Source organism: Wolbachia endosymbiont (group A) of Limnophora tigrina (genome assembly GCF_964263225.1).
In the GTDB taxonomy this organism is placed as follows: Bacteria; Pseudomonadota; Alphaproteobacteria; order Rickettsiales; family Anaplasmataceae; genus Wolbachia.
Genome location: NZ_OZ181654.1, coordinates 1,038,086 through 1,268,771 on the forward strand (window position 1 = coordinate 1,038,086; position 230,686 = coordinate 1,268,771).

206 protein-coding genes, 10 tRNA genes, 1 other RNA gene and 14 pseudogenes (2 of these 231 cut by a window edge) are annotated in these 230,686 nt (G+C 34.2%); 105 read left to right on the forward strand and 126 right to left on the reverse strand.

Annotation, left to right across the window (positions count from 1 at the left end):
* The 7 genes from ACE38P_RS04790 to ACE38P_RS04820 form a co-directional block, all read right to left on the reverse strand.
* Positions 1 to 897 carry the 5' portion of a citrate synthase gene (locus ACE38P_RS04790; RefSeq protein WP_374699608.1) on the reverse strand. The gene continues 345 nt to the left of window position 1, outside the view, so the window shows 897 of its 1,242 coding nt (coding positions 1–897); it begins with the start codon at positions 895 to 897; its stop codon lies off the left edge, out of view.
* A gap of 79 nt (positions 898 to 976) precedes the next feature.
* The gene (gene rpsT / locus ACE38P_RS04795; protein ID WP_007302369.1) at positions 977 to 1,246 is read right to left on the reverse strand and encodes a 30S ribosomal protein S20; all 270 of its coding nucleotides are present in this window, start codon (positions 1,244 to 1,246) and stop codon (positions 977 to 979) included.
* A 43-nt stretch (positions 1,247 to 1,289) separates the two neighbouring features.
* Positions 1,290 to 2,015 carry a lysophospholipid acyltransferase family protein gene (locus ACE38P_RS04800; RefSeq protein WP_374699609.1) on the reverse strand — a complete coding sequence of 242 codons (726 nt, stop codon included), beginning with the start codon at positions 2,013 to 2,015 and terminating at the stop codon, positions 1,290 to 1,292.
* Positions 2,016 to 2,071: 56 nt separating this feature from the next.
* A complete protein-coding gene (locus tag ACE38P_RS04805; RefSeq protein WP_374699610.1) occupies positions 2,072 to 3,058 on the reverse strand; it encodes a site-specific tyrosine recombinase in 987 nt (328 codons plus the stop codon).
* 371 nt (positions 3,059 to 3,429) lie between these two features.
* A complete protein-coding gene (locus ACE38P_RS04810; protein ID WP_064085999.1) occupies positions 3,430 to 4,065 on the reverse strand; it encodes a DnaA ATPase domain-containing protein in 636 nt (211 codons plus the stop codon).
* A 105-nt stretch (positions 4,066 to 4,170) separates the two neighbouring features.
* The gene (locus ACE38P_RS04815; RefSeq protein ID WP_319803561.1) at positions 4,171 to 5,244 is read right to left on the reverse strand and encodes an AI-2E family transporter; all 1,074 of its coding nucleotides are present in this window, start codon (positions 5,242 to 5,244) and stop codon (positions 4,171 to 4,173) included.
* A 49-nt stretch (positions 5,245 to 5,293) separates the two neighbouring features.
* Entirely contained in the window at positions 5,294 to 5,860 is a 567-nt protein-coding gene (locus tag ACE38P_RS04820; RefSeq protein WP_010404012.1) for an alpha/beta hydrolase, read from the reverse strand.
* Between ACE38P_RS04820 and ACE38P_RS04825 the strand changes: the two genes are divergently transcribed.
* Together ACE38P_RS04825 and ispD are read left to right on the forward strand one after the other, a co-directional pair.
* A complete protein-coding gene (locus ACE38P_RS04825; protein ID WP_010404009.1) occupies positions 5,859 to 6,005 on the forward strand; it encodes a hypothetical protein in 147 nt (48 codons plus the stop codon). The two genes, ACE38P_RS04820 and ACE38P_RS04825, sit on opposite strands and share 2 nt — an antisense overlap.
* A 277-nt stretch (positions 6,006 to 6,282) precedes the next feature.
* Positions 6,283 to 7,488: a 2-C-methyl-D-erythritol 4-phosphate cytidylyltransferase gene (gene ispD, locus ACE38P_RS04830; protein ID WP_374699611.1), complete on the forward strand. Its 1,206-nt coding sequence runs from the start codon at positions 6,283 to 6,285 to the stop codon at positions 7,486 to 7,488.
* Positions 7,489 to 7,572: 84 nt separating this feature from the next.
* Here the strand turns inward: ispD and ACE38P_RS04835 are convergent, their stop codons facing one another.
* From ACE38P_RS04835 to ACE38P_RS04845, 3 genes are all read right to left on the reverse strand, one after another.
* Complete coding sequence (locus ACE38P_RS04835) at positions 7,573 to 8,439, reverse strand: ParB/RepB/Spo0J family partition protein (protein ID WP_374699612.1); 867 nt, start codon at positions 8,437 to 8,439, stop codon at positions 7,573 to 7,575.
* Positions 8,436 to 9,278, reverse strand: coding sequence for a ParA family protein (locus ACE38P_RS04840; RefSeq protein WP_374699613.1), 843 nt, complete (start codon positions 9,276 to 9,278; stop codon positions 8,436 to 8,438). Before ACE38P_RS04840 ends, ACE38P_RS04835 begins: the two co-directional genes overlap by 4 nt.
* An 86-nt stretch (positions 9,279 to 9,364) precedes the next feature.
* Positions 9,365 to 11,845, reverse strand: coding sequence for a response regulator (locus tag ACE38P_RS04845; RefSeq protein ID WP_064085912.1), 2,481 nt, complete (start codon positions 11,843 to 11,845; stop codon positions 9,365 to 9,367).
* Positions 11,846 to 12,006: 161 nt separating this feature from the next.
* Here ACE38P_RS04845 and hemF point away from each other — a divergent pair, with 161 nt between their 5' ends.
* The 10 genes and pseudogenes from hemF (at position 12,007) to sucD (ending at position 19,128) form a co-directional block, all read left to right on the forward strand.
* Positions 12,007 to 12,831 (forward strand): oxygen-dependent coproporphyrinogen oxidase, encoded by an 825-nt coding sequence (gene hemF / locus ACE38P_RS04850; protein ID WP_010403993.1) that lies wholly within the window; start codon positions 12,007 to 12,009, stop codon positions 12,829 to 12,831.
* An 82-nt stretch (positions 12,832 to 12,913) separates the two neighbouring features.
* Positions 12,914 to 13,690: a hypothetical protein gene (locus ACE38P_RS04855; protein ID WP_374699614.1), complete on the forward strand. Its 777-nt coding sequence runs from the start codon at positions 12,914 to 12,916 to the stop codon at positions 13,688 to 13,690.
* A 33-nt stretch (positions 13,691 to 13,723) separates the two neighbouring features.
* Positions 13,724 to 15,181 carry an IS4 family transposase gene (locus tag ACE38P_RS04860; RefSeq protein WP_374699293.1) on the forward strand — a complete coding sequence of 486 codons (1,458 nt, stop codon included), beginning with the start codon at positions 13,724 to 13,726 and terminating at the stop codon, positions 15,179 to 15,181.
* Positions 15,182 to 15,199: 18 nt separating this feature from the next.
* Positions 15,200 to 15,589, forward strand: a pseudogene (locus tag ACE38P_RS04865) (hypothetical protein); the annotation flags it as partial.
* A gap of 68 nt (positions 15,590 to 15,657) precedes the next feature.
* Positions 15,658 to 15,729 (forward strand) — tRNA-Glu (locus ACE38P_RS04870).
* A gap of 32 nt (positions 15,730 to 15,761) precedes the next feature.
* Positions 15,762 to 16,457, forward strand: a complete 696-nt coding sequence (locus ACE38P_RS04875; protein WP_015588133.1) for a 16S rRNA (uracil(1498)-N(3))-methyltransferase — start codon at positions 15,762 to 15,764, stop codon at positions 16,455 to 16,457.
* A 122-nt stretch (positions 16,458 to 16,579) separates the two neighbouring features.
* Positions 16,580 to 16,653, forward strand: a tRNA-Pro gene (locus tag ACE38P_RS04880).
* 198 nt (positions 16,654 to 16,851) lie between these two features.
* The gene (gene rpsU, locus ACE38P_RS04885; protein ID WP_007302350.1) at positions 16,852 to 17,052 is read left to right on the forward strand and encodes a 30S ribosomal protein S21; all 201 of its coding nucleotides are present in this window, start codon (positions 16,852 to 16,854) and stop codon (positions 17,050 to 17,052) included.
* A 30-nt stretch (positions 17,053 to 17,082) separates the two neighbouring features.
* Positions 17,083 to 18,243: an ADP-forming succinate--CoA ligase subunit beta gene (gene sucC, locus ACE38P_RS04890; RefSeq protein WP_374699615.1), complete on the forward strand. Its 1,161-nt coding sequence runs from the start codon at positions 17,083 to 17,085 to the stop codon at positions 18,241 to 18,243.
* 3 nt (positions 18,244 to 18,246) lie between these two features.
* Positions 18,247 to 19,128, forward strand: a complete 882-nt coding sequence (gene sucD, locus ACE38P_RS04895; protein ID WP_064085491.1) for a succinate--CoA ligase subunit alpha — start codon at positions 18,247 to 18,249, stop codon at positions 19,126 to 19,128.
* A 6-nt stretch (positions 19,129 to 19,134) separates the two neighbouring features.
* Here sucD and dapF read toward each other — a convergent pair whose 3' ends face one another.
* Positions 19,135 to 19,929, reverse strand: a complete 795-nt coding sequence (gene dapF, locus ACE38P_RS04900) for a diaminopimelate epimerase (protein WP_010403976.1) — start codon at positions 19,927 to 19,929, stop codon at positions 19,135 to 19,137.
* 72 nt (positions 19,930 to 20,001) lie between these two features.
* On the opposite strand from dapF, the gene ACE38P_RS04905 reads away from it, so the two are divergent.
* Both ACE38P_RS04905 and ACE38P_RS04910 read left to right on the forward strand, forming a co-directional pair.
* Positions 20,002 to 20,709, forward strand: coding sequence for a glycoside hydrolase family 5 protein (locus ACE38P_RS04905; RefSeq protein ID WP_264376157.1), 708 nt, complete (start codon positions 20,002 to 20,004; stop codon positions 20,707 to 20,709).
* 170 nt (positions 20,710 to 20,879) lie between these two features.
* Positions 20,880 to 21,760, forward strand: a pseudogene (locus ACE38P_RS04910) (IS110 family transposase); the annotation flags it as partial.
* 28 nt (positions 21,761 to 21,788) lie between these two features.
* Here ACE38P_RS04910 and ACE38P_RS04915 read toward each other — a convergent pair.
* Positions 21,789 to 21,896, reverse strand: a pseudogene (locus ACE38P_RS04915) (IS630 family transposase); the annotation flags it as partial.
* A 61-nt stretch (positions 21,897 to 21,957) separates the two neighbouring features.
* On the opposite strand from ACE38P_RS04915, the gene ACE38P_RS04920 reads away from it, so the two are divergent.
* The 4 genes and pseudogenes from ACE38P_RS04920 to ACE38P_RS04935 all read left to right on the forward strand — a co-directional run bounded on the left by ACE38P_RS04920 (position 21,958) and on the right by ACE38P_RS04935 (position 31,462).
* Positions 21,958 to 23,415 carry an IS4 family transposase gene (locus ACE38P_RS04920; RefSeq protein ID WP_374699293.1) on the forward strand — a complete coding sequence of 486 codons (1,458 nt, stop codon included), beginning with the start codon at positions 21,958 to 21,960 and terminating at the stop codon, positions 23,413 to 23,415.
* A gap of 6 nt (positions 23,416 to 23,421) precedes the next feature.
* Positions 23,422 to 23,589: pseudogene (locus ACE38P_RS04925) on the forward strand (IS630 family transposase); the annotation flags it as partial.
* A gap of 9 nt (positions 23,590 to 23,598) precedes the next feature.
* Complete coding sequence (locus tag ACE38P_RS04930; RefSeq protein ID WP_374699616.1) at positions 23,599 to 30,108, forward strand: tetratricopeptide repeat protein; 6,510 nt, start codon at positions 23,599 to 23,601, stop codon at positions 30,106 to 30,108.
* A 140-nt stretch (positions 30,109 to 30,248) separates the two neighbouring features.
* A pseudogene (locus ACE38P_RS04935) lies at positions 30,249 to 31,462 on the forward strand (IS256 family transposase).
* 35 nt (positions 31,463 to 31,497) lie between these two features.
* On the opposite strand, the pseudogene ACE38P_RS04940 reads toward ACE38P_RS04935, so the two are convergent.
* From ACE38P_RS04940 to ACE38P_RS04985, 10 genes and pseudogenes are all read right to left on the reverse strand, one after another.
* A pseudogene (locus ACE38P_RS04940) lies at positions 31,498 to 32,097 on the reverse strand (IS630 transposase-related protein); the annotation flags it as partial.
* 85 nt (positions 32,098 to 32,182) lie between these two features.
* Positions 32,183 to 32,734 carry a 5-formyltetrahydrofolate cyclo-ligase gene (locus ACE38P_RS04945; RefSeq protein ID WP_010403418.1) on the reverse strand — a complete coding sequence of 184 codons (552 nt, stop codon included), beginning with the start codon at positions 32,732 to 32,734 and terminating at the stop codon, positions 32,183 to 32,185.
* The gene (locus ACE38P_RS04950) at positions 32,718 to 33,347 is read right to left on the reverse strand and encodes a hypothetical protein (RefSeq protein WP_064085839.1); all 630 of its coding nucleotides are present in this window, start codon (positions 33,345 to 33,347) and stop codon (positions 32,718 to 32,720) included. The genes ACE38P_RS04945 and ACE38P_RS04950 overlap by 17 nt, the downstream gene beginning before the upstream one ends.
* Positions 33,348 to 33,380: 33 nt before the next feature.
* Complete coding sequence (locus tag ACE38P_RS04955; protein ID WP_374699617.1) at positions 33,381 to 34,508, reverse strand: SurA N-terminal domain-containing protein; 1,128 nt, start codon at positions 34,506 to 34,508, stop codon at positions 33,381 to 33,383.
* A gap of 118 nt (positions 34,509 to 34,626) precedes the next feature.
* Positions 34,627 to 34,717: transfer RNA gene (locus tag ACE38P_RS04960), tRNA-Ser, on the reverse strand.
* A 98-nt stretch (positions 34,718 to 34,815) separates the two neighbouring features.
* Positions 34,816 to 35,322: an inorganic diphosphatase gene (gene ppa, locus ACE38P_RS04965; protein ID WP_064085837.1), complete on the reverse strand. Its 507-nt coding sequence runs from the start codon at positions 35,320 to 35,322 to the stop codon at positions 34,816 to 34,818.
* Positions 35,323 to 35,402: 80 nt separating this feature from the next.
* Positions 35,403 to 36,683: a hypothetical protein gene (locus tag ACE38P_RS04970; RefSeq protein WP_353281460.1), complete on the reverse strand. Its 1,281-nt coding sequence runs from the start codon at positions 36,681 to 36,683 to the stop codon at positions 35,403 to 35,405.
* Between the two features lie 112 nt (positions 36,684 to 36,795).
* Positions 36,796 to 37,902, reverse strand: a complete 1,107-nt coding sequence (mnmA, locus tag ACE38P_RS04975; RefSeq protein WP_064085835.1) for a tRNA 2-thiouridine(34) synthase MnmA — start codon at positions 37,900 to 37,902, stop codon at positions 36,796 to 36,798.
* Positions 37,903 to 38,129: 227 nt separating this feature from the next.
* Positions 38,130 to 39,197, reverse strand: a complete 1,068-nt coding sequence (locus ACE38P_RS04980; protein WP_064085834.1) for a rod shape-determining protein — start codon at positions 39,195 to 39,197, stop codon at positions 38,130 to 38,132.
* Positions 39,198 to 39,217: 20 nt separating this feature from the next.
* On the reverse strand, positions 39,218 to 40,636 hold the full coding sequence (locus ACE38P_RS04985; RefSeq protein ID WP_010403317.1) for a carboxypeptidase: 1,419 nt from the start codon (positions 40,634 to 40,636) through the stop codon (positions 39,218 to 39,220).
* Positions 40,637 to 40,910: 274 nt separating this feature from the next.
* Between ACE38P_RS04985 and ACE38P_RS04990 the strand changes: the two genes are divergently transcribed.
* From ACE38P_RS04990 to ftsH, 5 genes and pseudogenes are all read left to right on the forward strand, one after another.
* On the forward strand, positions 40,911 to 41,390 hold the full coding sequence (locus tag ACE38P_RS04990; RefSeq protein WP_007302208.1) for an OmpA family protein: 480 nt from the start codon (positions 40,911 to 40,913) through the stop codon (positions 41,388 to 41,390).
* A 142-nt stretch (positions 41,391 to 41,532) separates the two neighbouring features.
* Positions 41,533 to 42,825: a tRNA lysidine(34) synthetase TilS gene (tilS, locus tag ACE38P_RS04995; RefSeq protein WP_265041825.1), complete on the forward strand. Its 1,293-nt coding sequence runs from the start codon at positions 41,533 to 41,535 to the stop codon at positions 42,823 to 42,825.
* A 209-nt stretch (positions 42,826 to 43,034) separates the two neighbouring features.
* Positions 43,035 to 43,967 (forward strand): ATP-binding protein, encoded by a 933-nt coding sequence (locus tag ACE38P_RS05000; RefSeq protein WP_374699618.1) that lies wholly within the window; start codon positions 43,035 to 43,037, stop codon positions 43,965 to 43,967.
* Between the two features lie 57 nt (positions 43,968 to 44,024).
* Positions 44,025 to 44,174 (forward strand): annotated as a pseudogene (locus ACE38P_RS05005) (tRNA(Ile)-lysidine synthetase); the annotation flags it as partial.
* Between the two features lie 12 nt (positions 44,175 to 44,186).
* The gene (gene ftsH, locus ACE38P_RS05010) at positions 44,187 to 46,016 is read left to right on the forward strand and encodes an ATP-dependent zinc metalloprotease FtsH (protein ID WP_010406977.1); all 1,830 of its coding nucleotides are present in this window, start codon (positions 44,187 to 44,189) and stop codon (positions 46,014 to 46,016) included.
* 236 nt (positions 46,017 to 46,252) lie between these two features.
* Here the strand turns inward: ftsH and ACE38P_RS05015 are convergent, their stop codons facing one another.
* A complete protein-coding gene (locus ACE38P_RS05015) occupies positions 46,253 to 46,858 on the reverse strand; it encodes a hypothetical protein (protein ID WP_374699619.1) in 606 nt (201 codons plus the stop codon).
* A 227-nt stretch (positions 46,859 to 47,085) separates the two neighbouring features.
* Between ACE38P_RS05015 and ACE38P_RS05020 the strand changes: the two genes are divergently transcribed.
* From ACE38P_RS05020 to ACE38P_RS05030, 3 genes are all read left to right on the forward strand, one after another.
* On the forward strand, positions 47,086 to 47,580 hold the full coding sequence (locus tag ACE38P_RS05020; RefSeq protein ID WP_374699620.1) for a hypothetical protein: 495 nt from the start codon (positions 47,086 to 47,088) through the stop codon (positions 47,578 to 47,580).
* Between the two features lie 284 nt (positions 47,581 to 47,864).
* Positions 47,865 to 49,127: a pyruvate dehydrogenase complex dihydrolipoamide acetyltransferase gene (locus ACE38P_RS05025; RefSeq protein WP_374699621.1), complete on the forward strand. Its 1,263-nt coding sequence runs from the start codon at positions 47,865 to 47,867 to the stop codon at positions 49,125 to 49,127.
* A gap of 57 nt (positions 49,128 to 49,184) precedes the next feature.
* A complete protein-coding gene (locus ACE38P_RS05030) occupies positions 49,185 to 49,946 on the forward strand; it encodes a hypothetical protein (RefSeq protein WP_010403294.1) in 762 nt (253 codons plus the stop codon).
* Positions 49,947 to 49,993: 47 nt separating this feature from the next.
* On the opposite strand, the gene tnpC (ACE38P_RS05035) is transcribed toward ACE38P_RS05030, so the two are convergent.
* The 9 genes from tnpC (ACE38P_RS05035) to ACE38P_RS05075 form a co-directional block, all read right to left on the reverse strand.
* Positions 49,994 to 51,376, reverse strand: a complete 1,383-nt coding sequence (gene tnpC / locus ACE38P_RS05035; protein WP_374699286.1) for an IS66 family transposase — start codon at positions 51,374 to 51,376, stop codon at positions 49,994 to 49,996.
* Positions 51,377 to 51,536: 160 nt separating this feature from the next.
* A complete protein-coding gene (locus tag ACE38P_RS05040) occupies positions 51,537 to 53,282 on the reverse strand; it encodes a type I secretion system permease/ATPase (RefSeq protein WP_374699622.1) in 1,746 nt (581 codons plus the stop codon).
* A 294-nt stretch (positions 53,283 to 53,576) separates the two neighbouring features.
* Positions 53,577 to 54,263 (reverse strand): hypothetical protein, encoded by a 687-nt coding sequence (locus tag ACE38P_RS05045; protein ID WP_374699623.1) that lies wholly within the window; start codon positions 54,261 to 54,263, stop codon positions 53,577 to 53,579.
* Between the two features lie 35 nt (positions 54,264 to 54,298).
* On the reverse strand, positions 54,299 to 55,027 hold the full coding sequence (locus tag ACE38P_RS05050; protein WP_374699624.1) for a hypothetical protein: 729 nt from the start codon (positions 55,025 to 55,027) through the stop codon (positions 54,299 to 54,301).
* An 81-nt stretch (positions 55,028 to 55,108) separates the two neighbouring features.
* Positions 55,109 to 56,491, reverse strand: coding sequence for an IS66 family transposase (tnpC, locus tag ACE38P_RS05055; RefSeq protein WP_374699286.1), 1,383 nt, complete (start codon positions 56,489 to 56,491; stop codon positions 55,109 to 55,111).
* Positions 56,492 to 56,542: 51 nt separating this feature from the next.
* A complete protein-coding gene (locus ACE38P_RS05060; protein ID WP_374699625.1) occupies positions 56,543 to 58,342 on the reverse strand; it encodes an ankyrin repeat domain-containing protein in 1,800 nt (599 codons plus the stop codon).
* A gap of 118 nt (positions 58,343 to 58,460) precedes the next feature.
* The gene (gene tsaD / locus ACE38P_RS05065) at positions 58,461 to 59,471 is read right to left on the reverse strand and encodes a tRNA (adenosine(37)-N6)-threonylcarbamoyltransferase complex transferase subunit TsaD (RefSeq protein ID WP_374699626.1); all 1,011 of its coding nucleotides are present in this window, start codon (positions 59,469 to 59,471) and stop codon (positions 58,461 to 58,463) included.
* A 71-nt stretch (positions 59,472 to 59,542) separates the two neighbouring features.
* Entirely contained in the window at positions 59,543 to 60,280 is a 738-nt protein-coding gene (locus ACE38P_RS05070; protein ID WP_010403278.1) for a hypothetical protein, read from the reverse strand.
* A gap of 176 nt (positions 60,281 to 60,456) precedes the next feature.
* Positions 60,457 to 61,884 carry a sensor histidine kinase gene (locus tag ACE38P_RS05075; protein WP_010403276.1) on the reverse strand — a complete coding sequence of 476 codons (1,428 nt, stop codon included), beginning with the start codon at positions 61,882 to 61,884 and terminating at the stop codon, positions 60,457 to 60,459.
* A gap of 64 nt (positions 61,885 to 61,948) precedes the next feature.
* Here ACE38P_RS05075 and ACE38P_RS05080 point away from each other — a divergent pair, with 64 nt between their 5' ends.
* On the forward strand, positions 61,949 to 63,118 hold the full coding sequence (locus tag ACE38P_RS05080; protein WP_374699627.1) for an aspartate aminotransferase family protein: 1,170 nt from the start codon (positions 61,949 to 61,951) through the stop codon (positions 63,116 to 63,118).
* Here ACE38P_RS05080 and ACE38P_RS05085 read toward each other — a convergent pair.
* Positions 63,115 to 65,346 carry a hypothetical protein gene (locus tag ACE38P_RS05085; protein ID WP_374699628.1) on the reverse strand — a complete coding sequence of 744 codons (2,232 nt, stop codon included), beginning with the start codon at positions 65,344 to 65,346 and terminating at the stop codon, positions 63,115 to 63,117. The two genes, ACE38P_RS05080 and ACE38P_RS05085, sit on opposite strands and share 4 nt — an antisense overlap.
* A 68-nt stretch (positions 65,347 to 65,414) precedes the next feature.
* Here ACE38P_RS05085 and ACE38P_RS05090 point away from each other — a divergent pair, with 68 nt between their 5' ends.
* On the forward strand, positions 65,415 to 66,872 hold the full coding sequence (locus ACE38P_RS05090; protein WP_374699293.1) for an IS4 family transposase: 1,458 nt from the start codon (positions 65,415 to 65,417) through the stop codon (positions 66,870 to 66,872).
* On the opposite strand, the gene ACE38P_RS05095 is transcribed toward ACE38P_RS05090, so the two are convergent.
* Positions 66,847 to 68,307: a DEAD/DEAH box helicase family protein gene (locus tag ACE38P_RS05095; protein ID WP_374699629.1), complete on the reverse strand. Its 1,461-nt coding sequence runs from the start codon at positions 68,305 to 68,307 to the stop codon at positions 66,847 to 66,849. The two genes, ACE38P_RS05090 and ACE38P_RS05095, sit on opposite strands and share 26 nt — an antisense overlap.
* A gap of 119 nt (positions 68,308 to 68,426) precedes the next feature.
* Between ACE38P_RS05095 and rimM the strand changes: the two genes are divergently transcribed.
* The 3 genes from rimM to ACE38P_RS05110 are packed head-to-tail and all read left to right on the forward strand — an operon-like array spanning position 68,427 to position 70,252.
* A complete protein-coding gene (gene rimM, locus ACE38P_RS05100) occupies positions 68,427 to 68,927 on the forward strand; it encodes a ribosome maturation factor RimM (RefSeq protein WP_374699630.1) in 501 nt (166 codons plus the stop codon).
* A 59-nt stretch (positions 68,928 to 68,986) separates the two neighbouring features.
* Complete coding sequence (gene efp / locus ACE38P_RS05105; protein ID WP_015588025.1) at positions 68,987 to 69,553, forward strand: elongation factor P; 567 nt, start codon at positions 68,987 to 68,989, stop codon at positions 69,551 to 69,553.
* Positions 69,554 to 70,252 (forward strand): inositol monophosphatase family protein, encoded by a 699-nt coding sequence (locus ACE38P_RS05110; RefSeq protein ID WP_374699631.1) that lies wholly within the window; start codon positions 69,554 to 69,556, stop codon positions 70,250 to 70,252. It begins immediately after the preceding gene.
* Here the strand turns inward: ACE38P_RS05110 and hemA are convergent.
* The 8 genes and pseudogenes from hemA to ACE38P_RS05150 all read right to left on the reverse strand — a co-directional run bounded on the left by hemA (position 70,244) and on the right by ACE38P_RS05150 (position 83,828).
* Positions 70,244 to 71,446 (reverse strand): 5-aminolevulinate synthase, encoded by a 1,203-nt coding sequence (hemA, locus tag ACE38P_RS05115; RefSeq protein WP_374699827.1) that lies wholly within the window; start codon positions 71,444 to 71,446, stop codon positions 70,244 to 70,246. The two genes, ACE38P_RS05110 and hemA, sit on opposite strands and share 9 nt — an antisense overlap.
* A 64-nt stretch (positions 71,447 to 71,510) precedes the next feature.
* Positions 71,511 to 73,344, reverse strand: a pseudogene (locus tag ACE38P_RS05120) (ankyrin repeat domain-containing protein).
* 150 nt (positions 73,345 to 73,494) lie between these two features.
* On the reverse strand, positions 73,495 to 76,770 hold the full coding sequence (locus ACE38P_RS05125) for an ankyrin repeat domain-containing protein (RefSeq protein ID WP_374699632.1): 3,276 nt from the start codon (positions 76,768 to 76,770) through the stop codon (positions 73,495 to 73,497).
* Between the two features lie 38 nt (positions 76,771 to 76,808).
* The gene (gene htpG, locus ACE38P_RS05130; RefSeq protein ID WP_010403187.1) at positions 76,809 to 78,713 is read right to left on the reverse strand and encodes a molecular chaperone HtpG; all 1,905 of its coding nucleotides are present in this window, start codon (positions 78,711 to 78,713) and stop codon (positions 76,809 to 76,811) included.
* A gap of 110 nt (positions 78,714 to 78,823) precedes the next feature.
* Entirely contained in the window at positions 78,824 to 80,170 is a 1,347-nt protein-coding gene (locus ACE38P_RS05135; RefSeq protein WP_353280896.1) for an IS110 family transposase, read from the reverse strand.
* A 309-nt stretch (positions 80,171 to 80,479) separates the two neighbouring features.
* Positions 80,480 to 81,700, reverse strand: coding sequence for a P-loop NTPase fold protein (locus tag ACE38P_RS05140; RefSeq protein WP_010403185.1), 1,221 nt, complete (start codon positions 81,698 to 81,700; stop codon positions 80,480 to 80,482).
* Positions 81,701 to 81,703: 3 nt separating this feature from the next.
* Positions 81,704 to 82,309 carry a recombination mediator RecR gene (recR, locus tag ACE38P_RS05145; protein WP_064085684.1) on the reverse strand — a complete coding sequence of 202 codons (606 nt, stop codon included), beginning with the start codon at positions 82,307 to 82,309 and terminating at the stop codon, positions 81,704 to 81,706.
* A gap of 127 nt (positions 82,310 to 82,436) precedes the next feature.
* Positions 82,437 to 83,828 (reverse strand): ankyrin repeat domain-containing protein, encoded by a 1,392-nt coding sequence (locus ACE38P_RS05150; protein ID WP_264686806.1) that lies wholly within the window; start codon positions 83,826 to 83,828, stop codon positions 82,437 to 82,439.
* A 601-nt stretch (positions 83,829 to 84,429) separates the two neighbouring features.
* Here ACE38P_RS05150 and ACE38P_RS05155 point away from each other — a divergent pair.
* The 9 genes from ACE38P_RS05155 (at position 84,430) to dnaN (ending at position 91,524) form a co-directional block, all read left to right on the forward strand.
* Entirely contained in the window at positions 84,430 to 84,726 is a 297-nt protein-coding gene (locus tag ACE38P_RS05155; protein ID WP_264376060.1) for a transposase, read from the forward strand.
* Between the two features lie 193 nt (positions 84,727 to 84,919).
* Complete coding sequence (locus tag ACE38P_RS05160) at positions 84,920 to 85,180, forward strand: transposase (RefSeq protein WP_374699589.1); 261 nt, start codon at positions 84,920 to 84,922, stop codon at positions 85,178 to 85,180.
* Between the two features lie 358 nt (positions 85,181 to 85,538).
* Positions 85,539 to 85,637, forward strand: an RNA gene (gene ffs / locus ACE38P_RS05165) — signal recognition particle sRNA small type.
* 16 nt (positions 85,638 to 85,653) lie between these two features.
* On the forward strand, positions 85,654 to 87,237 hold the full coding sequence (dnaX, locus tag ACE38P_RS05170) for a DNA polymerase III subunit gamma/tau (protein ID WP_264686807.1): 1,584 nt from the start codon (positions 85,654 to 85,656) through the stop codon (positions 87,235 to 87,237).
* Positions 87,238 to 87,258: 21 nt separating this feature from the next.
* Complete coding sequence (locus tag ACE38P_RS05175; protein WP_006013488.1) at positions 87,259 to 87,573, forward strand: YbaB/EbfC family nucleoid-associated protein; 315 nt, start codon at positions 87,259 to 87,261, stop codon at positions 87,571 to 87,573.
* A 336-nt stretch (positions 87,574 to 87,909) separates the two neighbouring features.
* Positions 87,910 to 88,593, forward strand: coding sequence for a P44/Msp2 family outer membrane protein (locus tag ACE38P_RS05180; RefSeq protein ID WP_374699633.1), 684 nt, complete (start codon positions 87,910 to 87,912; stop codon positions 88,591 to 88,593).
* 284 nt (positions 88,594 to 88,877) lie between these two features.
* The gene (locus ACE38P_RS05185) at positions 88,878 to 89,771 is read left to right on the forward strand and encodes an RNA polymerase factor sigma-32 (protein ID WP_374699634.1); all 894 of its coding nucleotides are present in this window, start codon (positions 88,878 to 88,880) and stop codon (positions 89,769 to 89,771) included.
* On the forward strand, positions 89,764 to 90,276 hold the full coding sequence (locus ACE38P_RS05190; protein ID WP_064085618.1) for an invasion associated locus B family protein: 513 nt from the start codon (positions 89,764 to 89,766) through the stop codon (positions 90,274 to 90,276). The genes ACE38P_RS05185 and ACE38P_RS05190 overlap by 8 nt, the downstream gene beginning before the upstream one ends.
* A 96-nt stretch (positions 90,277 to 90,372) precedes the next feature.
* Positions 90,373 to 91,524: a DNA polymerase III subunit beta gene (gene dnaN / locus ACE38P_RS05195; protein ID WP_374699635.1), complete on the forward strand. Its 1,152-nt coding sequence runs from the start codon at positions 90,373 to 90,375 to the stop codon at positions 91,522 to 91,524.
* Between the two features lies 1 nt (position 91,525).
* Here dnaN and truA read toward each other — a convergent pair whose 3' ends face one another.
* Positions 91,526 to 92,263: a tRNA pseudouridine(38-40) synthase TruA gene (gene truA / locus ACE38P_RS05200; RefSeq protein WP_374699636.1), complete on the reverse strand. Its 738-nt coding sequence runs from the start codon at positions 92,261 to 92,263 to the stop codon at positions 91,526 to 91,528.
* Positions 92,264 to 92,377: 114 nt separating this feature from the next.
* Here truA and recA point away from each other — a divergent pair, with 114 nt between their 5' ends.
* A complete protein-coding gene (gene recA / locus ACE38P_RS05205; protein ID WP_010407051.1) occupies positions 92,378 to 93,445 on the forward strand; it encodes a recombinase RecA in 1,068 nt (355 codons plus the stop codon).
* 204 nt (positions 93,446 to 93,649) lie between these two features.
* On the opposite strand, the gene tnpC (ACE38P_RS05210) is transcribed toward recA, so the two are convergent.
* The 4 genes from tnpC (ACE38P_RS05210) to ACE38P_RS05225 form a co-directional block, all read right to left on the reverse strand.
* Positions 93,650 to 95,032: an IS66 family transposase gene (gene tnpC / locus ACE38P_RS05210; protein ID WP_374699286.1), complete on the reverse strand. Its 1,383-nt coding sequence runs from the start codon at positions 95,030 to 95,032 to the stop codon at positions 93,650 to 93,652.
* A gap of 195 nt (positions 95,033 to 95,227) precedes the next feature.
* Positions 95,228 to 96,610, reverse strand: coding sequence for an IS66 family transposase (gene tnpC / locus ACE38P_RS05215; protein ID WP_374699286.1), 1,383 nt, complete (start codon positions 96,608 to 96,610; stop codon positions 95,228 to 95,230).
* A gap of 194 nt (positions 96,611 to 96,804) precedes the next feature.
* Positions 96,805 to 97,359 carry an aminoacyl-tRNA hydrolase gene (gene pth / locus ACE38P_RS05220; RefSeq protein WP_374699637.1) on the reverse strand — a complete coding sequence of 185 codons (555 nt, stop codon included), beginning with the start codon at positions 97,357 to 97,359 and terminating at the stop codon, positions 96,805 to 96,807.
* Positions 97,359 to 97,970, reverse strand: coding sequence for a 50S ribosomal protein L25/general stress protein Ctc (locus ACE38P_RS05225; RefSeq protein ID WP_374699638.1), 612 nt, complete (start codon positions 97,968 to 97,970; stop codon positions 97,359 to 97,361). Before ACE38P_RS05225 ends, pth begins: the two co-directional genes overlap by 1 nt.
* Positions 97,971 to 98,112: 142 nt before the next feature.
* Between ACE38P_RS05225 and ACE38P_RS05230 the strand changes: the two genes are divergently transcribed.
* Complete coding sequence (locus ACE38P_RS05230) at positions 98,113 to 98,412, forward strand: ETC complex I subunit (RefSeq protein WP_374699639.1); 300 nt, start codon at positions 98,113 to 98,115, stop codon at positions 98,410 to 98,412.
* 322 nt (positions 98,413 to 98,734) lie between these two features.
* Here ACE38P_RS05230 and rsmH read toward each other — a convergent pair whose 3' ends face one another.
* A complete protein-coding gene (gene rsmH / locus ACE38P_RS05235; protein ID WP_374699640.1) occupies positions 98,735 to 99,619 on the reverse strand; it encodes a 16S rRNA (cytosine(1402)-N(4))-methyltransferase RsmH in 885 nt (294 codons plus the stop codon).
* 205 nt (positions 99,620 to 99,824) lie between these two features.
* On the opposite strand from rsmH, the gene ACE38P_RS05240 reads away from it, so the two are divergent.
* Positions 99,825 to 100,937: an MFS transporter gene (locus ACE38P_RS05240; protein ID WP_374699641.1), complete on the forward strand. Its 1,113-nt coding sequence runs from the start codon at positions 99,825 to 99,827 to the stop codon at positions 100,935 to 100,937.
* On the opposite strand, the gene tnpC (ACE38P_RS05245) is transcribed toward ACE38P_RS05240, so the two are convergent.
* Entirely contained in the window at positions 100,920 to 102,302 is a 1,383-nt protein-coding gene (tnpC, locus tag ACE38P_RS05245) for an IS66 family transposase (protein WP_374699286.1), read from the reverse strand. The genes ACE38P_RS05240 and tnpC (ACE38P_RS05245) overlap by 18 nt on opposite strands.
* Positions 102,303 to 102,380: 78 nt before the next feature.
* Between tnpC (ACE38P_RS05245) and ACE38P_RS05250 the strand changes: the two are divergent.
* Positions 102,381 to 102,527, forward strand: a pseudogene (locus tag ACE38P_RS05250) (MFS transporter); the annotation flags it as partial.
* Positions 102,528 to 102,557: 30 nt separating this feature from the next.
* Here the strand turns inward: ACE38P_RS05250 and map are convergent.
* Positions 102,558 to 103,340 (reverse strand): type I methionyl aminopeptidase, encoded by a 783-nt coding sequence (gene map, locus ACE38P_RS05255; protein ID WP_010403864.1) that lies wholly within the window; start codon positions 103,338 to 103,340, stop codon positions 102,558 to 102,560.
* A 346-nt stretch (positions 103,341 to 103,686) separates the two neighbouring features.
* Between map and terL the strand changes: the two are divergent.
* The 3 genes and pseudogenes from terL to ACE38P_RS05270 all read left to right on the forward strand — a co-directional run bounded on the left by terL (position 103,687) and on the right by ACE38P_RS05270 (position 107,545).
* Positions 103,687 to 105,121 (forward strand): annotated as a pseudogene (terL, locus tag ACE38P_RS05260) (phage terminase large subunit).
* 121 nt (positions 105,122 to 105,242) lie between these two features.
* Positions 105,243 to 106,133, forward strand: a complete 891-nt coding sequence (locus tag ACE38P_RS05265; RefSeq protein ID WP_374699642.1) for an ankyrin repeat domain-containing protein — start codon at positions 105,243 to 105,245, stop codon at positions 106,131 to 106,133.
* Between the two features lie 170 nt (positions 106,134 to 106,303).
* Complete coding sequence (locus tag ACE38P_RS05270) at positions 106,304 to 107,545, forward strand: IscS subfamily cysteine desulfurase (RefSeq protein ID WP_374699643.1); 1,242 nt, start codon at positions 106,304 to 106,306, stop codon at positions 107,543 to 107,545.
* Between the two features lie 48 nt (positions 107,546 to 107,593).
* On the opposite strand, the gene rodA is transcribed toward ACE38P_RS05270, so the two are convergent.
* Positions 107,594 to 108,697, reverse strand: coding sequence for a rod shape-determining protein RodA (gene rodA, locus ACE38P_RS05275; RefSeq protein WP_029237648.1), 1,104 nt, complete (start codon positions 108,695 to 108,697; stop codon positions 107,594 to 107,596).
* 45 nt (positions 108,698 to 108,742) lie between these two features.
* Positions 108,743 to 110,191 carry a proton-conducting transporter membrane subunit gene (locus ACE38P_RS05280; protein WP_029237649.1) on the reverse strand — a complete coding sequence of 483 codons (1,449 nt, stop codon included), beginning with the start codon at positions 110,189 to 110,191 and terminating at the stop codon, positions 108,743 to 108,745.
* A gap of 64 nt (positions 110,192 to 110,255) precedes the next feature.
* On the opposite strand from ACE38P_RS05280, the gene ACE38P_RS05285 reads away from it, so the two are divergent.
* The 3 genes and pseudogenes from ACE38P_RS05285 (at position 110,256) to ACE38P_RS05295 (ending at position 112,456) form a co-directional block, all read left to right on the forward strand.
* Positions 110,256 to 110,561 (forward strand): NADH-ubiquinone oxidoreductase subunit NDUFA12 family protein, encoded by a 306-nt coding sequence (locus ACE38P_RS05285; protein ID WP_264686816.1) that lies wholly within the window; start codon positions 110,256 to 110,258, stop codon positions 110,559 to 110,561.
* A 2-nt stretch (positions 110,562 to 110,563) separates the two neighbouring features.
* A complete protein-coding gene (gene mlaD, locus ACE38P_RS05290; protein ID WP_010404199.1) occupies positions 110,564 to 111,019 on the forward strand; it encodes an outer membrane lipid asymmetry maintenance protein MlaD in 456 nt (151 codons plus the stop codon).
* A 245-nt stretch (positions 111,020 to 111,264) separates the two neighbouring features.
* Positions 111,265 to 112,456, forward strand: a pseudogene (locus tag ACE38P_RS05295) (IS256 family transposase).
* Between the two features lie 239 nt (positions 112,457 to 112,695).
* On the opposite strand, the gene ACE38P_RS05300 reads toward ACE38P_RS05295, so the two are convergent.
* Entirely contained in the window at positions 112,696 to 113,412 is a 717-nt protein-coding gene (locus ACE38P_RS05300; protein ID WP_374699644.1) for a transporter associated domain-containing protein, read from the reverse strand.
* A gap of 70 nt (positions 113,413 to 113,482) precedes the next feature.
* Between ACE38P_RS05300 and ACE38P_RS05305 the strand changes: the two genes are divergently transcribed.
* From ACE38P_RS05305 to ACE38P_RS05320, 4 genes are all read left to right on the forward strand, one after another.
* Entirely contained in the window at positions 113,483 to 114,940 is a 1,458-nt protein-coding gene (locus tag ACE38P_RS05305; RefSeq protein ID WP_374699293.1) for an IS4 family transposase, read from the forward strand.
* 514 nt (positions 114,941 to 115,454) lie between these two features.
* The gene (gene hemE / locus ACE38P_RS05310; protein WP_264375167.1) at positions 115,455 to 116,471 is read left to right on the forward strand and encodes a uroporphyrinogen decarboxylase; all 1,017 of its coding nucleotides are present in this window, start codon (positions 115,455 to 115,457) and stop codon (positions 116,469 to 116,471) included.
* 254 nt (positions 116,472 to 116,725) lie between these two features.
* On the forward strand, positions 116,726 to 117,919 hold the full coding sequence (locus tag ACE38P_RS05315; RefSeq protein WP_064085485.1) for a pyridoxal phosphate-dependent aminotransferase: 1,194 nt from the start codon (positions 116,726 to 116,728) through the stop codon (positions 117,917 to 117,919).
* 48 nt (positions 117,920 to 117,967) lie between these two features.
* Positions 117,968 to 118,285 (forward strand): DMT family transporter, encoded by a 318-nt coding sequence (locus ACE38P_RS05320; protein WP_010403511.1) that lies wholly within the window; start codon positions 117,968 to 117,970, stop codon positions 118,283 to 118,285.
* 16 nt (positions 118,286 to 118,301) lie between these two features.
* Here ACE38P_RS05320 and ACE38P_RS05325 read toward each other — a convergent pair whose 3' ends face one another.
* Complete coding sequence (locus tag ACE38P_RS05325) at positions 118,302 to 118,814, reverse strand: hypothetical protein (RefSeq protein WP_007302245.1); 513 nt, start codon at positions 118,812 to 118,814, stop codon at positions 118,302 to 118,304.
* A gap of 388 nt (positions 118,815 to 119,202) precedes the next feature.
* Here ACE38P_RS05325 and ACE38P_RS05330 point away from each other — a divergent pair, with 388 nt between their 5' ends.
* From ACE38P_RS05330 to tnpC (ACE38P_RS05360), 7 genes are all read left to right on the forward strand, one after another.
* Entirely contained in the window at positions 119,203 to 120,438 is a 1,236-nt protein-coding gene (locus ACE38P_RS05330; protein WP_010403498.1) for an MFS transporter, read from the forward strand.
* Positions 120,410 to 121,687 (forward strand): serine hydroxymethyltransferase, encoded by a 1,278-nt coding sequence (gene glyA, locus ACE38P_RS05335; protein ID WP_374699645.1) that lies wholly within the window; start codon positions 120,410 to 120,412, stop codon positions 121,685 to 121,687. The genes ACE38P_RS05330 and glyA overlap by 29 nt, the downstream gene beginning before the upstream one ends.
* 79 nt (positions 121,688 to 121,766) lie before the next feature.
* Entirely contained in the window at positions 121,767 to 122,954 is a 1,188-nt protein-coding gene (locus ACE38P_RS05340) for a phosphoglycerate kinase (protein WP_374699828.1), read from the forward strand.
* A gap of 49 nt (positions 122,955 to 123,003) precedes the next feature.
* Entirely contained in the window at positions 123,004 to 123,831 is an 828-nt protein-coding gene (locus tag ACE38P_RS05345) for an EndoU domain-containing protein (RefSeq protein ID WP_264377212.1), read from the forward strand.
* Positions 123,832 to 123,905: 74 nt separating this feature from the next.
* Entirely contained in the window at positions 123,906 to 125,372 is a 1,467-nt protein-coding gene (locus ACE38P_RS05350; protein ID WP_264704538.1) for an N-acetylmuramoyl-L-alanine amidase, read from the forward strand.
* Positions 125,373 to 125,619: 247 nt separating this feature from the next.
* Positions 125,620 to 126,300, forward strand: a complete 681-nt coding sequence (rpe, locus tag ACE38P_RS05355; RefSeq protein WP_374699646.1) for a ribulose-phosphate 3-epimerase — start codon at positions 125,620 to 125,622, stop codon at positions 126,298 to 126,300.
* Between the two features lie 99 nt (positions 126,301 to 126,399).
* Positions 126,400 to 127,782: an IS66 family transposase gene (gene tnpC, locus ACE38P_RS05360; protein WP_374699327.1), complete on the forward strand. Its 1,383-nt coding sequence runs from the start codon at positions 126,400 to 126,402 to the stop codon at positions 127,780 to 127,782.
* 109 nt (positions 127,783 to 127,891) lie between these two features.
* Here the strand turns inward: tnpC (ACE38P_RS05360) and pnp are convergent, their stop codons facing one another.
* From pnp to truB, 3 genes are read right to left on the reverse strand one after another with little or no spacing between them, the layout of a single operon-like run.
* Positions 127,892 to 130,168 carry a polyribonucleotide nucleotidyltransferase gene (gene pnp, locus ACE38P_RS05365; RefSeq protein ID WP_374699647.1) on the reverse strand — a complete coding sequence of 759 codons (2,277 nt, stop codon included), beginning with the start codon at positions 130,166 to 130,168 and terminating at the stop codon, positions 127,892 to 127,894.
* Between the two features lie 14 nt (positions 130,169 to 130,182).
* The gene (gene rpsO / locus ACE38P_RS05370; protein ID WP_007302237.1) at positions 130,183 to 130,455 is read right to left on the reverse strand and encodes a 30S ribosomal protein S15; all 273 of its coding nucleotides are present in this window, start codon (positions 130,453 to 130,455) and stop codon (positions 130,183 to 130,185) included.
* A 7-nt stretch (positions 130,456 to 130,462) separates the two neighbouring features.
* Positions 130,463 to 131,506 (reverse strand): tRNA pseudouridine(55) synthase TruB, encoded by a 1,044-nt coding sequence (truB, locus tag ACE38P_RS05375; protein ID WP_374699648.1) that lies wholly within the window; start codon positions 131,504 to 131,506, stop codon positions 130,463 to 130,465.
* Between the two features lie 134 nt (positions 131,507 to 131,640).
* On the opposite strand from truB, the gene ACE38P_RS05380 reads away from it, so the two are divergent.
* Positions 131,641 to 132,201: a hypothetical protein gene (locus tag ACE38P_RS05380; protein ID WP_374699649.1), complete on the forward strand. Its 561-nt coding sequence runs from the start codon at positions 131,641 to 131,643 to the stop codon at positions 132,199 to 132,201.
* Here ACE38P_RS05380 and tnpC (ACE38P_RS05385) read toward each other — a convergent pair.
* The 3 genes from tnpC (ACE38P_RS05385) to ACE38P_RS05395 all read right to left on the reverse strand — a co-directional run bounded on the left by tnpC (ACE38P_RS05385) (position 132,188) and on the right by ACE38P_RS05395 (position 136,196).
* A complete protein-coding gene (gene tnpC / locus ACE38P_RS05385; protein WP_374699286.1) occupies positions 132,188 to 133,570 on the reverse strand; it encodes an IS66 family transposase in 1,383 nt (460 codons plus the stop codon). The two genes, ACE38P_RS05380 and tnpC (ACE38P_RS05385), sit on opposite strands and share 14 nt — an antisense overlap.
* Positions 133,571 to 133,776: 206 nt before the next feature.
* Entirely contained in the window at positions 133,777 to 135,015 is a 1,239-nt protein-coding gene (ribD, locus tag ACE38P_RS05390) for a bifunctional diaminohydroxyphosphoribosylaminopyrimidine deaminase/5-amino-6-(5-phosphoribosylamino)uracil reductase RibD (RefSeq protein ID WP_374699650.1), read from the reverse strand.
* Positions 135,015 to 136,196, reverse strand: coding sequence for a deoxyguanosinetriphosphate triphosphohydrolase (locus tag ACE38P_RS05395; protein WP_064085387.1), 1,182 nt, complete (start codon positions 136,194 to 136,196; stop codon positions 135,015 to 135,017). Before ACE38P_RS05395 ends, ribD begins: the two co-directional genes overlap by 1 nt.
* A gap of 47 nt (positions 136,197 to 136,243) precedes the next feature.
* On the opposite strand from ACE38P_RS05395, the gene ACE38P_RS05400 reads away from it, so the two are divergent.
* Positions 136,244 to 136,690 carry a HesB/IscA family protein gene (locus ACE38P_RS05400; RefSeq protein ID WP_007302232.1) on the forward strand — a complete coding sequence of 149 codons (447 nt, stop codon included), beginning with the start codon at positions 136,244 to 136,246 and terminating at the stop codon, positions 136,688 to 136,690.
* Between the two features lie 26 nt (positions 136,691 to 136,716).
* On the forward strand, positions 136,717 to 137,391 hold the full coding sequence (locus ACE38P_RS05405) for an ABC transporter ATP-binding protein (protein WP_374699651.1): 675 nt from the start codon (positions 136,717 to 136,719) through the stop codon (positions 137,389 to 137,391).
* A gap of 246 nt (positions 137,392 to 137,637) precedes the next feature.
* Here the strand turns inward: ACE38P_RS05405 and ACE38P_RS05410 are convergent, their stop codons facing one another.
* Positions 137,638 to 138,336 (reverse strand): alpha/beta hydrolase, encoded by a 699-nt coding sequence (locus tag ACE38P_RS05410; protein ID WP_010407025.1) that lies wholly within the window; start codon positions 138,334 to 138,336, stop codon positions 137,638 to 137,640.
* Between the two features lie 134 nt (positions 138,337 to 138,470).
* Between ACE38P_RS05410 and ACE38P_RS05415 the strand changes: the two genes are divergently transcribed.
* The 3 genes from ACE38P_RS05415 to ACE38P_RS05425 all read left to right on the forward strand — a co-directional run bounded on the left by ACE38P_RS05415 (position 138,471) and on the right by ACE38P_RS05425 (position 141,119).
* A complete protein-coding gene (locus tag ACE38P_RS05415) occupies positions 138,471 to 139,658 on the forward strand; it encodes a cysteine desulfurase family protein (protein ID WP_374699652.1) in 1,188 nt (395 codons plus the stop codon).
* Between the two features lie 201 nt (positions 139,659 to 139,859).
* Positions 139,860 to 140,582, forward strand: a complete 723-nt coding sequence (locus ACE38P_RS05420) for a Bax inhibitor-1/YccA family protein (protein WP_007302228.1) — start codon at positions 139,860 to 139,862, stop codon at positions 140,580 to 140,582.
* Positions 140,583 to 141,119, forward strand: coding sequence for a cytochrome c oxidase assembly protein (locus ACE38P_RS05425; RefSeq protein WP_374699653.1), 537 nt, complete (start codon positions 140,583 to 140,585; stop codon positions 141,117 to 141,119). It abuts the gene before it with no gap.
* A 217-nt stretch (positions 141,120 to 141,336) separates the two neighbouring features.
* Here the strand turns inward: ACE38P_RS05425 and ACE38P_RS05430 are convergent, their stop codons facing one another.
* Entirely contained in the window at positions 141,337 to 141,693 is a 357-nt protein-coding gene (locus ACE38P_RS05430; protein WP_374699654.1) for a hypothetical protein, read from the reverse strand.
* A gap of 281 nt (positions 141,694 to 141,974) precedes the next feature.
* On the opposite strand from ACE38P_RS05430, the gene ACE38P_RS05435 reads away from it, so the two are divergent.
* A complete protein-coding gene (locus tag ACE38P_RS05435) occupies positions 141,975 to 142,952 on the forward strand; it encodes a quinone oxidoreductase family protein (protein WP_374699655.1) in 978 nt (325 codons plus the stop codon).
* Between the two features lie 128 nt (positions 142,953 to 143,080).
* Here ACE38P_RS05435 and dapA read toward each other — a convergent pair whose 3' ends face one another.
* From dapA to elbB, 9 genes are all read right to left on the reverse strand, one after another.
* A complete protein-coding gene (gene dapA, locus ACE38P_RS05440) occupies positions 143,081 to 143,962 on the reverse strand; it encodes a 4-hydroxy-tetrahydrodipicolinate synthase (protein WP_374699656.1) in 882 nt (293 codons plus the stop codon).
* Between the two features lie 9 nt (positions 143,963 to 143,971).
* Complete coding sequence (gene ssb, locus ACE38P_RS05445) at positions 143,972 to 144,454, reverse strand: single-stranded DNA-binding protein (protein ID WP_006014313.1); 483 nt, start codon at positions 144,452 to 144,454, stop codon at positions 143,972 to 143,974.
* A gap of 68 nt (positions 144,455 to 144,522) precedes the next feature.
* Positions 144,523 to 144,596: transfer RNA gene (locus ACE38P_RS05450), tRNA-Arg, on the reverse strand.
* Positions 144,597 to 144,608: 12 nt separating this feature from the next.
* Positions 144,609 to 145,397 (reverse strand): hypothetical protein, encoded by a 789-nt coding sequence (locus ACE38P_RS05455; protein ID WP_010407002.1) that lies wholly within the window; start codon positions 145,395 to 145,397, stop codon positions 144,609 to 144,611.
* The gene (locus ACE38P_RS05460; RefSeq protein WP_010406999.1) at positions 145,394 to 146,002 is read right to left on the reverse strand and encodes a hypothetical protein; all 609 of its coding nucleotides are present in this window, start codon (positions 146,000 to 146,002) and stop codon (positions 145,394 to 145,396) included. The genes ACE38P_RS05455 and ACE38P_RS05460 overlap by 4 nt, the downstream gene beginning before the upstream one ends.
* A 4-nt stretch (positions 146,003 to 146,006) precedes the next feature.
* Positions 146,007 to 147,446 carry a hypothetical protein gene (locus ACE38P_RS05465; RefSeq protein WP_010406997.1) on the reverse strand — a complete coding sequence of 480 codons (1,440 nt, stop codon included), beginning with the start codon at positions 147,444 to 147,446 and terminating at the stop codon, positions 146,007 to 146,009.
* A 270-nt stretch (positions 147,447 to 147,716) separates the two neighbouring features.
* On the reverse strand, positions 147,717 to 148,643 hold the full coding sequence (ispH, locus tag ACE38P_RS05470; RefSeq protein WP_213863831.1) for a 4-hydroxy-3-methylbut-2-enyl diphosphate reductase: 927 nt from the start codon (positions 148,641 to 148,643) through the stop codon (positions 147,717 to 147,719).
* A gap of 58 nt (positions 148,644 to 148,701) precedes the next feature.
* Entirely contained in the window at positions 148,702 to 149,010 is a 309-nt protein-coding gene (locus ACE38P_RS05475; RefSeq protein ID WP_010406993.1) for a hypothetical protein, read from the reverse strand.
* A 137-nt stretch (positions 149,011 to 149,147) separates the two neighbouring features.
* A complete protein-coding gene (gene elbB / locus ACE38P_RS05480) occupies positions 149,148 to 149,846 on the reverse strand; it encodes an isoprenoid biosynthesis glyoxalase ElbB (RefSeq protein WP_264376090.1) in 699 nt (232 codons plus the stop codon).
* A gap of 141 nt (positions 149,847 to 149,987) precedes the next feature.
* On the opposite strand from elbB, the gene ACE38P_RS05485 reads away from it, so the two are divergent.
* From ACE38P_RS05485 to ACE38P_RS05495, 3 genes are all read left to right on the forward strand, one after another.
* Entirely contained in the window at positions 149,988 to 150,977 is a 990-nt protein-coding gene (locus ACE38P_RS05485) for a glycine zipper family protein (RefSeq protein ID WP_374699657.1), read from the forward strand.
* A gap of 504 nt (positions 150,978 to 151,481) precedes the next feature.
* A complete protein-coding gene (locus ACE38P_RS05490; protein WP_264376060.1) occupies positions 151,482 to 151,778 on the forward strand; it encodes a transposase in 297 nt (98 codons plus the stop codon).
* Positions 151,779 to 151,971: 193 nt separating this feature from the next.
* Complete coding sequence (locus ACE38P_RS05495) at positions 151,972 to 152,232, forward strand: transposase (RefSeq protein ID WP_374699589.1); 261 nt, start codon at positions 151,972 to 151,974, stop codon at positions 152,230 to 152,232.
* Between the two features lie 433 nt (positions 152,233 to 152,665).
* Here ACE38P_RS05495 and thyX read toward each other — a convergent pair whose 3' ends face one another.
* From thyX to acpP, 5 genes are all read right to left on the reverse strand, one after another.
* Positions 152,666 to 153,508 carry an FAD-dependent thymidylate synthase gene (gene thyX, locus ACE38P_RS05500; protein ID WP_374699658.1) on the reverse strand — a complete coding sequence of 281 codons (843 nt, stop codon included), beginning with the start codon at positions 153,506 to 153,508 and terminating at the stop codon, positions 152,666 to 152,668.
* Between the two features lie 9 nt (positions 153,509 to 153,517).
* The gene (murA, locus tag ACE38P_RS05505; protein ID WP_374699659.1) at positions 153,518 to 154,795 is read right to left on the reverse strand and encodes a UDP-N-acetylglucosamine 1-carboxyvinyltransferase; all 1,278 of its coding nucleotides are present in this window, start codon (positions 154,793 to 154,795) and stop codon (positions 153,518 to 153,520) included.
* Positions 154,796 to 154,799: 4 nt separating this feature from the next.
* The gene (locus tag ACE38P_RS05510; RefSeq protein WP_374699660.1) at positions 154,800 to 154,937 is read right to left on the reverse strand and encodes a hypothetical protein; all 138 of its coding nucleotides are present in this window, start codon (positions 154,935 to 154,937) and stop codon (positions 154,800 to 154,802) included.
* Positions 154,938 to 155,348: 411 nt separating this feature from the next.
* Entirely contained in the window at positions 155,349 to 156,620 is a 1,272-nt protein-coding gene (gene fabF, locus ACE38P_RS05515; protein ID WP_264376056.1) for a beta-ketoacyl-ACP synthase II, read from the reverse strand.
* Positions 156,621 to 156,626: 6 nt separating this feature from the next.
* A complete protein-coding gene (gene acpP, locus ACE38P_RS05520; RefSeq protein ID WP_064085853.1) occupies positions 156,627 to 156,887 on the reverse strand; it encodes an acyl carrier protein in 261 nt (86 codons plus the stop codon).
* Between the two features lie 127 nt (positions 156,888 to 157,014).
* Between acpP and ACE38P_RS05525 the strand changes: the two genes are divergently transcribed.
* The gene (locus ACE38P_RS05525; RefSeq protein ID WP_064085854.1) at positions 157,015 to 157,797 is read left to right on the forward strand and encodes a polyprenyl synthetase family protein; all 783 of its coding nucleotides are present in this window, start codon (positions 157,015 to 157,017) and stop codon (positions 157,795 to 157,797) included.
* On the forward strand, positions 157,790 to 158,662 hold the full coding sequence (locus ACE38P_RS05530) for an FKBP-type peptidyl-prolyl cis-trans isomerase (RefSeq protein ID WP_264376055.1): 873 nt from the start codon (positions 157,790 to 157,792) through the stop codon (positions 158,660 to 158,662). The genes ACE38P_RS05525 and ACE38P_RS05530 overlap by 8 nt, the downstream gene beginning before the upstream one ends.
* 70 nt (positions 158,663 to 158,732) lie before the next feature.
* Here ACE38P_RS05530 and hslU read toward each other — a convergent pair whose 3' ends face one another.
* Both hslU and hslV read right to left on the reverse strand, forming a co-directional pair.
* Positions 158,733 to 160,184 (reverse strand): ATP-dependent protease ATPase subunit HslU, encoded by a 1,452-nt coding sequence (gene hslU, locus ACE38P_RS05535; RefSeq protein WP_010406444.1) that lies wholly within the window; start codon positions 160,182 to 160,184, stop codon positions 158,733 to 158,735.
* Position 160,185: 1 nt separating this feature from the next.
* Complete coding sequence (hslV, locus tag ACE38P_RS05540) at positions 160,186 to 160,740, reverse strand: ATP-dependent protease subunit HslV (RefSeq protein WP_010406442.1); 555 nt, start codon at positions 160,738 to 160,740, stop codon at positions 160,186 to 160,188.
* Between the two features lie 82 nt (positions 160,741 to 160,822).
* On the opposite strand from hslV, the gene gshA reads away from it, so the two are divergent.
* The gene (gene gshA, locus ACE38P_RS05545) at positions 160,823 to 161,977 is read left to right on the forward strand and encodes a glutamate--cysteine ligase (RefSeq protein ID WP_010406439.1); all 1,155 of its coding nucleotides are present in this window, start codon (positions 160,823 to 160,825) and stop codon (positions 161,975 to 161,977) included.
* Here the strand turns inward: gshA and ACE38P_RS05550 are convergent.
* From ACE38P_RS05550 to ACE38P_RS05560, 3 genes are all read right to left on the reverse strand, one after another.
* Positions 161,974 to 162,774 carry a hypothetical protein gene (locus ACE38P_RS05550; RefSeq protein WP_006014617.1) on the reverse strand — a complete coding sequence of 267 codons (801 nt, stop codon included), beginning with the start codon at positions 162,772 to 162,774 and terminating at the stop codon, positions 161,974 to 161,976. The genes gshA and ACE38P_RS05550 overlap by 4 nt on opposite strands.
* A 61-nt stretch (positions 162,775 to 162,835) precedes the next feature.
* The gene (hemH, locus tag ACE38P_RS05555) at positions 162,836 to 163,789 is read right to left on the reverse strand and encodes a ferrochelatase (RefSeq protein ID WP_374699661.1); all 954 of its coding nucleotides are present in this window, start codon (positions 163,787 to 163,789) and stop codon (positions 162,836 to 162,838) included.
* Positions 163,786 to 164,583: a hypothetical protein gene (locus tag ACE38P_RS05560; protein ID WP_374699662.1), complete on the reverse strand. Its 798-nt coding sequence runs from the start codon at positions 164,581 to 164,583 to the stop codon at positions 163,786 to 163,788. The genes hemH and ACE38P_RS05560 overlap by 4 nt, the downstream gene beginning before the upstream one ends.
* Before the next feature lie 114 nt (positions 164,584 to 164,697).
* Between ACE38P_RS05560 and ndk the strand changes: the two genes are divergently transcribed.
* From ndk to folD, 6 genes are all read left to right on the forward strand, one after another.
* Complete coding sequence (gene ndk / locus ACE38P_RS05565; protein WP_374699663.1) at positions 164,698 to 165,117, forward strand: nucleoside-diphosphate kinase; 420 nt, start codon at positions 164,698 to 164,700, stop codon at positions 165,115 to 165,117.
* Positions 165,118 to 165,239: 122 nt separating this feature from the next.
* Positions 165,240 to 166,418: an aspartate aminotransferase family protein gene (locus ACE38P_RS05570; RefSeq protein ID WP_015587994.1), complete on the forward strand. Its 1,179-nt coding sequence runs from the start codon at positions 165,240 to 165,242 to the stop codon at positions 166,416 to 166,418.
* 68 nt (positions 166,419 to 166,486) lie between these two features.
* Positions 166,487 to 167,764 (forward strand): HlyC/CorC family transporter, encoded by a 1,278-nt coding sequence (locus ACE38P_RS05575; RefSeq protein WP_029237684.1) that lies wholly within the window; start codon positions 166,487 to 166,489, stop codon positions 167,762 to 167,764.
* A 9-nt stretch (positions 167,765 to 167,773) separates the two neighbouring features.
* Positions 167,774 to 168,031 (forward strand): DUF2312 domain-containing protein, encoded by a 258-nt coding sequence (locus ACE38P_RS05580; RefSeq protein ID WP_064085427.1) that lies wholly within the window; start codon positions 167,774 to 167,776, stop codon positions 168,029 to 168,031.
* Positions 168,024 to 168,599 (forward strand): UbiX family flavin prenyltransferase, encoded by a 576-nt coding sequence (locus ACE38P_RS05585; RefSeq protein WP_010406412.1) that lies wholly within the window; start codon positions 168,024 to 168,026, stop codon positions 168,597 to 168,599. Before ACE38P_RS05580 ends, ACE38P_RS05585 begins: the two co-directional genes overlap by 8 nt.
* Entirely contained in the window at positions 168,583 to 169,470 is an 888-nt protein-coding gene (folD, locus tag ACE38P_RS05590; protein WP_264682858.1) for a bifunctional methylenetetrahydrofolate dehydrogenase/methenyltetrahydrofolate cyclohydrolase FolD, read from the forward strand. Before ACE38P_RS05585 ends, folD begins: the two co-directional genes overlap by 17 nt.
* A gap of 115 nt (positions 169,471 to 169,585) precedes the next feature.
* On the opposite strand, the gene ACE38P_RS05595 is transcribed toward folD, so the two are convergent.
* The 7 genes from ACE38P_RS05595 to ACE38P_RS05625 form a co-directional block, all read right to left on the reverse strand.
* Positions 169,586 to 170,314 carry a hypothetical protein gene (locus ACE38P_RS05595; RefSeq protein ID WP_374699829.1) on the reverse strand — a complete coding sequence of 243 codons (729 nt, stop codon included), beginning with the start codon at positions 170,312 to 170,314 and terminating at the stop codon, positions 169,586 to 169,588.
* 117 nt (positions 170,315 to 170,431) lie between these two features.
* Positions 170,432 to 170,989 (reverse strand): hypothetical protein, encoded by a 558-nt coding sequence (locus ACE38P_RS05600; protein WP_374699664.1) that lies wholly within the window; start codon positions 170,987 to 170,989, stop codon positions 170,432 to 170,434.
* Positions 170,990 to 171,109: 120 nt separating this feature from the next.
* Complete coding sequence (leuS, locus tag ACE38P_RS05605) at positions 171,110 to 173,569, reverse strand: leucine--tRNA ligase (RefSeq protein ID WP_374699665.1); 2,460 nt, start codon at positions 173,567 to 173,569, stop codon at positions 171,110 to 171,112.
* Between the two features lie 4 nt (positions 173,570 to 173,573).
* Positions 173,574 to 174,164 (reverse strand): murein hydrolase activator EnvC family protein, encoded by a 591-nt coding sequence (locus ACE38P_RS05610; RefSeq protein ID WP_007302156.1) that lies wholly within the window; start codon positions 174,162 to 174,164, stop codon positions 173,574 to 173,576.
* Between the two features lie 52 nt (positions 174,165 to 174,216).
* A complete protein-coding gene (locus tag ACE38P_RS05615) occupies positions 174,217 to 174,543 on the reverse strand; it encodes a MerR family transcriptional regulator (RefSeq protein WP_010402982.1) in 327 nt (108 codons plus the stop codon).
* Positions 174,540 to 174,839: an integration host factor subunit alpha gene (locus ACE38P_RS05620; RefSeq protein WP_264730349.1), complete on the reverse strand. Its 300-nt coding sequence runs from the start codon at positions 174,837 to 174,839 to the stop codon at positions 174,540 to 174,542. Before ACE38P_RS05620 ends, ACE38P_RS05615 begins: the two co-directional genes overlap by 4 nt.
* Before the next feature lie 38 nt (positions 174,840 to 174,877).
* Positions 174,878 to 176,050, reverse strand: a complete 1,173-nt coding sequence (locus tag ACE38P_RS05625) for an MFS transporter (protein ID WP_374699666.1) — start codon at positions 176,048 to 176,050, stop codon at positions 174,878 to 174,880.
* Between the two features lie 255 nt (positions 176,051 to 176,305).
* On the opposite strand from ACE38P_RS05625, the gene ACE38P_RS05630 reads away from it, so the two are divergent.
* A complete protein-coding gene (locus ACE38P_RS05630) occupies positions 176,306 to 177,652 on the forward strand; it encodes an IS110 family transposase (RefSeq protein WP_353280896.1) in 1,347 nt (448 codons plus the stop codon).
* Between the two features lie 336 nt (positions 177,653 to 177,988).
* Here the strand turns inward: ACE38P_RS05630 and uvrB are convergent, their stop codons facing one another.
* The 8 genes and pseudogenes from uvrB to ACE38P_RS05670 all read right to left on the reverse strand — a co-directional run bounded on the left by uvrB (position 177,989) and on the right by ACE38P_RS05670 (position 186,254).
* Positions 177,989 to 179,923, reverse strand: a complete 1,935-nt coding sequence (gene uvrB, locus ACE38P_RS05635) for an excinuclease ABC subunit UvrB (protein ID WP_010402971.1) — start codon at positions 179,921 to 179,923, stop codon at positions 177,989 to 177,991.
* A gap of 85 nt (positions 179,924 to 180,008) precedes the next feature.
* The gene (locus ACE38P_RS05640) at positions 180,009 to 180,770 is read right to left on the reverse strand and encodes a cytochrome c1 (protein WP_374699667.1); all 762 of its coding nucleotides are present in this window, start codon (positions 180,768 to 180,770) and stop codon (positions 180,009 to 180,011) included.
* Positions 180,770 to 181,996, reverse strand: coding sequence for a cytochrome b (locus ACE38P_RS05645; RefSeq protein WP_374699668.1), 1,227 nt, complete (start codon positions 181,994 to 181,996; stop codon positions 180,770 to 180,772). Before ACE38P_RS05645 ends, ACE38P_RS05640 begins: the two co-directional genes overlap by 1 nt.
* 122 nt (positions 181,997 to 182,118) lie before the next feature.
* Positions 182,119 to 183,165 (reverse strand): ankyrin repeat domain-containing protein, encoded by a 1,047-nt coding sequence (locus ACE38P_RS05650; RefSeq protein WP_374699669.1) that lies wholly within the window; start codon positions 183,163 to 183,165, stop codon positions 182,119 to 182,121.
* 259 nt (positions 183,166 to 183,424) lie between these two features.
* A pseudogene (locus ACE38P_RS05655) lies at positions 183,425 to 183,733 on the reverse strand (hypothetical protein); the annotation flags it as partial.
* Complete coding sequence (gene tnpC, locus ACE38P_RS05660; RefSeq protein ID WP_374699286.1) at positions 183,734 to 185,116, reverse strand: IS66 family transposase; 1,383 nt, start codon at positions 185,114 to 185,116, stop codon at positions 183,734 to 183,736. It abuts the pseudogene before it with no gap.
* Between the two features lie 51 nt (positions 185,117 to 185,167).
* A complete protein-coding gene (locus ACE38P_RS05665; protein WP_374699670.1) occupies positions 185,168 to 185,992 on the reverse strand; it encodes an ankyrin repeat domain-containing protein in 825 nt (274 codons plus the stop codon).
* Positions 185,993 to 186,083: 91 nt separating this feature from the next.
* Positions 186,084 to 186,254 (reverse strand): DnaJ domain-containing protein, encoded by a 171-nt coding sequence (locus tag ACE38P_RS05670; protein WP_374699671.1) that lies wholly within the window; start codon positions 186,252 to 186,254, stop codon positions 186,084 to 186,086.
* Positions 186,255 to 186,504: 250 nt separating this feature from the next.
* Between ACE38P_RS05670 and ACE38P_RS05675 the strand changes: the two genes are divergently transcribed.
* Together ACE38P_RS05675 and hisS are read left to right on the forward strand one after the other, a co-directional pair.
* On the forward strand, positions 186,505 to 187,077 hold the full coding sequence (locus ACE38P_RS05675) for a NifU family protein (RefSeq protein ID WP_006015115.1): 573 nt from the start codon (positions 186,505 to 186,507) through the stop codon (positions 187,075 to 187,077).
* Positions 187,074 to 188,297, forward strand: coding sequence for a histidine--tRNA ligase (gene hisS / locus ACE38P_RS05680; RefSeq protein ID WP_064085321.1), 1,224 nt, complete (start codon positions 187,074 to 187,076; stop codon positions 188,295 to 188,297). The genes ACE38P_RS05675 and hisS overlap by 4 nt, the downstream gene beginning before the upstream one ends.
* Here the strand turns inward: hisS and surE are convergent.
* Entirely contained in the window at positions 188,294 to 189,064 is a 771-nt protein-coding gene (gene surE, locus ACE38P_RS05685) for a 5'/3'-nucleotidase SurE (RefSeq protein WP_264376043.1), read from the reverse strand. The genes hisS and surE overlap by 4 nt on opposite strands.
* Positions 189,065 to 189,266: 202 nt before the next feature.
* Positions 189,267 to 190,709 (reverse strand): hypothetical protein, encoded by a 1,443-nt coding sequence (locus ACE38P_RS05690; protein ID WP_374699672.1) that lies wholly within the window; start codon positions 190,707 to 190,709, stop codon positions 189,267 to 189,269.
* A 138-nt stretch (positions 190,710 to 190,847) separates the two neighbouring features.
* Here ACE38P_RS05690 and ACE38P_RS05695 point away from each other — a divergent pair, with 138 nt between their 5' ends.
* Positions 190,848 to 192,122 carry an APC family permease gene (locus ACE38P_RS05695; protein ID WP_374699673.1) on the forward strand — a complete coding sequence of 425 codons (1,275 nt, stop codon included), beginning with the start codon at positions 190,848 to 190,850 and terminating at the stop codon, positions 192,120 to 192,122.
* Between the two features lie 70 nt (positions 192,123 to 192,192).
* A complete protein-coding gene (locus ACE38P_RS05700) occupies positions 192,193 to 193,479 on the forward strand; it encodes an APC family permease (RefSeq protein WP_374699674.1) in 1,287 nt (428 codons plus the stop codon).
* A gap of 28 nt (positions 193,480 to 193,507) precedes the next feature.
* Here ACE38P_RS05700 and ACE38P_RS05705 read toward each other — a convergent pair whose 3' ends face one another.
* Positions 193,508 to 193,933: a hypothetical protein gene (locus ACE38P_RS05705; protein ID WP_264375113.1), complete on the reverse strand. Its 426-nt coding sequence runs from the start codon at positions 193,931 to 193,933 to the stop codon at positions 193,508 to 193,510.
* Positions 193,934 to 194,071: 138 nt separating this feature from the next.
* On the opposite strand from ACE38P_RS05705, the gene ACE38P_RS05710 reads away from it, so the two are divergent.
* Complete coding sequence (locus ACE38P_RS05710) at positions 194,072 to 195,094, forward strand: aspartate-semialdehyde dehydrogenase (protein WP_374699675.1); 1,023 nt, start codon at positions 194,072 to 194,074, stop codon at positions 195,092 to 195,094.
* 1 nt (position 195,095) lies between these two features.
* Here the strand turns inward: ACE38P_RS05710 and ACE38P_RS05715 are convergent, their stop codons facing one another.
* Positions 195,096 to 196,172 carry a 5-(carboxyamino)imidazole ribonucleotide synthase gene (locus ACE38P_RS05715; protein WP_374699830.1) on the reverse strand — a complete coding sequence of 359 codons (1,077 nt, stop codon included), beginning with the start codon at positions 196,170 to 196,172 and terminating at the stop codon, positions 195,096 to 195,098.
* A gap of 106 nt (positions 196,173 to 196,278) precedes the next feature.
* Here ACE38P_RS05715 and apaG point away from each other — a divergent pair, with 106 nt between their 5' ends.
* Positions 196,279 to 196,683, forward strand: a complete 405-nt coding sequence (gene apaG, locus ACE38P_RS05720; RefSeq protein WP_015587971.1) for a Co2+/Mg2+ efflux protein ApaG — start codon at positions 196,279 to 196,281, stop codon at positions 196,681 to 196,683.
* 202 nt (positions 196,684 to 196,885) lie between these two features.
* On the opposite strand, the gene ACE38P_RS05725 is transcribed toward apaG, so the two are convergent.
* The gene (locus ACE38P_RS05725; RefSeq protein ID WP_010402890.1) at positions 196,886 to 198,484 is read right to left on the reverse strand and encodes an ABC transporter permease; all 1,599 of its coding nucleotides are present in this window, start codon (positions 198,482 to 198,484) and stop codon (positions 196,886 to 196,888) included.
* Positions 198,485 to 198,614: 130 nt separating this feature from the next.
* Between ACE38P_RS05725 and ACE38P_RS05730 the strand changes: the two genes are divergently transcribed.
* Positions 198,615 to 199,460 carry a rhodanese-related sulfurtransferase gene (locus tag ACE38P_RS05730; protein ID WP_264686862.1) on the forward strand — a complete coding sequence of 282 codons (846 nt, stop codon included), beginning with the start codon at positions 198,615 to 198,617 and terminating at the stop codon, positions 199,458 to 199,460.
* On the opposite strand, the gene ACE38P_RS05735 is transcribed toward ACE38P_RS05730, so the two are convergent.
* Positions 199,457 to 199,873, reverse strand: a complete 417-nt coding sequence (locus ACE38P_RS05735) for a hypothetical protein (protein ID WP_374699676.1) — start codon at positions 199,871 to 199,873, stop codon at positions 199,457 to 199,459. The genes ACE38P_RS05730 and ACE38P_RS05735 overlap by 4 nt on opposite strands.
* 137 nt (positions 199,874 to 200,010) lie before the next feature.
* Between ACE38P_RS05735 and ACE38P_RS05740 the strand changes: the two genes are divergently transcribed.
* Complete coding sequence (locus ACE38P_RS05740) at positions 200,011 to 200,169, forward strand: type II toxin-antitoxin system RelE family toxin (protein ID WP_019236727.1); 159 nt, start codon at positions 200,011 to 200,013, stop codon at positions 200,167 to 200,169.
* A 431-nt stretch (positions 200,170 to 200,600) separates the two neighbouring features.
* On the opposite strand, the gene ACE38P_RS05745 is transcribed toward ACE38P_RS05740, so the two are convergent.
* Together ACE38P_RS05745 and ACE38P_RS05750 are read right to left on the reverse strand one after the other, a co-directional pair.
* Positions 200,601 to 200,762, reverse strand: a complete 162-nt coding sequence (locus ACE38P_RS05745; protein ID WP_265015004.1) for a hypothetical protein — start codon at positions 200,760 to 200,762, stop codon at positions 200,601 to 200,603.
* A complete protein-coding gene (locus ACE38P_RS05750) occupies positions 200,746 to 200,979 on the reverse strand; it encodes a hypothetical protein (protein WP_374699677.1) in 234 nt (77 codons plus the stop codon). Before ACE38P_RS05750 ends, ACE38P_RS05745 begins: the two co-directional genes overlap by 17 nt.
* A 137-nt stretch (positions 200,980 to 201,116) precedes the next feature.
* On the opposite strand from ACE38P_RS05750, the gene ACE38P_RS05755 reads away from it, so the two are divergent.
* Positions 201,117 to 201,380 carry a hypothetical protein gene (locus ACE38P_RS05755; RefSeq protein ID WP_374699678.1) on the forward strand — a complete coding sequence of 88 codons (264 nt, stop codon included), beginning with the start codon at positions 201,117 to 201,119 and terminating at the stop codon, positions 201,378 to 201,380.
* Positions 201,381 to 201,537: 157 nt separating this feature from the next.
* Positions 201,538 to 201,702 (forward strand): hypothetical protein, encoded by a 165-nt coding sequence (locus ACE38P_RS05760; protein WP_264376034.1) that lies wholly within the window; start codon positions 201,538 to 201,540, stop codon positions 201,700 to 201,702.
* A gap of 446 nt (positions 201,703 to 202,148) precedes the next feature.
* On the opposite strand, the gene ACE38P_RS05765 is transcribed toward ACE38P_RS05760, so the two are convergent.
* From ACE38P_RS05765 to ACE38P_RS05785, 5 genes are all read right to left on the reverse strand, one after another.
* Positions 202,149 to 202,235: transfer RNA gene (locus tag ACE38P_RS05765), tRNA-Ser, on the reverse strand.
* A 31-nt stretch (positions 202,236 to 202,266) separates the two neighbouring features.
* On the reverse strand, positions 202,267 to 203,055 hold the full coding sequence (locus ACE38P_RS05770) for a DUF2163 domain-containing protein (RefSeq protein ID WP_353280315.1): 789 nt from the start codon (positions 203,053 to 203,055) through the stop codon (positions 202,267 to 202,269).
* A gap of 37 nt (positions 203,056 to 203,092) precedes the next feature.
* A complete protein-coding gene (locus tag ACE38P_RS05775; RefSeq protein WP_127463812.1) occupies positions 203,093 to 203,371 on the reverse strand; it encodes a type II toxin-antitoxin system RelE/ParE family toxin in 279 nt (92 codons plus the stop codon).
* A complete protein-coding gene (locus ACE38P_RS05780; protein ID WP_127463811.1) occupies positions 203,368 to 203,592 on the reverse strand; it encodes a TA system antitoxin ParD family protein in 225 nt (74 codons plus the stop codon). The genes ACE38P_RS05775 and ACE38P_RS05780 overlap by 4 nt, the downstream gene beginning before the upstream one ends.
* A 119-nt stretch (positions 203,593 to 203,711) precedes the next feature.
* Positions 203,712 to 205,751 carry a porin gene (locus ACE38P_RS05785; RefSeq protein WP_374699679.1) on the reverse strand — a complete coding sequence of 680 codons (2,040 nt, stop codon included), beginning with the start codon at positions 205,749 to 205,751 and terminating at the stop codon, positions 203,712 to 203,714.
* 331 nt (positions 205,752 to 206,082) lie between these two features.
* Between ACE38P_RS05785 and ACE38P_RS05790 the strand changes: the two genes are divergently transcribed.
* Entirely contained in the window at positions 206,083 to 207,387 is a 1,305-nt protein-coding gene (locus ACE38P_RS05790; protein WP_264376031.1) for a lipase family protein, read from the forward strand.
* A gap of 42 nt (positions 207,388 to 207,429) precedes the next feature.
* On the opposite strand, the gene ACE38P_RS05795 is transcribed toward ACE38P_RS05790, so the two are convergent.
* From ACE38P_RS05795 to ACE38P_RS05810, 4 genes are all read right to left on the reverse strand, one after another.
* Positions 207,430 to 208,257, reverse strand: a complete 828-nt coding sequence (locus tag ACE38P_RS05795) for a 3'-5' exonuclease (RefSeq protein ID WP_019236725.1) — start codon at positions 208,255 to 208,257, stop codon at positions 207,430 to 207,432.
* Entirely contained in the window at positions 208,250 to 209,134 is an 885-nt protein-coding gene (gene era / locus ACE38P_RS05800; RefSeq protein ID WP_374699680.1) for a GTPase Era, read from the reverse strand. The genes ACE38P_RS05795 and era overlap by 8 nt, the downstream gene beginning before the upstream one ends.
* Before the next feature lie 41 nt (positions 209,135 to 209,175).
* Positions 209,176 to 209,634, reverse strand: a complete 459-nt coding sequence (locus ACE38P_RS05805) for a hypothetical protein (RefSeq protein ID WP_374699681.1) — start codon at positions 209,632 to 209,634, stop codon at positions 209,176 to 209,178.
* 99 nt (positions 209,635 to 209,733) lie between these two features.
* Positions 209,734 to 209,809, reverse strand: a tRNA-Gly gene (locus ACE38P_RS05810).
* 159 nt (positions 209,810 to 209,968) lie between these two features.
* Between ACE38P_RS05810 and ACE38P_RS05815 the strand changes: the two genes are divergently transcribed.
* The 4 genes from ACE38P_RS05815 to ACE38P_RS05830 all read left to right on the forward strand — a co-directional run bounded on the left by ACE38P_RS05815 (position 209,969) and on the right by ACE38P_RS05830 (position 211,935).
* Positions 209,969 to 210,589, forward strand: coding sequence for a ribonuclease D (locus tag ACE38P_RS05815; protein ID WP_007302121.1), 621 nt, complete (start codon positions 209,969 to 209,971; stop codon positions 210,587 to 210,589).
* A gap of 79 nt (positions 210,590 to 210,668) precedes the next feature.
* Positions 210,669 to 210,995: a thioredoxin gene (gene trxA / locus ACE38P_RS05820; protein ID WP_064085368.1), complete on the forward strand. Its 327-nt coding sequence runs from the start codon at positions 210,669 to 210,671 to the stop codon at positions 210,993 to 210,995.
* A 39-nt stretch (positions 210,996 to 211,034) separates the two neighbouring features.
* Positions 211,035 to 211,111, forward strand: a tRNA-Ile gene (locus ACE38P_RS05825).
* A gap of 578 nt (positions 211,112 to 211,689) precedes the next feature.
* Complete coding sequence (locus tag ACE38P_RS05830; protein ID WP_374699682.1) at positions 211,690 to 211,935, forward strand: hypothetical protein; 246 nt, start codon at positions 211,690 to 211,692, stop codon at positions 211,933 to 211,935.
* 15 nt (positions 211,936 to 211,950) lie between these two features.
* On the opposite strand, the gene ACE38P_RS05835 is transcribed toward ACE38P_RS05830, so the two are convergent.
* Entirely contained in the window at positions 211,951 to 213,084 is a 1,134-nt protein-coding gene (locus ACE38P_RS05835; protein WP_353278617.1) for an alpha/beta hydrolase, read from the reverse strand.
* A 180-nt stretch (positions 213,085 to 213,264) separates the two neighbouring features.
* On the opposite strand from ACE38P_RS05835, the gene ACE38P_RS05840 reads away from it, so the two are divergent.
* The 4 genes from ACE38P_RS05840 to ACE38P_RS05855 are packed head-to-tail and all read left to right on the forward strand — an operon-like array spanning position 213,265 to position 216,059.
* A complete protein-coding gene (locus ACE38P_RS05840; protein ID WP_353281585.1) occupies positions 213,265 to 213,924 on the forward strand; it encodes a CADD family putative folate metabolism protein in 660 nt (219 codons plus the stop codon).
* A 22-nt stretch (positions 213,925 to 213,946) separates the two neighbouring features.
* Complete coding sequence (locus tag ACE38P_RS05845) at positions 213,947 to 214,333, forward strand: dihydroneopterin aldolase (protein WP_052264775.1); 387 nt, start codon at positions 213,947 to 213,949, stop codon at positions 214,331 to 214,333.
* Entirely contained in the window at positions 214,330 to 215,583 is a 1,254-nt protein-coding gene (gene folP / locus ACE38P_RS05850) for a dihydropteroate synthase (RefSeq protein ID WP_374699683.1), read from the forward strand. Before ACE38P_RS05845 ends, folP begins: the two co-directional genes overlap by 4 nt.
* Entirely contained in the window at positions 215,580 to 216,059 is a 480-nt protein-coding gene (locus ACE38P_RS05855) for a dihydrofolate reductase (RefSeq protein WP_064085991.1), read from the forward strand. The genes folP and ACE38P_RS05855 overlap by 4 nt, the downstream gene beginning before the upstream one ends.
* 32 nt (positions 216,060 to 216,091) lie before the next feature.
* Here the strand turns inward: ACE38P_RS05855 and ACE38P_RS05860 are convergent, their stop codons facing one another.
* Positions 216,092 to 216,358 (reverse strand): transposase, encoded by a 267-nt coding sequence (locus ACE38P_RS05860; protein WP_265041902.1) that lies wholly within the window; start codon positions 216,356 to 216,358, stop codon positions 216,092 to 216,094.
* Positions 216,359 to 216,925: 567 nt separating this feature from the next.
* Entirely contained in the window at positions 216,926 to 218,311 is a 1,386-nt protein-coding gene (gene purF, locus ACE38P_RS05865) for an amidophosphoribosyltransferase (protein ID WP_264375095.1), read from the reverse strand.
* Positions 218,312 to 218,560: 249 nt separating this feature from the next.
* Here purF and ACE38P_RS05870 point away from each other — a divergent pair, with 249 nt between their 5' ends.
* The gene (locus ACE38P_RS05870) at positions 218,561 to 219,793 is read left to right on the forward strand and encodes a hypothetical protein (RefSeq protein WP_374699684.1); all 1,233 of its coding nucleotides are present in this window, start codon (positions 218,561 to 218,563) and stop codon (positions 219,791 to 219,793) included.
* Positions 219,794 to 219,924: 131 nt separating this feature from the next.
* On the opposite strand, the gene ACE38P_RS05875 is transcribed toward ACE38P_RS05870, so the two are convergent.
* From ACE38P_RS05875 to def, 3 genes are all read right to left on the reverse strand, one after another.
* Positions 219,925 to 220,452, reverse strand: coding sequence for a demethoxyubiquinone hydroxylase family protein (locus tag ACE38P_RS05875; protein WP_007302313.1), 528 nt, complete (start codon positions 220,450 to 220,452; stop codon positions 219,925 to 219,927).
* 447 nt (positions 220,453 to 220,899) lie between these two features.
* Positions 220,900 to 221,673 (reverse strand): uracil-DNA glycosylase family protein, encoded by a 774-nt coding sequence (locus ACE38P_RS05880; protein WP_064085643.1) that lies wholly within the window; start codon positions 221,671 to 221,673, stop codon positions 220,900 to 220,902.
* Positions 221,663 to 222,202: a peptide deformylase gene (gene def, locus ACE38P_RS05885; protein WP_064085644.1), complete on the reverse strand. Its 540-nt coding sequence runs from the start codon at positions 222,200 to 222,202 to the stop codon at positions 221,663 to 221,665. Before def ends, ACE38P_RS05880 begins: the two co-directional genes overlap by 11 nt.
* A gap of 137 nt (positions 222,203 to 222,339) precedes the next feature.
* Between def and ftsA the strand changes: the two genes are divergently transcribed.
* Complete coding sequence (gene ftsA / locus ACE38P_RS05890) at positions 222,340 to 223,578, forward strand: cell division protein FtsA (protein WP_010403853.1); 1,239 nt, start codon at positions 222,340 to 222,342, stop codon at positions 223,576 to 223,578.
* A 296-nt stretch (positions 223,579 to 223,874) separates the two neighbouring features.
* Here ftsA and ACE38P_RS05895 read toward each other — a convergent pair.
* Positions 223,875 to 223,973: pseudogene (locus tag ACE38P_RS05895) on the reverse strand (IS630 family transposase); the annotation flags it as partial.
* Between the two features lie 61 nt (positions 223,974 to 224,034).
* Between ACE38P_RS05895 and ACE38P_RS05900 the strand changes: the two are divergent.
* The gene (locus tag ACE38P_RS05900) at positions 224,035 to 225,492 is read left to right on the forward strand and encodes an IS4 family transposase (protein WP_374699293.1); all 1,458 of its coding nucleotides are present in this window, start codon (positions 224,035 to 224,037) and stop codon (positions 225,490 to 225,492) included.
* A gap of 8 nt (positions 225,493 to 225,500) precedes the next feature.
* Here the strand turns inward: ACE38P_RS05900 and ACE38P_RS05905 are convergent.
* From ACE38P_RS05905 to ACE38P_RS05920, 4 genes and pseudogenes are all read right to left on the reverse strand, one after another.
* Positions 225,501 to 226,221, reverse strand: a pseudogene (locus ACE38P_RS05905) (IS630 family transposase); the annotation flags it as partial.
* 29 nt (positions 226,222 to 226,250) lie between these two features.
* Positions 226,251 to 226,559, reverse strand: coding sequence for a hypothetical protein (locus ACE38P_RS05910; RefSeq protein WP_374699685.1), 309 nt, complete (start codon positions 226,557 to 226,559; stop codon positions 226,251 to 226,253).
* A gap of 317 nt (positions 226,560 to 226,876) precedes the next feature.
* Positions 226,877 to 226,941: transfer RNA gene (locus ACE38P_RS05915), tRNA-Val, on the reverse strand.
* 17 nt (positions 226,942 to 226,958) lie between these two features.
* Positions 226,959 to 227,034 (reverse strand) — tRNA-Ala (locus ACE38P_RS05920).
* Between the two features lie 299 nt (positions 227,035 to 227,333).
* Between ACE38P_RS05920 and ACE38P_RS05925 the strand changes: the two genes are divergently transcribed.
* A tRNA-Lys gene (locus tag ACE38P_RS05925) sits at positions 227,334 to 227,406 on the forward strand.
* A gap of 17 nt (positions 227,407 to 227,423) precedes the next feature.
* On the forward strand, positions 227,424 to 228,677 hold the full coding sequence (gene nuoF, locus ACE38P_RS05930; RefSeq protein ID WP_064085745.1) for an NADH-quinone oxidoreductase subunit NuoF: 1,254 nt from the start codon (positions 227,424 to 227,426) through the stop codon (positions 228,675 to 228,677).
* A 44-nt stretch (positions 228,678 to 228,721) separates the two neighbouring features.
* On the opposite strand, the gene tnpC (ACE38P_RS05935) is transcribed toward nuoF, so the two are convergent.
* Complete coding sequence (gene tnpC, locus ACE38P_RS05935) at positions 228,722 to 230,104, reverse strand: IS66 family transposase (protein ID WP_374699286.1); 1,383 nt, start codon at positions 230,102 to 230,104, stop codon at positions 228,722 to 228,724.
* A gap of 86 nt (positions 230,105 to 230,190) precedes the next feature.
* On the reverse strand, positions 230,191 to 230,686 hold the 3' portion of the coding sequence (gene infC, locus ACE38P_RS05940) for a translation initiation factor IF-3 (RefSeq protein WP_010404127.1). It continues 23 nt past the right edge of the window; only the last 496 of its 519 coding nucleotides appear in the window; its start codon lies beyond the right edge, outside the window; its stop codon occupies positions 230,191 to 230,193.

A 230,686-nucleotide genomic window follows, 5' to 3' on the forward strand; every position in this document is an offset into this window, starting at 1 on the left:
TCCCATTAGCTTAAATGGATCTTTATCATCTTTAGCTTTCTCAATGAATCTATCTACATCTCCACTTTGCTCTATCTCTTTTAGCATATTTATAACTGCCTCATTAGCTCCACCGTGTGCTGGACCCCAAAGTGTAGCAACTCCTGCAGACAGGCTTGCAAATAGATTAGAACCAGCTGACCCTACCAATCTGACAGCTGCTGTAGAAGCATTCTGTTCATGATCAGCATGAAGAGTAAATATTTTATCCAGAGCTTTTACAAAAAGGGTATTATTAATAGCACTGCCAAATATCATATTTAAGAAATTCTCACTATAACTTAATTTATTATTAGCATTTATGAATTCCTGATTGTTGATATGTCTATAAATCATTGCAACAATTGCAGGAACTTTTGCTATTGCAGAAATTCCAAAATCTAAATCTTCACCATTGACATTGTTGCCATGCATTTCATGGTAAGACGCTGACAAATTTGCAAAACATGCAACTAAAATCGACATAGGGTGAGCAGTTTTTGGAAATGCTTTGATTACATTTGTAACTTGCTCTGATACTTTGGATGATTCTTGTATTTTGAGAAGAAATTTTTTGTGTTGCTCTGAACTGGGTAATTCACCATAGAGCAATAAATAAATCACAGCAGTAAAATTATTATTCTCTGCCAAATCAGCTATATTATGTCCCCTATATTTAAGAACTCCTTCATCTCCATCAATGAATGTAATTGTAGAAGAGCATGAAGCTGTAGAAACAAACCCTGGATCGTAAGTGAATAATCCTGTCTTCTTATATAAATCCTTGATATTTAACACGCCAGGACCTACTGTTCCATTTAATACGGGTAGATCAATTTTTGACCCATTACTTAGTTCCAATAATGCTTTTTTATCCATCACTTAAGCTACTTAATTTTATACAGAATATACAAACTGAAGAGTATATATTAATACAGCTAACTTTACATTAACCGTATTAAGCGGTCATCAATGCTTTTACTTTTGCATTTAAGCGACTTATTTTACGCGCAGCGGTATTCCTATGAATGACACCTTTATTTACACATTTATGTAAATTGGATTCAGCATTCCGAAATGCCAAGACAACATTCTCTTTATCACCAGACTTGATTATATCAACTAATCTTCTAATAGCAGTACGAGTTTTGCTTTTTCGCATCTTATTTACTAAAGTACGCTTTGCTATTACCTTCATCATTTTTTTAGCACTCTTATGATTTGCCATATATTAATACCTGTACTTTTCTTTTAATTATAAAGTCTTTTTGTTAATTTGCAATATCAGTTTTTTCTGCAATTAATCTACTACTTCTCTCTTCAATGATTTTTTCTAAACTTTGCAAGAATTCATTTTTGTTTAACCCGGGATATATGGGAGGTAATATTTCTATTACCGCCTTTCCGGGATTCTTTCTCAGAGAAAGTATGCTTTTTGGCCAAAACAAACCAGTGTTTAAAGCAATCGGTAATACAGGAACAGATAATACGCTATATAAAGCAGCGATACCTGGTTGATATTTTATATTTTGGTTTATAGTCGTTCTTGTGCCTTCAGGAAATATTATTATGCCTCTATTTTCTTTTATACGCATTTTTGCTAATTTCATGATATGACGCACAGAACTAATACCATCTGAGCGGTTAATAAAAATCATTTTTAATGCCATGAGATGCAAACCAATGAATGGAATCCATTTCAATTCACGTTTTAAAATAAAAACTGCTTTTCTAAAGAGTAGTATAAAAATAAATGTTTCAAATGGAGATTGGTGTTTAGATGCAATTATAAAAGGTTGCTTAGGAATGTTTTCCATTCCCCTCACTTCATATTTAATGCCACATAATAAACGCAACATGAATAATACAACTCTCACCGAGCAAACAAGGAAAATGGTTATTACACACTCAGGAAAGAAAATTACAGGGAGAGTAATTAAAGTATAGAATACTTCCCATAATATAAGGAGTAAATTAAATAATAAACTTGCAATCACAAACACACGTAAACTTATTTGAATTTAACTTTACTACAAAACTAAAAGCAATAAGTTTAATTATTGATCATCTGAGTAATAGGATGAGAATCAGCTAATTTGTCCTTTAACTTTTCGTTAGCAATATGAGTATATATTTGTGTTGTAGAAAGATTAGTATGGCCAAGAATTTTTTGTATCAGCACAATATTTGCTCCGCTATTCAGTAGATGGGTAGCAAGAGAATGCCTAATCACATGTGGAGAGATTTTATTTTCATCAATATCGCACTTTCTTGCTAATTCCTTTATTAATTGACCAACTCTTTGCCTTGTAATTGGTTTATTAGGTTTATCACCTGGGAATAGCCAATCAGATTTTTTGTTGTTAGGGAGCAGATTGTCACGAACTGATAAATAATCTTTAAGGCTTTGCAATGCTTGCTCATTAAAAAAGATTTGCCTTTCTCTGCCACTTTTTCCCTTTATTATTATGTAGCCTTCCTTACCATTACTGTTTACTAAATGTGATACTTCACATAACTTCATATTGATTAGTTCAGAAACACGCATCCCGGAAGAGTAAAGAATATCTAAAATTGCACATAGCCTTTTACTGCTTATCTCTTTATTCGATCCGCTTGCTGATTTTTTTACTGTTTCCATGAGCAAAAATATTTCTTGAACACTTAAATACTTAGGCAAAGGACGGGAAACCTTTGGATTTCTTAATTCATTATCATTAGCCGGTGCTGGATTAAAATCTATTATTCCATCATTAAATAGGCACTTATAGAAATTTTTGATAGCAGATATTTTTCTTGATATAGAGCTAGTTTTATATTTCTTTTGTGTACGTAAAAAGTTTACATAATCTTTAATATTAGCTTTACTTGCACCAACTAAGGTAGTGCCTCCTTCTAATAAAAATTTTTCAAGTTGGTGTAAATCTGAACGATAACTTTCCAAAGTATTTTGTGTAGAGGATTTTTCGGAAACCAAAGTATCTCTGTAATACGTTATGTAAAGATCCTCTTTTTTATTTTGTGGTTGTTTATTTTTCATTATCAGCTCCTATATTTATTTCTTTGACTATAATTTGATTAAAAGTATTTTTTGTATTTTTTATAAGAAAATATGAGATAAATAAAACATTTATCAATAAAGTAAGTACTACAAACCTTTGTTTTAACCTTTTTTTTAAATTTGATCTTATTTTTACCATATTTCAATTATAACATCAAATCTATAAAAAACATCCTGTAAAGTAAGTTTTACTATCATATAAAATATCCCTTAGCTATGTCTGTTTATGCTTATTACATCATAGTATTTATTATAATTTTAACATAAAGAGATAGTGATTTCAACTTCATTATTGTATGGGTATTAATAAATCTTTAATATATATAACAAATGTCTTGCAGCAGAAGGAATCACTTGGGACTTTTTTTTAATAAAGTGTTAATAAAAGGAATGGTTACATTTGATCCTATGGATTCACTATCTATTTTTTCTATAATTTTATTAATGCTGTGGAAAGAACGTTCTATTCTTGCTAGAATATAATTAATCACTTTTAAATCAATTTTTAACTGTTTATCTGAAAATCGTTTTATTAGCATAATTCTTAATAATTCCTCGCTTGCAGGCAAAATTTTTACGCTGGTAGTTGACAATATTCGGGAGCTTAAATCTCTTAGTTTGAAGTTAAGCTTTTTTGGTGAAATTGAAGAAGTGATTAGCAGTCTCTTATCATTTTCTTTCATATAATTATAACAATGTAACAACATTTCCTCATCTTTAATGTTTTGTACATCCTCTAAAATAAACGCATCGCTATACCTCATTTCGCTTACAAAATTATTCACATTGATAAAAATTGCATTGTTTATTGATTGCCAAATATGAGCAAGGTGAGTTTTTCCAGAGCTGTTAGGTCCAAAAAGAATCAGGCATTTCCAAGATAAATCGTTAACTATTGAGTTATATACGTGCTTATTTTCGTCTAAGGTGATATAGTTTTGCCAGCAATAATCAACTTGATTATTGCTAAATAAATTTAATTGCACGTAAAGCCTCTTACATTACTACTTTTTGATAATAATTTTTGCATAAAAATTTACTTGCATCTCTCAAATGTATCAGAGGTCCTTTTTCTTTTTATCGTGAACTAATTAGCCATTTTTATAAAGCTCACTTTCAAAATATTTATTGATTGCATATTCTACTAATACACTGAACATTCCTATTATTGGAATAAAAAATAATATACCTATAAACCCAAAATATGAGGTGCATATGACAACTCCTAAAATAATGATAGTTGGATGTATATGAACTTTTTTTCCTATTAATAAAGGCACTAATATGCTTGAGTCTATTAATTGACCAACACTAAATAATAGCAAGACAGCAGTACTTTCAAACCATCCACTAAATTGAGTAATGGCGCTCAAAAATCCGATAATAGTGTATAATAATGGCCCTATATAGGGTATAAATGTTAATGTTCCTGATAAAATTCCAATAGCTACAGAATGCTTCAGCCCAATTATGCTAAGGCCCACGGAGTAAAAGATCATCATGACTATACATACGTTTAACTGTCCCTTTAGGTAATTAGATATAATGAAATCTACTTTGGAAAAATAACCTGCAGCTTTTTCTCTGTAAAGAATGGGAATTAGTTTATTAGCCTTTTCTACAATTGCAGGCCAATCACGTAATACATAAAAAAACACCACAAGCGTAATAGCTATTAATGATACCATGTAAATCAAATTAAAGCTTGAATTTAGCACTTGAATTATAAGATTACTGCCCATGCTAAGAGCATTTATAAAATAAGATATATAATCACTGTAATTTTCTACTAGATTTTTAGACAAGTGATCAAATAAACTATCTTCAGTTTTTATATTAAGAAATTCTAGCACAGAAGGAATCACTTTAAGCTTTAATGAAGGTATCTTATTCACTAAGAAATTTAATATTAAAGTAATTTGAAAATATATAATAGGTAAAACAAATGTGATAACTAATATAAAAGCTATCAATAAGGTAAGTATTATAAAAACTACAGAACATGAACGTGGTATTCTATATTTTTCAAACTTGGTTACTAGCGGGTTAAATAGATGTGCAACAAAAACAGATATTAGACACGGAACAATCATAGGACGCATCAAAAATAATGCCCCTATTATGAAAAGCAGTACACAACAAATAGTTATATGACGTTTTTGCATGTGTTTAGAATAGTTAATTTACCGAAAAATATACAGTTTTTTGTAAGTACTATCTATTCATTATTTTATTAGGCATGAGATCAGCCAAATTTTCACTCAATTGCCAACTAGATAAAACTCCGTTATGCGGGTTATCTGTAAAGCCTCTCAGATTAACGATCTTAATCGAATTTCTATTTAACAATAGATCATCTACTGCCTTTGCCAATTGTACAGGATATGGTATTAAGGTGTCTCTTTCATGATTAATGACTACTATTGGTATATTATCATTTTGTAGCTTTTGTATATTGCTTACTATATCAAAATCTAAATTTAGGACCTTAAGCATCTTTTTCAATAAGCATGAGGGCAGTACACTTAAAATTTTTGCTTGAGGAATTGGAAAATGCTTTATTGCATTATGAAAAGAGCTGAAAGTGCTAGTAAAAATAACGCCTCCAAGTTTAATATTTTTGTCTGTAAAATATTTTAATACTTCTGATGCAACTGCTCCTCCAAAGGAATGGCCGAAAAGTATGATGTTTTCAGGTTTTACACCCTTGTCCATTAATTCATTGATTTTTTTTATCGAAGACTGAGATAAGCTTTTATTCTTATTTATAAATGGAATCATGAGTATTGATATAGACAAAAAAGTGCAAATCAAAGCTGCTAATATTGCTGAATTCGCTGTCCTAGACGTCATTGGGTTGGTAAATAATATCAGAGCGGGTGATAATATGGATATTCCTAAAAATAAGAAACTAGCTATTGCGTAAGTTATATAGTTTTGAAATGCAATTGGGTATTTATGTGCATGAGTGTAGAAATTAGACCTATGGAGATATGTAGATCTATCTTGTATATACCTGGACGCATTTTTATAATTATCACCTATTCCATGAAAAAATATAAGATGTATCTCATTTTCTTTGTTATACTTAGCAACGTGCATTATTTTCCTCTAGCATATATTACACCTAGTAAAAGAATATTCTTTTTTGAGAATTGGATCAACTTTTTTAAAATGCTAGATAACTTGTATTAACACCGAAAATGGTAAGCATGCACACTAACAGACTTGAGAAATACAAGATAGCAGCATTAATAGTTGCAGCAGGAGTAAGCAGTAGATGCAATGCCAAAATCCCTAAACAGTATATAAAATTGGCAGGTAAGTCTGTTTTATTTCACACAATTAGGAAATTCTTAGCTAATCAGTACATAAGTTACATAAGAGTGGTAGTGAATGAAAGTCAAAAAGATTTCTATAAAGAAGTTACGTCATCAACTATAGATACTAAATTGCTGAGTCCAGTATGTGGAGGAAAAAGCAGGCAGAGTTCAGTTAAACTTGGACTGGAGAGTTTGCAAAAGATCAATCCAGATTTTGTTATTATACATGACGCTTGTAGGCCTTTTGTATCAAATATTCTAATAAACAACTTGATTGAATCTATGATTAATGGTCAATATACAGGAGTAGTTCCAGCAATAGAAGTCGAGGATACTATATCGTTGGTGAGTAATAATTTCATTGAATCTACGATTTCAAGAGAAAAACTTAGAGCCATGCAAACTCCTCAAATTTTTAATTTCAGAGAATTATTATCGTGCCATCAATCAGTCAAAGAATTTACTGATGATTCATCACTAATGGTGGAGCATAAAAAACATGTTGCGATTATTGAAGGTGAGAAAAAGAATTTTAAGTTAACTACAAAAGAGGATATCAATATGGCAAAACTTCTCTTTGGAGAGCCAAAATTCCGTGTCGGAACCGGTTATGATATACATAAATTTGTTAAAATTCAAAATGATGCTAAGAGCTTTATAAAAATTTGCGGTGTGGAAATTGAGCATAATATGGCAATAGAGGCACATTCCGATGGTGATGTTGCAATACATGCAATCGTTGATGCAATACTCGGAGCACTAGGATGTGGAGATATAGGAGAACATTTTCCTCCTAATTCCTCTAAATGGAAGGATTGCAATTCATCTCATTTTCTTGACTTTGCTGCTAAAAAAGCACAGGAAAAAGGATATAGCGTGTCTAATTTAGATATTACTATAGTTTGTGAAGAGCCTAAAATATCGCCTTACAAAGCAGGAATGAAGGAATTCATATCAAAAATATTAGAAATTAATGGTGAATTCGTAAATATCAAAGCAACCACAGCGGAAAAATTAGGTTCTATTGGAAGAAATGAGGGAATAGCAACGTATGCTTCTGTGCTATTGCGTGCAAATTTTTATTGAAGGTAGAAACGAAATAACTTACTTGACAAACTCCACCATTTCACTTCCATTGCAAGGAAAGTGGGAAGGTTTGTCAAGAAATTTCTATGAGCTACTTTCGACATTAATAGCTGATTCAAGTCTTCTATTCAAAATTTTCAATATAAAATCCAATTCATTTGAGTTGTTATAACGTATCATGACTTTACCCTTAGAATTACTGTCATTAATTTTGATCTTTAAACCAAGTTGAGAAGATATAGCCCCTTCTAGTGCTGCCATATCTTGATTTTTAGTATATTTATGCTCTTTTTGATCGTTATTTTGTTGTAAGTCTTTTATCAATTTTTCAGTTTGTCTAACGCTCAGGCCCTGAGAAACTATTCTTTCTGCAAGACTTTCCGCATTTTCAACATTAATCAATGCCCTTGCATGGCCCATAGACAATTTTTTCTCGTTGATCATTGTTATCACTCCATTAGGGAGTGATAACATTCGAGTCATATTGGTTATGTGACTGCGGCTTTTGCCTAAAGTTGAAGCTAGTTCTTCGTGTGTATAGGAGAATTCATCTATTAGTTTCCTATACGCTTCACCTTCTTCTATTGGATTAATGTCTTGCCTCTGTATGTTCTCAATTATCGATACTTCTAAGCATTCCTTGTCATTTAAATCTTTTATGATGACTGGCACACTATCAAGATTTGCAATTTTACTTGCCCGCCAACGACGTTCCCCTGCTACTATTTCATAATCGTCATCATTTGGATCTTTGCGCACCACAATAGGCTGTATAATGCCATTTTTCTCTATCGAACTTGCAAGTCCTTTCAATGACTCTTCATCAAAATATTTTCTCGGCTGAAATTTGCTCGGATGCAGTAATGAAACGGATAACCGATCTTCCTTATTATCATAATTATCGCCTATGAGGCCGGCAAGACCCCTACCTAAGCGCCTATTATCCTTCACGCCGCACCCTCACTTACCAGCTTTTTCTCTTTACAGATGCTCATGTGTTTCTTTAAAATTTCTTTTGCCAAACTTATATATGCTTGCGCACCAGGACACTTAAAATCATATACAATAGCGGGTTTTCCATGAGAAGGCGCTTCTGATAACCGTACGTTACGTGGAATAATGGTCTCATACAATGGGATGATAGTTTTATATACTTTATCATTTAAATACTGGCAAATATCATTTTTTATCTGCTCACTAAGTTTGTTGCGTCTGTCATACATTGTGAGCAATATTCCTTCTATTGACAGGAAAGGGTTTAGGTTATTTCTTTTTATCAGCTCTACAGTCTTAACTAAATGGCTCAATCCTTCCAGAGCGAAAAATTCACACTGAAGAGGAACAATAATAGAGTTAGCAGCGGTCAAAGCATTGATAGTAAGCAGACCAAGTGATGGAGGGCAGTCGATGATTATGTACTCATAATTATCACGTACTTTCTCTAGCGTATCTTTTAGTACGAATTTTCCCTGCTCAAGTTGTGATAGCTCAATTTCTGCAGCTGATAAGTCAACCACTGATGAAATCAGCGATAGATTTGGAATTTCCTTTATATTGAAAATTGCCGATTCCACCAATTCACTTTCGCTGCTCAGCAGTATTTTATATATATTTTTTTCTTCCCTGCTACGATAAGAAATCCCAAGTCCTGTACTAGCATTTCCTTGAGGGTCAAGATCTACCAGTAAAGTACTTTTTCCCACAGCAGCAAAGGCTGTTGATAAATTTATACTAGTTGTAGTTTTACCAACTCCACCCTTTTGATTTACTATTGCAATGATCTTGCTCACGCCTTTTATCTTATGTATAAAATAACTCTATTGTATATATGCAAGAAATTTTTGCATTAGAAAAATTTTTTTGTTGCCAATCATGCTCAAAGTAAACTGCCTTTTTTTGTCTTGTGTAACACACTTTGAACCTTATTTCCTAACTCATTCAGAGTAAATGGTTTGGGTAAAAAATGGAAGTCTTCTATATTGATTTCATCGCTCTTTAAAAAAGCATCCTCTGTATACCCAGAAATAAAAATAACTTTGATGTTTGGCCTATGTATCAATGTTTCTTTAACTATTTCTGGACCACTCACCTCTGGCATGATTACATCAGTGATTATTAGATCTATGTGTTGATTTTTTTTTCTAATGATCTCTAGTGCCTCGCTGCCTATACTCGCTTCTATTACATTAAATCCTTTTCTTGTAAGAGCCTTAGCAGTAAATTCCCTTACTGAATCTTCATCTTCAATTAATAAAATTATACCATTACCTTTAATCTCTACCGGTTTCTCTATTTCTTTACTATCTTCCTCTTTATCATTTTCATCCGATATGTAAACTATGGGCAAAAATATGCTAAATTTAGTTCCATGATTCACTTTGCTAGCAACATAGATGTATCCTTCGGTTTGTTTAATAATGCCATATACAGTAGAGAGGCCAAGACCTGTACCAGAAGTAATATCTTTGGTAGAAAAAAATGGATCAAATGCCTTTTCAATTATATCACTCGTCATTCCACATCCAGTATCAATCACTTCAATCACAACATAATTCCCATGTTCAATCGTTTCCTTATCTGGAGAAAACATATCCTGAGGTGTAGAATTTAATGAATCAACCTTTTGATTAAAGGTTCGTATAGTTAACTCTCCCCCCTTTTCCATAGCAGCACCAGCATTAACTGCTAAGTTAAGCATAACTTGCTCTAATTGTCCTTGGTCAGCCCTAACAGCACCCAAATCGCTACCATAATAAATATTAAATTTTATATTTTCACCTATTAATCTTTTGATCATTTCATAAAGATTAGCTATCGTACCATTTACATTAATAATCTTTGGCTGCAAAGTCTGTCTTCTTGAAAAAGCAAGCAGTTGTCTTACTAAATTTGACCCACGTTTTGCATTTTGCTGTATCTGTATTATATCTCCAAAAGATGGATCGCTAGCTGAGTGCTGGAGTAAAAGCAAATCACAAAATCCTATTATTCCGGTTAATATATTATTGAAATCATGTGCAATACCACCTGCTAATTGCCCTATAGCTTGCACCTTTTGATAATGCTCAAGTTTTATCTCTAGTTTTTTACGTTCAGTATTATCAATAAAATAACAAAGTATGAACATCACTTTATTATGAAGAAACTTATTAAAATATATTTTCATGTTATTACCGCCATTGAGCTGCACATCAAAGGACGCATTATTTATCCTATTACTTGAAAAATATTCACGCACTTTCATATGATAACCATCTGATATCAATGCAAAGATAGAACCATTATTTGACCCCGCAAGTTTTACTAATGCTATATTTTTCTTTATAAAATTGCCATTTATGTCGCATTGTGCAATAGCAATTGACGAATTTGTAAAACAAGGGTGTAGTTGATAATCAACAATATTTGATTCAGTTGGTGTTATAAAGCCGTGTATATAGCTATGATTGTATTTATCACAAAATATAGCAGTACTCATATAAGCCTTAAATGGAGCACCGCTTATAGTAAAAAACATAATTTCATTTTTGGTTATTGTATCGTCATACTTAGATTGAGATATAAAATCATTGATTGAGCTACCTTTTTCCAATTTTTTTAGTTCAAACATGTCTAAAAATCTTTTATTTACAGATAAGATACCTCCTTTTGTATTTGCAACGTAAGTTGCTATATTGTGTTTCTCTATCAACTCTTCATATACCTGCTCTTTGTTTACCTGTGTTGCCTTCAGTACAAAATACCCATTCGGTCTTGCTATTGGGGCTAATGATAAATTTAAAGTCTTATTACTATTTATAGCAATTTGTGGATTATCCGGTATTGGTTCAGAGAGCAAAAGAAAGTTAGATATTCTACTCTTCTTGCTTAAGGAAATGCATACTTTTACAGAAGTGTTATTTCTTAACGCATGATAGAGTGATTTTCTGTCTTTTTCTGACACATCTCCTGCTTCAAGAATTTTATCTAGCGTAACATCATCGTTTATGTGATCTTTAAACCTTTCGTAGAACCTCGCATCAGCATAAATAATACCCTCATCTTTATGTAAAATGAGACAAAACTCTGTATTATGATTCAGCGCATTTGCAAATATTGCATTTTGAAACTCTATGATATTAAGTAGATACTTGTAACGTTTTATATTATATGCCACAAAGAGAGTCATTAGAATGCTAATTAATAAATTAATCTCTATATTAACATGCTGACTATATACATTAGAAAAATAGAGTACTGATATTGCTATTGGAGGTAAGAACATAATGACTGCCATCACAATAATTGACATCCCATAATTTCTTAGTATGAAGTCAACTCTGTTCTCTTTTTTGTTATCTATGTATCTTTTACTCATTATTATTGCTTGGCATCCTTGCACATATAAAAATATATTCTACTATATTGATTGAATTATTATAGATTTATTAACATCCTTGATGGGTAGTTACTATCCCAATCTAATTAATTCCTGTAAATATAGAGTACAATAATATTAATAAGCCAACAGAAGGCATTATGGAAAAACAAAAGACACAAGCATTTGAATGGTTCTGCGCACTGAGAAACAAGATCACCGAATCTTTCTTATCAATTGAGTTACAGTCATTCACAGAACCAAAAATCGAAAAAAGAAAGTGGAACCGACCAGGTGGAGGAAGTGGTGAATCTACAATTATCTTTGGTAATATTTTTGAAAAAGTTGGAGTAAACGTTTCAAGAGTATACGGAAAGCTCGCAGACTCAGCCATTAATGAAATTCCTGGTGCAAGTGAAAGCAATGGAGAGTTTTGGGCAAGCGGTATATCTTTAGTGTCTCACATGCAATCTCCCCTTATCCCTGCAGCACATATGAACACAAGGCTGATATATACCTCAAAACAATGGTTTGGTGGAGGAATGGACTTTACTCCAATTTATAAAGATGAGGGAGATTGCAAGTATATTCACGAATCAATTAAAGCAACTTGCGATGAGTTCAACATCGAATATTATCCGAAATTTAAAAAGCAATGTGATGATTACTTTTTTTTACAACATAGAAAAGAGCCACGTGGTATTGGTGGAATTTTTTATGACAATCTAACTTCTGGCAACTGGAAAAATGATTTTGAGTTCACAAAAGCAGTAGGTGAAGCCTTTTTAGAAATTTACTTACACATCATACACAAACATATGCAAAAATCTTGGACAAAAGAACAACGAGAAGAACAATTGATAAAACGTGGCAGATATGTGGAGTTCAATCTTCTTTATGATCGTGGTACAAGGTTTGGTTTAATGACTAATGGTAACCCCGATGCAATTATGATGTCGATGCCGCCTCTTGTCAAGTGGGTGTGAAAAGCGGTTATTAATATAAAATAAATCGTTATAGTTTAAAATTGTACCACAATGGTGAGCTTTTATATAGAGGGGTACAATCATGGGTATAGTAGATAGTTTTTTAATTAAATCCGCTAGAAATAGCAATATAAGAGGCGTGAGGCTAGCTTTAAGTCTTCATAATATAGTAAACAGCTTTGAAAAACTCTTTTCTAGAATTAATCCTTTTAGGAACAAGGGGTCATTTGACTTGAATAATGATCAAACTTTAAATCGAGCTTTAGAGTATGCAGTAACAAATCTTGATCATAATGTAATGACGTTACTTATTAGTGCTGGAGGAAATATTAATGAAATAAATAATAGTATAGGAAATGTAATCCTTCAATACAAAATAGCATCAGAAGCTATGCAGTACGGAGATAAGGACAGTCTCAAAGATCGTAAAGAAAAATGTTGTTTAGTGCTTGGTGAGCTAATAAAAAAAGAAAGAAAAGAAATACTGGAGATTTTGAAACAAACGGAAAGTTGTGACAAGCTTAAAGAGGAAGTAGAGCTAAAATTTAAGGCCAACTCACCTAAAAAACCTCCTAGAATTTTTGAGCATGATGATATTTTACTTTTAAAAGAGCCCATTTATGATGAGGTATATGACGCTAAGGTTAGTAACTCATTAGAAGAGTTGAGCGTATCGGAAGAATCCATTTATGCTGAAGTATATGATTTGCATAAAAGATCTACTGAAAATTTATCATTGAAAGATAGTGGTTATTCTAGTATATCAGGAGAACCTATTTATGAAGATGTAGATGATTTCTCAGAGCAAAAAAAGCCCACTAGCTTAAATCCTCACTTTTACCCACAAATAAAAAAGTGAGTAAAATGGATACCAAATAAATTTGGGATTAAAATGAGTGAAGTAAGTACAAATGTGCAATATACTGATGGCTTAGGGGATAAATGGCTGGAAAGAGAGTTAAAACACGTTAATTTAGGAGATACAAGACTTAATAAGAGACTTATTAAAACAGGCTATTGTATAGAGGGTAAGGCGTCTGGATCAATTAATCAAAGCTGTAGTGGATGGAAAGAAGCTAAGGGTGCATACAGATTATTTAGCAATGAAAAGCTTAAGGATAAGGAAATTTATTCTTCCCATTACAAAGAAACTATGGAGAGAATGAAAGGAAATCAGTTTGTTTTTTCAGTTCAAGATACAAGTTATTTGGATTTTGACTCTCATATAAAAACTAAGAGGCTAGGTAGTATTTCTAAAGCTTATACGAAGCATAAAATGGGTTTACTGTTGCACAGTGCCTTAATAGTCAGCAAAGACGGATTGCCTTTAGGTCTATCTTCTCAACAATGTTGGGCACGTTCTATTAGGGAAAAAGAAACGTCACAAGAAAAAGCAAACAGGAAATACCGTACCTCCATAGAAGAAAAAGAAAGTTATAAGTGGATAACAGCTCTCAAAGAAAGCATAAACAACCTTCCTGCAAATGTACAACTTGTTACCCTTGGTGATAGAGAGGCAGATATCTTCAAATTTTTATGGATCACTGAGACATTAGGTAGTTTTTATGTAATCCGTAATCGAACTAATAGAAGATTTATCTGTACTGAAATTGGAAAAACAGATTTGCAAACACGCATCACTCAACTGCCAGTAAAGAAGAAAATTTCTCTAGAAGTTAATAAAGGTGGAAACCAAAGATCAAGGAAAGCTAATATTGAAGTTAAGTATATGAAAGGCTATATACCTATCAGATCTTCTTCAATTTATGGATCAAAAGACACAGTGCATAAAATAAGTGATAAAATCCCTGTATATGTGGTAAGTGCAAAAGAAACAAATCCTCCTGAAGGATTGGAAGCTATTGATTGGACTTTGCTGACTAATGTACCAGTTAATAGCACTTTAGATGCTATAGAAAGGATAAATTGGTATAAGCTAAGATGGAAAATTGAGGAGTATTTCAGGGTTTTAAAATCAGGATGTAAAATAGAAAGCTCTCGTTTAACTACAAAGGAAAGGCTACAGAAATTAATTGCTATAAAGAGCATTATTGCATTTAAAATTTTATATTTAACAAAAGTCGCTTTATCAAATCCCATGGAAACCTGTACTAAAATTTTAAGCAACGAAGAGTGGAAGGCCCTTTTCATACGTGAGCATAAAGTAGCTACATTGCCAGAAGAACCTCCAAACATAAAACAAGCTATTATTTGGTTAGGAAAATTAGGTGGATTTATGAATAGAAAAAGTGATAATTTACCAGGGGCTATGACTCTATGGCGGGGCTATGAAAATCTTAAGGAGAGCATAGTTATGCTTCACATCATGACCTCTCAAAATTGTGGGTAAAAGTGAGGCTTAAATCATAAAGAGCAACCAGAGCCTATTTATGCTAAAGTAGATTTATCGAAAAAGAGATCAGAAAGACAAGCAAAACATATAAAAGATAATTCTGGGACTTATCATGGATTAGTGCAGGATAAAGTGAATAATTTGCAAGTAAAACTAAATGAGCAAAGTGCTAATAAGCCAGCGAGTCAGCAAATCAAGACCAAGGCTGGCTTTAACGTAAAAGAAATAAGGCAAAATTTTGAGCGTAGAGATTCTGGATACGATTCTGGCTATGATTCAGATACAAAAGTTGAACAAAAATTAGATTTAGGATCTAAAGCTCCTAAATCTGAGATAGGTTCAGTAAGCATTGAACATGGGGTAATAGGAGGCTGTCGATATAAAATCACTGATATATCACTCTAACTGTGTGATTCAAAATAATTGAATTGACTTTATATGTATAATCGATATAACTCAGTTAGATTCAAGTCGACTCTTTCGTCTAGTGGTTAGGACACCACCCTTTCACGGTGGTAACACGGGTTCAAATCCCGTAAGAGTCACTCAAACAGAATGCAAATAACTAAAGTTTTGAATGAAAAAAATTAGGCTTTATGTTGAAGAAGCTTTATCACAAAATGTAAGTTTGGCTCTTCATCCACGACAAAGTCACTATATTTACAATGTAATGCGGCTTAAGAAGCATGATAACATCTATCTTTTTAATGGAAAGGATGGAGAATGGTTAGGAGAAGTAGTGAATATATCAAGTAAATCGACAAAAATTATAATAAAAGAACGCACTAAACAACAACAACATGAAAAAAATCTATATTTGTATTGTGCTCTGGTAAAAAGCGGCGCCTTAAGCAACATAGTAAGACAAGCAACTGAAATGGGAGTAACCTGCATTCAATTTATTTCAACAGAACGTACAGTAGTAAAAAACATTAACCTAAGTAGAGCGAAATTACAGGCAATTGAAGCTGCGGAACAATCCGGTAGGACAAGTATACCACAGATTTTTCTTCCTATTAATTTTTGTGAATTATCCGATTCCCAGAATAAAAATTTTGTTTTGTGTGATGAAACAGGTGAAGGACAACCTCCTAATAAAGTTCTAAAAGGCAAGAAAAACGTTGCTATTATTGTTGGCCCCGAAGGTGGTTTTTCATCTTACGAACTTGATTCTGCCAATAAATTTTGTCAGAAACTGAGTCTAGGAAAAAGAATTTTGAGAGTTGATACTGCTGTAGTTGCTGCATTAACCTTCACCAATTGGTATAGCTAGATTTTTTAATATGGCTAGTGCAACTTGACACTCTATATAAAGAAATCTGCATTATATTTTTCCTAAAAGAAATAAATGAAACTTGCATTTTTCCGAACTATCGATACTCTTAGTAAAGAAGTCGGGGCGTAGCGCAGCCTGGTAGCGCATTTGGTTTGGGACCAAAGGGTCGGGAGTTCAAATCTCTCCGCCCCGAGATTAGAAAAATTACAAGAGCACTGTAACCTAAAAGCAATTTTTATCAGCAAGTAAATGATTGACAGCAGAATGAAGCTTTTTTCATATAAATCACTGCATATCATATTCTATCGCTCAAGTTTATAAAATAATTGACAATGTTAATTTTCTAATTTATAAATGGATTTTGAAGTGATTACCGAAGGAGGTATAGAGTTTGATTGAAGTATCAGTCCATTATGGTGATGTAGATAGAGCTCTTCCAGTGTTGAGAAAAATAATTCAAAAGGAAGGAAGAGGGCTCAAAATGAAAAAAAAATATCACGAAAAGAAATCAGAGAAAACAGCTAAAAAAAAAGCTGAAGCAAGGAAAAAGAGGTATCAGCAAGAATGCAGAAGACAGCGTTATGGTTGGTAGTTTTTACTAAGGTTAATAATTAGTTATCTTATGAATATTCATGAATATCAAGCAAAGGAAATTTTACACAAGTTTAATGTCCCGGTACCAAAGGGTTTTGTTGCTACATCTGCAGAAGGAGTAGAAACTCAAATAAATCAACTAAAATCTGACGTGTTTGTGGTTAAAGCTCAGATTCATGCAGGTGGTAGGGGTAAGGCTGGTGGCGTAAAGCTAGCAAAGTCAACTAAAGAAGCTCAACAACTTGTAAAGGACATGCTTGGCATAACTTTAGTTACTCATCAAACAGGGCCTAGTGGACAGCAGGTAAGAAGAGTATACATTGAGGAAGGTTCAAGCATTAAAAAAGAGTACTATTTGAGTCTAGTAGTTGATCCAAAGCTCAGTAGGTTAGTATTTATATTTTCCTCAGAAGGTGGAATGGATATTGAAGAAGTGGCAAAAAATTCTCCTACAAAAATTGTGAAATTTGATATTGACCCTGCTACTGGTTTTACAAATCTTGATAACAGTAAACTTGCCAATAATTTTAATTTGAATTCAGAACAAATAGAAAGAATAACAAATATTGCAAAAAATATATATGATGCGTTTATTACAACTGATGCAAGCCAAATAGAAATTAACCCACTAGTTGAAACAAATTCCGGGGATTTTGTTGCACTTGATGCTAAAATTAATTTTGATGACAACGCTTTATATCGTCATCCAGAAATCATGCAGCTTCGTGATTATGATGAAGAAGTTAAAGAAGAGATAGAAGCTTCAAAACATGGACTTAGTTACATCAAAATGGATGGCAATATTGGTTGCATGGTGAACGGTGCAGGTCTTGCTATGGCAACAATGGATATAATAAAGTACTATGGAGCAGAGCCTGCTAACTTTCTAGATGTTGGTGGTGGAGCAAGTAAGGAAACTGTCACTGAAGCATTTAAAATTATATTATCTGATAGTAATGTACAAGGAATTTTGGTTAATATATTTGGCGGTATAATGCGTTGTGATATCATTGCAAATGGAATAGTTGAAGCTGCAAAAGAAATAGATATTAAGGTCCCTTTAGTGGTTAGATTATCAGGCACTAACTTTAAAGAAGGAAAAAGAATTTTAGAAGAGTCAGGGCTAAATATTATTGCTGCAGACGAACTTGACGAGGCTGCACAGAAAATAGTACAAGAGGTGAAGTAGAGTATGTCTGTTTTAGTAAATAAAGATACAAGATTAATATGCCAGGGCTTTACTGGTGCACAAGGTACATTTCATTCAGAACAAGCAATTAGCTATGGAACCAAAATGGTTGGCGGTGTAACTCCTAGCAAGGGTGGAAGCACTCACCTTAATTTACCAGTTTTTAATACCGTAGCAGAAGCTAAAGAAAAAACTGATGTGAATGCTACTGTGATATATGTACCTGCTAAATTTGCAGCTGATGCAATACTTGAGGCAATAGATGCAGAGATAGAATTAATAGTTTGCATCACAGAGGGCATTCCTATACTTGACATGGTAAAGGTAAAGCACGCTCTCGCTGGTTCAAACAGTCGATTGATTGGCCCAAACTGTCCAGGGGTTATTACACCCGAAGAATGCAAAATAGGAATTATGCCAGGACATATTCACAGACGTGGACATATAGGAATTATGTCTCGTTCTGGAACTTTAACTTATGAAGCGGTAGCACAAACAACCGCTGTTGGTCTTGGTCAGTCAACATGTATAGGAATTGGAGGGGATCCTGTTCATGGTATGACGTTTGTTGACTGTATGGAGCTCTTTTTAAAAGATGACGATACTCATGGTATTGTAGTTATTGGTGAAATAGGTGGAAACGAAGAAGAGGATGTATCACATTTTGTGAAAACAGAAAAAACTAAAAAGCCAATCGTTGGTTTTGTAGCAGGTCAAACAGCACCTCCAGGAAGACGTATGGGGCACGCTGGGGCTATTATCTCCTCTAGTGGCGGAAGTGCTGGTGCAAAGTTAGAGGTTATGCGCAGTGCTGGGATTGCGATTGCAGAAACCCCTGCTGTGATTGGTAAAAAGGTGTTAGAAGTAATGAGTGTCAGTGCCTAGCCTAGGTCATAAAAACCCTATATCCCCAGTCATCAGTATATTTTTTGACCACTCAATCAGTAACTGACCTCCTGGTAAATGCACTGAAGTTTGTTTAGTAGCCAAACACTTACGAAGTATAGATGCAACAAATGCTGCACAAGCCGCACTACCACATGAAGCAGTAATACCTGTTCCTCTTTCCCAAACTCTTAAGTTTATTTCTCCAGATTTTTCTATTTGTGCAATACTAACATTTGTTTTCTGAGGAAATAATTCGTGATTTTCTAGCTTTGGTCCTAAATTCTGCAATGGTATTTCGCTTATGTTATCAACAAAAAAAACTATATGAGGGTTACCAATATTTACTGCAACTGGCTCTTTCAGCATTTCAAGCTCTATAGGTAGATAAAGGGGATCGCATTCACAAGAAAGAGGAATTTCATTCCATTTAAGCAGTGGTTTACCCATATTGACCTTTATTGATTTATCACCTACTTTAAAACATTCTAAGATACGATTATTTATCAGCTCAATAGTGATATATTCAGTACCTTTTTCTAACATTATCAAATATCCAACACAGCGTGCTGCGTTTCCACACATTTCAGCTCGACTACCGTCAGCATTGTAGATATGCATAAAGCAGTTTGCAGCATTAGACATTGTTATAATTATCACTTGATCACAACTGCCTTGATCAGCAATTTGTCTATAATTCCAGTCTAAATTATTTGCTGAACGTGAGTCTATGATAACAAAACTATTGCCAGTACCATGCATCTTTACAAACGGGATCTTGTCTGTTAGGTTACTTACCATTATAGCAAAATTATATAAGTGAAAATTTTTCTTCTAATTACAGCTGTTTTGTATTCTATAGTTTTCTGTAATGTGAGTGCTAAGTCAATACCGGAGAACAGCAAAATGCTCTTTTGGCAAACTGGAGTTAGAAAGGGAGCAAATGTTTTCAATAGAAAAGTTGATAGTGACTTAATCAAAGCAGCAAAGGAATACAAAATTGGTTTTATTCGTCTTGCTCCTGACAAATTTGAAACTACGCAACGTGACTTCCTCTTAGGCAATGCAGACAATTATCCGGGCCTGATTTCCAAAGACCTGAAAGTTCTGAAAGATGTTTTAGATGCTTTTCATCAACAAAAAATACCAGTAGTGTTAACGATGCTTAGCTTACCTGGATCTAGATGGAAGCAAAATAATAACGATAAAGATGATTTACGTTTATGGTCAGATCAAGCTTTTCAAAAACAAGCAGCAAAATTTTGGCAAGATCTTGCAAGAGAACTTAAGGACCATCCTGCCATTGTTGGATATAATATCTTAAATGAACCACATCCAGAAAGGCTTTATAATACTAACAATTCTGCCATTCATAATGTAGAACAAAGTCGAATTCAGAAAGATTTATTTAGGTTTTATAGCAGCATGGTATATAGCATCCGCCGAATTGACCTAAAAACCCCTATCATACTGGACAGCGCCGGACAGATAAAACCTGTCAAACCAAAAAGAAACTTCCTAGCTGAGTGTATAGCAAATTTTATGTATAATTTTGTAGAGAAGAGCTTTTTGCAGTTATAGCCGAACTGTGCAATGGTGCCTTAAGTGCCCGTAGGACAGCGTGGCTTTGGAGGAGCGGTCGAACCACTGATGGAGCCTTTTGGGCTACCTCGATTAGAAGAATGTATAACTCAACCGTCCCAAGCTTAAGCACTTCTCAATTATGGATTATTATATAATTGAGATTAAAAATGGCAAAGTTCAAAAGTAAATTAGAGATCTAATGCAGCAGGAATCGATGTTGGCTCGGCTGTACATTATGTATGTGTACCCGAAGGAAGCGATGAACAACGTATACAAAAATTTAGCTGCTTTACGTAAGATCTCTACAACATAGCAAAATGGTTGAAAAAATGTAAAGTTAATACAGTAGCCATGGAGTCAACAGGAGTGTACTGGATTCCTTTGTTTCAAGTACTTGAATCACACGGATTTGAAGTAAAACTGGTAAACGCAAAACATGTTAAAAATGTACCTGGGAGAAAATCAGATGTGCAAATGGATTCAACAACTACACAGTTACGGGTTACTCCAAGGGTCATTTAGGCCAGATGATCAAATGTGTGTATTGCGTAGTTATGTTCGGCAACGTAAAAATTTAATTGAAAATGCTTCTACACATACTTTGCGTATGCAAAAAGTGCTAACACAAATGAATATTCAACTACATAAAGTTATAAGCGATACAACTGGTGTAACTGGAATGCAAATTATTAAAGCAATAATAGATGGTGAGAATAATCCTGAAAAATTGGCTGAACTAAGAGATGGACGAATAAAAAGTGATAAATCTGTTATTGCAAAAGCATTAGCAGGAAACTATAGAAAAGAACACCTATTTACATTAAAGCAAGAATTTGAGCTATATAATATTTATCAGGAAAAAGTAGCAGAATGTGACAGGAGCATTTAAGAATATTATAAAACATTTGAGACAAAGTCTGATGAGAGTAAAAAGTTAGGTGAAGAGAAAAATAAGCACAGAAAAAGTAAACCAAACTTTGCTTTGCATGAAGAATTATATCGAGTAACTGGTATAGATTTTACCAAAATTCCTGGATTGGATATACTATAGCTCTTTTCATAATAGTCCGAAAAGCTTATAGAAAAGCGGAATCAACAGCATGACGAAAAGATGTGAATAGAGGGATGTTTTTCCTAGCTCTGTTTTTTATAGCAAACCAATGATGCTCAATTTTGTTAAAATCTCACTTTTACCCACAAATAAAAAAGTGAGTAAAATGGATACCAAATAAATTTGGGATTAAAATGAGTGAAGTAAGTACAAATGTGCAATATACTGATGGCTTAGGGGATAAATGGCTGGAAAGAGAGTTAAAACACGTTAATTTAGGAGATACAAGACTTAATAAGAGACTTATTAAAACAGGCTATTGTATAGAGGGTAAGGCGTCTGGATCAATTAATCAAAGCTGTAGTGGATGGAAAGAAGCTAAGGGTGCATACAGATTATTTAGCAATGAAAAGCTTAAGGATAAGGAAATTTATTCTTCCCATTACAAAGAAACTATGGAGAGAATGAAAGGAAATCAGTTTGTTTTTTCAGTTCAAGATACAAGTTATTTGGATTTTGACTCTCATATAAAAACTAAGAGGCTAGGTAGTATTTCTAAAGCTTATACGAAGCATAAAATGGGTTTACTGTTGCACAGTGCCTTAATAGTCAGCAAAGACGGATTGCCTTTAGGTCTATCTTCTCAACAATGTTGGGCACGTTCTATTAGGGAAAAAGAAACGTCACAAGAAAAAGCAAACAGGAAATACCGTACCTCCATAGAAGAAAAAGAAAGTTATAAGTGGATAACAGCTCTCAAAGAAAGCATAAACAACCTTCCTGCAAATGTACAACTTGTTACCCTTGGTGATAGAGAGGCAGATATCTTCAAATTTTTATGGATCACTGAGACATTAGGTAGTTTTTATGTAATCCGTAATCGAACTAATAGAAGATTTATCTGTACTGAAATTGGAAAAACAGATTTGCAAACACGCATCACTCAACTGCCAGTAAAGAAGAAAATTTCTCTAGAAGTTAATAAAGGTGGAAACCAAAGATCAAGGAAAGCTAATATTGAAGTTAAGTATATGAAAGGCTATATACCTATCAGATCTTCTTCAATTTATGGATCAAAAGACACAGTGCATAAAATAAGTGATAAAATCCCTGTATATGTGGTAAGTGCAAAAGAAACAAATCCTCCTGAAGGATTGGAAGCTATTGATTGGACTTTGCTGACTAATGTACCAGTTAATAGCACTTTAGATGCTATAGAAAGGATAAATTGGTATAAGCTAAGATGGAAAATTGAGGAGTATTTCAGGGTTTTAAAATCAGGATGTAAAATAGAAAGCTCTCGTTTAACTACAAAGGAAAGGCTACAGAAATTAATTGCTATAAAGAGCATTATTGCATTTAAAATTTTATATTTAACAAAAGTCGCTTTATCAAATCCCATGGAAACCTGTACTAAAATTTTAAGCAACGAAGAGTGGAAGGCCCTTTTCATACGTGAGCATAAAGTAGCTACATTGCCAGAAGAACCTCCAAACATAAAACAAGCTATTATTTGGTTAGGAAAATTAGGTGGATTTATGAATAGAAAAAGTGATAATTTACCAGGGGCTATGACTCTATGGCGGGGCTATGAAAATCTTAAGGAGAGCATAGTTATGCTTCACATCATGACCTCTCAAAATTGTGGGTAAAAGTGAGAACTGAACCCAGTAGAGAGGTTTTGGCAATATATAAAACAGAACATTTTACGCAACAAAATCTATGATACTATCGGTCTACTTGAAGATGTTTTATGTAATTTTATTGTTAGTCTTTCCCCTGCTACGGTTAAACAAGTTTGTAATATTCCTTATTTGTTCGTCTAGTAAGTGGAGTTGGTATTAGATGAGGGAAAATGGAAAGATGAATTATTGGATGAGCTTAATAAGCAAGATCCGAAGTTAGTCGAAGAGAGGTTACTAAGCAAATTCAAAGGAGAAATGGAACAGGAAGCTGAAAAAAACTTCAATGAATTAGAGGATTATATAGGTAAGAATTTTAATGAGTTATCAGGTTACATAGAAAGTAATCAAAATGAGATTAAGGGAGTCTTTGATGAATTAATGAGTCAATATCAGGAAGCCAGTAGGCAACGTCACAAGATAGCAGATTCTATTGTAGAAGGAAGGAAAGAAAGTGAAAAAAGTTTCGAGAAAATAGATAAAAAGCTTGATAAGATATATGATGCAGTTGTAGCAAGAGAGCAAGTAAGAGAGCCTATTTGGTTTAATGTGAAAAAGCCAGTAATTTTGTTTGCTGGAAGAAGGGAAGAGTTAATTGACCTACATAATAAGATACAACGTAGTTCAGAAAAAGTAACAGTAATATCACAAATAACCTCAATTAGCGGTTTAGGAGGAATAGGAAAAACTGAGTTAGCTAGACAATATGTTCAAGAATATAGTAAAGATTGTTATGACAACGTTATATGGATCAATGCTGAAAGTGAGATAGCTCTTGTTGAATCATTTACTCGATTAGCGAAGAATAAACTAAGAATTGATATAAAAGATGAGAATGGAAAAGAAAAGGATATAAAAGCTCTCATAGAAGAGGTTTATGAATTTTTCAGTAATAGTAAAAGCTTGTTTATTTTTGATGATGCCGAGAAAAGTAATTATTTGAATAAGTTTTTACCAATTCATGATTCATTACCGGGTGGTAATGGACCTTATATTTTAATTACTTCTCGTAATCGAGAGTGGGAAAGGGGGATAGAAGTTATTAATCTAAACGAATTAAAGTCAGAAGAAGCGATAGAATTTGTAAAAAAGGGCTTTAGTATAGAAGATGAATCTCAAAATGAAAAGATAAAAGCTTTGGTAGAGAAATTACAACACTTTCCTTTAGCTATACAGCAAGCAATATCATATATTGAAGATCAAAGAGTTACTAGAAAATTTGATATAGATGATTACCTAAAGGAATATGAGAAAAAAGCGAAAGATTTGCTTGATTCTGTATTATTCAGGGGAATTGATAATAACTATGCAAAAACAACTTTCACAACTTGGAAGATTACAACCGATAAGATAGCAAGCAATGAAAAGTATGGAAATTTAGCTTTAAGGATTCTTGATGTTATCTCTTATCTTGCACCTGACAATATTAGTAGAGAATTCTTTTTAGATTTGACAGGAAATAATGAAGAGGAATTAAGGTCAGCTGTTCGTTTACTTATAAAATATTCTATGGTGAGTGGCGAGCAAAAGCAAAGTGTGTTGAGTACCCATAAATTAGTTCAAGAAGTGACAAGAATAGCGTTGGTAGAGAAAGGTAAGAATAAGGAAGTTATGAAAGAGACTTTCGAGCTACTCAGAGCAAGTTTTCCTTATAATGGTGATAAATTAGAAGACTATTTAAAGAAACGAGAATTATTACCGCACTTAGAGGCATTTTTATCGAATATAGATAATTGGTTAAAAAAGAACCCTCAAGATAAAGAAAAAATAGAAGAGGATTACCTTGAGGATTTATTGATATTGATGGATGATGGGTATTTTAACTTGAATAATCCTAAAAGAGAAAAGGAGTTGCTAGAAAGGGTGCTACCTATTTTAGAGAAGCATTATGGAGAAGAGCATTTAAAAGTAGCTCGAACATTAGTAAATCTAAGTATCAATTATGTAGCTTTAGGTGATCATCAAAAAGCGAAAAGGTTGATAGAGAGGGGTTTAAAAATTGAAAGGAAACATCACGGAGAAAACCATTTTGGAGTAGCTAAAGTATTAGTAAACTTGAGTGTCACTTATCAAGCTTTAGGTGATTATGAAGAAGCAAAAGAGTTACTAGAAAAGGCTTTACCTATTTTAGAGAATAATTATGGAGAAGAGCATTTTGAAGTAGCTATGGCTCTAGTAAATCTTAGTACCGCTTATGGAGCTTTAGGTGATTATCAAAAAGCAAAAGATTTGCTAGAAAAGGCTTTACCTATTTTAGAGAATCATTATAGAGAAGATTACTTTCAAGTAGCTAAAATATTAATAAGTATGAGTGTCACTTATTACGTTGTAGGTGATAATCAAAGAGCAAAAGAGTTACTAGAAAGGGCTTTGCCTATTTTAGAGAATCATTATGGAGAAGAGCATTTTCACGTAGCTATGGCTCTAGCAAATCTTGTTGTTTCTTACGGAATTTTGGGTGATGCTCAAAAAATAAAAGATTTGCTGGAAAATGTGTTACCTATTTTAGAGAAACATTATGGGGAAGATCATGTTGAAGTAGCTATAGCTCTAGCAAATCTTAGTAATGCTTACGAAACTTTAGGTGATTATCAAAAAGCAAAAGAGTTACTAGAAAAGGCTTTACCTATTTTAGAGAATAATTATGGAGAAGAGCATTTTTACGTAGCTATTGTTCTAGCAAACCTTGGTAACTCTTATGAAACTTTAGGTAATTATGAAAGAGCAAAAGATTTACTAGAAAGGGCTTTGCCTATATTTAAAAAGCATTACGGAGAAGATAACTTTGAAGTAGCTAAAACATTAGTAAACCTGAGCATCCCTTATGGAGCTTTAGGTGATTATCAAAAAGTAAAAGAGTTGCTAGAAAGGGCTTTGCCTATATTTAAAAAGTATTATAGAGAAAATCATGTTGAAGTAGCTATGGTCTTAGAAAATTTAAGTGGTGCTGAGAAAGCTTTAGGTAATCATGAAAGAGCAAAAGAGTTACTAGAAAGGGCGTCTGCAATATATCAAAAAGGTAAAGTTGAAGAATGTTTACCAAGTACAAGTTCAGGAAGAAGAAAAAGAGAAGTAAAGATCGGGGAATGTGAGCTTTCTTGGGAAGATGTAGATAAATTTAACACAGAAAAAGATGAGAAAAGAGATTTTAGTAAAATTAAAATAGACAGTGAAAAGTTCGTTAATTATATTAAAGATCTACCAGAGGAAAAGCATTCTCAGCTAATTGAGCTAGCAGATAAAGTTCAAATTACAGGTAGGTTTCGTGATTTGATTAATAAGCTTACCAGTAATCAGAAGGTCATGAATCATTTAAATAGAGTAAAGAAAATCTCTAGCATAACTATGCATGGAATGATGGCTAAAAATATTTTAGCTGACTTTTTAAACAGAGATTATCAGGGTGTAGCAATTAATGTTGGTTTTATAGCAGGTGGTCAAGGGTTTGCTAAAGTTGCTGAAGTTGCATCTCGTAAAGGATTAAATTTGCTCTCAGAAGAAAAGGTATTACTTGGTAGGTCTTTAAGAGTTGCATCACCTTTTCTTGCTCGAGGTACTTCTGCCTTTATTATTTATGATTTAGTAAATCAGGTAAAAGCATTTAAAAATGGTACAGAAGGAGCATTGGTTGGCGTAGTAGGAGATAGCATTTACCTGGGAGTTGACGCTGCAGAGATTGGGATTGAAGTTGCTGAAGGTTTTGAAGTATTAGAAGGAGTTTCATCTATTACTGGACCTATTGGAGCAGGAGTTGGCACTGCAGTATTTATTTACACTGATATTTATATGGCAGTAAAGAGAGTTGATAAAATTGATGAAATTATTCACTTAACTAGAGGAGAAAAATTTATTGAAGGATTGCGTGCATTTATAGGTATGCGACCTGAACAATATGTAGAAAAGTTAATGGAAGAAAAACAACTTTATAACCAATTAGTTAAGCAAGGATTTGAGTATTTAAGGAAGAATCGTGCTATTCAAAGCTATGTATTCCCTACTGATCGATCAGTTGTGGGTTCTTGTCGTAAAGTGCTGCACACAACATCACTTGGGATTAGACATTATTATACTGAAGAGTGCACAACTAAATTTGAGATAGATTTAGACAGTACAGTACTGCTTGACAGAAAAAGAAATGATATAAAATGGAGTAAAGAAAGACCGGATGATCCAAGTGGTGGAAAATTATTTTGTTTACCAAAAGGAGATTATCATCCTGCTCCAAGTTATGGCTCATATTTATGTAAAAATGCAATTGGTTTATCTAATAACAAAACAGAAGGGTATACTCTAATTAATTTAGGAGAAGGTGAAGATTATGCAAAAGGATTTAAGGATAGCCCAAACATATTTATAGTGAATGATGGATCTAAGAGATACTATGGAGGAAATAAGAATGATATCTTTGTTTTGCAGGGAGATCTGATAGAAGGGTCTTTGTACGGAGAGGATGGAATTGATACCTTAGATCTGACTGAATTTGCTCAAGAAGCTGTAAGTGTGAATGTGTATTTAAATACAAATATTGGCACTATTATGTACAATAGATATGGTTATTCTGGATTTCAAATTAATTCAGTAGAAAGAGTGCTTGGTAGAAAAGCTAAGGCAGATCATATATTTAGTGCATGTGAAACTAAATTCTTGGATGGTAATGGTGGTAAGGAAGATCAACTTGATTATTTGGAAATAAAAGATAATAACTGTGTCTATGATATACAAGTAATAGTTAGAAATTACACTGAAGTAAATAATCTAGCACTCAAAGGTAACTTTAACTATATTGTACCATTTCAAAAAGGTAGTGCATCTGTTAAATTACTTGCTAATTTCGAAAATAACCATAGGTTTATATTCGACTACTTGCTTGCTGATATTCAGAGTATTGATATTAAAGATCACAATAGTATAAAGTTCAATTTTTTTCCAAAAGTTGTAGATGGCAGCTTTAGTATAGCTATCTCATATAACATAATGAACAATATAATCTATCAATTAAAAGACAGTGCTGAAATAAAAGTAGGTAAGGAAAGAAACTTGTATGCAATACAGAATACTAATAAAACTATTGATGAAATTATAGAAAGTTACCCAGCTATAGCGAATAAACTCAATATGACTATCGCTGTGCAATCAGGTGGTGAATCTATACTTGTTGGCCGTGGGAAATTTGAGGCACTTCACAATCACCCAATCCATAACAGTCACTTAATTGGAAATGGTGGTGAGAATATATACGTAATTACTATAGCTTCAGGTGAGAAAAGATATGAACATAGTATTTCTTCTATACCAGAAGTAAACATCTATAATTTTGATGAAGGAAGTTCCATAGATACATTAGATTTACGTAACGTGGTAAAAATAATACAAGATGATTTGAAAATACATATTAATCTGCCAAGAATTTTTCAAGATGGAAATGATTTGCTAGTTAAGTTAGAAACAGAAATGGGACAAAGTTTTTTATTAGAAGTGCTAACAGTAAGATTAAAAGACGGTTTGGATTGGTATGAAAATCTTCATATTATCTCAGATAGTGCGCCTATGAAAATAAGTTCTGAATTAGAATTAAAACCACTACCTTTGATCTTTGACAAAGATAAAGAAATTATTGTGGTAACCGATCAAGATGTGGAGAAAGATGCTGAGCTTATCACGCCTAGAAAAGGAGGAAACAATACGTTTGTTCGTAGTAATGGTCATGATCTAATAATAACTAATGCTTTTGATTCGACTATTACTAAAGATGATTTTTGCAGTATTACACTTAGTAAATTCTATAAAACACCTAAAATGAAAACGTTATCAATAAAATTTACTGATAAAGAGATAGTATTAAAAGATCATGAGAAGGAAATAAGTGCTGCAAGATACTTGGATATTGTAAAAAGAGAGTATAAGGATCAAGTGTACGATGATGTGTTTACAGAAGTCATGTTATCTGATCAACCTCATAGACATAGGCAGCACATTAGAAACCGTAGAAGTGAGTACACAATGAGTAGTGGTACAAGACGACCATCTTCATGGATAAATGATTTATTTGGTTGGGTAAAAAGCTCTATAGGTGGGTTATTAGATTCCAAATCAAGTACTACAACTAAAAGTCCAATCTCACAAGTAGATGCAAAAATGGATGTAAATACGATAATGTTACTTGATGTGCTTGTAAGAAAGTTTACGGGTAAACAATATATACCTGCAGTAGATCAATCTATACCTTTATTAGAAGCAAGAGGTTATGCACTAAATATTACACATAGATTTGAGAAAGTGTTAAATAAAACTGCTATTAAGTCAGGAATATCAGTGACAAATCTAAACTTTGATCCCATGGCAGTGCAATCAGCTATAATTGAAAAAATAATAAATGGAAAAATAACAAATAGAAGATTTTCTGAAATAGCAGAAACCCTATATTCATTTGGAAAAGAAGCATGTCCAGAATTTAAACAAACTGATAAGTTTCTAGATCATTTAAAGAGTAACTTAGAAGAAGTTTTAGCTAAGGAAGAAATTATGATACTACAGCAGAAAGTAGAAAAGCCTTCTAAAGTTTTAGGTCAGAAAGTTTCAAGGAAAGTAGAGTTATCTAAAAAGCCTGATACATTCTTAAATGGAACATCAGTAGTTAAAGGAATAAGCAGAGGGATAAATTGAGGGAACTATGAGGTCTTTTCTGCCTGTAACTGTTTGATATCATCGAAAGAAAGACCGGGAGTGTTAAATAAAGTGTGTCAAACCGAAAAGTAAAATATTACAATTAATATAAAACGGAGGTTTTACACATGAGTGAAAAAATGGCAAATAAATATGTTGGATTAGTAGACTATCAAGAACTAGAGTCAAATATTCTGTCATCTATACGAGAAGGTAGGCCACTTACCGGAAGAGATGGAGCGCTAACACCATTGATAAAGAAGCTGCTAGAGGCAAGTTTAGAAGGTGAAATGGAAAGCCATTTATCAAATAATAGGAACGAAGAAAATAATCGCAGAAACGGCAAAAATTCAAAAACTTTACGAACAAGTTCCGGATCATTCGAGCTGCTAACACCAAGAGACAGAGAAGGAAGCTTTGAGCCACAAATAGTCAAAAAAAGGCAAACAAGCCTACATTCTGAACTTGAAACAAAGATTTTGAGCATGTTTGCCAGCGGTATGGGATATAGAGACATAATGTCACACGTCGAAGAAATTTATGACAACAAGATATCGGTTGCTGAAATATCCAGTATTACTGATAAATTATTGCCAGTGATTAACGAATGGCGCAGTCGTCCTTTACAGGCAGTTTATCCGATAGTTTTTATGGATGGAATGTTCTTTAAAGTAAAAGAGGACGGACGCTGTGTAAGCAAGTGCATGTATAATATATTAGCAGAATGGCAGAAAAGAGGTGTTAGGCTTCTATTTAGCTGAAAGTGAAGGAGCGAACTTCTGGTTAGGTGTACTAAACGACCTCAAGGAAAGAGGTGTAGAAGATATCCTAATAGCCTGTGTTAAAAAGCTTTCCTACAGCTATAAACAGCGTCTTTCCTAATACAGAAGTACAACTATGTATAGTGCATCAGATACGTAATTCATTGAAGTATGTGGCTAGCAAAGATACAAAGAGCTTTTTAAGTGATTTGAGGAAGGTATATCAAGCACCAAGCAAGGAAATTGCTGAGAATTATCTACTAGAACTGGATGAAAAATGGGGTGCAAAGTACCCTATGGTTATAAAATCGTGGCAGAATAATTGGGAAAATTTGTCTAGTTATTTCAAGTATTCTGATCCAATGAGGAGAGTAATTTACACCACTAATCCGATAGAGGGACTACACAGGCAAATTAGAAAATTCACCAAGACCAAAGGCTCATTTACCAGCACAAATGCCTTGTATAAACAGGTATATTGTGCTATAAAAAAGGTGGAAGAAAAGTGGACGATGCCTGTACGTGATTGGGCATTAACTATGTCACAGCTTGATATTTTCTTTCCTGGTAGATTGAAAATTGAGTTGAGTTGAAAATGTGGTTTGACACACTTTATTTAACACTCCCTCGGTGTCAGAAACTGCTCAAACCATTTATTAAAGATATCCATATTGCAGTGGCCTTCAAAGGTTAACGGAGCAATTATTTTTCTTCCACTTAAGGCTGCAACCATGCTAATTCGTTGAGTTTTCTTCCCAGATTTTAGGGCATAAAACCGCTGTCCTTTCTGGCAATACCCATAGGTTCAGTGTCCAGACTCATCTATATACACTAATTCTTTAGGTTCTTTTGTTGCTATAACCTTTGAAAATTGAGCTCGCTTTTCTTCATTTCTTTCTTTATATCCGTAGGTCTTTTTTTCTTGTGAATCCTATATTTTTAAGTGCTCGATGAATTGTTTGTCTACTAATATTGCCCCAGCATCTCTGACTGAGTTTTGCCACCTTGCTCATTTGCAAATTCGGCAAATGCATTCCAGTCGGTAATTTTATGCCACGCTTCCAGGCTTTTTTGACTGAAAATCTCCCGTTTTCTCACGTCTTTTCTTCCACTCATATAAAGTTGTTTTTCCGATCTTAAATCTCTTGGCAACAGTTTCTCCACTCTCTCCTTCATCCAATGCTTCCATTACCTTTTTTCTTAAGTCATAACTATTTGCTACTGGCATCCTTACCTTCCACTACTATCAATCCATCTTACTCTTTTTGGACTATTATGAGAAGGGCTATACTATCAGAAAGAGGGAGACTATGCTACTCCTTTCTATCCACTTTTTTGAGCAATCCACTTCTACATCTAACACACATCTCAGTGATTATAATATCCAATTTTTGATCATGTTTTTCTACAGGTAAATTTTTACAATATTGCTTCTCATAGGCTACACCTATAAATATTTTTCCAAGTGGCCGTAATTTTTTTATCATTTCATCATACCAACCACCGCCAAAACCTAACCTATTAAAATGATCATCAAAAGCAACAATAGGGGTAATGATTGTGTCGGGAATTATATCTTCATCTGCTTTATTCCATTCCTCAAATTTTAATAACTTATTTTTATTAGGAATTGCTACTTTATATCCTAAATCGAGTAAATGATGCATCAAAGGCACAACATTAATTTCTCCGTCTGTTGGAATGTACGCTGCTATTGTTTTACCTTTAACGCAACTTAAGTTTTTGTTAAAGAGATTAATAAGAGAATTTGCTGCATAACTAGAATAACTTTCATCAACATCTTTTCTTATGGTTCTATATTGCTTCCTTAGTTCCTCTTTGTGCTGTTTAGTGTCTTTGAACATGTTCTATCCATTTTGCAGTGAGCTTTTCTTGTAAACTATTTTGCTTCAAGCGCTCACTTAAAAAATCAAAGTCAACAAGCTCCATATCCTGGTCTTGATTACTGCAACTATAAACAAAACTTATTTCTCCTGTTTCCTTATTTATGTGTTGCTGAATACATTGAGCGCAGATTTCTTTCATCATGCACTGCATAGGAGAGTTAACTGATGATATTGCTATGTGTTTTGGTTTCAGATATGGCTTTAAAATTGTTTTTCTAGCTTCATTTACAGCTTTCATCATTTTATCAGAACCAATAGTGATGATTTTATCTATAGTGTTTAAACTAATAGTAATTTTACCTAACTTTCCTTGCTGATATGAGCTTATTGCATTAACTATATTACCATGAAAGGATTTATCCTGATCTCTACTTGTTTCTATCAATCCTTCTTCACATGCCCAAATTACTGCACTTGATGCACGTTCTATCAGTGCTCGTTTAAATACATCACTTAATTTTTTATAGCCAGCGAAATATAAAACCTTATGATTGTTTTCAAGACATGCCTTCCCTATCGAAAATAACACTGCATTTCCAACCCCACCGCCAATGAGCATTATATTATTCATAAACTTTTTATGGAGTAGAAAACCTCTCTAACTTCAATTAAACTGATAACTAACAGCTGCATTTTTTCGCATATTATCCAATAACAGGTTGCTTTGTATCATAATCTTTTGTTGATACATTTCCTGTTTGATTGCTTCTATATCCATTGCATTATTTTTGATATCACATAACATCATCAACTTTGCAGTGCTATTTTCTCTTAATTCTACTATTTCATTCATATTTGTTTTACTAAATAAAATCTGTAAATCAGGATTTAAATTTCGCATTTTTATTTCAAACTCTTTTACGCTTGGCAACTTGAAATCATCTGCTAACTTGTCAAAATTTAAACAACTGACCTTTTGCTCCTTAAAATTAGAGAGTAAACTTTCTGAACCTTCAACTACAACCTGTTTCAGTTTTAAAGTACTTTTCAGCATTGTATGATTAAGCTGTACTTTATCTATGACTTTTATAACAGAGTAACCTTCGCTTAAACTAACCGGACCTGCTACATCACTGATTTCTAATCCTTCCAAAACGTCCTTGAGTTTACCTTTTAGCTGACTTAAATTAACGGTTGCTTTGCTCATCTTTATTGAAGATTCTGGATTATTACTGCTACGTAATTGTTTTATTAAATCTTCAGCCATCTTCTGATCAGGAATTACAAACTCCTGAAATGTAATAAGGTAGTCAGGTTTCTCTTTTTGTTTTCTTACATCGTCCACTTCTTTATCGCTGATATTGACAAGTGGCACAATTCCTACTTCAATAATCTTGTTCCACAGTAGCTGACACTTTACTTGTTTTTTTAGGGTATTGAGATCTATATTATGCTTTTTTACGTATTGATCAACTTCATCAGCCTCAAGTTTTAAACTTTGAGTTAAGAATAACGTGACAGCATTATTTAACTCCTCGTTACTCAATTCTATATTCATCTTCTGTGCTTCGCTGACAATGATAATTTCGTCTATTAACTGTCTTAGAATTTGAGATTTTACCTCTTTTTGATTAATCTTCTGAGTGCCAAGCAATGAATTTATGAAGTTTATACGTCTTTCGATATCTAAATTTGAAATTGGCTCACCATTTACATCTGCAACAATTTCAATCTCAGTTGCAAGTAACCTAAGCGGCAGCATTATTAATATCAAAATTAGTATTTTATGCATATAAAATTATTTAGCTAATAACTAATTCTATAATAAATACTGAATAAACGCTAGCTAACTTTTTAATAATTAAAAAAGAGGATGAAATTACTGTAATGAATACCTAAACAATAATATACGGAAGGAGAGGGATTCGAACCCTCGATACGACTTTTCAATCGTATAACGGTTTAGCAAACCGCCGCCTTCAGCCGCTCGGCCACCCTTCCAAATTATTACTATAATATCAAGACCTTTACTGCCTGTCTAATGCTTTTAACCGCAACATAAAAAACAACAATATTTTTCTGAGCAGCTCTAATGCAAACTAATTTCTACTTTTTTCAATGATTTTTTTTGCTTTTTCCACATCAGCCCATTCTCCAACTGTTACCGTTTTTCCCTTTTCTAAATCTTTATAATGAGAAAAGAAATGAGCAATTTTATCTAGTAGATTTTTAGGTAAGTCAGAATAGTTCTTTATATTGTCATAATAGCTATCAACACTGGAGATAGGTACAGCTAATATTTTTTCATCCTCTCCTTTTTCATCTTTGGTAAGTAATGCACCTACTGGACGCACCGATATCAAAACTCCAGGCGCTAAAGGAAATTGAGTTAGCACCAAAACATCCGCAGGGTCACCATCACCTGCGCAGGTATTTGGTACAAATCCATAATTGCAAGGATAAGTCATTGAGGTAGACAAAAATCTGTCAACTTGTAATAATCCGAGCTCTTTATTAAATTCATACTTTACGGGTTCAGCATTTGCGCCTATTTCAATTACTACATTTATTTCATCTGGTTTTGTTGTTATTTTGCTTAAATCCATGGATTACCTCGTTATTCAAGAGAAGATATTATATAGCATACACTTTAAAAGTGCTACATTTATCATTCATAAGTAGAGGTTTATGGTTGCATAGGACCATTTGTAAAACCATTAATAGTTGCACTGTTGAACGTTGAATGTGGCGGTTCTTGAGGTGATTTCAGTAGTTGAAATAAAGCATATACTACTACAATAGTCAGTACTGCAGCAATTATTAGATTAGTTTGTGGGCTCATTGAGTTAAACAAATTTTGCTCCATAAAGAAATAATCGGTAGCATATAATCCAACAGACAATACAAACATACCTAAAGCTAATTTACAAAATGTGTTTTTATGATTTTTGTTTTTTTTGTTACTGATAGTAGAGTTTAGTCTGCATTCACTTTGTGGCACTGAGTAATACGTATTCTCAGGGTTTGTTACTAATTGTTCAAATGCATCACTATTTTGGTTTTTTAGTAGTTGCTCTAGAGTACGTTTGATATTTTTAGGATATAGAGAATCTTGACTGTCTTGCTCTCTTGCAGCTGTAAATGTCCCGTTCAATTCACTTATACCTCTATAATTAAGTGTATACTTGGTGAATCCATTTCTATACGGTAACTCAATTTTTCTTAATACGTTTATTAACTGTAAGATGTAACTGTAATACAGTGGTGTGTTGATTACTCTAGCTTTCTCATTAATATATTGATTGAGTGATAAAATATCTCCATTTCCAGTACATGTAGAAAATATACCATAACTAGAAAATAGTAATGCTATGTCTTTATCTATTTTTATACTGTGAATCGAGTAATAATGATTTATTACCTCTTTACATAAGCTAAACTCTTTATCAAATTCATTTGCATAGCTTATTTTGAGTAACTTTTTAACATTATTGAGTACTTGTTTCTCAAAGTCATCATTATTGTTAAATAGAGCTTCACCTTTCGGATTTGCTAGAATATTAAAAAGCTTTAGTTTTTTTTGATCTTCTGTCAATTCTACTTGATCTACAATTTCCCTTAGCAGTTTCTTCGAAGTGTCACAAAGAGTAGGTATTTTTTTACTTTCAACTGCAGCATATATTTTATCAATTACTTCTTGAGTATTGAACTGAGCATTTTCTGCAAGAACTCTATAAGCTTGAACATAAATTAAAAACAATCCTTGTAGACTAAATTTTAAGTTAAAATATTTATCTAATGGCTCTTGTTCTTTTTTATTAATGAATTCGGATAGACCTATATGATTTCTGCAATCCATGCAATGATGTAAGTCAGCATGTTGAAAACTGCCCAAACGAATAAATGCGGCCTCTAGTAAATTGCCCTTACCAACAATTTTTATTAACTCTTCAACTTCTTTAACCATCCCTCTAGTCCACAATATAATAATTATCTTTATAGTATAAAGAATATAGGATAAAACAGCAATAAATTTTATTGTATGTTTAAATTCTGCATTAAAAAATTAAACCACCAAGTTAGGAGCATATCCAACCTCCACCTATAACTTGTTCGCCCTTATATGCTACACAGGCTTGACCTGGACTGATGCCAAAGTAATCGTCGTTTAAAATTACACAGGCTTTGTTCTTTTCGTCAGTTGAATATATTGTCGCTAAGCTTCCTGCATGTGATGACCTAAGCTTCACAGTTACTTCCATGCCTTCTTTTGGTTGTTCTAACCAATTTAACTCTTTGACCAATATCTTTTTTTGCATGAGCGCATTGATTGGACCCACTACAACCTCATTATTTTCTGTATTAATTCTTATTACATAAAGAGGCTCACTGTGTGCAATGCAGAGGCCTCTTCTCTGGCCCACTGTAAAATTTACTATGCCGCTGTGCTCACCTAGAACTTTTCCATGAATATCTACTATTTTACCTTTCTGTACAGATTGTGGAGCTAATTTAGCTATTGTTTTACTATAGCTTTCGGAAACAAAGCATATATCTTGACTATCCGGCTTTTCAGAGATTTGTAAGCTAAAATATTTTGCTAATTTTCTTATATCACTTTTATAGAACTCACCTAGTGGAAATCGCAAAAGCTTTAACTGCTCCTCAGTTGTAGCAAACAAAAAATAACTTTGATCTTTACTTTTATCAATACTTCTGCACAACTTTACCTCACCATTTTCTTCTAATCTTCTTACGTAATGTCCTGTTACGAGCACATCCGCACCAAGATTTTTTGTGACTTGCAATAGATCACGGAATTTTACTGTTTGGTTACATCTTACACATGGTATGGGGGTTTCCCCACGCATATAGGTATTTGCAAAATCCTCTATTACTTCCTTTTTGAATATTTCCTCGTAGTTTAAAATATAGTGGGGAAAGCCAACACTTTCAGCCACGTATTTGGCATCATAAATATCCTGTCCAGCACAGCATGCACCCTTTCTCGCATTACCATCACTGCCATAGAGCTGAAGAGTCACACCTATCACTTCGTACCCAAGGTTATACAGCAGTGCTGCAGCAACGGAGCTATCAACTCCCCCGGACATTGCAACAATAGCCTTAGTTTGATGCGGAGCTTTATCTTTTAATAAAGGTTCAATTTCAAATTCTTTTAGCATATAATTTATAAACACAAACCTGGTGTCAAGCACTGGAATCCAGTTTCTATTACACAATTTCATCGAAACAGCGTACTTATTTGTAGTCAAGTTCCAGTGTCAAGCGCTGGGATGACACCCCTTCCTGCTGGAAGTCGCCTTTAAATTACTTGGTGCGTGACACTGGGATCTCATTTATATTACATAATTCCATCAAAACAATTCGATAAACTGCCTTCAAAAACAATTTAATCTTGCTTGAATAAAACATGGCCAAAATAGTCCATGTTTTCAAGTACTTTTCCGCTACCCAGGGCAACACAACAAAGTGGATCATCTGCAACACGAACTGGTAATTTTGTTGTTTCACTAATAACTTTACTCAAGTTGCGCAATAACCCACCTCCACCAGATAAAATTATTCCTCTATCAACTATATCAGAAGAAAGTTCAGGTGGAGTACTCTCCAGTGCAGTTCTAATAGCAGAAATTATCTGATGTACAGGCTCTATTAGGCTCTCTGCAACTTGATATTCTGATAAAAGCATTTCTTTTGGCATACCACTCACTAAATCCCTGCCTTTAATTATCATTCCCTCTTTGTTGTTTTCAACTGGCAGACTGGCTGAACCGACGTTTTTCTTAATTTTTTCAGCAGTTGTTTCGCCAATCAATAACTTATGATTTTCACGAATGTATGACTTTATTGCCTCATCCATAATATCGCCACCTACTCTGGCAGAACGTGAATAAACAATTCCACCTAAAGAAATAATTGCAACTTCAGTTGTACCACCTCCTATGTCAACAATCATAGAACCTTCAGGTTCGGTAACTGGAAGTCCAGCCCCAATTGCTGCAGCCATTGGTTCTTCAATTAAGAATACTTCATTTGCACCAGCACTTTCTGCTGCATCTTGTATAGCACGCCTTTCAACTGGGGTAGATCCAGATGGAACACATATGATAATATTAGGCTTATTAACAGTGAATCTTGTGTTTGCGCTGCGTATGAAATATTTTAACATTTCTTCCGCGCTTTTAAAATCAGCAATAACTCCGTCTTTCAAGGGCCTTATCGCTTCTATTTCTCCAGGTGTTTTTCCGAGCATCATCTTAGCTTTTTTGCCAAAAGCATAAGGAACGTAACTTCCTTTTTCTTTTACTCTTGCTACAACTGAGGGTTCATCAAGCACTATCCCCTGACTTTTCTGATAAACTAAAGTATTTGCAGTACCAAGATCTATAGCAATATCGCTAGCAAATAAACCTTTGAAAGTAAAAAAATTTCTGATTAAATTCTGAACAAAACTCATACACAACTCAAGAAAACCATTTATTGAGACAAATTATACTTTTCAGATAAGTAACTAGTGTAGCACTCAATATCTAAATCCCTACCTGTTACCTTTTTTAGCTGTTCCAAAAAGCCATAATTTGCACTATATACATTTTTAGAGAACCAATCGATAAGTAAACTGAAATCTCCTTTTACTATAGAATCTAAAAATTCGTAATGATTTTTCTTAATGAAAGAAAAAAACTGCACAGCAGCGATTAACGCTATGACTTTAATAGGAAAGTAGCCTATAACACCACTTATCCAATACTCATCTTGAAAATAAGTGTCTAGCTCATTTTTAGCTTTTACTGAAATCTTGTAATGCTTCATACCTTCCAACCATTTATCGTGTAGATCTTTAACTTCTAACGTACCATTTATTAGATCTTGTTCTAATTTAGTTCTTAGCATAATGTGAGCCAATAAACTAAATTCATCCGCATTCTTCAAAAAAGATGAAAGATTTACTTTATTGAAAATCAAATACAAATTTTCAACACTACTATTAATTTTGCCTTTTGTAGAAAGTTTCTCCTTTATGTGTGGTTGAATGAACTCAATAAATTCTCTGGATGTTCCAATGATCCTTTCCATGAATAACCCTTGAGTTTCATACATAATATGTTTCGTAATTGAGCTCTTTATAGAATTTTGCGCTAAACATTTTTGATGAATTGCATAACCAGTATGCCGTAAAAGTAAAAATAAACCATAACAAAGGTCAGATTCATCATAATCGATAGGATCGTAATAAGAAATGGAAATCTCATTTGGTGTAACACTCATTTGCTGTAAGAATAAGGAACCAAGTTCAATCTGTCTCTGAACCGTAACTTTTTGTATATTAGTAACCTTATCCTTCTTCTGCTTTTGAGTTACTTTCTCTACATTTTCACTAAAAAATTTACCTAGCTTAGGAAATATTTCCTTTATGTTCTTTTCTGTGATATTAGAGTCATAGTCAGCAAGCAATGACTCATAGTTTGAGCGCTTTAATTGCTGCGATTTTATAGAAGCTGCTTCACGAGTAAGCTTAATTAGGTTAGTAAAGCATTCTTTCAGCTTTTCTAAGTTACTAATTTCAGAATTAGTTAGCCTCCATAAGTTTTGGCATTCAATCTTAGCTTTGGACAAAGATTTTACTAAATCAACAGGAATAGCACTGCTGCTTTTGTGTATCCCCTCTATTAACTTTAGCTGCTGAATATTAGCACTCTTTTTATTCCTAAGAGCATTCGCTAATGATTCCTTTATTGCATCATGAGAGATAATTTCATGTCTGATTTCCTCTAGAAGACACATTTGTTCAACTTTGTCCTCTACATTCAATTGGCTTTTGCTTAGTAGTTTTAGTGTGTTTTCGATATTCCTTACCTTATGTAATACTTCCTCTAAAAACTTATAAGATCTCATTTTTATTCATTGCTTTGAAACATCTGCTTAATATCGTAATAGATTAATAATAAAGTTAAAAGTATATTTGCTTAAAGTACAATAAAAAATTGTATTTTTATTCTTTTATTGTACTTCATTGCTAAGAATTGAGCATCTTATCAGAAAATTAATTATAAGATTGTAAAGAAAACATTTAGTATTTTATTTCCCTTGACTCTATTCTAGTATAGAGGGATTATTAGTACTAAAATTAAAATTACGCACTATATTTTAAATTTATGGAGGTTTAGTGATGTGGAGTAGACTGATTATAATGTGTTGTTTTTGTTTACTGCTTACTGGTGTAAGTTCTTGCCCTAAAAAAGGAGTAAATACGACAAATAAAATGAATGCTGTTGTTAAGCAGATAGGTGATAAAAGAGTTTTCTTTGGTTATGATGAATCTAGTATCAGTGAAGTGAGTGCAGATGCATTACTTGACGTGATGGAAGTGTTACAAAATAATCCTGACGCAAAGGTCACTTTAACTGGTCATACTGACAATCGTGGTTCTCACGAGTATAATCTTGCACTAGGAGCTAGAAGAGCAGATGCAGCTAAAAAATTTATGGTCAGCTGTACACCTTATCTAGAAAATAGAATAAAAACTGCTTCTAAAGGTGAAACTGAGCCTTTGGTTAATGTAAAAGATGATTCTAGAAATTCTAAATATGAAAAAGAGCATGCTAAAAATCGTAGAGTGGAATTTTCATTTTCTGGAATAAAGAAGTAGTTTCTTGCATTAAAACCTGGATCCCAGTGTCAAGCACTGGGATGACAAAAGAGAGCAATTCCGCTGCTTGTTAGCGGGATCTATATATACCACAAATAAGTCGCTGTATGACGTAGAGACTATCTGGCCATCAAGGAACATAATGAAATTAGAGTTATTATTTCAAAATATAGCTAATAGTTTTGCTTTCCATAACCAAATCGCAGTTGCAGTATCAGGTGGTGTAGATAGTATAGTCTTACTGCATTTAATGACTAACTGGGCAAAAAAAAACAAGCTTTCACTTCCTATAGCATTAACAGTAAATCATGGGTTACGTTCAGAGTCTCAAAAAGAAGCTGATTTTGTTATAAGTTATGCAAAAGAACTTGGAGCAAAGGAATCGTTCATATTAAATTGGGAGAAGCAAAATATTAAAGGTAATATTCAGTTACAGGCACGAAAAGCACGATATAAGTTACTAGCAGAGTGGTGTAAAAACAATAATGTTAAATGTTTGCTCGTTGCTCATCACAAAGATGATCAAGCAGAAACGTTCTTATTAAGATTGGAGCGAGGTAGTGGAGTAGATGGATTATCATCAATGGATTACAAATCTTTCTTAAATGGTATTTATATATTTAGGCCGTTGTTAAATTTTAGTCGTAGTGAAATAGAAAAGTACGCTAATCTTCACCGGTTAAAATGGATCGAAGATAGAAGCAATTATGACTTAAAATACAGACGAACTTTATACCGTAACTTACTTAAAGCAAGTGACAATCAAGAGATTTTAACAGAGCGAATATGCCTCACAGCCCTTCATATGAAAAGAGCTGCAAAAGCGTTGATGCACTACACACGCCTTGCACTTAATGACTGCGTTAATATTCATGATCTTGGTTATATTGAAATTAAACTAGATGAACTTTATAAACTGCCAGAGGAAATAGCTTTAAGGCTTCTTCTTTATTCTATAATGGCAATTGTCAACAAGCACTATAAACCAAGGTGCCGTAGCCTTATCGCAATATTTAATAGAATATTGCAACAAAATAGTGATGTTAATTGCACACTCTATGGATGCAAAATAAGAAAATATGGAGAAAGTATTTTGATAATGAGAGAATCGTCAAATATACAGGAAATTACTGTACACTTACCATTAAATGGTTCTATTGAATGGGATAACAGGTTTAGCTGCACAATATTTGGAGATCAGGAGTGTTCAGTAACTATTGCTCCGCTAAAAAAAACACAAAAAATCCCTGAATTTCTAAAAAATTATGATTATTGCTCTGAAGTTTACTATTCTTTGCCTACAGTACAAAAAGATGGAAAGATGCTTGCTTATCCATGTATAAAACATGATAGCAAGCATATTGGTGATGATGAGATTAAATATTTTATCACTAGCATAATAAAGGAAAATTTGCTAAAGTTAATTGATGTTTAATTAAGGATTACAATGAGTGGGGCAAGGTTTTTTAAATTTGTTTTATTATGTCTAACAATCGCTGCTTTTATTTATCTTATGTATGTTCTTTTTTTTTAATTAAAGCTGCTGCAGCCACTATATCCTTCATGCCTATTATTATAACATCTGCTGTAGTGACATGTTCAGTAATATGCATTGCAGCTGTATTAGGTTTTGTTATCTATTTAATGACACCATCTAAAGTAATAGAAGTTGAGCAAAGTAAGCAAGAAGTAACGTTTAACGATGTTATAGTATCAGATGAAGTAAAAGAAGAGTTACGAATGATTTGTGATATTATATCACAAGAGACAAAAATAATGTTTGAAAAAGTTGGCTTTAAGCCACCACAAGGTTACCTTTTACACGGTCCACCAGGAAATGGTAAAACACTTCTTGCTCGCGCTGTTGCAGGTGAAGCTAAGCTTCCGTTTTTTTCCACTTCCGGAGCTATTATTGCTGGTCAATTTGTTAATCAAGGTGCACACAATATACAAGAACTTTTTCAAACAGCAAGAAAAAAGGCTCCTTGTGTAATTTTTATAGATGAGATAGATTCTATCGGTTCAGAACGTATTGACTCTAGGAGCCAATCTAATAGAGCTATAAACGAGGACCATAACAAAACTTTAAACCAATTATTGATTGAAATGGATGGTTTTAATGTTAGCAAGGGTATAATAGTAATTGCTGCAACTAATCGTCGTGAAGTTTTAGATGAAGCGCTTCTTAGGCCTGGCCGTTTTTCTAAGCATATCTATATTCGCCTACCAGAATTGGGCTCACGAGAAAAGATATTAGATCTTTATATGAAGAATGTGCCAGTTGGATCAGATCTAAACCTTAAAGAAATTGCAGAAAAAACTGAAGGCTATTCAGGTGCTGAGTTATCTAATTTAGTAAATGAGGCCAAGCATAATACTGTAAGGCGTACTCAAGAGCAAAAAATGGAAGAACCTGTTGTTAGCATGGGTGATTTTACAAAAGCACTTGAAGAGTTTAATAGTACACATAAAAAATTCAAGAATAGAAAAGCGAGCAATACAGGTAATAATGTAATAAGTGCATTACTACAACCTGCTGTAGAAAATTATATGCAGCAGCATCTTACCAGTACATAACACATATACTTATTGCAGTGAAAAACAATTTTTTAAATTTGTAATTATTTTTCTAAAGTTTACTACTCTTTTCCAACAGTGAAAAAAATGGAAAGGTGGTTGCTTATCCTGATGTAAATTACAACGGAGAAATACGGTGATGATAAGATTCGATGCATTATTAATAGCACGATAGAACAAAATTTGGTAAGCTTGATTAGTATTTAATTAGAAATGTAAATGAAAAAATTTTTAGAAGGCTTATTGATCTGGTTAGTGATTATTGTTCTTATTTCAGTTGCTTATATTCAATTTAGCGGAAGTATAGGTAAGAGTAAAACAACCATACCTTTTTCAGAATTTTTAACTAGACTAGAAGATAATGATATAGAAAATATTACAATAAGAAACCAAAGTATCGAAGGGAAGTTTAGGGATGGGTCAGCCTTTAACTCAAGTGGTGTTATATATAGTGACTTAATAAAAAGTTTGCATGATAGGAAAGTGAAGTTCTCCTTTTCAATTGGAGACTCTGCAATAGGTATAATTGGTGGATTACTTATTCAATGGGTTCCGACCCTTATCTTTATCGGTTTATTACTTTTCCTTTTTAAACAAACGCAAGCAGGAGGTAATAGAACTATAAGCTTTGGCAAATCAAAAGCTAGGCTTATGACTACTGGAAAAAAAGTGACATTTGATGATGTTGCTGGGATTGATGAAGCAAAAGAAGAGTTGGTTGAAATTGTTGATTTTCTTAAACAAAGGCAAAAATTTCAAGTGTTAGGTGGGAAGATACCAAAAGGATGCCTTTTAATTGGTTCCCCTGGAACTGGTAAAACTCTACTTGCTCGTGCAATTGCAGGTGAAGCTAATGTACCGTTTTTTAGTATTTCTGGATCTGATTTCGTTGAAATGTTTGTCGGTGTTGGTGCAAGCCGTGTCCGGGATATGTTTGATCAAGGTAAGAAAAATGCTCCTTGTATAATTTTCATAGACGAAATAGATGCAGTAGGTAGGCATCGCGGCATCGGTCTTGGTGGCGGTAACGACGAAAGGGAACAAACATTAAACCAGTTACTGGTTGAGATGGATGGTTTCGAGTCTAATGAAGGTGTGATAATAATTGCTGCAACTAACCGTCCAGACGTCCTAGATCCAGCACTACTTAGACCTGGTCGTTTTGACCGACAGATTACTATTTCTTTACCTGATATAAATGGGCGTGAGAGAATATTAAATACGCATATAAAGAAAATATCGATAGCACCAGATGTAAACGTAAAAACAGTTGCGAGGGGAACGCCAGGTTTTTCAGGGGCTGATCTAGCAAATTTAGTGAATGAGTCTGCGCTTATTGCTGCAAGAAGAAATAAGAAAATTGTTACCATGGATGATTTTGAGTATGCACGTGATAAAGTGATGATGGGCATGGAAAGAAGGTCCTTAGTCATTACAGAAGAAGAAAAAAAGCTTACTGCTTACCATGAAGCTGGTCATGCAGTAGTTTCAGTTAATATGCCTGCTTCTGATCCTATACACAAAGCAACAATTATTCCACGTGGTAGAGCACTCGGTTTAGTTATGAGACTACCAGAAACAGATAGAGTGTCCCTCACAAGAGAAAAGATGCTAGCAGATATAACTGTTGCAATGGGTGGACGTGTGGCAGAAGAGCTAATTTTTGGCTATGATAAAGTCACAAGCGGTGCATCTTCAGATATAAAACTAGCATCAGATTTATCACGTTCTATGGTGACAAAATGGGGAATGAGCGACAAAATAGGTCCGATCTATCATAATCGCGAACAAATCACACATGATTCTGAGACAATTTCTGAAGATACGTTAAGACTTATAGATGAGGAAGTAAAGAAAGTCGTATTTTCTTGCTATGAAAAAGCAAAAGACATTTTAACCAAGCGTAGGAAAGACTTGGAGCTCATTGCTGAAAATCTACTGGAGTTTGAAACTTTAACAGGAGATGAAATAAGAGACATATTAAGTGGAAAAAAAATTGTTAGAAATGAAAATGAAGGTAAAGAAGAGATAAGAAGATCCTCTCTCTAATAAGATCTGGCTTTATTTAACCGCTAAAACAAAAATTTTTAACTAAGAACCTAAATTACAAGACTATAATTAAACCTCTGTATTTTATCAATGGGCTTTTTTGAACCTTACCCAAATTTTTTCTAAATGACTCTTTGCCTATTGGGGAAGATATGTTCAGTTTCCAGACCGCTAATAAGAGGAAGATTAGGCCCTTGATATACACTCTATTATTTTAGTTGCTGCTACAATAGCGCCTATAACAGCAATAGCAACCATGATAAGAAGAATCGGTTCTGCAGTGTGGTGATTATACCAAAATAAGCACATGAAAAAGCAAGGAGCATACCAACTATTGCACCAAAGTAAGTACCTACAATTATGGATGAAACTACAACAATTAATTGTCCTATTTTTGAACTAAGTGGTACTTCTCTTGGCCTTGTTATATTTTCACTCCTGTTTTCAGAGAATAGTTCTCTGTCATCTGCTCTATCAAGATCTCTAAAGAAGTAGGAATTCAGAAGTTCCTCTCTTTCATCTCCAACATAACCTCTTGAATTTCGCTTTGATCTTCCTCCAACATCCTTAATTGACTTTTCAAATTTTAATAGCGACTTGTTCTTTAGTCTAACATCACCCTGAGAATCACAAACAATAATCCAGTCTAAAACTGTCATTTTTTGACTATCACATTCTACACGATGTTTTATATCATCATTAATGTGTTCTTTTAGTTTTTTAATTATCTCTACTGCTCTTGTTTCCATAGTTTGTATGGTATTATCTTCACTTTCTACGAGTATATTGAAAACAATTCCTAATAACTCCAGTTGTAAATCCTTCCGTTCTTTAATACTCATAATTAGCCTGAATTTTTATATGCTATTTTGCCAAAGTAATTTGGCCAAATAAGTAATATATATGCAATAATTCTCGTTTAAAAATTTTTTGACATTAGCTTATCTAAGTGATGTTTTAGGATATAAAAGCTTCTTGCTTTAATAATTAATTAAAACAAAAATATATATGTATTGCTATTGAAGTACCAATTGTTGTACTTTAATCAGAAGGTATAAGGGGGTGATTTATGTCTTTAAAAAAGAAAATTTCTGAGCTTATAGAGAAACAGCTTGATATTAAATACCATGACAATTACTTGGCTTACACTATACACAATTGGGCTGCAAGTGAAATATCTAACTCCATCGCTCTTTGTATAATTGGCTGTGGCGATTGTAAAATTAAATATCAAGATATTGCAAAGTCATTTGATGTAACAATAGAAGAAATTAACCAAGGTAATATAGAAAGCATAAAAAATAAGATAGAAAGTGAAGCTAGAAAAGAAGGTAGTGAGTTTTCTGAGTTGATTTCTAAGATGGATCAATCGCTGAAAGAACAAAGTGAAAAGTCTATTATACAGATTTTAAATTCATCTGCTGAAGAGATGTTAAGGAGTTTTTGTGGTAGTTCTATACAGAGAACAGAGGATAAAGAAGTTAGTCTGTCCTCTGCTTCACATGAAGAGCCTGCTACAGAAGATTCGGAAACTACTATTAATTCTGATCTTTTATCAATTTAACCAGCTCCTCATATAAATTTTTTCTGTACCCAAGCTATATGTTTGTGAGAGGATAGTAAGCACTACATTTTTCTATTTCCATTATAACAGATTCGTCTATTTTCATGATGATCTTACTATTTGTACTCTGTCTAGGACTAAGCAATAGAAATAGTAGGATAACAGTAGTCAACCAAGATTCCAGCATCACGTACTAGGATGATATAAGTATCATGATTTACGATTAGATTGACATAGGGTAAAGAGTAAATTAAAAATTAAATAGATCTTTTAATGCAGAATAAATGCCTATAGAAATATTGATGCCCGCTCTTTCCCCAACAATGAGTAAAACTGGAGGGAAAATTGTAAAGTGGTGTAAAAAAGAACAAGATAAAGTTGAAATAGGTGATGTAATCGCTGAAATTGAGACTGATAAAGCCATAATGGAGTTTGAATCTGTCGATGAAGGAGTTTTAGCAAAAATTTTAGTGTCGGAAGGAACAAGTGGTGTGCCTGTAAATCAACTGATAGCTCTAATGTTAGAGGAAGGGGAAGATAGAAGCGCACTTGATTTAGCTTCTGCCATCAATACCAAGGTTGAGAAGGAGGTTGAAGCCGATTTTTCAGTATCATCCAACCCTTCGATTTCATCTAGCTCTTCAATGTCATCCAAGTGCGTGACACTGGGATCTAAAAAAGAGGATAGAGCAACAGAAAATAGAATAAAAGTAAGCCCCTTAGCTAAAAAAATAGCTCAAAATGAAGGTGTTGATATAAAGCGATTAAAAGGTACAGGTCCATATGGTCGTATCATCAAAGCTGATGTATTAGAATTTTTAGATCAAACTAAAAGCTATGAGAGATTTGAGGAAAATACAACAGTTGAAGTAAGTAATATGCGCCAAGTGATAGCGAAGCGCCTAGTTGAATCTAAGCAAAATATTCCACATTTTTATTTAACTGTAGACTGTCATGTTGATAAGCTAATATCGCTCAAAAATGAAATTAATTCAGCAGATGAAAGCAATAAAGTAACAATTAACGACTTAATTATAAAAGCTGTAGCTTTCAGCATGAAAAAATTTCCTGACATAAACTCATCGTGGATAGATACTAAGATAGTAAAATATTCAAATATAGATATCTCAATTGCTGTAGCGCTTGAGGATGGACTTATTACTCCTATAGTAAAAAATGCTGATGAAAAAAGTGTTTTATCTATATCAAAAGAAGTGAAAGATTTAGTAAATAGAGCACGATCTGGAAAATTAAGGCCTGAAGAATTTCAAGGAGGAGGGTTTACCATTTCTAATTTAGGCATGTTTGGTATAAAAACTTTCAGTGCTATAATCAATCCACCACAGTCTTGCATTATGGCTGTCGGCGCATCTAAAAAACAACCAGTTGTCATAAGTGAAAAAATAGAGATAGCAGAGGTAATGACAGTTACTCTCTCTGTTGACCACAGAGCAGTTGATGGAGCACTCGGAGCAAAATTTTTAAATGCCTTTAAGTACTATATAGAAAACCCTACGGTGATGCTTCTTGAGCCTTTATTATTATAATAAAATTAATACCTCTTAGTTTATACTTTTGTTAGTTAATAGGTTTAGAGGTAAAATATGACTGATAAAAAGATAGAAAAACGTAGTATATCTTTTGATGCTACAAAATCAAAATTTTCAAACGATAGGTTTCAAATAGATTCCTCATCTAATGAGTCAATAGATACCATTGGTAAAAAATTTAAGTATGAAGTGAAACTTCCAGGTGTTATTCACACTACAACAAGAAAAAATAATGTTGGAAGCGGATTAAATGAGTTAGATCTAAGAAAGAAAAATGAAAACTCTTTCAAGACACCAATAAAGAATATTGAAGAATCAGATAGTAAGAGAAACCAAAGTCATTTGCTGTTTCAGGAGGACTCATTTCCAGAACTACCAGCATGTGCATATAAGCCAGCACTGCTGCCAAAACCATCAAAAGAAAAAATAAAGGAAGCTGTAGATAAAATGCGCAATAATAGAAAAGCTCATAATTCTGCAAGTGTTGAAAATGGTGTTAGTTCAGACAGGTTCAAAGTGCGCCCGTTCTTATGTAGTGATATAGATGGATATGTAGCTCCTGACAAACGTGACCGTAATCTAGAAAGGTGTAGGGTTACACATGATAGCAGTAAGCTTGAAGCACAAATGGAAAGAAAGCATGGGTTTCAATCAGATCCAAGTGTTAAGCATGTAAAGGCTGATACTGTAGTATGTTCTATTACTAAAGGTCATGACAAAAAAGGCGTTAAATCTGATGTCTCATATACACAAGAGCCTATATCAGAAATGTCTAAGGTCAATGTGAGAGAATTAGCAAATAGGTTCCGCGGCTAATCATTATTGGATTTTTCTAATAACAAGTATCCGTTCAGCAGAGTGGTTTAAGAAACGATAGATAGAAGATTGTGAAAAGGGTTTAGCCTCCTCTGTTTCCATGTTAAGTATAACGAAATTATTTGCTCAAGGAATGAGTTTCCTCGTTCTGATTGTGTAAAATATGAATTTTTGCGATAAACGACATAATGCCGTATTTGCCGTTCAGCGTGATTATTTGTCAGCGGAGTATTTTCTGGGTCATCTAAAAATTTCCACATCATTCTTTCAGATTTCAAAATATTCTTTGCAACTCGAGACGCTCCAATTGCTTCAGGTAAGCGAGATATTTCCTTCAAATAATACCTTGTACGTTTTCGCAATTTCTTGGCACGTCTAATAAATCTTGAAACATCTATCTCATTTTTTAGTAAAGCTTTTTTCAGTGCAAATAACTCAGTGGCTACATTTCTCAAGTAACAGCCCAGAACTTTAACTTCAAATTTCCAACTATGCGCTAATCTTTCAAAATCCCTTGCTAAGTGTGCCCAACAGATTTGCCTTCTTTCATCAGCAAAGTAGTTGTATGCTGCATATCTGTCGGTTACTACCAAGCTATTACGATTGCAGCATACACTATTTTTTAAAACTTTCATTCCCCTTGACTCTGTCAACTTCACAAAACTTGCCGTATTGCTTGCAAACATCCAACACCAAGCGAGTTTACCTTTGTTATAATGGCTCGTTTCATCAATATGTAGAACTTTACTCCTACTTATCTCTTGTTCGATCTGCTCATACATTTTTTTGCATTTTGAAGCAACTCTATGTTCACTATTTGATATGCTACCGACGCTTATGTTCAAATTGAAGATATCATTTATGATGCTAGCTACTTCGCGCTTTGAATTTTTATAAAACCCACTGAGTGCTGCAACTACTGACTTAACCCTTGGGCCAAATGTATCTGGCGTAACACCCTCTGGTAACTTGCTACTTCTTCTTTTTCCGCATCTCTGACAACGGCCATGTTCCAACTGATATTCCATTACATAAGCCTTAATCTCCGGAAGATCTACTTTCTGATGAATATAAGGTTTTTCGCATATTGCAATCTTCCCTCCGCATTCGCAAGTAGGTGACAACTCTATCTTTATCACCTCATCTGCTTCCATTTTAGCACGATAATTACCCTTATGCCCAACTTGACCACCAATCTTTCTTTCGCTTTTTGGCTTTTCCTTTTTCATTTTGTATAATTCTTTTGAATTGGGAATTGATGAGTTTTTTGAATTTAAACCTAGCCTTTCCTTTAATTCAGCGTTCTCTATCTTTAAAGCCTCATGCTCTGCTTTTAAACTTTCATTCTCTCTTTCCAATCTTTCTATTTTTGCTTCTAACTTTTCTATTTTTTGCTGTAAATTTTTGCAGAGTTCTAAAAGGTTTACCATATTACCTCATATTTACCCTATGATTATCTTTATTATCTTGCTTTGTCTACCTTATTTTGCCGCTCTGCTGAACGGACACAATAACAATTGCTTAAGATTTTATAAACTGTGCATATAGTACTCTATAAGAGAAAGAGAAGTGTGACAGCCTCTCTCTTTCTTAACCACTTGCTGAAGAACGTTTATCTTCTGTGTCATCTGGTGATGGAGCAACTAATCTGCTCAAAATCTCATCTTTTGGTCCCATATCATAAATAACACCATCTGACATGATAATCACTTTATCAACTACGGATAGTAACGGTAGCTTATGAGTGATGATAACAGTGGTAGTATTTTGCTTTCTTGCAACATTGATTGCATTAATCAAGCGCTCCTCTCCATTACTGTCTAAGTTAGCATTCGGTTCATCAAGCACTAAAAGCTTAGTATTACCATAAAAAGCCCTTGCAAGTCCAAGAAGCTGTTTTTGGCCACCAGAGAGTATTACTCCTCCAGGTCCTCCTATTGTTGTATCATACCCATTTGGTAAGCTCAGTATTAATTCATGTATTCCTGCAGTTTTTGCTGCTTTGATTATTTCTTCAGGATTTGGGTCTGGTCTCATTCGAGCAATATTAGCTTTAACACTAGTGTTGAACAACTCAATATCTTGAGGTAAGTAGCCAACATAATTACCAAAATTTTCTCGATTCCAAGTGTATACATCAGCACCATCTAGTCTGACTACACCAGATATGGGTTTCCATACACCAACAATTAGCTTGGCAATGGTGGACTTACCAGAAGCGCTTGCGCCAATAACACCAACTACATCCCCTGGTTCTATTAAAAATGATATTCCTTTTACTGTTGGCTTATTACTCCCATAAGGAGTAAAGAATACTCTATCAAATTCCAACTTCCCTTCAGGGTCTGGTAGAGCCATAGTTTGCTCTCTTTTTGGTGATGTTAGGATAAGTCTTTGCAGCCTGCCATATGACATTTTGGCTTGATTTAAAAATTTCCAAGTATGAACTGCTGCATCAAATGGAGCCAATACTCTACCCATCAAAATTGAGGCAGCAATGATACTACCAGCAGTTTTGTGAGCTGTGATTGCGAGTAATGCACCTGTTCCAATTACTGAAATTTGGAGAGTCGAGCGTAAAAACTTAGTAATCCCAGTAATCACATTAGAACGATTCTGCGCTGTAACTTGCATTGCACGATTTTGATCATTCCGTTTACACCAATCAGAAACTATAAATTCTGACATACCCATAGCTTCAACCACCTCTGCATTTCGTGTTGCAACATCTATAGCATTAATATTACGTATAGTTTCTTCATTGGTTTCTCTCAATATACGCTTAGTAGCAAGTTCATTCCATACTGCCATTGAAACTAATATAATAATTCCGGCAATAGCTATAAACCCTGTAGAGGTATGTATCATAAAGATGAAAACAAGGTAAATTAACGACCATGGAGTATCAAATAGTGAAAATATACCATTTCCTGTAATGAAATTTTTTATTACCCCAAGATCTCGTATTGCTTCACCGCTGGAAGTTGAGCTCTGCACTGATGTTAGCCTAATTGACCTTACTATTAGGTCTGGTGTTGCAGTTTTATCAATCCAGTCGCCAATTTTTGCCATGGCTAAATATCGACAAGTTTCAAGCATTGCAGAACATGCAAACGCAGATAAAGTAATAATCGTCAGCATAACTAATGTTGATACACTCTCGCTCGATATCACTCGATCAAGTACCTGAGAAGTATAGAGTGGCAAAAATAACATCAACGCATTAATCCCTGAACTAAACCAGAAAATGAACCAAAACGCACTCTTGCATTTCTCTAGACAAGTGTATAGTATACTTTGCTTTAATTCTTTTTTTATTGATGGAGTAATTTCCACAATCTTCCTTTTAACTTAACTATATGCACCATATATAACTTTTATTTCAAAAGTATTAACAGCTATTGCCTTACCCTATCGTTAATATAATAAAATGTTAACATATGCGAATAGGAAAACATAAACTTTTTTATAGCAAGACTATCTAATTCCTTCTCTACTATAATCTTATACGATAGCCTTGCCAATTGTTCTATGTTTTCCTTATCTACTACTCAATGACAGTTTACTATAATGCTTACTATCACTCCTCTGAAAGTTGATGCTATCAGAGTCAGTGATTACAATCTGCATCTATTTTCCTCTTTCTATATGATCAGGAAGTATTACATATTCCAATGATCTAGCTGTAATTGCTCTTTTTCTCACACAAGATGGACTTGAATATAACCTTGGTCTATATCTTTCGAATTTAAAACAGTCAACAGTAATCCCCTCCTCAAAGTTAGAAAGTATTAGAGATGGAGATTTACTAACTTCCTTATCACTCACAGAATTATTTGCACTACCATAACTCACATGACTCGCTGCACTATGATTGTTACCACACTCTTCTCTTGAGGTTGAACCGCTTGGATTAAAAGGAGTCGAAAATGTTGAATACCCATTGGTATCACCAAATCGTTTTATCAACCCACAGTTTTCTTCATTCATTTTTGTAATATTCTCTTGATTAGCACCTTCTGATAAGCTTGATGAAGCAATAAGATCTTCTTTTTTCTTACTAAAGATATTGCCTATTTTTAGCTTGGTTGCAACATTCTTGAATTTGTTTTTCGGAGCTTTTGGTTTAATTTCTGGATGCTCATTTATAGTAATTACACATGATGGATTATCTAACTTGTCCATTGTATTTTGTACTCTACTGTTGCGTCTTGAAAACAGACTAAGTTTTGCTGTTAAATCATTCAAAACAGGTGAACTTTTTCTACCTTCTAAAGAATTATTCGAACATGGTACTGCACTACCACCCCTACTCATTTTCTGAGGAGAAATATTGAGTTTGTCTTTACTCTCTAATCTAGTTTCATGCGTAAACTTGTAAAGTTCATTTTCCAATCGTGAAATATCTTAAGTCTATCATATTTCCTTTTTTTGTTTTCCCTTATTTCATAAAAGAAATCTAAAAATAACCTCAAGATATTTGTGTCGCCATGTTTAAAAGCATAATCTAAAGCTGTTTTTTTTGCATTATCCTTTATATCAAAATTTATCTTCTTATTTACAGTTTTCTCTCCGGTGCTGATTGTTAGGTAGAATAAGGCTTTAATAGCTTTTTCCCTTAAGCGCTCATTTTGTTTACGCTTTTCTAAAACCAACTTTTTCAAAAATTGACCTTGCTTAAAATCCTCATTTATAGTTTTTTCAAAATCATTATCACTCATTACAAGATAGTGTAATGCTGTTCTTCCAGATTTAGATACAACATTTAACATTTTCTTATTATAGGGGTAATGATTATCTGTCATAAAATATTCTATTAACTCAGCATTAAGGCTCATGGCAGCTAAATGTAGAGGTATAAGCCCTTGACTGTTTGTGTTAAAAAGTGGTACTGTGTTCCTAATAATTGACTTAGCAATACTTTCAATAACATACTGAGAGAATCCTATGTCGTCGGCAAGAGCAGCCATGTGTAACGGTGTATTGTCATTTTCATCATATAACACTTTGATGTTAGCAGCCACCTTTTTACCTACAAGTTCTTTTGACACAAATTCAAGACATTCCTTATTGCCGCTCAAAATAGCTGCAAATAACAACTTTTTTTGTGTATCTTGTTCTAAAAAAATACCCTTTGGGCTGTATCCGTTCAGCAGAGTGGTTTAAGAAACGATAGATAGAAGATTGTGAAAAGGGTTTAGCCTCCTCTGTTTCCATGTTAAGTATAACGAAATTATTTGCTCAAGGAATGAGTTTCCTCGTTCTGATTGTGTAAAATATGAATTTTTGCGATAAACGACATAATGCCGTATTTGCCGTTCAGCGTGATTATTTGTCAGCGGAGTATTTTCTGGGTCATCTAAAAATTTCCACATCATTCTTTCAGATTTCAAAATATTCTTTGCAACTCGAGACGCTCCAATTGCTTCAGGTAAGCGAGATATTTCCTTCAAATAATACCTTGTACGTTTTCGCAATTTCTTGGCACGTCTAATAAATCTTGAAACATCTATCTCATTTTTTAGTAAAGCTTTTTTCAGTGCAAATAACTCAGTGGCTACATTTCTCAAGTAACAGCCCAGAACTTTAACTTCAAATTTCCAACTATGCGCTAATCTTTCAAAATCCCTTGCTAAGTGTGCCCAACAGATTTGCCTTCTTTCATCAGCAAAGTAGTTGTATGCTGCATATCTGTCGGTTACTACCAAGCTATTACGATTGCAGCATACACTATTTTTTAAAACTTTCATTCCCCTTGACTCTGTCAACTTCACAAAACTTGCCGTATTGCTTGCAAACATCCAACACCAAGCGAGTTTACCTTTGTTATAATGGCTCGTTTCATCAATATGTAGAACTTTACTCCTACTTATCTCTTGTTCGATCTGCTCATACATTTTTTTGCATTTTGAAGCAACTCTATGTTCACTATTTGATATGCTACCGACGCTTATGTTCAAATTGAAGATATCATTTATGATGCTAGCTACTTCGCGCTTTGAATTTTTATAAAACCCACTGAGTGCTGCAACTACTGACTTAACCCTTGGGCCAAATGTATCTGGCGTAACACCCTCTGGTAACTTGCTACTTCTTCTTTTTCCGCATCTCTGACAACGGCCATGTTCCAACTGATATTCCATTACATAAGCCTTAATCTCCGGAAGATCTACTTTCTGATGAATATAAGGTTTTTCGCATATTGCAATCTTCCCTCCGCATTCGCAAGTAGGTGACAACTCTATCTTTATCACCTCATCTGCTTCCATTTTAGCACGATAATTACCCTTATGCCCAACTTGACCACCAATCTTTCTTTCGCTTTTTGGCTTTTCCTTTTTCATTTTGTATAATTCTTTTGAATTGGGAATTGATGAGTTTTTTGAATTTAAACCTAGCCTTTCCTTTAATTCAGCGTTCTCTATCTTTAAAGCCTCATGCTCTGCTTTTAAACTTTCATTCTCTCTTTCCAATCTTTCTATTTTTGCTTCTAACTTTTCTATTTTTTGCTGTAAATTTTTGCAGAGTTCTAAAAGGTTTACCATATTACCTCATATTTACCCTATGATTATCTTTATTATCTTGCTTTGTCTACCTTATTTTGCCGCTCTGCTGAACGGACACTTTGGGCTTTTTTTTACCAAATACTTAACGCATTCTACTCTTCCACTGAGGATAGATAAGTGTAGTAAAGTTTGTCCATCCTTATTTTTCTTACTTAATATTTCTCCCACTCTCTCTTTTTTAAAAAGGTGCTCAAGGCATGATTTATTACCAACACGTGCTGCCATATGAAAGACGGTGTCACCGTTGCTATTCTCACGCAAAACCTCTTGATAAACGTCAAATTTCTTCTCTTCCAACTTTTTTTCTATCATGCTTAAAAACGATAAATCAAGTTGGGCAGCAAAATGTAAAGGGGTGTTTCCTTCATTATTACTCTTATTTACTTGCATGCTTCTGTCTATTAATAGACTCACACATTTTTTTCTTAGTTCTGTTTCTGTATTACTCGATAGAGCTAAGTGTAGGGCCATATTTCCTTTGCGTGTTTCTGTACTTAAATCGTAATCAGGAAATTTATTGAGTAAAAATGTTAGACAATCATACTTCCCGTACATTGCAGCTAAATGTACAAGATCTCTTCCATACTCACCTTTGGATTGAAGTATGCTATTTCCTATATTTTCATAAAATAGCTCTATACAATATGTATTACCATGTATAATAGCAATATGTAAGGGGGTGTTACCTTGTTTATTCTGAACAATTTTTGCACCTGATTTAATAAACAATTCTATTAGCTGTTTATTTCCATGTTTTGCAGCTATATGCAATGGGGTGTTACCATCTACATTTTCTTGATCAATTTTACTGTTTGCTCTACCTAAAAATTCTAGATGCTTTATAAGAAAATTTATGGCATTTTCTTGAGTTTCTGAGTTACCTGCAATCTTATGAAAAGGATTCTCATTATATTTATTTTTTAAAAATTGTACTTGATTATCAATGAAGAATTTTATGCACTCAGCATTTCCAGATTGCACAGCATAGTGTAATGCGTTATTTCCATATTTATCTGTTTTAATTTTCTCCTTATCAAAAATTCCTTTTGCTGTCAATATTTCTTTTAAATATTCTAGGAGGTTAGGACTTCCGCTTCTGGCAGCATAGTGTAACTCAGTTTTATTATTGGTAGTGCAACTAAAATCTGCTTCATTTTCTATGAGAATTTTCAAGCATTCTTTATTACCAGATTTAGCCGCATAGTGTAGTGGTGTTTTGCCATCTCTATCTTTATTCCTTAATGCTTCTTCAATGTCAAAATTAGAATTTTCTATCACAAAACGTAAAATATCTTCTTTACCCAACTCAGCTAAATAATGTAGAAGTGTTTTATCATTACTATCTGCAAAATTCTCCAGTTTTGTAATCAATTCTTTCTTCATACCAAGAATTAGAGATACAGCCATTTTAATATCACAATCCCTATTTTTCTTTTGTTGTCTTTCCCTAATTCTTTCAATAGCCACTGTTAATAGCGAAGAACCATCATTACTTATTATATTCCATCCATCTTGACAAAATTTTTCAGCTAATGAATCACTTATATTTTCTTCTAAAATCCTGCTTTTTATATAATCAAGATTATTAGTACATATATTATAGTTTTCTTCTTGAGTTACTTTGTTAATATAATCATATATGATTATTAGGTCTTGCTTATTGACTTTATCTTCTGAATTGCCTTGTAATGAAGAGAGGTCTATATTACTAATTGCTTTGGCCATACCAACGTTTACCGAAACAAATAAACCCGACCTGAGTGTCTTTGCGCTTGTACTAGATTTAGCTTTGAAAACATTAGTAACTGTGTCAAATTTATTTTTGAACATACTGTACCTCATAAATAATAATGCCGGTAGTGAATAAGGCTTTAGTAGATACCACTGTAATTTTTAAGCCTACAAAAATTCACCAGCGGCCGCATTATATAGTAGATAATTTTTTGTGCTAGTAATATTTTTCTAATTCCCACTTTTGCCTTGGTGCAAAGTCAAGAGAGTCTACATAGTTTCTCTGTAACCTTTCAATTCCTGTCCATCCAACCATCACTGCATTGTCTGTACATAAATTGCTTGGAGGAGAAAGCACGTTCAAATCTATGTATTTTTTCAATCTCTCCTTCAGAAAATTATTTGCTGCAACTCCACCGGTAATTACAAAATCATTGATTTTAATATTTAAAGATGCAGTGATATCAATAGCATTTCTGACTCTATCGAGTAATATGTCGCTAATACACTCTTGAAACGAAGCACACATATCGCAAACATCTTGCTTGCTCATTGCAAGCTCTTTAACTAAGTTTTTTACTGCTGTTTTAATTCCAGAAAATGAGAAGTCACATCCAGAACGTTTTATCATTGCTCTTGGCAGCTTAAATCTCATACCATCACCTTTTTTAGCTAACTCTTCAATCAATGGACCTCCAGGATAGCTTAGATCCAGCATCTTAGCAATTTTATCAAACGCTTCACCCAGCGAGTCATCAAGTGTTTTTCCAAGTTTAATATACTTACCTACATCCTGTGCAATTAAAAATTGACAATGGCCACCCGATATAAGTAGGACTAGAAATGGAAATTTAACCTCATATAGCAGCCTAATAACTAATGTGTGTGCCTCTAAGTGATTGACTGCAATAAACGGTTTTTGTGTTACGTGTGCAATTGCTTTAGCCATCATTGTACCAACTATTAATCCACCTATGAGTCCTGGTCCTGATGTTGCTGCAATTGCATCTAGATTACAAAAGTTAAGGTTGGATTTTTCCATAGCATTTTTTATTAGACCGCTTAAATGCTTCATATGAGCACGTGATGCTATTTCAGGTATTACTCCGCCACATTTTTTATGCTCTGTTTGAAAAAGAATTTCGTGAACAAGCACTTGCTTATCACTATTTACAATCGCAACTGCAGTTTCATCACAGCTTGTTTCAACAGCTAATATAGTTTTCATATATATTTGAACTCTTTAATTGTGAGAACTATAACTTGAAATGTTGAAGAAGTGAACTTTGTTCTGCTGAGCTAATTATCATCTCCAAATATAGAACCAATTTTTTTACTCCCAGAGGAAAATTTATTAGTCCAACTGCTTTGTACTTTGTTTATATCTTTAAAGGCAGTTTTATTGCTATACTCCTTTACTTCTTTATCTATTATCTTCATTATTTGTGGATCCAGGCATCTCTTTTTCCATTGGTTAGTAGCAAGAAATACTTTATTTAAATCTTGAGTGCGAATTAGATATTCTTTATCTTTAGGATAAACTTCCTGAGCCCAAGCAAACAGCTCAAAATAGCGTGCGAATAACTCAGACGCACGTGATTTTGGAGTTTGGTAAACTTGTATCTCCTTAAATATAATTTGACCAATAATTTTTTGTACCAGAATATTTGACTGCTTTAAGTTCTGCTCAATATCCTGATAAACTTTATAGAGAAATTCTTGCTCTAAGCTTAAGTTCAGTTCATTTTCAACCATATGTGAAAGTTCATGTACTATGATGTAAGGATTTGACCTTCTTAGCACAATAACATACTTATTTAAACCAGAAGAACGAATTGTCTTACACACTCCCTCTTCCATATCCACTAATCCTTCTTGATATATTTCAAACGAGAGTCTAGTTTGCTTTATTAGTGACAAAGTGAGGTTTAATGTATTTCTAAACTTCTCAAATTGATAGAGATATTTGACATATTGTATTACGTTTTCACTATTTCCTACTTGAGTTGCTTGTTTTATTAAGTTCCTGATTAGCATGCTTCATTATTAAAGGAATTTTCTTTATGCTCAAGAATTATAAAGTGTTTTCAGGAAGTATAGCTAAAAAAGTTTAATTTACTTACATTCCGCTACTTATTATTAGCCAAGAGGTATCACGTCAGTATGACTTAGGAATGTACTAGATATAAAAGTGCAATATCAAATATATTTTACTAAAAATCAATCAACTTTTCACATGTTTGCTCTTCATAAAAGAAGCTCAATGTTATCGTAGTACCAAGTTTTGCTTCACTTTGAATGTTGAAAGTCCCACCCATTAACTCTACTAATTTCTTGCTTAGAGGTAATCCGATACCTGTGCCTTCGTTTCTATATCCCGAATCTGCTTGGCCAAAAACGGACATAACTTTATATATGTCCTGCTGCATTATCCCTATTCCATTATCATGAAACTCAATAGTTAATAAATTTTTTTCTATATTCTCTTTAATAATCATTCTTATTAAACCACCTTGAGGAGTGAACTTGATTGCATTTGATAACAAATTTATTATAACTTGCTTCATTCTTTTGGGATCGGCGATAACTAATAATTGTTTATCAGATATCTCTTTCTTTAAACTAATACCTGTTTCTTTTAGTTTAGGTGATAACATTTTTAAGCACGAATCTATTATCTTATTCAGATTAAACTTCACTTTCTCTACTGTTAAACTACTTGATTCAGCTTTAGAAAAATCGAGCACATCATTAATCAAAGCAAGTAAATGTGTACCAGCATTATATATATCGTCTACGTATTCCTTGTATTTAGAGTGATCTACCGAACCTAAAGTTTCATTTTTGATCAACTTTGCAAATCCAATAATAGCATTAAGAGGTGTACGCAACTCATGTGTAACACTTGCAAAAAATTTTATCTTATTTGCATTTTCTTGCTCTAATGCCTCTTTAACCCTTTGTAATTCAATATTAGTTTTATGCTGCTTGGCTAGCATTTGGGTATTGGAAAAGTGCAAATAAAGCATTATTAGTATTAAGATAACCAGTAATAAGCCCATTAATATTGAAAATAGACTATATACCATAATATAAGAGTCATTATAGCTTTGAATGATCTTCAAAAAAAATGAAGGCTTAATGTCATCTTCATGAAATATAGGGAAAGTAGAAGTTAATGTATTTCCTGTAGCGTAAAATATTTCTTGATTGCTTAGCAATTTATCAATTTCATCATTTGTAAGCAACTGCTCATAGTCATGACCTTGAGTATTAAAATTACTGAAAATTACTCTGGCATTTTGATCATACAGTATTAAGCTAAAATTTCTTACTTTGCTTACTGATTGTAACAATTCAGCACGCAATTTTACCAACTGGTTTATGTAATCAAAACTGTTATATTTAATATGATGTTTTTCTATTAGTAAATAATGATATTTTTTTATTATACTATTTTCCAATAGATCTTTTAAGTTTGCATTTGAATTACGGTAAAAAGAAAGAAAATTATTCTTTAATGAATAACTGCGGTATATTGTGCCCAATAAAACCACAAAAATTAATAAGAATAGCGAGATAATTTTTGTATATCTATTTGTTTTTAGTGTAGTAAAAATTAATTTACTTAATTTATACATATTCTTCTCATTGTGAAATAACGTCTTTTATGGTATTAATAAAAAATTAGCATATCATACTTTTATGACAATTTCTCCTATCTTGCCAGTTTATTCTCCTATTAACATAAATTTTTCTTATGGCAAAGGTATTTACTTGTATGATATCGATAATAAGCGCTATATAGATTTTCACTCTGGAATAGCTGTTAGCAGTTTAGGTCATGCCAACCCACGATTAACTGATGTCCTAAAATTACAAGGAGAAAAACTATGGCATATATCAAATACCTATAATATATCTACTGCCAACAAATTTGCAGAAAATTTAATAAACAACAGCTTTGCTAATACTGTATTTTTTGCAAATTCTGGATCAGAAGCAGTGGAATGTGGACTTAAAATCGCTAGGGCCTATCAAAATGGAAAAGGTAATAAAAATCGCTATAGAATTCTAACATTTCATGGTGCATTTCATGGAAGGACATTTTTAACTTGTGCAACAAACGATAGACAGAAATTTTCTGAATTACTGAATCCTTATATTGACTGGTGTGATAACATAGAGCCCAATATTGAGAGTGTGAAGAAAGCAATTTCTAATGGCATAGGTGTTATATTAATAGAACCAATACAGGGACAAGGTGGTATTAAAGTAATGAGTGAAGTCTTCATGAAAGAGCTAAGAGAACTATGTAACGAAAACGACATACTGCTATTTTTTGATTGCGTTCAGTGCGGTGCTGGCAGGACAGGAAAGTTATTTGCATATGAACACATAGGAATTAAGCCTGACATATGTGCTCTTGCAAAAGGAATAGGAGGAGGTTTCCCTCTGGGGACTTGTCTTGCAACTGAAAAGGTTGCTAAGTACATGGCGGTCGGTATGCATGGTTCTACTTTTGGTGGTAATCCACTTGCAACTTCAGTAGGTAATGCTGTATTGGATGAATTGCTCAGCCCTGGCTTCTTAGAAAATGTTGAAGTTAGAGGTAAGTACTTAAAAAACAAACTAGAAAATTTAGCAAGCAAGTTTCCAATGATAGAAGAAGTGAGAGGAAAAGGGTTGATGCTAGGAATAAAAGTAAAAATGAATAACCAAAAATTTGCAGAAGAGCTAAGTCACCGTGGTTTACTTACTGTTGGAGTAACATCAGATAATGTTCTAAGAATCTTGCCTCCACTCATTATCACTGAAAAAGAGATTGATGAAGGCATTGAAATCCTCACTCAGTATTTATCTGAAAAGTTCTAGTTAAAAACTAAACCTTCCTGCTCACTAGTTGTTGGCTGTATCAAAATTGCAGATAAAGCAGTAGCTACAACTTTATCAGCTACTTCATTTGTACACTTTGCCTTTTCCTGTTCTCTTATCAGTGTAAGCTCATTTATATCACTTAGTGAGTCAAATTTTGTTGCATCTTCAAATATAAAAGATTGCACGGCACTCTTCTCAACACCTAAGAAAGCACCATTACCAAGCGATAACGTCATATCTAACAAACTTTTCATTGAGCCGTTTCTCAAAACACATTTAGACAGTTCTCCTAAAAGAATTGGCACTCCAAAAATAAAAAATGCTCCTCTCACTAAATAGGTCGTTATTTCATATAACAATGCACCACACAAGAGTGCCAGTGGTCCAAATACTATAAAACCGCAAAGTAAAGGCAATGGCATGGTCTGACCTGATGATATTCTACCTATAAGCTCCATTGAAATTATAAACCCAATAAGTAACATAGCTCTACCTAGATATGTCCTTTCTTTAGAGCGTTTGTTAAAGTTTTTCTCACGTAACTTAGAAAAATCATTGTTAACTCTGACTTCAAAAATATTATGGTTGATTTTTAATTTTAGCTCTAAGTCCTCTACTCCATGGCGCCACTTGTGGCACCTTACAATTTCATCAATTATCGTACTAACTTGATTATTGATTTTGTATAATTTGCTTTCTTGATATAAGTTACCTTGATAATATTTTTCTCTCAAGTCTACACAATTTAAATTCTTTAAATCACATAAAAAATCTTTGATTTCTTGTGCCATTTTATTAGCATCATCTTCGTAGCCTACAGCTTTCAAAATTGTTACCAAGTGTTTATTTTCAATTTGAGCAATTGTTCTATCTAATGTACATATATATTGTTTTGATTGAAAATATGAGATGATTTTTTCTTTACATCTATCCTCATTGCCTTCGTACAAACTATTTCTTTTGAAACTGCCGTCGTGTTCTTTGGCAATTTCTAATGCATGAACCAATACATTTTGAGCCTTCACACTACTTTCACAGTGACAGTTTCTGATTATGTGTACATACGCTCTTGCACTGGCATCTCCAGATTTATCTATATTGTACGCTTTAGCCAAAAAGACTAAATAATCAAATCCTGCCCATAGATAATACATTACCTTTGTTATAGCACTTCCCACAGAAAATAAAGCTGAGCGTGTGCAAGATAATTTACCATTGTTTCTAATTCTATCTTCATATGAACGAAGGTATTTCTCTGTGCTCTTTAAGATCGTACGTAAGTCTTCTTCTGTCTTCATGACATCAAAATCATTGATGTCATGAACTTTTTCGTACGCTTCTTTTATCAAATCACTAGAAAATTTCTTCAGAGCTGGATCATCAATATTTCCTAATGCATCAATATTTTTACTAATATAGATTTCTATTTTTCTTCCAAGTTCTCCTCCCATTCTATTTTTTAGCAACTTATTGTATTTATCAGTAGCTGGAAACAAAACTTTCTCACAAAATTTCCGTGGTTCGTTTTTAAAATTCGCTAAGATCTTATCCACAAATAGCTCAACTTTTTCACCTGCGGTAGCAAAAAACCATGGTTGTCTACTCGCATTACGTTCCCTATTCCTTCCAAGATTTTGCAGAGCCTCAGCTGGATTATTGAGTTGACTAAGCGAATCTGCAAATATTGATGCAACATGATTATATTCACTATCAAATCCACGACCTTTCGATCCATCTACAACTGTTGTCAATGCATATTTAGCTAATGCATCAAAATCTCTTTTTTTATAATCACAATAGATAGCTTGATATCCACCTATATGTATTATCTTTGAAAAGGGTCTGTTTTCTTGAATAACAAGATCGTTTGTCCTAATTCCTGCCCTAATTCCTGCAAAGATGCATTTATTTTGTTTGCAGAAATCAATGAGACTATGTAGTATACCTTCCTCTCTTTCCATGAGGTCATGGAGCTCTTTGCTTAAGCGCCAATTATCGACTATTAAGCTGCATTGCTCATTATCACTTTTACTCAGTGCTTCAATTACTGTCTTTATTTGCAGTAAGAGCTCATCTCTAGCAAATTGCTCACTAAAGCCTTTTCTCTCTAGGTAGCTTATAATATTGTTATCATTAGTGGTGCTAACATTCTTTTTAACATCTTCTATCAATTCACTCAAACCTTCTCTTCTTTTTTTATCTAAAGTAATATTATCACACTTCATTAAATACTCACTTTTACCCACAAATAAAAAAGTGAGTAAAATGGATACCAAATAAATTTGGGATTAAAATGAGTGAAGTAAGTACAAATGTGCAATATACTGATGGCTTAGGGGATAAATGGCTGGAAAGAGAGTTAAAACACGTTAATTTAGGAGATACAAGACTTAATAAGAGACTTATTAAAACAGGCTATTGTATAGAGGGTAAGGCGTCTGGATCAATTAATCAAAGCTGTAGTGGATGGAAAGAAGCTAAGGGTGCATACAGATTATTTAGCAATGAAAAGCTTAAGGATAAGGAAATTTATTCTTCCCATTACAAAGAAACTATGGAGAGAATGAAAGGAAATCAGTTTGTTTTTTCAGTTCAAGATACAAGTTATTTGGATTTTGACTCTCATATAAAAACTAAGAGGCTAGGTAGTATTTCTAAAGCTTATACGAAGCATAAAATGGGTTTACTGTTGCACAGTGCCTTAATAGTCAGCAAAGACGGATTGCCTTTAGGTCTATCTTCTCAACAATGTTGGGCACGTTCTATTAGGGAAAAAGAAACGTCACAAGAAAAAGCAAACAGGAAATACCGTACCTCCATAGAAGAAAAAGAAAGTTATAAGTGGATAACAGCTCTCAAAGAAAGCATAAACAACCTTCCTGCAAATGTACAACTTGTTACCCTTGGTGATAGAGAGGCAGATATCTTCAAATTTTTATGGATCACTGAGACATTAGGTAGTTTTTATGTAATCCGTAATCGAACTAATAGAAGATTTATCTGTACTGAAATTGGAAAAACAGATTTGCAAACACGCATCACTCAACTGCCAGTAAAGAAGAAAATTTCTCTAGAAGTTAATAAAGGTGGAAACCAAAGATCAAGGAAAGCTAATATTGAAGTTAAGTATATGAAAGGCTATATACCTATCAGATCTTCTTCAATTTATGGATCAAAAGACACAGTGCATAAAATAAGTGATAAAATCCCTGTATATGTGGTAAGTGCAAAAGAAACAAATCCTCCTGAAGGATTGGAAGCTATTGATTGGACTTTGCTGACTAATGTACCAGTTAATAGCACTTTAGATGCTATAGAAAGGATAAATTGGTATAAGCTAAGATGGAAAATTGAGGAGTATTTCAGGGTTTTAAAATCAGGATGTAAAATAGAAAGCTCTCGTTTAACTACAAAGGAAAGGCTACAGAAATTAATTGCTATAAAGAGCATTATTGCATTTAAAATTTTATATTTAACAAAAGTCGCTTTATCAAATCCCATGGAAACCTGTACTAAAATTTTAAGCAACGAAGAGTGGAAGGCCCTTTTCATACGTGAGCATAAAGTAGCTACATTGCCAGAAGAACCTCCAAACATAAAACAAGCTATTATTTGGTTAGGAAAATTAGGTGGATTTATGAATAGAAAAAGTGATAATTTACCAGGGGCTATGACTCTATGGCGGGGCTATGAAAATCTTAAGGAGAGCATAGTTATGCTTCACATCATGACCTCTCAAAATTGTGGGTAAAAGTGAGCATTAAATATGAGAGAGTAAGATCGATCATTGAATGCATTACTCTGTATTTTAAATATTGAGCGGTATTGCTGAAATCCACCTTTTCTTTTAATTCAGATATCTGTGCTTCTGTCAGACTAGGATGTTGCTTTTTAACGCAGTTTATAAAGTTTGTTTCACGTAACTTGAGCCTATAGTCTTGGTAAGACATCCCTTCAGGCTGAAATTTATTATACACTTCATAACGTGTACCACCTTCATATACTAGATTATCCTTACCCTGCAACGCAAAGTTAAGATTAACTATACTATTTACATCATCAACTAAAATCAGAGCACTTTCTCCTATTGGGCTTTGCACATTCCATCTTATAGAAGTTAATAAATCATCAGTATCAACAAGCTTATTGTAATTAAAAATTTCTTCACTCTCTTCAATATATTCATGAGCTGGACTGGATTTTTCCTTAGTAAACAAGCTACGCACGTTAGCAAGAAATCTGGAAAGCAATTCTCTTGATTCCACTCCAGTTGCTTTAGTTAGCACCCACCAAACTGGCAACATTACCATACTAAATATAAACATAGAAATTGTATAGTATAGCTGCCCAATCAAAGCAGAATACAGCCAATAATCTGAAGTGAGACCAATTACAGCAGCAACATTACTATTTATAATAGGAAACAATATAGCTAAAGATATGCTAGATATAGCAATGTTCACTACAAGTGCTTGATTGAAATTTGTTATCCTATTGGTTTTTGCAATAACACTTGCTGTTTCGATGGCGTTTGCAATACAACGTCTACTCAATCTTGTCGGGCTGATAACTTTTCCGCATCTATTTAAAATCCTTCTCTTTGGTGTTGCAGTGAGGTAAGTTGTAGGATACTCCTCATCAAGCTTGCACATGTTCTCAAAATCCTGCTGCTTGTTAATACTGTCTGCTTCATCAACACTAATCCACAACTTGGTATTTTGGTCTTTAAATTTACGATCATTTTCTTGCTGCAATAACAGGTCATGTGTTATTATAATTGTTGTAGGTTCAGTTGCCTTCAATGCATTTTTAATTTCCTCAGCAGTTTTAGGTGTCCTAATGTTTACAGTAAATGCACTACTCATCATTTTTTTAGCTTGATTCACTAGGTCACTGCTTGGTACTGCAACCAGATGATGGAATCTTGCTTGGGCTAGTACATGACTCCACATTCCAATATCGTAAGTCTTGCCAAACCCAGTTTCTGCATCGATCATAACATTACAGTTAGTAGTGGAAGAGTTGCTTAAATGTTCTAATACCCCTTCAACAACAGGTTTACGACGTGCTACTATTATAGATTCCTTTGTATCATCAAGTTTTATAGATTCACCTTGCAACTTGTAGTTGATTTCTTCTAAGCCACTTATAATACTTTGCTTTTCTTGATTGCTGATAGAACTCACACATTACCCACTATCATTATAACAATATTAATTTTATGTTAATTTAGTAAATTGTCAATGCTACTGACATCATAGCTAGCAGCTATAGACAAAAAGCTGATTTTAACTATCATATTAATATGAATATATGCCTCGGAATAATTACTTCTCCCCATGGAATCAAAGGAGCTGTTAAGATAAAAACCTTTACTGAAAAGCCCGAAAATATTTCCCTATATGGTGAACTAATAAGCGGAAGTGAAAATTATAAAATAAGCTTGGTGTCTGTTGTCAGTAATAATTTAGTAATAGCAACAATTAGCGGTGTGAATTCCCGTAATGAAGCAGAACTTTTAAGAAATAAAAAGTTATATATAGAAAGAAATAAGCTACCACAATTAAATGATGAGGATGAATTTTACCAAGATGATCTTGTAAATATGGAAGTAAGACTAGAGAGTAATGAATTATATGGCTATGTGAAGTCTGTACATAATTTTGGCTCGGGGGATATATTAGAAATTTTGGTTATCAGCACAAAAAAAAACATTATGCTATCTTTCACTAAAGAAACATTTCCACATATAAATATAAAGGAAAGGTATATAGTAATCAACATGCCAGAATTCATTGGCCAATAAAAATTTTGATATTTGTATAAAGTTATTTATAATAATCAGACCAAATTAAAAGTGTAATTATGGCAGAAAGGGCTAATGATATCAGGCCAGGTCAGGTACTAGAACATAACGGTGGATTGTTTTTGGTTGTAAGTATTATGCATACTCAACCTGGTAAAGGTGGTGCATATATACAAGCTGAAATGAAAAATATCCAAACAGGAGCAAAGTACTATGAGAGGTTTCGCTCTGATGCAACAATCAGAAGGGCAATTTTAGATGAAGAGGAATATGTTTATCTCTTTACTGAAGGAAATATCGTAAATCTTATGCATCCAAGTAGTTATGAGCAGATTGTTATAAATTTAGACTTATTAGGGGAAAAGAAAGCTTATTTGCAAGATAATATGAAAATTAAAGTAGTAACTTATCAAGATAAAATAATTTCTGCACATGTGCCTGATCACGTTACACTAACTGTAAAAGAAACAGAGTCTGTTATCAAAGGGCAGACTGTTACTGCTTCTTATAAGCCTGCAATTTTGGAAAACGGAATACGTGTTAACGTGCCTCAATTTATAAAAGAAGGGGATAAAATTGTAGTACATACTCCTGATAACAGCTATTACGAAAGAGTAAAAGAGTAAATGGCCATTTCATCACCACGAATCAATGTGATGCTTGATTCTGTACGCAGTGCCTCCAAGCAGATTATACGTGATTTTAATGAATTGCAAATTTCAAGCGTTAAGTCAGCAGACTTTATCAATAAAACTTATTCAAAATCCAAGCAACTTATATACGATTGCTTGAAAAACTACAACCAGAACTATGACTTTATTTTTGAAGACGATGTGGGCCAAGATCTAAAAGACGGCGGTTATACTTGGTTTATTATGCCTATAGAAGGCAAGGAAAACCTTTTTAGTTGTATGGTTTATTTTGCAGTATCAGTTTGTCTCATTCATAAAAACAGAGTTGTAGCAGCTGTGATTGATGCTCCAGCGCTTAGAGAAACTTTCTGGGCAGAGGAAAAGAAAGGAGCTTTTCTTGAAGATTTCAAATCTCGCCATGTAAAAATGCGGATGAAAGCTCGTGAAGGGGGAATAATAGACATAAGTGGTAATTTGTTAAATAAATTACCACTTAACAATAATAATCTACGCTCCCTTGGCTCAACGGTACTAAGTTTTGCATACCTTGCTGCCGGAAGATACAATGGAATAATTTACTCTGGAATTAACAAATACAAAACTTCACTCGGTAGGCTTTTTCTTCAAGAAAGCGGTGGAAGGCTCATAGAGGATAAAGGGCTTATCATTGCTGGAGATATGAAATTAAGATAAAGCTGCTATAGGAATAAATAATTCCTCAAAAACTTTCACAAGAGATGCTGTTAAATGCTCTATCATTTCATCTGTATGGTAAGGCGTAGGAGTAATACGGAAGCGCTCAGTTCCTTTTGAAACTGTTGGATAATTTATATGTTGTACATATATTCCATACTCATCAAATAATAATTTTGACGCTTTTTTAGATAACTCGGGGTTACCAATTATGATTGGAATTATATGAGTTTCTGTTTGCATAAAATCCACTCCTGCATTTCTCAGTGAGTCTTTTACTTTTTGGGCAGCCTGCTTTTGCTTCTCTCTTTCAACATTGCTTGATTTTAAATGCTCAACGCTTGCCTTTGCTGCTGCTGCTAAAACGGGTGACATAGCAGTAGTAAAAATAAATCCTGGGGCTGAACTTCTTATTACATCCACCAAGCTCTTTGAAGACGCTATATATCCACCCATCACTCCAAAAGCCTTTGATAATGTACCCTGAATAACAGTTATTCTATCCATCAAACCTTCTCTTTCTGCAATTCCGCCACCGCGCGGTCCATACATGCCAACTGCGTGTACCTCATCCAAATAGGTAATTGCATTATACTGATCTGCTAGATCACATATCGCTTCAAGCGGTGCTACATCACCATCCATTGAGTATACAGATTCAAGTGCTATTATTTTCGGCGTTTTTATATCTATAGACTTTAGCAACTGCTCTAAGTGATCAACATCATTATGCCTAAATATATGCTTCGGTCTTTTTCCTGATTTTATACCTTCTATCATTGAAGAATGGTTTTTCTCATCTGAAAAAATTACCACGCCCGGAATAACAGACGATAAAGTACTAAGTGTAGTTTGGTTGGCAAGATAGCCACAAGCAAAAGTTAAAGCAGCTTCTTTTTGGTGCAGATCAGCTAAAGACTTCTCGAGTTCAACAACTTCCTTTGTCGTACCGGATATATTTCTTGTTCCTCCAGCACCAACAGATGAATTTTGAATAGCAGCAATGACACTATCGTTTTGTGACATTCCCAGATAATTATTACTGCACCAGACAATAACCTCTCTATTTCTTTCATAATCCATAATATAGGGAAGTTTGCCAGGTAATGACGCAAAATGCGTAAATTCACGATAGCGCCCTTCTTCTTTTATATCTTTGATTTTATTTAAGAATATTTCTTCGTAGTCTACCAAGTTTTTATCTATTAACAACCAATATAATTATAATAAATTATTAAATGATAGACTACTATATTTATTACTTAGACTGACATTCTTCTGTCTGCATAACCTTTTTGACCTGATTATCCTCAACTAAGCTTTTAGGCCTATAGCAGTACGTAATTGTAGCTGCAATAAGACAACAAACTGCAACTGCTATTCCTATTGCTAACATTTCCAAGTAAACTGCAACTGCTGCTCCTAAGGCAATACCAGTCATTGCAAGCGCAGAAGCAGCTACGACATACTTTTTTGTGTTTTGTGGATCATTCTTTGAATTGCTTGGTACGGTTGCTGAATGACCCCAAGATTCCATAAGTTCCAAAAATCCCTTATTTCCTCGTTTTTTTGCCATATCTAAAGAGCTTCCTTTCAAAAGAGTATCTAATGGTGTATTAATAATTGGATTATTTTCTAAATACGGGCTTGCACCATTGTCTAGTAGCAATTTTGCAGATTTTTTATGCTCTTCATTTATTTCTCGATTATAAGCTATAACATGCAACGCAGTACCAATATTATTGCTTTGCATATTAACATACCTTTTTTTATCTTCTGCTGCACTTATTAAAATAGCAACTATATCAGGATGGCCATTATCAGCAGCTAAGTGCAGTGCAGTTTCATCATTATTATTCTGTAAATAAAGATCTGCATTGTTTTGTAAAAGTAATCTCACCATCTCCAAATTACCTTCTGCAGAAGCATACATCAAAGGAGTAAAGTTATGCCGATCTTTAGCATCAACTGTTGCACCACGCTTTATTAGCAATTCTGCAACATCTGAATGTTCTTTATATGCTGCTTCATGTAAAGGAGTTACTCTGCTGCCTGTACTGCTTACTGAATTAACATTTGCGTCATTATCAAGTAAAAAGCTTCACAAAATCTTTATGACCACTCTTGGCAGCTAAATGAAGTGCAGTGTCACCACCTACTTTTGTTTTTGATTTAATCTCAATATTTGCACCACATTCTAGTAAACGCCTGCCAAGCTCAACATCACCTTTTTGTGCTGCAACGTGTAAACGAATAAATCCATCATTATCATAATCTGTGAAACGTTCATTAATATCGTCTAGTAAACTTTCCCTACCAGCTTTTAATTTCTCAGGAATGATAAGTGTTACTTTACCATTTTCATACTCTACTTCACCGTTATGAAATTTAAGTGTGAACTCTAAAATAGCATCAACCCTGCATATTTCCCTATCTGTATTAAGTTCCCTGACAGGCATACTTGGACAATACTGAACATTGAGAGAACCTTGGCTATTATATACAATACTTATCTTTCTATCATTGACATGAGGCAAGATTAGTTTATGCTTAAAGAATATAGGAGAGAGCTGCATTAACAAAGAGCCATCATACCCAGCCTGATTGCAACTAGTAATTAACTCTTCCAGTATATAGTCATTTGGAACTTCTGCTTTAGCATGTTTAAAAATTTCCGTAAAAACATACTTTGCAAACAGACCTTTATCATCTCCCTCATTATATTTATCATATAACCCTTTAATGAAACTATTATCTATAGTGCGATCATTGATTACAAAAAAATCCGTTCTATATAGGTCTTGATAAGCTGTGTTACCAGACTTTACATCTTCATTATTCTCATTTGCCTTTACTTGACCCAGCAGAGATTGCGTTAGCTGAAATTCTAACGTAGTTACTGCACTAGATTTAGTATCAGAATTATTAACGCCAGATTCCTCTTGACTTTCATTACCTGAATCCTCAGAACGACGGCGCTCTTTTTCCTCTCGTTCTAAAATTTCAAACCCTTCTTCAGTTCCCGAATCCCTAGAATCTGATTTCTTTAAAATTTTGTTTGATTCCTGTGATACAAAATCTGAACCTAACATGTTTTTCCTCTTAATTAGTAGCTAAGCTAAGTGTAGCATTAAATGGCAATTTTGTCAACTTAGCAAGCATCTCTTCGTAGTCCACCAAGTTTTTATCTATTAACAATCAATATAATTATAATAAATTATTAAATGATAGACTACTATTTCTTAACTTGCTTCTACAGCAGCATTACGAACAACCTCCTCAACATCTGGTCCTTTAAGTGGACCTGAAGGTGCCTTATTATAATAATGTACAGCTATAGCAGCAACTATACAGAAAGCTCCAATGCCTGCCGCTACTCCTGCTACCAGCAGACTAGTACCGAGAGCAAAATATGCAACTGGTGCAGCAGCTAATGAAAGTACTCCAGTTACTGCAAACATCCATGTAGCCACAGTAGGCCATTTAACGCTATTCTCTTTTGTGTAAATTTTGTTGCTATTACTAGCTTGCTTATTAGCTACTGATTTTGGTTGTGTATTTTCGTTAGCAACTTGTTCTACATGCTTGGCGGGTTTATTAGAAGTTTGCTCTTTTCTGTTATTATCAATTGATATTACGGTATTAACACTTTCATTTGCAAAACCTAATGATGATGATTGAGGTAGAACAGTAAAATCTTCTTCATTGTGTGCAGTACCACATTGACTTTCGGGAATAGGCGATGTACCCTGATCTACAGCTGTAGGTATTGTAAGATTTTGCTGATCATCTTTTTCGTCATTTAGATCATCAGACTTTCCCTCAGTGACCATTGAAGGCATTTCTGCTGCAGTTTCAGGTACTTCTGTTTCAGAAATAATATCAAACGAAGGAGAATCTGAAGAAATTCTAGGAGAATCGTCACTTTCAAGTTTAGAAAAATCATCATCTTCAGAACTCAGCGATAGTGAGCTTTCTTTAGACTCTACCAAAGGAGCTTCTTGGCTACTTGCAGCAGCTTCTACATTGTTGTCTACTGGTAATGTAGCAGCAGTGTGCTTGAGCTGATTTTCAAGAAATAGTATTATTTGTTCAAGAGCCTCTTTTTGCTCACCCTCTTCCAAATTTGTAATTTTGTCATTTGCTTGGTCCAAGAGCTTCTGTACAGTAGGTTCATATGTGCTGACTTCTAATTTCTTTAATAAATGTATCAAACCAGTAAGATTGATTCTATCGACAGCATTAGACAATTTTTCTCCTATAATTTTTTCATTTCCAGGCATTTTACCTCTCCTATAATTGTTATCCATAGCTTCTTCTATTGAAGCCTTTTCATTATTCATAATGTTTTCTCCTTTATCAACAATACTTCTTTGTGGCCGTTGATTATCAATATTTTTGAATTCTGGATCTTTTTTAATATTTAAATGCAAAGGTGTTTTATCATCTAAACCTTCAAGAAATTTTGTGATTTTTGATTCACTAGAAGATTTTTCCCTGTTTTCTTCCCTTACCAAATATAAACTTTTCGTTCCTACCAGATCTAAAGCTGTTTTGCCATCTCTATCTTTAATGTTCCAATCAGCTCCCTTGTTTACAAGTAATTTTACTATTTCAAATTTATCATGGTAAGCAGCCCAATGTAAAGCTGTTCTGCCATGCCTCTCATCTTGAACATCAACATTAGCACCATTTTCAATAAGTAAGCTTATTAGTTTAAAATTATCACGTGCTACAGCATAATGCAAAGGTGCAATTCCAGAATTATCTATACTATTAATATCAACAACTTTACGATTAACAATTACCTCTGCCGCTTTACTTTCAGGAGCTAAGTGTATAGCATAGTGCAAAAGTTTAGATGAAAAAATAATTCTACCTTCAGCCTCAGTATTCTTAAACCTATTTAGTATCACTTCTACGCATTTTTGATTACCAACAAAAGATGCCCTTTCAAGTTTTTTACATATACCATCCAAAAACATAGTATGATTCGGCTTATCCAAATGCTCTAATAAAAACTTAATATAGCATTGTCCACCAACACCAATAAGTAGCCTATCGAGCTCTTCATCTTGCGTAAATAATATACTTTTATGCGTTTCTGCATATCTTTCCACAAGCGTATCATTAGCTGCAATGGCTAGTAGTGAAAGCTCTTTTACTGAATAATTATAATAACCATTTGTTTCATCATAACTATTATTCAACAGCACATTGTGCGTATGATCAGTCAAATTAAGCTGTTGAGAGCAAAAATCCTTCAAATTACCACAATTCAAATCAGTAATAAATCTATCGCTTTCCTCTATATTATTTATAGTTTTATCTAAATCTGCATAATCACCATAATTTTTTGCTTTATTTATAACGTCTATTAATCCATCAAAGGTTAAATTTTTAGGGGTAATGGTAAATTCTTCTTCATTATGCCTTGGTTCTATATTAACCTGATCTTGAGGCCAAAATAACTCTGTTGCTACAACTGCTGTAACTTCTGCAACACCTACCAATACATTCGCAACATTACCTAAAATGCCTGGATCAGTAACTACTTTGTTTGCTACTTCACTACTATCAGATGAACTCTCAGTAATAGACAAGTCTTCAGCAGCAAATGACTTAGGTCCTTCATTCATATTTTTCTCAAGAGTCTCTGTAATTCTATTATCCTCATCTTCGAAATGCCTATTTATTTCATCTAACAAACTTTTGCCATCAACTTTGTAATTCTCTAATTGTTCAGGAATAGCAAGTGTTACTTTGCCGTTTTCATACTCTACCTTACTATCTCGAAACTTAAGGGTGAACTCTAAAATAGCATCAACCCTGCATATTTCTTTATTCGTATCAAGTTCTCTAACAGGCATACTTGGACAATACTGAATATTGAGAGAACCTTGGCTATTATATACAATACTTATCTTTCTATCGTTGGCATGAGGCAAGCTTAGTTTATGCTTAGAGAATATAGGAGAGAGCTGCATTAACAAAGAGCCATCATACCCAGCCTGATTGCAATTAGTAATTAACTCTTCTAATATATTGTCATTTGGAGTTTCTGCCTTAGCATATTTAAACATTTCTGTGAAAACTTGCTTAGCAAACAGGCGGTAATTTGCATTTTCACTCGAAATTAAGTGATTGTGCTGGCAATATGACTCGTGAACATACGCTTTGCTTATTGTTTGCCCATTAATTACAAAATCCATTCTTTCCAAATCAAGTTGTGCTTGCTTGCCAGAATTTGCATTCCTATTATTCTCACCTGCCTTTACTTGACTTAGCAAAGATTGTGTTAGCTGAAATTCCAATTCAATTGCTCTGTTAGTATTTTGTCCTTCCTCAACCTCTGAACAATTGCCTGAATCTCCAGAATGACGGTGCTCCTTAATTTCTTCTTGTTCTAAAACTTCAAATTCTTCTTCAGCACCTGAATCTCTGGAATGGCGACGCTCCCTTTCTTCTGCAGTATCTACTGCTGGCGGCATGAGCCCACCAAGTAAATTCCACCCCATGTTTTACCCCCTAATTATTAGCTAAACTAAGTATAGCATTAAATAGAAATTTTGCCAAGCAAGTTATTGAGCCTTTTAGCAAATAGACTTACGTCTTCCATCTCTTCACCTTCCACTATACAAGCTTGATAGAACAATAAGTAAATCATATCTCCAAGTGTTGGATTTTCACCATTTTCAGCGTGAGATTCCATTATGTTTCTTATCAAAGGATGCTTAATGTTAATTTCAAGTACTTTTGGCGTGCGGTAATTTAGCTGCTTCTGTTCACGTAAAAAACGCTCCATACGGAGATCCATAGTTCCTTCATCAACTGCTAGACACACAGGACTGTCGGTTAATTTCTTAGAGATCTTTACACTTTTTACTAAGCTTCCAAGAACCTTGGTGAAGTATTCGAGTATAGAATCCGCGTTTTCTTCGCTTTTGTTTTCATCTGATTTATTTTCTTCATCTTTCTTACCTTCTTCTGAAGAGAATTTTTCTAAATCAACATCTGCACGAGTTACAGACTTAAATTTTTGATCTTTATATTCATGAATCACGCTAGTCCAGAAATCATCAACTGGATCAACAAATAGAAGCACCTCCAATCCCTTACTGACAAATCCTTCAAGTTGTGGACTGTTTTTCACTGAATCGAGACTATTACCTGTGAGATAGTAGATATGTTCCTGTTCAGGCTTCATTCTGCTTATATAATCATCAATGCTAACTAGCTTACCATCACTGGTGCTATGAAATCTGCAAATGGAAAGCAATGCTTCTCTTTCATCAGTTGGCATAGCTTCGCAAAGACCTTCTTTTAACACCGCACCAAAATTGCCCCAGAATTTTGTATATTCCTCTAAATTCTCTTTTGCTTTTTTGCCGAGCTCTGATATTATGCGCTTAGTTAAAGATTTCCTAATCTGCTCAACTACACGATTATTTTGCAGTGTTTCTCTGCTGATATTGAGAGGCAAATCCGGTGAATCAACCACACCTTTCAAAAAACGCAAGTACTGCGGTATAATCTGCACATTATCTTCAGTGATAAACACTTTATTTACATACAATTTTACAGAGCAGCGTCTATCTGGATGAAATAAATCAAAAGGCTTGATAGAAGGAACATAAAGCAAGTTCGTATACTCTATTGCACCTTCATTTTTATTATGAAATATCATCCAAGGCTCACCGCCCACATGTGCAACACCACGGAAGAAGTCGTTGTGCTCTTCTGGAGTAACGTCATTTTTTGGCTTAGTCCAAATTGCAGCTTTGCTATTTAATTTTTCACTTTTTCCTTCTTCATTTACAAACTCAACGGGAAAATTTATGTGGTCAGAGTAAGTAGTAACGATGTTTTCAATACGGAATTTGTCTAAAAATTCGCTTTCTTCAGGACGCATGATGAGCGTAATTTTTGTGCCACGAGAGATTTGACCATCTAATTTGCTGATTGAATACTCTCCATCTCCTTTAGATTTCCACACCCAAGACTCTTCTTCTCCGGCTTTCCTTGATTCTACTATAACTTCTGAAGCAACCATGAAGCTTGAATAAAAACCAACACCAAACTTTCCAATCAGCTCTACAGCTTGGCTCGAATCTTTATTATTCTTAATTGCATCCAAGAATTTTTGCGTACCAGAACTTGCAATCGTGCCAAGATTATCTATTAAATCTTGCCTGTTCATGCCAATTCCATTGTCGGTTATATACAGCTCATTCTTATCTTTACTGGAGCTAATAGTAATCTTCAACTCATCACTTGAATCTAATAAATCAGCATTTAATTGTGATTCATAGCGCAATTTATCACATGCATCTGATGCATTTGATATTAACTCACGCAAGAAAATATCCTTATTGGTATAAAGTGAATGAATTACTATATTTAGTACTTTGCCTACTTCAGCGTCAAATTTTAAACTTTCAGTTTCTTGTATGTTGTGCATTTTGAGCTCCATTATTAGCCTACTACTCTAATAATTTAAGTATTGCACTGCGATCTTTCAAGGTCACACATGCTAAAATTTATGTGGGCCAACTTATGGTTCCAATGCTTCTAAGAAACTCCCTCAACCAGTTCATCTTTTTGAACTAAGATGTAGCCAAATTCCTGTGCTTTTTTGATCAAGTTTTTTTTAACTCTCTCTTTGTAACGTGTTTCATAATAGTTCATTCCTTTTTCAACATACTCTTGCCCATACTTTAGCATACTATAAAAAATGCATGCTAGTTTTCTTGCGGTAGCCGTGATTGCTTTTGGTGCACCTAGTCGTCTCTTTATTCTTCTACAGTACGCACCTATTCCGCTGTTGCTTCTTGATACACAGTGAGCAGCTATTCGAAATGCATTTGCAGCACGATTAATGACTTTACGCGTTCTTGTGCTAAACACTTTTTCTCCTGTAATTTTATTGGCAGGGCTGAGCCCTAACCACGATGAAAAGTGTTTTTCTGTCCGCCATCTATTAGGGTTTATGCCAGTTTCTGAAATTATTGTTTGTATGGTTACTACATCAAGTCCTGGAACTTTTGTGAAATCCCTACCTGTAATTCTATGCAGTTCTTCGTGTATAGCAAAGTTTGGCCTATGTTTTGTAGACTTACGCTTTATTTTATTACATAGCTTGTTCCCACCTGACTTTGTCTCAAATGTTTTATAATATCCTTCAATACTTCTATCACATTCTGCTATTTTTTCCTGATAAATATTGTATAGCTCAAACTCTTGTTTTAGTGTAAACAGGTGTTCCTCTCTATAGTCTCCTGCTAATGCTTTTGCAATGGTAGATTTATCATTTTTTATTCGTCCATCTCTTAATTCAGCTAATTTTTCTGGATTTCTTTCACCTTCAAGTATTGCTTTAATAATTTGTATGCCAGTAACTCCTGTTATATCGCTTATCACCTTATGCAATTGAATGTTCATTTGAATTAACGCTTTTTGCATACGTTGAATGTGTGCTGCTGCACTTTTTATTAGGTTATCTCGTTGTCTAGCGTAGCTGCGTAATACACAAATTTGATTATCTGGTCTAAATGACCCTTGAAGCAGTCCATAGCTATGCAGTTGTTGTAACCACTGGCAATCCTGAACATCAGATTTTCTTCCAGGCACATTCTTAACATATTTTGCGTTTACTAATTTTACTTCAAATCCATATGATTCAAGTACTTGAAACAAAGGGATCCAATACACTCCTGTTGATTCCATGGCTATTGTAGTAACTTTGCACCTCTTTAACCACTTTGCTAAGTTATAAAGATCTTCTGTGAAGCAGCAGAATTTTTGTATATTCTGTTTATCTCTTCCTTCTGGTACACATACATAATGCACAGATGAACCAATATCTATTCCTGCCGCATCAGGGTTCATTACCTCTAATTTACTTTTTGTTTTTGCCATTTCTAACCTCCATCATATAATAGTTGAAAAGCACTTCAGCTTGGAACGGTTGAATTATACGCTCTTCTAATCGAGGTAGTCTCAAAGACTCCATCAGTGGTTTGATCGTTCCTTCCAAAACCATGCTAACCTACGGGCACTAAGGCACCATTGCCTATTCGGCTATAACTGCAGAAGCGCTTCTCCGTAAAATTATATTCAAAAAAGTAGAAAATAGGAGTTTCTTTCTGGTTTGACAGGTTTTATATCTGTCCGATGCTAAACTGGAATAAGTACAACCATTGTGTCATGCAAATTAAGAAGAAAGTGCTAGAATATAATATCTCTTATTTGCTTCAAAGATTTGTTAGTCTTTGATTCTTTTTTTTTAAAAGTAGTCTCAAGAGAGATTTTAAGCTTTTTCCATTCTTCTTGACCATTTGGCATTAAATCACTCTCAATCTTCTCCAGTACTTTCTGAGGTGATGAATATAATTCCTCGTACAAATCAGTGTTTACTGACTGTAGTATTACTAAAAATGTAAACAAATTCGGATCAAGTAATTCTTCTTTTGCATGGTTCAAAAAACATAGCTTTATTCTCCTTATACAGTATTGTATTGCCTGCAGTGATAATGAGAAGCTTTCTGCATAAAATATAAAGCTATCTATAATTAAGCTCTTTGATTTTTTCGGTAATTCAGAACTTTCAAACAGTTTTCTTATAAACTGCTCTGTTGGCTGTTTTGGCAAATGCAAAGAGAGATCAGTAAAAGATTTTAGGCTAAAATTTGGTCCAAGTATTGTGCTAATTGCTCTTTGCACATTACTCTTATCTTGGCTAACAGAGATAATGAAAACCAGTCCCTCGACATCAAGCATGTACTTTATGGATTCTAAAAAATCGACAATGAATTTAGGGCGACATATATCAAGATCATCGACCATTATATAAATGTTTTTGTCTTTCCTGATTTTATTAACCACATCTGCTAGTTGTATCTTAAAGTCTCTAATGTTCTCTTTTCTCCTTTGGAGAAGATTTAATTCACCCAAGACAAAACCAATGTCTTTCTTATCAGCCTCTTTTGCAGCATCGAGAAATACTGAAAGCATAGCAAGTGGAGATTTACTGATCAGCTTTCCTAATGTATTGAGAGAAAATAGTTCTTGGTTTATGTTTTTGAACTGCTGTATAACACTCCTTTTTACTTTGTATGATGCGAATAGATCCTCAAACAAGAAATGCAAAAAAGAAGGCAATGGTTGATCTAGCGCACTAATATCCCATGCGCTGTAATAAGCTGCAATTTCATTTTGCTGCTCTAGATCCTTTACCCATTCTTTCAAGAAAAATGTCTTACCCCACTTATCATATCCTTCTAAGGATACGATTGAAAAAGACTTATCGATTGTCTTGATTATAGAACTAAATTTACTTGCAATTTGCTTATAACCCAAGCAATCACCTTCCCAATTTATTACCTTAGGCAATTGTTTCTCTTCTTTTTTTCTGAAGGTTATTAGCGATGTAAGTTTTTTTAAGCACATACCTTACTTTATATTTAACTCATACTCTTGTCTTGACGTAAGCGCTATCTTCAGAGTCCCTTCATCTAGGTAGTCAATTTCTCCACCTATCGGTATACCACAAGCAAGGCGCGATATTTTTACATTCGAATTCTTTAGCAATTCAATTATATATTGCGCAGTAACTTGGCCTTCTAATGTCGGATTGATTGCAATAATGACCTCTTCAATTTTAAATTCTGTAACTTTTTTGGGAATGTTATCAAGATTCAGTTCTTTTGGACCTATGCCATTTATTGCTGATAGCCTTCCACCCAAAACATGATACATACCTGAATATATATTCCCTTTTTCAAATGCCCATAGATCACCCAATTCTTCTACTACACACATTAACTTAGTGTCACGCTTTGGGTTAGTACAAATAGAACACGGCGATTTAGTATCTAGGTTTCCACAAATTTTGCACTCTATTATAAGATCCGCTAGCTCTCTAATCAAAGATGCAAGCGGTAGCATGACTTTCTCTTTATTTTGGAGCAAATGTATAACTAACCTTCGTGATGATGATGGACCTAAACTTGGCAATTTAGAAAAAGCATGAACTAAATTCTTTATATTAATGTTCATTTAACAAATTCAGGATATAGTTTATAAAATGATAACATCAAACCTTTCGTAAAGAAAGCTTAGTTTGATTGGCTATGAAAAAGATTTCCCACTTTTTTTTAGAACTGTCTTGAAAAAATTAATGTAATCACAATCTACTGTAACCTAACTCTGATTCAGGTATAACTGAAATTATCTCACACATTTGCGTAGTTACTACGGTACTTCTTTTTTGAAAATGACGTAATTTATTTTTCAACATATTTCTTTCTTCCACATAACTGTCCGATTCTTTATTCAAACTAGAATTTTTTTCTTCATACTTGGAAAGTATTGTATCGATCAAATAATTAAAAAATAATATTAGACCTGTAGTGTTGGAGAGCAATTCAAGAGAATAATATAACATATCTTCACTCACTTCTTCATTTATTATGTCATGAGAATTTTTATACATTCTAAAACAAGAGCCGAAGGCTGCTAAGCATACGCAAGTAAGTTTTGTTTTGTTTAGGACGCACTTAATTCGCGCTAGTTTTTTATTATTATCTTCTAATTTTATACGCAACTCACTAATTTTACTACTATAGTGCTTAATAAACAATTCTATTGCCTCTTTGTTATTAGCATAATTATATGCTTTGTAAGATTCCTTATCCATAAATTCAGTATCTATATCTCTTGATTTTAGAAGCTCTTTGATTACTTCATTCTTGCCAAGAAGCACAGCTTCGTGTAGAGGTGTGTACTCACTTTCAACATCTTTCCTTCTGTTAATATGTTCACGAGTTAAGTAGTCGAAAAGAACTGAAACGCATTTTGAATTATTACCTTCAATAGCCAGAGTAATTACATCTTTTTCGTCTTTGTTCTTAGTATTAATAACTTTAGAAAGCGGCTTTTCATTCTCTTGCTTACGTTCAAAATATTTGTGCTTGTAAAACTCATTCGAACAGTATGGTTCCTTAAGAATAGACAAAAGCTTTTTTACAAAATCAGCACGATTTTTTTTTATGGCCAAATGTAAAGGTGTGTCCTGATTTTTCTTATCTTGCAACAATAAGGCATCATACAAACAGCCCTCTTTATATAGAGAATCAATCTCTTGGTCAAAATAGATATCTTCTTCTTCTCCTTCACAGATATTTAATAGCCGTGACCCTATACTTTCTGTAGTACTGTAATCAATTGCAGAGCTACGTTTCACTTTAGATTGATAAAGGTTTATGTTCATACTACCCCTGCCTTTAAACAACCCAGCTATACCTCTAAACAGTTCAGCTATACCTGATTCACTCCGAGTGGCACAAGGTGTTTCATCTGGAATGTTAATCTCAACATTTTCACTAGAAAAAAGTTCTAAAACATGCGAGCTGCTTCTTCTACTGGAAAAAGGCACATCGTTCTTTTTATCTTTAATCTCAGCACTCTTTGCATTCAAAGAATTTAGAGAGTTAGCTAAACAATCAAGATCTGTAGCATTTTTAGACTCAAGGTCTTCTGCTTGAAAATTTGCTGCAGTGTTTATTTCACCTTTCATATTTCTTTATTTTACAGGGATTGCATTTCAGGTAGGGTATCTCATCTTTAAAATTTTTCAACTCTATTTAAATTTTTTTAAAATAGTTTTTGATAAAAATATTTATGACACTAACTTTTTGGTTCTCTTGTTAAACTTTTACAAGACAGAATTATTTTATAGCTAAAAAAATTACTTCCGCGTATTTTGAATCCAATTATAATTACAATTAGAGATATTTATTGAGCTCAAAAATCTATCTCCGTCTGCAGACCTTTTTTATTAAACTCATAAAAAATGTAGCGTATCCTCTTCAGTGTATACTTAATTTCTGTCATGTGTGCGCTGCATTTTTTTCTAATCTTTTTTACAGGGGGATTTTATGTCCAGAATTCCAGATATTTGACCTTTACTTTAGCTAATAAAAACCAACTGGTACCTGCGGTTTTTATAGCTACGTTTCTCAAACAAGTTTCAAATGAATAGATTTCTTGCATAACTGGAATTCAAAAGTTGATGTCATTCTAGCGCGTGACGCTAGAATCCAGTCCTTTTGTGCGAAAAACGTTGTAAAGTAACTTAGTTGGATCCCAGTGGGCTTTTTAACTGTTGAAGAAAAAATATGCCACAGAAAATGAAAGTCAGTAACCAAAACGAATATAACAAATTCCTTGAAAAAAGGGGGAATATTTTTCGTTACATCGATGAAGCTATCGAAAATTGGTATGAAAATAGTCCAAAAATGCAGGGCGGCAACTATATTTATAGTGATAAAGTTGTGATTTTAGTGCATATAATCGTCAGTTTCTTTAGAATTGGTTTAAGACAAACAGTCGGGTTTATAAAAGGATATCTGCAACAAATAGGAAAAAATTTGCAGCTATTCACAAGCATCAAAAAAAACTTAATATTAAGATAAATGATTGCAGGATTGATAAAAGCAACATGGAAAATATTGAAATTATCATAGATAGCACAAATTTACAGTAACACTCCTGGCCACAGTAAGGAAAACAGTGCAGATAGAAAGTACCGAAGCTACGAGCAAGTAAGAAAGTTACATGTTATGTTAAGTGTGAATAGTAAAAAAGCTATAGCTGCAAGATACAGTAATGGCGTCTACTCTGACCACTTGCGATTTGCTTGAAGAAGTTAATTTTCAGCACAAAATAAAAGCATTATATGCAGATAGGGCATACGATAGGCAAAAACTTTATAAATTGTGTAAGAAATACGATATAAAAACAAAAGTTCTACCAAAAAAGGATGCAGCAGAACATTCAAAAATAGATTATATGTCTGACAGGAATGCTGCTATTAGGTTAATAAAATTATACGGTGAAGATGGCATGAAAGAATGGAAAAAGAAGTAAATTATGGGAAAAGATCTTATATTAAAGGGTTTTTCTCAAGATTAAAGCAAATATTCGGATTTAGTTTTAGGAATAAATCTGAGATAAATCGAGAAAAAGAACTAAATGCTATTTGCTTAATAAATTTACTGATATTGGTGTGGATAAATTTGAGATAGTTACATGAATTTACCATAAATCACCATCTCATAAAGTGTGATGCAACAAAGCCATCCCAGTGTCAGCTACTCTGATGACAGAAGAAGAGTATTTTAGGTAACAGCTGTTTACTCCAAAGTAATGTTGCAAAAGGTCTAACATATAAATTATAAGACTAATATAGAATATACCTTGCTAAAAAAAAAAAAAAGTATAACCTTTTATAAGGTATGCAGGCAAAAATTCTGTAACCTGGTCAGGTCAGAAATGAAGCAACCATATCAGAATCTTTTTGGGTTGCATACCTATTTGTACTATTTGTTTTATTCTAGGCTATGAACATAGCATTAAAATATCGTCCTAGTAGCTTTAAAGATTTAGTAGGTCAAGATATATTGGTGCGTATACTAGAAAATGCTTTTACTCTCAACAAAATTCCACAATCTATACTGCTTTCTGGTAGCAGTGGAATTGGTAAAACCACCACTGCAAGAATAATAGCTTTATGTTTGAATTGCTCATTGGGGCCAACTTTTGAACCTTGTGGATCATGTACAAGTTGTCTGGCAATAAAAAATTCAAGCCATCCAGATGTAGTTGAAATCGATGCGGCAAGTCACACTAGTGTTGAGGATGTTAGAGCGATCTTGGGAGATATTTGCTATTTACCAATAAGTTCTAAATTTAAAGTTTACATTATAGATGAAGTACACATGTTATCCAGTAATGCATTTAATGCATTACTTAAAACTCTAGAAGAACCACCATCTAGCGTAAAGTTTATTCTAGCAACTACAGAAATAAAAAAGATACCAATAACTGTTATTGCACGTTGTCAAAGGTTTGACTTACATAACATTCCTTCAGCTAAGATAATGGAGCGTTTAAATGATATTGCACAAAAAGAAAATTATTTTATTGAAAAAGAAGCATCGGAATTAATTGCGCACCACTGTAGCAATTCAATGCGTAACGCTTTATTTTTGATGAATCAAGCAGTGCTATATAGCAAAGATGGTACAATATCCACTCAAAGTGTTACAGACATACTTGGTCTAGTAGATAGAAACGTTATATTTGATCTACTGGAAGCAGTATTAGACAGTGATTTACAGAAGGCTTTGTTAGTATTCGACAATGTGGTAAAAACAGCAAATCCGCTCAATATTTTTGAAGATCTACTGCAAACAATCCAGTTAATATGCCGTTTTTTAATTACAAAAGAGATTGATACAGAATATGAGAAGAGCAGAGTAAAAGATTTGAGTGCAAAAAAGTCTTTAATATTTTTTTCGAGATTGTGGAAGGTGCTGCTTAAGGGTATTCAAGATATAAAGGTTTCAACATGCAATGAAATTGCCGCTGAAATGATATTAATTAGCCTTTGTTATCTTTCTGATTTGCCTTCTCCGGAACAGGTGATCAAAAAAATTCTTTCACAGAATGTAGAGCAAGGAAATAGACAGGGCAGACCTGTTGCACCTTCCCCCTCTGTCGTCCAAGTAGCTGACTACTCGGATCCAAAAAAATATGTGGAAAAACCCCACTCTGTCATCCCAGTGCGCGACACTGGGATCCATGTGAAAAATAAACAACAAAATTACGATTTTGATAAGATTTTGCAACTATTAAGGCGGAGTAACCAAATTTATCTTTACAAACAACTGTGTAGTAATCTAAAATTAATAGATTGTAAATTTGGGTATTTAAAATTAAAAGCTGTATCTAACTTGAACAGTAATTTTTGTAATGACTTGAAAAGTTACTTAAATCAAGCTACTAATCAGGAGTGGGTTATTATAGTTGATACGAGTTATATGAATAGGGAAGTGAGTAATTTAAATTATGCACCTGTAGTTAAGGATATATTAAATACGTTTAAAGGTGCAAAGGTAGTTAATATAGAGAATAAGGAGTAGGTTGTGGATTTCAGTCAAATAATGAAGCAAGCGCAAGAAATGCAAAAAAAGCTTGCGGAAGCCCAAGAAAAATATATTGGAAAAGAGTTTCAAGGTATTTCTGGTGGTGGCAAAGTTTCTGTATTAGTGGAAGTTATAAAAATAGGTGGCTATAAAGCTAAAAAGGTAAACATAGACTTAGAGCTTATGAGAAATGAAGAAAAAGACATAGTAGAAGATTTAGTGACAGCAGCGTTTAATGATGCCATTAAAAAAGCAGAAGAAGATATGGCAAATGCAACCTCTGATCTTGCAGGTATGATGGGGTTACCACCTGGATTTAAACTTCCTTTTTAAATTTACTACTGAAGTTTGCCTTAATGCAGTAACTAAGTGTTTTCCTTTTATACTAGTACTTCCATGAAGTACATTCATATTACTGCATGAATATGCAGCAATTCACAATGATGAATGCAGATCAGAAGATAAAAAGACATTAGTGAAATAGGTGTCAGAAGATCAAGAGTAAAAAAAGTAGAGTAACTCTATTTATTAATTAATAAAATCTTTGTATTTTCCTAAAAGTTAGTTAAGATACAGAAGGTTTTGTGTTATTAAGTTAGCACTTGACTTAACTTTAGTTATTATTTAGACTGCTAAAGTGGAATTTTAATTTTTTTAACGAGGGCAATTATGCATTATAAAAAGTTTTTTTCGGCAGCTGCTTTAGTGACGTTGCTAAGCCTATCAAACTCTGCTTTTTCATCAGACCCTATTGGTCCAATAAGTGATGAAGAAACTAGCTACTACGTTCGTTTACAATACAACGGTGAAATTTTACCTTTTTATACAAAAGTTGATGGTATTACAAATGCAACAGGTAAAGAAAAGGATAGTCCCTTAACAAGATCTTTTATAGCTGGTGGTGGTGCATTTGGTTATAAAATGGATGACATTAGAGTTGATGTTGAAGGGCTTTACTCACAATTAGCTAAAGATACAGCTGTAGTAAATACTTCTGAAACAAATGTTGCAGACAGTTTAACAGCATTTTCAGGATTGGTTAACGTTTATTACGATATAGCGATTGAAGATATGCCTATCACTCCATACGTTGGTGTTGGTGTTGGTGCAGCATATATCAGCAATCCTTCAAAAGCTGATGCAGTTAAAGATCAAAAAGGATTTGGTTTTGCTTATCAAGCAAAAGCTGGTGTTAGCTATGATGTAACTCCAGAAATCAAACTCTTTGCTGGAGCTCGTTACTTCGGTTCTTATGGTGCTAGTTTTGATAAGGCAGCTAAGGGTGATACTGCTATCAAAAATGTTGTTTACAGCACTGTTGGTGCAGAAGCTGGACTAGCGTTTAATTTCTAGTCTATCTTTGTCTTATTATCCCAGTGGGTTTTTCTTGTCATTCAAGTAGCATGACACTGGGATCTAGAAAAAAGAAATGTGAATTCCAGTGTTTGAGCACTGGAATAACACATTATTTATTTAATGTAGTTTTTATAGTTACACGCTAGCAATTTTAATGATACATTTAGGTAGCTGTTGCTAAGATCTTAATTAGATATAAAGTTATGCTTTTTTTAATTAAAGCTTGAATTTTTCACTAAAAATCAATATATTATATACATGGAGTTTTAATTTAAGTTATTATGTTGACCTCAGTAGCGAATTTATCTGTTAATAGTAGCACTAATCTCATGCAATATATTGCTGAAGTGCGAAAATTTCCTATGCTTTCCCAAGAAGAGGAAGTGCGATTAGCAAAAAATTGGCAAGAATACCAGGATATTTCTTCTGCTCACAGGTTGATTACTAGCCATTTGAATTTGGTAGTAAAAATTGCAATGAAATTTAAGAATTACGGGCTATTGTTGATGGATCTAGTCATGGAAGGAAATATGGGTTTAATGCATGCAGTGAAAAAGTTTAATCCCGATTTAGGGTTTCGTTTTTCAACTTATGCAGTATGGTGGATTGAAGCTTCAATGAAAGACTTTATATTAAAATCTTGGTCACTTGTAAAAATAGGTACAACGCAAGCACAAAAGAGATTGTTTTTTAGTTTACGTAAAATAAAAAAAAGAATTTTACAATACACAAACAGAGAAACTTTGAGTAAAGAAGAAATAAAAGCAATATCAAATGAGCTTTCTGTATCTGAAGAAGATGTTGTACAGATGAGCTATCGTCTGGCTTGTAAGGATCAGTCGTTAAATAATTGTATAAAAATAGGTGATGACTCTAAAAAGGAGTTACAAGATATGATTCCGTGTAATTTAGTTAGTCAAGAAGTAGCTTACCAGAATCATGAAGAAAAGGCATTAAAAGAAACAATTTTAAGCAATGCGCTGGCAAGTCTTAATGAAAGATCAAGAGACATTTTCATTAGCAGATATTTATCTGAAAGTACTCAGACTTTGGATGAGCTTAGCAAAAAATATTGTGTTTCAAGAGAAAGAATAAGACAATTGGCTAAGCAAGCAATGAGTAAGGTAAAACAACATGTAAAATCAGAGAGTTTGAAACTTGGTTTACATGCGTAGTCTTTTTGTATTTCTAATACTTTTTTCAATAGGTACTCTTGCATCGGTTAGTAACGTACAACTGAAGGAAAAATATAAAGATTGGCTTGTGTACACTGCATTGGAAGATGGTGAAAAAGTGTGTTACATTGTATCTCATCCTAAGAAAAAAAGTGAACATTATACAGCTGACCGCAAGCCGTATGTAATGGTCAGTTACGTTGATAAAAAAGCAGATGAGGTGAGCGTCACTTCTGGCTTTCAGTATAATAATGAGCCTGTAGTTCTCAATATCGATAAAAAAATTAAATATCAATTGCCAATAATACAGGGAAGTCTTGCGTGGACAGATGATACAAAAATGGACCAAGATTTGATTCTAAAAATGAAGCAGGGATTATCAATGGTAGTTAATGGAAAAGTAAAAACAGCAAATGTTGATGATACTTATTCCTTGCTTGGCTTTCAAAAAGCGTACCAAAAAATGCATGACTTATGCCATACAAAGCAAATTATTGATCACTAAAGTATAAGATAGGCTGTTTTGTCTCTCAGACAAAAATATGGATATCACTTTACATAGAATATGAATATCATTTAAAATATATTTTTGAGAATTAATATGTCAAAAATTGTAGATATAGGAATCAAAGAACAAAGTTCTGTGTGTGAACAAATGCGTTTTAGTGTAAGTCGTGCAAGCCTTTTAAATACGCTATCCAGGGTAAGTGGAGTGGTTGAAAGGCGCAACGCGATAGATGTTTTAGCGTGTATAAATATCAAAGCACAACATGGCAGCATAAAACTAAAGGCTACTGATCTTGACATTTCAATATTTGCCTCACTTACTGCAAATGTATCAGCAGAAGGAGAAGTGAAAATCTCAGCACATACTTTACATGACATAGTGAAAAAATTGCCAACTAATTTGGATGTCAATTTCGAAATGAATAATCAAGGAAAATTATTGATATCCTGTGGAAATGCAAATTTTTCTTTACCGAACGTAGTTTCAAATAACTTCCCTGTTCTTGAAGAAGGTGATCATCAATACGATTTCACTCTACTAAGTGCAGATTTGGTAGACTTGTTGACTAAAACGAAGTTTGCTGTGTCGCTGGATGATACAAGGTATAATTTAAACGGGATATATCTGCATACAGATGAGCAATTTCTGTACTGCGTTGCAACTGATGGCCACCGTTTATCATGTATAAAAAGGCCTAAACTTGAAGATATCAACGGAGAATTTGGGGTGATCATTCCACGTAAAACTATCATGGAACTGTTGAAAGTATTGGGTGATTGTAATGAGATAAATATAAAACTTTCAGATAGAAAAATCAAATTTACATGTGGTGAGTATATTCTAATATCAAAATTGATAGATGGGACTTTTCCAGATTACAAAGCTGTCATTCCAACGTCTCAAGATAAACAAATGATTGTTGAGAGTAGCAAACTTGCTAGTGTTATAGACCGAGTTTCCGTTGTTGTGTCCGATAAAATAAAATCAATTAAATTTTCATTGCAAGAGAATTTATTAACTCTACATTCAAATTCCCAAGAGTGCAGTGATGCGACTGAGTCTATAGAGGTGGATTACGATGGAGCTCTTATGGAAGTAGGATTTAATTCTCGTTATTTGCTTGATGCTTTATCTTGTATAAAAAACAAATGTAAGGTCAGCCTATCAGATGGTAATAGCGCTACAATTATCACTGATGAAGATGATCCAAGTGCACTATATATAGTAATGCCAATGAGGACTTAAGCTAGTAATCTATCTTTACTAAGTATAAGCCGTGAGACGGCGCAGTGACCCCAGCGGCGTTTCTTTTACATTGACTTAATATGTTTAGCATTTCTTGTGGATTAGTTCTATTTTTTCCAAATTCAACTAAAGTACCAACAATAATCCTCACCTGGTTATGTAAAAAGGAAATCGCAGATATTTTGATGTATATGTGACTTCCGTTTTGTACTATATCAATATCATCGATTGTTCTGACCGGATTTGTAGCTTGACAATCTTTTGAGCGAAAGCTTGAAAGATTATGTTTTCCAAGCAGGTGTCTAGCAGCTTCACGCATGATGTTTACGTCAAGTGGGTAAAATACTTGCCACACATAACCGATTTCTAGAGCTGCAGGAGCGTAGCGATTAATTATTCTATATTCATAATATCTTTTTTTTGCTGAAAATCGTGCATGAAATGCATCATCTACAGCTTCTGCACTAAGCACAACTATAGGAATCGCTTTTAAGTGATAGTTTATTCCATTTCTTATTCTGTAAAGCTCAAATTGCCTTTCCATATTGAAATGAGCAACTTGCCCTAAAGCATGAACCCCTGTGTCAGTTCTGCCACCACAATGCAAAGAGACTCTCTCGCCACTGAAATTAAATATAGCGTTTTCTATGGTTTCCTGAATTGAGTTAGCAGAGTGTTGTTGCTTTTGCCAGCCAGAGAAACCACTACCATTGTATTCTATCGTTATTTTGTATCGCACTACAAAGTCTATCTATCTAATTTTAGGTAACTAACGTTCTTCGTTATTAAAAAACCCTTGGCAGATTGGTTGCGTTCAATTACCATGGAGACTATACAAGTTAATAAATGATCCATGGCACATAATCCAGAAGAAAGAAATAATGATAAGCAAAAAGCACTAGATAATGCAATAAGTCAAATTGAAAAAGCATTCGGTAAAGGTGCAATAATGAAGCTAAAGCAAAACCCTGTAGAAAAAATAGACACGATATCTACAGGGTCGATTGCACTTGATTCAGCTCTGGGTGTTGGGGGATTGCCAAAAGGACGTATAATTGAGATATTTGGCCCTGAGAGTTCTGGTAAAACTACCCTTGCTTTGCATGTAATTGCTGAAGCACAGAAAAAAGGAGGTTTATGTGCATTTATCGATGCGGAGCACGCACTGGATGTTATATATGCTCGTAAACTTGGAGTAAACACCGATGATTTAGTGATTTCACAACCAGACACTGGAGAACAAGCGTTGCATATTGTTGAGTATTTAGTATGTTCTGGTGCAGTTGATGTAATAGTTATTGACTCTGTTGCAGCACTAACTCCAAGAGCTGAAATTGAAGGAGATATGGGCGACCAGCACATGGGACTACAAGCAAGACTTCTAAGTCATGGGCTACGAAAGCTCACCTCTGCAGTTTCAAAAGCAAACTGTATATTGATATTTATTAACCAAATTCGTATGAAAATAGGAGTAGTATATGGAAATCCTGAAACTACCACTGGTGGAAATGCGTTAAAATTCTATACTTCTATAAGACTTGATATAAGAAAAGTTGGTGCGATAAAGGATAAGGAGAATATTACGGGTAATGAAACGAGAGTTAAAGTTGTAAAAAATAAAGTTGCTCCTCCATTTAGAGAAGCAAAATTCGATATAATGTACAATGAAGGCATATCAAAATTTGGAGAAATAATAGATATAGGAGCAAAGCTTGGTGTGCTTGAAAAGGCAGGTGCTTATTATTCATATAACAATACGCGTCTTGGCCAAGGAAGAGAAAATGTAAAAAGTTACCTCAAGGCAAACAAAGAAATTGCAAATGAAATAGAAACAAAAATCAGAGATTTATTTAAAAATCACGATAACTCTATTGCAATAGAAGAGGAGCGTGAACAACTTCTAGAAGAATCAGTATTCTAATCTAGATTAGGGTGAAGTTTTAGTATCCATTCAGATGCATGGCTAATGTGCAAATGTTGAAATCAGTGCTTCTTTTCTTGTCGCCTAAGTAGCCCTTTTGGTGTCATTCCAGTGCTTGACACTGGGATCTAAGAAAATTCACAGGCAAACTAATTCGGTAAGCTTATGCTAAATTAATGAGCTGTATCCGTTCAGCAGAGTGGTTTAAGAAACGATAGATAGAAGATTGTGAAAAGGGTTTAGCCTCCTCTGTTTCCATGTTAAGTATAACGAAATTATTTGCTCAAGGAATGAGTTTCCTCGTTCTGATTGTGTAAAATATGAATTTTTGCGATAAACGACATAATGCCGTATTTGCCGTTCAGCGTGATTATTTGTCAGCGGAGTATTTTCTGGGTCATCTAAAAATTTCCACATCATTCTTTCAGATTTCAAAATATTCTTTGCAACTCGAGACGCTCCAATTGCTTCAGGTAAGCGAGATATTTCCTTCAAATAATACCTTGTACGTTTTCGCAATTTCTTGGCACGTCTAATAAATCTTGAAACATCTATCTCATTTTTTAGTAAAGCTTTTTTCAGTGCAAATAACTCAGTGGCTACATTTCTCAAGTAACAGCCCAGAACTTTAACTTCAAATTTCCAACTATGCGCTAATCTTTCAAAATCCCTTGCTAAGTGTGCCCAACAGATTTGCCTTCTTTCATCAGCAAAGTAGTTGTATGCTGCATATCTGTCGGTTACTACCAAGCTATTACGATTGCAGCATACACTATTTTTTAAAACTTTCATTCCCCTTGACTCTGTCAACTTCACAAAACTTGCCGTATTGCTTGCAAACATCCAACACCAAGCGAGTTTACCTTTGTTATAATGGCTCGTTTCATCAATATGTAGAACTTTACTCCTACTTATCTCTTGTTCGATCTGCTCATACATTTTTTTGCATTTTGAAGCAACTCTATGTTCACTATTTGATATGCTACCGACGCTTATGTTCAAATTGAAGATATCATTTATGATGCTAGCTACTTCGCGCTTTGAATTTTTATAAAACCCACTGAGTGCTGCAACTACTGACTTAACCCTTGGGCCAAATGTATCTGGCGTAACACCCTCTGGTAACTTGCTACTTCTTCTTTTTCCGCATCTCTGACAACGGCCATGTTCCAACTGATATTCCATTACATAAGCCTTAATCTCCGGAAGATCTACTTTCTGATGAATATAAGGTTTTTCGCATATTGCAATCTTCCCTCCGCATTCGCAAGTAGGTGACAACTCTATCTTTATCACCTCATCTGCTTCCATTTTAGCACGATAATTACCCTTATGCCCAACTTGACCACCAATCTTTCTTTCGCTTTTTGGCTTTTCCTTTTTCATTTTGTATAATTCTTTTGAATTGGGAATTGATGAGTTTTTTGAATTTAAACCTAGCCTTTCCTTTAATTCAGCGTTCTCTATCTTTAAAGCCTCATGCTCTGCTTTTAAACTTTCATTCTCTCTTTCCAATCTTTCTATTTTTGCTTCTAACTTTTCTATTTTTTGCTGTAAATTTTTGCAGAGTTCTAAAAGGTTTACCATATTACCTCATATTTACCCTATGATTATCTTTATTATCTTGCTTTGTCTACCTTATTTTGCCGCTCTGCTGAACGGACACAATGAGCTTAAATGAAAAATTGGATCCCAGTGTCAAGCACTGGGATGACACCATTTGTTACGCAAATTGTCACAATGTTCGTATAGCTGTGTGTTGTATCCGTTCAGCAGAGTGGTTTAAGAAACGATAGATAGAAGATTGTGAAAAGGGTTTAGCCTCCTCTGTTTCCATGTTAAGTATAACGAAATTATTTGCTCAAGGAATGAGTTTCCTCGTTCTGATTGTGTAAAATATGAATTTTTGCGATAAACGACATAATGCCGTATTTGCCGTTCAGCGTGATTATTTGTCAGCGGAGTATTTTCTGGGTCATCTAAAAATTTCCACATCATTCTTTCAGATTTCAAAATATTCTTTGCAACTCGAGACGCTCCAATTGCTTCAGGTAAGCGAGATATTTCCTTCAAATAATACCTTGTACGTTTTCGCAATTTCTTGGCACGTCTAATAAATCTTGAAACATCTATCTCATTTTTTAGTAAAGCTTTTTTCAGTGCAAATAACTCAGTGGCTACATTTCTCAAGTAACAGCCCAGAACTTTAACTTCAAATTTCCAACTATGCGCTAATCTTTCAAAATCCCTTGCTAAGTGTGCCCAACAGATTTGCCTTCTTTCATCAGCAAAGTAGTTGTATGCTGCATATCTGTCGGTTACTACCAAGCTATTACGATTGCAGCATACACTATTTTTTAAAACTTTCATTCCCCTTGACTCTGTCAACTTCACAAAACTTGCCGTATTGCTTGCAAACATCCAACACCAAGCGAGTTTACCTTTGTTATAATGGCTCGTTTCATCAATATGTAGAACTTTACTCCTACTTATCTCTTGTTCGATCTGCTCATACATTTTTTTGCATTTTGAAGCAACTCTATGTTCACTATTTGATATGCTACCGACGCTTATGTTCAAATTGAAGATATCATTTATGATGCTAGCTACTTCGCGCTTTGAATTTTTATAAAACCCACTGAGTGCTGCAACTACTGACTTAACCCTTGGGCCAAATGTATCTGGCGTAACACCCTCTGGTAACTTGCTACTTCTTCTTTTTCCGCATCTCTGACAACGGCCATGTTCCAACTGATATTCCATTACATAAGCCTTAATCTCCGGAAGATCTACTTTCTGATGAATATAAGGTTTTTCGCATATTGCAATCTTCCCTCCGCATTCGCAAGTAGGTGACAACTCTATCTTTATCACCTCATCTGCTTCCATTTTAGCACGATAATTACCCTTATGCCCAACTTGACCACCAATCTTTCTTTCGCTTTTTGGCTTTTCCTTTTTCATTTTGTATAATTCTTTTGAATTGGGAATTGATGAGTTTTTTGAATTTAAACCTAGCCTTTCCTTTAATTCAGCGTTCTCTATCTTTAAAGCCTCATGCTCTGCTTTTAAACTTTCATTCTCTCTTTCCAATCTTTCTATTTTTGCTTCTAACTTTTCTATTTTTTGCTGTAAATTTTTGCAGAGTTCTAAAAGGTTTACCATATTACCTCATATTTACCCTATGATTATCTTTATTATCTTGCTTTGTCTACCTTATTTTGCCGCTCTGCTGAACGGACACTGTGTGTTTGCACACTGACTATTTGTTCCTATATTTTTGTCTATCTTATTTTGCTACCCTGCTGAACGGATACAAGTTTTATATTGAATAGGATGTCCTGTTCAATTGCTATATTTCACACTCTCTCAACCGAGTTGATGAAAGCTGAGATATCTCCTTGTAGCATTAGGTGTATATTTTTTGCTATTTTTTCCACTAAGAGGATAACATTATCAAAATTTTCAAATTTTGATAATACATAATCTGCTAAGCTTTTCCGATTTTCAGGCCTACCTACTCCAAATCTCAAACGCCAATAATCGTTACCAATAAAGCTATCTATAGACTTAAGTCCATTGTGTCCAGCAGAACTACCACCTTTTTTTACTTTTATTCTTCCGAATTTTAAGTCAGCATCATCATGTATGACAACAATATTGTCTAGCGATAATTTGTAAAAATTTTTTATTTTTGCAACAGGAATACCTGAATTATTCATAAATGAATAAGGTTTTATCAGCATGATTTTATTATTATTAATTATGCCAGAGGTTATCAAGTAATCAGCTTTATTAGAAAATGACTGAAAATTCCAATATTTGTGAATTGCGTCAATAACTATGAAGCCAATATTATGGTGAGTTAATTCATATTTACTACCAGGATTACCAAGCCCAGCTATTAAATGCACTACTCCTCTGTTTTTGTTTGAGGCTCTTCAACATCACTATCAGCAGCAGAGATTGTTACAATGGTGAAATTTTCTTCCTCATGAGCTACAAATTTAACACCTTCTGGCAATTTTACATCATTGATATGTATAGACTGACCAATCATTTTGCCAGACAAATCAATTTCTATGACTTGAGGTATTTTCTCAGGAGAGCATTTGACAGTAATAGAACGACACAAAACATTAAGCACTCCACCTAATTTGATTCCTGGTGATTTACTTTCATTGATGAATGATAAAGGTATATCTATTTTAATTTCACTACCTTTATCAACAAACTGAAAATCAACATGTTGCACAGTATCCTTTACTACATGCCATTGAATATCACGAACAAGAGCATATTCTTTTTTCCCTAAAATATCTAGTTCTATTAAATGTGCAGAAAGAGCACCTGATTTATATTGTTTAGTAAATTCCTTCGCAGACAATGTCAAATTTACGTTATCATGCCCTTTACCATATATAACTGCAGGTATACTTCCCTTCTCCCTCAGAACCTGAATCGCTTTCTTTTTTTTTACATCACGTAACTCTGCATTAATTGTTACCATTTCTTGCTGTGCCATCGATTACTCCTATTCAGCTAATCCTTTTTATATAATTTAATAATATAACATAAAAATATTTATTTCAAACTTCATTCTTTCACACTAATTCTTTGTGGAAAAATTTATTTAGATATATACTTAAGATTACGTAGTAAGAGCTATGAGTATTAACGATCAAGTAGTTTTTAAGATTTATAAGCCAACAAAAACTGCAACACAATCTGGCTTAGGTAATACAAAATTCTGGTACCTAAAAATTGAGCCTTGTTCTTACTATATTGAACCTTTGATGGGATGGGTTGGCTCAAAAGATCCCCAAAAACAGATTGTATTAAAGTTTGATTCTCTTCAAAAAGCAATATCTTACGCAAAGAAACACAACACAAAGTACACAATTGAAATGCCAAAAGATGTTAAAAGACTGCCAAAATCTTATGCAAATAATTTCGTATCAAAGTAAGTTTTATCGTAGTGTGTTTATCTAAAAACCTAAACCTAATCGTTACTATGATTTTGCTAACACACTAAGGTCATTTAGATAGTCGAACCTGGCTACCTAGTATCAAAGAGTTATTTTTTTATATATTTCTCCATAAGCTTTACAAGCCCCTTTTGGATTACTCAAATAACTTCATTCTGCTTGAAGAACTTTTATGTTGCTTTGCACTAAATTAATTTCACGTTTTATTTGTGTTAGCTATTTATTTAGTGAGTGGACATGTAATTTTACCTTAAATAACCCTATAATAAAAACATAGTTATTGAAATAATACAGAAGGTTCTCATGACAACCTCTGTATAGCTCTTAATTTTGCTGAGCGCGCACGCGGATTTGCATTTATTTCTTCCGCACTTGCTTTAATCACTTTTTTGTTTAAAAGGGAGAATGTCTTGGTAGGTCCTGGTTCACACAAATCTTTAAAAAGGGTTTTAACTATACGATCTTCTAGAGAATGAAAGGTAACTACAATTAATTTGCCGTTTTCACTTAAAATCTCAGATGCAGCTTTAATACCCTTTTCAAGCTCTCCTAGCTCATCATTTACCCATATTCTGATTGCCTGAAATGTCCTAGTTGCAGGGTCAATCTTGCTTTTTCCACGAAACACTACAGAACGTACAATATCCGCAAGTTCAAATGTAGTTTTGATAATTTTCTTCTTCCGCGCATTTACTATCGCTCTTGCGATTTTACGAGAATGACGCTCACCCCCATAATTATATATAGTGTTCGCAATCTCTTCTTCACGTAAAGCGTTAACAAACGTCGAAGCATTCATATGAGAATAGTTATCCATGCTCATGTTAAGTGGGCCATCACGTAGAAATGAGAATCCTCTATCTCCATTATCAAGCTGCATAGATGAAACTCCAACGTCGAAAACTATTCCATTGATACCTTTAATATTATTACTATCTAATAAATTTTTAATATTACTAAATTTCTCAATAAATAGATTTATTCTATCAGGGTATTTAACGTTCAGATCATCATAAAATTTGGTAACTGTTTCATCCCTATCAATTGCATACACTTTGCAATCAGCGGATTCCAATATTGCTTTGCTATATCCTCCAGCCCCAAATGTAGCATCTACATATATGCCACCACTTTGTGGTGCTAATTGAAGTAGCATCTCTTTTAACAAAACTGGAGTATGTGTCATATCAAGAGACTTTGTGCACTTAAATTAAAATAACTTTCTCGCCAAAAAATATATGGAAATATATAGGTATAGTATAAGAATATTTAAATATAATCAACGATATAAAAATTTAATAAGATAATATTATTAATATAACATTTACATAATTCACGTTTGAAAAAGTAAGTAATATTACTATAATATCAAACAAATTACGGAAGATTTCGTGCAACAAATAACAAAAGTAATACTATCAAGTTTAATTTGTAACACTTTGTTGTGGTATGATCACATGCTTTTCAGCCATCTAATAAGCATAATCGGAGATGTGTTTTTTCCATCAGACGACAAATTAGTCAGCATACTTAAAGCTTTTGGAGTGTTTGCAGTGGGTTTCTTAATAAGACCAATTGGTGCTGCTATATTTGGCCACATTGGCGATAAATATGGAAGAAGGATTGCTCTATTTCTCTCTATCATATTGATGACTCTATCAACCGTACTTATTGCATTTGTTCCAGGCTATCAGAACATTGGGGTACTCGCATCAGTACTGGTGGTATGTTTAAGATTATTGCAGGGTATATCTCTTGGAGGAGAGGCAGGAAATGCCCCATTTTTAATAGAGCATGCTCCTAAAAATAAAAGAGGATTCTTTGGCAGTATTGAAGTATTGAGCGCAATTCTTGGCTCAATATTAAGTCTTATAGTGGTGCTTATATGCAAAAAAGTATCCGATTTTGAATCTTGGGGATGGAGATTGCCTTTTATTTTCAGTTTTGTAATAGGATTAATCAGTATATATATGAGATATATACTCGATGAAAGCCCAGAATATAAAAAGCAGGAAAAGCCACATGAATTACCGTTAAAAGAACTGTTAAATGGCTATAAAAAACCTTTTCTAATATCAATTGGAGTTGACATAGTTGAGAATGCATCTCTTTACATATATTTAGTGTTTTTTAATGTACTTGCATCAACAATAAACACTCACTTTAATCACGCAGTAGAAATATTGAATCAGGTTGCACTTGGAGGATTGACTATACTATTTGCAATACTTTCTGATAAGGTAGGGAGAGAAAGAGTCATGAAATTTGCATTTGTAACTTTTATAGTAGTAAGTTATCCAGTTTTTTCAATGATACTAAGTGGTAATAATTTGCTCACCATAATGGCGCACGTTCTTTTTTTAATCCCAATAGCTGCTTCTCTTGGTCCTGTTAGCGCGTTTATGTGCGAATTATTCCCAATAAAGGTACGATACAGTGGATTTGGTTTATCAAGAAATATAGCTGTATCCGTTCAGCAGAGTGGTTTAAGAAACGATAGATAGAAGATTGTGAAAAGGGTTTAGCCTCCTCTGTTTCCATGTTAAGTATAACGAAATTATTTGCTCAAGGAATGAGTTTCCTCGTTCTGATTGTGTAAAATATGAATTTTTGCGATAAACGACATAATGCCGTATTTGCCGTTCAGCGTGATTATTTGTCAGCGGAGTATTTTCTGGGTCATCTAAAAATTTCCACATCATTCTTTCAGATTTCAAAATATTCTTTGCAACTCGAGACGCTCCAATTGCTTCAGGTAAGCGAGATATTTCCTTCAAATAATACCTTGTACGTTTTCGCAATTTCTTGGCACGTCTAATAAATCTTGAAACATCTATCTCATTTTTTAGTAAAGCTTTTTTCAGTGCAAATAACTCAGTGGCTACATTTCTCAAGTAACAGCCCAGAACTTTAACTTCAAATTTCCAACTATGCGCTAATCTTTCAAAATCCCTTGCTAAGTGTGCCCAACAGATTTGCCTTCTTTCATCAGCAAAGTAGTTGTATGCTGCATATCTGTCGGTTACTACCAAGCTATTACGATTGCAGCATACACTATTTTTTAAAACTTTCATTCCCCTTGACTCTGTCAACTTCACAAAACTTGCCGTATTGCTTGCAAACATCCAACACCAAGCGAGTTTACCTTTGTTATAATGGCTCGTTTCATCAATATGTAGAACTTTACTCCTACTTATCTCTTGTTCGATCTGCTCATACATTTTTTTGCATTTTGAAGCAACTCTATGTTCACTATTTGATATGCTACCGACGCTTATGTTCAAATTGAAGATATCATTTATGATGCTAGCTACTTCGCGCTTTGAATTTTTATAAAACCCACTGAGTGCTGCAACTACTGACTTAACCCTTGGGCCAAATGTATCTGGCGTAACACCCTCTGGTAACTTGCTACTTCTTCTTTTTCCGCATCTCTGACAACGGCCATGTTCCAACTGATATTCCATTACATAAGCCTTAATCTCCGGAAGATCTACTTTCTGATGAATATAAGGTTTTTCGCATATTGCAATCTTCCCTCCGCATTCGCAAGTAGGTGACAACTCTATCTTTATCACCTCATCTGCTTCCATTTTAGCACGATAATTACCCTTATGCCCAACTTGACCACCAATCTTTCTTTCGCTTTTTGGCTTTTCCTTTTTCATTTTGTATAATTCTTTTGAATTGGGAATTGATGAGTTTTTTGAATTTAAACCTAGCCTTTCCTTTAATTCAGCGTTCTCTATCTTTAAAGCCTCATGCTCTGCTTTTAAACTTTCATTCTCTCTTTCCAATCTTTCTATTTTTGCTTCTAACTTTTCTATTTTTTGCTGTAAATTTTTGCAGAGTTCTAAAAGGTTTACCATATTACCTCATATTTACCCTATGATTATCTTTATTATCTTGCTTTGTCTACCTTATTTTGCCGCTCTGCTGAACGGACACATATAGCTTCGGGATTTTTTGGTGGTCTTGCACCATTTATATGCACAACTATTATCAAAGTTACAGGACAAGGAACTTTAGCAAGTTTTTACATGATTTTCTGTGCACTAATTGGGTTAGTTGCTATATCACAAGTTAAGAGTTAGGTTTTTTCAAAAACCAAGTGTTTAAAAAATCTAATCATAAGGTGGAAAATGCCAATTTTTAGGTGATAGTGTAAATATTTCAACTCCATCTTTTGTGACTCCAAGCGTATGCTCAAACTGTGCAGAAAGTGAAAGATCACGTGTTGTCACTGTCCAGCCATCTAGCTTGCTGAGAAGAGTTTCATGTTTTCCAGCATTGATCATTGGTTCTACCGTAAAAAACATGCCTTCTTTTAAGATAAGATCCTCACCTTCATCATAAAAATGTACAACATTTGGTGGAGCATGAAAAACCTTTCCTATGCCATGTCCACAATAATTGCGTACGATAGAATATCCAAAATCTTCAATATATTTTTCTATAGCAAATCCTATTTCATTTAACTTATTGCCGGGCTTAACTTGTTTTATCGCTTCCATTAGCGCATTGTAGGCAGCATTACACAAACGCTTTGCTTTTATTGAGGGTTTACCGGTCCAAAACATGCGACTTGTATCACCATACCAGCCATTTAAAATCACTGTAACGTCAATATTTAAAATATCTCCATCTTTAAGAGGTTTATCATCAGGAATACCATGACATACAACAGCATTTTTCGAAGTACAAATTGATTTCGGATATCCCTTATAATTCAGTGGTGCTGGAATTGCACCTGCATTGATTATAAAATCATGACATAGATCATTTAATTCATTAGTTGTTACGCCTACTTTGACGTATGGTGCAATAAAATCAAGGGTTTCAGCTGCAAGCCTGCCAGCTTTACGCATAAAGTCAAAGTCTTCTTGTGAATGTATAGTTATGTTCATATCTTCCATTTCTTATTATAATTCACATCTTGCATAGTAGATAATGTCATTCCACTGCTTGACACATAATTGTACGAATATTGAATGCAAAAGTACAAAAAATAGTGTCATCAGAATGCCTTTTTTTCCTGTCATCCCAGTGTCAGCTACTCTGATGACACCAAAGGGGCACTTGGATAGAGGCTACTTGAATAACACCATCATAAGGTGAAACTAGATTCCAGTGTCAAGCACTGGAATGACAAGGAAAGGGCTACTTGGATGACAAGAAAAAGGACGCTGAGATGAAACCAAAGAGGCTGACACCACCATAAAGTAAATTCCACTAACACTATAGGAGACTAACATGAACTTTTTAAAATTTATCGAACTATGCTTTCAAACGGTAATGCCGGGGTGTGAGTATAACAATTATCATTATATAAAAATCATAGCAGACAGGCTTGAAGCAGCAGGTACTGGCACAGTGAAGCGAATAATATTCAATATGCCCTCCGCGCTCAATGAAGTCTATGTGCGTGAGTGTTGCATGGCCCGCATGGATACTCGGTAATCAGCCAACTGCAAGAATAATAGTTGCAAGCTATTCTCAGCGGCTTAGCGAAAAGCATTCGCTCGACACCAGGTGCGTAATGCAGTCTAGTTGGTATAGAGCGCTATTTCCAGAGGTAGAGCTATGTAAAGACCAGAACACTAAATATAAATTTCAAACAGTGCAGAGAGGATGTAGGATTGCAACATCTGTTGGTGGAACATTAACTGGTGAAGGTGGTGATTTTATCGTTGTGGATGATCCACTGAGTTCCTCTCAAGCTTTGAGTGAAACGTTTAGAAAACGTGCTACAAATTGGTTTGATCAGACTTTAGTAACTAGGCTCAATGACAGGAAAAAAGGAGTTATCGTTGTTGTGATGCACAGACTACATAGGGAGGATTTAACTGGGCATCTTCTCTCCAAACCAAGAAATATATGGCATCATATTTGTTTGCCAATGATCTCTGAAAATAAGGAAATTATCTATTCAATCAAAAGATCAATTCTCCCTTCTCCTGTTCCTATTATTCGAGTAACTACAAATGAGTGCAAAAGCTCAACAGGCGCTACATCTTCAAGGATTTTATACTTAAAAAAGGAAGGTCAGCTGCTATATCCCCTAGATGTAGGAGAAATTGAAATGATAAAGGCTGAACTTGGGAGTTACGCTTTTGCTGCTCAATATCAACAAAATCCTCTGCCACTTTCAAGTGGTATAATTAAGCAAGAATGGTTGAAACGCTATAGAAATTTTCCTGACAATCTCTCACATATAACTCAGAGCTGGGACACTGCTGTTTCAACAAAAGATTCTAGCGGCTTTAGTGTCTGCACCACCTGGACAAAGGTGAATAATAAGTTTTATTTACTCGATGTGTACCGTGCAAAGCTTGAGTATCCAAAACTTAAAGAACAAGTTCTATCACTAGCTGCAAGATGGAAGCCACACGCAATTTTAATCGAAGCAAAAACAAGCGGTCAGCAATTGATTCAAGAGCTCAAGGCAATACCTATTATCGGGATAGTGCCACACGGTGGCAAACTTGCTCGATTCCACCAGATTGTTCCGATAATAGAATCTGGCAAGGTTTTTCTGCCATACCAAGCAGTATGGCTCAGCGATTTTGAGTATGAGATTTTAATGTTTCCAGAAACCCGCCACGACGATCAAGTAGATAGCGCTGTGCAATACCTTCAGTGGATGAGAGATAGTAGCTTCAGGGTTGCAGCTATACGAACATTGTGATCCAAGAGGTAATAATTTGCTACCCACAATTTCGATTATAAGCTCATTTAAAATAAATATTGATTTCTTATTTTAATTATTTAAAAATTAAAATAAATTATTTAAGATTAGGGTAAAAATTATGACAATAAATTATCAGCAGTGGCGGGAAATATTAAGTACGGTTAATAGTGATAATAAATTAGATAAAAGGAACGTAATTGAAAAAGTAAAAGAAGAGCTAAAGGCAAGCAATGAAGAGGTATTTAAACAGTGGGAAGAGAGTAATTTTTATGTAAATTATAAATTTGAAGTTGGAGATAATGAATTCACATTATTACATTTAACTGCTAAGTTAGGCTATACGAGCTTGACAAAGGCTTTAATAGTAACAAAAGGGATAGATGTTAATATAAAAGATAAAAATAAAAAGACACCTTTACATTTAGCTGCTGAAAATGGTTATAAAGAGGTAGTAGATGCTCTGTTGGAAAAAGATGAAATCAGGATTAATGAACAAGAAGATAAGGAGGGATGGACACCTTTACATTTAGCTCTTATGAATGGCCATGCAGACGTGGTAGAATCTCTCGTAAGAAACGGTGCGAATATTAATATAAAAGATGACTATGGAGTGACACCTTTATCTTTGGCTATTCGAAGAGATTATGTATTTACTCCGCCAAAAAAACGTGAAGGCTCCTATGTTAATGTGAAAAATCATGCTAGAACTGCTTCTAGGAATTTAGCTAAAGAGGAAAAACAACGTACATCAGCAATTGCGAAAGGTTTTTTTGCCGGTAGTACAACTGCATTATCAGGTGTTTTAATAGCGAAAGCACTTTCTGCAACTGGAATAGTTACAGCTGAGTCAAAACCCTCTACACCAATAGCAGTGGTTGCAGTTATAGCAACAGGACTAGCAGTTGGTGGTGCTACATATATGATGTTAAAGCCCAGTACTAAAGTTGATGGAGTAGCAGTCTTAATGGATGGGCGTCAAGAAGCTGCTAGCACTAGTAGGGTTACCTAGCGCGTATTCGACCTAGCTGCATAAACACTGATCATAGAAAATGACATTACAGGGACACTGGAATAACGTAGGAGAGAGCGCTGACAACTTTCATTTAGGCAAGATTATATCTTGAAAAAATTAAGCTTTAGTGCTACTAAATGTTGTAACTTCTATGCTGAAACCTGACTATGAATGTGGAAAAAATACGCAATGTTAAAATAAAATTACCAATATTTCTCGATTATCAATCTACTACTAAAGTAGATCTTCGTGTTTTGGAGGTGATGATACCTTATTTTGGTGAGTTTAGTAATGCACACTCTCGTAGCCATTCATTTGGTTGGACAGCTGAGGAAGCAGTAGAAAAAGCAAGGAAGCACATTGCTGATTTAGTGAATGCAGACAGCAAAGAAATCGTCTTTACCTCGGGTGCAACCGAATCAAATAACATGGCTATCAAAGGTGTTGCTCATTTTTATAAGAATAAGGGAAATCATATAATAACTGTCTGCACAGAGCATAAGTGCGTTTTAGATTCTTGTCGACATCTGGAAAATGAAGGCTTTAAAGTTACATATTTGTCCGTTAAGCAAAACGGAATTATAGATTTGTTGAAACTTGAGGAGGCAATCACTGATAAAACAATTCTGATTTCAGTGATGATGGCAAATAATGAAATCGGAGTAATGCAACCTGTCAAAGAAATTGGTGCAATGTGTAGAAAGCATAATATATTTTTTCATACAGACGCTGCCCAAAGCTTTGGAAAAGTTCCAATAGACGTAAATGAAATGAACATTGATCTTATGAGCCTTTCTAGCCATAAAATTTATGGACCTATGGGAATAGGTGCATTATATGTCCGTAGAAAAAATCCTCGTGTTAGGTTGACGCCACTAATTAGTGGTGGTGGACAGGAGAGAGGCATGCGCTCTGGAACAGTTCCTACTCCCCTTGCAGTTGGTTTTGGTGAAGCGGCACGTATCGCTAAAGAAGAAATGGAAATAGAAGCAAGCAAATTAGAAGAGTTGAGAGATATTTTGTACAACAAAATAAAAGAGGCATTTCCTGATGTTGTTTTAAATGGTGATTACGAAAATAGGATTCCAGGTAACCTTAACTTAAGTTTTCCTTATGTTGAGGGTGAGTCTCTTATCATGGCAATCAAGGATTTAGCAGTAAGCTCTGGTTCTGCATGCACATCCGCATCTCTTGAACCTTCTTATGTCATAAGATCACTAAACAATGGCCACGATCTTGAGCATTCATCAATTAGATTTGGCCTTGGCCGATTTACAACTAAAGATGAAGTTCTATACGCGGCAGATCTTGTTACTAAAAATGTTGGACGGCTAAGAGAGATGAGCCCACTTTTGGAAATGGTACAAGAGGGAATAGATTTAAGCACCGTAAAATGGGACTCTCATTGAAGAATAAGACGTTAACCATTAGCAGAGTGATGGTTGTCTAAGCTCTTTCTATGGGTGAAATCGGAAACTTAGCTTTAAGTCCTTTGTAGATGTCACGGAACTAAGTAGCAATCCTATACATATTAAGCTCGCAGCAGTTGTGCTTCCGCCATAGGATAGAAATGGAAGTGGGTCACCTATTATAGGTAATAGGCCTATTGTCATTCCAATGTTTATAAAGAAATGAGCACCAAAAAAGGCGAAAACCCCGATAGATATTAACTTAGAAAAGTAATTTTTTGACCTGTAAGCAATGGAGAATATTATAGCAAGCAATGTGGTATAGAGTAAAATCAAAGCCATGCTGCCTAAGAACCCCCATTCCTCACTAAGTACCGCAAAAGCAAAATCTGTGCGTTTCTCTGGCAAAAATCCAAGTTGAGTTTGACTCCCATTAACAAACCCCTTACCAAACAAACCTCCTGAACCAATAGCTATTTGAGATTGCTGTGCATTATAACCTATTCCAAGTGGATCTACTGATGAATCCAAAAATGATAATATCCTTTGCTTGTGATAAGGGCGCAAAAAAGGCCAAATAGCTGGTATTGCGAAAATGCCAAGCGTTCCAAAAATTATTAAATGAGGTCTTTCCATTATTGCTGTGAATATAATTGATGCTCCTATAAACAATATTATTACAGCTGTTCCTAAATTAGGTTGCTTCAATACAAGGAATACAGGTAAGAAAATAATTATAAGTGGCTTAAATAAACTTTGAAATTTCATCATTTTATACACACTTTGTTTATTAAAATAACGAGCAAGTGCAAGTATTAAGCCCACTTTTACAAATTCTGATGGTTGTAAACTAATTGACCCAATTCTTATCCATCTCGTTGCACCCATTATATGCGAGCCAAAAAAATTTACTGCTAACAGCGCAATTACTGCTGCTATGTAAAAAAAATAAGCGTGCTTCAAATAAAAATCTAGCTCTATAAATGACATAGCTATAGCAAGCAAAAGGAAGAAAGAGAATATGACCAATTGGTGAATTGCAAATGGAGCCCACTTTCCTCCAGCAGAAGAATATTGAACAACAATGCCAACGCAAAACAGAGCTATTACGTTCATGACTAATAATAAGTGAATCTTCTTCAGCTTATCCACAGCGAAAACTTTACAGACTTTTAGATACAATAAAACATAAGAAAATCAAAAAGCAAATTTATTAATTACCAAACGAATTGGACTACTATATATCCCAGTTATTATCGTTAAAATTGCCATAAATAATAGACAAAAGAGCATAAGTAATGGTACCTCATTAAGTGTCATTTCAGTGTTTGATGCTGCGCTATTTTCAAAATACATTTTCTCTACCACCCTCCACATATATATTAGTGCAAGAAAAGAGCCAGCAGCAAAAACTGCAAGGGAAATCCATGCATGAGATTCAAGAATTGCTTGCATCATATACCACTTACTTACAAAGCCATTTGTCAAGGGTACACCGATTAATGCTAAACTAAGTAGAGTAAATGCGAGTGTTGTATAGGGCATTGACTTTTTTAGTCCTGACAAATTTTCTATCTTTGTCATACCAAATTTATAAGAAATACACCCTGCAACCATGAATAAAGACGTTTTTATCATGCTATGATTTACTATGTGAAGAACTGCTGAAAACAAACCTGATTTTGAATTTAAACCCAGCATTAAAAGTATATAGCCAATCTGACTGATACTGGAGTGAGCAAACAGTCTTTTTATATCTTTTTCGATTATTGCAGATATTGATCCAAATACAATAGCGCAAAGTGCGAGGATAATTATCACATTATGCAGTGGTAAGAAAAAATTTTGCTGAAAAACATTGTAAAAGATTCTGATAAAAACATATATCATCACTTTGGTTACTGTACCTGAAAAGAATACGCTAATGAAGCTTGGTGCTTCACTATACGCATTAACTAGCCATTTACTGAGTGGAAACAGTGCCATTTTGATTGAGAGACCAACAAAAATGAATAATGTACCAAGTCTTATGATGTTATTATCGTATAATGGTACTATTCTTTCAGCCATGTCAGACATGTTGAGCGTTCCGGTCATAGAATATAAAAGGCCGATGCCAAACAAGTAAAATGTTGCTCCTACAGTACCACTAATGAGGTATTCAAATGCTGCAACTAAAGCTTTCTTATCCCTTCCCATTGAAACTAAAACATAAGAAGAAAGAGATGAAATTTCTAAAAAGACATAAAGGTTGAATATATCGTTTGTTACTAAAATTCCGAGTAATCCACTCAAGCACAGTAAAAATAGAGAATAAAAACCAATGATTTTGTTTTTGCTAATCTCTTTTTCATTAATATGAAAGCTATAAAGCACACTAATCAGCGCTATAAAATTCACCAAAGTTAGAATCAAGGAGTTCAATATGTCGATTCTCAACTCTATTCCGTATGGAGGAGCCCAATCTCCAAGATAATAAGTTATAATTTCACCATTGTATGTTTTCACTAGCAACATTAATGAAATAAAGAAAGTAGCTGCCGTTGTAAAAAAAGAGATAAACCAGGACACCCTATGTTTCCTGGTAAGAAAGCAGAACATCGATGCAATTATTGGTATAATAACTTGTAGAATTGGTAATTGCATTAAACTGTTGTTAATACATCGTTAAAGTATTAGTATATATAATACTTTTTGTTTTAATACCTTTATGTTATCTAAAATTTATAATGCAGTAACAAACTTATTAAGGAGAAAAGGTAAACTTATAGGAAGGGACGAAAACGGAAATTCTTACTATGAATCAAGTAAAGGAAAAAGATGGGTAATATATGACAATGTTTCTGAGCCTACAACAATTCCTCCAGCATGGCATATATGGCTGCATTATACTGATAATGCAGTACCAGTGAATAATAACAAAAGAAAAATTCCTAATTTAACAGGTACAAAAGATGCATACTACCCAAACCAAAAGGTGAAAAATTACTATGAAAGCTGGAATCCTAATAACTAAAGATGCGAAGGTCAAATATACTTGAAATAACTGCTGGTTCATTTGTATTAATTTTTACTGTTTTTCTTATCTTCTTCGCTATTGATAAATTATCTTACATAAAGAAAAACTATAAGGATTGTTATAAAATACATGGCCTTTTTACTGATGCTAACGGTGTAGGAGTTGGTGATAGTGTCAAGATCTCTGGTGTGGAAGTCGGAAGCATAACTGGTGTATCACTCGACAAAGCTACCTACATAGCACGAATCGACATGTGTATAAGTAGGGATATAAAACTCCCAGTTGATAGCTCAGCCCTAATCACTAGCAGTGGAGTTGTTGGTAGTAAATTTGTTAATATATCACCTGGCGCAGATCCCAAATTAATTTCACACGGTGGTAAGATAGCACACACTCAAGCTGAAGCAAATATGGGCGGAATAATGGATAAAATTATTGGCATGTTTACAAAGTGAGAATAAGAACACATAAGCCAACTTGGCCTATGTACAATTAAGGGATTTTTCTATCAATAGCTTGAAGTTGTTCAGCGTTTGAATTATCAAGATTTCTGCTAGGTTTTACATTCCTAATAATCTCAACAAATGCTTGTACTTTCAGTATAGGAGTGTTTTTTCTTACGTACTTAGGGAAGTGTTAAATAAACTGTGTCAAACCGAGAAGTAAAAATAAAATAGAAACAAAAAATGGAGGTTTGACAATCAGTCAAGCAAACAGAACTACCGGTTTGGTAGACTATAAAGAATTAGAAACAAATATCTTATCGTCTATACGAGAAGGAAGACCATTGACGGAAAGAGATGGTGCATTAACACCGTTTGTAAAAAGGCTACTGGAAGCGATTCTGGAAGGTGAAATAAAAAATCACTTGTCGGCTAAAAGCGAAGAAAATAATCGAAGAAATTGAAGAAATTCAAAGACTTTACGGACAAGTGCAGGTTCATTTGAGTTATTGACACCAAGAGATAGGGAAGGAAGCTTTGAGCCACAAGTAGTCAGAAAAAGGCAAACAACCGAACTTGAAGCAAAGGTTTTAAGTACATATGCCAGTGGCATGGTATATAGAGATATAGAGTCGCATGTAGAAGAGATATAAAATATCTGTAGCGGAGATATCAAGTATTACTGATAAATTATTGCCTGTAATAAATGAGTGGCGTAGTCGTCCACTGCAATCAGTGTATCCAATAGTGTTTATGGTTTTTTAAGGTCAAAGAAGACGGGCATTGCGTAAGTAAATATATGTAGAATATATTAGCAGAATGAAAGGAAAGAAGTTTTAGGCTTTTATATAGCAGAAAGTGAGGGAGCTAACTTTTGGCTAGGGATGTTAAATGACTTAAAAGAGAAAGGAGTAGAAGATATCCTGATTGTATGTGTAGATGGGCTAAAAAGCTTTCCTAAAGCAATAAACAGTGTATTTCCTAAAGCAGAAATACAACTATGTATTGTACATCAGATAAGAAATTCACTGAAATATGCATCGAGCAAAGATGTGAAAATTTTCATGAATGATTTGAAAAAAATATACCGTGCTGCAAGTAGAGAAATTGCCGAAAATTATTTACTTGAGCTAGAGGAAAAATGGGGAGAAAAATATCCGTTGGTTTTGGAAGAATAATTGGGAAAATTTGTCTAGTTATTTAAAATATTCTGGCCCTATAAGAAAGTTAATTTATACCACAAATCCTATTGAGGGACTAGATAGACAGATCAGAAAATTTACTAAAACTAAGGGCTCATTTACTAGCACAAATGCCTTGTATGAACAGGTATATTGTGCTATAAAAAAGGTAAGAGAAAAATGGGCTATGCCTATACATGATTGGGCTTTAACTATCTCTCAACTTGATATCTTTTTTTCTTGTAGGTTAAAAATTGAGTTGAATTAAAAATGCGGTTTGACACAGTTTATTTAACACTCCCTTTTTGAAAGTTACAGATCGCTAAAAATATTTAAACAACTAATTTTTATAACTTTGTACCAATAAAACTATTCCCACCTTAATTATCAAACAGTAACGTATAGAATTACAAACTTTTGTATATTAAGAAATTGTTTAAATTGTATACCTGGCTACTATGTCCCCTACTTCCAAGATAAAGTACCTTTCACTAAAAAATATTGAATTTAATTTTTGTAATCACTTAAGTCTAGTATTATTTTGTTAATGTATCGTTCATTTGCATCCTTGATGATAAATTTTATACCATTTTTATATCTTATAACTTCATCTACAGAAGGTACCTTACCAGCAATTGAAAGAACCAAACCACTAAGTGTGGCATAATGCTCTTCAGATTCACACAACTCTATTTTTAGATTTTCCTCTATATCCTTTATAAGGGCCCTTGCCGATATTTCAAACTTATTTTGAGATAATTCAGTAATGGTGTGTTCTGAATTTACCTCATTCTCGTTATCAATATTTGGTATCAATTCTTCTATAAGATCATTTATCGAAATTAAACCATCAGTTCCGCCATATTCATCCAGTACAATAGCTAAATATGACTTGGAAGATTTCATTTTAACAAAAAGATTTGTTGCTTTCATTGAGGCTGGGACAAATATTACATTTTTTATAATATTCCTCAGATTAAAATCTTTATTCTTATTGAAAATGATATCTTTTACGTAAAAAAAGCCTATTATGTTGTCAAAGTTATTCATATAAGTTGGTATCTTAGCATGGTAAGTGTTTTTCACCTTCTTTATTACCTCATCCTTGCTCGATTCAATGTCTACTGCACATATCTCCTTACGTGGAGTCATTATATCCATGATACTACAATCACGGAATTTTAATAGACTATTAAGTATGTCAAGACCTGACAGATCACCCATTAATGACTCTCACTTTTACCCACAAATAAAAAAGTGAGTAAAATGGATACCAAATAAATTTGGGATTAAAATGAGTGAAGTAAGTACAAATGTGCAATATACTGATGGCTTAGGGGATAAATGGCTGGAAAGAGAGTTAAAACACGTTAATTTAGGAGATACAAGACTTAATAAGAGACTTATTAAAACAGGCTATTGTATAGAGGGTAAGGCGTCTGGATCAATTAATCAAAGCTGTAGTGGATGGAAAGAAGCTAAGGGTGCATACAGATTATTTAGCAATGAAAAGCTTAAGGATAAGGAAATTTATTCTTCCCATTACAAAGAAACTATGGAGAGAATGAAAGGAAATCAGTTTGTTTTTTCAGTTCAAGATACAAGTTATTTGGATTTTGACTCTCATATAAAAACTAAGAGGCTAGGTAGTATTTCTAAAGCTTATACGAAGCATAAAATGGGTTTACTGTTGCACAGTGCCTTAATAGTCAGCAAAGACGGATTGCCTTTAGGTCTATCTTCTCAACAATGTTGGGCACGTTCTATTAGGGAAAAAGAAACGTCACAAGAAAAAGCAAACAGGAAATACCGTACCTCCATAGAAGAAAAAGAAAGTTATAAGTGGATAACAGCTCTCAAAGAAAGCATAAACAACCTTCCTGCAAATGTACAACTTGTTACCCTTGGTGATAGAGAGGCAGATATCTTCAAATTTTTATGGATCACTGAGACATTAGGTAGTTTTTATGTAATCCGTAATCGAACTAATAGAAGATTTATCTGTACTGAAATTGGAAAAACAGATTTGCAAACACGCATCACTCAACTGCCAGTAAAGAAGAAAATTTCTCTAGAAGTTAATAAAGGTGGAAACCAAAGATCAAGGAAAGCTAATATTGAAGTTAAGTATATGAAAGGCTATATACCTATCAGATCTTCTTCAATTTATGGATCAAAAGACACAGTGCATAAAATAAGTGATAAAATCCCTGTATATGTGGTAAGTGCAAAAGAAACAAATCCTCCTGAAGGATTGGAAGCTATTGATTGGACTTTGCTGACTAATGTACCAGTTAATAGCACTTTAGATGCTATAGAAAGGATAAATTGGTATAAGCTAAGATGGAAAATTGAGGAGTATTTCAGGGTTTTAAAATCAGGATGTAAAATAGAAAGCTCTCGTTTAACTACAAAGGAAAGGCTACAGAAATTAATTGCTATAAAGAGCATTATTGCATTTAAAATTTTATATTTAACAAAAGTCGCTTTATCAAATCCCATGGAAACCTGTACTAAAATTTTAAGCAACGAAGAGTGGAAGGCCCTTTTCATACGTGAGCATAAAGTAGCTACATTGCCAGAAGAACCTCCAAACATAAAACAAGCTATTATTTGGTTAGGAAAATTAGGTGGATTTATGAATAGAAAAAGTGATAATTTACCAGGGGCTATGACTCTATGGCGGGGCTATGAAAATCTTAAGGAGAGCATAGTTATGCTTCACATCATGACCTCTCAAAATTGTGGGTAAAAGTGAGTTAATGACTCAGTCGCACATTTTTTTAACACAGAAGTTTTGTTGAAGAGAAAGAGAAAAATTCTGTATGCTATTTTTTCTACTAAAGTTCTTTTCTTATTCAATTTATTCCCTTTAATGGTGAAAATATCTTTAGATAAGGTCTATCAAGAAAACTGTTATTAAATGTTTAATAAGCATGTGAATAATGTCAAATTAATTTGTGAATTATTTTTTGACATAAAATACTAACAATTGATCAACAATTTTTTCAATGACATATACATAATTATATAACAATCCATGATAGTAAAGCTTTTTTCCATAAAAGAAAATTACTAACATTCTAGACATCTTACTTATACACATAAATCATAAAGGAAAATCAATAGTATAGAGAAGTTATTAACATATTTATCCACAAGCTAAGTAATACTAATTTTTACTGAATTTTAAGTTAATAACAATTTATTGATAGAACTACTACTACTGTTATACTTTAGTTTAAATAAAAAGTAGATAAAGTAGATTGAAAAGAAGTAAAGCAAAAATAGCAAGAATCATCAGCCAGAACGAGTCAGATGAAAAAGTTCCTATTTGGTTAATGCGTCAGGCTGGTAGGTCTCTTCCTGAGTATAGGAAGGCAGTGGAAAACATGAATAATTTCATGGAGATATGTTATAGCACAGATTTGGTAACAGAGTTAACGTTACAACCAATAAGAAGGTTCAACATGGATGCAGCGATAATTTTTTCTGATATTTTGATAATAGCTGACATTTTAGGCTGTAATGTAAATTTTATTCGAGGTGTGGGTCCAATAATAAGACCTATAGAAAGTGCTAAAGACTTGAAGAGTCTACAAGGAATTGAATCTAACACATTACCAATCCTAAATGCTATAAAAGAAGTAAGAAGCCAGTTGCCAGAAGAAAAATCGCTTATAGGCTTTGCTGGAGGGCCGTGGACGGTAGGTTCATACATCATAGAGGGCGGTGGTAGTAAAACTTTTTCCAAGGTGCTAAATTTCTGTCCATTGGCACTAGAGGAAATAATAAACAAAATAACGAAAGCGACAATTATTTATCTGATCAAACAGATAGAGTTTGGAGCAGATGTTATTCAGTTATTTGACAGCAATGCTGGTGTATTGAAGGAAAAACTGTTTGAAAGATACATCATCAAGCCAACAAAGGAAATTGTTTCGGCAATAAAGAGTAGATTTCCCAATTTTCCAATAATAGGTTTTCCGCGCTCTGCTGAAAATCTTTATACAGATTACTGCGAACAAACAGGCGTATCTGCAGTAAGTATAGATTATAATGTTCCAATAGAATGGGCGAAAGAAAATCTAAAAATTCCTCTGCAAGGGAACCTTAATCCTAGTCTTTTGGCCTACAATAAGTCAGAAGCAATTGAAGAAGCAAAGCGTATAATAGATTGTTTTAGAGGGTTACCTTTTATATTTAATCTTGGACATGGAGTGCTTCCTGATACTCCGGTTGAAAATATTGCTGCATTAGTGGACCTAGTAAGAAACTACTAAAACTCTTGTATGAAAAGCCTTTATGAGGGTGGTCAGCCAAATCGCTCTTACTTTAAGCGTTAGCACATTATTACAGTGCCAATTTACATTATTAAAACTCGCTATACAGGGATTTATTTGCCTTTTTCAATTTATTAAGCTTTTTAATATCTATATTTAAGAATACAAAAATACCAACCTTTATGTAAAATAATAAAATTTCTAGCTTTTTTGTTGTGTAGAGTTTATCATTTTTATTTAACTTTAGTGAGATTATGTCAGACCTTGCAAAGAGGATGTCTCTGATAAAACCGTCGCCTACAATTGCTGTGACCGATAAGGCAAACAGATTAAAAAGCGAAGGAAAGAAAATTTGCGTTTTAGCTGCGGGAGAGCCGGATTTTGACACTCCAGATCATATAAAAAAGGCAGCTATTCAATCGATAAATGAAGGCAAAACTAAATATACTGCTGTTGATGGAACGCATGAGCTTAAAGAGGCGATAATCAATAAGTTAAAAAGGGATAACAATCTAGAATATACACTGAACCAAATTTGTGTCGGCGCAGGCGCTAAGCAGGTGTTATTCAACTTATTTATGGCAACAATTGACCCTGGAGATGAGGCTATAATACCAGCTCCTTATTGGGTTTCGTATGTTGATATGGTAAATCTTTTTGGCGGACTGCCAGTTGTTGTAGAGTGCAAGCAAAACTTTAAGCTGACACCAGAATTACTGAAGAGCAAGATAACTAAGAAAACTAAATGGTTAATTCTTAATTCACCGAACAATCCAGCAGGAATTGTCTATACATATGATGAATTGAAAAGCATAGCGCAAGTATTGCTTGAATATCCACATGTAAATATTGTTACAGATGATATTTATGAGCACATAGTATACGATGAAAAGTTTTTTACCATTGCTCAGGTTGAGCCAAAGCTTTACGATAGGGTTTTTGTGGTCAATGGAGTATCAAAAGCCTATGCAATGACTGGCTGGAGAATAGGTTATATTGCAGGTAGGAGTGATATAGTAAAAGCTATTTCTACACTGCAGTCTCAAAGTACTTCTAACCCAAATTCAATAGCACAAGCAGCAGCAGTTGAAGCGTTAAACGGTGATCATAGTTTTTTGAAAGAAAGAACAAAAATCTTTAAGGATCGTAGAGATTTTGTAGTAAAAAAGCTAAATTCTGCTTCAGGATTGTCAGTATCTATTCCGCAGGGTGCATTCTATTTGTTTGTCTCATGTGAAGGTTTATTGGGTAAGAGTACGAAAAGTGGTAAAGTAATAAATAGTGATCTTGATTTTGCCGAATATTTATTAGAAGATCATTTAGTTGCTGTTGTTCCAGGAATTGCATTTGGTCTGAAAAATTTTATCAGAATTTCTTATGCAACCTCTCAGGAACAATTAGAAATTGGATGTGATAGTATTACTAAAGCATGCGAAATGCTAAGTTAACTTTTTAATATTCCTATATATAATATTTCAGTAAGATAGAGTTGATTTATGGCTTGGGTGTATTTGCTATTAGCTGGTTTGGTTGAAATAATATGGACCACAGCACTGAAATATAGCAATGGCTTTACTCGTGTTATACCTGTAGTAATTATTTTAGTTAGCGGTTCTGTGAGTCTTTACTGGCTATCGTTAGCAATGAAGTCTATTCCTCTTGGAACATCTTATGCAGTTTGGACTGGTATAGGCTCTATAGGTGCAGCGATAATAGGAATAATGTTTTTTAATGACCCAGTAAATTTTGGGCGTTTATTTTCCCTTGCTTTGGTAGTGCTGGGTATCATAGGATTAAAAGTATTTTCCAATTAGGAAAAGTTAAGTACGTCTATTTTACCACCTCAGGACTTTCTACTAAAGTTGCTTTGGATTTTTCAGTTCTCGAAGAGGGCATTCCTATTGATTTAGAAAGTACCTTTCTAATGTTCAATATTTCATTTTTCTCATTTTGTTGAGTTAAGTTAATGTCGTTTATTTTATTCACTAAATCTTTTCCTTCCTTTAAAATTTTTAAATCGCTTTCGTTGATATGATGTTCATTTTTAAATTCTGCAACGATTTCTTTCTTCTTTGGATGAGTATTCAGAAATTCTAATATCTGGTGTTTAGCAACAGCTTGAATAAATTTCTTATCGTGAAATATTGAATTGTTATGTAATTCTTCTAGGCTTTTATCATATTGTTTTGCTTCGTTTACAGTAAGTTTTATTATTTCTTCTGCACTACTTAAAAGTTCCCTGTATAACTTGTCGTATCTATTGCCTGTGTGTGCGGCAAATGTTTGTTCAATGTATTTTGTTATGTAGTTTTGTAGCGTATTGTCTATTGTACCTATGTTCATTCACTCACCTTGCTTTTATATTATATTTTACACACAAAAAGGTTAATATTTAGTTAACTACAGCGTTTCTGATACTGAATTTCATTAAAAATTATATTATTTAAAGTATAATCGGTATCACGAAATAAAAGCGTAAGTAAAATGAATTTTGTAACAAAACTAAAACTTATAGTAAAAAAAATAAAGCTTAAGATGAACAAGGGTAAAATTATAAAAATCCTTATCATCTGTGGTATAATTTTTTTCATATACCTTATCCATGAACCAGTTATAGATATGCTAAAAGGTCTCTTTTAAGAAAGATACTCGGATTAGAGTAGCTATTTACAAAAGTGTTGCTCCTTGCTGATAAAATACCTATAATTCTGTTTTTTAGGTAATATTAGGATTGCAGAGAAACTTTTTCATATGGTTGCTAGCATCACTATTTTATGCATACCAGTATATATTACGTGTAATTCCAAATATAATCGCGCCTGAATTAATAACGAAATTTAACATAAGTATTACAGATGTTGGTCAATTTGGTGGGCTATATTATATAGGCTATACGCTTGCTCACATACCTGTTGGTCTTGCCCTTGATAGATTTGGGCCAAAGTTTGTTTTGCCTGCATGTATTGTCTTAACGTTTGCTGGGACATTACCACTAATATGCTTTGATGAGTGGTATTACTCAATACTTGGTAGAATGATTGTTGGAGTTGGGTCATCTGCTTCGGCAATTGGGCTCTTTAAAGTTGCAAGTATGTATTTCTCACAAGAAAAATCAGCAAGGATGGCTAGTTTATCTATAATAATAGGGTTACTGGGAGCTATTTATGGTGGATTACCTCTAGACTTTTTGCTCAATAAATTTGGTTGGAATTATGTTATATACACTTTCTCAGCGTTTGGTTGTTTACTTGCTCTGCTATTGCTTTTAATAACGCCAAACAGTAACATAGAGGAGAGTAGAAATGACAACATACTTCAAGATTTAAAAACTGTACTTTTCAATAAACATATCATTCTAATCAGCTTTTTTGGGGGCTTGATGGTTGGGCCACTAGAAGGTTTTGCTGATGGTTGGGCAAAAGCGTTCTTATGTGAAGCATATCAAATGACCGGAGATTTGGCATCTTCACTTTCCTCTCTCATGTTCATAGGCATGGGGGCTGGATCATTCTTTCTCGCTTATTTACTGGAGAAGTATCCAGACAAACATTACGAGGTGATTATTGCGTGTTCTTTTGCAATGATCGCTAGCTTTCTTTTGCTTTTTACACAAGTTGGCGGTTTATATATTGCATTACCTACACTTCTTGTTATCGGCTTTGCATCTGGGTATCAGGTAATTACTATTTACAAGGCAATAAGTTATGTAAACAATAACTTGGTAGGCTTGGCCACAGCTGTATCAAACATGATAGTTATGGTTTTTGGCTATTTTTTTCATACTGGAATTGCAAAAATAATAGACTTATGTTGGAATGGAACGGTAATACAAGGAAATCCTTTGTATGGTACTGATTTGCTGGTAAAAGCAATATCAATTATTCCTGTATGTCTGCTTTTGGCTGTTTTTGGATTTATGTGGTTAAGGAAAAGGTCTTATGACAATTGCTTCAGAAAGGATTTGTAACTCTGAAAATAATTTAAAGTCTTGTGATAATGAAGTTTATCTCTCTATAGAGAAGGAACTGCAGCGTCAAAGATCGCAGTTGCAATTGATTGCATCGGAGAATTTTACAAGTAAAGCAGTGATGGAAGCACAGGGTTCTTTTCTGACTAATAAATATGCAGAAGGTTATCCTGGTAAAAGATATTACTGTGGCTGTGAGTATGTAGATGAAGTTGAAAATCTGGCTATAGAAAGGCTTTGTAAGCTATTTGGTGTTAAATTTGCAAATGTTCAACCTCATTCTGGTTCTCAGGCAAATCAAGCAGTGTTTGCTTCACTGCTTGCTCCGGGTGATACAATACTTGGATTGTCACTGAACTGCGGTGGACATTTAACTCATGGTGCAGCACCAAACCTTTCTGGTAAGTGGTTTAAGTCGATTCAGTATACAGTTAATAGAGACACTTACCTGCTTGATATGGATGAGGTGGAAAGGCTAGCGCTGGAGCATAAACCAAAATTAATTATTGCTGGTGCTTCTGCTTATCCAAGAAAAATAGATTTCGAGCGCTTTCGTGAAATTGCGAATAAAGTTGGTGCATATCTGCTTGCAGATATTGCTCACTATTCAGGGCTTATTGCTGCAGGTTGTTACCCATCACCTGCCAAATATGCGCATATTATAACTTCTACAACTCACAAGACTCTACGTGGTCCTCGTGGTGGAGTGGTAATGACAAATGATGAAGCGTTACATAAAAAAATTCAGTCTGCAGTTTTTCCAGGATTGCAAGGTGGGCCACTTATGCATGTGATAGCTGCAAAAGCTGTTGCATTTAAGGAAGCATTAGCGCCAGAGTTTAAAACTTATAGTAAAAAAGTTGTAGAAAATGCAAAAGTGTTAGCTCAAGCGCTGCAAGAACATGGACTTGACATTATAACTGGCGGCACTGACTCTCATATAGTGCTAGTTGATTTAAGATCACGGAAATTGACTGGAAAAGACGTTGTGAATAGCCTTGAAAGAGCTGGCATTACCTGCAATAAAAACTCCGTGCCGTTTGACACAGAAAAACCAACCATTACTTCAGGGCTCCGTTTTGGTACCGCTGCTGAGACAACACGCGGACTTGAGAAAAAAGATTTTAAAGAGATAGCTGATCTGATAAATGAAATAATTCAGGGATTAATTGATGGAAATAGCCCTGATGTTGAAAAAGCAGTGAAAAATAAAGTTGAAAGTATTTGTAGTAATTTTCCTATTTATTAATTTATTTAGCATTGGAATTTCCTTCCTTTACTTTGGATTAAACTATTGTATAGTGATTTTATAGCTCTTTAATTTTATGATAAATGTACCTAGCATAGAGAGTTGTGATTTTCACAATAAAAATGTTCTGCTCAGGGTTGACTTCAATGTTCCTATAAAAAATGGAAGAATTTGTGATGCCACTCGTATTTTGAGAGCGCTACCTACCATTCAGTATTTGGCAAATGCGGGTGCAAAAGTTATTGTTATCTCACATTTTGGGCGTCCAAAAGCCAAAGACAGTAACTTATCGCTAAAAAACGTAGTTGAAACTTTATCGCGGCTGCTAAGCAAAGAAGTGAAATTTATTGATGATTGTATTGGTGAGAGAGTACAAAGAGCAATAAATGCGATGGATGGAGGAGATATAATATTACTAGAGAATCTGAGGTTTTATAAAGAAGAAGAGCAGAATGATTCAAATTTTGCTAAACAATTAGCATCTCTAGCAGATATATATATAAATGATGCGTTTTCTTGCTCTCACAGAGCTCACGCTTCTATTTCACGCATTACGGAATTTTTACCTTCTTATGCAGGATTTTGCTTGCAAGATGAGCTAAAGTATCTTGAGCAAGCTATATCGTTTGACGCTAAACCTATTACTGCGATAGTTGGTGGAGCTAAAATATCAACTAAAATAAAAATGCTTATAAAGCTAGCAGAAAAGGTTGATTACCTTATTCTGGGCGGCGCAATTGCTAATAATTTTTTGTTATTTAATAAAGTTAATATAGGCAAGTCTTTTTTTCAAAATGACTTTGATGATCTTCTGCACGATATTGTTGAGACGGCAAATAAAAACAATTGCAAAATAGTTGTGCCAGAAGACGTTTTGGTTGCAGTAAATTCTGATTATAGCACTGGCGTTTTAAGAAAAACCGAATCCGTTTTGGATGATGATATAATTTTAGATATCGGACCTCAAACTTTAAGCACAATAAGCGGTATAATAGCAAGCAGTAAAACTCTGCTGTGGAACGGACCTATTGGTGTTTTTGAACATTCAGCTTTTGCAAATGGTACAGTAGAGGTGATGAGAGTAGTAAGTGATTTGACACACGAAGGAAAATTAACCAGTGTAATAGGAGGAGGAGATAGTCTATCTGCAATAAATACTGCAGGTCTTGCCGATAAAGATTTTACATATATTTCAACTGGTGGGGGAGCGTTTTTAAGTTGGCTAAGTGGTGATGAGATGCCAGGACTGCGATCAACATTAGATTAAAACTTTTTTAAGTTGTTGCTTATACCCTAGCTTCTTTATGAATATGATTATGTCGAAAATAGCTAAGTTAATCTTGTGCTTAATAATACCAGTAATAGGATTTGTTTTTTACATTAAGGAGCATTATCTCAATGATGCAAATTCACAAATTGGCTTTGAGCCGTTTTTCAAAACAGATTCTTCAGATCCAGACTATATTCCACCACTTCCGGAGCTGACTGATTTTGATAGAGGAGTATTAAGAGTTTGTGGAGATTGGGGAACACACCCTGATGAAGAAGATTTTAGAATTTTGCTCGATTGTCCGCAGCATCAAGAAGTGGTGAAAAGGATATACGATAAGCTCGATCATCAAGTGGCTACACCAAATGCAGGCTTGGGGTTATTTAAAGATGAATTGACTAAGATTTGGTTTACAAATAGCGGAGTTGAGAAAGAAACTATAGGATTTGGACATATTTTTTGTGGTGAACCAGATAGATTGGGACTTGGTGGTATGCATTTTGTAGGTAGATATGTTGAAGCTCAAGAAAATAAGTGGGCGGGTGCAATTTGGGGTAATAAATCTCTGTGCAATAAATTAGATATTAAGCCACCTGTTTACACGTTTGGAATGAAATACTTAGGTAAGGGTGGAGAAGTAAAAGTTAAGTGCCCAAATGGGTATGCACATAACCTTCATGCTGATGATATTTTAGTTTCTGCAACTAAGGCGTTTAAGGAATTGGGAGAAGATGGAATGTGTCTGTATAAAATGGAAGATGCCAATTATCAATCAGTGTTTGTGAGAAAGAATGACGCTATACTTACGTTCTATCCTGACTTAACACCAAAATGTAATGATAAAAGTACTAATTGTAGCTGTAGCAAGCCTTGATTAGCTGAAAAAAAGTAAACATTTTATGCGTATTATGTTAATTTAGTTATATTGTGGGCAATTTGTAAAGCTGCATGAGACTTATAGTAAAAAAATGTTTGTCTGTTTTATTTCTGTTGCTGCTTGTAGCGCCTCTTGTATATGGACAGCAATCTTGCTTAATTGATATCGAGAACGATTTTCAAGATTTGAAAACATCATTAAAAAATCCAATATTTTTAGATCCTGCGTCAAATTCAAATTATGATGATAGGGAAGGCAAAAAAGTGTTGATGGTGGTGGTGCATCATACCGAATCACCAACATTAAAAAGCACAAAATGCGCATTAAATTCTTCAGGTATATCAGTACAGCTTATTGTTGATAGGGATGGTAGCATTACTCTGATGGTTCCACTCGAAAAACGAGCGTGGCATGCTGGTATAAGTTATGCGAAAGTTCAAGTAGATAATGTGATTGAAGAGCTACGAAAACTGAATGATTATTCTATAGGTATAGAGATTGTAAACACAGGGCTTGAGCCTTTTCCAGAAGAGCAAATGAAATCTGTTAAAGATCTGATTTTGTACCTCATGAAGCGCTTTAAGATTAGAAAAGATATGATATTTAGTCACGCTGAAATAGGTACTATAGTATATAACTCAGCCATTGAAGGCTACGCAATGCGTAAACCTGACCCACATAAGTTGTTTGATTGGGAGTTATTGGAGAGAAATGGCATTGGACTGCATATAGGTGATAGAATCAGTTCTCAAGACGCAAGACAAAAAGTAGAAGAGGTTTTATATAAGGTAGGCGATAAGAGTGAAAGTATTTTGAAATTAAAAAAAAGGTTGAACAATTTTTTTTATAAAATACTGCCTTGGAATGATAAAGAAGGTAACGCTGACAATAATGCTGATTACTCAAATGAGTTTGATGAGAATTTTGCGTGGGTTATTAATCAGTTTTCAATGCATCATTTGCCGAAAGAGATTAGAAAAGACTTGCCTCTAAAATTAGAACAGGAAGATATTTTGCCTGAATTTTTAAGCGAATATGGTAATTGTATTTTCAACAGATTCACATCTTTTAATAATAAAATTGAATCAAGTTTACAACCACCATTTTTGAATGAAGAGGATTACAAGCGTTTATTATCTTCTCTTGCAGAATATGAAAATAATATTTCTTCTAGTGCATTTGCTACGCTCATGTACAAGATTAAGCTATATTACGACTCTTATCTAAGGTATAATATAAGATCCTCGCTTTATATTCCATTTAAGCTTAATTCATTTGAGAAGCTAGATGTTTTAAAGAATGAAATATTGTCTTTTAAGTCTATAAGCCCTGAAAAGGCTATAGAAGTCTCGAATTTAATTAATGGGTTTAGGTCAGAAGTTTTATCTGATTTCCAAAACTTTGAGAAGCAGTGGTTTCAAGAATTTAAGGACACTTGGAAACAAAAATTTATACCGAATATGGAAAAGAAAATGTCTTGGACTGCGCTGCATGAAACTGTGTTGGAATATTTAGAAAAGGCGAAGAAAGAAGTCTAATGAGTATTACAATGGCCAGATGTATGGGCAGAGGAAAATATTGGATGAATTACAAGCACTACGTTTTTTTACTTATGCTAACAATTTTTTGTGGTGAAAACTATTTATGGTTCAACCTGAACAAGATAATTCAAAGGTTGCAATTACACGTAGGATATAAAAAAATTTCTAAATGAGACTCATGTGTTATTGGGATGACAGAGTTTAAAAAATAAGTTACTTTTTTATTTTTGGTAGAAAGTAACCCATGGGTATAAAAATTGCACCTTCTATACTTTCAGCAGACTTTGCAAAATTAGGAGAGGAAGTAAAAAGAATTAGCGACTTGGATGTAGATTATATACACATAGACGTTATGGATGGAAATTTTGTTCCAAATATTACAATAGGTCCGAATGTTATCTCTGCAATACGTAAATATAGCAATCTTCCTTTTGATGTACACTTAATGGTTAAATCTCCTGGTGACCATATTGAAAGCTTTATAAATGCTGGTGCTGATATTATCACTATACATGCAGAAGCAGAGGTACATCTTGAGAGGCTAGTAAAAAGGATAAAATCATATAAAAACATAAATGATACAAAAAAAACAATACAAGTTGGAGTTTCAATTGTCCCTTCAACTTCTCCAAGCGTGCTTGAGTATATAATACATGAGCTAGATATTGTGCTAATTATGACAGTTAATCCTGGATTTGGAGGACAAGAGTTTATTCATTTGCAGCTGCACAAGATATCTATTATAAAGAAAATGATACAGGACCGTAACCTTAAAACGCAAGTTTCAGTAGATGGTGGAGTTAACTTTTCTAACGCAGCTGATATAATAAAAGCAGGTGCAAATATATTAGTTGCTGGATCAGCAATATTTAAAGCTGAAGACATGAAAAAGGCTATAAACGATCTTAAAAATCTTTCGTTATAACCCTACAGATAACACAAACCGTGTCCGTTCAGCAGAGCGGCAAAATAAGGTAGACAAAGCAAGATAATAAAGATAATCATAGGGTAAATATGAGGTAATATGGTAAACCTTTTAGAACTCTGCAAAAATTTACAGCAAAAAATAGAAAAGTTAGAAGCAAAAATAGAAAGATTGGAAAGAGAGAATGAAAGTTTAAAAGCAGAGCATGAGGCTTTAAAGATAGAGAACGCTGAATTAAAGGAAAGGCTAGGTTTAAATTCAAAAAACTCATCAATTCCCAATTCAAAAGAATTATACAAAATGAAAAAGGAAAAGCCAAAAAGCGAAAGAAAGATTGGTGGTCAAGTTGGGCATAAGGGTAATTATCGTGCTAAAATGGAAGCAGATGAGGTGATAAAGATAGAGTTGTCACCTACTTGCGAATGCGGAGGGAAGATTGCAATATGCGAAAAACCTTATATTCATCAGAAAGTAGATCTTCCGGAGATTAAGGCTTATGTAATGGAATATCAGTTGGAACATGGCCGTTGTCAGAGATGCGGAAAAAGAAGAAGTAGCAAGTTACCAGAGGGTGTTACGCCAGATACATTTGGCCCAAGGGTTAAGTCAGTAGTTGCAGCACTCAGTGGGTTTTATAAAAATTCAAAGCGCGAAGTAGCTAGCATCATAAATGATATCTTCAATTTGAACATAAGCGTCGGTAGCATATCAAATAGTGAACATAGAGTTGCTTCAAAATGCAAAAAAATGTATGAGCAGATCGAACAAGAGATAAGTAGGAGTAAAGTTCTACATATTGATGAAACGAGCCATTATAACAAAGGTAAACTCGCTTGGTGTTGGATGTTTGCAAGCAATACGGCAAGTTTTGTGAAGTTGACAGAGTCAAGGGGAATGAAAGTTTTAAAAAATAGTGTATGCTGCAATCGTAATAGCTTGGTAGTAACCGACAGATATGCAGCATACAACTACTTTGCTAATGAAAGAAGGCAAATCTGTTGGGCACACTTAGCAAGGGATTTTGAAAGATTAGCGCATAGTTGGAAATTTGAAGTTAAAGTTCTGGGCTGTTACTTGAGAAATGTAGCCACTGAGTTATTTGCACTGAAAAAAGCTTTACTAAAAAATGAGATAGATGTTTCAAGATTTATTAGACGTGCCAAGAAATTGCGAAAACGTACAAGGTATTATTTGAAGGAAATATCTCGCTTACCTGAAGCAATTGGAGCGTCTCGAGTTGCAAAGAATATTTTGAAATCTGAAAGAATGATGTGGAAATTTTTAGATGACCCAGAAAATACTCCGCTGACAAATAATCACGCTGAACGGCAAATACGGCATTATGTCGTTTATCGCAAAAATTCATATTTTACACAATCAGAACGAGGAAACTCATTCCTTGAGCAAATAATTTCGTTATACTTAACATGGAAACAGAGGAGGCTAAACCCTTTTCACAATCTTCTATCTATCGTTTCTTAAACCACTCTGCTGAACGGATACCACAAACCATTTTTGTTATCTTGTCAGTTTTAAAAATTCCTATTATCCCAGTGCTTCGACACTGAGATAATAGAAAGTAAGTTCAACCTCAATAGAAACCTGATGATGAGTCATTATTACCAAATTTTGGTCTGTTTCTATTACTAAAACCAGAACGAGGACGAGTAGGTCTATTACTATGATAATTATCTCCAGGTTTTTTATTAAACGAGTTGTTATAATAATTATCCCTATTATTTAAACCATCTCTCCTTTCTTCATTGTAAAGCTTACCTTCAAAAAATTCACCTGTTTCTTGATCAACACGACGTCTTGATAATTTTGGACATCCACCTTTTTCAAAGTCAATTATCAAAGCTTTGAAGGTATCACCCTGTTTAAGTATATCCTCAATGGACTCTACATGTTGATTAGCTACCTCGCTTATATGCATTTTTCCTTTTCTTCCATTAAGAAGTTCTAGCTCTACAATAGACTTCTCTATCTTTACAACTTTAGCATCAATTATAGAACCTTGTTCTAGCTCTGTTATTGAATCAATCATCATATTCTTTGCAGCTTCAGCTTCAGTACTACTAATGGCAAAAACAGAAACTTTACCGTCATCCCCTATTTCAATTTTTGCATTACTTCTTTCACATACACTGCGTATATTTTTTCCTTTAGCACCAATAGCTGCAGAAATTTTATCTTTATCTATATAAAACGATAACACTCTTGGTACATGATCTTTTATATCCTTACGATGTTCTGAAATTACTGCATTCATTTTTTCTAAGATATGTAATCTTCCGACTTTTGCTTGTTCTAAAGATTTTTCAACAATTTCAAAGCTTATACCAGGAATTTTCATATCCATCTGCAGTGCTGTAATCCCTTCGCTAGTTCCTGCTACTTTGAAGTCCATATCACCAAGATAGTCTTCATCGCCCAGTATATCAGAAAGTATTATATGCTCATTTTTGTCTTTGATGAGACCCATAGCAATTCCTGCAACAGGAGCCTTTATTGGCACACCTGTATCCATTAATGCAATGGAAGTTCCACAAACTGTTGCCATAGAAGAAGAACCATCAGATTCCATAATCTCAGATACTACCCTTATTGTATAAGGAAATTCAGATTTATCAGGTAAAACAGGATGAATTGCTTTCCAAGCAAGTTTACCATGACCAATTTCTCTCCTTCCTGGTGCGCGTATAGCAGAAGCCTCTCCAACAGCAAATGGAGGAAAATTATAATGCAACATAAAATGTTCACGTCTATCCCCTTCAATGTCATCCACAATTTGCTCATCTTGTGTAGTACCAAGAGCAGTAACAACTAGTGCCTGAGTGGTACCCCTTGTAAATAGCGCAGAACCGTGAGTCTTGGGTAGAATGTCAGCCTCAATTTCTATCTGGCGTATTTCATCATACTTACGGCTGTCTATCCTCACACTTTTCCTTCTAATCATTTCACGCACTAAAGATCTTTCAAAGCTTTTTACTGCATAAGTAATTAACTTTTCGTCTTTTCCAGCCTCTTTAAGAGTATTCAATATATTATTCCTGACTACTTCTAGAGCTTGAACTCGCTCTTGTTTTACTGTTTTTGAATATGCTTCTTCAAAGTCTTTTCGATATTTTTCAAGTTCTTGAGTTATATCTGATATATCAATAGGAGCAAAGCTTTCAGGTTTATTGCCAACTGTATCAGCAAATTCTTTTATGAGCTTAATAACAGGTTGAAGGTGTTCATGACCAAATTTTATTGCGTTTAAAACATTTTCTTCAGAGAGCTCTTTGACTTCCGATTCGACCATTAAGATCGAATTTTCATCACCAGACAAAAACAGATCCAAGTTGCTTGCTTTCATCTCTTGAACGGAAGGATTGAGTATATAATTGTTATTTTCATCACAACCGACCATAACTCCAGCTATAGTAAAGTGGAAAGGAACACCAGAAATTGCAAGAGCTGCGACGGTACCTATTAATGCTGGTACTTCAGGAGAATTGACCGTATCGTAAGTTAACAGATTACATACTACACTAATTTCATCATGAAAACCTTCAGGAAATAACGGCCTTATACTTCTGTCTATTACTCTTGAAATTAAAGTTTCTCTATCAGATGGTTTTCCTTCTCTTTTAAAAAAACCACCAGGAATCTTACCCATGGCATAACTTTTTGCAATAAACTGCACATTTAAAGGGAGAAAATCAACACTTTCTTCCTTCTTTTTTCGTACAACAGTGACTAAGATAGAAGTATCTCCATAATTTACAACTACTGAACCATCAGCTTGACGTGCTATTTTCCCAGTTTCTAAAGATAAGGTACGCCCCTCCCAATCTATAGATTTTTTTATAATTTCAAACATACAAAATTCCTCGATTATTTTCTAATGCCTAACTTCTCTATTAACTCTTGATAGGCTTCATTACCAAATTTACGTTTTATATAATTTAAGTGCTTGCGCCTTCTACCTATCAATATAAGTAAACCGCGCTTAGAATTATGGTCATGCTTATGCGCTTTAAAATGCTCAGTTAAATTACTGATCCTCTCGGTTAAAATTGCACACTGTACAAAAGATGAACCTGTATCATCTTCTTTAATTGCATATGTACTAATCAAACTTTTTTTCTTTTGGGATGTTATTGACATCTAAACCTCATTTCAAAATATTAAAAACACGAATAGGCTTCACATAACCATGAGTAAAACTGCAAATTGCAATAGGTACATTACCCACTATCGTACAAAAAATATCATGATTCTTTAAATTACGCAAGTTATTTAATATAATTTCTTGACCTTTTCTGATTTTCTCCGCTTCCTCTAAGGAAATTTCAACTTTGAACATCGATTTTAAAGCCGATTCAATGGGGATGATGAAGCCTTTTGTATTACCTCCATCATCTTCTGCTATCCCAGTGCTTGACACTGGGATCCAGTCTATTTCATCACGAACATTGTTTTTGACATATGCTCCTAGAATCTTTTGTCCATTACATGATTTGTAAGTATTTGTATCCAGTGTCAAGCACTGGGGAGAGTAAGTTGTTGTGTTTTTTTTAGTAAGTTGCTCAATTGTCACTGATTCATCTTCCTTAAAATCACCTACCATCGTTCTTCTTAATTTTGTAATGTGTCCAAAGCAATTTAATGTGACTCCAAGATCTCTTGCAATTGATCTTACATATACGCCGCTACCACACGTCATAGAAAAATCAGCACTATTATTTATAGTGTCCAAGAATATCAGCTTCAGTTCATGTATTTTGACTTGCCGGGGCTTTATATTTACCTTTTGCCCACTTCTTGCTAATTTATATGCTCTTGCTCCCTTGATTTTCACTGCTGAAAATTGAGGAGGAGTTTGTGTTATCTCACCAATAAAATCCTTAATCGCACAGTTTATTTGGTTATATTCGGGTTTTATATCGCTAGTTCTAATGATATCACCACCCAAATCATCCGTAGTTGTTTGTTTTCCCCATTTGATTGTGAAATTGTATGCCTTTAAGTCACAAGATAAATACGGTATAGTTTTTGTTGCTTCACCAAGAGCGATTGGTAATACACCTGAAGCCAAAGGATCAAGTGTTCCCAAATGTCCGGCTTTTTTTATTCCAAAAATCCTTTTAATTTGAGTTACAGCTTGTGCAGAACTCATTCCTGTTGGTTTATCAAGATTCAGCCAGCCATTTACCATGTATCAATCTTATATAATTAGTAACAATTTAGAAAGTAGATAAAATATTGAGTTGTTAATACAAATGCTTGACTAGTGTGCATTGTTAATATACAATTAACTTTTTATAAACCTTAATTAAGGAGGAAGTTATTATGCCTGCAAGTATATGGAAACTAAAAAACACAGCACCTATAACAAAAATGAGTATTGAATTTACAGTTGCAACTGCATCTTTAGCAGCAGCAATAACAACAGTATTGATTGCTACTAAAGTAATTGCTGGACCTGCGTCTTTAGCACTTATTGCTAGCCCTGCGTCTTTAGCGCTTATTGCTAGCCCTGCTGGAATTGCAGTTCTATTTATTGCCGCTGTATATTTTGCTGCAGCAGCTTATGCTTCATATCAGCAAATGTATAAGAATGAAGAAATAAGTGAAGCCAAATCAGCAGCTGAAACAGCAGCTCAGAAAGCTGAAGAAGCTAAAACAGGTGCTGAAACAGCAGCTCAGAAAGCTGAAGAAGCTAAAACAGGTGCTGAAACAGCTAAAACAGAAGTTGAAGGAAAAATTAAAGATTTAGCTACTAAAGATGAGTTGAATAACAAAGCTGACAAGTCTGAAGTTAATACGAAATTGGCTGAAAAACTGGATTTAAGTAAGTTTAATGAAACATTTAAGGGTATCCGTTCAGCAGAGTGGTTTAAGAAACGATAGATAGAAGATTGTGAAAAGGGTTTAGCCTCCTCTGTTTCCATGTTAAGTATAACGAAATTATTTGCTCAAGGAATGAGTTTCCTCGTTCTGATTGTGTAAAATATGAATTTTTGCGATAAACGACATAATGCCGTATTTGCCGTTCAGCGTGATTATTTGTCAGCGGAGTATTTTCTGGGTCATCTAAAAATTTCCACATCATTCTTTCAGATTTCAAAATATTCTTTGCAACTCGAGACGCTCCAATTGCTTCAGGTAAGCGAGATATTTCCTTCAAATAATACCTTGTACGTTTTCGCAATTTCTTGGCACGTCTAATAAATCTTGAAACATCTATCTCATTTTTTAGTAAAGCTTTTTTCAGTGCAAATAACTCAGTGGCTACATTTCTCAAGTAACAGCCCAGAACTTTAACTTCAAATTTCCAACTATGCGCTAATCTTTCAAAATCCCTTGCTAAGTGTGCCCAACAGATTTGCCTTCTTTCATCAGCAAAGTAGTTGTATGCTGCATATCTGTCGGTTACTACCAAGCTATTACGATTGCAGCATACACTATTTTTTAAAACTTTCATTCCCCTTGACTCTGTCAACTTCACAAAACTTGCCGTATTGCTTGCAAACATCCAACACCAAGCGAGTTTACCTTTGTTATAATGGCTCGTTTCATCAATATGTAGAACTTTACTCCTACTTATCTCTTGTTCGATCTGCTCATACATTTTTTTGCATTTTGAAGCAACTCTATGTTCACTATTTGATATGCTACCGACGCTTATGTTCAAATTGAAGATATCATTTATGATGCTAGCTACTTCGCGCTTTGAATTTTTATAAAACCCACTGAGTGCTGCAACTACTGACTTAACCCTTGGGCCAAATGTATCTGGCGTAACACCCTCTGGTAACTTGCTACTTCTTCTTTTTCCGCATCTCTGACAACGGCCATGTTCCAACTGATATTCCATTACATAAGCCTTAATCTCCGGAAGATCTACTTTCTGATGAATATAAGGTTTTTCGCATATTGCAATCTTCCCTCCGCATTCGCAAGTAGGTGACAACTCTATCTTTATCACCTCATCTGCTTCCATTTTAGCACGATAATTACCCTTATGCCCAACTTGACCACCAATCTTTCTTTCGCTTTTTGGCTTTTCCTTTTTCATTTTGTATAATTCTTTTGAATTGGGAATTGATGAGTTTTTTGAATTTAAACCTAGCCTTTCCTTTAATTCAGCGTTCTCTATCTTTAAAGCCTCATGCTCTGCTTTTAAACTTTCATTCTCTCTTTCCAATCTTTCTATTTTTGCTTCTAACTTTTCTATTTTTTGCTGTAAATTTTTGCAGAGTTCTAAAAGGTTTACCATATTACCTCATATTTACCCTATGATTATCTTTATTATCTTGCTTTGTCTACCTTATTTTGCCGCTCTGCTGAACGGACACCATTTAAGGCTTCATTAGAAGATTCTACAGTTGTTCAAGCATTTAAAGATAAAGGATTTCAAATAAACTAAATGGTAAAGAGGTAGAGACTTCTACCTCTTTTTTTCATTTGAGCATGTAAAGGTTACTATGATCTATCCCACATCTCAACTACATCCTCATCAAAGTCTATTACTTCTGCTTTTTTGAACCGATAACATTCATTGATGGATTGAATCCCTAAATCTCCTATAAAAGGAATGGCATCATTACCTAGAATTTTACCACTGCGACAGATTATCAACCTGTCGATTAAACTATGCTTCAGTAGCTCTGTGATTAACACTCCTCCACCTTCAACTAATAACCTTGTTATGCCAATTTCTGAAACAAGTTTTGATGCCATGTCTTTTAGGCAGACTTTATCGATAATGTCAGGCTCCGATGTCATTCCAGCGCGTGACCAGTTTTCATTATGCAATTGCTTGAAGTTTTCTGGATCCCAGTGTCTGGGCACTGGGATGACAGGAGAAGGTATTGGAATGACAGGAGAGTGTGTTGGGGTAACATCTGGAATAACAGGAGGTTTGTGATTTGAATTGACTATCAAATAATTAATGTTTTTTATTTTTTCCTCTACTTCTTTATTTGTAATCACCCAAGTGATTACTTTGTCTGCAGTCTTTGCAATATTATGCTCTTCCTTCAATTTCCCTTGGCTATCGATAATTAGCCTTATTGGCGACCTGTCTTCGAGTCCTGGTAATCTGCAAGTTAAGAGAGGATCGTCATTGATAAGGGTACTACTGCCAATCATAATTGCATCATATTTTGCTCTGAGCTCATGTACCCAATTTCTCGTATCTTCACTTGTTATCCATTTGCTATCGCCTGTAAATGCTGCAATTTTTCCGTCAAGAGTTGTTGCAATTTTGCAAGCTATGAATGGTCTATGGAGTTTCTTGGTGGTAAAAAAGCCAACATTCAGTTTCTCTGCTTCTTTCTGCATGATCCCTTGCTTTACTTCAATTCCTACTTCTTTCAGAGCTTTAATTCCTCCACCTGAAACTCTACTATCTGGGTCAATAGTTGCAATTACTACCTTTCTTATTCCTGATTTTATGATTTCTGCAGTGCAAGGTTCTGTAACTCCAAAGTGGCAGCATGGTTCAAGAGTGACGTACATAGTTGCACCATGAGTTAAATCTTTAGCATTTTGCAAAGCAACTACTTCTGCATGTGGGCGCCCACCGATTCCTGTGTAGCCTTCACCAATTAACATACCGTCTTTTACAATGACACACCCAACAGCAGGGTTTGGTGCAACACCTCCAAGACTTTTTTCTGCGAGCTTTAATGCGATCGACATGAAATAATCATCGGTCATTAGAAAGAAGTCATTTCGTATGAGGTATCAAAAATTCTTCTGTGCTCGTGTATGGCAAATCTATCTGTCATACCTGAGATGTAGTCACATATTATTACTGAACGCTGAGATTCACAGGCAAGCTTGTTCCACTCTGTGGGTAATAACCTTGGGTTTTCATAAAAACATTGAAAAAGCTCCTGTACTATACGTTTTGCTTTGTTCATTGTTCTGGCCAGTTTATAACTTCTGTATATTTTTTCCATGTTGAATTTTTTCATCTCTTTTGTGGCATTTGCAACTTCTGGTGAAAATGTGACTAGCATATTATTCAAGCTCCTTACATCTTCTACACTTTTTATTTTGTGATCTTCAATATTTCTTTCGGTCTGAAAAACGACATCATTTATCATAATTCCTATAGTTCTACTCAGTGATTCATGTATGAGTTTGCTTTGAGCCAATTCTGAATATTCGCTTTTTACTTCTTTGAACATTTTGCCAATTAAAGGAACATCAAGCAAATCTGCGATGGTTACTAAATTTGCCCTGAGTGCATCATCAAGATCATGCACACTGTAAGCGATGTCATCAGCAATCGAAGCAACTTGTGCTTCAATGCTTGAAAATTCTTCAAGCTTTAGATCATATTTTTCATTGCATTCTAATAACAGCTGATTATTTGTTTGAGATACCGCATTTTGACCGAGTAAAGGACCGTTATGCTTTGCAACGCCTTCAATCACTTCCCAACTTAGATTCATACCATCAAAATCAGCATGTTTTTGTTCAAGATAAGTTAAAATCCTTATAGCTTGAACATTATGATCAAACTCATACTTCTCCTTATCAACTTGAACTAGAGCATTCTCACCTGTGTGACCAAATGGAGGATGACCAAGGTCATGTGCAAGCGCTATGCATTCGGTGATGTCCTCATCTAATCTGAGCCTGCGTGCGATGGATCTTGCAATTTGTGCAACTTCAAGGCTATGAGTTAGCCGAGTACGATAGTAATCATGCTCATAATTGATAAAAACTTGTGTTTTGTATCCTAGTTTCCTAAACGCATTAGAGTGAATAATGCGGTCCCTATCACGCTGAAAACAGCTGCGATTTTTGTCTTCTGGCTCTTTGAAATTTCTTCCTTTTGTTTTATTTGGAAAGCACGCGTAACTTAATAGAAAATTATTGTTTGACATGTAAAATTTCTACTATAATAGGTTATCAATAATGAACGGTGGTTGTTATGTCAACAGATTACAATATTAGCTTAACTGACAATGCATTAAGGAAAATCCACTCCCTTGTAGAACAGGAAGGAGATGAGAGTTCTATTTTGCGGGTTGCAGTTTCAGGTGGTGGATGCTCTGGCTTCAAGTATAATTTTCTTATGGATCAAATAAATAAGAAGATGTCTTTGGATGACGATTTTGACGATGATGAAGACGACGATTTTGACGATGACGAAGATAGCGAGGATTATAGAAGCCACTCCAGTTTTAGTGAAAAAGGTAAAGATATAGTAATTAATGATGAGAATGGAAACCCTGTATTAATGGTTGATAATTGTTCAGCGAAATTTTTAAATAACTCAACTATAGATTATACTGAAGATCTAAGTGGTTCTGGTTTTCAAATCAAGAATGCTCTCGCTAAGTCTCGATGTGGTTGTGGTAACAGTTTCTCGGTCTAATTCTCCCTCCTGGATCTTTTTATAATATGGGTGGTGGTGTAACACTAGAGCTAGCTTCTGTAAGTAAGAGCTTCAAAAAAAGTCCTGCTATTGTAGAAGATATCAACCTGAAGATTACAAGAGGGCAAGTAGTTGCATTGATTGGTAGTTCAGGATCAGGAAAAACAACTATATTGCAAATTGCGGGTCTATTGGATGAGCCAACTTTAGGTATAGTGACGATAGATGGAATAAATTGCACACAAGCCAGTAATAAGCATAAAACTCATGTAAGAAGAAATTTTCTTAGCTTTGTTTATCAATTTCACTATTTATTACAAGAGTTATCAGTGTTGGAAAACGTTATGCTTCCTCAGCTCATTGCAGGAAAAAGCAAAGCTGAAGCAAAAAAAAAATCGCAAGCAATATTAGAAAAATTTGGTCTGGAAAATAAAGCAAGTAGTATGGTATCTGAAATTTCTGGTGGAGAAAGGCAGAGGGTTGCAATTGCAAGAAGCATTGTAAACTCTCCAAAGCTTTTACTTGCAGATGAGCCAACGGGAAATTTAGACCCAACAAATTCTTTGAATGTATTTTTGCTGTTACATTCATATGTAAAGGAAAATAACAGCTCTATGCTTATAGTAACACACAACTATATCCTTGCAGAAAAAGCAGATCACATTTTTCAGTTAAAAAACCGATCATTAGTAAAGCTGTAAATGGAAGAAACAGTACAATACAAAGCTACCTATAACTTGTACTTATTTAACCAATGGTCATTAACAGAGTGTAATTCGCATGAAATGCTTTCATTATTTTTTATACACGGACTCTTTAACTTACGCTGTTTACTTAGAAAGCATCCTGACAGCATAAACATTGCTAAAACGAGAAATAATAATTGCCTAAACATAACAAGACTTTTTTTATTTATATTAATACGTTCATTTCTCTCATTTGTAAAGTTAGGCATATTCTTTTACCCTTATCTCTTTTTTAACTTTTTTGGAGGAAGTGACTGCACTGTTTAAGCGTAGTTTTATATAATTATCTATAATTTGAGCTACTTCCTCTTCTTTATCCCTTAAAAAGTGGTTAGTATCGTCTACTATATGGTATTCCATATGGTTATTTTTTACCGAATTTATTAACCTTTGTGCTAATTCTGTTACATCGCTTTCTTCTGAAATTGTATCATTATTACTTTGTATTATAAGTCCAGGAACTGGGCAAGGAGAGAGAAAAGAGAAATCGTACTTAGTTGCTGGAAGAGAAAGGGCAACAAAACTTACTATCTCTGGACGGCGCATTGTCAATTGCATAGCTACCCATGCTCCAAAAGAAAAACCAACTATCCAAATTGGAACATTGTTAGAGTTATGCTCCTGAAGCCAATCAATAGCTACTGCAGCATCAGTTAATTCTCCTATACCCTTATCAAAAGTTCCGGTAGATTTTCCGACACCACGAAAATTAATTGTCAATGCAGAAAAGTTATTATCGATAAAAGATTCATATATAGTATGTATAATCTTACTATCCATACTACCACCATATTGAGGGTGATGATGTAAAATTAGCACAACTGGTGCATTGGTATCTTTGCTTTGATGGTATCTACCTTCTATCTTTTTTGTTGAATTATTTAAAAAGACTTCTACCATGATAACTCCTAATAAAAACCTGTTTTGACAGGTGTTGATAATGTAAATTGTTTATTAATTATGTATTAATTTCCCTGTTTTTGCAATAAATTTTTATCGTGTTAAAGTTAACATACATAATTGGTTGATGGTAAGTGACAAATAAGCCTGTGAGTTTATTCTCTCTGGAAGACAGTAGTTGCGTGTATGCTGATTATAATGCAACTGCTCCAGTGAGTAAAAATGTAAAAAAAAGTATACTTGAGATTTTGTCGAAACAAACACTAAATCCATCATCGCTGCATAAAAGAGGACAAGAAGCGAGGAAGATTCTTAAAGAGGTAAGAGATAACGTACGTAATGCTCTTAGCATTCCAGATGATAAAGAAATAGTTTTTACGTCTGGTGCAACTGAAGCAAACAACCTCGTCATGAGAGGAATGAAAGGCTATCTGCATGTAATTTCAGCTATAGAGCATCCTTCAATTCTTAATTCTGCATGTAATCCACATATAATACCCGTTAATCAAGAGGGTATTATTGACTTTTTAGAGCTAGAGAAAATTCTAAGCGAACTTGAAGGGAATAAAGTAATAATTTCAGTGATGATGGCTAATAACGAAACTGGAGTTATCCAGCCTGTTAAGGAAATAGCTAAAATGGCACATAAATTCGGGGCAATCTGTCACACTGACGCTGCTCAAAGTGTTGGGAAAATCAAAGTAAATATGGAAGATTTAGGAGTGGATTTACTTACTTTATCTGCTCACAAATTTGGTGGTATAGCAGGTAGTGGAGTTTTAATATTTGACAAAAAGCTTGTAATAGAACCTACTATAATAGGTGGTGGGCAAGAAAAAGGATTGCGTGGTGGTACAGAAAACATTATTGCAATAGTAGGTCTTTCTGCTGCATTGCAAAACATTCCAGATCTTCTATCAAAGATGGATGAAGTAGAGAAGCTGCGTGATCAATTGGAGTATGGGTTATTAAGTCTTGTCAGTGATATCAAGATCTTTGGCAGAAATTCTAAAAGATTGCCAAATACAAGTTTCATTTATATGCCGAGAGTGAAGAATGATCTGCAGCTCATGTGCTTTGACTTAAATAATATTGCAGTCAGCAATGGTTCTGCATGTTCTTCTGGAAAAGTTGGGCCTTCTCATGTTTTGCTTGCAATGGGAGCAACAAAAGAGCAAGCAGAATGTTCAATTAGAATCAGTATAGGTCCGGAGGTTAAACCGCGAGACATAGAAAAAATAGTGGATTGTTGGTATAGTATCTATAAGAAGAATGCTTTAGTAAATGCAAAAACTACTTTCACCATTCCCCTTAAATCATGATAGAGGGAATGGTGAAAGTAATTTCTATTGCCAGAGGTTGTTATAATAGTTAAATGCTGCTGAAAACCGATTTGCTTATAGTTATGGAAGAAATTCTCTAATTGCATACCACACCATTCAATTGTAGTATGTCATTTTATACTTGATAAAAACGCTGTATTGTATTATAATATATCATCAAGAGATAATAAGGAGTTACATATGTCTTATATGAAAAACGAACAGGATATTCGCTCTCAGGGCGTTTATTATAGTGCTGGACTCAGGAGTTACCTAACTAAAGTATACAATTATATGGCTTTAGCTTTAGGTGTTACAGGGCTTGTTGCGTTTTTAACAGTGTTTTCTGGTCTTTTCCAGGTGATTTATTCCAATCCTGTTCTATCGCTTGTAGTAATGCTATCTCCAGTTGCATTGGTGTTTTATATGTCTTTTAGGCTTCAACACCTAAGTGCTCAGTCAACACTTACTGTATTTTTTCTATTCTCAGTTTTAATGGGAATTTCTTTATCTCATATTTTTATAATTTATACTGCAGAAAATATAGCGAGAGCATTTTTCATTACATCGATCATGTTTGGTTCTATGGCTTTATATGGTAATACTACAAAAAAAGATCTTACCAGCATGGGTTCTTTTTTGATTATGGGAATCTGGGGGTTAATCATTGCATCTATAGTTAATCTGTTTCTTGGAAGCAGTCCTCTCTATTTTGCAATATCGTTTGTATCAGTGATAGTGTTTACTTTAATGACCGCATACGATGCTCAGAGAATCAAAGATGTTTATTATAGATATAATGATGGCTCAGAAGTTGCAACTACTAAGCTGGCAATACTTGGTGCAACTAATCTTTACTTTGACTTCATCAATATATTCCTCAATTTACTCAGGTTACTTAACTTGTTCAACAATAAGGATTAGATGATTTCCTTTTTAAGGGGAAACAATAAAAGTTCTATAGTTTTCCTCCTAATATCTTTAGTGGTATTGATGCTGTGTCTTGCATATGCTTCAGTACCGTTGTATAGCATCTTTTGTAAAGCTACTGGATATGGTGGCACAACGAGAAAAGTAACTAATGCAACAATAAATGCAACTGACCAAAAAATCAGGGTTTACCTTAATGCTGATATAATATCAGGTCTGCCTTGGGAATTTAAATCAGAAACTAACTACATCGATACAAATATAGGGCAACAAAGTTTAGTATTTTATTATGCAAAAAATTTATCTGATCAGCCTTCTTTTGGAATGGCAGTGTATAATGTCACACCTTTTAAAGCAGGTAAATATTTCAATAAAGTTGCATGCTTTTGTTTTGAAGAGCAAATGCTGCTACCAAAACAAAAAGCGGCTATGCCCGTATCCTTTTACGTAGACCCTGAAATAATGCGTGACAATAGTACAAAAGATTTAAGTGAAATAACACTATCATATACGTTTTTTAAGCTTAAATAACAAACCTTTTCCTATTGTAATCCGAACAAGGTTGTACGATACATCTATTGAATTGAGCAGGAGCTCTTATTTGCTTTTTGCACACTGACTACTTGTGTTTCAGTGTTCGTTGTTGCTAATTCCCATCCTTCATTATTTGCTTCACAAGCATTCCAACATTGAGCCAAATCCTTATTATTTTTTACAGAATCTGGTATTTCTATGTTGGGATTTTTTTCTAATGTATGCTAATTAGAATCTCACAGCAATTTTTGCGTTCAATTGACTTATCCTTACAATATAATTCAGCAACACACTCTAAAGCAGTGTTTCCATTGTAGTTTTCATCTGGGCTATCATTCACTCCCGCTTTTATGAGAGCCTTTAATATGTCCGGAGAATGGGTCAAAACACAGGTATGTAAATATCCTTTTTCGTTTTGCACATTAGCTCCTGCTTTTATTAAAACTTGCGCTAGATTTGTTAAAGTGTACGGTTTATAGTTAATGGCGATGGAAAAAAGACTATCTATTGGAAAGCCATCATAATCTTTCAAGTCAAATCTGTGATTAATATCAAATCCTTTTTTTCCCAAGAAGTATATAAATATTTACAATAGTCTCCTTTTTTATCTGATTTTTGCATTTTACATTTTAACCTTTCTTTTATTTTTATTATTGGTATCTAAATCGTCATCTTCATCCACTTCACACAACACATTGAATAAAACACTATAAAGCCAAGTTTCTCTGTTTGTCATAATTTGTGCCTCAAAACTATTAACAATACGCTTATGTAGTGTATAAACTCTAAATAACATTTTGCAAAATATTAATTGCTAGATAACATAATTAAAGTTTTTGTCTTACATTTATCATGGTTAGAGCTATACAAATTAAAAAAACTGGGGGGCCAGAAGTATTAGAATTTGTAGATAAGAGCATAGGTGAGCCAAAAGATGAGGAAGTCTTAATACGTCATACAACTATCGGCTTAAATCGTTATGATTTAGAACACAGAAAAGGTACACGCAAAATTAAAGATCTGCCATCAGTACTTGGAGTAGAGGCAGTAGGAGTTGTTGAAAAGCTTGGTAAAAAAATTAGTGATGGACTTAAGGTTGGAGATAGAGTTGGATATTGCACAGCTCCTCCAGGGGCATATTGTGAAAAGCGCATTGTACACCAGAAATATTTGATAAAAATTCCGAATGATATACCTGATGAAGTTGCTGCTGCAGTATTGTTTAAAGGTATGACAGCTCACTATTTAGTTAATCAATCTTATAGAATCAGGCCTGGTGCTTTTGTACTAGTTCATGGAGCTAATGGTGGTTTGGGGCAAATAATATGCCAATGGGCAAAGGATAAAAAAGGTGTAGTGATAGGTTCTATAAGCTCTGACGAAAAAATGAAGATAGCTTTACAAAATGGCTGCACATACGCAATAAACTACAATGATAAAGATTTCGTTTCTAAAATCATGGAGATTACGAAAAATAGAGGAGTAGGTGCAGTGTATGACCCTATAGGTTACGCTACAAGCAAGCTCTCTTTTGAATCTTTGGGTAAGTTTGGCATATATGTTTCCTATGGGCAGATATCAGGTAATGCTCCTATTAATTTCTCTTTACTTAGTTCGCGTTCGTTATTTGCAGCTGGAACTTCGATATATCACTATAAGCATGATAAATTTACATTAGTGCTTACTGCAATGGAAATATTCGAGATGATAAGAAAAAAACTTTTAATCGTACGAATTAATAAAAAATATAAATTTGATGAAATAATAGGGGCTCATCGTGACATGGAAAATAGAAAAATAAGTGGGCTAAATATCATCAAAGTTTCTTAAAATAAATTAGTAACCTAAAATAATTATTCATTAAGTCATATCAACAAGAATTTCATATGGTTAGTTTTCTTATAACAAGTTAGTTTATTTGATGCAGGTGTAGAAGTTGATGATGTGTGTTCCTAGCTTTAGCTATTAGTCAATTCTTTCCATCCAAGAATCATTTTATTAGCTTGCCTCAATGTTTCAATAGAAGGCAAGTCTTCTGTGCTTAGTGGTAGACGAACAGTTTTGTGTTCTATAAGCCCAATGTCATGCAAGAGTGCTTTAGTAGGTATTGGATTGCTGGCAGTAAATAGAGTTTTGCAAGCTTGTTGCCAACTGTCTGCCTGAGGGTTCTCGCCACTCATGCATTGCTTAACATATTCATGTACTACACGTGGCCAAACATTGGCAGCAACAGAAACCAGACCAGCCGCACCCTTAGCAGCCATATCGGGTATCATATTATCATCTCCGCAAAAGACCTCAATATTTGGTGCAACTTTCTTATACTGAGTTAAAGTATCAACGGTGCCACTTGAATCTTTGATAGCCCAAAATTTTTCGTGGCTGGATAAGTTGCGTACAGTTTCAGCGTGAAGACTCACTCCTGCTCTTGATGGAATATTGTAAAGCATGGCTGGCACATGTGCTTTTTCAAGCAGCTTTTCAAACCATAAAGTTTGCCCCATGATTCCAGGCTTTGCATAAATGGGAGTTGTCATTAGATAGACATGAATAGGCATACCCTTGCAAAAATCAAGCCATTCAAGAGTCTGATATAGATTCACTCCTGGTACACCAATTATAATTTTCGTATTTAATTTTAGCTCACATACAAATTCAACTAATGTGCGCTTTTCAGAATCAGTAAGTGATAAGCTTTCACCTGTGCTACCTAGCAACACTACACCATTTTCAGCTTCAGCTTGCATTGTTAGTAAACGCTGCAAGCTTTGGTAATCTATACTATCTCCACTGCAATTAAAAGGAGTAACACAAGCAGTCCATAAAAATGTAGATTTCAATTGAAGTTATTAAAATGGTATTTCATCATCGATTAGTTCGTCTTTTATATCGTTGTCAAAACTTCCGTGTTTATCTTTTTGTTCTGTTTCATTTTGTTTGTATTCACTTGGCTTGTAATCAGAGTTTGACATACTGTTTCGTGAATCTAAAAGGGTAAGGGCACTATTAAAGTTATATAGCACCACCTCTGTCGTATACCTTTCGCTACCATTTTGGTCAGTCCATTTTCTAGTTCTCAGAGAACCTTCAACGTAAACTTTACTACCTTTGCGCGCAAAATCCTTAACAATTTTTACTAATCCTTCACTAAAAATTACAATATTATGCCATTCTGTCTTTTCAGAGCGCGTACCAGAAAATTTGTCAGTCCAACTTTCAGATGTGGCTATCGAAAAACTTGCCATCTCTTTTCCATTTTGTGTAGTCCTAATTTCAGGATCTTTTCCTAAATTACCAACTAATATGACTTTATTTATAGTACCACTAGACATAATTATGCTTTAAAATAAATCTCTTTATTATCTTATGTGAGAGTATTATTGTCAAATTTAATTAAAAACGCGCTTGGAGGGATTCGAACCCACGACCTTTGCCTCCGGAGGGCAACGCTCTATCCAACTGAGCTACAAGCGCAGATGTATTAGATTATTTAATAGATAAACTATCTAAATCAAATTTTTGTTCTGGATAAAGCGTAAACATAATACCTCCATGTCCAAAATGTACATTTTTAGAATTGCTTATCCGTTCTTTTGTTATCTTTTGGTTTACAGCCCATGAAAAAGTTACATAATTTTCAGTTACTGAGTGCACTTTTAAATCCTTAGTATTTATAAACAACTTTCCATTTACCCATATTTTCCATGTATCGGGGGAAAAGTATAAAATTGAATCTAAACTGACTACTTTACAATTGAAATTTTCTTCCTCTGTAACTCCTGAAGACTGTAAGTTAAACTTTTCCATCTCACTAACTATTCTATTAACCTGCTCTTCATCAAAAAAAATGCTTTTTATGCTACCATATTGCGATAAAGTACTCTCTGCTGCCTCTTTTATTATATCGTCTCGATCTATATAATAATTGTTGATAAAAAAACACTCCTTCGCACGCAAATTTGCTATATCAATGAAGTCATTTATTTCTTGATTTCCAACTTTTAAAATACTTTTTAAGTACTTCTTTTCTATAATCATTCCATCATTAGAATGATGACAGACCATTTCATCATTGCCTTGTCTTTCTATATATACACATAAATTTTCACTATTTAACCCTAATATTTTATGCTCAATAAAATCTTCATTACTAATATGCTGTTGGCAAGAATATTTTTTACAAATCCCTATATTTTCTACAAGATCTTCGCAATTGCAATATGCACTAAAATTAAAAAATAGCAGCGTAAAAATAAAAAACAACTTTATATTCATCTACTTAATATGGTATACCAATCAAAAACTATACTAGCTCTCACTATCTCTATCATATTACCACTTAAAATCTGGTTTATAACTTTAGCATCTATATTTCTCTGCTTATTCAAGGTAAGAGATCTGATCATAACATAACCAGGAAGATTTGGAATAGACTGTAGAAATAAAAAAATATGCTTATCGCTAATTGAGCTTAAACTTAGAACCACTTCACTTCTTATTACTTTTGTATGTTCACTTTTATTGTGGAGTTCAGCTTCTTCAGGTATAGAAATTGATATTTCAGGTTCTAACATGTAGTGTTTTTTATATAGCTTGTTAAGCTCAAAATTTAAATTTGTAATGTATCTGCTACTATGTAAGTTTGAAGAAGAAATTCTTTTCCATAAATCTAGGTTTTTATTTAGAACGACTTCTTTCTTTTGAATTTCAATGATCTGTAAATTAATAGAGCGTATTTCCTCAGCTGCAGTTTGATTTTTATTATAAACCTTTTTGTTATAGATAATAAAACACGTTGATAACCCTATTAATACAATAGATAACAATAAGTAATATATGCACTGAATTGTAGCTTTTCTTTTTAGTTGAGAGATAGTCATCAATCTACATTGCCTCTCCTATTTCAACATCAATAGATAGATTTTTCTCTTTAGTAGTAGGTAAGCTAGAAATACTAATATCATGAGTACGGAAATTATCGTTTAAATTTTTCTGTAGTTTCTCGTATTGATAAGAAATGTCTTTACCAGATTGAAAATTAAACCTTAAAGTTGTGGTAATATAACTTTTTGCCTCATTATAATTCCACTCAAATAATTGAAGCTCTACATCTGGTACTTTTAGCTTTTCTACATACTTAACTTGTGTGAGAGGAGAGTACTCTATTTTTGATAAAATATTATTGATATTAATAAAATCGTAAACTTCATCTATCTTTTTTACATTATAGCTTTGGCTAAGTTTTATTAGTTTGTTATTTAAAGCACTCCGCTTTGCAGATAAATTATCAGCAATATTAAAATTCGAATACAAATTCCGCAAACAAAAGGTGTTAATTACAATTAAAGTCAAAAGGAGGTATAGAAAAATCCGAGGAGAGTTTAAATAAAGGTAATTGAATAGATAAAATTCTTTAGTTTCTTTTGTATTAAAAACATCTGTTGGCTTATTCTTAAAGCTATGGAACAAAATTGTAGTATCACAAAAGCTATCTTTTTCGCATATAGCTAATTCTGCTCCCAATAGTTTACCTAGCTCATATGGAGTCAATATGTTCACACTATTCTCTGAAAAATTTATAACTGATAAACTAGATTTAATAGCTTCTGATACTATGATGCAAAGGTCGATAGGGTCATTTTTTTCAAATCCAAACTTAGTTAAAGATTGAATTGTATTTTTCACTTCCTGATATATTTCACCAGCAATGATTCCTGGTAAATTATCATTAGTAAATGGTATTAAACGTGTAAATATCATTTTGTTCTCTTTAAGAACCACTTGTCTATAGCCACCTGTTTTAGTTGCAGCAACTATAATTTTCCAGTTACTAGGATCTTTGTGTAGAATCTTTTTTGCTATACTGACTAGTTCTATAGGAAACATTAATATTCCTTTAAAGTTAGAGCCTATTTCAACAAACACGTCCAACCAATATTCTATTAAATGATTTGCTTTTGATGAAACAAATAGATACCACCAGTTTTGATTAAATTTATTCGGCTTTTCGACCAAGAGAATAGAATTTATATCGTTATTATGAGCAAAATGCTCTACTTTTGTTTTTGCTGATAGATAAGCACTAATCCTATTTACTCTTGGGATAGACTGTAGCAAATAGTTCTGATCAGTGTGATTGAGAACCAGATATAAGGGTGCTTTTTTATCTGATGAGAGACATGAAATTAAGTCAGAAACAACTTTATTATTTTTGTCCTTAGCAAAATATCTTTTATTTAAAGTATCATTTTTAAAATATAGTAACATTGTGCCTTCTTTTCCTATAGAAAGCATAAACTTACTTTTGGGTTTTGACCCAAACATATTAACAAAGTGTATACTCATCTAGAATTAAAAAGGTAATTTATTGAAATTCATTAAACATTAGATGACAATATTACTTATATTATAAGTTTTTGATAAAATTAGTAGTAATATTAACCCTTTTGTATGATGAAGGTTTTTTATATTTGTGCTAGACACAACTTAACCTGACAAACGAGGATTAATTATATCTCAGCTTGATATTTTATTCTCCAACAGACTGAAAATTGAATTGAGCTAAAGACTTGATTTGACGCACGTTGTTGCACATTACCATTTAGTATACTTGAACTGAACATTTTCAGTGAATCCATCTGGCATGACTGAAACTTTTGTATTCATATTTATTTTTAAGTAATTTACTAGCTCATCAACTAATATATCAGGAGCAGAAGCACCTGCAGTAATTCCTATTTTTTCTGCGCCCTGCAACCAATTTTTGTTCATACATTTATAATTATCAATCAAATAGGCTCTTTTTCCTCTGGAAATACACAGGTCTAATAAACGGTTTGAATTTGAACTGTTTTTGCTTCCTACAATTAACACTACGTCTGTAATTTTAGCCAATTTTTTAACAGCGTTCTGCCTATTTTGTGTTGCATAGCATATATCTTTTAAGTCGGGGCCTGTAATGCTTGGAAATCTGAGCTTCAGTGTAGCAATAATTTCTTTGGTATCGTCAATACTTAACGTGGTTTGTGTTACATAAGATAAATTATCTGGATCTTTGATTTGTAAATTGTATACGTCTTGCATAGTTTGCACTAGAGATATAGGATTACTTACTCTTCCTATAATTCCTTTAACTTCTGGATGATTTTCATGTCCAATTAGAATTAATTCTTTACCACTATCCTCATACCTTTTTGCCTCTTTATGTACTTTGCTAACTAATGGACATGTTGCATCAATCACTTGAACACCCTTTCTTTTTGCCTCATCCTCTATACTTTTCGACACTCCATGTGCGCTAAAGATCAATATTCCTCTATTGTCTTTAATGTCTTCTATGCTGCTTACAAAAACCACTCCTTGTTTCTTGAAGTCCTCTACTATATACTTATTATGAACGATTTCGTGTAGTACATAAACTTGGCGTTCATTTTTGTATTTCTCTAAAGTGATTGCTAATATGTCTACAGCTCTTTTAACCCCTGCACAGAAACCGCGTGGTTCAGCTAAGATAATCTCCATTTTTTAAGTAAGTATATAAACATTGCTAAAAAGCAAGCTCCGCTCACTATGTTTCATATCATGACTGCTTTACTATAATTTCAAATTTATCATTACCAAGATTTTTGTTAATATACCAGGAACCGTCATCTTTAATTACAAATTCAGGACCCTTAAGGTCTCTTTTTATTGTCCTTCCATCTTGGCCATCCATAGCAATATGGATATCGAATGTAACGATGTCTAGATTTACCATAGCCTTTTTCCCACTTTGTGAATTTAGGCTAAACTTGCCCAACATGACATCATTAATACTCACTTCTCCTGCATAAGTATCACACTGACCATCTATACAACACTCACTTTTAATATAAAAAAGATCTAACATATTTAAATCTATAAAAAAAAGAACTAAATTTATATACTAAATACAATTCATCATTAATAAGCAACTATAGATTACTTTGGCTACAGCAATAATGCAACTGGAAGTATAACATAATTAATTGTATAAGAAACTACACTTTAGAGAAATGGTTGTTTGGTTTTTTTATTAATTTTTTTCACCATACTGTCAATCATGTGTTTTATTCCTTGATATACAGAGTGTGTACTTTCATCACTACGCATATAAGCAGAGCAGGAAAATATATTATGCTTTTCGTCTTCTATTGATAGCTTTGTATCGCATGTTATATGTTCGCCGCCGAGCTTCTCTATCAACTGGTCTTTGTCGTTTCCTATAGTTACCTTAATCTTACTTTCTTCTTTACCTATCTTGCTACTTAAAATTAAAACAATAATGGCTGGAGATATACATATAGTTCCTATTGGCTTTTTTGCAACAAAGAATTCTGAGACTAATCTTTCAAACTCAGGCATTACCGTTTTATTTTCAGCTAAGTCAGATAAATTTTTCGCAACTCCATATCCACCAGGTACGACTAGCATGTCAAAATTTTCAGCTTTAGCTTCTCTTAAATCATTTATCTCACCTCTTGCAATTCTTGCTGATTCTACAAGTACATTCCTTTTTTCTTTTACCGCCTCTTTTGTTTTGTGATTCATAACTTGTGTAATATCAATGTCAGGAGCAAAGCACGTGACTTCAACTTCCTGCTGATCAAGCACAAGCAAACTTAAAACTGCTTCTCTCACCTCTGTGCCGTCGAGGTGGCCGCATCCTGATAAAACCACAGCGGCTCTTAATTTTTTCTCACCCATAAAATACCTTGATTTCATATAATCTAGGTATTGTAATACAAATTCCATATTTGGAAAGGAGTAATTATTTTATGTCAATTATAATATAATTAATAATTAGCATATATAATTAGACATATTTATAATTTATAGGAATTGAATATGGTACAAGGTGGTGCAGCAAACTCAGCTATTTACGAGAAGTTAATTGAAAGTGTAGTACAATATATTAGTGGAAAAAAAGATTTGTTGCAAGCATTGGAGACTCTATTACAAGCAAATGAATTTATAAAAGAAGGTGAAATTTCTAATGAATCAACCATCAAGAATATGTCTAAATTTCTGATAGAAAGGAAAGATGTTTTTGGGAGTGTAATAGGTCTTATATTGGAGGATTTTGAGAAGAACAAAGTTGAATTAGAAAAATTTTCGGAGCAAGTAAATAAAGTAAAAGGCATGGAGAAAGAGCTTGAAGCTTTAGGTAACCAACTGTTAGCTCAGGGGGTAATAAGTGGAGCAGCAGTGACAACACTAACAGGTGCACTAGCAGGTTTATTAACAGTAGGAGGAGTGACTGGTGCATTAATTGTTGGCGGAGCAGCATTAGTAGGGTTTGTAGCACTAGTTGCTATAGCTGCTATTGGTTATGCTATATATCAGCATAGAGGTGAGATAAAAGAAGGAGCGATGAAAGCAGGAAAAGAAGTGAAAAGTTTTGTGAAAGATGTGATCGATAAATTACCTACGATTCAAGCAAGAGAGAATAATTTTGGAAAGTTAATAAGCAATTTAATGGAAAAGAATCTTGAAGCTGATGAAGGAAAAAAAACAATTCTTAATAATGAAACAATAAAAATAATAAAAATGCTTCAGAATCAAGAGCAACTAGCAGCCATAGGACAGTTAATAGGGGAAGATAAGGCTGATCTTTTGAACAATCTTATAAGCAAGGGTACTAGTACTCATGAGGAAGACATGAAGAAACTTGTAGATTTTATGAGCGAATTTCAACCTACAATTATGGACATTGGTAGTGACATAGAAGAGGTAGAACGAAAAGTTAATGACAAAGTTAAAACAGTAAAGCCAGGTCCTGAAGTGAAGAATCCAAGTGCTGCACGAGTTAGTGAAGAAGGGAAAGGAAAGAAGTGAATTGATACATTTGAAGAGCGTTTTAATGTATCTGTCTATCTTATTTTGCCACCCTGCTAAGCGGACACAAAAAATTACTTCCGCATATTTTAAATCTGATTATAATAACAATTAGAGATATTTATTGAGCTCAAAAATCTATCTCCGTCTGCAGACCTTTTTTATTAAACTCATAAAAAATGTAGCGTATCCTCTTCAGTGTATACTTAATTTCTGTCATGTGTGCGCTGCATTTTTTTCTAATCTTTTTTACAGGGGGATTTTATGTCCAGAATTCCAGATATTTGACCTTTACTTTAGCTAATAAAAACCAACTGGTACCTGCGGTTTTTATAGCTACGTTTCTCAAACAAGTTTCAAATGAATAGATTTCTTGCATAACTGGAATTCAAAAGTTGATGTCATTCTAGCGCGTGACGCTAGAATCCAGTCCTTTTGTGCGAAAAACGTTGTAAAGTAACTTAGTTGGATCCCAGTGGGCTTTTTAACTGTTGAAGAAAAAATATGCCACAGAAAATGAAAGTCAGTAACCAAAACGAATATAACAAATTCCTTGAAAAAAGGGGGAATATTTTTCGTTACATCGATGAAGCTATCGAAAATTGGTATGAAAATAGTCCAAAAATGCAGGGCGGCAACTATATTTATAGTGATAAAGTTGTGATTTTAGTGCATATAATCGTCAGTTTCTTTAGAATTGGTTTAAGACAAACAGTCGGGTTTATAAAAGGATATCTGCAACAAATAGGAAAAAATTTGCAGCTATTCACAAGCATCAAAAAAAACTTAATATTAAGATAAATGATTGCAGGATTGATAAAAGCAACATGGAAAATATTGAAATTATCATAGATAGCACAAATTTACAGTAACACTCCTGGCCACAGTAAGGAAAACAGTGCAGATAGAAAGTACCGAAGCTACGAGCAAGTAAGAAAGTTACATGTTATGTTAAGTGTGAATAGTAAAAAAGCTATAGCTGCAAGATACAGTAATGGCGTCTACTCTGACCACTTGCGATTTGCTTGAAGAAGTTAATTTTCAGCACAAAATAAAAGCATTATATGCAGATAGGGCATACGATAGGCAAAAACTTTATAAATTGTGTAAGAAATACGATATAAAAACAAAAGTTCTACCAAAAAAGGATGCAGCAGAACATTCAAAAATAGATTATATGTCTGACAGGAATGCTGCTATTAGGTTAATAAAATTATACGGTGAAGATGGCATGAAAGAATGGAAAAAGAAGTAAATTATGGGAAAAGATCTTATATTAAAGGGTTTTTCTCAAGATTAAAGCAAATATTCGGATTTAGTTTTAGGAATAAATCTGAGATAAATCGAGAAAAAGAACTAAATGCTATTTGCTTAATAAATTTACTGATATTGGTGTGGATAAATTTGAGATAGTTACATGAATTTACCATAAATCACCATCTCATAAAGTGTGATGCAACAAAGCCATCCCAGTATCAGCTACTCTGATTACACCAAAGGGGCACTTGGATAGAGGCTACTTGAATAACACCATCATAAGGTGAAACTAGATTCCAGTGTCAAGCACTGGAATGACATCATCTACTATGCAAATTACCAAAATGTTCGTACAGCTGTGACTGGTTTGGGTTTTGTACAGCTATCCTGCAAACGCTATGTAAATAACAACTATACATTTATCTTCAAGATTATTTACCAAGTATAGACATCAGCTCATTCCATTCTCTTTTACCAATGCCACTTTCTTCTCTCGTAACATTTTCTCCTTTTATTAGCTTGCGAATTATTTCAAGACCAGTTTTTGAAATGCAGGCTGATTTTAGCGAGTATTCAACAAAAGCATTATAGGCCAGCGGGACCCATTTCTTTACTATGTCCAACATAACTTCTGCATAGACTCTAATTTCATATTGGGCGTGCTTATCAGCTCTAAGCCTTAAAAAGTGAAGAAGGTTGTGTAAATCTATTTTCCAATAAAACTGAGTATAGTAATTAAGTGTTAGATTAGTTCGGGCAATTTCTCTTGCAAGGCCCTGTTCAATAAATTTCTCATAATGAGAATATACTAAATTAGAATCATTTATTAGAGAATCTATTATTTCTTTTGAAGTACTTGAGTCAAAAGCTTCACCGCTGCCTTGTTTATTATTATCAGATTGTTTTGCAACCTGTTCTGGTATATAAAATTCATTATCAAGTATCGAATACCTTCCGGAATATTCATTCACATTTGCAGTTCTGTGTCTTATCCACTGTCTTGCAATAAAAATTGGAAGTTTCACGTGAAACTTAATTTCACACATTTCAAATGGAGTTGTATGATGATGCCTCATCAAATACTTTATAAGCGCTTCATCTTGATTTATCTGTTTTGTTCCCTTTCCATAAGAAACGCGAGCAGCTTGAACTATGGCGCTATCAGAGCCCATATAATCAATTACTCGAACAAATCCATGATCTAACACCTTATGTTCTTCGTATAGAATTTCATCTATCTCTTTTACTGTAGTTCGCTTAGTTGTCTCATTCATAATATATTCTCAAGATGAAACAGAGATATCAGCTCCACATGAATTGAGTTTTTCGTGCATTGCCTCATATCCTCTCCATAAATGATGTGAGTTATTTATTGTAGTTTCTCCTCTAGCCACCAAAGAAGCAAGCACCAAAGCTGCCGTTGATCTTAAGTCATTAGCATATAGATTAGCTCCAGATAAGCTCTTTATTCCACTTATAGTAGCTTTATTTTTTTCGATGCTGATATTAGCACCTAATTTTCTTAGCTCATTTGCATGTGCAAATCTACTTTCAAAAACGTTCTCTTCAATGATTGATATTCCACCTGCAATTGACATAGCAGACATTAGTTGTGGTTGCATATCACTGGGAAAGTTGGGATATGGATTTGTTGCAACGTGAGCAGATTTAATAGAGCCATTTTTTCTAGAAATAATAATACCATCATCATGTAACTCAACTCTGGCTCCTATAGTCTTCAATTCATTTGCAATACATTCTATATCAGACAAACTTACTCCTTCTAACTTTAGCTCGCCGTCGGTAATGACAGCAGCCAAAGCATAAGTACCGGCCTCTATGCGATCTGGTATGATTGTGTGGACACATCCGTTTAATTCATCAACGCCTTCTATTGTGATTTTTGTGTTGTTAACTTCAATATTGGCACCCATTTTTTTTAGAAACTCTATTAAATCAAGAACTTCCGGCTCCGTTGCGGCATTGTTTATTGTTGTTACTCCTTCTGCAAGTGTTGCTGACATGATTATGTTTTCTGTTGCGCCAACACTTACTTTTTCAAATGTTATTTCTTTGCCTTGCAATTTTCCCTTTGTTGTTGCAGTTATATTACAGCTATCAATTTCAATTTTAGCTCCCATTGCTTCAAGTGCCTTGATATGAATGTCAACAGGACGTTTTCCAATATTACATCCACCAGGAAATACTGTTGAAACTCTACCAAATCTGCTGAGCATTGGACCTAGCATTAAAAAAGATGCTCGCAGTCTGCTTGCAATTTCATGTGATATTAAATGGTTATTGATATTGCTACAGTCAATTTCCAAAGTATGATTTGCTTTATAGTCTTTATTGCATATAAAATTTACTTCTGCACCAAGACTCTTAAGCAGCTCAGACATCAAATGCACGTCAATTAAATCAGGTACGTTATGCAAAGTTATTGAAGAATTACTAAACAAGCTTGCCGCCATTATTGGCAAGACGGCATTCTTTGAACCATTAATCTTGATTTTTCCAATCAAGGGCTTATGGTTACTTCTTACTAATATTTTATGCATTTAATCAAGCGATAGAACTTATCAAGTAAGTATAATAGGTTAGCGGTAAAAGGCAAAATTTTGCTTTTTCTTCTTCTGTCATTCGATTAGCTGACACTGGGATCCATTTCTTCATCATCATCAAAATGTTATATTTCAACATTACTTTTATGCTGACCAATTTAACTGGATTCCAGTTGGCTTTGTTGCATCGCTATCTACGGCGGATTAAAGATAAAAAAGATGAATAATATCAGTAGCTTATTATTCTAGCATTTATAGTAAGGACGGTCAGTGAATATCTAAATTTGAGTAAAAGAAATTTTACTACCATTCACTAATCTAGCTAAAATTCAAGAATTTCAATGCTTTAGCTATTTTAAGTAGAATTAAATTTACTAATACAAACAATAAATTACTATTCTTAAATTTGATCAGATTGACTGCAAAAAAATAAGATTTTCAATAAGTTGCTTGTATAGTTAGCCTTTCATAGGTAGCGATGCAACAAAGCCATTCCAGTTTCAGCTACTCGAATGACATTTTCGTAGTCGATTCAAAATAGCATAATTAACTACACCTTTCCAAAGATGAGAGACGCGTTGGTACCACCAAAACCAAATGAATTAGAAAGCGCATATTGAATTTTATGCTCTTGAGCTTTAAGTGGTACAAAATTTAAATCACACCCTTCTGAAGGTTTGTGTAGGTTTAAAGTTGGTGGAACAATTCCATTGTTTAATGCAAGGATACTAAATATTGCTTCAACACTTCCTGCGGCACCAAGTAAATGTCCTATAGAAGATTTAGTCGAGGAAACAGGTATTTTATAGGCATAGTCACCGAATAACTGCTTCATTGCTATTACTTCAACTTTATCCCCAAGTGTTGTTGAAGTCCCATGTGCATTGATATACCCAATTTGACTTGGGCTTACTTGTGCACTCCTTAAAGCAAGTTCCATTGCCTTAAGTGCGCCTCTTCCTTCTGGATGTGGTGCTGTGATGTGGTGCGCATCTCCTGTGAGTCCATATCCAGTGAGTTCTGCATATATTTTTGCTTCCCTTTTTTTTGCATGTTCATATTCTTCCAGAACTAATATACCTGCCCCTTCGCCCATGACAAATCCATCGCGTTCTTCGTCCCATGGCCTTGAGGCCTCTTCAGGCTTATCATTGAATTTAGTTGATAGCGCCTTCATCGATGCAAAACCTGCAATTCCAACTCTGCATAACGCACTTTCTGCTCCGCCTGCAATCATAATGTCAGCTTCACCGAGTTTTATAGCTCTTGCTGAGTTTATAATCGCATGCGCACCTGTTGCACATGCAGTTACCGCTGAGTCATTTGGACCTATAAATTCGTATTTAATAGAAATATGACCAGATATCAAATTTATTAGACTTGCAGGAACAAAAAATGGGCTAACACGTCTAGGCCCCTTCTCCTGCATGGTAATTACATTTTCCTGAATTGACGGAAGACCACCTATACCAGAACCAATAGCTACACCTATTCGCTCTTTATTAATATTTTTATTTTCCAAAATTAGTGAATCTTCTACTGCCTGAATAGCTGCTGCAATTCCGTAGTGAATAAAACGATCTGTTCTTTTTAGGTCTTTTTCAAAAATATAATCTGGTGGATTAAAATAATGCTCAATGTTATCGGATTGCACAGGCACCTGCCCTGCAACCTGACAAGCAAGATCAGAAGAGTCGAACCTATCTGTATTGATTGCTTTGATGCCAGATTTACCTTCTTTCAGCTTTGACCAGGTGTTATTAACATCTGCTGCTAGTGGAGTAATTAAGCCAACACCGGTAACTACTACTCTTCTGCTCATTCAACATCAATTGTTTGCTTTGTTTACTACATATTCAACTATCTGTTCCATAGTTTCCATTTTTTGTGCATCTTCGTCAGGAATCTCTATACCAAATTCTTCTTCAGCTGCCATGATTATTTCAACTGCATCTAAACTATCTGTGCCATGGTCTGAAAGCTTTGAAGAACTACTAAATCCCTCTACATCCTTACTGATGTGCTCTAGTATAATCTTCTTTACTTTTTCTTCTATATCTTCCCTAGTGCTTTTTGCCAATTCGCTCATTTCTTACTAAAAAATAACCTATTCTCTGATGTTATAAGAAATTTTGATGTTTGCAATAGCTTTTATGATTATATAAACTATTAAAAACTTCCTATCTCTTAGCACTCAATAGTTAATAAATTTAAAAATGCTAGACGAAACAACAAAAAATTTGCTTGTTGTAGAAGTGAATAAGCTCTTACCTGAAAATAGCGAGAATAAACTTATATCAGCTATGCGTTATGTGCTTCTTGCTCCTGCAAAACATATACGTTCTTTTTTAGTTATAGCATCTTCGTCGATATTTAACATAAAGGTTGAAAAAGCAATAACAGCAGCAGCAGCAATTGAATTTATTCATGCTTATTCCCTAATTCACGATGATCTGCCATGTATGGATAACAGTGACACCCGCAGAGGCCAGCCAAGCTGCCACAAAAAATTTGGTGAAGCAACAGCAGTACTGGCCGGAGATGCATTACTTACCCTGGCTTTTGAGGTATTATCTTTGTTAAATTGTGAGATCATAAAAGTGCTCTCTCAAGCAATAGGAATGAAGGGAATGGTGGGAGGGCAGATTTTAGATATAGGTGCAGATTTTGACAAAATAAAAGAAATTCATTTGATGAAAACTGCAAAACTATTTGCAGCTTCATGTGAAATAGGGGCTATAATAGGAGGCGCTACAGACAAGGAGCGGGAAGCATTATATAACTATGGAATAAATCTAGGGCTTATTTTTCAAGCCAAGGATGATATCGAAGATTATGAGCAAGATAAAACAAACAATTTAATGTCCGTGCTTGGAAAAAATGAAATGGAAAACTATATAGATAGTCTCTTTAAACAGGCCTCAGATAATTTAAGTACGCTTTCAGGGAATACTAATGACTTATATGATTTATTGAATCAAGTAAAAAAAGATGGTTAGAAAAATTATATTACAAATGTTTATCTCTGTAGTAATGATTCTCACTTTAGCTTCTGCTTTTATAATTACGATTGTTTATATAAACAAAGATAAACCAGAGAAAAGGGAAAAGCTTTACGAAATAAATGCTACACATGGTGGTTTGACACAGATGATAGCAAGTTATTTGGTCAGGCCGATACTTGAATCAGCTCTTGATCGTTATATTGAAAAGCATGGGTTAGCAGAATATTTAGAAGAAATAACACAGCAAAAAGAAGAAGAGATGATAAACTTTTATGAAATTACTGAAGGCAGTGGCAGTAAAGTTTTCTGTGGCCAAGAAGTTCTGCTACAAATGTACAAAGTCTCCAACAACCTAGCAACGCTACTTCCGACTGATGTCAATTTGAAAATAGGTCAGGATTACTTAAAAGAAGTGAGTTTAGGGGTAATAGGTATGAAAGAAGGTGGAGAGCGTGTAGTTACTATTGCCGCTGATGACAACAAAATGAGTTTTAACTCTTATTACATCAAACTGATTGAAGTAAAAGATAAATATCCTGATTCAGTAAATAACCTAATGATTTTTAATGACTTAATTAACAAAACTGGAAAACGAGTAAAATGTGGCGATGAGATATCAGTTCAATATAGCATAAAGAGACATAATGGTGAGTATATAATCAAAGATCAAATAGTGCAGTTTAAGGTTGGTGACAAAAAAATACCACTTGCTATAGAACTTGGAGTTGTGGGAATGAGAGCTGGTAATAAAAGAACAGTTCTTTCTCCACCTGATCTTTTAACTGATGTGTTAACAAAAGGCATAGATTGTGATATTGCAATAATTGATTTAAGCTTGAATTCTACTATTGAAAAATAGCTTAAAGAATTACGAAGTAAGAAAAAATAAAACCTCTTGAATGCTCTATATTACTTAAAGTAGGCTTCCTCTAAAGTATAAATTTAGATAAATCAAGCTGCTTTGAAATTGACTCTAGTTTATCTCTTACATATTTGCTATCTATAACAAATTTTTCACTATTTTTTTCAGAAGCGATAAAACTTATTTCATCCAAAAGCTTCTCCATGACAGTATGAAGTCTTCTTGCACCTATATTTTCCACTTCTCTATTAACTGTAAATGCTATTTCAGCTATAGTCTCTATACCATCATCAGTAAACTCAAGTGTTACATTTTCCGTTTTCATTAACGCTATATACTGTTTTAACAAACTAGATTCTGGTTCCTTTAATATTTTTATTAGATCCTCTTGAGTAAGCGCCTTAAGTTCCACTCTAATTGGCAATCTACCCTGTAATTCTGGTAAAAGATCAGATGGCTTAGATAAATGAAAAGCACCAGATGCAATAAATAATATATAGTCTGTTTTTACGGGGCCATACTTAGTTGAAACAGTTGTTCCCTCAAGTAATGGTAACAGATCGCGCTGCACTCCTTCTCTGTTGACTTCACCTTTTATTTCTGTACGTGCTGCAATTTTATCTATTTCATCTAAAAACACTATGCCTTCATTGCTAACAAGATCAATCGCTTCTTTGATTATCTTGTCTTCATCCATTAACCTTTCGCTTTCTTCATTAATCAATATTTCACGTGCTTCTTTCACTTTAACTGTAATAGTTTTTGTTTTTTTGCTCCCATTAAACATCTTGCCCACGATTTCTGTTACGTTCATCACACCAATTTGCCCACCTGGCATGCCAGGTATATCAAAAGTGGGTAACATACCCTTGCTCTCCCTGACGTTAATAGAAACTTCTCCATCTTCAAATTCCTTATTTCTCAGTCTTTCTCTGAAAACTTTTTTGCTTTCCTCGGTTGCATCTTCACCAACCATGGAGTTGACTATTATCTTTTCAGCCAAACCTAAAGCTTTTTTAGTTAAGGCTTTACGTGCTTTTTCCTTGACTAAAACTATTGCTGCGTCAACTAAATCACGTATTATCGAGTCAACATCACGTCCAACATATCCTATTTCAGTAAATTTCGTTGCTTCAACTTTTATAAAAGGTGCACCAGCAAGCTTTGCTAAACGGCGAGCTATTTCAGTTTTACCAACTCCCGTATGGCCTATCATGAGTATATTCTTAGGTATAATCTCTTCACGTAGTGGAAGTGGGACTTTATTTCGACGCCAACGATTTCTGAGTGCAATAGCAACAGCGCGCTTTGCATCATTCTGCCCGATTATAAATCTGTCTAATTCTTTAACTATCTTCTGTGGTGGTAGATCATCTAATAAAGCTTGTGAGCTTTGAATGCTGCTACTTCCTGTACCTTCATTTTCATAGAGGCTATTTTTCTCATTATAGTCATCATTATTATCAAATTGACCTACTACAGATTGACTAGAAAAATTGGCACACAAAGTTCTTGACATATTACTCCTCTATTTTTTCGATAATTAGATTATGGTTTGTATAAACACATATATCGGCAGCTATCTTCATAGCCTTTTTTGCAATCTCCTCTATTGATATTCCTTCAACGTCAATCAAAGCTTTTGCTGCAGATAAAGCAAAATTTCCTCCAGAGCCAATGGCTGCAATGCCATCTTCAGGTTCAAGAACATCACCCGTTCCTGTAATGACCAATGAAATGGACTTGTCTGCCACGATCATCATAGCTTCTAATTTTCTTAGATATTTATCCATTCTCCAGTCTTTTGCAAGTTCAACACATGCCCTCATTAACTGTCCTGGGTGCTTATCAAGTTTAGATTCTAGCCTTTCGAAGAGAGTAAATGCATCAGCTGTTGCTCCAGCAAAACCGGCAATTACGGAATCACCAGAAAGACGCCTAACTTTTTTTGCTCCAGATTTTATAACGGTATGGCCTAGCGAGACTTGCCCATCACCTATTACTACTACATTTTTGTCTCTTCTAATTGACAGTATAGTAGTACCATACATTTTACTGCTGTCATGATGAATCATTTTTTTGTTATTTTAATTCGTTATATTATATTAAGATTATAACTTATAATATAGTACTTTTCTTATAACATTTAAAGTGTAGATGCAAAACATAATTCATCCAAATCTGGAAAAAGATATAAATAATTGGTTCAAAACAAAATTTAATGGTTTTACATTACCATTTTATAGCTCCATAGATCTTAGGAATTCAGGCTACAAAATTGCTCCAGTAGACGCCAATTTATTTCCTGCAGGGTTTAATAACCTAAGTGAAGTATCAAAAGCGATAGCAGCAAAATTGATAAAAAGCTACTTCGAAACAAAACAATATAAAAAGGCCCTTATAATACCGGAGAATTACACACGAAATAAAATGTATATAGAAAATGTATTTGCTATAGAAAAGGTACTGCAACTCGCAGGTTTTGAAACTAGAATTGGCCTCTTTCATAATGAAACGTACAATTTAATAGAACAGTATGAAACTGTTGTGAAAGAAAACTCTTTGCTGAAGACAACTTCAGGATTTGTGCCTGATATTATTATACTGAATCGTGATATGACGAGCCACATTCCAGACACGCTAGAAAACGTAAAACAAGAGATAGTGCCAAGTCCATTATATGGCTGGCACAGTAGGCAGAAATTTCAATATTTTGAAATCTATCAAAAATTAGTGTCCGAATTTTGTGGCGAATTTAAAATGGACCCATGGCTTATTTCTGTGCTTACAGAAAGCTGTAATGGAGTTGACTTTAATGATGATTCATCACTAGGAGCAGTAGCGACTAAAGTTGACCAAATATTATCTCTAGTGCAAAAAAAATATGAGGAATATGAAATAAAAACACAACCTTACGTTTTTATCAAAGCAAGCAATGGCACATATGGAATGGGCATTATAACAGCAACAAGTGGAAAGGAAATATTAAATCTCAATAAAAAAAAGCGTCATAAAATGAAAAAGATAAAAGAAGGAATAGCAATCAATAGTGTTATTATACAAGAAGGTGTACCAACTATTGACATATTTAAAAGTAGTTCTGCAGAACCGCTAATATACTATATAGGAGATACTCCAACATGTTACTTATACCGATGTAATAGCAGGAAAGATGTATATTCTAGCTTGAATTCCACTGACTGTGAATTTTATGACATCAGCCAAGAAAATAAAACTTTGCCACTTTGGAATATTGTTAGCAAATTAGCAGTGCTAGCATTGGCAGTAGAAATTAAGTCTTTTCATCTCTAATAATTAATTTCTACAATGCTGCCATTATGCTGAATATGGTGAGCGTCATCAAGTCCAGTAGAAGGATCAGTACCATTATTAGGTTGATTGACAAACTTATCGATGTTTGATACTAGATATGCTATGCTTAGTATCAAACTGACCGTAACAGTTAAGTTGAAATTATAGATTATGCCACCACCCAAGTCTATTGGTATGGTTGGAAGTTCCATTCTTTTTAATATGAAGCTTAACAAGCCCAATGACAAAGCGAATGTGCTAAAAATAACTTCTTTGCCATATTTAGCAGACTTTTCAGAATCCTTATTATCTAGATACTTCTTCCATGTATAATAACAGTTTATGCATTCTGAAAATAGAAATAGAACTGCTGATGTTAAGCTAATATAACTTATTACATCCTTGTTGTTTCTAGCTAAGAAATGAATGATTTTTGTCTGCATCAATATTCCTATGACACAGTTTGCCAAGAAGGCTAAGCTACCCACAACCTGTATTGGTTTTTCAGGTTCATTTCCCCCTTTACCATTCTGAAGTTTTTTAGATTTATATCCAGCTAAATTGAGACCAAAGTGAAGAGCAAATATTATTGATGTTGGTAGTTTTATGAACTTAGAAATATCTAATATAGTACAAATATTGGATCTGTTGTTATCAATAAACTCGCAACAGAATTGCAATGAAATTTTACACAATATGCCTGTTAAACCTACTGCAATACAATACATCTTTCTAATATCATGATTGTGAGCATCATGTATACTTTCTATAAATGTATTTGGCTTACCTTTTGGCATAAGTAGATAATAAAATAATAACTTTTTAATATTATACTATAAAAATCTAAAAAGAAAAGTGCTATAAATCAGTACTTTGAGAGTGATCTAAACATAAATCGGCCAAGCACTTGATAAATAAGAGATCAGTACTGAGAGTTGGTACGCGAAAGTAATATCCGTCTTTGATAATTGATTTATACTCTATATCAAGTTCAACCAGTGTTTCAGAATGCTCAGAAACAAAAGATATAGGTGATAAAACTACAGGTATATTATCGTCTTTCGCGCGTGATAGCTCACTTTCAGTGCTAGGCTCCAACCATTTTACAGGGCCAACCTTACTCTGATAACATATTCCCCAATCAAGATCTTCAATATTCAATTTTTTTACTATTAATTTTACTGTTTTTTCTATCTGTGAAGCGTAAGGGTCGCCTTTTTTAATGATACTAAGAGGTAAGCTATGAGCCGAGAATAGGACTCTTGGCTTACCGATTTTGCTAGCTAATTTATAATATTTAGACGTCAGATTAACATGAGCTTCAATAAAGTCTTCATTGTCATAATAATGGTGAATTGTTTTTGTGTTACATTCCAGTTTGGCATTTTTTTGCCAATTCTCTATGGATGATAGAGTTGTGGTGGTTGAATATTGCGGATATAGTGGTAACAGAATGATTTCGTCAGGGTTGAATTGCTTTACGCTTTTAACAACTTCATCAGCAAATGGATGCCAATAACGCATGCAGATGAATATCTTATACACATGGTTTCCATCTTCATTTAATTTTAGTTCTAAAGCATCAGCTTGTGCTTTTGTATTCTCCAAGATTGGCGATTTACCTCCAATGTGCTCGTATATTTCTTGTGCAGTACTTTCTCGCCTTTTGGAGATAAACTTTGCTAAAAGGAAGCGAAAAGGATTTGGTAGATTTATTATTCTTTTATCGTAAAAAAGATTAAATAAGAAAGGACGGACCGCACTTAGTGAATCAGGTCCGCCTAGGTTAAATAAGATTACTGCCTTCTTCACTGACAGCACCTTTCTTCAGGTTTGCCTATAAAATCAGCTACACACTCATCAAGTTTAGTTACAGGCACTAAATTTCTTACACTGGCATACAATAGATGAGCAGATCTCTTCATGTTACTCTGTGTAGATGCAAAGCCTCTATCGAAAACCAGATCGACACAGAAACTGGGAACTGCTTCAAGAAGCTCAACAGCAGCCAAAGATATCATTATGCAGTTTTGTAGGGCCTTCAGAAGAATAGTAAGGGGAAAAAGTAAAACTTTAACGAAAAGACAGGTGCTTTCATTCAGTGACTGCCCTGGATTAGGTGAGTTATACTCGATGTGTTTTCTATTTTGATTGAAGATGGGAAATTTTATAGTATCTTTTTTAAATTGCTCATCTATTTCTTGTGTACTATGTTTGGTCCATTTTTCTAGTAATAACTCACGCACGTGAAAAGTTCTTACAAGAAAGCATGTTGCAACCATCAATGCAGCGCATGTAAGTGCACACTCCTTAAGACTTATACTACCTATCATAGGTAGTGCAAGACAAACAAATGGCACTATAATAGCCATTTCAAAAAATGGAATGATGTTTCTTTTCATCGCAAAAACAGCGCCTTCTTTTAATTTTGCATTACGATGTGCGCTATACTCCAAATAACTTAAAAAAGCCAAGCTGAAAGTCAAAAATCCTTTTGTTCCACAAAAAATTGATGATTTTAAATTATTAACGAATGTTTTAGCAGCAGATTCAGTTTCAACCAGTTGTTTGGTAGTAGATTTAGTTGTGTTACAACAAGGATGCATACAATACTCTCTTGATAGTTTATTCTTAACTATAAGTGAAAAATTGCTTTTATCAAATCAAAGTTTATAATAAAATAAATCTATAAATATACGATCTTAATATAAGGAAATAATATGGCAATTGAGAGAACACTTTCAATATTAAAACCTGATGCAGTAAAAAATAATATTACAGGCAGTATAAATTCTTACATTGAAAAATCTGGACTAAAAATTATAGCACAGAGAAAGATGCTGCTGACAAAAAAACAAGCAGAGCTGTTTTATGAAATTCATAAGGATAGGCCTTTTTTTGGAGAGTTGGTGGAATTTATGACTTCTGGGTCTGTGATAGTTCAAGTTTTAATCGGTGAAAATGCAGTCAGTCAATACAGGCAAATCATGGGTGCTACAGATCCAAAGCAGGCAGATAAAGGTACAATTAGGGGTGATTTTGCTGATGATATTAGTGAAAATAGAGTGCATGGTTCTGATAGTCTAGAGAATGCTCATAGAGAAATAGCTTTCTTTTTTGCTGAATGTGAATTGGTGTAGTTTTACTTTTTTACATATTAAATTTCTGAATTTTATGTTGAACTGTATAATATTAGCCCAATTTTTAGTTTAAGCAATATTAAGGGAAAGCTTTTTCATGCACAGTATAGATAATATTTAAAATGGATCATGTTGTTAACGCTTATAATAGATCTGAAGCTTCTATAGTTAGAGGAGAAGGAGTATATCTCTTCGATAAGGATGGTAAAAAATATTTAGACTTTGCTGCAGGAATTTCTACAACCTCTCTAGGGCATTGTCATCCATACATTACAGATAAACTGAAGGAGCAACTGGATTCATTATGGCACTGCTCTAATATTTTTACTATTCCTCAGCAGGAAAGGCTTGCTCAGCGTTTAACAGAACTTACCTTTGCCGATAAAGTTTTTTTCTGTTCAAGTGGACTTGAAGCAACAGAAGCTGCAATTAAATTTATTCGACGCTATTTCTACTTAAATGGACAAGAAAAGCGCAGTCACATCATTACAATTGAAGGAGGTTTTCATGGCCGCAGTATTGCTGCAATTTCAGCTGGGGGAAATGAAAAATCACGCGAAGGTTTTGCTCCACTCCTTTCTGGTTTTGATAAAGTTCCAAGAAATAACATTGAAGCATTAGAAAAGAAAATCAATAGCGAAACAGCTGCCATATTTTTAGAGCCCATACAAAGTGAAGGCGGAGTACATCCATTGGACGTAGAGTATCTTAAAAAAGTAAGAGAGATAACAAAAGCTCAAGGAATAATTTTATGCTTTGATGAAGTGCAATGCGGATATGGACGGATTGGCTCTCTATTTTACTATCAAAATATAGGAGTTGAACCTGATATGCTCACTTGTGCGAAGGCTATGGGTAATGGATTTCCTCTGGCTGCATGTTTAGTAAAAGATTATATAGCAGAAGCAATCACTCCAGGAACTCATGGGTCAACTTATGGAGGTAATCCACTTGCCATGACTGTTGGTAATGCAGTACTCGATGTAATGCTAAAGGAAGGCTTTTTTGACCATGTTAAGAAGGTCAGTAAATATCTAAAAGAAAAGTTGTTGCCTTTGACTGAAGAATTTCCGAAGATCGTTTCAGAAGTTCGTGGGGAGGGTTTATTGATAGGGATAGAGCTTAGAGTACCTTTGGCTGATAAAATTGTTAAACAATCTCTTGACAAAGGCTTAATAATGACTAAAATTTTAAATAATAGGGTAATAAGAATAACTCCTCCACTTGTTGTTGAGAATATGCATGTGAATGCAGTGTGTGATATATTTCATGATTTATTTTTTTATATTAAAGATATATAGACTTGCAAATGCTTCTTACAACATATAAAATCAACTCTGTTTCTATATCGCAATAACATCATACTTTAATGGATTGGTTATTGATTTCAGTATTGTCAGCAATTTTTTTCTTATTGATTTTATCGTTTTTGTTCTCAGGAGCAGAAATAGGGTTAACCTCAATTAGCCGATCCCGAGTGAATAAACTAAAGCTAGAAGGTAACAAAAAAGCCAAGATAATAGAGCTTTTGTTAGGTAAAAAAGAATTAACAATAGGAACAATATTACTGTGTAATACAATTATTAACATTACTTGCTCTGCTTTATTTACAGTAATATTTATAAATTCTTTTGGGAGTGAGGGCATATTTCTTTCAACATTCATGATGACGTTTTGTATTTTGCTATTTTGTGAAGTTTTACCAAAAACTTACGCCATGCAAAATCCTGAAAAATTTACATTACTTTCTGCTTATTTTATGCTGTTTTTTGTCAAGGTTCTTTCTCCATTGACATTAGGCATTCAGTTTATTGTCAATATCATTCTGAAGTTATGTGGGCTTCATAAGAATAGGGAGGTAATATCTGCAGCAGATGCAATGCGTAATATGATTACTCTTCACCGCAGTGAGGGCACTATGTTACAACAGGATTTAGATATGCTAAATAGTATACTTGATTTGGCTGAGACAGAAATATCACAAATTATGACCCACAGGAGAAACTTATTTTCTCTTGATATAGATCGAAACAAAGAAGAGTTAATAAGAGAGATTTTAACCAGTAGCCATAGCAGAGTACCTTTATGGCAAAAAGAACCAGATAATATTGTTGGAGTGGTTCACGTGAAAAATCTAATAAATGCCTTGCGTGAAAAGGATAATAAAATAGAGATTGCCAAAGTTATGTCAAAGCCTTGGTTTATACCAGAAAGTACGCCACTCAGTGTACAACTTCACAACTTCCGTAAAAACAGGAAACACCTTGCATTTGTTATTGATGAGTATGGAGCACTACAGGGAATCGTAACTCTTGAGGATATACTGGAAGAAATAGTTGGAGAAATTTCAGATGAACATGATTTGATCACAGAGAATTTTATAAAAAAGATATCCGATAATATGTATCACATAGAAGGAAAATCTACTATTAGGGATATTAATAGACAGTTACATTGGGATCTTCCTGATGAAGAAGCTACAACTCTAGCAGGTATGATTGTAAACGAGATAGAGCGCATTCCTGAAGAAAATGAAGAGTTTTCCATGTACGGTTTTTACTTTAAGATTTTAAAAAAAGATAAAAATATTATTACTATGATTGAAGTACAAGTAAAAACTGATAATACTGTAGTAGCAATTAATTAGTTGGGTTCTATGGAAGATACAGTAAAAATAACGGCTGAAGATTTGAAGAGCTATATAGAGAGAATCGAAAAACTTGAACAAGAAAAGAGGGATGTGCAAGATCACATTCGTGATGTATATGCAAAAGCTGCAGATGAAGGTTGGGATATAAAAGTGATGAAACAGATTATTAGGCTAAGAAAGATGGATGATGATGACAGGGAGGAACAGGAAATATTACTTTATACCTACAAACGTGCATTGGGAATGAATTACGAAGGTGAATAGTAGGATTGTAATTGGAATAAGTGGAGCATCTGGTTCTATTTACGGTGTACGGATTCTAGAGGCACTAAAAAATACCAATCATGAAACTCATTTAGTGATCAGCAGTGCTGGAAAAATAACTATAGCTCATGAGATTAAAGAAAAACTTGAAGATATTATATCGCTTGCAGATTTTTACTATTCTGAAGAAAAAATAGGAGAAAAAATAGCAAGCGGCTCATTTAAAACCTCAGGTATGGTTATTGCTCCATGTTCTATGAAAACAATGTCTGAAATAGCATCGGGGGTGACTTCCAATCTATTAACAAGGGCTGCAGATGTAACTCTAAAAGAAAGAAGAAAATTAGTTCTTATGGTGCGAGAATCTCCACTACATCTTGGACATCTCCGAAATATGTTAAAACTAACGGAGATGGGAGCAATTATTGCTCCGCCGATGCCTGCTTTTTATATTAAACCAAAATCTTTGGATGATATTGTAAATCATGCTGTTGGTAAAGTATTGAATTTATTTGATATCGCATTACCTGACTTCAAGGAGTGGCAAGGAAATGTCAATTATTATTAACGGTAAAAAAATAGCAAATGATCTCTGTGAGGAGCTATCAAAAAAAATTGATATTTTAAAGAAAGAGTATAATGTTTTTCCTTGTCTTAAAGTAATTCTTGTGGGTAGCAATCCAGCAAGTCAGGTCTACGTTCGTAATAAACAAAGAAAAGCAGAATCAATAGGCATAAGTTCTGAAACTATTGTTTTGCCTGATAGTATCTCAGAAGATGAATTGATTGAAAAAGTTAATACATTAAATGAAGATTCATCTGTGCATGGAATTTTAGTTCAGTTACCTTTACCAAAGCACATCAGTGCAAGTAGAATAATTAATACAGTAAGTGTTGAAAAAGATGTAGATGGCTTTCATGATGAGAATGTTGGCAGGTTAGTTAAAGGTGAAAAAAATTGTCTGATACCTTGTACTCCCAAAGGTTCTTTGCATTTAATTAAGTCAGTTGAAAATAATCTGTCCGGTAAAAATGCGGTAATCATTGGCAGATCAAATATTGTGGGTAAGCCAATGTTTCACCTATTGTTGCAAGAAAATTGCACTGTTACCATCTTGCATTCACAAAGTAGGGATTTAGCTGATTATTGCTCTAAGGCGGATATAGTAGTTGCAGCAGTTGGAAAGCCAAATTTTGTTCAACCAGATTGGATAAAAAAAGGTGCAATAGTGATTGATGTTGGCATAAATAGCATTAACATAGGAAATCAAAGTAAGCTTGTGGGTGATGTTGACTTTGAGGGAGTAAAAGAAAAAGTCAAAGCTATTACTCCAGTGCCTGGTGGAGTTGGCCCGATGACAATAGCATTTCTTATGATGAACACTGTAATTGCTGCTTGCTTGCAGCGGGGAGTTGATGCTTCTGATTTCATTAATTGAGGGCATAAGAAAAATAGATACCCGTCTCTAGATAATAACATCGAATTTTTATCCAAATAGCAAACCTCTTTGCAGGATTATCTTATTCACTACAAGAAATATGCAATTTAGAACATTAAAAATTATAACGTATGCCTACTTCTATGATTGCATCTGGTATTTGTACTGGTGGCTTGAAGGCACTTAATTGCCCACTTGCAGCAATAGCAACTGTAGCAACTATCTGCGGAGTAAATTCATAATCAACACCTACCTTTAGTTTATAGGAAATAGAACTCAGTATTTTGTCTACTAAAGATGGATCAGACGTTACTTTGCTTCCATCAGCAGCTAGTAGAGCTGGAGCTTCTTGACTCTCTTCTTCCTCTTCCCTTCTATTATCGTTTTTTCCACCACCTTTACTCACAATTTCACCTGAATTACCACTATCTGAAACATTTTTGACTGTAGTTTCACCTGTACTACTGCCACCGAAGCCAAAAGAAGGCAATACTTGGATATATCCACCCAGTCCTATACTGGCATATAATTTAATGGGATCAATTTCAAGATCAGGATAGTAACGGTAATTCGCCAACAAGCTAGCTCCTACTTTCCTTTTTTGTTTATCAGTTATATCACTTATGTTGGCAAGAACCTCAAGTTCAAATTTAGAATTTTTGTCATAATTATAACCAAAAACAACGCTAGGTTTCATTTTAAAAGTATCACCCCATCCAGCACCAAAGTTTAAACCTACATAGTACTGATCTTCGTACCGATCTTCTAACTCACTTGCACTACTACTAGCTGTACTTGCTAAAGATGAAGCAAGCAATATAGCAAACAATTTTTTCATTTTCATATTACTCATATGTAACATTCCTTAAAACATACTAAAATAAGTGTTCAAACATGCTAGCAGCAAGTTTTGAGCATTGCTTATGGTTACACCTAAACATGTACACAATGCCATCCAGCATTAAAAACTATAACGTACTCCTACTTCCAGCATCGCATCTGGTATTTGTTTTGCTTTTAAACCACTCAGTTGCCCGCCTACGGTTAAAGCAGCTGTACCAACTATCTGTGGAGCAACTTCATAATCAACACCAACCTTCAGTTTGTACGAAATAGCACCCAGTATTTTATCTAGTGTGTCAGTGCCAACAATGTCAAAAGGATATACTTGTAGATGTCCTCCTAAACCTCCACTGACATATAGTTTCACAGGATCAATGTCAACGTCAGGATAATAACGGTAATGTGCTAATAAACTAGCTCCCATTTTCTTGGTTGCCTTACCAAACATATCACTTACGTCGGTGAGAATCTCAAGTTCAAACTTAGAGCTTTTATCATAATTATAACCAAAAACTAAGCCAGGTTTTATTTTTAATCCAGTGCCCCATCCACCACCAAAGTTTAAACCTGCGTAGTACTGCTCTTTTGCACTATTACTAGCTGCTTTATTACTAGCTGCACCTTCTAGAGATGAAGTGAGCAAAACAGCTAAAACACACAATCCTTTTATTTTCATATAACTACCCATACAAAAAAATATATAATGCACAAGTATATATCCTTTATATTAAAAAAGATATAACCTCATATCAAAAAAAGTATACCTACGAAATTAGGGACATGCTACTCAAAATTTTTATATAACTATGTTTACTACCTTATTTGGTACAGCATATATAGTGCGAATTTTGCTTTGATCGATTTTGTTAGATACAGAACCTGTTGCTATTTTCTTCAATTCTTCTTGAGGTAAATCAGTTTCTACTTTGATAGTCGCACGCAACTTTCCATTAATCTGTACTGCCACAGTTACCATATTATCAATTAGTAGTGATTCATCAGCTTTTGGCCAAGGTTGCATATATAGCATGCCTTCGCCTCCTATTTTTTGCCATAAATTTTCAGCCAGGTGTGGCATGAATGGTTCGATTACTCTAATTAGTATACATACACCTTCATCAATAAGAGATTTTCCAGTTTTTACGTCTATTTCAGCTATTAAATTTGTCATTTCACGAAACTTTGCTACCACACAGTTTAATCTGCAGTTTTCCAAGTCATCTGTAAGCACTTGCAATAGTTTATGGATTTTTTTTCTGTACTCTAGGAGTTTACCTACAATGTTTTCATTATCATAGTGTATGTTTACGGGCCTAAGTTGCACTACCATACGCCACAATTTATTTATGTAGCGAAAACAACCTTCCACGCCATCATCAGACCATTCCATATCTTTTTCTGGGGGGGTATCGGATAATACAAACAAACGAGCAGTATCAGCACCGTATTTTTCTATGATAAAGTTTGGGTCAACTGTATTCTTCTTTGACTTACTCATCTTTTCGACTTTTCCAACTTGGATCTTAGCACCCTTCGCAATCAACTCTTTTGCTTTTTCGGGAAAGAGCCATTTGCCATTCTCATCTTTATAAGTTATATGGCAGACCATTCCTTGAGTGATTAAAGTAGAGAAAGGCTCTTTAACATCAAAATAGCCACATTTAGTTAAAGCACGGCAGAAAAACCTTGAGTAAAGCAAATGTAGAATTGCATGTTCTATTCCACCTATGTAATAATCAACAGGCATAAAACGATTACAAGTATCTTTATTAATCGATTTATTTTCACTGCAAAATGCAGCAAAATACCAAGAAGATTCAAAAAAAGTGTCAAATGTATCAGTTTCACGTTCTGCTTGCTTTCCGCACTTTGGACAATCAACAAATTTCCAGGTTGGGTGCTTATCCAGGGGATTACCACCACTTGTAAATTCTACATCCGTTGGTAGAACAACAGGGAGGTCTTTTTCTGGAACTGGAACAATTCCACAATCTTTACAATGTATAATAGGTATAGGACATCCCCAATAACGTTGCCTTGAAATTCCCCAATCGTGTAGACGATAGTTTATTGTTTTCTTACCTATTCCTTTTTCTTCAAGTTTTTTTATGATTACTTTTTTTGCCTCATTAATCATTAGTCCGTTTAAGAATTCAGAATTGAACATCACTCCATCACCGAAGTACGGTTCTTTTAAGATCTCTGTGGTCTCTTCACAAACTACAGGAATAATCGGTAAACCATACTTCTGTGCAAATTCAAAATCACGCTGATCATGTGCAGGGCAACCAAAAATCGCACCTTCTCCATACTCCATCAACACAAAATTCGCTATATAAATTGGTAATTCCTTGTCGAGAAATGGGTGCCTGACGTTCAGTCCAGTGTAAATTCCAATTTTTTCATCATTCTCCCCCTTTGCCTTCATATTACCAATAAAGTCTCTTATTTCTTTGTCCTTAAGGTCTTGTACAATAGGGTGCTCTGCTCCTACTGCAAGAAAAGAAGCTCCAAATAAAGTATGAGGAGAAGTTGTAAAAATCTTTAACTTCTTATTCAAGCCAACTATTTCAAAATCTATAGTTGCCCCTTCAGATTTTCCTATCCAGCGCTCTTGCATAGTTTTGACTTTTTCTGGCCAATTTTTTAAACTTTGCAGACAATGAAGCAAATCTTCAGCAAAATCAGTAATCTTTAAAAACCATTGGAATAACTTACGTTTTTCAACAACTGCACCTGATCGCCATCCTTTTCCATCAACCACTTGCTCATTTGCAAGCACTGTTTGGTCCACTGGATCCCAATTAACCCACGACTCTTTTCGATAGGCAAGACCATGCTTTAAAAAATCCAGAAAAAATTTCTGTTCGTGTTTGTAATAATCAGGCTCACATGTGGAAAGCTCGTGATTCCAATTGTAGGAAAGACCTATAGATTTTAGCTGTGCACGCATATTGTCTATATTCTCTTTTGTCCACGCTGCAGGGTTAATATTATTGTCCCTTGCTGCATTTTCAGCTGGTAATCCAAACGCATCCCAGCCAATTGGGTGCAAAACCTCAAATCCATGAGCTCTCTTGTAACGTGCTATAACATCTCCTATTGCATAGTTACGCAGGTGCCCCATATGAATCTTACCAGATGGATATGGAAACATTTCCAACACGTAACATTTCTTCTTTTTACTATCTTTGCTTACAGAAAAATCCCACTTATTTTGGTAGAATTTTTCAACGTTTTTAAAATCATATTTCATAAATTCAATCACAGTTTATATGTACTAAAGGATCGACTGCTTGACCATTATGCCTTATTGTGAAACACATCTGCGGATCTTTATCTTGTGTGCTTGATTTACCTGCAGATCCAATTACTTGACCTTGTTTTACTTTATCACCAATTTCAACTTGTATGTTTTTTAAATAGGAGTACATAGTCATGTAATTATCTTTATGTTCCACTATAATTAAATTTCCGTACCACCTCAGGCCTTTGCCTACGTATATTACTTTGCCAGGTGCAGAAGCAATAACCTTTGTTCCACTTTGAGCAGTAATTTTTATGCCATCTTGACATATTTTATCAGAAGAGGTAACTGCACCTTTAACCGGTATTACAAATTTACACATGCTTTGTGCATTATTGTTATATACCTTATCTACAAAGGCTTTTCTACTTTCTTTTCGCAGCGAAGAATCAACATTTTCTTTAATCAAATGATACTCCCTTGTGTACTCTAGGTCTCTTTTCCCATAAAATTCTTCGCCTTTAAGTAGTACAGGTGCAGGTTTTTGCAGGCCACAGCTTATCAGTATTGCTGATAATATAAAGAACAAGGCTATACGACACATACACTTATCTCTAGATATATCAACTTTCACAAAACTTTATAGTGTTTTTCGTCTATTTATTACTTTCTTCATTTATTTTATCAGTCAAATAGTCTCTTAAATCGGTAAGTTCTTGCAACAAATTTCTTGAATAATGATCAATTCTTACATCGTTACCAAATTCCTTTTGTACTCCTTTTATTGTATATCCTTTGTCATATAGCATATATTTTATTTTCTTTATTGCCTCTATACACTTATGATCATATAGTCTTCTTCCCTTCCGTTTTATGGGTTTAATTTGATGGAATTGACTTTCCCAGAATCTTAAAACATGCTGCTCCAAATGTAGTTCTTCAGCTACTTCTCCAATTGTGTAAAATAATTTTTCCTTATTCATCGGTTGTTTATTAATTTCTTCATCATTTTTGAAGGTCTAAAAGAAATTGATTTTCTCGCTTTAATTACTACCCTTTCCGATGTCTTTGGTATATTTCCTGGTCTTTCTTTCTTGTTTTTAACCAAAAATGTTCCAAATGAAGATATTTTTACTATTCCATCCTTTGCTAAGCTCGTTTTTATCTCATCCAATATATCATCTATTATTGCAATAGAGTCTTGTTTCGATAATCCAATTTCCTGGTTTATACATTCAGCTATTGTTGCCTTAGTTACTGTTGTGTCTTTTGTTGTCATAATTTATTACAGTATGTTAATATAATATAACAATCGACTCAAGATTCAGCTACTTTATTTTTATAGTATGTTTCTTTTGTAGCGTAATTAAAAATACTAGCAAATGTTAACATTGCAAATATTGTGAAAAGCGCCATTTGATGATCTGAAAAAAGTGCTAAAATTGACACTAAAATTCCACTCATAACAAACATAAATCCATTGATAATGGATGATGATGTGCTAATATACTTCTGCTCAACAATCTCACTACCAACAGTAAAATTAAGCATATGTCCTCCTGCAAAAAAACCAAACATTAACATACAAAAGTATATAATATGAACTGTTAAATTACCGCATAGTAAAATAATAGCTGAAATACTTTGCAATGTGGCAAAAGCAGAGATTACGTGCCTTCTATTTTTAAATAGATTTGAGATTAGATCTGCAATTGGAGCACCAACTGCAAGACCAAGCCACAATATTGCAGTTGCCACACCTAACTCCATTGTATTGAGTTCTAAGTTGCTTAGTAACCTTGGTGCCCACAGCATATTAAGCGCTAAAAATGTTCCAAAAGTAATAGCACCCACTATTGAGGTTATCCAGATATCTCTTAATTTTAGCACTGTTAGTACAGAACATATTACTGTTTTTATAGAGCTCTTTATTGTGTATTCCCCCAAATTTTTTTTTGAAAGTCCTTTCGGATAAAAAAACATAAGTACAAATATCGATACGCCAAATAATATTACGCATACAATAAGATTTTTCCAATCTGCACCTTCGGCAAGCAAGCTAGAGAAGCACATTTGAATCATCAAAGCAGAAAGACTTGAAATTGTCTGCACTAGTGAGAACATCAGTCCAAATTGAGTAAGGGGAAAATATGTGCTACTTACATGAGCAGCGCCAATAAAACCAAACGATGCTCCAATTGCGATCAAAAATTGAGATAAAATTAAATGGGCAAAATTGTCACTCTTGATAAGGACAAAAAAACCAAAGAGCATGATTGACAATGAGAAAAAATAAATTTTTTTGCTGGAAAAAACATTAAACATTGCCCCACTAAAAAATTGTGAGATAGCAAAAGTCCAAGTATATGCTGAATTAGCTAGTGCAACTTGCGCGATTGTGAGCCCAAGTTCTTTTTCAAGATTCACGCTTATAAAGGTGTAGATTATCTGCATATTGCTGAATACAACAATCAAGTTACTGATTAGCATCGGACAGATATAAAACCTGTCAAACCAGAAAGAAACTCCTATTTTCTACTTTTTTGAATATAATTTTACGGAGAAGCGCTTCTGCAGTTATAGCCGAATAGGCAATGGTGCCTTAGTGCCCGTAGGTTAGCATGGTTTTGGAAGGAACGATCAAACCACTGATGGAGTCTTTGAGACTACCTCGATTAGAAGAGCGTATAATTCAACCGTTCCAAGCTGAAGTGCTTTTCAACTATTATATGATGGAGGTTAGAAATGGCAAAAACAAAAAGTAAATTAGAGGTAATGAACCCTGATGCGGCAGGAATAGATATTGGTTCATCTGTGCATTATGTATGTGTACCAGAAGGAAGAGATAAACAGAATATACAAAAATTCTGCTGCTTCACAGAAGATCTTTATAACTTAGCAAAGTGGTTAAAGAGGTGCAAAGTTACTACAATAGCCATGGAATCAACAGGAGTGTATTGGATCCCTTTGTTTCAAGTACTTGAATCATATGGATTTGAAGTAAAATTAGTAAACGCAAAATATGTTAAGAATGTGCCTGGAAGAAAATCTGATGTTCAGGATTGCCAGTGGTTACAACAACTGCATAGCTATGGACTGCTTCAAGGGTCATTTAGACCAGATAATCAAATTTGTGTATTACGCAGCTACGCTAGACAACGAGATAACCTAATAAAAAGTGCAGCAGCACACATTCAACGTATGCAAAAAGCGTTAATTCAAATGAACATTCAATTGCATAAGGTGATAAGCGATATAACAGGAGTTACTGGCATACAAATTATTAAAGCAATACTTGAAGGTGAAAGAAATCCAGAAAAATTAGCTGAATTAAGAGATGGACGAATAAAAAATGATAAATCTACCATTGCAAAAGCATTAGCAGGAGACTATAGAGAGGAACACCTGTTTACACTAAAACAAGAGTTTGAGCTATACAATATTTATCAGGAAAAAATAGCAGAATGTGATAGAAGTATTGAAGGATATTATAAAACATTTGAGACAAAGTCAGGTGGGAACAAGCTATGTAATAAAATAAAGCGTAAGTCTACAAAACATAGGCCAAACTTTGCTATACACGAAGAACTGCATAGAATTACAGGTAGGGATTTCACAAAAGTTCCAGGACTTGATGTAGTAACCATACAAACAATAATTTCAGAAACTGGCATAAACCCTAATAGATGGCGGACAGAAAAACACTTTTCATCGTGGTTAGGGCTCAGCCCTGCCAATAAAATTACAGGAGAAAAAGTGTTTAGCACAAGAACGCGTAAAGTCATTAATCGTGCTGCAAATGCATTTCGAATAGCTGCTCACTGTGTATCAAGAAGCAACAGCGGAATAGGTGCGTACTGTAGAAGAATAAAGAGACGACTAGGTGCACCAAAAGCAATCACGGCTACCGCAAGAAAACTAGCATGCATTTTTTATAGTATGCTAAAGTATGGGCAAGAGTATGTTGAAAAAGGAATGAACTATTATGAAACACGTTACAAAGAGAGAGTTAAAAAAAACTTGATCAAAAAAGCACAGGAATTTGGCTACATCTTAGTTCAAAAAGATGAACTGGTTGAGGGAGTTTCTTAGAAGCCAAATGAACCAAGCTTTATTTTCCATAAGATTTTTTATAAATAGTCCATTGATAATAAACCTCTTTTAGGCTCTGATTATTGTTAAAACAGTTGCAATTATAGTATGATATAAAAGCTATGAAACAACAAATTTGTTGTGAGATTTAATTTGTTAGAGTCTGTACATAATCTCAAGAAAGAAATAAGTTCAACAATCATTACCTATAAGATAAAAGGTGAAAATTTGAAATTATCATGAACTGGCTCATTTTTCTGCCACTTAGATGATGTTTTTTCAAATTGTTGATAAATCAAAGTCAGTTTAGCTATTAATTATTCATCTTTTTTCTAATTATGCAGTGGATCTATTATTAAACCTTTCAATAATACTTTTTATTTTTGCTGCCTCTTCAAACTCTAAATTTTCAGCATGCTTCAACATTTGTTTTTTCAAACTGCTTAGATCATTCTGACTAAAATCCTCAATCACCACTTTTTCCCGTAAAGTATTTGATATAGGCTTTATTATAGTTTTTGGTACAATATTATGCAGTGTATTATGCTCTGTCTGTTTCTTTCTTCTCCTTTCAGTTTCTTTCAGTGCACGATCCATAGAATTAGTAATTTTGTCTGCATATAAAATTACTCTGCCTTCAACATTTCGTGCAGCACGACCTATCGTTTGAATGAGCGAAGTCTCTGATCGTAAAAACCCTTCTTTGTCAGCATCTAAAATTGCAACCAATCCACACTCGGGAATATCAAGACCTTCCCGCAACAAGTTAACGCCAACAAGAACATCTATTTCTTTAGATCTTAATTTGCATATAATTTCAATTCTTTCCAGTGCACCAATATCTGAATGTAGGTAAGTTACTTTCATACTGAGCTCACTCATATGCTCAGCTAGTTTTTCAGCCATTTTTTTTGTCAATGTGGTAATTAGAATACAAAACCCTTTTTTTATCGTCACTTGTGCCTCATGAATCACATCATCAACCTGACTCCCTGTTGGTTTTATGATGCAGATGGGATCTGTCAGTCCTGTTGGGCGGATAACTTGCTCTATAAATGCGTGATTAGTCTTTTCTAATTCATATTTTCCTGGAGTAGCCGAAACGTAAATAGTCTGTGGCCGTATTGCCTCCCACTCTTCCAATTTTAATGGACGGTTATCAAAAGCAGAAGGTAGCCTAAAACCATAATCTATCAATTTCTTTTTACGTGCTTCATTACCGCTATACATTGCACCTATCTGGGGAACGGTTACATGGCTTTCATCAACAAATAAAATTACATCTTTAGGTAAATACTCAAACAATGTAGGCGGTGGATCTCCAGCTTTCATTCCGTAAAGATAACGCGAATAATTTTCAATACCTTTACACACTCCCGTTGCCATCATCATTTCAATATCAAAATTAGTACGCTGCTCAAGGCGTTTTGCTTCAACAATTTTGTTCTGTGAATAGTAATAATCCAGGCGTTCATGTAGTTCTTTTTTAATCAATTGAACTGCTTGCAAAAGAGTCTCACGTGATGTAGTGTAATAGCTATTTGGAAAAATGGTGACTGTATCTATGCGTCTGATAATATTGCCGTTCATGGCATCAATCTCAGAAATTTCCTCTATTTCATCACCAAACAATGATAAACGCCAAGCTTTATTTTCATAATAGGCAGGAAATATATCAATAATATCGCCGCGCACTCTGAAATATCCTCGCTCAAATCTGACATCAGAACGTTTATATTGGAGATTAACTAAATTATTCAGAAAGTCATTAACATGAATCTTATCTCCAGCACTTAAAGTCAAGGTCATGCTGAGATAGCTCTCAGGCGAACCAAGACCATATATACAAGAAACACTCGCAACTACAATCGTGTCCCTACGCTCCAAAAGAGAGCATATAGCAGAATAGCGTAGCATATCAATTCTTTCATTTATTAAAGAGTCTTTTTCAATATAAGTGTCTGTTTGTGGCGAATAAGCCTCAGGCTGATAATAATCATAATAAGAAATGAAGTATCCAACAGCATTGTGAGGGAAAAATCCTCTCATCTCCTCGTAAAGCTGCGCCGCTAAAGTTTTATTATGTGCCATAATTAATGCAGGCCTGTTTGTTCTTGCAATAACATTTGCCATAGTGAAGGTTTTTCCAGAGCCAGTAACTCCAAGCAAAACCTGATCTCTTTTATTACTATTTAACCCTGCAACTAAGTTGTCTATTGCCTGTGGTTGATCTCCAGCTGGCTGAAAATGTGTAACTATTTGAAATTCCATACCTTTATATTTTCATAATGTATTTATTACTATACAATACATTTGCTAGTGTAAATAAGGTATGAAAGAATGAACATAAAAAACTCTATTTTTTCTTTTTATAGAGCCTGCTCCAAATCCTGTTGTTGGTTAATACAAAAAACACCGTCAAAATTATAAAATATGTCACTATTTTTAGCCCAAGTTTATGTCGACGTTCCAGTTCTGGCTCTGCTGCCCATTGTAAGAAATTTACCACATCATATGCCATATTTTCAACTGTGGCTTGTCTTGCACCATCATATTCTACCATTCCTTCAGAGAGTGGTGGTGCCATAGCTAACCTGCCTGTTGAAAAATATGGATTAAAATATAAACCGTTCTCATCATGTTCACCGTTTTGATAACCAATTAGTAGTGAATAGATGTAATTTGCACCATCATGTCTTGCTTTGACAATTAATGATAAGTCCGGTGGAATTGCGCCATTGTTGCTTGCTGCAGCTGCTTCTTTCGTGTCAAAAGGTGCAATAAAATAGTCCGAAGATACTCCCGGCCTATCAAACATTTCACCCAAATCATTTGGACCATCTTTCACTTGATAAGAGGCTGCAATTTGTTTTACATCCTCTTCAGAAAAACCAACATCTTGCAAATTACGAAACGCTATTCTATTCATTGAATGGCAAGCAGCACAGACTTCCTTGTATACTTTATAGCCACGCTGAATTGACTCTCTATCGAAAGATCCGGTAATTCCATCAAAACTCCAGTCAATTTTCTTATTTGGTAAAGGTTTAAACTCCTCTGCAAAAAGAGAATTAGCGAGAAACAATACACAAAACACAGCAACTTTAACCAACAGCATCACTTCATCTCCGGGACGGAATCGCTTATTGTTTTTGGTAATTTTTCTGGTTTCTCATACTTACTAAGTAAAGGTAAAATTATCACAAAATATGAAAAATAATAAAGAGTTGAAAGCCTACTTAAAGTAACGTAAGGCTCTTTAACTTCCTGACCTCCAAGCCAAGCAAGAAATGCAAAATTTATTGCAAAAACCCAAAAAAATTTCTTAAATAATGGACGGTAAGAACCACTTTTAACCTTTGATTTATCAAGCCAAGGCAAAAGAAACCACACTAAAATAGATCCAAACATGGTAAGTACACCAATAAGTTTATTTGGAATTGAACGCAACATCGCATAAAAAGGTAGGAAATACCATTCTGGTACTATGTGTACTGGAGTTACCATAGGATCAGCCTCTATATAATTATCAGGATGCCCAAGATAATTAGGGGCATAAAAAACAAATGCAAATAAAATTATAAAAAATAAACCAAAAGTTATGCAGTCCTTTGCTATATAGTAAGGATAAAAAGGAATGGTATCCTTATCTGACCTGACTTCTATTCCACTTGGATTATTAGAGCCAAACCTATGCAGAGCAACAACATGCAACATAGCTAAAGCGATAATAATGAAAGGCATAAGATAATGCAGCGCAAAAAAACGATTGAGCGTTGGATTATCAACAGAGAAACTTCCCCATAGCCATATAACTATTTTATCACCAATTAAAGGTATAGCCGAGAATAAATTAGTTATAACTGTTGCACCCCAAAAACTCATTTGTCCCCATGGAAGAACATATCCCATAAAGGCAGTTGCCATCATTGCAAAAAATATAAATATGCCAATAAACCATACCATTTCTCGCGGTCTCTTATAAGATCCGTAATATAATCCACGCATGATATGAACATAGACCACCATAAAGAAGAGCGACGCCCCAACAGCATGAGTATAACGTATCAGCCATCCATAACTTACGTCACGCATTATACGCTCCACACTATTAAATGCATGATCAACATGCGGAGTGTAGTGCATGGCAAGAAATATACCTGTTATTATTTGTAAAATCAGCGCTATACCAGCTAAAGAACCAAAATTCCAAGCATAATTTAAATTTTTTGGTACTTGATAAGAAGCAGTATGTTTTAGAAAAGAAAATATAGGCAGTCTATACTCTATCCAACCTAATATACCTTTTTCTTCTATTATTTCTTTTTTGCTATCATCTTCCATAACTTAAAGCTTTGTCATCTTAACTCATTGTATTGTAACAATTTAACGCTAATAAACAATAAAAAGTTTAAGTTTAAAGAGTAGATTTCACAAAAACAAGCACTCAAATTTGAGTGCTTGTTTTAAAGGGATTTTTGATGACATACACCTTTAGATATTGTTGAATTGCTTAATGAACTTTCAGGACATTGATAAAGTTTTTCATACTTACTAAGTGCTGTCTCGAAGTTTTTTTCTATAGCGTTAAGCTTTCTTTCTCTAATTTCTTGTATTGTGAGAAGTGAATCGTCCAGTGGCCTTGAATATTTTTTTCCTGTAAACTTACTTATTGCTACAGCAGTTAGCAGAACTGTTCCATTACAATCAACTTGTGAAGAACCAATTGAGCTTCCAGTTGAATGTGCAATAGATTGCTGTGCAGGAGGTAAAGCAGGGGCACTCTGAAATAAGCTACTGAGTGTGGTAGTGGTTACCCAACTAAACATACTATTAATAAAAGAAGAAGGTTTTACTGCGCTGCTTAACGTATTTGTACTATTATCATGATAGCTAAAGTGATTCCTAGCTTCTATTACCTTAGGATTTGCTCTAGAAGCTAATGTCTGACAATTAACTTCTTTATCAGCACATTTTAATGTAGATATTATTTTTTGCCTTGTATTACTAGTACATATAGATTTTGGATCATCTCCAACAATATCTAGTGGTATTCTACCACCAACATCTCTTATATAAATATCAGCATCATGCTTGATAAGAAGTTCCACCATTGCCACTTGGCAATGGAAAGACGCTAAGTGCAAAGGCACCTTACCCGTTATATCTTTCAAATTGATCTCAGCATAACGACTAAGTAGAAGCTGTCCTGCATCTTCTCTGCCATATTCAGCAGCGACGTGCAATGCAACTCTCAAACTTTCACTACTAGCAGCATTAACATTGGCGCCGTTATTAACCAAAAACCTCAATATCTTGAAGCTATTTTCTTTCACAGCAAAACTTATAGGTTTCATACCGTATTTTTCACCAATAAAAATCTGCTTTCTTCGGTTCATGTACACTGCACTTCTGATACATATGTTAGCTTTTAGAAGATTATGCTCTTTTATAGAAATAAATAACTCATCTATAAAGTTCTCAGTTTTTATCCGTTCTTGCATCTCTTTCATCAAATACCTCCTAAAAGACAACGTTCCCGGCTCTATATCACACAATTTAGTATGTGCAAGTGAAATTTACAGAGAAAAAATTTCAATAGTTAAAAATTAGGTCTTCAGCAATCTATCACTTTAACTTTCGTACAAGACATGCTGAGCTTCCTTATTCAAATTTTTTTGCTCTTAATAAGAAGCAATATGCTTTAGAAAAGGAAATAAGGGATAAGTTTTGTAAATAAGCACTCGAATTCTAGTGCTTATTTTAACTGATTTAGAGGGACTTTTGATGCATACCTTTAGATATCGTTAAATTGCTTAATGAACTTTCAGGACATTGATAAAGTTTTTCACAACTACTAATTGCCGTCTCGAGTTTTTTTTCTATAATAGAAAGTCTTGTCAGAGGTGGATTGTCCAGTAGCCTTGAATACTTTTTCCCTGTGAACTTTTTGACCACTACATAAACTAGTAGAGCTGTTGCATTAAAATCAACTTGTGAAGAACCAATTGGGCTACCAGCCAAGTGATCAACAGATTGCTGTGCAGGAAGTAAAGTAGGGTATCCGTTCAGCAGAGTGGTTTAAGAAACGATAGATAGAAGATTGTGAAAAGGGTTTAGCCTCCTCTGTTTCCATGTTAAGTATAACGAAATTATTTGCTCAAGGAATGAGTTTCCTCGTTCTGATTGTGTAAAATATGAATTTTTGCGATAAACGACATAATGCCGTATTTGCCGTTCAGCGTGATTATTTGTCAGCGGAGTATTTTCTGGGTCATCTAAAAATTTCCACATCATTCTTTCAGATTTCAAAATATTCTTTGCAACTCGAGACGCTCCAATTGCTTCAGGTAAGCGAGATATTTCCTTCAAATAATACCTTGTACGTTTTCGCAATTTCTTGGCACGTCTAATAAATCTTGAAACATCTATCTCATTTTTTAGTAAAGCTTTTTTCAGTGCAAATAACTCAGTGGCTACATTTCTCAAGTAACAGCCCAGAACTTTAACTTCAAATTTCCAACTATGCGCTAATCTTTCAAAATCCCTTGCTAAGTGTGCCCAACAGATTTGCCTTCTTTCATCAGCAAAGTAGTTGTATGCTGCATATCTGTCGGTTACTACCAAGCTATTACGATTGCAGCATACACTATTTTTTAAAACTTTCATTCCCCTTGACTCTGTCAACTTCACAAAACTTGCCGTATTGCTTGCAAACATCCAACACCAAGCGAGTTTACCTTTGTTATAATGGCTCGTTTCATCAATATGTAGAACTTTACTCCTACTTATCTCTTGTTCGATCTGCTCATACATTTTTTTGCATTTTGAAGCAACTCTATGTTCACTATTTGATATGCTACCGACGCTTATGTTCAAATTGAAGATATCATTTATGATGCTAGCTACTTCGCGCTTTGAATTTTTATAAAACCCACTGAGTGCTGCAACTACTGACTTAACCCTTGGGCCAAATGTATCTGGCGTAACACCCTCTGGTAACTTGCTACTTCTTCTTTTTCCGCATCTCTGACAACGGCCATGTTCCAACTGATATTCCATTACATAAGCCTTAATCTCCGGAAGATCTACTTTCTGATGAATATAAGGTTTTTCGCATATTGCAATCTTCCCTCCGCATTCGCAAGTAGGTGACAACTCTATCTTTATCACCTCATCTGCTTCCATTTTAGCACGATAATTACCCTTATGCCCAACTTGACCACCAATCTTTCTTTCGCTTTTTGGCTTTTCCTTTTTCATTTTGTATAATTCTTTTGAATTGGGAATTGATGAGTTTTTTGAATTTAAACCTAGCCTTTCCTTTAATTCAGCGTTCTCTATCTTTAAAGCCTCATGCTCTGCTTTTAAACTTTCATTCTCTCTTTCCAATCTTTCTATTTTTGCTTCTAACTTTTCTATTTTTTGCTGTAAATTTTTGCAGAGTTCTAAAAGGTTTACCATATTACCTCATATTTACCCTATGATTATCTTTATTATCTTGCTTTGTCTACCTTATTTTGCCGCTCTGCTGAACGGACACAAAGTAGGAGCACTGCTGAATAAGCCATTGAGTGTGGCAGTGGTTACCCAACTAAATATACTATTAATAAAAGAAAAAGGTTTTACTGCACTGCTTGGTGCAGGATCTGGAGTATCACCAGCTTCCAATCCTATCTTAGTATTTGCCCTGGTGGAGGCTGAGAAAGGGTTCGCTGTACTACTTGCTGCATCTGGAGTATCACCAGCTTCTAATTCTAACTTAGTATTTATTCTAGCAGAAAGTAATAGTTCTGTACAATTATTTTTATGAAATCTTAACACAGCTAAGAATATTTTTTTTATGTCACAGCCATCACTGCAAAGACTTTCATAACCTGGAATAACCTCAAATGCTATTTTGCCATTTGTACTTCTAATGTTAACATCAATATTATGATCAAGCAGAACTTTTGCTATATCTAATCGACAATGATAAAGTGCTAAGTGTAAAGCTGTAAAATTTTGCATTCCTTGAAAGCTAGTGTTGCCGTGAATACAATCAAATACAACTTTCTCCATATCATATGTTACAATAATGGATACGGAAGGAACAATGCACGCATCACTCACAGCATTAACACGAGCACCATTGTTAATCAAAAACTGCAATATCTTTGAGTTAGCTCTGTAAGTAGCAAAATGTATAGGTGCCATGCCATATTGCTTACCATTAATAATATCATTTTGTACACCTTTAATCTTTGCCTTTCTAACACATCTTTTAACTTTCTCAAAATCAAGTTTGTTTATAGCAATAAACAATTTATTCCTTAACTCTTCTATTCTGTATTTTCGCATCAAATACCTCCTATAAGACAACGCCCTTGGCTTTGTATCACATGATTTAGTATTTACAAGTAAAATTTACAGAGAAAACAATAGTTAAAAATTAGGTCTTTAGCAATCTATCACGTGCTGCGTTTAACTTTTGTGCAAAATATTCCGAGCCTCCCTTGTCTGGATGGACCAGTTTCATTAAATTTTGGTATGCCTTATTGATTTCATTTTGGCTTGCCTCGGAATTCAGCCCCAGTATTTTTAATGCTTCATCTTTGGACATATTATCACCAGTGTAATTTTTGGTGTAACTTTTACTGCTGTTAAATTCGTTCAAAAACTTACTTAATATAGAGTTCATCATAAAACTTATGTTATTTCTCTTTGCCAAAAAGAGAAAAAATACAACAACGCTAGGTAAAACAAACGTGATTATTGTGAATATCAAAAAAAGGAAGAAGATGAATGACATGTATATTTTTTTATCATTTTATGATTAAATAGTAACAATTATAATTGTCATGGTAAATAACATGTTTATCCAGATTGAAGAAACACCAAACCCAAACACGCTGAAATTTCTTCCTGGTTTTGAAATTCTGAGCGAAGGAGAAACAGCTGATTTTTCAAATGCAGATGAAATAAAGAACTCCAAACTAGCAGTAAATCTTTTTCAAATAGAACATGTTGTAAGAGTATTTTTTGGGCATGATTTTATTTCGGTAACAAAATCAGATAGAATGAATTGGGATATAGTAAAGGTGGAAATTTTAACTACAATTATGGATCACTTTACTTCTGGTGGAAAAGCATTTGATAAAGAAGGAGTAAGTGATAATAAAATGCTAGAGGAAGAATTCTTTAATGAAAATGATATAGAAATTGTAAATAGAATAAAAGAATTGATGGAAAGTTATATTAAACCTGCAGTTGCTCAAGATGGTGGTGATATCAAGTTCCGTGGCTATAAAGACGGAATAGTTTACGTTGAACTGCAAGGAGCTTGCTCTGGGTGCCCAAGTGCTGCAATTACCTTAAAACAAGGAGTGCAGAATATGCTAAGCTATCACATACCAGAAGTTTCAGGTATAGAGACTATGCTATGACTAATCAAACAGTTAGAGGAACAAAAGATCTCCTGTTTGATGAATGGTACAAGTTTAAACACATAGAGCAAACAGCAAGCAGAATCTCAAGTTTATACGGCTTTTTACCTGTTCAAACTCCGATATTTGAATACACAGAAGTCTTTACAAAGACTTTAGGTGATAGCTCAGATATTATCACTAAAGAGATGTATACTTTTATTGATAAAGGGGGAAAGAGCATAACTCTGCGTCCTGAGTTCACTGCAGCTATTGTTAGGTTACTCATTGAAAAAAAACTGCAAACGCCGATAAAATTATTTTCAATAGGGCCTGCATTTCGCTATGAAAGACCGCAAAAGGGAAGACAAAGGCAATTTCATCAGATAAATTTTGAGGTTTTTGGCATAGAAGATCCAAAAGCTGATATTGAATTGATATCACTCGCTCAGCACTTACTAACTGAATTTGGCATCAATAAAAATGTAAAGCTGGAAATCAACTCTCTGGGTGATAGTGAAACAATAACTCAGTATAGAGAAGCTTTGATATCGTATTTAAAAAAGTTTCAAAATGACCTATCAGAAGATAGTCAAAATAGATTGATTAAAAACCCACTCAGAATATTAGACTCTAAGGATAAGACAGATAAAGAAATAATCTCTGACGCACCAAAAATCAGTGATTATTATACAAAAGAATCTTCATATTTCTTTGACCAGGTGTTAAATGGACTGCAAGCTCTTGGCATACCTTACACTGTAAATAGCAAATTAGTTCGAGGTCTAGACTATTATTGTCACACAGTATTTGAATTTGTCACAGAAGATTTAGGTGCACAAGGAGCAGTTTTTGCCGGTGGAAGATACGATAATCTAGTATCTTCAGTAGGTGGAAAACACACTCCAGCAATAGGATTTGCAGGGGGGATTGAGCGTATAATGGAATTAATCAACTATGCTGAAAAAAAAGAGAGGCCTATTTATATAATTCCAATCGGTGGAGAAGCTGAAGAACATGCTCTAACACTTGCAAGTGAATTACGCAGAAATGGTTTATATGTGATTTACGAATATAGTGGAACTCTAAAAACCCGAATGAAAAAAGCAAATCAAGCAAATGCAAAAGTTGTATTAATCTTTGGTGATGAAGAGCTAAGCAGTAAAACTTTAAAAATTAAAAATATGGACACGGGTGAAGAAAAAATGATTGCTCGCGATAAAACCGTAGAAAATATCTAATCAGAAGCAATAGGAGTGTTAGCTATAGAAGAAAATTCCTCTGCACAAGAATTTTTCATAGCATTTAATATATCATAATCTGTAAAATCTAATTTTATCGGTGTAATAGTAATAAAACCTCCTTTTATTTTATCTACACTACCACTGCCTGAGTGTTCCCGAGACCAATTTAAGCTCAAAGAACCATTTAAGTTTTCAGTAAAAGTTAAATCACCATCAATGTTATATTCACCTTGTTCAGCAAATTCGACCCCTTTCACTTTTTCTGTAGCAGGAAAATTTATACTCATCACTATATCTTTAGGCCAACCAACTTTCATTAGCTTGCTGATAACCTTTGGTGCAAAAACTTTTGTATTGTTCCAGTCTATTTTATCATGATAAACTTGGCTCAGCGCAATAGAAGGTATAGATCTTGCAGCACCTTCCATTGCAGCACCGATTGTGCCTGAATAACAAATATCATCTCCGACATTTGATCCAATATTTACTCCAGATAATATTAAGTCTGGTTTCTTATTCATAATTTTATTTAACGCGATAATAACACAATCTGCGGGAGTACCAGACACACTAAACTCCCTTTCACTATGTTGGTTTATTCTAATAGATTGTTTCACTGGGTAATCAAGAGATCTTGCAGATCCACTCCTGTCAGTATCTGGTGCCACTATCCATACTTCCGATGCAAAATTGTGTGCAATTTCTTTAAGTAGTCTTATTCCTTCACTTTCAAAACCATCATCATTTGTTATCAATATTATCATATGCAGCACTCGACTATCAAAGTATACTAATGAGGTTTGAAGTTTCTTTTCATAACCATAACAAAGAATCTGCTACAAATCAATAAGGAAAAATTAGAAGACGGCCAGATTGCCATCGTTTAGTTTGCTGTGAGTTAATTGTAAATACCAATTTTAGCTTCACGCCTAACTCACAATCAAAGCTTAGGCAAGTCTCAGAGCTCTAAGCAGCAGAGAATCTTGTATGCCCTGCAAAAAATGCTTTCATCTTTTCAAGATAAGTAGATGGTTCTGCAGGAACTTCTATCTCATTTATCTGATAAGATATTGCTGCATCTATGACTTCATCTGTTATTAATTCTCTCAGCCTTTGTTTTATTTGCCCTCTTCGAATATGTTCTCCATAGTCATTATAAAACTTCACATATAATTCTTTAAACACAAATTCTTTTATAGCATCTCTCATATGAGAAATTCCTTCCTTTACTTCATCATTTGCATTGCTCAAATCCACTCCAGAACCTAGCGAATATAAGTCGTCAAACTTTTCTTTTAAAATCTTTATTTTAAAGTAGTGCTTATCTACAGATTGCTCAAAAAATTTTTTAGTAGCATTACCTGCCAACTCTCCTATTATCTGAGGTTCTAGTTGAGCTGCAAAATTATTTTCTGCTTCAAGTCCACTTAATGCATAAATGATACGATTAAGCATTCCAGGACCACATTGGCGATTACTTTCCTCAAAACGAACCAGCAATATGGATTTCAACAGCTCTACATCTGCATTTTGATTTCTTGCTGCAATTAAAACTAAATTTGTAGCCTGTGTTAATGTCAATCTGGTTTTAGAATCTACCCACCTTACCCATTCTCCTTCTCTATAATTATCTACCTTCAAATAAGGCGCTATCAGTTCTTTCTGCTGATTTGTCAAACCGCCTATATAGTTTTTAAACTCTTTATTCAGCTCATTTGACGGAGTCCCATATTCTTCCTTTAATTTTTTGGCACACTCAATAACACTTTGCTCAAAACTTCTAGTATGAACATTCTGATTACCAGTGCCTACATCACTTACATTAAACAAGAAGCTAAGTTGCTGTACATTCAAACCCAAAGGTGAGAAAAGCTTTATCAATGGATACTTTATTAATTCGAGAAGCGCTACTGGAGCTAGTAATACATAATTTAACAATAATAAACCGAAATTGAATATAAAAAATCTACGTAGAGCTGATACCTTTGATGCAATGTGCAAAAATGGAAGCTGTAGGTAATATATTAGATGTATATTAAAGAATAAGATTTTGTCCTTTAATTTTATTGTTGGATCTTTGTAAACCTCAAATAACATGCTATTACTATCAATGTTGTCGTTTTTAAATGAGTTATAGTTGTTTATGATTTTGTCTTGTAAAGGAAGGAGCATTTTATTCAAACAAATAAATGCAGCGATAACAATAAAACCTGTAGCAAAAAATGCTAGTACAGGGCTAGAGGTACTTGTAGATAAGTAGGTGTAAAGATTACTAATTAAATCATTACAAGGGCGAACTAGAATTGGATCAAGGATATAGTTAATAAGAAGACTTAAATAATAATAAATGGCAAGTGATAATAAAATAAAAGCACAAGTAATCAGGAGTTTTTTTAACCTTGGATTCATAAACCACCTCTTAATAATCTATTAATATACTTCTCATTATATGCTTAAATTAAAAAAAAATGCAAATTAAAAAGATCAATTGAAATTTCTGAGCTTCAACTATATTGTTAATTATTCAGATAAAAATTAAAAATTATCGTGTCAAATAAAATAGGCTTTTTGGCTGTTTTTGCCTTGGTGATTAGTAGCCAAATCGGCTCTGGAATTTTTATGCTCCCAATTAGCCTTGCACCATACGGCGCTTATAGCCTCATAAGCTGGGTTATATCAGGATTTGGTGCTATATCTCTTGCTTTAGTTTTTGCTTCACTCTGCGCAAAATTTCCAGAAACGGGTGGTCCTCATATTTATGTGAAACATGCCTTTGGCTCTACAGCAGCTTTTTTTGTTGGCTGGACATATTGGGTAAGCTCGTGGGTAAGCTCAACAGCTGTGACAATTGCAAGTATCGGTTATTTAGCCCCGCTTTTTCATAATGATATACAAGATATACGTTTGCTTTTAGAAATAACATTAATTTTAGCTATTATGCTAATAAACTTAAGGGGAGTAACTACTGCTGGGCATGTTGAGCTTCTGCTGACCATTGTTAAAATTATTGCACTTCTCGCAATACCTATCGCAGGGTTGTTTTTCTTTGATAAAAATAATTTTATTGTAAGCGAGGAAGTATCAAACTTTACAATATCACAAACTCTTGCTCGTTCTACACTCCTTACTCTATGGTGTTTTATTGGACTTGAATCAGCAACGGCACCTGCAGGATATGTCAATAATCCCTCTAAAACAATACCAAGGGCTATAGTGCTTGGAACAGTCTGTGTTGCTGTGATATATTTCATCAATAGTCTTTCAATTATGGGATTGATAAGTTGTAATGACCTAGCTAGTTCAAAAGCACCATATGTTGATGCGATAAAAATTATGTTTCCAGGTAATTGGCATTTAATTATTTCTGTTGTTGCCTTTATCGTTTCTGTAAGTAATTTAAATGCTTGGTTTTTAGCTGATGGACAGGTCACCTTAGGCCTTGCAAAAGACAAGTTAATGCCGCAATTTTTTGGCAAAAAAAATAAGCATGATGCTCCATTATGGGGAATAATACTCAGTACTTTGGGGGTGTTAGTTTTACTTATCCTAACGTCAAACAAAAGTTTTGCTGAGCAAGTAACTTCAATAATTGATATCTCTGTGGTGTCATTTTTGTTTATCTACTTAGCATGTAGCCTTGCTTTTCTCAAAGTTAATATACAAGACAAAAGCTACTGCAAATTTTTAATTGGAGGTGTGGCTGTATCTTTTTGCTGTTGGGTAATATACGAGACTTCTATAAAAACATTGTTAATATCAAGTCTATTCCCTTTAAGCGGAACACTTATTTATCTACTTTGGTATCATAAACTAAAAACTTAACTTAAATTTTTTATTTGCTAAAATTCTTAAGCTATACTACTGGCTTACATTAATAGAATTAAGAGGTATTGTGTCAAATAAAATAGGTTTTTGGGCTGTTTTTGCTTTAGTCATTAGTAGTCAGATCGGCTCTGGGGTTTTTATGCTTCCAATTAGCCTTGCTCCATATGGCGCTTATAGCCTTATAAGTTGGATGATATCAGGAGCTGGTGCTGTGTCTCTTGCGCTAGTTTTTGCTACGCTATGTGCAAAGTTTCCAGAAACAGGAGGTCCTCACGTTTATGTGAAACATACTTTTGGTCCTGCTGCAGCGTTCTTTGTTGGTTGGACATATTGGGTAATCTCATGGGTTAGTACAACAGCTTTAATAGTTGTGGGTGTTGGCTATCTTACACCATTTTTCCATGAAGATATCAAAAGTATGCGTTTATTTTTAGAGCTGTTGTTATTTACAATCATTACATTAATAAATTTAAGGGGAATAGCTACTGCAGGGCACGTTGAGTTTCTGCTCACGGTTGTGAAGGTTGCTGTATTGCTTGCAATACCTGTAGCAGCGTTGTTTTTTTTCGATAGAAGTAATTTTATCATAAGTGAAGAAATATTAAGTCTTACAACATCGCAAATTCTTGCCCGCTCTACACTCCTTACTTTATGGTGTTTTATTGGACTTGAATTGGCAACAGCACCTGCAGGGTCAGTTGATAATCCAGCTAAAACTATACCAAAAGCTGTGGTGCTTGGCACAGTTTGTGTTGCTGTTATATATTTTATCAACAATTTTGCAATTATGGGATTGATCAATGGCAACAATTTAGCAAGTTCAAGAGCACCATATGTTGATGCGATAAAAATTATGTTTTCTGGTAATTGGCATTTAATTGTTTCTATAGTTGCATTCATTTTTTGTGTTGGCAGTCTAAACGCTTGGGTTTTATCTAGTGGACAAGTTGCTTTTGGTCTTGCAGAAGATAGACTAATGCCAAAATTCTTTGCTAAAAGGAACAAGCATGGCTCTCCTTTTTGGGGAATAACAGTTAGTTCAATTGGAACTGCAATTTTACTAATTCTCACTTCAAACAACAATTTTGCCCAGCAGATTACGTCGATTATTGACTTTTCTGTAATTTCATTTTTGTTCGTTTATCTTGCGTGCTGTTTTGCCTTTCTAAAGGTTATTATACAGGAGAGGAGTTGTTATAAGCTTTTAATTGGTAGCATAGCAACAACCTTTTGTTGTTGGGTGATATTAGAAACCCCTGTAGGTACTCTGCTGACTTCAAGCCTGTTCACTGCAAGTGGCATACCCATTTATTTATTTTGGTACTGCAAAACTTCTGTGCAACAAATTCAGTAGTGAGAGATACACTTTAAATGGTTAATATTTATGGGCCAAGATTTTTTTTCTCTTTATCTACTTGTTCAATATTACCATTCTCAAGTTTGCTACCTACTTCTTCTGTGCGTTTATTATCTATGTAGATCTCATTTTTTGCTTTATTAGAAAGACCTATTTGCGATTGCAGTTTTTTATACTCTTCTTTTTCAGGCGTGAAAATTTTCACTAAAGATCTTCCTATTATTGGTATTGAACTTAAAAAATCTCTTAATCCAAAAGATTCTTGCTTCTTGTTTGAAAGATGCTGGTCTATCTTAGAAATTTTCACACCATACTTTTTATCATCAAAATTTATCGCTGGCTTGCTTTTTTTCGAAAGAACATTTTGAATCTCTAATCTATTGATTTTTTCAGGCTTTTGAAATGCAGATACTGCAGGTTTGACCTTAGTGTCATCATGTTTTTTACTCATTTCATTCTACCATGCAATATTACTAGTGTCTTATAATTATAACTAAATTATGGTTAATTGCAAGGTAAAAATATTAAAGTAATTGTAAATTTTATCAGTAAAAATATAATATAGTTTTAAAATCAGAGGTTTATTTATATGGGATGTAAGATTGCAGTTATTGGAGCAACAGGAAGAGTAGGATATGAGGTATTGACCATGCTTGCTGAGTTTCAAAAAGAGGGAAAATTTTCGATAGATTCTGTTGTTGCTTTTGCATCGAAAAAATCAAAGGGAAAAAAGGTGAGTTTTGGTGACAAAGAGTTAACAGTTTTATGCCTTGAGGATTATGACTTCGTTGGAACTAATATAGCCATTTTCTGTGCAGAATCTAATGTTTCTGAGAGATACGTACCAATTGCAACTGAGGCTGGGTGCGTTGTGATAGATAACACTTCCTATTTTAGGATGAAAGAAGGCGTGCCACTAGTGATTCCAGAGATCAACAAAGATAAAATCATAGAATACAAAAACCATAATATAATATCTAACCCAAATTGTACTACAATACAAATGTTGCTGGCATTACATTTATTACACAAAAAAGCAAAAATAAAGAGAATCGTTGCTTCAACTTATCAATCAACTTCTGGTGTAGGTAAAGCAGCAATGGATGAGCTTTACAATCAGACAAAAAAAATCTTTATGAATGAAGCTAAAAAACCTGAAATATTTCCTAAGCAAATAGCATTTAATTGCATTCCTCATATAGGAGAGTTCATGGAAGATGGTTCTACAAAAGAGGAGTGGAAAATGCAAGAGGAGACAAAAAAAATTTTAGAAGAGGATATAAAAGTAACTGCAACTTGTGTACGAGTACCTGTTCTTGTTGGTCATGCTATAGCAGTAAATGTAGAATTTGATCAGCATATAACTGAAGAAGAAGCTCGTGAAATGCTCAGTGAAGACGATGGAGTTTTAGTACAAGATAAGCGCGAAGATGGTGGATATATGACTCAGATTGATGTTGTGCAAGAGGATGCCGTATACATATCACGTATTAGACAAGACGATACCGTTAAACACGGATTAAATATGTGGATAGTAGCTGATAATCTACGCAAAGGTGCAGCACTAAATATAGTGCAGATCTTGGAGATCTTGATCAAAGAGCATTTATAGCTCAATAACTTAAATCTATATTGACATGTCCCATTTTACGCTTGTCCCTAACCTCTTTTTTCCCATATATGGTTAAACTAGCTTTTTCGTTGCTCAAATATTTGTGAGAATTATATATATCATTACCTATTATATTTTTTGTCATGCAAGGAAAGCGTAATACTACTTCCTGCATAGGTAATCCGCATATTACCCTCACCAGCTGCTCGAATTGACTAACGTTGCATGCATCCAAGCTCCAGTGGCAAGAATTGTGGGGTCTTGGGGCCAGTTCATTAACTAGTAATTCATGATTTTGAGTGATGAAAAATTCAATAGCTAGAATTCCTACTACATCAAGCGCAGTTGCTATTTTCTTTGCAGTTTTTTGTACCTCTTGGGCTAATTTATTATCTATTTTAGCTGGTGCTATTGAAGTATTAAGTATTCCGTCAACGTGGTGATTCTCTGCTATAGGAAAAAAAGCTACTTTACCGTTTTTATTTCTTGCAACGACTATTGAAACCTCTTTCAGTAAATCAACACTTGCTTCAAGAATGTACTCTTTATTCCAATCGAAGGAAGCAAATTGCTTCAGTTCAGAATCATTTTCAATCACATATTGTCCTTTTCCATCATAACCCATTTCTGTTGTTTTTAGCCTCACTGGATAGCTAAAAGTTTCACTACTTTCTAGTAGCTGATTATAATTTTGTATACTTTTGTAATCAGCAGTTTTTATGCTTAAATCTCTAATAAAATCTTTCTCTCTCAGCCTATTTTGCGAAATGTGTAACGCCTTTTTGCCTGGATAAAAATCTGTATGCTGCGACACAATATCAATTGCACTACATGGAATATTTTCAGACTCAATAGTGACTAAATCCACACTCTGTGCAAAAGATTCAAGTGCCCTCTTATCACAGAAGTCTGCTATTGTTAAATCATCAGCAACAGAACAAGCTGGATCGTTTTTAGCACTGGCAAAAATATGCGTTTTGTGCCCAAGTTTTATTGCAGCGATAGCAGTCATTTTACCTAATTGCCCACTTCCTATTATTCCTATCACTTTTTTATCCAGTGGATCTGTTTTGTTCATCATGTAGATTAATATTTCCTAGTTAGAGTACGATAATATGCTTGGAAAATCTATGAAAAAAGTGTATAATTGAAGTGTGTTAAATTTTTATCATGAACACTTTACGATGACCATGAAATACACACTTATTACTAATTCTGTTGAAGTTACAGTTTTGCCAATTTACATTGAAGAGCAATCTATTCCTTATGAAAATTGTTACGTATGGATGTATAATGTTAAGATAAAAAACAAAAGCTCATCAACCATTCAATTATTAAGTCGCTATTGGCGAATAATAGATCATAAGGGCAAAATAAATGAAATTGCCGGAGTTGGTGTTATTGGAGAACAACCTGTAATAAAATCTGGAGAGGTATTCAAATATACAAGTGGAACATACTTAAATACACCATCAGGAATAATGCAGGGTAAATATGAATTTCTGAACGAAGAGAGCATAAAAACCTTTGATGTTATGGTACCATCCTTTTCCTTAGATAGTCCATACGTTAACACTAGACCTCATTGATCATCAAGATAGTGTATTTGTTTAAGTGCATCTGAAACCAGTGCTTCTTGTTTTGTCATTTGAGCTTCCATAATGTCATCCGAGTAGCTGATACTGAGATCCAACTAAGTTGATAAACACGAAAGCACTGACCATTTGCTTCTATAGTTGTCTTTTTTCGTCTATCTTATTTTGTTACTCTGCTGAACAGATGCAAAATAGTTTATTTTTGATTCTTATCATCAAGTGTGAATAAGATTATTGTAGAGGTTAAACCTATAATAACTATCATTAACGAAAATGGGGCAGCTTCTCTGTAACGCTCATCGCTGACAAGTTCATATATTCTAGTTGATATAGTTTCAAAATTAAATGGTCTGATAATTAGTGTTGCCGTGAGTTCTTTTACCGTATCCATAAACACGAGCAGAAATCCCGATAGTATGCTTTTCTTGATAAGGGGAATATGAATATTCAGGCACGTGGAAATAGGCCCATGACCCATAGTATATGCAGTCCATTCAATTTCATTTGGTGTTTTTTTGAGTCCCGACTCTATTGCTTTGAAAGATATAGCAAAAAAACGAAATAAATATGAGTAAACTAATGCACCAATAGTTCCTACCAAGCTAATTTCCACAATATATTGAGTAATGAAAGAAGATATTCTGCTTAAAAACATTATTATGCTAATTGCAATAATTGCATTTGGAATTGCATATCCAAGAGAAATGAGACGTGCTATATTGCTTATTACCTTATTTTTACGTGCTGTATATCCAATAATTATTGCAATGCTGATCGAGATTAGCGCGGTAATAAATGATAAACTAATACTGTTTGTTATTATATTGTAAAATCTTGCTTCGTATATGAAAAAGCCTTTCTCTATGCTCCAATATATAAGTGGAATCATTGGTAAAATAAAGCCTATTAATATCGGCAATAAACACATAAGATAAGAAAAGATCAACGATATAGAACCGTTTATACTACGTTTATTGTGATAATCTGCATTAGTATTGATTGAAGAGTAAGATATTTCTCTTTTTTGTAGTTTTTTCTCGATAACTATTAGTGTTGCAACGAAAATCAGTTCTGCAACTGCCAAAACAGTAGTTGAATATTTGTCATGCAATAAAAACCAAGTACGGTATATTCCTGTCGTGAAAGTATCGATAGCAAGAAACTGTGGTGTGCCGAAATCTGTAATTACTTCCATTAGTACCAAGGATAACCCAGCTATAATTGATGGACGTATGGAGGGTATGATGACAGAAAACAGACTCTGTAATGAGGAGAACCCAAGTGTTGATGCAATAGTGACTGAGTTACTAACGCTCTTTAGACTTGAGCGGACCAACATATAAACGTATGGATATAGACTAAATCCCATTACTAATATTCCACCACCTAGGGATTTGATCTCGGGAAACCAATAGTCACCTTTGCCCAATTGAAAAGTATCTCTTAACAAGCTCTGAATCGGACCTGAAAACTCTAGCGTATTTACATAAACAAACGATACTATATATCCAGGAATTGATATCGGAAAGAATAAGGCAATCTCAAAAATTCTACTTCCGGGAAACGAAAAAAATGTAGTAAGCCAAGCTGGAATTACTCCAAATATAAAGGATATTAACCCTACTCCTACCATCAAAATTAACGTATTGAGTATATATTCAGGAAAAAGTCTACTAATTACCCATCCAGAGTTTGCTGATTCTGTAAATAGAATCGATATTAACGATAGTATAGGGCAGACAAATAATACACTTACTAAAAACAAGAATATATTTTTAAATACTCTCAGAAACATTAACTTGAATCTATATTTGATATTAAAATGTTATATGCAAAAACTAAAGATATCCAGTAATTAACAGCCGTCCTATTGAATATCTTCATAATTTTATATATTATGTTTTAAATCGATAAACTAATTAATTATGAGTTTTGTCATTGCAACTTTCTATCATTTTGTAAAACTCTCTAATTATTATGACATGAAAGATGAAATAAAAGTTGCATGCGACAATGTCGAATTAAAGGGTACTATACTCCTTGCAGAAGAGGGTATTAATGCAACCGTATCTGGTGAAAGAAACGCGATTGATAAAATATTCGATTTTCTACGTTCTGATTATAGACTAAGGGACCTTACATGGAAAGAGAGTGCAGCAGAATATCAACCATTTAGTAAGATGAAAGTGAGATTAAAAAGAGAAATTGTGAATCTTGGTGTAAGTAATCTCGATACTTCCGTTAGAGGTCAGTACATTGATCCAGATTATTGGGATGATTTTATCTCTCAACCTGATGTTTTAGTGATAGACACACGAAATGATTACGAAGTAAAACTAGGCAAGTTTAAAAATGCAATCAATCCACATACTCAGCGTTTTCGAGATTTTCCTCAGTGGGCAGAGTCTTTCTCTGAGAGTAAAGATCTGAAAGTGGCTATGTACTGCACTGGTGGAATCAGATGCGAGAAATCTACAGCATATATGAAAAGCCTTGGATTTAACGATGTTTACCACCTTAAAGGCGGTATTCTTTCCTACCTTGAAAAAACTCACAACAAAAGTGGTAGTTGGGAGGGCGAGTGTTTTGTTTTTGATGATAGAATTGCTGTTGATCACTCACTCGCCCCAAGTGATAAAATAAAATGCATATTCTGCTCAAGTAAAGTTTCAACTGATGAGCTGAAATCAGTTCCACGTGGCCAGGTAGTTTGCTCTGATTGTAAATCTTTAAGTATTGAAAGAAAGCTAGAATTCAATACGAACCTCTAAGAAAATTTGCTTATTGCACACTTACTAACCTCAATTTTATCAAGACATTTACCTACTACATAGCTCGCTCCAGCTCCAAGTAACGCACCAACTATAGCAAATGCAATCAACACTACACCAGAACCGCCAATAAGAGCTAAAGTGTCTTGCCATAAACAACATGCTGCAACTAGACCAGCAACTAAACCAATTCCTACACCTATGCACCTAAGTTTCATGTTATTACTAATATTGTAACCTCTTCTATGCTTTAGGCTATGACTAGTATTGTTACTTATCCAATCAAAGGTTTTGATATCTAGGTTTTTGTCCATAAAAGCGATAAGCTCACCTATTGTTTTTTTATGTAAATTATCTAAAAATATAACTTTACCTTTTACATTTTGTTCAAATACATTTTGTTTGCGTGTCATTTATTTTTCCATACTATTAGAATATATTTTTACTACACTTAATGTCTTAATAGTTGGTAAATTCCCATACAAGAATAAGTAGATAATCTTATCACTATAGGTGGGACTAAAGCGCTATAAGATTAAATTTCTGAAAAATGTTGGTAAGAAGAGCTTTTCCAAAAACAATAAAGTTAAGAGTTGAAGAGATAGTAAAAGAGCGACTTACAGTTAATCCAATTGATTTTGGTGAATCGTTTTGTTACAAACTCAAAGGATACAGAAGACTGAGAACTGGCGATTATCGTATCATGTAAATGCTGCAAAGTATGAAGTGTTTCAATAAAACGCAGAAAAGACATTTACGAGTCTGAGGCTCCATACTAATATCCTTCCAGTATTAACTTACTGTAACCTTTCCGGTTGAGCCACTGCGATTCTTTGCAACGTTTATCTCTAATTCGTTATTAGCATCGATTTTATAGTCTGTAGAGTAGTAAAATTATAGGGGTATAGTCAAAAAATGAGTTATTTTTGAGCTGAGCAAAGCCACCTAAGGTGAAGAGGAAGGAGAGGTGTATAATATAATATTTATAATTTACTTACGTAACTTAACGATTATTGAAAAACATAGTTCTTAAGTACCTTCAAAGCTTTCTCGTAAATGGTATCCCTATGTCCTATTGTAATAATAGTTACTTCATGTTTTTTGGTGTCTGCACAATACATAAACGGTAATCGCTGACTCTTAGTCTTCTAAACCCTTTAAAGCTATGGTATAAAGGCTCACCAATGGATCGACTGTAAGGCGTTCCTGTATTGCTTTATTTACTCTTGATTCTATTTTTATCGGTAAAGCTGGAAGATCTTTTTCAGTGACATTCTTCAAAAATTTAATCTTGTAGTCCACTTGATCTCCACTTTACATCTTTGTAATCAACTGTTTCTGCACCTTCAACATCACGCTCATCAGAAATTTTAGACACTAAAAAGTCTTCAATTTCAAGCTCGATTGCTTCTTTAAGTAGTTTTTCTGCTAATGCTTGAGCAGGTTGCTTAGTAAGTTCAGATAATTTAGCAAGATGCTGTAAGGTTTCTTTACTGAAAGCTAAATTAGCGTTTGCCATAAGTTTTACCAAGTTCTACTACTCTATAATTATACAACATTTTTCTGAAATTTTCAATAAAAGTAATTATACTATTATTAATATAATATTAATGCTTTTATATTAAAATTAATACAATATTAATTAAGGGGAATATTATGTTCGGAAACTTACAGAGTGAGAAAACAGGAGCAGATTTACAACAAAAGTTGGATAATCAATCAACACAGTATGGAAAAACACGTGTACACCGAAATGAATCAAATTTGAATGATTTGGATCCGGACATGGATCCTTCTCGGCTCTGGAAGAGCTCAGAGGGCAGAACAGTTTATGAAGAACACCAGGTTGATGCAAGTGATGTATTAAGTGATATTGGAGACAATTTCCATGATCTTGCAGATTTATTTTCTGTTCTGTAGAAGGTACAGGTTTAATATCAAAAAAGTGTGAGGCTTCTTTATTTTTTCCTAAAATTTTCAATAAAGTAAACGAAGTAATTATGCTAATCTAAATATTGGGATAATATTAACATATAAGTACTATCTTAGCGTTAGTTTTTTAATTAAGGAGTATATTATGGTTGAAGACCCTTTTTGTCATATAAATCAGACTTGCCACGAATACTGTGAAATGAAATTCATTGAGGAAAAATCTCAGTGCAATGACCTCTGTGATTTTATCTTTCCAATTTCTGAAACTTGTTCACCATCTGAAGTTGTGGATCAATTAGTATCTATTTAACAAAAAAGTGTCAGTATATTTTTTAATAAAGAATTATATTGACAGATTATGACAGGTTGAATATAAACGAGTTTGCTGAGGCTAGGGAGAAATGACACAGACTAAGTATAGTATTGCAAGATATTGTTAGGAATAGGGAGGATATGCTGGTAGCCGGCTACTGGATGTATTTCTACGATAACAACGACTCTTCGTAATCCGTATTACAAAAACGAGAAAGGTACCAGCCTCTGCAGCTTGATGAACATAAACTCTACTACTTTGTTGACGTAGATTACACCGAAGATCGTTACAATTGCAGAGCTGAAGTGCTAATGCTGCTGCTACTCATACGGTTATTCCGTTGGTGGAGTATGTTTTTTTGGTCGATTGCAGTCTACTAAAAATCAATGAGGACAGAGTTGCTATTATAGGACAAAAATGTGTGTTATACTAGAAATAATGTGCGGAAAAGGGGGGATTCGAACCCCCGACATATTTTCATATGTGCACGCTTTCCAAGCGTGTGCTTTAGACCGCTCAGCCACCTTTCCATACTTATTCATAATATTAAAAATTATGCTGCTAAACAACTGGTATATATGGTTCGCCACGGAAATTCACAGTATTGTTAAACTTGTTTTTGCACGTTAAAAACGCTTTATCACAACCTGCAAGTATCGAATATTTATCTCCGGTAGAAATTTGATATGGAGGAGAAGCAAATAATGTAACTACTTTATTTTTGTATTCTTTAACTACAACTTCAAATGTTGCTGAACTAAACACTCCGTGCTTATAATATCCATCGCTTTCGATTAAATTAGTGTCTTCAAATCTTCTTTCATCTATCACTTTAGTAATTGTGCTCATTCTACTAAACTTTTTAGCATCAGCTTTACATCTATCATCGCAAAATTGTGCCCTGCATACAGGAGAATATAGCTCTGTTATGCTTCTCTCAAGCTTTGTCGCAAGACCTCTAATTTCAGCGATAAACCTCCCACTATTTAATGTTACTTTACCAAAAGTTCCTGCATGCAAATTCATAATTCCCTGACTCAAATCTTTATAATTCACAAGAAATATTTCAATATTTGCAAAGTCATACCTTCCTGATAAAACATCTTTTTCTTTAATATCGGTACTATTTAATATTCCTTCAATTTCTAGATTATCAGTTCTCAAATCGCTATTTAATATTATGCTACTAGCTGTAAACCCACTTGAAGATTTATAGAGTATATTATTGACATTTAAATCTTCGTCATAGTCGGTAAATCCCATTACTTTCCCACCTACAAGTGTTAATTTCCAGCAAGTAGCGATGGTAAGTAATTCTCCAGCTAAATGGTTTTTTAATTTGGTTTGCATAGTTGCCTCTTATAAATAATGGCATACCTGCATTTAGCTACACTTGTTTTTTCAAATCTCTATAAAAATTTTCGTGTGGAGCAAATGCAAGAAGTGTTAATATGTTATTTTGTTCGTTGTGAATATAGGCTAATAATGTCAGTTGATTAAAAATAGAGAATTTATACACGCGAACACCTGCAAGATCGCCTGACTTTAGCTCTCCAATATATGGGTTACCTTGAATTTGTTTGATGGCTTCTTCAAGTTTGGGTAGTTGATTATTGTGCAGCTTCTTCATTGACCGCTTAAAAGTGTTGGTGAGAAGAATCTTCAAAATTTTGTGGACTTATACTCCTCAACATTACCTGACTTGATATCCTCAATGCCTGAAAGGATTTCTTTGATAATATTATAGCTTAGCTCAGGGTTATCTTCAACAATCTGACCAATCTTAGCCCAATGCTCGATTTGTTGCGGTACAGAACGATTTTGCAATACGGAATGAGACTGCACTATCTTCTCAAATTCCCCATCAAGATTTACTGTTATACTCATTAGATTATTACTTCCTAGTTTTAGCTATTATATCATATATTGGAAATTTTTTCAACATTTTGAAAGTGCATAGTGAAAACACACACCACATTCAAGCTGTGGTGTGTATTGTTAAATAACTAGAAAGAAAACTTCACACCAGTTAGTAGAAGAATTCCTTGGTTAGAAGGTACATCAGCATTATTTTTATCTTTCAGCGCACCTTGTTCATCAGTCATAAAATAATGTAAGGCTGCATAAGGAACAAACTTGCTCTTATTGCAAGAAGATAGATCATACTGAACACCAAGTGCAACATCATGAAGCATATCTTTGTCGCTCATTCTGCTACCAAAGTATGTCAAGCTTGTGTAGATATTATCATATTGATAACCAGCACCTGCAGTCCAATACATGGTGTCCTTGTCATTAAATTGCTTTAAGCCATTTTTTCTAGCAATATCAGTAGTCTCTTTATACTCTTTTGAAGCAAGGTCGAGTTCCTTGATACTCTTAGGTTGACCAGACTTACCCAAATATGCAAAAGAGGCAGCAAATTTTACACCTTGATCTTCATCAATCTTATAATCAGCGCTTGCACCCAAATTAATGCCTGCCAGATTATTGTATTCTATGAACTCATTATAAAGATGCTTATCTTTACTTGGCTCTTTTGCCAAGCCAAACTCACCAACTACGGAAGTTTTAACTTTTACATTATGTTTACTAAAGTCATATTCATATGACGCACCAGCACTTATTATATGCTCGTAATCTGGTCCAACATGTCTTAACGTTTCCTTATGCTTTACCTCATCTTGCTTTTGAGCATTTTTAGAAAGAACTGAATCTATTTCTTTTACAACGGATAAACCACTATCATAGCGAGGTGAGTAGCTAAGACCAAATCTTGCACCCATATAATTTGGTGAGTAGTAAGCAGCTCTAAACGGCAATGTGGTCATAACGTCTTTGTTGTATTTTCCTGCCATACGGAAGGAGAGTTTTTCGCTCTCGCTCGAGAAGCTTTCAGTGTAAAGACGTGGTGTTACGTAAAATGGGAAGTTTGCAGCACTTCCTTCTAAGTTTACTTTTCTGAACCAATCACTATCTGCAGCTCCATCAACAGTTGCAATTCTTGTTGCATCAAGTCTCATCAGAGACTCAGGACCAAACTGATAGCCAAGTTTCAGATCACCATATTTTGAATTCAAAAACACATGTGCACTTCTACCTCTTGCAGCATTCACGCCTTGTGATGCTCCTTTACCTTCAGTCACTGGAACATGAAATTGCACATTAGCACCATAACGAAGACCAATATCCTCATTTTTATTTTCAGCTCTTAAGTGCAATATTGCATCTGAAATCATGCCCATGTTTTCACTGTAATCACCAATATTCCCTATCCCTTTAGGAAATATTGGATTTGCTCCTTTTATACTATCTGGAGTATTGTTAAAATAATCTGTAGATTTACCTGGCATAACATTATAATGGTTATAGCCACTTAGCCCATGGTTACCATAACCTTGAGAATCAACAACGCCACCGAAAGTTATTCTTAAACCATCCCCTTGATTGGTATTGATAATATCAATACCACCAACTGAAACAACAGGACTTGCCTTACCTTTTTCCTCTGTATTGCTGTTAACAACTTTTACATCCTTTTTTATATCTTTAGCTTCAATTTTAGCATTCTTAGTTTTAGAACCCTTAATTTTTGACTTTTCTACATTAGAATTTTTAGTGCTTAGAGCTTTCGCCTTTGAATCCTCTATAAGCTTTGCTTTTTTCTCTTTTGCTAGCCTAATTTCATCTTTTTTCTTTTGTTTTGCTACTAATTTTAACTCTTCTTTTTTCTTCTTTTGTTCAGCTGCTAATTTTAACTCCTCTTTTTTCTTCTGCTCAGCTGCTAATCTTAGTTCTTCTTTTTTCTTAAGCTCCTCGGCTTTTTTTCTTGGATCAGCATTACATATCCTGTCCATTTTTTCTTTTAGTTTCTTATTTGACGTCTTCATCACTTCCATCTTTCCAGAAGTTTTGATTGACTCGTTACTCTCTTGCTTTTTTACTTCCTTCATACTCTCGTCAGAAAAGTCAGCAGCAAAGCCACTGAAAGAACATAAAGTCAATAGAGAAGCTAGAGCAGTTCTAGTATAAATAGATTTTTTCATGAAGTGCCCCCAAAAAATTTTAAAATCATAACATAAATAGTATAAAGGTGTTGAAAATCCAACTTAAAGCAACCTTATAGCGAAAATAAAAGTAAAATGCAATACTTTAAAAGCAACTTTCTTAATACGCTCAACGTGTATATTAACCAAAATTTAGTACAGAGGTTTGCTTGTTAGTGTATTATAACTCTATACTTATTCTATGGAAGTAAAATTTACTCAAAGTAAAAGCATGAAAAGATTAAATTATTAATATAAATTGTTGACAATAATATTAATTTGTATTACAGTTGGTAGATTATTGTTTTATTTTTGACAGATTGGGGTACTTATGGATTTTAGTTTTTTACGCAATTGGTTTAGCACTACAGGTGCTGCTACAGGCTCAGAGCCAGGTAATACTGAACAGCCAGATTCTATTTCAGTAGATGATGGCAAATACGAGATGAAAGAATATGACGATGAATTTGAGATCATTGAAGATTATGAATTTATAAATCGTGCTGATCCAAATGAGCCATGTTCTTTACCTTCTGACTATAAAATAGATGAAAGTATTGTAAAAATTGCAGGATTTGATAGAGAGAAATTATTAGAAATGGGTAATTTCTGCAAGATAAGCTATGGCGATGATGATGATAAATTAAGTAAAAAAAGATGTAATAACCTAGCTCAAGGAGTATACAAAACTGAATTTGAAACTGCAGAAGATTTTGAAATTATTCCATCTACTGAAAAAATGTATAAAACTAGAGCTGAACTTATCAGCGAAGGTTATGAAATCATTCCATTTAGTAATAGTTTTGAGGAAGATGCTGGTCATGTTTTCATAAAAGGTAAAGAAATAACGGTAGCTTACCACGGTACTCGTGGCCTCAATGATGGAATCACTGATGCAAATGTACTTTTTACTACTTCAGAATTTTTACCAGAAGGTGGAAGAATTCATCGTGGTTTTTATAATTCATTTACGGATTCATGGTCTAATCTTTATGGCATTTTGAAATCTTATGCTGAAAAACAAGAATCAGAAATCAAAGATTTTAAAATCAATCTCACAGGTCACAGTATGGGAGGAGCTATTGCTAAGATAGCTGCTTTATGCCTCAATAAAACAGAAGGAGCTGAAGATGTTCATGTTGCAACTTTTGGTGATCCACGAGTTTTTGATCTTACTGCTAGTGAATTTTATAATGATGTTCTTCAAGAAAAAACCATTAGAGTAACTCAACATAGACAAGACCCAGTACCAGCGGTATCACCTGGTATTTGTGGTTATGCTCATGTAGGTGCACAATTGAGAATATCAGTACCTGAAGGATATTTTGTTCATCAAATGGATGGTTATCATGAAGCCATTAAAATAATGGATGAGAATGACTTCCAATCAAACAATAACGTTTCTCTCTTTTATTACCCTTCGAGAATATTAAGTCGAATTAACTGTGCAGTTTTAGGTAATGCTCAATATTATGCTGCTAATTTAGGTAATTATATTCTTAGTGGACAAAATTTTTTCGAGAAAGTAAAAAAGGAATACCAAGATAAAAACTTAGAAAATTTTTCTAAGCTTGAACAAGCAGAAGTTAAGCAAAGGGCACATCAAAATGTCTTTTCTACTACAAGGAGTTTATAACTACTATACAGAGCAATCATTAGATTGCTCTGTAGCATCTATTCATTTAAATTCAATATAAAAATTTTCACCAGAAGTTATTTTCCATTCTTCTTTAAATTTCTTTAGGTGTTCTTTTTTTTCGCATTCTAAAAGCAGTTCTTCTATGCTCTTATTATAGCTTTCTGTAGTAATTCTTCCTTGATGATGCATAAACCTCAAATAAATCAAATAAGTGTTAATCACATCTGTTTCACAATAATCGCGAATCTCTTGTATTTTGCCACTATCATATAAGTCCATAACTTGTGAACCATCAACTCCAATCTTACCGGGAAGATTAAATGCTGCGCAAACTTCGTTCATCTTCATTCTTGCAGAAGCTCCAAAATCAGAGAGAGATTCAAGCAAATCACAATGCCAATCACTACTGTACCTCTGATTGTAACTATTCCACTTATCGCCAGCTTTGTGAAAATATTCTGCTTGAATGCCATGAACCATAGCACGGTACTTCAGTACCGGTATATCAAAAGTGCGTCCATTGAACGAAACTAGTCTTGGCTTTTTCTCTGATATGTAGTTAAAAAATCCCTTTACTAGCTCTTTTTCATTGGAGTTTACTGTGCCTCCAGATCTTATTTCTTGTAGTGTGAACATTTCATAACCGCTCTGGCGTGTTATATTACAAAGTAAAAAACTAATGACTACAACAAGGTGGAAGGGCTGACGCAGAAAAGAGTTTTGCCCGTTTGTTATTTCAAGATGATATTTTGTTAATGCGTTCCTCTTTTCTTCTACACTGCTATCATCACTAATATTTAGTAAATTCTTGCAGGAATTTACATCTGGTATAGTTTCAATATCAAATACTAACAAAGAATTAAGCATTACTTATATATTCCTCAGGGCGATCAGTCCAAGGTCGCACTTTTACGAACAAAAAGAGATGAACTTTACACTCAAATAACTTTTCCAATTCTGTACGCGCCTCGATATTAATTTTTTTTATGCTACTGCCGTCTTTTCCTAGCACTATTTTCTTATGATTATCTTTCAATACAAATATGATCTGTTTTATGACTAAACTCTTATCTTTTTTTTCCTCAAATTGTTCAGTTATAACAGCTGTAGAGTATGGCAATTCTTCACGTAGGTTCAAGAATAACTTTTCTCTCGTAATTTCCGCTGATAAAAAATCAGCTGAGGAATCAGTTATTTGATCTTTTTCATAAAACCAAGGGCCTATCGGTGCAATTTTAGACAAGTAACTAGTCAGATCAGAAAGTCCATCATTCTTCAGTGCCGAGATCGTAAAAATTTTTTCAAACTTATAAAGCAAATTTAGGTGCTCATGTGCCATCTTGAGCTCTGATTTCTTTACTAAATCAGTTTTATTGATAATCAAAATGCATCTGCCTTTTGTGCGCTCTAGTCGTGCAAATATCGTTTTTATTCTTTCTATATTTTTTAGGTAATTGTTTACATCAACAAGCAACAAAGTAATGTCACTATCCTTAACTGCTCCCCATGCAGATTTGACTAAAGCTTTTTCAAGATTTGTTTCTGCTGAAAACACTCCTGGAGAGTCAGTAAAAACAATTTGCGCATTGTTGCATATAGCAACACCCCTTACCTGCGTCCTTGTTGTCTGCACTTTAGGGGTGACAATAGCAATTTTCTTGCCTACGATGCTGTTAATCAGCGTTGACTTTCCAGCATTTGGCAAACCAGCTATCGTTACAAATAAGCATCTTTCTTCTTTCACAAAGGAAATTATAAAGAAAACTAAATGCTAACGTCAATTGATTATTTTGCAGGTAGATCGCACTCTTCCTCTTTTGAAGAAAAACGCTCAACTATAGGTGATATAATATACTCATTCACTTTTTCAGCTATTGGTTCAATAATACCAAATGTTACAAGGAGCCATGCGATTACTTCTATGGGTGCTATCACCGCACCTGCTAAAGCTGCCGATCCCATTCCAAGCATTGCACCAGGGAAAACAGCAGTTGTAGCTGCAGCAAGACCAACTCCAGTTGCAAAGCTTGCAGCACATGAACAAGCACCAATAAAAAAACTTTCTTTGGAAAATTTTTCATTATAAATAAATTTACATGCAAGTAAGGCTGCCGGAATCGCAGCAACAATTCCACCCATTACCAATGGTGATAGAGTTGTAAAACTGAGCGCTAAGCCTGTAAGTGCTCCTATTGATGTAGCTATACCTAAGGCAAATAACATTGGTTTAGTCTTGTTGTCCATATAATCCTCCTAAATAATAATTTTCTAAAAAGCTTTTAGCTACTTTTAGTATAGCTGAATTAGTTGGATAAGCAAAGCAATTTTTTTATGGAATGATCTTGGAGCGGGAGAAGGGGTTCGAACCCTCGACCTCAACCTTGGCAAGGTTGCGCTCTACCAACTGAGCTACTCCCGCAGTTAAATTCTGCTTAGATTCTACTTCTAATTATAGGTACATATTACAATTTGTAAACCCTACATGCATGAAAATCATGAGAGCCAATTTTCTATGATCTTTTCGTATACTTAAAACTCATTTTTGATTATTGTATGTGTCATAAAACATATTAAATTTATGAGAATATTTATATATAAGGACGACCTGCCAGCCAGTGCAATACCGAATGATATAAAATCTATAGCTGTTGATACAGAGGCAATGGGGCTACTGCATAGCAGAGATAGATTATGCCTTGTTCAGCTCTCTTTCAATGATGGCAACGCTCACTTAGTTCAATTCAAAAACGATTATACAGCTCCAAATTTGAGAAAAATATTAGAGGATAAAAATATAACCAAAATATTTCACTTTGCGCGATTTGATGTGAGTATAATACATTACTACCTGCAAACTTGGGCACTGCCTTGCTATTGCACGAAAATAGCCTCACGTTTAGTTCGCACCTACACAGATAATCATAGCTTAAAAGAGTTGTGCTTAGAACTACTTGATATAAAATTAAATAAGCAACAACAATCTTCTGATTGGGGAAATGAAAATTTAACAGACAAGCAAAAAAGTTATGCTGCATCTGATGTTTTATATCTCCATAAAATAAAGGAAAAGCTAGATTTAATGCTAGAACGTGAAAATAGAAAAGAATTAGCCGAAAAGTGCTTTGAATTTCTTCCTACTCGTATTGAGCTAGATTCAATGGGTTGGGGGAGTGTAGATATCTTTAATCATCATATGTAATCACTTCACTTGAATCCAGAAAAATTTAGTTGATCAGCTGTTAATTGATACGCTATATTTATAAAAATTTAGGTATTTTATGAGTGATGATATTAAAGCGGTAAATGATCAAAATTTCGAATCTGAAGTTGCTAACCACAAAGGATTTGTGCTGGTAGATTTTTGGGCAGAATGGTGTGGACCATGCAAAAGTCTGATGCCACGTATCGAGCAGTTAGCCAAGGATAGAAAAGACAAGATCAAAATCTGTAAGTTTGACATAGATGGAGAAACTGAGGTGCCAAGTAAGTATGGAGTTCAATCTATACCTACTTTAATCATATTTCAAGATGGTAAGGAAATTGCACGCAAAATTGGCGCAATAAATGATTTACACAGTTGGGTTGATAGTGAAATAAGCGAGTAGACAAATTTCCTTTTGCGTGTATTATAGGTGTTGATAAAAGGGATTGTAGCTCAGTCGGTTAGAGCAGTTCGCTCATAACGAATTGGTCGTAGGTTCGAGTCCTACCAATCCCACCACTATTGATACAATTGCAAGGCCTACTCTCTTAGATAAGCTTTTTGCCTTATTAAAGTACTTGGTTGTTAGTGTTTGAAAACTCCATGATATTAGATTCCTTGCATAACTGGAATTCAAAAGTTCCAGCGCGGTTTTCTTATTGGATCTCAGCTGGGATGACGCCTGGTTATGAAAGAAATCTATTGTCAAAAAAAATTACTTCCGCGTATTTTGAATCTGATTATAATGACAATTAGAGATATTTTAAGAGCTCAAAAATTTATCTTTGTCTGCAGACTTTCAATTAACTTTTCAATAAAAAACGTAGCGTATCTTTTTCAGCGTATACACACGTCTGTCATATGTGCGCTGCATTTTTTTCTAATTTATACAGGAGGATTTTATGTCCAGAATTCCAGATACTTGACCTTTACTTTAGCTAATCACAGGCGCCTGTGATTTTTATAAAGAAAGTGTAGGAAATAACCAAAAACTGTTTCCAGCCATAAATTTGCCATGCATACCTAAAAAGTAATGATATTAACATAATGTTCATATTTGTATGCTAATATTAATATTATTTAAATTGAAGAATATTATGGAACAACAAGCATCAAACAAAGAGAAAGGGATTGAATTTAGATATAATCAATGTCAGCAGAAATGCCATTCCTACAAAACAAAACGGACAGACCAAGAATGCCTAGATGAATGCTATGAGAAGTACGTTTCTAAACTTTATCCACAAATTAGTGAGAAATTATTAGCTAGTGAAAACAATCTCTATGATGAAAGCACAAAATTATCACTTATGGCAGATACTCTAGATGCAATGTTTTTTTAATCACAAAAGAAACACTTATTTCAATATTTGCAGAGATGTTAGCTTTTTAGATATATTCTGACTTATTGAATAATTCTTTAAATTGGTAAAATACTGTTTCTTTTCCTCTATTTCTTTTTCACTATTCTTTCCACATATCGCTTCTGTTTTTATCTCTGGTTGTTTCTCTTGATTGAGAGAGCCCTTCTTTTCAAAATAATTATCTGTGAATTCTAAAAAGAGTGAAATCAGCTCAGGAAGATTGTATTTGTGTTCACTTGATGAGCACAATTCTGTAATCGAAGAAAAGTGAATATCATCTGCCTTAATAGGTAGTAACGATAGAAACTTATTCCAGCATTTTTTCATTATTCCAACTTCAGGTTCAAGGTTTTTTATTTTAGCTAAGTTGGCATGCTCCATAAAAAACTCTTTATATTGCTCAAAACCTTCAAAAGTTTCTTTTTTTTGGTAGTTTTTTTTCCTATGACTTTTTTCTATGTCAGCAATTTTAGTACCTATATTTGCCTGCTTACTAATAAAGCCATCGTTCTCTAAGTTAAAACAAATTGTGTATGGAGTAATGTCGTTTACTATTGTGTGTGGCTTAAAGTGCCAACCAAAGCATTTGAGTATGAATTTTATTATAGGAGGAAATAGCCATTTAGGTTTTGATATGTGTAGTAATTTCACTACAAGTTTTTTGAATGAGCTAAAGGATTTATTGATAATGCATCTTAAATGAATATTGTCATCTTTTTTAAACTTTTTATAAACCTCCGCAGCTATTGGTCCTCCAGCACAGCTTCCATACAGTACTATATTGTCTGGGTGAATGCCTTGCTTTAGAAGATCTGAAATGACTCCAATTCCTGCATTTACTCGATTTCGACCGTTTAAAGAATGGCCTTTGCTTTTTCCAGAACCAGGAAAATTAATAAGGTGAACATCCATACCTGCTTCAGCTGCCCAATTCCATTCACTTTTGTCTTCATCTGGCTCTTTTTCAAAAGTATATGTAAGCCCTGGAAAGTAAACTATATGCTTTTTCTTTCTGCTATCTGCACTGCTCTTCGAGTTTGACATCACGATCTTTTGAATTCGCATTCCATTTTGAACTTCTACGAACTCTTCCCTAATTTTTATTGTATTTTCTTCTGTTACTTTCATTTTGCGTTTTTCACTATATTGATTTAATAATACATGAAATTTTAGAAAAAATCAATTTTACTAAAAAATTAACTTATAGCGTATCTATCTTTATATTTATTGGAATTAAAGTAGTAGTGAGAAATGCCTCTTGACATTTGATAAACCTAAACGTAGCCTAAAACAATTTACTGTTTATTTATGACATTTGTTCAATTACTTAATAATCAATTAGATAGTTTACACTTATTAAAACACCCATTTTACGAGTCATGGAATGAAGGTGGCTTAAGCCTGCAGGCTCTGCAAACCTACGCTAAGGAATATTATCACCATGTTGCTGCTTTTCCTCGTTATATCAGCGGTATACATTCCTTGTGTCCGAATTTGAAAATGCGGCAAGTTTTACTTGGTAATTTAATAGAGGAAGAACAAGGCGACGAGAATCACCCAGAATTATGGCAGCGTTTTGCTGAAGGACTGGGAGTAGCACGTTCAGAACTTTGTGAAAATGCACAAATTAAGGAGACACGAGAATTAGTTGATGGTTATTTTGACATTGTAAAATCAGATTTTGCAGCAGGTCTTGGAGCTCTGTACGCTTATGAACGTCAAACTCCAGAGGTTTCTAAGTCTAAAATTGAAGGTCTGAAAAAACACTATTCAATAAATGATGAGCGTTCTCTCAAATTTTTTACCGTTCATATGGAAGCTGATGAGTGGCATTCTGAAGAATGTGCAAACCTTATTGCAGATTTAAACGAAGAAGAACAAGAGAAAGTTATGCAAGGCGCTGAAAAAGGAGCAAAACTCTTATGGGGTTTTCTTGATGGCATGATGAATGTTGATGTTTGTCATTAATTATAAGTAGATACTAAATTCAGTGGTAGCATGTAATCTTCTTATATCTGATTTACGGCTTTGGGTTCATTTGGGATGTAGTGCAGAAGAGAAGTCTTCTCCCCAATTGGTGAGTATTGACGTTGATTTCACTTTTAAATCTCCTCCTTCAGGGCTTACAACTGATCAACTTAAAGATACTATCTGCTATTTGGAAGTAGTGCAAAATATTCAATCTCTTGTTCAGGGCAAGCAATTTAATTTAATCGAGCATTTAACTCATGAGATATACAGAGCCATTAATAACCTTTTGCTGCGAAAGAAGCATATTATTTCTTCTGTCAGGGTGACTACTCACAAAATCGCACCACCAGTTCCTGGTGTGCATGGGGGCGTTTTTTTTACTTACTGTAATGAATTGCAAGAATGATCTATATTTCTATTGGATCAAATATAGGGAATCGCCTTTCCCATTTACAAAGAGCTACTGAGTTACTAAAGAAGCGCTATTTAAAAGGCTTAAAGTCTTCGATCATTCTAGAAACTGAGGCTATTTTACCAAATGGTGCTCCACCTGAGTGGAATAAGCCATTTCTTAACATGATTGTCTATGGAAGTTGTTCTTCTTCTCCTGAGGAGCTACTAAAAGGCTTAAAACAAATTGAATGTGACATTGGTCGTCCACAAGTCTATGAAAAATGGGCACCTCGTGTTATTGATTTAGATATTTTGTTATGGGATGATCTAACGCTTGATACACCTGACCTTAAAATTCCTCATCCAGAATTGGTACACAGACCATTTTTGCTCCACTTGATGGCAATGGTTAACAAAACCTTTGCTTTCAATGTTCAAGACTGTTTTTCAAAGAGTTTTACGCTTTCACCAAAGCTTATGGGTATCGTCAATATTACCCCTGATTCATTTTCAGATGGTGGTCTTTATTATGATGCGAATCGAGCAACCAAGCAGGCATTGCAGCTGGTATCAGATGGTGCAAGCATAGTTGATCTTGGAGCTCAATCAACAAGGCCTGGAGCTTCAATAAAGACGCCAGAGGAAGAGTATGAACGTCTAAAACCAGTACTTGATAATCTTAGCGACTATATGAAAAATGGTGATATTGAAGTCAGCATTGATAGTTTTTGGCCAGACATTATTTTAAACGTTTTGAAGCACTACAATATTGCCTGGGTAAATGATCAGAAGGGAGATCTGAGTAGTAATACCTTAAAAGAAGTTGCTAGCAGTGGGTGTAGTGTCGTTATTATGCATTCACTTTCGATACCACCACATAAGGACAATATTATTCCACATGACACTGACCCAATTGATATCATAAATAATTGGGCAGAGAAGAGCATTAATAGGTTACTTGACCTTGGTTTTGATGAAAATTCAATAATTATTGATCCTGGTATTGGTTTTGGCAAATCTATGTATCAGAATATTCAGATTTTACGCAGTATAGAAACTTTACAAAATTTTGGCTGCAAGGTTTTAGTTGGCCATTCTAGAAAGTCATTTATTTCTTCTTTTTCCACAGAGCCTGCCTCTAATAGAGATTTAGAAACAATTGCTACATCTGCTATACTGCACAATAAGGTTGATTTCCTTAGAGTGCATAATGTACGTGACCACATGAGATTTTTTGTAGCCCAAGCTGCCTTACAGGGATGAAGATTATTGGAATTATGGCTGTTGACCCTAATGGGGTAATTGGAATAAATAATGATTTGCCCTGGCGTTATCCAAGTGAGTTTAAACATTTTTGTCAAGTGACCGACAAACAAATTATTGTGATGGGAAGAAAGACATTTGAAACCGTGCCTCAAAGCATACTAAAGAATCGTACACCTATTGTTTTCTCCCGTAACAAGTGTTTTAATAGAGGTCCAAAATGTACTGTTGTCTCTTCCATGCAAGAATTTCTGTCAATTCAAAGTAGTTCTCAAGTCTTTGTGATTGGTGGGGCACAAATAGCACACCTTTTTTTAGAGCATAACCTAATCTCAGAATTTATTATAACTGAAATTCACAAGCCCTATAAGGGTGATACATACCTCAATTTAGCATTTTTTGATGGATGGAATAAAACTATTCTCGTCAGAACAGAAGACTATACTATATTCAATTGTATCCGTTCAGCAGAGTAGTAAAATTATTAGCATAAAAGTAATCAACGTTTCTAATGAAAGCTGGATCCCAGTGGGCTTTGTTGCAAATACCCTTTTATGAACCCGACTGTTTGTCTTAAACCAATTCTAAAGAAACTGACGATTATATGCACTAAAATCACAACTTTATCACTATAAATATAGTTGCCACCCTGCATTTTTGGACAATTCTCGTACCAATTTTCTATGGCGTCATTGATATAACAAAAAATGCTTCCTCTTTCTTGGAGAAATTTGTTATATTTATGGCAGTTACTGACTCTCATTTTTTGTGGCATATTTTTTCTTCAACAGTTAAATGGCTGTTTTATAATGAATTTTGTCAGTAACTGCCAGTTCTTTTCACTTGAGCGATGCAACAAAGCCCACTGGGATCCAGCCTTTCTTACCAACAAAAACCTAGCATAACTTTTGTGCTCAAAAGATTTCTGGATTCCAGCATCAAGTGCTAGCCTGAAGCTTTAGCTATAAATATTAAGAAATTTACCAAACGAAGAAAAAAGGCAGAAGAATCCCCGTGTGACGAGTTTTATAATGTAAATTGGCGCTATAATAATGTGCTAACAAGCGCGTTTTGGCTGAATGTAGAAAAAATAAAAAAAGCCGCTATAATTTTTGTGTAATTTGCCAATAAATATTTGAGTTTTTTACTGATTTTGTGATTGAGCCTGCAGGTCAAAAATAAGGATAAATACTCTTAGTATCATAGTAAAGGGAATGACGAAATTTGTAAAGTAGTTTTCACTCAAATGACGCCCAGGCAAAAACTATATGGTTATGCAAAAAATCTATTTTTAAAACTGTTAATATAACATAGAAAAAACCTCACCTTCATTAATAATAGATTACTTACCAATTGGGTAGTCACCAGTGAAACAAGCATCACAATATTGCGGTGTAGCATTGTTACGTTTTTCTGCTTTAACAGCTCTGTATAGCCCATCAATACTCAAAAAGGCTAAGCTATCTACTCCTATACTTTCCTTTATCTCTTCTATAGATTGAGTCGCAGCAATTAAATCTTTGCAATCTGGTGTATCTATTCCATAAAAACAAGAGTGCTTAATTGGTGGACTTGAAATTTTGAGGTGAATCTCTTTTACTTCTGCATCCTTTAGCATAACTATTATATTTCTGAGCGTACTACCACGCACTATACTATCATCTATTAAAATTATGTTTTTGCCTTTCAAAGTGTGCTTATTAGCATTGAATTTTAATTTTATTCTAACTTTACGTACTTCAGCGGTGGGTTGTATAAAAGTTCTTCCTATGTAATGATTACGAATTATCCCCAGTTCCATAGGTAATCCTGAATGCTTTGCATATCCAATAGCTGCAGGTATTCCAGAATCAGGTATTGGTACAACCATATCTACATTGTTTTTTGGTGGGCTCTCTTCTGCAAGTATTCTTCCTATTTCTTTTCTTATATCATATATGGACCTCTTCTCCATTATGCTGTCTGGTCTCGAGAAGTAAACGTATTCAAAAATACAAAAACTTGATTTTTGCTGTGGGAAAGGAAACATTGAGGCTAGCTTACTATCCGAACTGATGGTAACTAATTCGCCTGGTTCTATTTCTCTAATAAACTCTGCATTTATTATATCAAGAGCACAAGTTTCAGATGCAAGAACGTAAGAACCGTTTAACTTTCCTAAAACAAGAGGCCTGATTCCAGATGGATCACGTACTCCAATAACTACTTCTTGATTGATTGCCACAAAAGAATAAGCACCTTGTATTTGCTTTAATGCATATATAAAACTCTCTAAAAAGCTATCTTTTTCACTGCTTGCTGTCAGATGCACTACTACTTCTGTATCAATATCTGACTGAAAAACGCACTCTTGTTTAATTAATTGTTCGCGTATCGGAGAAATATTAATTAAATTACCATTATGTGCTATGGCAAAATCCCCAAATTTGCCACTTTTGCCAAACATGGGCTGCACTCCAAATTTACTACCACTTGTTGAGTATCGAACATGACCTATTGCACAATCCCCAGGTAAGGATTTCTTTATTTCATCTATATCATCAAATACACTGCTCACTTGGCCTTGAAAGTGATAAGAGTGCAGCTTATCGTTGTTACTGGTTACTACGCCAAAAGACTCTTGACCTCTATGCTGCAAAGCGTGGAGAGCAAGTATAGAGTTAAAAGCAGCACTTTGGTTATAACTTATGCCAAATACCCCGCACTCCTCATGTACTTCATCAAGCATGAAAAATATTAAATAAAGCCTGATTGTACTTTAGTAGAGGCAAAGTACAAGAATTTTATTTGTTAATCCCTTTCAAAGTTGAAGCTTTCTACGGTAGTTTTGATGTATACCAGAAAGTAGGTTATATGCAATTAACCAATTTTGAGATTTTTGACAATTTTTTAGCACTGAAGAGAAAAAGATATTTTTATTGACTTATCTATGTATTGAAGTAATCACTAAAAAGTTTTAGTGGTTATGGTATATAATATGTCTAAGCAAGTAGGTAAACAAGGTGAAAGTAATCTTATTTTAGAGCCTGAACAGTTCTCTAACAGCTTCTTCAATAGTCAACAGAGTAGTTCATCAAATCCAAAATTACCGACTATAAGTCGTAAAGATAGGCATATGGATTTAATCAAGAAAAGGTACGCAAAAAACAAAGATGTTGCAGAATATCTAAGAAGTTATGACTTTATTAAAAGAGCAGAAGAATTGTCAATAATTTATCTTTTTGAGCGAGACTCATCTTCTACGAAATTGCAAATACCATTGACTACAGATGAACAAATTCTAGTTAAAAAATTTTGTGATGAGATGATAAAAGGTATAACAGAACACGATGAGCAAGAAAGCGTTTTAAAGTACATGGAACGCATAATAGAGGGTTATTTAAATCAAGGAATAAGATTAAACTCATATTACGGTAAGGATAATAAGACTGTAACAAATTTTATATTTGAAAAAATGGAAGAATTAATTAATCGCTTTCATGCAAATCCACACAATTCAACTACAAAAAATATCATACAAAAGATCACTCGTAATTTAGTGTTAAAAGGTGGGGTAGAAAAAGGATTATCTTTTTATAGCGATATTGAAGGCGGATATTACGGCTCTAATTATTTAAATGATCTTAACGAACAATGTAAGAGTAAGAAAAAAATGCTAGAGGGTCTAGCATATGAAGGTATTGTGAAAGAAAATAACAAGCAAATTGATAAATATGATCTTGAAGTAGAAGTAGATAATAAATATTTTTATATTAAGTATCCACAAGGTAGTATTGTTGAAACTGCGAGAACTTTAAATAATGAAAAAGCTAAGGATTTAGAAGTTGGCATATTTCAGATTGAGGAAAGTATAGTAAAAGTTGAAATTACAGAAGATGGAAAAAGAAATTACACAGATATCTTAAAAGGTGGTATTGAAATATTTTTTACTACTAAAATAGGAGAGATTAGTATTTATCTACGGAAAGATGGTAACAAAATGGTAGTAGAAATTGATGAGAAAAGCAAAATAAGGTTTAGCAAGTTAGAAAACAAATCAAGCTTTGGAGGGAATTGTCTTATACAGGGGAAAAGTATTTTAGAAGTTATGGGCAAGAGTTTTGAAAATATTCCTGAGGAGTTAACTCAGACTATTAAAAACGTTCCATCTACTAGTCTTATGCAAACATGTTTACAACAACAAGAAAACTCTAATAGGGAATTAAATTAATGTATTTTTAGGATAATAATTAAGAAATTAATTATAAACATTCATACGCATTCGATTGTAGTAGAGGATATGGGGCAGCAATTAGCACAAGAACTAAAGGCAAATGTGGTTGGTTGTCAAATAGTGATTGATTAAATCAATTTAGAGAGGTAAATAGCAGCTTTGCAGCTTGTTTTTATGAACAAAGATAAAACGTTGTAGCCAAGTGCGCTTTCGGCATTGTGCTGAATTGCAATATCTCTGTGCTCTAATTCCTCATCGCGAAATTTACTTATAGTTTCTCTTAATTCCCCATCTTCTAAATGTAAGACTTGCTCCTTGTAGTGCTCTCCGATCACTTCTTCAACTGCAGCAGTGCAAGCCATAGCGGCTTTTTTACCCATCATGGCAGTTACAACACCAAGTGATACCCCTAAAGCACCCCAAACTGGCAACAAAACAGTAGGACGAACTCTTTGCTCCTTGATTTTCTCATTAAAATAGTGGAAATGTTTTTTTTCCTGCTCCTCCATTTCAATTATTTTGTCAATTATGGAAGATTTTTTAAGAATAAATTTTTGACCGGAATAAATGCAAATGGCTCCATATTCGCCAGCATGATTTACTCTAATTGCTTGTTCTAAAAAATTTCCTTTCAATTTTTTTATATTGCTTTCCAATGTCTCCTCCCTTTATTTCTGCATTAGTACTACTATAAACCAACATATTATAGAGTAAATAAAATTCCATGCGTGCATTGCACCAACATTGTGATTACAGGAACTCAAGCAGCTATAGCAACGGCAAGAGTTACTTGACGGACTCCGCCATTCTCCTTAAAATAAGGGTGAAGATATATTATTTATCTTCAGTCTGTGCAGATAAAACGACAAAAAGCTCAATATACTTGATGTTTAATTTTTTGCACTATGTACACTCTATGTCTTTATAAAACTTTTACCCACATAAGCTAAAATGCGCTTATCAAAGCATTTAATAAAATGAAAAACGCCAATTAAAAAAAATAGGTAGTAGCTGATAGATTTTCTTTTGCCTTTTTCTCTGTTTAGTAAATTTTTCAATATTTAATGCAATTAGCCGGCACTGGGATGACAACGAGTAGTGAGCTAAACGTCCGTGTGGTTATTGGTATTATCAAGATATTCTCTAATCTTCTTTAAATCTTCCCAAGCTAAGCGTTTTTGTGCTGGTTGACGAAGTAGATAGGCTGGATGAAATATAGCGGCTGTGGTAATTGCATGAGATAAATATTGGTTAGTATAAGTATGAAATTTGCCACGCAAGTTCGATATAGTCTTTGTGTTATCAAGAAGGCTATAACATGCAATTCCTCCAACTAAAATTAGAATCTGCGGTAAAACAAGAGCAATATGCTTCTCAACAAATGGTCTGCACATATCAAGCTCTAGATCAGTTGGTTTTCTATTACCTGGTGGACGCCAAAACACGGTGTTGCTTATATATACCTTAGTGCGGTCCAGATTAATTGCACCGAGCATCTTATCGAGCAGCATTCCGCTTGCACCACAAAATGGTATGCCTTTCAGGTCTTCATTTGCTCCTGGTGCTTCACCAATAAGCATGATTTTTGCATTCGGATTACCATCAGAAAAAACAGTATTAGTTGCAGTTTTTTTTATTTCACAACCCTCAAATGACTTAACTGCACTTCTTAGTTCATCTACACTACCACATTCACTTGCAAGCTTCCTTGCTTCAATGATCCAGTCACTTGGGAACATGGCTTTTTTCTGCTCGATGACAGAAGACTGTGCAGCTCTCTCATTTTCCACTTTTTTTTCCTCTTCACCTTCAGTTAGCGTGCAGTCAACACCCACTTCATGATAGAACTTCAACAATTCTAGATCTTCATTGTTCATAGTGCCTCTTAACCTTTTGAGCTTTTTTCATAGCCATATCGTACTTCAATTTAGACAAATGTCTAACGTATAATATACCATTTAAATGATCTAACTCATGCTGAATACACCTTGCAAGCCAACCACTAGCTTTTAGCGTCTGTTCTTCGTGATTTAAATTTTTATATTTCACAGTTAAATATTTTGGACGCTTAATTTCATGGCTTTGCTCTGGAATTGAAAGGCACCCTTCTTTGAGAATTACTTGTTCACCCGATAATTCTGTAATTTCAGGATTAATCATGCAAAATTTGCCAGTTGATTCATATCCTGCTGGCCCATCTTCAGCCTTCTCTGGCTGAACGTCCATGACAAAAACTCTCTTCATCACTCCAATTTGCACTGCAGCAAGGCCAAGACCATCTTCATGGTACATAGTTTCGAACATGTCGTTTACTAATTCTTTAATTTTATCGTTTATATCTGTTACTTCACTGGCACGTGTAGTTAACCTTTCATCAGGGGCAATTACAATTGGCAATTTAGACATAAAATTAAAATTTTATGTTTTATTTTTTCCTTTGTACAGTATTTTGGGTATATTAAAATGTTGCTGTATTTTTAATAGAAATATAAATTATTAAAGGAAGCTACAATTTGAATGGAATTGTGTCATAAGGTCAACTAATGTACTCTGCAGTAATAATAAAACCAAAGCGAAATGTTTTTGCCGTTTTAGACGTAGGTACAACAAAAATTATCTGTCTCATTGTTAAGATCAATAGCAACTTCAGCTATAAAATAATAGGAACGGGTTATAAAAGTGCAGAAGGTATAAGCGGTGGATCAATAACTGATGCAAAGCATGCAAGTTACTCTATTTCATCAACTATAGGTTTAGCTGAGCAAGTATCAGAAGAGACTATAGACCAGATATATGTGAATGTAGCCGGATGTGGAGTCTCATCTTTTAACGTATATAACGAAATTATTGCAGCTAATCACGAAATTTCAGACCGAGATATAAAACGTGTAGTCTTTCAGACGTTTGAGAAATATATCGAAGAAAATGTTATCATTCACAATATACCACTGAAATATCACTTGGATGACATGACTGATATAAAAGAGGTTGGTGGATTGTACGGAAAAAGACTATCTGCTGATGTTAATGTCGTCACTGCTTCGCGTCCAGCGCTTACCAACATTGAAAATTGTATAACTAATAATAGCGGGATAAGTATGGCTGGTTGTATTGCTTCCGCATATTCTGCAGGCCTTGCCTGTCTAAGTGAAGATGAAAAAGAGCTAGGAACTGCCATTGTTGACATAGGGGGTGGGTGTACTGCAATTGGAATTTTTAAGAGAGGAAAGCTTATATACACAAGCAGCATTCCAATTGGTGGCATTCACATCACTCGAGATATAGCTTATGGACTATGCACAAGTATAGAGCATGCTGAACGCATAAAAATACTATACGGTAGCACTGTCGTAACTTCAATAGATGAGAACGAATATATTACACTGCAAAACAGTGAAAATGATGAACCGACTCGAGTACCCAAGTCCGAACTTATTGACATCATAAGACCTAGAGTTGAGGAGATATTTGAACTGGTAAGAGAACAATTTCAAGAACAAAAAGATCCAATCAATAAAGTAGTGCTCACAGGTGGAACCAGTCAACTCACAAGCATGAAAGAGATTGCAAGCTATATATTCAACAAACAAGTCCGCATTGGATGCCCTGAGTCTCTCAGTGGCCTTGATGGCGAGTATGATAAAAATCCCGTATTTTCTGCTGCCATAGGCTCTATCAAGCTAATAGTTGACACTTTTTATAAAAATAACTCTGGAATGCTCGGTCAAGATGGTAAAATGAGTAAATTGTATAATTGGGTTAAATCGAAAGTCACGGTTTGATTTTACCAAATAAAGTTTTGATATCCGTCAAAGGAAGTATAAAGAAAATTATTTCAAGATTGATAAATTGATTCGTGATCATACACCTGAAATTATGCGCTCCCATGGAATGATTGTTTATGATATGGTAATGGAAAAAGATGAATATGCTGAACGTCTCATTCTATGATAAAAGATAAAACAGGCTGGATCCCAGTGGGCTTTGTTGCATCGCTCAAGTGAAAAGAACTGGCAGTTACTGACAAAATTCATTATAAATAGCCATTTATAGCTCTTTTCATAATAGTCCGAAAAGCTTATAGAAAAGCGGAATCAACAGCATGACGAAAAGATGTGAATAGAGGACTAGCTCTGTTTTTTATAGCAAACCAATAATGCTCAATTTTGTTAAAATCTCACTTTTACCCACAAATAAAAAAGTGAGTAAAATGGATACCAAATAAATTTGGGATTAAAATGAGTGAAGTAAGTACAAATGTGCAATATACTGATGGCTTAGGGGATAAATGGCTGGAAAGAGAGTTAAAACACGTTAATTTAGGAGATACAAGACTTAATAAGAGACTTATTAAAACAGGCTATTGTATAGAGGGTAAGGCGTCTGGATCAATTAATCAAAGCTGTAGTGGATGGAAAGAAGCTAAGGGTGCATACAGATTATTTAGCAATGAAAAGCTTAAGGATAAGGAAATTTATTCTTCCCATTACAAAGAAACTATGGAGAGAATGAAAGGAAATCAGTTTGTTTTTTCAGTTCAAGATACAAGTTATTTGGATTTTGACTCTCATATAAAAACTAAGAGGCTAGGTAGTATTTCTAAAGCTTATACGAAGCATAAAATGGGTTTACTGTTGCACAGTGCCTTAATAGTCAGCAAAGACGGATTGCCTTTAGGTCTATCTTCTCAACAATGTTGGGCACGTTCTATTAGGGAAAAAGAAACGTCACAAGAAAAAGCAAACAGGAAATACCGTACCTCCATAGAAGAAAAAGAAAGTTATAAGTGGATAACAGCTCTCAAAGAAAGCATAAACAACCTTCCTGCAAATGTACAACTTGTTACCCTTGGTGATAGAGAGGCAGATATCTTCAAATTTTTATGGATCACTGAGACATTAGGTAGTTTTTATGTAATCCGTAATCGAACTAATAGAAGATTTATCTGTACTGAAATTGGAAAAACAGATTTGCAAACACGCATCACTCAACTGCCAGTAAAGAAGAAAATTTCTCTAGAAGTTAATAAAGGTGGAAACCAAAGATCAAGGAAAGCTAATATTGAAGTTAAGTATATGAAAGGCTATATACCTATCAGATCTTCTTCAATTTATGGATCAAAAGACACAGTGCATAAAATAAGTGATAAAATCCCTGTATATGTGGTAAGTGCAAAAGAAACAAATCCTCCTGAAGGATTGGAAGCTATTGATTGGACTTTGCTGACTAATGTACCAGTTAATAGCACTTTAGATGCTATAGAAAGGATAAATTGGTATAAGCTAAGATGGAAAATTGAGGAGTATTTCAGGGTTTTAAAATCAGGATGTAAAATAGAAAGCTCTCGTTTAACTACAAAGGAAAGGCTACAGAAATTAATTGCTATAAAGAGCATTATTGCATTTAAAATTTTATATTTAACAAAAGTCGCTTTATCAAATCCCATGGAAACCTGTACTAAAATTTTAAGCAACGAAGAGTGGAAGGCCCTTTTCATACGTGAGCATAAAGTAGCTACATTGCCAGAAGAACCTCCAAACATAAAACAAGCTATTATTTGGTTAGGAAAATTAGGTGGATTTATGAATAGAAAAAGTGATAATTTACCAGGGGCTATGACTCTATGGCGGGGCTATGAAAATCTTAAGGAGAGCATAGTTATGCTTCACATCATGACCTCTCAAAATTGTGGGTAAAAGTGAGTGTTAAAATCGGGAGAATAAGGCGGTAGATATAAAATTTCTGCGCCAACTCCTTTAGCAAATCTTATTAGACTTATGAAAAGTAGCATTATCAAGGATAACAGTTTGTCCAGGTTTCAAAATCGGTGTCAGAAACTGCTCAAACCATTTATTAAAGATATCCATATTACAGTGGCCTTCAAATGTTAACGGAACAACTATTTTTCTGCCGTTTAAGGCTGCAATCATACTGATTCGTTGAATTTTTTTACCAGATTTTAGAGCATAAAACCTCTGTCCCTTCTGGCAATATCCATAACTCGGTGTCCAGACTCATCTATATAAACTAAGTTTTGAGGTTCTTTTGTTGCTATAATTTTCAAAAATTCAGCGCGTTTTTCTTCGTTTCTTTCTTTGTATCCATATGTCTTTTTTTGCGTGTGAGTCCAATTTTTTTAAGAGCTCGATGGATCGTTGGGATACTAACATTGCTCCAAAGCTTAGCCATTTCCGATACCACCATATTTTTTAGCAAATTCAGTAAATTTATTCCAGTCAGTAATTTTGTGATTATAACCTCCATTTCCAAGTTTTTTTGACTGAAAATCTCCTGTTTCTTTTCTTCTTTGCTGCCACTCCCATAACGTAGTTCTTCCAATTTTAAATCTTGCTGCCACCGTTTCCCTGCTTTCTCCTTCTTCTAGTGCTTCCATTGCTTTTTTTATAACTATATGCTGCTGGCATCCTTACCTTCACTACTATAAAACCTTATTTTACCTCGTTTGGACTATTATGAAAAGAGCTATACTTTTAGAGTTTATTTCTTGCTCGTTTACAATATAATGAGTTCTTATAAAATCTATGCATGTTTGATACCCTGACCGAGCATTTCTTCCTTCGTTGCCATCTTTAGGAGCTTCTAATAGACAAAGCAAATTATTGAGTGGAAGTTCTAAAATAATATTCTCATCAATATCACTGCTTTCATAAGCTGAATTAAGACTTGCTCTAGGTTCTGGAAGATTTTGCAGTTCTGATGCTAGAGTTTTTGATGAGTATTTTTCTTGTGTAATCCCTGTCACTACTAGTACCTTAGTGTTATTACAGTATACTGTTAAAAAAAGATTTTTGCAACTTAGCACTAATTTTTCTCAATCTAAAATATTTTTCAAAACAAACCTCTCTCTACTGTCAAATTAAATTCTTTTATTGACTTGTTTACTCTATCTAAATTGTTGAAAAATACCCTATATTGTAGAGAAATAGAGAGTATTCTTAATAGATTATGTAAAATATAGAGTTTTTATGGGTAAATATTGACAGTGAGATACCGTGTTTATTTGATTAGTTTTTAGTGTATTTTTGTATTTTAAATTTTGGCTAAAAACTCTCCATTTAATGGGCGATGACAGTGCCGACCCCCTCGGTGTAAACGAGATGCTCTACCAACTGAGCTAACCGCCCTTTTCTTGTTTGTGGATTGGTGGAGGCAAGCGGGATCGAACCGCTGACCTTCTGCGTGCAAAACAGATGCTCTACCAGCTGAGCTATGCCCCCAACTTTTGCTTAAAGCATAAATCACTCAGGCTGAAATGCAAGAAATATTTATTTGTGAGGCTATTGCTAAATAGTGCACAAATTCTGCATTTATGTATAATTCTCTATCTTTTTAGAGTTGTACGTCAGCTTTACCAAATGAATCTTTGAATTAACAAGAAGTTTTCCTTCAAAAATTTTTAATTAAATTATCACTAATACAGTACATTATATAATTTATTTAACCACACATGAAAATTTTAGTTTGATTAAAATGGATAAAAACTATATTACTGTTTAGTATAGCTGAAAAATAAAATGATCCCGTAGCTCAGCCGGTAGAGCAACTGACTTTTAATCAGTGGGTCACGCGTTCGAATCGCGTCGGGATCACTTAGAATCTTAAAAGCATGCTAAAAGAACAGGACAAAATATTCACAAACTTAAATGGTAAAGAAACACCACTACTTGAGGGTGCAAAAAAACGTGGTAGTTGGCAAAAAACAAAGGAATTACTGGATTTAGGATCAGAAAAAATCATTGATGAAGTAAAGAAATCTGGCTTGAGAGGTCGAGGGGGTGCAGGATTTTCTACTGGCCTTAAGTGGAGCTTTATGCCTAAAAATCCTCCAAAAGCATATTTAGTAGTCAATGCAGATGAGTCAGAACCTGGTACATGTAAAGACAGAAACATATTACGATATGAGCCACACAAGCTACTTGAGGGAATTCTTCTGGCTGGCAGAGCGATCAGCGCATCAGCTGCGTATATTTATATCAGGGGTGAATTTTATAATGAACATTTAGTTCTAAAAAAAGCACTTGAGGAAGCCTATAAAGAAAACTTAATTGGAAAAAATGCCTGCAAGTCAGGTTATGATCTTGATGTGTTTATCCATAGGGGTGCAGGAGCTTACATATGTGGGGAAGAAACAGCTCAACTCGAATCCATTGAAGGAAAAAAGGGCTTTCCTCGCATGAAACCTCCATTTCCCGCAGGTGTTGGACTTTTTGGCTGCCCCACTACAATAAACAACGTTGAAACTATATCTATGGTTCCAGATATCCTAAATCGCGGAGGAGAGTGGTTTGCATCTCTTGGTAAACCAAATAATACTGGCACTAAGGTCTTTTGTATTTCAGGGCATGTAAATAATCCATGTAATGTTGAAGAAGAGCTAGGAATTTCACTACGTGAATTAATTGAAAAATATGCAGGTGGAGTGCGAGGAGGTTGGGATAACTTACTTGCTGTAATACCTGGTGGGTCTTCAGTACCATTAATTCCAAAATCTATATGCGATACTATTGAAATGGATTTTGATTCATTGAGAGCTGTACAATCAGGGCTTGGTACTGCTGCTGTGATAGTGATGGATAAATCAACTGACATAATAGCTGCAATAGAAAGATTATCACATTTCTATATGCATGAGTCCTGTGGGCAATGTACACCATGTCGTGAAGGTACTGGATGGATGTGGAGAATTATGAGAAGAATGGTAGCAGGAAATATTAAACCTGGTGAAGTAGATAAGCTACTTGACCTTACAACTCAAATAGAAGGACATACAATTTGTGCGCTTGGCGATGCTGCAGCTTGGCCAGTGCAAGGGCTAATCAGACATTTTCGTCATGTAATTGAAGATAGGGCAGTAACTTAACTTACACTTTTAAGTCGTTTTACGTATCCGTTCAGCAGAGTGGTTTAAGAAACGATAGATAGAAGATTGTGAAAAGGGTTTAGCCTCCTCTGTTTCCATGTTAAGTATAACGAAATTATTTGCTCAAGGAATGAGTTTCCTCGTTCTGATTGTGTAAAATATGAATTTTTGCGATAAACGACATAATGCCGTATTTGCCGTTCAGCGTGATTATTTGTCAGCGGAGTATTTTCTGGGTCATCTAAAAATTTCCACATCATTCTTTCAGATTTCAAAATATTCTTTGCAACTCGAGACGCTCCAATTGCTTCAGGTAAGCGAGATATTTCCTTCAAATAATACCTTGTACGTTTTCGCAATTTCTTGGCACGTCTAATAAATCTTGAAACATCTATCTCATTTTTTAGTAAAGCTTTTTTCAGTGCAAATAACTCAGTGGCTACATTTCTCAAGTAACAGCCCAGAACTTTAACTTCAAATTTCCAACTATGCGCTAATCTTTCAAAATCCCTTGCTAAGTGTGCCCAACAGATTTGCCTTCTTTCATCAGCAAAGTAGTTGTATGCTGCATATCTGTCGGTTACTACCAAGCTATTACGATTGCAGCATACACTATTTTTTAAAACTTTCATTCCCCTTGACTCTGTCAACTTCACAAAACTTGCCGTATTGCTTGCAAACATCCAACACCAAGCGAGTTTACCTTTGTTATAATGGCTCGTTTCATCAATATGTAGAACTTTACTCCTACTTATCTCTTGTTCGATCTGCTCATACATTTTTTTGCATTTTGAAGCAACTCTATGTTCACTATTTGATATGCTACCGACGCTTATGTTCAAATTGAAGATATCATTTATGATGCTAGCTACTTCGCGCTTTGAATTTTTATAAAACCCACTGAGTGCTGCAACTACTGACTTAACCCTTGGGCCAAATGTATCTGGCGTAACACCCTCTGGTAACTTGCTACTTCTTCTTTTTCCGCATCTCTGACAACGGCCATGTTCCAACTGATATTCCATTACATAAGCCTTAATCTCCGGAAGATCTACTTTCTGATGAATATAAGGTTTTTCGCATATTGCAATCTTCCCTCCGCATTCGCAAGTAGGTGACAACTCTATCTTTATCACCTCATCTGCTTCCATTTTAGCACGATAATTACCCTTATGCCCAACTTGACCACCAATCTTTCTTTCGCTTTTTGGCTTTTCCTTTTTCATTTTGTATAATTCTTTTGAATTGGGAATTGATGAGTTTTTTGAATTTAAACCTAGCCTTTCCTTTAATTCAGCGTTCTCTATCTTTAAAGCCTCATGCTCTGCTTTTAAACTTTCATTCTCTCTTTCCAATCTTTCTATTTTTGCTTCTAACTTTTCTATTTTTTGCTGTAAATTTTTGCAGAGTTCTAAAAGGTTTACCATATTACCTCATATTTACCCTATGATTATCTTTATTATCTTGCTTTGTCTACCTTATTTTGCCGCTCTGCTGAACGGACACCGTTTTACTACTTAGCAACCAGAGTTAGAAAATATTGATTTCCTTCCCTTTTAGGCGCTAGCTCTACCTTTGCAATATCTTCAGTGTCTCGAATTAGCCGTTCTAATTTTTCCACTCCAACCTCAGTATTTATAAGCTCTCTACCTCTAAATTTCATTGTGCACTTGATTTTATGCCCAGATATAAGAAAATCTCTTGTTTGACGCAATTTTGTTTCATAGTCATGATTATCAATATTGGGGCCCAGCTTAATTTCCTTTATAGTTAATGCTCTTTGTTTCTTTTTTGCCTCGCTTGCCTTCTTTTTTGCATCATATTTTTGTTTACTGTAGTCGAGTATTTTACATACTGGAGGAGTTGAATCAGGTGCAATTTCTACCAAGTCTAAATTGACACCTTGTGCAACTTCCAAAGCTTGTCTTAATGGCACAATTCCAACCATTTCACCATTATGATCAACTAAGCGTACTTCCTTAGCTGTAATGAATTCATTAATTTTGTTT

Excerpts from the sequence above, each read along its gene's own strand:
- rpsT (WP_007302369.1), bottom strand. The coding sequence starts at position 1,246 with ATGGCAAATCATAAGAGTGCTAAAAAAATGATGAAGGTAATAGCAAAG.
- ACE38P_RS04805 (WP_374699610.1), bottom strand. The coding sequence starts at position 3,058 with ATGAAAAATAAACAACCACAAAATAAAAAAGAGGATCTTTACATAACG.
- ACE38P_RS04815 (WP_319803561.1), bottom strand. The coding sequence starts at position 5,244 with ATGCAAAAACGTCATATAACTATTTGTTGTGTACTGCTTTTCATAATA.
- ACE38P_RS04825 (WP_010404009.1), top strand. The coding sequence starts at position 5,859 with ATGAGTATTGATATAGACAAAAAAGTGCAAATCAAAGCTGCTAATATT.
- ACE38P_RS04820 (WP_010404012.1), bottom strand. The coding sequence starts at position 5,860 with ATGATTCCATTTATAAATAAGAATAAAAGCTTATCTCAGTCTTCGATA.
- ispD (WP_374699611.1), top strand. The coding sequence starts at position 6,283 with ATGGTAAGCATGCACACTAACAGACTTGAGAAATACAAGATAGCAGCA.
- ACE38P_RS04845 (WP_064085912.1), bottom strand. The coding sequence starts at position 11,845 with ATGAGTAAAAGATACATAGATAACAAAAAAGAGAACAGAGTTGACTTC.
- hemF (WP_010403993.1), top strand. The coding sequence starts at position 12,007 with ATGGAAAAACAAAAGACACAAGCATTTGAATGGTTCTGCGCACTGAGA.
- ACE38P_RS04855 (WP_374699614.1), top strand. The coding sequence starts at position 12,914 with ATGGGTATAGTAGATAGTTTTTTAATTAAATCCGCTAGAAATAGCAAT.
- ACE38P_RS04860 (WP_374699293.1), top strand. The coding sequence starts at position 13,724 with ATGAGTGAAGTAAGTACAAATGTGCAATATACTGATGGCTTAGGGGAT.
- ACE38P_RS04875 (WP_015588133.1), top strand. The coding sequence starts at position 15,762 with ATGAAAAAAATTAGGCTTTATGTTGAAGAAGCTTTATCACAAAATGTA.
- sucC (WP_374699615.1), top strand. The coding sequence starts at position 17,083 with ATGAATATTCATGAATATCAAGCAAAGGAAATTTTACACAAGTTTAAT.
- sucD (WP_064085491.1), top strand. The coding sequence starts at position 18,247 with ATGTCTGTTTTAGTAAATAAAGATACAAGATTAATATGCCAGGGCTTT.
- dapF (WP_010403976.1), bottom strand. The coding sequence starts at position 19,929 with ATGGTAAGTAACCTAACAGACAAGATCCCGTTTGTAAAGATGCATGGT.
- ACE38P_RS04920 (WP_374699293.1), top strand. The coding sequence starts at position 21,958 with ATGAGTGAAGTAAGTACAAATGTGCAATATACTGATGGCTTAGGGGAT.
- ACE38P_RS04945 (WP_010403418.1), bottom strand. The coding sequence starts at position 32,734 with ATGTTCAAAGACACTAAACAGCACAAAGAGGAACTAAGGAAGCAATAT.
- ACE38P_RS04950 (WP_064085839.1), bottom strand. The coding sequence starts at position 33,347 with ATGAATAATATAATGCTCATTGGCGGTGGGGTTGGAAATGCAGTGTTA.
- ACE38P_RS04955 (WP_374699617.1), bottom strand. The coding sequence starts at position 34,508 with ATGCATAAAATACTAATTTTGATATTAATAATGCTGCCGCTTAGGTTA.
- ppa (WP_064085837.1), bottom strand. The coding sequence starts at position 35,322 with ATGGATTTAAGCAAAATAACAACAAAACCAGATGAAATAAATGTAGTA.
- ACE38P_RS04970 (WP_353281460.1), bottom strand. The coding sequence starts at position 36,683 with ATGGTTAAAGAAGTTGAAGAGTTAATAAAAATTGTTGGTAAGGGCAAT.
- mnmA (WP_064085835.1), bottom strand. The coding sequence starts at position 37,902 with ATGCTAAAAGAATTTGAAATTGAACCTTTATTAAAAGATAAAGCTCCG.
- ACE38P_RS04980 (WP_064085834.1), bottom strand. The coding sequence starts at position 39,197 with ATGAGTTTTGTTCAGAATTTAATCAGAAATTTTTTTACTTTCAAAGGT.
- ACE38P_RS04985 (WP_010403317.1), bottom strand. The coding sequence starts at position 40,636 with ATGAGATCTTATAAGTTTTTAGAGGAAGTATTACATAAGGTAAGGAAT.
- ACE38P_RS04990 (WP_007302208.1), top strand. The coding sequence starts at position 40,911 with ATGTGGAGTAGACTGATTATAATGTGTTGTTTTTGTTTACTGCTTACT.
- tilS (WP_265041825.1), top strand. The coding sequence starts at position 41,533 with ATGAAATTAGAGTTATTATTTCAAAATATAGCTAATAGTTTTGCTTTC.
- ACE38P_RS05000 (WP_374699618.1), top strand. The coding sequence starts at position 43,035 with ATGACACCATCTAAAGTAATAGAAGTTGAGCAAAGTAAGCAAGAAGTA.
- ftsH (WP_010406977.1), top strand. The coding sequence starts at position 44,187 with ATGAAAAAATTTTTAGAAGGCTTATTGATCTGGTTAGTGATTATTGTT.
- ACE38P_RS05015 (WP_374699619.1), bottom strand. The coding sequence starts at position 46,858 with ATGAGTATTAAAGAACGGAAGGATTTACAACTGGAGTTATTAGGAATT.
- ACE38P_RS05020 (WP_374699620.1), top strand. The coding sequence starts at position 47,086 with ATGTCTTTAAAAAAGAAAATTTCTGAGCTTATAGAGAAACAGCTTGAT.
- ACE38P_RS05025 (WP_374699621.1), top strand. The coding sequence starts at position 47,865 with ATGCCTATAGAAATATTGATGCCCGCTCTTTCCCCAACAATGAGTAAA.
- ACE38P_RS05030 (WP_010403294.1), top strand. The coding sequence starts at position 49,185 with ATGACTGATAAAAAGATAGAAAAACGTAGTATATCTTTTGATGCTACA.
- tnpC (WP_374699286.1), bottom strand. The coding sequence starts at position 51,376 with ATGGTAAACCTTTTAGAACTCTGCAAAAATTTACAGCAAAAAATAGAA.
- ACE38P_RS05045 (WP_374699623.1), bottom strand. The coding sequence starts at position 54,263 with ATGAGTAGGGGTGGTAGTGCAGTACCATGTTCGAATAATTCTTTAGAA.
- tnpC (WP_374699286.1), bottom strand. The coding sequence starts at position 56,491 with ATGGTAAACCTTTTAGAACTCTGCAAAAATTTACAGCAAAAAATAGAA.
- ACE38P_RS05060 (WP_374699625.1), bottom strand. The coding sequence starts at position 58,342 with ATGTTCAAAAATAAATTTGACACAGTTACTAATGTTTTCAAAGCTAAA.
- tsaD (WP_374699626.1), bottom strand. The coding sequence starts at position 59,471 with ATGAAAACTATATTAGCTGTTGAAACAAGCTGTGATGAAACTGCAGTT.
- ACE38P_RS05070 (WP_010403278.1), bottom strand. The coding sequence starts at position 60,280 with ATGCTAATCAGGAACTTAATAAAACAAGCAACTCAAGTAGGAAATAGT.
- ACE38P_RS05075 (WP_010403276.1), bottom strand. The coding sequence starts at position 61,884 with ATGTATAAATTAAGTAAATTAATTTTTACTACACTAAAAACAAATAGA.
- ACE38P_RS05080 (WP_374699627.1), top strand. The coding sequence starts at position 61,949 with ATGACAATTTCTCCTATCTTGCCAGTTTATTCTCCTATTAACATAAAT.
- ACE38P_RS05085 (WP_374699628.1), bottom strand. The coding sequence starts at position 65,346 with ATGAAGTGTGATAATATTACTTTAGATAAAAAAAGAAGAGAAGGTTTG.
- ACE38P_RS05090 (WP_374699293.1), top strand. The coding sequence starts at position 65,415 with ATGAGTGAAGTAAGTACAAATGTGCAATATACTGATGGCTTAGGGGAT.
- rimM (WP_374699630.1), top strand. The coding sequence starts at position 68,427 with ATGAATATATGCCTCGGAATAATTACTTCTCCCCATGGAATCAAAGGA.
- efp (WP_015588025.1), top strand. The coding sequence starts at position 68,987 with ATGGCAGAAAGGGCTAATGATATCAGGCCAGGTCAGGTACTAGAACAT.
- ACE38P_RS05110 (WP_374699631.1), top strand. The coding sequence starts at position 69,554 with ATGGCCATTTCATCACCACGAATCAATGTGATGCTTGATTCTGTACGC.
- ACE38P_RS05125 (WP_374699632.1), bottom strand. The coding sequence starts at position 76,770 with ATGGGGTGGAATTTACTTGGTGGGCTCATGCCGCCAGCAGTAGATACT.
- htpG (WP_010403187.1), bottom strand. The coding sequence starts at position 78,713 with ATGCACAACATACAAGAAACTGAAAGTTTAAAATTTGACGCTGAAGTA.
- ACE38P_RS05135 (WP_353280896.1), bottom strand. The coding sequence starts at position 80,170 with ATGGCAAAAACAAAAAGTAAATTAGAGGTAATGAACCCTGATGCGGCA.
- ACE38P_RS05140 (WP_010403185.1), bottom strand. The coding sequence starts at position 81,700 with ATGTGCTTAAAAAAACTTACATCGCTAATAACCTTCAGAAAAAAAGAA.
- recR (WP_064085684.1), bottom strand. The coding sequence starts at position 82,309 with ATGAACATTAATATAAAGAATTTAGTTCATGCTTTTTCTAAATTGCCA.
- ACE38P_RS05150 (WP_264686806.1), bottom strand. The coding sequence starts at position 83,828 with ATGAAAGGTGAAATAAACACTGCAGCAAATTTTCAAGCAGAAGACCTT.
- ACE38P_RS05155 (WP_264376060.1), top strand. The coding sequence starts at position 84,430 with ATGCCACAGAAAATGAAAGTCAGTAACCAAAACGAATATAACAAATTC.
- ACE38P_RS05160 (WP_374699589.1), top strand. The coding sequence starts at position 84,920 with ATGGCGTCTACTCTGACCACTTGCGATTTGCTTGAAGAAGTTAATTTT.
- dnaX (WP_264686807.1), top strand. The coding sequence starts at position 85,654 with ATGAACATAGCATTAAAATATCGTCCTAGTAGCTTTAAAGATTTAGTA.
- ACE38P_RS05175 (WP_006013488.1), top strand. The coding sequence starts at position 87,259 with ATGAAGCAAGCGCAAGAAATGCAAAAAAAGCTTGCGGAAGCCCAAGAA.
- ACE38P_RS05180 (WP_374699633.1), top strand. The coding sequence starts at position 87,910 with ATGCATTATAAAAAGTTTTTTTCGGCAGCTGCTTTAGTGACGTTGCTA.
- ACE38P_RS05185 (WP_374699634.1), top strand. The coding sequence starts at position 88,878 with ATGTTGACCTCAGTAGCGAATTTATCTGTTAATAGTAGCACTAATCTC.
- ACE38P_RS05190 (WP_064085618.1), top strand. The coding sequence starts at position 89,764 with ATGCGTAGTCTTTTTGTATTTCTAATACTTTTTTCAATAGGTACTCTT.
- dnaN (WP_374699635.1), top strand. The coding sequence starts at position 90,373 with ATGTCAAAAATTGTAGATATAGGAATCAAAGAACAAAGTTCTGTGTGT.
- recA (WP_010407051.1), top strand. The coding sequence starts at position 92,378 with ATGGCACATAATCCAGAAGAAAGAAATAATGATAAGCAAAAAGCACTA.
- tnpC (WP_374699286.1), bottom strand. The coding sequence starts at position 95,032 with ATGGTAAACCTTTTAGAACTCTGCAAAAATTTACAGCAAAAAATAGAA.
- tnpC (WP_374699286.1), bottom strand. The coding sequence starts at position 96,610 with ATGGTAAACCTTTTAGAACTCTGCAAAAATTTACAGCAAAAAATAGAA.
- ACE38P_RS05225 (WP_374699638.1), bottom strand. The coding sequence starts at position 97,970 with ATGGCACAGCAAGAAATGGTAACAATTAATGCAGAGTTACGTGATGTA.
- ACE38P_RS05230 (WP_374699639.1), top strand. The coding sequence starts at position 98,113 with ATGAGTATTAACGATCAAGTAGTTTTTAAGATTTATAAGCCAACAAAA.
- rsmH (WP_374699640.1), bottom strand. The coding sequence starts at position 99,619 with ATGACACATACTCCAGTTTTGTTAAAAGAGATGCTACTTCAATTAGCA.
- tnpC (WP_374699286.1), bottom strand. The coding sequence starts at position 102,302 with ATGGTAAACCTTTTAGAACTCTGCAAAAATTTACAGCAAAAAATAGAA.
- map (WP_010403864.1), bottom strand. The coding sequence starts at position 103,340 with ATGAACATAACTATACATTCACAAGAAGACTTTGACTTTATGCGTAAA.
- ACE38P_RS05265 (WP_374699642.1), top strand. The coding sequence starts at position 105,243 with ATGACAATAAATTATCAGCAGTGGCGGGAAATATTAAGTACGGTTAAT.
- ACE38P_RS05270 (WP_374699643.1), top strand. The coding sequence starts at position 106,304 with ATGAATGTGGAAAAAATACGCAATGTTAAAATAAAATTACCAATATTT.
- ACE38P_RS05280 (WP_029237649.1), bottom strand. The coding sequence starts at position 110,191 with ATGCAATTACCAATTCTACAAGTTATTATACCAATAATTGCATCGATG.
- ACE38P_RS05285 (WP_264686816.1), top strand. The coding sequence starts at position 110,256 with ATGTTATCTAAAATTTATAATGCAGTAACAAACTTATTAAGGAGAAAA.
- mlaD (WP_010404199.1), top strand. The coding sequence starts at position 110,564 with ATGCGAAGGTCAAATATACTTGAAATAACTGCTGGTTCATTTGTATTA.
- ACE38P_RS05300 (WP_374699644.1), bottom strand. The coding sequence starts at position 113,412 with ATGGGTGATCTGTCAGGTCTTGACATACTTAATAGTCTATTAAAATTC.
- ACE38P_RS05305 (WP_374699293.1), top strand. The coding sequence starts at position 113,483 with ATGAGTGAAGTAAGTACAAATGTGCAATATACTGATGGCTTAGGGGAT.
- ACE38P_RS05315 (WP_064085485.1), top strand. The coding sequence starts at position 116,726 with ATGTCAGACCTTGCAAAGAGGATGTCTCTGATAAAACCGTCGCCTACA.
- ACE38P_RS05320 (WP_010403511.1), top strand. The coding sequence starts at position 117,968 with ATGGCTTGGGTGTATTTGCTATTAGCTGGTTTGGTTGAAATAATATGG.
- ACE38P_RS05325 (WP_007302245.1), bottom strand. The coding sequence starts at position 118,814 with ATGAACATAGGTACAATAGACAATACGCTACAAAACTACATAACAAAA.
- glyA (WP_374699645.1), top strand. The coding sequence starts at position 120,410 with ATGACAATTGCTTCAGAAAGGATTTGTAACTCTGAAAATAATTTAAAG.
- ACE38P_RS05345 (WP_264377212.1), top strand. The coding sequence starts at position 123,004 with ATGTCGAAAATAGCTAAGTTAATCTTGTGCTTAATAATACCAGTAATA.
- ACE38P_RS05350 (WP_264704538.1), top strand. The coding sequence starts at position 123,906 with ATGAGACTTATAGTAAAAAAATGTTTGTCTGTTTTATTTCTGTTGCTG.
- rpe (WP_374699646.1), top strand. The coding sequence starts at position 125,620 with ATGGGTATAAAAATTGCACCTTCTATACTTTCAGCAGACTTTGCAAAA.
- tnpC (WP_374699327.1), top strand. The coding sequence starts at position 126,400 with ATGGTAAACCTTTTAGAACTCTGCAAAAATTTACAGCAAAAAATAGAA.
- pnp (WP_374699647.1), bottom strand. The coding sequence starts at position 130,168 with ATGTTTGAAATTATAAAAAAATCTATAGATTGGGAGGGGCGTACCTTA.
- rpsO (WP_007302237.1), bottom strand. The coding sequence starts at position 130,455 with ATGTCAATAACATCCCAAAAGAAAAAAAGTTTGATTAGTACATATGCA.
- truB (WP_374699648.1), bottom strand. The coding sequence starts at position 131,506 with ATGGTAAATGGCTGGCTGAATCTTGATAAACCAACAGGAATGAGTTCT.
- ACE38P_RS05380 (WP_374699649.1), top strand. The coding sequence starts at position 131,641 with ATGCCTGCAAGTATATGGAAACTAAAAAACACAGCACCTATAACAAAA.
- tnpC (WP_374699286.1), bottom strand. The coding sequence starts at position 133,570 with ATGGTAAACCTTTTAGAACTCTGCAAAAATTTACAGCAAAAAATAGAA.
- ribD (WP_374699650.1), bottom strand. The coding sequence starts at position 135,015 with ATGACCGATGATTATTTCATGTCGATCGCATTAAAGCTCGCAGAAAAA.
- ACE38P_RS05395 (WP_064085387.1), bottom strand. The coding sequence starts at position 136,196 with ATGTCAAACAATAATTTTCTATTAAGTTACGCGTGCTTTCCAAATAAA.
- ACE38P_RS05400 (WP_007302232.1), top strand. The coding sequence starts at position 136,244 with ATGTCAACAGATTACAATATTAGCTTAACTGACAATGCATTAAGGAAA.
- ACE38P_RS05405 (WP_374699651.1), top strand. The coding sequence starts at position 136,717 with ATGGGTGGTGGTGTAACACTAGAGCTAGCTTCTGTAAGTAAGAGCTTC.
- ACE38P_RS05410 (WP_010407025.1), bottom strand. The coding sequence starts at position 138,336 with ATGGTAGAAGTCTTTTTAAATAATTCAACAAAAAAGATAGAAGGTAGA.
- ACE38P_RS05420 (WP_007302228.1), top strand. The coding sequence starts at position 139,860 with ATGTCTTATATGAAAAACGAACAGGATATTCGCTCTCAGGGCGTTTAT.
- ACE38P_RS05425 (WP_374699653.1), top strand. The coding sequence starts at position 140,583 with ATGATTTCCTTTTTAAGGGGAAACAATAAAAGTTCTATAGTTTTCCTC.
- ACE38P_RS05435 (WP_374699655.1), top strand. The coding sequence starts at position 141,975 with ATGGTTAGAGCTATACAAATTAAAAAAACTGGGGGGCCAGAAGTATTA.
- ssb (WP_006014313.1), bottom strand. The coding sequence starts at position 144,454 with ATGTCTAGTGGTACTATAAATAAAGTCATATTAGTTGGTAATTTAGGA.
- ACE38P_RS05455 (WP_010407002.1), bottom strand. The coding sequence starts at position 145,397 with ATGAATATAAAGTTGTTTTTTATTTTTACGCTGCTATTTTTTAATTTT.
- ACE38P_RS05460 (WP_010406999.1), bottom strand. The coding sequence starts at position 146,002 with ATGACTATCTCTCAACTAAAAAGAAAAGCTACAATTCAGTGCATATAT.
- ACE38P_RS05465 (WP_010406997.1), bottom strand. The coding sequence starts at position 147,446 with ATGTTTGGGTCAAAACCCAAAAGTAAGTTTATGCTTTCTATAGGAAAA.
- ispH (WP_213863831.1), bottom strand. The coding sequence starts at position 148,643 with ATGGAGATTATCTTAGCTGAACCACGCGGTTTCTGTGCAGGGGTTAAA.
- ACE38P_RS05475 (WP_010406993.1), bottom strand. The coding sequence starts at position 149,010 with ATGTTAGATCTTTTTTATATTAAAAGTGAGTGTTGTATAGATGGTCAG.
- elbB (WP_264376090.1), bottom strand. The coding sequence starts at position 149,846 with ATGGGTGAGAAAAAATTAAGAGCCGCTGTGGTTTTATCAGGATGCGGC.
- ACE38P_RS05485 (WP_374699657.1), top strand. The coding sequence starts at position 149,988 with ATGGTACAAGGTGGTGCAGCAAACTCAGCTATTTACGAGAAGTTAATT.
- ACE38P_RS05490 (WP_264376060.1), top strand. The coding sequence starts at position 151,482 with ATGCCACAGAAAATGAAAGTCAGTAACCAAAACGAATATAACAAATTC.
- ACE38P_RS05495 (WP_374699589.1), top strand. The coding sequence starts at position 151,972 with ATGGCGTCTACTCTGACCACTTGCGATTTGCTTGAAGAAGTTAATTTT.
- thyX (WP_374699658.1), bottom strand. The coding sequence starts at position 153,508 with ATGAATGAGACAACTAAGCGAACTACAGTAAAAGAGATAGATGAAATT.
- murA (WP_374699659.1), bottom strand. The coding sequence starts at position 154,795 with ATGCATAAAATATTAGTAAGAAGTAACCATAAGCCCTTGATTGGAAAA.
- ACE38P_RS05510 (WP_374699660.1), bottom strand. The coding sequence starts at position 154,937 with ATGTTGAAATATAACATTTTGATGATGATGAAGAAATGGATCCCAGTG.
- fabF (WP_264376056.1), bottom strand. The coding sequence starts at position 156,620 with ATGAGCAGAAGAGTAGTAGTTACCGGTGTTGGCTTAATTACTCCACTA.
- acpP (WP_064085853.1), bottom strand. The coding sequence starts at position 156,887 with ATGAGCGAATTGGCAAAAAGCACTAGGGAAGATATAGAAGAAAAAGTA.
- ACE38P_RS05525 (WP_064085854.1), top strand. The coding sequence starts at position 157,015 with ATGCTAGACGAAACAACAAAAAATTTGCTTGTTGTAGAAGTGAATAAG.
- ACE38P_RS05530 (WP_264376055.1), top strand. The coding sequence starts at position 157,790 with ATGGTTAGAAAAATTATATTACAAATGTTTATCTCTGTAGTAATGATT.
- hslU (WP_010406444.1), bottom strand. The coding sequence starts at position 160,184 with ATGTCAAGAACTTTGTGTGCCAATTTTTCTAGTCAATCTGTAGTAGGT.
- hslV (WP_010406442.1), bottom strand. The coding sequence starts at position 160,740 with ATGATTCATCATGACAGCAGTAAAATGTATGGTACTACTATACTGTCA.
- gshA (WP_010406439.1), top strand. The coding sequence starts at position 160,823 with ATGCAAAACATAATTCATCCAAATCTGGAAAAAGATATAAATAATTGG.
- ACE38P_RS05550 (WP_006014617.1), bottom strand. The coding sequence starts at position 162,774 with ATGCCAAAAGGTAAGCCAAATACATTTATAGAAAGTATACATGATGCT.
- ACE38P_RS05560 (WP_374699662.1), bottom strand. The coding sequence starts at position 164,583 with ATGCATCCTTGTTGTAACACAACTAAATCTACTACCAAACAACTGGTT.
- ndk (WP_374699663.1), top strand. The coding sequence starts at position 164,698 with ATGGCAATTGAGAGAACACTTTCAATATTAAAACCTGATGCAGTAAAA.
- ACE38P_RS05570 (WP_015587994.1), top strand. The coding sequence starts at position 165,240 with ATGGATCATGTTGTTAACGCTTATAATAGATCTGAAGCTTCTATAGTT.
- ACE38P_RS05575 (WP_029237684.1), top strand. The coding sequence starts at position 166,487 with ATGGATTGGTTATTGATTTCAGTATTGTCAGCAATTTTTTTCTTATTG.
- ACE38P_RS05580 (WP_064085427.1), top strand. The coding sequence starts at position 167,774 with ATGGAAGATACAGTAAAAATAACGGCTGAAGATTTGAAGAGCTATATA.
- folD (WP_264682858.1), top strand. The coding sequence starts at position 168,583 with ATGTCAATTATTATTAACGGTAAAAAAATAGCAAATGATCTCTGTGAG.
- ACE38P_RS05595 (WP_374699829.1), bottom strand. The coding sequence starts at position 170,314 with ATGAAAATGAAAAAATTGTTTGCTATATTGCTTGCTTCATCTTTAGCA.
- ACE38P_RS05600 (WP_374699664.1), bottom strand. The coding sequence starts at position 170,989 with ATGAAAATAAAAGGATTGTGTGTTTTAGCTGTTTTGCTCACTTCATCT.
- leuS (WP_374699665.1), bottom strand. The coding sequence starts at position 173,569 with ATGAAATATGATTTTAAAAACGTTGAAAAATTCTACCAAAATAAGTGG.
- ACE38P_RS05610 (WP_007302156.1), bottom strand. The coding sequence starts at position 174,164 with ATGTGTCGTATAGCCTTGTTCTTTATATTATCAGCAATACTGATAAGC.
- ACE38P_RS05615 (WP_010402982.1), bottom strand. The coding sequence starts at position 174,543 with ATGAATAAGGAAAAATTATTTTACACAATTGGAGAAGTAGCTGAAGAA.
- ACE38P_RS05620 (WP_264730349.1), bottom strand. The coding sequence starts at position 174,839 with ATGACAACAAAAGACACAACAGTAACTAAGGCAACAATAGCTGAATGT.
- ACE38P_RS05625 (WP_374699666.1), bottom strand. The coding sequence starts at position 176,050 with ATGCTAATCAGTAACTTGATTGTTGTATTCAGCAATATGCAGATAATC.
- ACE38P_RS05630 (WP_353280896.1), top strand. The coding sequence starts at position 176,306 with ATGGCAAAAACAAAAAGTAAATTAGAGGTAATGAACCCTGATGCGGCA.
- uvrB (WP_010402971.1), bottom strand. The coding sequence starts at position 179,923 with ATGGAATTTCAAATAGTTACACATTTTCAGCCAGCTGGAGATCAACCA.
- ACE38P_RS05640 (WP_374699667.1), bottom strand. The coding sequence starts at position 180,770 with ATGCTGTTGGTTAAAGTTGCTGTGTTTTGTGTATTGTTTCTCGCTAAT.
- ACE38P_RS05645 (WP_374699668.1), bottom strand. The coding sequence starts at position 181,996 with ATGGAAGATGATAGCAAAAAAGAAATAATAGAAGAAAAAGGTATATTA.
- ACE38P_RS05650 (WP_374699669.1), bottom strand. The coding sequence starts at position 183,165 with ATGAAAGAGATGCAAGAACGGATAAAAACTGAGAACTTTATAGATGAG.
- tnpC (WP_374699286.1), bottom strand. The coding sequence starts at position 185,116 with ATGGTAAACCTTTTAGAACTCTGCAAAAATTTACAGCAAAAAATAGAA.
- ACE38P_RS05665 (WP_374699670.1), bottom strand. The coding sequence starts at position 185,992 with ATGCGAAAATACAGAATAGAAGAGTTAAGGAATAAATTGTTTATTGCT.
- ACE38P_RS05670 (WP_374699671.1), bottom strand. The coding sequence starts at position 186,254 with ATGTCCAAAGATGAAGCATTAAAAATACTGGGGCTGAATTCCGAGGCA.
- ACE38P_RS05675 (WP_006015115.1), top strand. The coding sequence starts at position 186,505 with ATGTTTATCCAGATTGAAGAAACACCAAACCCAAACACGCTGAAATTT.
- hisS (WP_064085321.1), top strand. The coding sequence starts at position 187,074 with ATGACTAATCAAACAGTTAGAGGAACAAAAGATCTCCTGTTTGATGAA.
- surE (WP_264376043.1), bottom strand. The coding sequence starts at position 189,064 with ATGATAATATTGATAACAAATGATGATGGTTTTGAAAGTGAAGGAATA.
- ACE38P_RS05690 (WP_374699672.1), bottom strand. The coding sequence starts at position 190,709 with ATGAATCCAAGGTTAAAAAAACTCCTGATTACTTGTGCTTTTATTTTA.
- ACE38P_RS05705 (WP_264375113.1), bottom strand. The coding sequence starts at position 193,933 with ATGAGTAAAAAACATGATGACACTAAGGTCAAACCTGCAGTATCTGCA.
- ACE38P_RS05710 (WP_374699675.1), top strand. The coding sequence starts at position 194,072 with ATGGGATGTAAGATTGCAGTTATTGGAGCAACAGGAAGAGTAGGATAT.
- ACE38P_RS05715 (WP_374699830.1), bottom strand. The coding sequence starts at position 196,172 with ATGAACAAAACAGATCCACTGGATAAAAAAGTGATAGGAATAATAGGA.
- apaG (WP_015587971.1), top strand. The coding sequence starts at position 196,279 with ATGACCATGAAATACACACTTATTACTAATTCTGTTGAAGTTACAGTT.
- ACE38P_RS05725 (WP_010402890.1), bottom strand. The coding sequence starts at position 198,484 with ATGTTTCTGAGAGTATTTAAAAATATATTCTTGTTTTTAGTAAGTGTA.
- ACE38P_RS05730 (WP_264686862.1), top strand. The coding sequence starts at position 198,615 with ATGAGTTTTGTCATTGCAACTTTCTATCATTTTGTAAAACTCTCTAAT.
- ACE38P_RS05735 (WP_374699676.1), bottom strand. The coding sequence starts at position 199,873 with ATGACACGCAAACAAAATGTATTTGAACAAAATGTAAAAGGTAAAGTT.
- ACE38P_RS05740 (WP_019236727.1), top strand. The coding sequence starts at position 200,011 with ATGTTGGTAAGAAGAGCTTTTCCAAAAACAATAAAGTTAAGAGTTGAA.
- ACE38P_RS05750 (WP_374699677.1), bottom strand. The coding sequence starts at position 200,979 with ATGGCAAACGCTAATTTAGCTTTCAGTAAAGAAACCTTACAGCATCTT.
- ACE38P_RS05755 (WP_374699678.1), top strand. The coding sequence starts at position 201,117 with ATGTTCGGAAACTTACAGAGTGAGAAAACAGGAGCAGATTTACAACAA.
- ACE38P_RS05760 (WP_264376034.1), top strand. The coding sequence starts at position 201,538 with ATGGTTGAAGACCCTTTTTGTCATATAAATCAGACTTGCCACGAATAC.
- ACE38P_RS05770 (WP_353280315.1), bottom strand. The coding sequence starts at position 203,055 with ATGCAAACCAAATTAAAAAACCATTTAGCTGGAGAATTACTTACCATC.
- ACE38P_RS05780 (WP_127463811.1), bottom strand. The coding sequence starts at position 203,592 with ATGAGTATAACAGTAAATCTTGATGGGGAATTTGAGAAGATAGTGCAG.
- ACE38P_RS05785 (WP_374699679.1), bottom strand. The coding sequence starts at position 205,751 with ATGAAAAAATCTATTTATACTAGAACTGCTCTAGCTTCTCTATTGACT.
- ACE38P_RS05790 (WP_264376031.1), top strand. The coding sequence starts at position 206,083 with ATGGATTTTAGTTTTTTACGCAATTGGTTTAGCACTACAGGTGCTGCT.
- ACE38P_RS05795 (WP_019236725.1), bottom strand. The coding sequence starts at position 208,257 with ATGCTTAATTCTTTGTTAGTATTTGATATTGAAACTATACCAGATGTA.
- ACE38P_RS05805 (WP_374699681.1), bottom strand. The coding sequence starts at position 209,634 with ATGGACAACAAGACTAAACCAATGTTATTTGCCTTAGGTATAGCTACA.
- ACE38P_RS05815 (WP_007302121.1), top strand. The coding sequence starts at position 209,969 with ATGAGAATATTTATATATAAGGACGACCTGCCAGCCAGTGCAATACCG.
- trxA (WP_064085368.1), top strand. The coding sequence starts at position 210,669 with ATGAGTGATGATATTAAAGCGGTAAATGATCAAAATTTCGAATCTGAA.
- ACE38P_RS05830 (WP_374699682.1), top strand. The coding sequence starts at position 211,690 with ATGGAACAACAAGCATCAAACAAAGAGAAAGGGATTGAATTTAGATAT.
- ACE38P_RS05835 (WP_353278617.1), bottom strand. The coding sequence starts at position 213,084 with ATGAAAGTAACAGAAGAAAATACAATAAAAATTAGGGAAGAGTTCGTA.
- ACE38P_RS05840 (WP_353281585.1), top strand. The coding sequence starts at position 213,265 with ATGACATTTGTTCAATTACTTAATAATCAATTAGATAGTTTACACTTA.
- folP (WP_374699683.1), top strand. The coding sequence starts at position 214,330 with ATGATCTATATTTCTATTGGATCAAATATAGGGAATCGCCTTTCCCAT.
- ACE38P_RS05855 (WP_064085991.1), top strand. The coding sequence starts at position 215,580 with ATGAAGATTATTGGAATTATGGCTGTTGACCCTAATGGGGTAATTGGA.
- ACE38P_RS05860 (WP_265041902.1), bottom strand. The coding sequence starts at position 216,358 with ATGCCACAAAAAATGAGAGTCAGTAACTGCCATAAATATAACAAATTT.
- purF (WP_264375095.1), bottom strand. The coding sequence starts at position 218,311 with ATGCTTGATGAAGTACATGAGGAGTGCGGGGTATTTGGCATAAGTTAT.
- ACE38P_RS05870 (WP_374699684.1), top strand. The coding sequence starts at position 218,561 with ATGTCTAAGCAAGTAGGTAAACAAGGTGAAAGTAATCTTATTTTAGAG.
- ACE38P_RS05880 (WP_064085643.1), bottom strand. The coding sequence starts at position 221,673 with ATGAACAATGAAGATCTAGAATTGTTGAAGTTCTATCATGAAGTGGGT.
- def (WP_064085644.1), bottom strand. The coding sequence starts at position 222,202 with ATGTCTAAATTGCCAATTGTAATTGCCCCTGATGAAAGGTTAACTACA.
- ftsA (WP_010403853.1), top strand. The coding sequence starts at position 222,340 with ATGTACTCTGCAGTAATAATAAAACCAAAGCGAAATGTTTTTGCCGTT.
- ACE38P_RS05900 (WP_374699293.1), top strand. The coding sequence starts at position 224,035 with ATGAGTGAAGTAAGTACAAATGTGCAATATACTGATGGCTTAGGGGAT.
- nuoF (WP_064085745.1), top strand. The coding sequence starts at position 227,424 with ATGCTAAAAGAACAGGACAAAATATTCACAAACTTAAATGGTAAAGAA.
- tnpC (WP_374699286.1), bottom strand. The coding sequence starts at position 230,104 with ATGGTAAACCTTTTAGAACTCTGCAAAAATTTACAGCAAAAAATAGAA.